This is a genomic window from Micromonospora sp. WMMC241, assembly GCF_027460165.1.
Lineage (GTDB): Bacteria > Actinomycetota > Actinomycetes > Mycobacteriales > Micromonosporaceae > Micromonospora > Micromonospora humi.
This window is the reverse complement of sequence record NZ_JAPZBF010000001.1, coordinates 2,219,197-2,449,130: the sequence shown is the minus strand read 5'-3', so window position 1 is coordinate 2,449,130 and position 229,934 is coordinate 2,219,197. Positions and strand designations below refer to the sequence as shown.

The following is a 229,934-nucleotide window of genomic DNA, read 5'->3' as shown; positions in this document are numbered from 1 at the left end:
GGCCGGACCGCACCGACCAGGAGAGCACCGACGAGGAGGGGAACCACGATGATCAACGATGACGAGTTCCGGCTGGCGCTGGTGGGCGCGGGGCGGATGGGACACCACCACATGCGCGCGCTGGCGGGCAACCGGACGGTCCGGATCAGCCACGTCGTCGACCCGGTGCCGCAGGCGCGGGCGGCGGTCGTCGCCGCCGGGCTGCCGGCGTACCCGAGCGTGGAGGACCTGCTCGCCGAGACCGCGCCGGACGGTCTGCTGGTGACCGCGCCGACCGGCCGGCACGGCGCGCTGGTCGCGGCCGCCGCGAAGGCGGGCCTGCCGGTGCTGTGCGAGAAACCGGCCGGGCTGGACGCGGCCGAGGCCGCGGAGGCCGGCCGCGTCGCCGCCGCCGCCGGCGTCGGCTTCCAGGTCGCCTACTGGCGGCGGTACGTGCCCCAGCTGCGGCGGCTGCGCGAGCGGATCGCCGGCGGCGAACTCGGTGAGGTGCTGTTCGTGGCCGCGTCGCAGTGGGACGGTGAGCCGCCCGCGGCGGCGTTCCGCACCGGCAGCGGCGGGATCTTCGTGGACATGGGGGTGCACGAGTTCGACCAGATCCGGTGGCTGACCGGGCAGGACGTCGCCCGGGTCGCCGCCCAGCCGGCCGGGCACGTCACCGACCCGGCGGTACGCGGCCGGGACGTGGACAGCGCGCACGCGTTGCTCGGCCTCTCCGGCGGCGGCACCGCGCTGGTCTCGCTCGGTCGGCACTATCCGGGCGGGGACATGGCCGCGGTGGAGGTCTTCGGCACCCGGGACCACGTCCGGCTGATGTTCCTCGACCCGGCCGACGGCGACGCCACCATGTACGCGGCGCTGGCCCGCCAGGCGGAGGACTTCGCCGAGCTGGTCCGCACCGGCCGCTCCGAGGGCGCGCAGGTGGCGGACGCGGTCGCCGTGCTCGACGCGGCGCACCGGGCGACGGCACAGCTCACCCAGAGTCACGAAGTACAACCCGATCGGTGAGTCCTTTCACCATCTGGGGGCGCGTTATTCCCTAGCCGAAGGTGGGAAATTCAACCATCGCAACACTGTGGACGGTACTGCGGAGCGAGGGACTACATCCATGCAGTTCAGTGTTCTCGGTCCGCTGACCCTGTCCGCGGACGACCGCGCGGTCGCGCTGACCGGCACCAAACCGCGACTCCTGCTCGCCGTGCTGCTGCTCAGCGCGGGCCGGACCGTCTCCACGGCCCGGCTGGTCGACGCCCTCTGGCCGGACGCGCCGCCCGCGTCGGCGGTGCGCAACCTACGGACGTACGTGCACCGGCTGCGGCAGGTGCTGGACCGCGGCGGCGACTCGGCCGACCGGCTGGTCCTCGACGGCACCGGCTACCACCTGCGTGTCGACGAGCACGAGCTGGACCTGCTCCGGTTCCGGCGCCTCGCCGACGACGCACGCCGGGCCGCGCGGGAGGACCGGCCGGACGCCGCCGCCGACCTGTTCGACCGGGCGGACGAGCTGTGGCGGGGCCACCCGTTGGAGGACCTGCCGGATCTCGGCACCGAGCTGGGCCCGGCGGTCACCGCGCTGCGGGAGCAGCACCGGGAGATGACCACCGAGCTGACCGATCTGCGCCTGCGCCTGGGCCAGCCGGCCCGGGTCATCCCCTCGCTGCGCCGGCTGGTGGCCGAGGAGCCGCTGGACGAGCGCCGCCAGGCGCAGCTGGTGACCGCGCTGACGCTGGAGGGACGCGTGGCCGAGGCGCTGGCCGTCTACCAGCAGGCCCGGCGGGGAATCGTGGACGAGCTCGGCGTCGATCCCGGCCCCGCCCTGCAGGGCGCCCTGCACACCGCGCTGGACGCGGACTCGGCCGAGGCCCGTCCGCCGGCCGGCCGCCCGGCCACGACGCCCGGCGCGCCGCCGGCCGGCCGGCAGGCGCTGCCCATGAAACCGCCGTCCCTGGTCGGCCGGGACACCACCGCCGGCCAGCTTCGCGCCATCGCGGAGGGGATCGCCGACTCGACCGGCGCGGACGAGCACGCCGCCGTCGTGCTGGTCTCCGGCGCACCCGGCGTGGGCAAGTCGTCGTTCTCGGTGTCCAGCGGCTACGAGCTGGCCGACCTCTTCCCCGACGGGCAGCTCTTCGTCAGCTTCGACAGCGGCGACGAGCCGCCGCGCGGCAGCGGGGAGCTGATCCGGGAACTGCTGGTCGAGCTGGGGGTGCCGCTGACCGACGTCTCCGACGACATCCGGGAGCGGGCCGCGGTGCTGCGGTGCGCGCTCGCCGGCCGGCGGCTGCTGCTCATCATCGACGACGTCGAGTGCGCGCAGCAGGTCCGCCCGCTGCTGCCGGGCGCCGGGCGCAGCCTGGTGCTGGTCAACAGCCGCCAGCGCCTGCTGGACCTGGACGTCGGCTGGCGGCTGACGCTGGGCGCGCTGGACCGGGCCGAGGCGGTGGAGCTGCTGGCGACGATCGCGGGCGAGGCCAGGGTCCGCGAGCAGCCGGAGGTGTTCGGCCGGATCGCCGACGCCTGCGACCAGTTGCCGCTGGCCCTGCGGATCGTCGGCAGCCGGCTGGTCACCCAGCCGGACGGCGCGCTGCCCGGCTTCGCCGAGCACCTGGAGATCGAGGAGAACCGGCTCGCCGAGCTGGTGGTCGGGGACATCTCGGTGCGGGACACGCTCTCGGTCAGCTACCGAGGGCTGGACGTCGACGCCCGCCGGGCGCTGCGCGAGCTGGCCGCCGCCGACTCGCTGATCACCCCGACCAGCGCGGTGGAGATCCTGCGCCTGCCCCGGCAGCAGGCCAACCGGCTGGTCGAGCACCTGGTCCAGCACAACATGCTGGTGCCGGTCGACTCCGGCGGCCTCGGCCAACGCTTCCACCTGCCGGAGCTGCTCCGGATCTTCGCCAACGAATGCCCGTAGGGCGGGGGCCCCGCTTGACGCATTCTGCACAAGCGGGGCCCCCTTCTCACGCTCGCTACTTCAGGAACCGGTCCAGCGCCGCCTCGATGGTGCCGCTGTCCGGGGCCGCGTACGACTTCATCGTCACCTTGTTGTAGGAGATGAAGCTCGGGCAGCGGGCGGCCGGCGCGGTCACCGTGCCGCCGTCGCCGATCTTCTCCCCGGTCTTGGCCGCGTGGAACGTCAGCGTGTACCGCGAGGAGATGTAGTCGACCGTGACGATCTTGCCGTCGGTGGCCTTGTACTGGCACTTCTTCGGCGTGCCCTCGCTGCCGTCGACCACCTTGAGGCAGCCGATCACCGACGCGGTGGCGAAGTCCGCCGACTTGGCGTAGTAGCGCTTGTCGGAGCTGAACGACTTCTGCGACCAGAACGTCGGCCGGTCCGGGGCGTTGGAGAAGACGTACGCCTTCGCACTCGACGCGCCGGTGTACGGGGCGGCGTTGAGGATCGAGCCGCCCTCGCAGACCGCGGACAGATCGCTGGAGTAGCGGGCGGTCGTCGCGTCGTTGTTGGTGGGCTCGTCCGGCCCGGTCGACTCCGAGGGAGACTCGGTGGGGGCCGAGGTCGGCCCCGGGGTGGCACTGCCGGACGCGATCGGCGTCGGGTCGTCCTTGTCGTCGCCGCCGAACGCGACGTAGGCGAGACCGCCGCCGCAGCAGAGCAGCGTCAACGTCACCGCGCCGGCGGCGAGGCCGACGATCAGGCCCTTCTTCGACCGGCCGCCGGGCGGCGGGGCCGCCGCGAACGGCGCCGGCTGGCCGGGGTAGCCGGGCTGACCCGGGTACGGAGCCCCGGGCTGGGCGCCGTACGGGGCACCGGAACCCGGCTGCGCGCCGTACGGGGCGCCGGACGCCGGCGGGGTGCCGTAGGGCGCACCGGAGGCGGGCTGCTGGCCGTACGGGGCACCCGAGCCGGGCTGCCCGCCGTAGGGCGCGCCGGAGGCCGGCTGCTGGCCGTACGGGGCGTTGGGGTCGGGCTGGTTGCCCCACGCTCCGGCGTTCGGGTCCGGATAGCCTCCGTAGGGAGGGTGATTGTCACTCATCTGAGGTTCTTCCACCTGTCGTCCGTGGTTCCGGCGATCAACCACCCCGCAGCGTAATGACGGCTGCAAATTCACGATCGCCGACGTCTGCTCGGCCTTCACGATCGGTGCCGACACCGTTCCGGTGCGTACCCGGGAGGCACCCTCCCCCACCGGGCGACCGCGCTCCACCTGGTGGGATCCGTTACCCGGCAAGGGATCGCGGGTTCGGGCCCGGCCGTCGTGAGCGCCGGAAAATGTGACGCACGCTACAGTGCCGCAGGCACCGTGTCCCGGGCCAGGGCCAGCGCGCCGTACAACGCCGCGTCGTCGGCGAAGTCGGACCGCACCACGTCGGGCGGGTGCGGCAGCGCCTCGGTGAGCCGGTCGACGAGCATCCGCCGGATCAACCCGCTGCGGGTGACGCCGCCGACCAGCACGATCCGCTGTGGATCGAGCAGCAGGCAGCAGGTCACCAGCGCGCGGGCCGCCTCGTCGACCCGGGCGGCCAGCGCGTCGCGCGCCACGCCCGGCTGCTCGGCCGCGGCGGCGAGACCGGCCGTCCCGCCTGGTACGTCGAGATCGGCGGCGAGCCGGTCCAGCGCCCGGCCGGAGAAGTCCAGCTCCAGCATCGTCCCCGGCCAGGGGCCGCCGGCCACCGCGTACCCGATCTCGCCGGCCGCGCCCCGGTGACCGGGCAGCACCGCGCCGCCGACCGTGACGGCCGCGGCCACCCCGGTGCCGATCCCCACCACCAGGCCCGGGTCGACGCCGCGCAGGGCGCCGTGCCGCAGCTCGGCCAGGGCCGCGGCGTTCAGGTCGTTGTCCACCGCGACCCGGGGCACGTCCAGCGCGTCGCGGACCGCGTCGGCCAGGCGCAGCCGCTCCCAGCCGGGCACGTTGGGCGCCAGGTCGATGCCGTCCGGGCGGACCACGCCGGGCGAGGCCACCCCGGCCGCGGCGAGCGGGCCGCCGACCTCGCCGACCAGGTCACCGGCGAGCGCCAGCGCCCGGGCCAGCGCCTGCGGCGCACCCTGCTCGGCGTGGGTGGGCACCCGGCGGTGGGCCAGCAGCCGGCCGTCGGCGTCGGACACCCCGACCGCCATCTTGGTGCCGCCGAAGTCGATGCCGAGCAGCAGCCCCGCGCCGCGCGTGCCGGCGGCCGGCGGGCCGGCTGGCAGGCCGGAAAGTCGCACGCTCACGCGGCCCCCATCTCGGCGGCGACGGCGTCCAGCGCCTCGTCGGCGCGGCGCAGCAGGCCACGCACCGCGTCCAGCCGGTCGGCGACCGGCTCCAGCGCGGTCCGCAGCACACCCACCTGGGCGCGGACCGCGGCGGCGCCCGGCCCGTCGGCCTGGGCGCGCTGGAGTACCAGCTCCGGGCGGACGGCGGCGGTGATCAGGTCGGCCACCGCCGCGTCGTCCAGCTCACCGGCGGTGTCGGCGGCGGCGGCGCGTACGCCCTCGGGGGTCCAGGTGTCCGGCCCGCCGGCGCGCACCAGCCGGCCGACCAGCGAGTGCGCGGCGCGGAACGGCACCCCGTGCCGGGTCAGCGCGTCCGCGGCGGCGGTGGTGGTGGCGCCGGAGGCGACGATCTCCTCCCGGCTCGGCGGGGTCAGCGGCGCGATCTCGGCGAGGAAGCCGCCGACCAGCGCGAAGAACCGCTCCGCCCGGTCGTTGCTCTCCCAGAGCCGCATCTGCACGTCGGTGGTGGCGTTGTTGGAGTCCTCCCACCAGGCGGCGCCGACGTTGTTGAGCACCGAGGCGGCGTCCGCGGCGGCCTGACCGGCGTAGGAGACCAGGTGCTCCAGCACCACCGGGTTGCGCTTCTGCGGCATGATGCTGCTGCCCTGGGTGAAGTCACCGGGGGTGGTCACCCACTGCCAGCTCAGCCAGTCCATCAGCGTGCGGGCCAGCCGGGCGCCGGTGGCCAGCGCGCGGGCGTTGATCGTGCCGACCCGGACCAGGTGGTCGGCGCCGGCGACGGCCTCGTACGAGTTGGTGACCAGGCCGGCGAAGCCGAGCAGCTCGGCCAACCGGGCCGGGTCGATGTCCAGGTCGGTGCCGGCGAACGCGCAGGAACCCAGCGGCGAGACGTTGAGCTGGTCGATCACGTCCGCGTAGGTGGCGGCCTGGCCGGCGAGCGCCTCGGCGTAGCCGGCGAGCGCGTGCCCGATCGTGGTGGGCTGGGCCGGCCGGCGGTGGGTGAAGCCGGTGATGACCACGTCGGCGTACCGGTCGGCCTGGTCCAGGGCGGTGCGCCCGGTGTCCAGCACCCGCTGGAGCACCTCGACGAGCTGGTCGCGCAGCAGCATCCGGAACACGCCGGCGTCCAGGTCGTTGCGGCTGCGGGCGAGCTGCACGTCCAGCTCGGACGTGGCGATGCCGCACGCCTCGGCGAGCCGCTTCTCCAGCAGGTAGTAGGTGTCCTCGAAGCTGCCGTCGTACGCCGGGGTGGCGGTGGTGTCGGCGCGCAGCTCGGCCAGCCCGCGCAGCAGCCGGGCGCCCCGCTCGGCCGGGATCAGCCCCTGCTCGGTCAGCATCACCACGTGCGCCTGGCTGGCGCGCACCATCGCCGGGTAGAGGTGCCCGACGTGGTGGTCGTACGTCGGCGCCAGGTGGTTGCGCTGGTAGGTGGTCAGCGTGCTCATCGGGTTTCCTTCCGGTCCGCGGTCAGGCCGAGCAGTCGCTCGGCGTTCCCGGCGAAGATCGCGCGCAGGTGGTCCTCGGGCAGGCCCAGCTCGTGGCAGACGCGGAGCTGGTCGTCGAGGTAGCGGGTGACGTAGCCGCGTGGGAACCAGGACGAGTCGCTGCCGAACACGATGCGGTGCGGGCCGATCGTCTCGTAGGCGCGGCGGAACAGGTCCTCCAGCGTGAGCCGGTAGGGCATCCAACGGACCCACTGGTTCGAGCCGGACGTGTCGATGGAGATGTTGGGGCAGCCCCAGGCGGCGAAGAACAGCTCCTGCACGTGCTGCACGCCGAAGTGCGGCACCACCACGGCCAGCTCGGGGAAGCGGCGCGCCATCCGGACCAGCTCGTCCGGGCCGCCGTACCGGCCGACGGGGAGGCCGCCGGCGCTGCCGTAGTGACCGATGTGGATCAGCACGGGCACGCCGAGGCGCTGGGCGGTGGCCCAGAGCGGGTCGAGGTCGGTGTGGTCGAGCGGTCCGCGCAGCAGCGGCGCGAACAGCTTCAGCCCGCGCAACCCTCGCTCGGTGACGGCGCGTTCCAGCTCGGCCGCCGCGTCCGGCGAGTACGGGTCGTGGTGGGCGAGGCCGAGCAGCAGGTCGGGGTGCCTGTCGACCACGTCGGCGAGCGCGTCGTTGCCGCCACCGGTGACGAAGACGGCCCGGCGCACCCCTGCGGCGCGCAGTTCCTCGACCCACCGGTCCGCCTCGTCCTGCCAACGCTCGGCGGGCGGTTCCGGCTCCGGGAAGCTCCAGGCCCGGCGCCACTGCCGGGCGTACGGCGCGGAGCCGGCGGCCCGCACCTCGCGCTCGTGCGCGCCGCCCGGGTGCATCCCGGCGGCCTCCTCACAGGCGTGCACCGTCTCGTCGGCGCCGATGCGGAAGTGCAGGTGGAAGTCGACGACGTCCAGTCCCCGGTCGGCGGTCACGCGTCCTCCTCGGGCGACGGATCGGGCAGCGAGTCGGGCAACGGGTCGGCGGTGGGCGGGGCCGGCATCGGTGCGGCCACCCAGGCGGCGACGATCTCGCGCAGCCGCTCGCCGGCCGTGGCGCGTATCGTCCGGCCGGCCTCCTCGGTGGCCCGCGACACGTGCCCGGACCAGCCCTGCCACGGGTCGGGCCGGGACTCGACGAGCACGTACGGGTGGGTCACCGGCAGCTTCGGTCGCGGCGGCAGGTCGGCGGCGGCGTCCAGGCGCACCGTCTCCGGCGCGAAGCCGAGCACCCCGGACGTCTCGTACGCGCCGCCGTGACCGCGGGCGATCACGTCGCCGTACAGCTCGCCGGTCTCCGCGGGGGTGACCAGTTGGAACCAGTTGACCAACAGCAGGCTGGCGGTGCGCCGCCCGGAGACCCACTCCATGGCGGCCCGCACGGTGGACATGTTGGCGTCGTGGCCGTTGACCACCAGCAGCCGGGGGAAGCCGGCGGCGACGATGCCCTCGATCACGTCGGCGAGGTAGCCGACCGCGATCTCGGGTCGGATCGCCACCGTTCCCGGCCAGGGCCGGGTCTGCCCGGGGCAGGCCGCGTAGGCGACGGCCGGGAACAGCACGCCGCGCGGGCCGGGCCCGGGCGTGGCACTCTCGGCGCCGAAGCCCTCGGCCAGGATCAGGTCGGCGCCGAGCGGCAGGTGCGGTCCGTGCCACTCGACCGCGCCGACCGGCAGCACCGCGAAGTCCGCCGCCGCGACCACGTCGGCCAGTTCACCGCCGGGGATCCCGGCGGCGGGCAGCAGCCCGCCGCCGTCGGCCCAGCGTGCGCTCACGCCGTCCACTTCGTCGCCTCCCGCGCCGCCCGGCCGCCGTTCTGCAGCCGGCCGGAGACCACCATCACCACGAAGATCAACACCACCTGGAGCATCCCGTACGCGGCGGCGGTGCCGACCTCGAACGAGTACATCCGGTTGTTGATCTCCACCGAGATCGGCGCGGTCTCCGAGGTGTAGATCAGCACCGAGGCGACGAACTCCCCGACGCCGTTGACGAAGGCGAGCAGCGCGCCGGCCAGCACACCCGGCAGCATCAGCCGCAGCGTGACCGTGCCGAACGCCCGCCACCAGGACGCGCCGAGGTTGCGCGCGGCCTCCTCCAGCGACGGGTCGAGCTGGGCCAGCGTGGCCGAGCTGGAGCGGAACACCAGCGGCAGGAACCGCACGAAGTAGGCCAGCGGCATGATCCAGAAGGTGCCGATCAGCACCTGCCCGAAGCTGAACGCGTTGCCGGTGCTGAACGCCGAGATCAGGTTGATCGCGACCACCGTGCCGGGCAGCGCCCAGGCCAGCATGACCGCCACGTCGAGCAGGCCACGCCCGCGGAAGTCCAGGCGGCGCACCGCGTACGCGATGAGCACGCCGACCACGACGCAGCCGACGGTGGCGAGCAGGCTCATCTGCAACGAGTTCAGGATCGGCCGGTAGGCGTCCGGATCGGAGAAGATGGTGGTGAAGTTCTGCGCGGTGTAGCCGGACGGGATCACCTCGGTGGTCCACGTCCCGTCCTCCGAGAACGCCACCAACGCGATCGTCGCCACCGGGGCGAGCAGCACCACCACGGCGAGCAGCGAGGCGGCCAGCGCCAACCAGCGGGCGAACGGGTTGGTCAGCTCGCGGCGGTGGCTGGCCACGCCCTTGGACTGGGAGCGGTAGCTGCGCCGCCCCTCGTACCAGCGCATCCCGAGCAGGAACAGCACCGACACCACCGCGAGCACCGAGGCGTAGGTCGAGGCCATCGGCAGGTCGCCGTTGGTGCGGTTGATGTAGATCTGCATGGTCATCGTGCGGTCCACCCCGAACAGCAGCGGAGCGGTGTACGACGCCAGCGACGTCATGAAGACCAGCAGCGAGGCGGACACCAGCGCCGGGGTGAGCATCGGCAGCAGCACGGTGCGCCAGACCCGGACCCGGCCGGCGCCCAGGTTGTAGGCGGCCTCCTCCACCGACGGGTCCATGCCGGTCAGCGCGGCGGACGTCGCCAGGTAGAAGAACGGGTACATGGTGAACGTGTGCACCACCAGCACACCGGCGATGCCGCTGAACGGCAGCACCGGATTCTCCGTGCCGAAGAGCTGTTGCAGCGCGCGCGGCAGGATGCCGGTCTCGCTGTAGAGCAGCTGGAACGAGATCGCCCCGATCAGCGGCGGCAGCGCCGCCGGCACCAGGATGATCGCCTCGATGAGCCGGCGGCCGGGGAACGAGAACCGCTTCAGCAGGAACGCCATGGCCACGCCGACGACGCCGCACAGCAGCACGCTCGCGGCGGAGATCATCAGCGAGGTGAGCAGCGCGGAGCGGGCCACGCCTTCGCCGGTGAGGAAGCTGGCCCAGTTCTCCGGGCCGTCCACCCCGACGCTCTCGCCGAAGGTGGCGAGCATCGGCTGGACCACGTAGCCGAACAGGATCAGCACGAGTGGGAAGACCAGGACGTACGGGAACCAGCGCGAGTTGGCGTTCAGCCCCGGGCGGCGGGACCGTCGGCCCGGCGGCGTGGGGTCCTCGGTGATCGGCGGGACGGTGGCCGCGCTCGGCGTCGCGGGGATGGTGCTCAAGCTGCCACCACCCACATCCGCTCCGCCGGCAGGCGCAGCCCGACCTGGTCGCCCACGGCGATCCGGGCCGGCACGTCGATGGCGGTCACCTGCACCGGCTCGCCGGCGCCCACGTCGACCAGGAGGTTGGTGGCCATGCCGGTGAACTCCAGCTCGGTGACCCGGCCGGTGATCGCGTCCTCGTCCGTGGCGGCGCCGAGCGTGATGTGCTCCGGCCGCACCGACACCTGCGCCGTGCCGCCCTCGTGGAGCCCGTGGTCGGCGGGCGCGGCGACCGGGACCTCCCGGCCACCGGGCAGCGCCACGGTGACCGTGGCCGGCCCGGCGGTCACCACCGGCACGCTCAGCACGTTGCTGCGGCCGATGAACCGGGCCACGAACGCGGTGGCCGGGCGGTGGTAGATCTCCTGCGGCGTGCCGACCTGGCGGACCCGGCCGGACTCCATCACCGCGATCCGGTCGGACATGGCCATCGCCTCGGCCTGGTCGTGGGTGACGTAGAGCGCGGTGGTGCCGCTGTCCTTCTGGATGCGGCGGATCTCGACCCGGGTCTCCTCGCGCAGCTTCGCGTCCAGGTTCGACAGCGGCTCGTCGAGCAGCAGCGTGCGGGGCCGGATCACCAGGGCCCGGGCCAGCGCGACGCGCTGCTGCTGGCCGCCGGAGAGCTGGTCGATGCGCCGGTCGCCGTAGCCGGCGAGGTGGACCTCGCCGAGCGCCTCGTCGACCCGCCGCTTGGCGTCGGCCCGGCCGACCTTGCGGATCTTCAGGCCGTACGCGACGTTCTGGGCGACGCTCAGGTGCGGGAAGAGCGCGTAGTTCTGGAACACCATGCCGGTGTCGCGCTTGTTCGGCGGCCGGTTGGTGACGTCCTCGGCGCCGAACCGGATCCGGCCCGAGCTGGGGAAGTAGAAGCCGGCCACCATGCGCAGGGTGGTGGTCTTGCCGCAGCCGCTCGGGCCGAGCAGGGTGAAGAACTCCCCCGCCCCGATGCGGAGGTCGACGTCGTCGACCGCCGCGGTGTCACCGGCACGTGGGAAGCGCTTGCTCACCGACTCCAGCGTGACATCGATCATGACGTCTCTCCTTGCGTCCGGTCTGGGTGGAACGAGGGCGGGACGCCGGGCGCCTGGGTGCGCCCGGCGTCCCGGCCGGTCAGCCCTTGTTCTTGATCTGGCCGTTCCAGTGGTTGATCCACTCGGTCTCGTTCTTGCCGACCACGTCCCAGTCGACGTCCATCGGCTTGAGGTCGAGCTGGGCCAGCCACTCCGGCTTCTCCGCGATGTCCACGGCCGGGATCTGGAAGTAGTCCTTCGCCAGCTCGGCACGGAGCGAGTCGTCGAAGAGGAACTCGAGGAACTTCTGCGCGCCCTCGCTGTTGCCGCCCTTGACCTGGGCCAGACCGTCGACCAGGACCGGGGCGCCGGAGGCCGGCATCACGTAGTCGAACGGCATGTTGGCCTGGTTGGCCTGCAGCAGGATGTCCTGGAGGTTCCAGGCGCTCAGCGTGCCCTGCTGGCGGGAGAGCTTGAGGTAGAGGTCGGTGGGGTTGGCCGCGTACGCGCCGGTGTTGGCGTCGAGCTTCTTCAGCCAGTCGTAGCCGGGCTGCGGGTTGCTGCCGTCCTTGCTCTGCCGCTGGATCATCGAGGCGTAGATCGACCGCATGGTGCCGGAGGCCGCCACGTCGCGGATGATGATCTTGTCCTTGAACTCCGGCTTCAGCAGGTCGTCCCAGTCCTTCGGAGCCTGCTCCGGGGTGAGCGCCTTGTTGTTGTACATGATGACCTCGGGCAGCAGGATCTCGCCGAACCACCGGCCCTGCGGGTCCTTGTACTTCTCGTCCATCTTGCCGGCGAACGACGGCTGCCAGCCGGTGAGCAGGTCCTCGGACGCGCCCGAGGCGAGACCCTGCTGGGTGCCGCCCCACCAGACGTCGGCCTGCGGGTTGGCCTTCTCCGCCCGGACCCGCTCCAGGATCTCCTGGGCGCCCAGGTTGAGCACCTCGACCTTGCCCTTGTACTCGGGGTACTTCGCGGTGAACTTGTCCACGACGAAGGTGGTGACCTTCTTGTCGCGGGCCGAGTAGATCGTCAGCTTCTCGGCGTCGCCGCCGGCCGAGTCACCGGAGCCGCCGCCGCACGCGGTGCCGGCGGCGAGGACGGTGGCGAGTGCTCCGGCGAACAGGAGTCGACGTCTCATGGGGTACCTCCGAGGGGTGTTGTGGGGGTGGAGCTTCAGGGGGCGGGTAGCAGGGTGGACAGGCCGGACGCGGCGGCGGAGAGCGCGTAGCTGACCGCGCCGTGCAGCACCGCCTGGTCGCCGAGGACCGCGCGGCGGACCTCGGTCGGGCTGGGCGCGCCGAGGGACACCAGGGCCTGGAGCCGGTCCACGGCGGCGTCGTCGAGGTCGGCCGCGGCGCCGCTGAGCAGCACCCGCCCGGGGTCGACCACGCAGGCGCAGGAGACGACGAGCCGGGCCCAGGCGGCGAGCACCTCGGTCAGGTAGGACCCGGCCCGCTCGTCGGTGGCGGCCAGCTCCACCAGCTCCCGCACCGGCGCGACCGGCCGGCGCCCGGGGGCCAGGGCCACCACCCGCTCGGCGATGGCGCTGGACGACCAGCGGGCCTCGAACGGCCCGACGCCGTCGTGCCCCTGGTCGGCCGGGTCGAGCGGCAGGAAGCCGACCTCGCCGGCCGCGCCGCCGGAGCCGCGCCGGACCTGCCCGTCGAGCACCAGGCCGGCCCCGATGCCGTCGCCGACGTGCAGCAGGAGAAGATCGGCCACGTCCGTGCCCGCGCCGGCCGCGTGCTCGCCGGCGGCCATCAGGTTCACGTCGTTGTCGACCACCACCGGCACGCCCAGCCGGCGCTGGACCGACTCGCCCACCGGGCGCGCCTCGACCAGCCCCACCGAGGGGGCGAGCCGGACCGCACCGCCGGTGGAGACGCCGGGCGCGGCGATGGCCACGCCGCGCAGCGCGGGCAGCCCGTCGCCGGCCAGCTCGGGCACGGCGGTGCAGATGAGGTCGACGATGTCACCGGTACGGCGCACCGTGCGGTGAGCGATCACGGCGCCGTCACTGTCGGCGATCTCGCAGCTGATCCGCGTCGGCTCCAGCGCCACGGCGGCGACCAGTTCGGCGCGGGGGTTGAACTCGAGGATCGCGCGGGGCCGGCCGGCCCGGGAGGCGCCGGGGCCGCGCTCGATCAGGTAGCCCTCGGCGACGAGGTCCCGGACCAGCGGGGTGAGCGTGGCGGGGCTCAGCCCGGTCAGCTCGGTCAGCTCGGCCCGGGAGAGCACCCGGGCCTGGCGGGCGGCGGAGATCACGCTGCTGCGCTTGATCTCCTTCGACCGCTCCCGGCTCACCGGGCTCGTCGGTGGGGTCACCACGTCTGTCACCATTCCTTCCTACGGCGAACGAACTATCTAGTCAAGTAACGATCTGATCTCGCGGCATCGGCTCTGCCGCCGTTGAGCTGGCTTTATGACGCTTCCCCGAGCTTCCGAGGACGACCGGGTCGGTCGGTGCCACGGCTTCGGCATCGCCCCCGACCCCGCCTTTAGTTCGAATCGCGAAGAAAGCGCTTCATGGCTCAACCGGACACCCGGATCAGCCTGCCATTGTGGACTGACGGCCACGGCGGGTGGCGGCCTCGGTTGCGCCGCCTTTGGAGCTGATGGCAGAAACGACTCAGCCCTCGACCCCGGCCCAACACCACCATCGGAGCCCCGCCGTCCAGCAGTCGATCGAGCGGGACGGCCGCAGATCTTGGTACGGATCGGCCCCTTCGGGGGGCCACTCCGTACCAAGATCTCGGATGCCCTCGACTGCGGCGCGCGCGGCCTGGCGCGGGAAGGGCCGCGGCGGCGACCGAGCGCGGGACGTCCGCGACGCCCATCGAACCGCCCACGGTCACGGTCGGCGAGCCGGTCGGGGCGCCGGCCGCCCTTGACGTCGAGCGTGCTCCAACTCCTACCGTCGCGGTGCTAGCGGAGGCGCGGTGGGAAAGGGACCGGATGAGGGTGCTGGTGACCGGTGGGACGAGCGGGCTGGGGCTCGCCATGGCCTGCGCCCTCGCCGCGGCCGGAGCGGCGGTGGCGCTGACCGGCCGATCCGGCCGGCGCGCCCGGACCGTCGCGGCGGGACTGCCTGGGGCGGTCGGGATCGAGCTCGACGTACGGGACGAGGCGTCGGTGGCCCGGGCGGTCGACGAGGCGTGGTCGCGGCTCGGCGGCGTCGACATGCTGGTGAACAACGCCGGCATCGGCATGCGGACGGTCAATCCGCGCTTCATGACCCACGTGCAGGGCTTCTGGGAGGTGCCGGCCGCCGACTTCCGTGCGATGGTCGAGACCAACCTGACCGGCTACTTCCTGGTGGCCCGGGAGGTCGTGCCGCGGATGCTGGCCGCCGGCGGTGGCCGCGTCGTCAACGTCTCGGTGAGCCACTCGACCATGCACCGTGCCGGGTTCGTCCCCTACGGGCCGTCGCGCGCCGGCAGCGAGGCACTGTCCCGGGTGATGGCCGCCGACCTGCGCGGCACGGGCGTCACCGTGAATCTGCTGCTGCCCGGCGGCGTGACGGCCACCGGGATGCTGCCGCCCGATGCGGTGCCGCAGGGTCGGGAGGTCCTGGCGCCCGACGTGATGGGCCCGCCCATCGTCTGGCTGGCGTCGGCCGACGCGGCCGACGTGCACGACGAGCGCATCAACGCCGTCGAGTTCGGCCATTGGCTACGTGACCGCCACCCGGTGAGGTGATCAAGGGCTTCGGGTCGCGCCGGCCTGACGCGAAGTGCTTGGTCACCGGCGCGAGCGCCACCCGCACCGCCGTCGGGCGGACGCTCAGCGACGGCCACCGAACTGCCAGTTGTGCACCTCGACGTCGGCGTATCGACGCGCGGTCAGAAGGGCGCGCGCCGTGTCCGGATCCGGCGCCTGGACCAGCAGCGCGGTGCCCAACCAGGTCGTACCGTCGTCGGACAGCAGGGGGCCGTAGGCGATCAGCCGGTCCGGATCGCCGGGCACGGCCAGGTCGGCGGGCTGCCCCGCGCCGAGGGCCAGCACCAGGTAGCGGTGGCCGCCGACCGGGCCGCCGGGAAAGTCCCACATCCGTCGGCGCAGCGTGTTGCGCCATCGCCGGAGCAGGACGTCGCGATACACGCCGGCCTGGTAGTTGGGCTCGTCGAACGCGAACGCGCGGGCGGCGGCGGAACCGGGCAGGTCGACGATGTGCAGGCTGCCGGTGGGCGTCTCACCGTCGTCGGCGAGGGTCGGCCCGCGAGCGATCATCCCGGTCGCGAACCGGTCCATGTAGGACCAGTGCTCCTCTCGCCACTCGTCGCGCAGCGCGACGGAGTCCGGCCGGTCGCGGTGGAAGCACAGAAACTCCATGCGGACAGTCTCGACCCCCACCGAGGACACCGACGTCCACGGGGCGGTTCCACACCCCTGCCACCCCTTAATGGCGTACATCTATATTGACGCTCATCAGAGGCGCGGACAGACTTCCGGAACCACCACCCCCATGATCCCGCTCCGGGAGGACGCAATGAACCGTCCCCGCCTGTCGTCGACGCGCACGGCCGCACGCCTGGCCGCGCTCGCCGTCGCCACCGCCGGCGTGCTGCTCGCCGTCGCCGCACCCGCCAACGCCGCCGTGCCCTCCGGGCGCTACGTGGCGCTCGGCGACTCGTACACCGCCGGCCCGCTCATCCCGACCCAGACCGACCTGAACTGCCTGCGCTCCAACCGCAACTACCCGTCCCTGGTCGCGACGGCCGCCGGCTCGTCGTCGTTCGCGGACGTGAGCTGCTCCGGGGCCACCACCGACGACATCCTGTACGGCGGCGACGGGCAGCTCGGTATCACCGTGCCGCCGCAGGTCAACGCCGTCACGTCGAGCACGGCGCTGGTCACGGTGCAGATCGGCGGCAACGACATCGGGTTCTCCGGGATCATCAGCGACTGCGCGCAGGCGAGTGTCAGCAGCCCGCTCGGCTCGCCGTGCAAGGACCGGTTCACCGCCGGCGGCACCGACCAGTTGCGGGCCCGGATCGCCGCCACCGTGCCGAAGGTGACGTCGGTGCTGCGCTCGGTCAGGCAGGCCGCGCCGGGCGCGCGGGTCGTGGTGCTCGGCTACCCGGCGATCCTGCCGGACAGCGGCTACGGCTGCTGGCCGGTGGTGCCGATCGCCTACCAGGACGTCCCCTACCTGCGTGGCGTCGAGAAGGCGCTGAACGCGATGCTGGCCGACACGGCGGCGGCGAACGGCGCGAGCTACGCCGACGTCTACACCCCGTCGATCGGCCGCGACGCGTGCAAGGGCAGTGGCACCCGCTGGGTCGAGGGGTTGGTGCCGCAGAACGCCGCCGCGCCGTTCCACCCGAACGCCCGGGGCGAGCAGGGCATGGCCGACGCCCTGCGGGCGCACCTGAGCTGACGTGTTCCGCCCGAGCCGGTCCCGCCACCCGGCGGGGCCGGCTCGCGGCCGCTTGGCAAAAGCTTTCAGCCGGAACCATGGCGGTGAAGGGTATCGACAGCAGGGTCGGCGTCGGGATAGCGTTCCCGCACTCACATCCGTCGATCGGTTGGTCGCCGAGCGCCGTCGCCGAAGGAGCGCCATGCCCACGTCCCGATCCGTCCGTCTGCGACGCCGAGGCCTGCTCGGCCTCCCGGCCCTGGTGACCGCCGCGCTCGCCGTGGCCGTCCGGCCCACCCCGGCCGCCGCCGCGCCGAAGGTCGAATGCCTCGCCGACCTGCTCCAGGAGAAGTGATGGCCACCATCGGCTGGTTGGTGGACGTGCTGCGCGCCGCCGGGGTTCAGGTCGTGGTCGAGGGCGACTGGCTCAACCGCGCCCGCCCCGGCTCCTTCGACCCGATCGGCGTGCTGTGGCACCACACCGCCGCCACCTCCAGCGCGAGCAACCCGCACCCGGCGCTCAACATCTGCATCAACGGCCGCTCCGACCTGGCCGGCCCGCTCTGCCAGGCGCTCGTCGACTACCACGGCGTGTTCCACGTGATCTCGGCCGGCCGGTGCAACCACGCCGGCGTGAGCGGCGGCAGCGGCCCGATCCCGGCCGGCGACGGCAACACCCTGATGATCGGCTGGGAGATCGACTACAACGGCGTCGACCAGCGGATGACCACCGCGCAGTACGACGCCGCCGTGACCGCCACCGCGGCCGTGCTCACCCGACTCGGCAGGGACGCCAGCTACGCCCGGGGGCACCGGGAGACCAGCACCACCGGCAAGATCGACCCGTCCTTCATCGACCTGAACGCGATGCGGGCCGACGTCGCGGCGAAGATGTCCGGCGGTGGCGGCGGCTGGTCCTCGATCGTTGACAACTCGACCGCGGGCCGCTTCACCGCCAGCGGCAACTGGGGCGTGTCGACGTACTCCGGCCAGCGCTACGGCGCCGACTACCGCTACGCCGACCCGGTCGCGGCCAGCGACGCCGCCTGGTACCGGTTCAACGTCCCGCGCACCGGCAACTACCGGGTCGAGGCGTGGTGGCCGGCGAACGCGGGCTACAACGCCGCCACGCCCTACGTCGTCGCCACCACCACCGGCAACCGGACCGTCTACGTGGACCAGCGGGCCACCGGCGGCCAGTGGCGCACCCTGGGCACGTTCACGCTGGCCGCCGGCGACGCCGACCGGGTGGCGGTCAGCCGGTGGAGTTCCGCCGCCGGCCTGGTCGTCGCCGACGCCGTCCGGCTCACCGAGGTCTGACCGGCGCCCGACGCGGCCGGGTGGCGGACCACCCGGCCGCGTCCGGCCGGTCTCAGCGCAACGACCGGAACGCGTCGCGCATCTCCCGCGCGAACAGCTGCGGCTGCTCCCACGCGGCGAAGTGCCCGCCCCGCTCCACCTTCCGGTAGTGGATCAGATTCGGGTACGCCCGCTCGGCCCAGCTCCGCGGCGCCAGCAGGATCTCGTCCGGGAACTGGCTGACCGCGGCCGGCACCCGGACCCCCTTCGCGGCGAAGAAGGACAGCGCGTTCTGCGCGTAGAGGCGGGCCGACGAGACGCCCGTGTTGGTCAGCCAGTAGAGCGTCACGTTGTCCAGGATGTCGTCCCGGCTCAGGCCGCCCGGCCGACCGGCGAACGCCGCGCGAATCAGGTCCAGGCTGGCCGCGTCGTGGTCGAGCATGAACGACGCCAGCCCGACGGGCGAGTCGGCCAGCGCGGTCAGCGTCTCCGGGCGGGTGGTCATGATGATCGCGTACGCGGAGTGCTTCCAGAAGAAGTCGATGCGCTCACAGGCCGCCCGCTCCTCCTCGGAGAGCCCGGCCGGCAGCTCCGCCAGCGGGTCGTTCACCCCGGTGATGCCGCTCTGCAGCAACGCGTCGATCTCGGGCGGCACCACGCAGGGCATGTTGGTGTGGATACCGGCCAGCTCCGGCGGCGCCTGCACGCCCAGCATGTCGGTGATGAGCGCGCCCCAGTCGCCGCCCTGCGCCACGAACCGGTCGTAGCCCAGCCGCCGCATCAGCTCGGTCCAGGCCCGCGCGATGTGCTGCGGGTCCCAGCCGGGCGCGTCCGGGTGGCCGGAGAAGCCGTAGCCGGGCATCGACGGGATCACCAGGTGGAAGGCGTCCGACGCGCTGCCGCCGTGCGAGGTCGGGTCGGTGAGCGGCCGGATGATCTTCAGTTGTTCGATCACCGAACCGGGCCAGCCGTGCGTGACGATCAGCGGCAACGCGTCGTCGTGGTGGGACCGGACGTGGATGAAGTGGATGTCCAGCCCGTCGATCTCGGTGACGAAGTTCGGCAGGTCGTTCAGCCGGGCCTCGACCCGGCTCCAGTCGTACTCCTTCTCCCAGTAGCGGGCGAGCGCCTGGCTGGTCTCCAGCGGCACGCCCTGTGACTGGTCGTCGACGGTCTCCCGCTCGGGCCAGCGGGTCGCCGCGATCCGTGCCCGCAGGTCCGCAAGATCCGCCTCGGGCACCTCGATCCGGAACGGGCGGATGTCGGTGGCGGTGCGGGTCGGCGTCATGGTCTTGACGGCCACGGAGAATCTCCTCCTCGATCGGGGTCAGGGCCGAACGTGAAGACGTACGCGCGGAAGCCGGTCCGGTCCGTGACCAGCGTCAGCAGGTGCTACCTCGGCGGCCCGCTCCGGCGGCTTACCCGGCCGGCGTGGCTTCGAACGGCCGTCAGCCCGCGGAGGCCGGCCCTCGACCCTCCGTCGCCGGGTCCCGGTGGCCGAACGAGTCGGCGACGGCCACCCCGACCAGCACGGCGGTCGCGGCGGTGGTCCCGGCGATCAGCGGCAGCGGCGCGGTGGCGAGCCCGAGCACCGCCAGCGCCGCCACCCCCAGCAGCCGCGAACGCGGGCCGCGCCCGCGCGCGTCGTGCAGGAAGAAGAACTGGGCCACCAGGAAGACCGCCGGCCCGCCGAAGGCGAGCACGGTGAAGCCGAGCGTGGCGTCCCCGTCGGGGCGGGCGATCGCGAGCTGGTCGGCGACCGCGATCCCGATCAGCGCGAGCACCACGAGCGTCAGCGTCCAGGTCCCCCGCCGGCCGACCGCCCCGGCGTCCTCGGCCGTCTCCGCCGCCTGCACCCCGATCCGCTCGACCCGCCGGAAGTAGCACCACCACAGTGCGACGGTGCCGGTGAAGCCGGCCACCAGGGCGAACAACCGCGCGGCCGTGAACGGCTCGTCGCTGAACGCCCGCCCCTCGGTCAGCACCGTCTCGCCGAGCGCGATGATGAAGAACAGCCGGAACCGCTCGATCAGGTGCGAGCCGGCGATCTCGGTGTGTGCGAGGTCGAGGCGCCGGCCCGGGCCCGGCAGCCAGTGCAGGCTCCACCCGCCGACGTGCAGGCCGACCACGGCCAGCCCCCACAGCACGAGGCGCGCCACGCCCTCCGTGACCGCGCCGGCCACCAGCAGCGCGCCGAACGGCAGTTCCCAGACCGCGACGTGGACGAAGTGCCCGCCCTGCGTCCGCCCGCGCAGCGCCACCATCAGGAACGTGGTGCGTCCGAGTTGCAGCAGCAGGTAGCCGACGACGAACATCCAGGCCCGGCCGTCGAACGCGTCGGCGATCGCGCCGGACATGAGCAGGCTGGCGAACATCATCCCGACCAGGAGCAGCCGCACCGGGGTACGGTCCGGCTCCAGCCAGTTGGTGCCCCACGCCGTCATGTACCAGGCGTAGACGACCGCGAGGCCCAGGATCACCGTCTCGACACCGGTCCGCAGGCCGACGTGGGCGAGCAGGTGGTGCGAGAGCTGGCCGATCGCGAAGACGTAGACCAGGTCGAAGAAGAGTTCGAGCGGGGTGACCACGCGTTCGGCCCCGGGCCGGCGGGACACCGCGTCGGCACGGCTCCTCATACCGGCCACGCTATCGACGCGGGCGTCCCCGGGGAGCATGATCCGCACCGGCCCGCTCCCGCGCCGCCGCCCTGCCCGACAGCGGAGATCGAGCGGCCGACCAGATGGGACGCCGGTAGATCTTGGAAGTAACGTGCCCCTATGGGGGCCGCTCGCCTCCAGGATCTCGGGACGAGGGGGTCCGATTGGCAGCGAGGCGGCGGACCCAGCCCAGGAAGCGACCGTAGAGCACCGCCGGATCCGGCGGCTCCGGGCACAGCCGGTTCAGGTCGGCGGTCGCCTCGGTCAGCAGGTCGGCCATGTCGACCGCGAGCCACGACCACGCCTGTACGGGCCCGGCGAACTGGCCGCCCTGTTCGGCGTCTCGCGCCAGCGGGTCCTCCAGATCACCCGCCGCCCCGGGTTTCCCGAGCCGCTCGCCCGGCTGATCGGCATGAACGTCTGGGATGCGGACGAGGTGGACGAGTGGGCCCGGCACCACCGCCCACCCCGCCCCACCGACGGCGACGAGCAGGGCTGACCAGCCGCGACCATGACGCCGATGTGACGGTATCGGGGACGTCCCCGATACCGCCACATCGCTGCGGAGTAGTCGATCAGACCGTGCCGTGCCCCGGGTTGGCCCGTCGGCGCCGGCTCAGCACCGTCAGCGTGATGCCGGCCAGCAGCACCAGCCCACCGAGGACGGACAGCGGCACCAGGAATGAGCTGCCGGTGATCGGCAACTTGCCGTGGTGCCAGGGCCACGGGCCCGGGTGCGGGCCGGGTCCGGGGTGCGGGCCCGGACCGGGTTCGATCTTCACCCGCACGCAGAGCGTGTCCTCGGGTGAGACCGGCGCCGGACCCGACGGCGGCGTGCCGGTCGCGCTGGCCGTGTCGGTGATGCAGCGCTCCTTGGCGTCGGCCTTGGACACGGTGTAGGTGGCCGTGCAGGTGATGGTCTCCCCAGGCGCCAGGCTGACCTCGCCGTTCGGAGTGTCACCCGGCCCACAGGTGATCGGGCCGAGGTTCGCCGGGTCGGCCGGCGGCGCCAGCGTGTCCGTCACGGTGACCTCGGTGAGTGGGACCGAGCCGGTGTTGGTGACCTGGAAACGGTATGTCACCTGCTGGCCGACCTTGTGCACCTCGGTCGGGTCGGCGGACTTCACCAGCGTGATCGCCGCGCCCTGGGTGACGGTCACCGTGGCCGAGGCCGGCTCGGAGCGTACCGGTGCCGGCGGTTCCTGCCCGGGGACGGTGGGCGGCGTGCCGACCGCGACCGCGGTGTTGGTGATCCTCCCGGCTGCCACGTCCTCCTCGGTCACCGTGTAGGTCGCGGTGCAGGTCGTGCTCTCCCCCGGCGCGAGCGCCGTCTCGGCGCAGGTGATCGCCGAGGGCCGCCCGCTGCCGGAGAACTCCGTCTCGTCGACGACGATCCCGGAGAGCGTGGTGTTACCGGTGTCGGTGACCACGTACCGGTAGGTCACCACGTCACCGGCGCGGGACACCGTCTCCGGCGTCACGCTCTTGGTGAGCGCGATGCCCGGGTGCAGGATCGGAATGTCGTTGGTCGACGGTCCGGACACCGGCGCCGGCCCGCGCGGCGGGGTGCCGGTGGCGGTCGCGGTGTCCAGCAGCGAGGCTTGGGCGAAGTCGGCCGCCGAGACCGTGTAGGTGGCCCGGCACTCGATCGACGCGCCTGGTGCCAGCGTGACGGTGCCGTTCGGCACGTTGTCCGGGCCGCAGGTGATGGCGGTCTGGTTGTCGCGGCTGGCCGGCGGCAGCAGGGTGTCGTTCACGGTGACCTTGGTCAGTGTGAGGCCACCGGTGTTGACCACCCGGTAGGTGTAGGTGACCTTCTGGCCGACCTCGGTGATCGCCACCGTGCTCGACGACTTGACGATGTCGATGCCGGACACCGGGCCACCGGCGGGCACGGTCAGCGTGGACGGGTCGGAGTCCACAGGCGTGGTGGTGCCGGGCGGCGTGCCGTGCGCGGTCGCCGTGTCGGCGAGCGAGCCGTTGTCGAGGTCGGCCTGGGTGACCGTGTACGTGGCGGTGCACGTGGTGGACGCGCCCGGCGCGAGCGTGGTGTCCGCGCAGGTGATCGGCCCGAGGTTCGCGTTCGACGACGGCGGTGTCTGCACGTCTGTCACGTCCACGTTCGACAACGTGAGGCCGCCGGTGTTGACCACCACGAAGCGGTACGGCACCTGCTGTCCGGGCGCGGTGATCACGGTCGTGGTGGACGTCTTGTCCACGCTGATCGAGGCGGTCACCTCCGCGCCCGGGATGATCAGGACGGACGGGTCGGAGACGACCGCGGGACCGGTGGGCGGCGTGCCGCTCGCGGTCGCCGAGTCGGCGAGCGAGCCGTGGTCGATGTCGGCCTGCGAGACCGTGTACGTGGCGGTGCACGTGGTGGACGCGCCGGCCGTGAGCGTGGTGTCCGCGCAGATGATCGGCCCGAGGTTCGCGTTCGACGACGGCGGCGTCTGCACGTCCGTCACGTTCACGCCCGTCAGCGTGACACCGCCGGTGTTGGTGACCGCGAACCGGTACTCCACCTTCTGCCCGGCCGAGCTGATCGTCGTGGTGGTCGAGGACTTGACCACGGTGATCTCCGGGGCGACGGGCGTGGCCGCGATCGTCAGGTCAGACGGCTCCGAGTCGACAGGCGTCGTGGTGCCCGGCGGCGTGCCGTGCGCGGTCGCGACGTCCGACACCGAGCCGAAGTCGAGGTCGGCCTGGCTGACGGTGTACGTGGCCGTGCAGGTGGTCGACGCGCCCGGCGCGAGGGTGGTGTCCGCGCAGGTGATCGGCCCGAGGTTCGTGTTCGATGACGGCGGCGTCTGCGCGTCGGTCACGTTGACGCCCGACAGCGTCACGCCGCCGGTGTTCGTGACCGCGAAGCGGTAGGGCACCTGCTGGCCGGGCGTGGTGATGGTGGTCGTGGTGGAGGACTTCACCACCGTGATTCCGGGCGCCAGGGGCGTCGCCACGATGGTCAGGTCCGACGGGTCCGAGTTGATCGGCGTGGTGGTGCCCGGCGGCGTGCCGTGCGCGGTCGCCGTGTCCGACACCGAGCCGTGGTCGAGGTCGGCCTGGGTGACCGTGTACGTCGCCGTGCAGATGGTCGACACACCGGGCGCGAGGGTGTCGGTCGGGCAGGTGATCGGCCCGAGGTTCGCGTTCGACGACGGCGGCGTCTGCACGTCCGTCACGTTGACGTTCGACAGCGTCAGTCCGCCGGTGTTCGTCACCACGAACCGGTAGGGCACCTGCTGGCCGGGTGCGGTGATCGTGGTGGTGACGGAGGACTTCTGCACCGAGATCGACGGGGTCAGCACCTCAGCCGGGATGGTGAGGTCGCTGGGGTCGGAGACCACGGGCGTGCCGCCGCCGGCCGGCGTGCCCCGCACGGTCGCCGAGTCGGAGACGCCGCCGTTGTCCAGGTCGGCCTGGGTGACCGTGTACGTCGCCGTGCAGGTGGTCGACGCGCCGGGCGCGAGGGTGGCGTCCTGGCAGGTGATCGGGCCGAGGTTCGCGTTCGACGACGGCGGTGTCTGGGTGTCGGTGACGACGATGTCGGTCAGTGCGACGCCGCCGGTGTTGACCACCCGGAACGAGTACGGCACCTGCTGTCCGACGGATCCGATCAGCGCGGTGGTCGACGACTTCACCAGTGCGATGCTGGCCGGCCCACCACCGTTGCAGGTCAGGGTGGTGCTGAACGGGAAGTAATGGATCTCGCCGCCCTGGTGGTCGAGGGTTCGGGTGATCACGCTGCCCTCGGTGTTGGTGGCGGACAGGTCGGTGAAGTCGGCGTTCGGGGCGTAGATGCTGCCCTCGACCGTGCGTGCGCCGGCGGTGAGCGTGAGCCGGGTCGCGGTCGGGAAGTTGATCAGGATGTACTGGGCCTGCTGGCCGCCGATGCCGGAGAAGTTCGGCGCGGTCCAGTCGAAGGTGTTCCCGACGCCTGTGGTGTCCACGTTGATCAGCAGTGGTGTGGTCGCGGTGGGCTGGTTGCGGAAGGTCAGCGTGTCGATGTTGTTCAGGTCGGTGGCGCTGAGGTTCAACACGTTGGTGACGCCGCTGGTCAGGTTGATCACCGCGTTGGTGCCCGGCGGGATGGGCCGGGGCAGGACGTTGCCGTTGGGGTCGGTGAGGACCACTGTGTTCTCGCAGCCGGCCAGCCCGGTCGAGGTGGACCGGAACGACGCGAACGTGTCGGCGAAGTTGATCGGCGAGGTCGGGCCGACGTTCGCGGGCGCCTGTCGGACGGTCAGCTCCACCCGGGGGAAGGCGTCGTAGTTGTTGGTCGGCAGGATCCGGGTGTTGACCGCGGCGCCATTGTTGTCGGTGTCCCGGACGAACGTGCCGGTCAGGTTCCCGACCTTGGCGTACCCCTGGGACAGCACCTGGAGCCGGCTGCCCGGCACGCTTCCGGCGAAGTCGACCCGGCCGCCCACGACGAGCGCGGACGGACGGCTGTCACCGGGCACGACGAACGAGCCCGCGGTGTTGTTGGCGAGCTGGTAGTTGCCGAAGGAGAGGTCACCACCGACGGCCATGGTGCCTTCGTTCTCGCTGGTGATCACCCTGGCGTTGCCCTCGGTCATCACCCCGAAGCTCTGTGCCGGCGCGACCGGGTTGACCGGGCCGATGGCCCGCGGCGCCTGCTGCGGCGGCGGTTGGCCGCCCGGGGCGGCCGACGCGACCGCCACCGGCAGCGGCGCGGTGAGCGACGCGACCGCCACGATCGCGGCGGCTCGCCACCACGTACCGCTGAACTTCTTGATCATCATTCCCCCGCTTGTCCGATTTGCGGGGATATTAGCTATCTGGATGCCCGCCGGGAGCCGCTACCCGGAATGTGAGCGCCGGACTCGAAGCGCTCGCGCGCCAGGAAGGCCAACTGCGCCCGCTTCTCCGGCAGGTCGATCTCGTCGGCGAACGTGAAACCCTCCGTCCGCAGTCGACGCAGCGCGGCGTCGTTGCGGACGTCCGGCTCGGCCACCACCCGCCGCGCCGCCGGATCCCGCAGCAGGAACCGGATCAACGCCGGCACCACCGCCGAGGTGAGGCCGCGCGCATAGCGCCGGGGCGGGTTGAGCAGCAGGTGCATCCCCACGTCGCCGGGCTGCACCGGGTAGCGCTCCCCCACCGGGTCCGCCTCCGGCCGGTAGGTCTGGAACAGCCCGACCGGCTCGCCGTCGAGCCGGATCAGGTACGCGTGGTGGGTGTCCAGCCCGTCGAGGAAGGCGTAGACCTCGCGTACGTCGTCGAGCGTGTAGGAACCCATGCCCCAGAACCGGTTGCGGGGCACCGTGACCCAGCCGTGCAGCAGCTCGGCGTGCCGGTCGGGGCGCACCGGCTCCAGCGCCAGCTCGCCGAGGTCGGGGTTCCGTTCCAGGTGGATCACGAGGTCGTCCTTCGGTAGGGGCCCGGCGGGCACCGGGATCAGCGTCCCGGCGGCCCAGTGGGCGAGTTGGTCGGTGAAGTGCGGGTCGTCGGGTCGCCCGGACGCCCCGAACGGGACGATCCAGCGGCTGGCCGCCCGGTCGGTCAGGTCCCACACGTAGCGGGCGACCGGGCCGCGCCAGCAGGCGTCGGAGACGCCGGGGACGCTGGAAGTGGCCAGCACGCAGTCGGTGTCACCGGCGAGCGACACCGCTCGCACGGCGTCCGTGGCCGCGGCGGCCACGCCCAGGTGCACCGGGTGCAGCAGATGACGCCGGCCCCACGGCTCCGGCGCCCGTCCGGCGGCCACCTCCGCCAACGCCTCGACGGCGAGCGACACCACGTCGACACCGAGGGCCCCGAGCGACGCCACGTCGACACCGGAAGCCCCGAGCGACGCGTCGCCGGACCCGGCAGGCCGGGGCGACGCCGGACCGACGCCGGATGGCGCGACCACCGGCGACGCAGGCCCGGCGGGCCCGTCGACCAGGTGGTCCAGGGCCAGGCCGATCCGGGTCGCCGGGTCGGTCCAGGGGGCGAACAGCTCGTCGTACCCGGACGGCTCGTGCAGCGCGCGCAGCGACGGGTGCGCGCAGAGCCGGCGGGCGAGCGCCGCGCGCCAGGCCGCGTAGGCGCCGGCGTCGGCCGAGTCGGCCGCCATCACGCCGTCCCAGGCCCGCAGCCGGCTGTGCAGGGTACGCGCCGGCGCGGTGAGCCGGGCCGGGTCGAGCCGGGCGAGCAGCCGGCGCACCGGTGTCGCCGGGAGCCGGGCGTCGGTGTGCACGCCTGCCGCCTCGACGCCGTCGGCGAGCAGGGCGCGGATCCGCCGGGCGCGGTGCGGCGGCGCGAAGTCGACCCCGTGCGCGGCGACGTCCGGGCGCCGGTCGTTGGCGCAGACCGCGACACCGTCGACCCCGGGCGTCCGGCCGGCGTGACCGTCGCCCTCCCCCGCGACGGTCTCGTCCACCATCGGCAGGTGGTCGCCGCGCCACCGGTGACGCGGCTTCCAGGCGGGCACCGGCTCGCGGCGGCACCGCTCGTCGCGTACCGGAACGAGGCCGGCGACCAGGCGGCGGACCGTGCCGCCGGTGTCGGCGGCGAGCACGCTGTTGACTGGCTCGACCCAGGCGCGCAGCGCGTCCGCGACGTCGCCGGCGTGGCGGGCACGCAGCAGCGGGAGCAGCGCCTCGAGGCCGAGGCGGGCCTCGACCCGGCTCGGTGTGCGGAGGCTGAGCGCCTCGCCGGTGACCCGGTCGTGGTCGATCACCGGGCCGCGCGGCGTCTCGATGATCTCGACGCGTTCCGCCGAGCCGCCGCGCACCGAGATCTCCTCGACGTGCCGGGTGACCGGCGTCCAGCCGGACGGGCCGCGCGCCAGCAGCCGGTCGCCGTCTCGGCGCAGCTGCTCGCGGTAGAGGTCCTGGTAGTCGGCCATCGCGTTGGTGACGGCCCAGGCCACGTGGCCGGTGTGACCGAAGTGCGGCAGCCCGGGTACGCCGGGGAAGGCCAGCCCGACCACGTCGAACTCCGGGCAGGCCAGCCGGATCTGCTGGTAGACGCCGGGCAGTTCGAGCAGCCGGTGCGGGTCGCCGGCGAGCACCGGGCCCCGTCCGGTCGCCGGGTCGGCGGGCAGTGCCCAGGCGTTGCTGCCGGCGGACGCCGGTCCCTCCACCGCGAACAGGCCGACCGCGTCCGGGCCGAGCGTGCGGCTGACGTGCGCGTGCCAGAGCTTGTTCGGGAACGTGGAGAAGAGCGCGTGCTGCACCAGGAACACGCCGAGCGGTGTCCACGGGTGCCAGGGCTCCGGCGCGGTGCCGGTGGCGGCGTACTCGGGTGCCGCGGCGGCGCCCTCGGCGAGGCCGTCGTTGACGCCGTCGACGTACGCCTCGACCCATCGACGGGTCACCGGGTCGAGGCGTTCGTGGCAGCGCCGGGCGGTGTCGTCGAGCCGGGCCCGCCGGGCGAACCGGTCCCAGGCCAGCTCGGCGGCGCCGACGTGCGCGGCCAGCCGGCCCTCGGCCCGCCAGCGCTCGACGCCGAGCTGCCAGGCCCGGTCGAACGCGGTGACCCGGCCCTGGAGCCGGGCCAGCTCGTCGACGTCGGCGGCCCACAACTGCGGTACGCCCCAGCGGTCCCGCGCGACACGCATCCCCGGACCCCCCTGCTTGAAAGTTAGGTGAGCCTAACCTAATCTGACTGCCGCGCGGCGCTCGCCGCGCCCCCTGTCCGCACGACCACCGGGACGTCGCATGAGTTCGATCGGCAGCGCGGCACGCGCCCACCTGTTCCACGACGGCACCGTCGAGCGCTACCGGGACGTGCTGGCGCGCGGCGTCGACCGGGTCGCCCGCCGGGTCGCCGCGGTGGACCGGCCGGGCACCGGCGCCCCGCCGGGGGCGCTCGCCCCGCTGGTCGGCGCGGTCGACCTGGACCGGCCGCTGGGCGACACCGACGCCGCCCTCGACGAGCTGCACGACGTGTGGCTGCGCGACGCGGTGTGGTTCCACCACCGGCGCTACCTGGCCCACCTGAACTGCCCGGTGGTGATCCCGGCGCTGCTCGGCGAGGCGGTGCTCAGCGCGGTCAACTCCTCCCTGGACACCTGGGACCAGAGCGCCGGCGCCACGCTGATGGAGCGCCGCCTGATCGACTGGACGGCCGGGCGGATCGGGCTGGGCGACGCCGCGGACGGCGTGTTCACCAGCGGCGGCACCCAGTCCAACCTCCAGGCCATGCTGCTGGCCCGGGAGGAGGCGTACCGGCGGGTGGTGGGTGGCGCTGCGGTCCGGCCGTCGCGGCCGGAGGTGCTGGCCCGGCTGCGGATCATCACCTCGGCAGCCGGCCACTTCAGCGTGCAGAAGGCGGCCAAACTGCTCGGCCTCGCCGCCGACGCGGTGCTCACCGTGCCCACCGACGCGAGCCGCCGGATGCGCACCGACGAGTTGGCCCGCGCCATCGACCGCTGCCGCCGCGACGGGCAGGTGGTGATGGCGGTCGTCGCCACCGCCGGCACCACCGACTTCGGCACCATCGACCCACTGCCGGAGACCGCCGACATCTGCACCGCCGCCGGGGTCTGGCTGCACGTCGACGCCGCGTACGGCTGCGGGTTGCTGGTCTCCCCCACCCGCCGGCACCTGCTCGACGGCATCGAGCGGGCGGCCTCGGTGACCGTCGACTACCACAAGTCGTTCTTCCAGCCGGTCAGCTCCAGCGCGCTGCTGGTGCGCGACGGCCGCACGCTGCGGCACGCCACCTGGCACGCCGACTACCTCAACCCGGCCCGCGCGGCCGAGCAGGGCATCCCCAACCAGGTCGACAAGAGCATCCAGACCACCCGCCGATTCGACGCGTGCAAGCTCTGGCTGACCTTGCGGATCATGGGCCCGGACGCGGTCGGCGCGCTCTTCGACCAGGTCGTCGACCTCGCCGCCGAGGTCTGGCGCCACCTCGACGCGGACAGTCGCTTCGAGGTGGCGGCCCCGTCCCAGCTCAGCACCGTGGTCTTCCGGCACGTGCCGCCCGGCGCCGACCCGAACCTGGCCGACGAGGCCAACCTGCACGCCCGCGAGGCCCTCGCCGCCTCCGGCGCGGCGCTCGTGGCCGGCACCAAGGTCGACGGCGCGCACTGGCTGAAGCTCACCCTGCTCAACCCGGAGACCACAGTGGACGACGTCACCGCCGTGCTCGACCTGATCGCCGGCCACGCCGCCCGGTACGCCCGGACCGCCGCCACGCCGGCCCCGGTCGGGTGAGGAGAGGCATGCCGGACTTCATCGCCATCGGCCTCGGCCCGTACAACCTCGGCCTGGCCTGCCTCACCGCGCCGCTCGACGACCTCGACGGGCTGTTCCTGGAGGCCCGCGACGGCTTCGACTGGCATCCCGGGATGCTGCTCGAATCCGCCCGGTTGCAGACGCCGTTCCTCGCCGACCTGGTGACGCTCGCGGACCCCACCTCGCCGTACTCGTTCCTCAGCTATCTGAAGGAGACCGGCCGGCTCTACCCGTTCTACATCCGGGAGAGCTTCTTCCCGCTGCGCGCCGAGTACGACGCGTACTGCCGTTGGGCCGCCGGCAAGCTGCCGAACCTGCGCTTCCGGCACACCGTTACCCGAGTCGAGCACGACGGCGAGCACTACGTGGTGCACGCCGACACGCCAGACGGCCCGGCCACCCACCGGGCCCGGCGCCTGGTGCTGGGCACCGGCACCCCGCCCCACCTGCCGCCGGCCTGCGCCGGGCTGGGCGGCGACCTGATCCACAACTCGCGTTACCGGGAACACCGGGACGCGCTGCGGGCCAAGCGCAGCATCACCGTCGTCGGCAGCGGTCAGAGCGCCGCCGAGATCTACCACGACCTGCTCACCGACATCGACAGGTACGGCTACCAGCTCACCTGGGTCACCCGCTCGCCGCGGTTCTTCCCACTGGAATACACCAAGCTGACGCTGGAGATGACCTCACCGGACTACGTGGACTACTTCCACGCGCTGCCCGAGGCGACCCGCTACCGGCTGGAGGCGGAACAGAAACCGCTGTTCAAGGGCATCGACGCCGACCTGATCAACGACATCTACGACACGCTCTACGCCAGGAGCCTGCAGGGACCGACGCGGACCCGGCTGCTGACCAACACCGAGCTGGTCGACGCCGAACACGTCGACGGCCGTTACCGGCTCGGGCTGCGCCACACCGAGCAGGACCGCGAGTTCGCCCTGGACACCGAGGGCCTGATCCTGGCCACCGGCTACCGCCACCGGGTGCCGGAGTTCCTCGCGCCGGTGCGCGACCGGCTGCGCTGGGACGCGCACGGCCGCCTCGACGTGGCCCGCAACTACAGCGTCGACCACACCGGCCGGGGCGTGTTCCTGCAGAACGGCGGCACGCACACGCACAGCATCACCTCCCCCGACCTGGGCATGGGCCCGTACCGCAACTCGTGGATCATCCGGGAGCTGACCGGCCGGGAGCACTACCCGATCGAGAAGACCATCGCGTTCCAGGAGTTCGGGGCACCCTCATGAGCGTGTTCACCCGGGTCGACGCGCGGCTCGGCGCGTTCACACTGCGGCCGCTGGACGCCGACGCGGACGCGCCGCTGCTGCACCGCTGGGTCACCCACCCGAAGGCCGCGTTCTGGCTGATGGCCGACGCCGACGTGACCGGCGTCGCCGAGGAGTACCGGCGGATCGCCGCCCACCCGCACCACGACGCGTACCTCGGCTCGTGGCGCGGCCGGCCGGCGTTCCTGGCCGAACGGTACGACCCGGCCCGGGTGGAGCTGGTCGGGTTGTACGACCCGGCGCCCGGCGACGTCGGCATGCACTTCCTCTGCGCGCCCACCGACACCCCGACGCACGGCTTCACCCGGGCGGTCATCACCACGGTGCTGGCCTGGCTCTTCGCCGACCCGGCGACCCGCCGGGCGGTGGTGGAGCCGGACGTGCGCAACGCCGCCGTGCACGCGCTCAACGCCGCCGTCGGCTTCACCGTCGTCGGCGAGATCCGCAAGCCGGAGAAGACCGCGCTGCTCAGCGTCTGCACCCGCGAGCAGTTCCAGAACGCCACTGAAGGAGAGACGCAGCCGTGAACCCGGACGCCTCCGTCGCCCACCTGCACCCCGAGGCGTGGGCCACCGCCAACCGGCTGCTGGTGCGCAAGGCACTCGCCGAGTTCGCCCACGAACGCCTGATCACGCCGGAGCCGGCCGGCGACCGGTGGTGGCTGGTGCGCGGCGACGCGGTGGAATACCGCTTCGCGGCGCGGCGGCTCGCGCTGGACCACTGGCAGATCGACGCCGCCAGCATCACCCGACGCCGCGACGGCGAGGAACTGCCGCCCGACGCGGTCGACCTCTGCCTGGAACTGCGCGGCGCGCTCGGCCTCACCGACGCGATCCTGCCGGTCTACCTGGAGGAGATCACCTCCACGCTGGCGAGCACCGCGTACAAGCTGGGCCGGCCGGCGGTCACCGCCGCCGAGCTGGCCGCCGCCGACTTCCAGACCGTCGAGACGCAGATGACCGAGGGACACCCCTGCTTCGTGGCCAACAACGGGCGGCTCGGCTTCGGCGCGCAGGACTACCACCGGTACGCCCCGGAGGCCGCCGCCGGAGTCCGGCTGCTCTGGTTGGCCGCGCACCGCGACCACACCACGTTCACCAGCGCCGCCGATCTGGACCACGACACGCTGATGCGAGCCGAGCTGGGCGAGCAGACCCTGGCGGGTTTCGCCGCCACGCTCACCGGGCTCGGCCTCGATCCGGCCGACTACCTGCTCATCCCGGTGCACCCGTGGCAGTGGTGGAACAGGCTCGCCGTGACATTCGCCGGCGAGGTGGCCCGGCGCCGGCTCGTCTGCCTCGGCGAAGGGCCGGACGACCACCTCGCCCAGCAGTCCATCCGTACCTTCTTCAACGTCAGCGACCCGGCCCGGCACTACGTGAAGACCGCGCTGTCGGTGCTGAACATGGGCTTCCTGCGCGGCCTGTCCGCCGCGTACATGGAGGCGACACCGGCGATCAACGACTGGCTCGCCGAGCTGATCGGCGGCGACCCGGTGTTCGCCCGCACCGGGCTGACCATCCTGCGGGAGCGGGCCGCGATCGGCTACCGGCACCGGCAGTACGAGGCGGCGACCGCCCCGGGGTCGCCGTACCGGAAGATGCTGGCCGCCCTCTGGCGGGAGAGCCCGGTGCCCGGCCTGGCGCCCGGCCGGCGGCTGGCCACCATGGCCTCGCTGGTGCACGTCGACCGGGACGGCCGGACGCTGGCCGGTGCGCTGATCGCGGAGTCAGGGCTGGCGCCGGCGCGCTGGCTGCGCCGCTACCTGGACGCCTACCTGGTGCCCCTGCTGCACAGCCTGTACGCACACGACCTGGCGTTCATGCCGCACGGCGAGAACGTCATCCTGGTGCTCGACGGCGGCGCGGTGGAGCGGGTGATCTTCAAGGACATCGCCGAGGAGATCGTGGTGATGGACCCGGACGCCGACCTCCCGGCGCCGGTGCGCCGGGTGCGGGCGGCGATTCCCGAGGACGAGAAGGTCCTGGCCATCTTCACCGACGTGTTCGACTGCTTCCTGCGGCACCTGAGCGCCGCCCTGCACACGGCCGGCGTGCTCGACCAGGACGACTTCTGGCGTACCGTCGCCGACTGTGTCACCGACTACGCCGGCTCGGTGCCGCAGCTGGCCGACCGGATCCGCAGGTACGACCTGTTCGCACCGGAGTTCCCGCTGTCCTGCCTCAACCGGCTCCAGTTGCGCGACAACCGGCAGATGGTGGATCTGGCCGACCCGTCCGCCACGTTGCAGTTCGCCGGCACGCTGGCCAACCCGCTGGCCCCTTTCGCACCGGCCGCCCGGCAGCGGTGAGGCGTCGCGCGGGTCAGACGTGTTCGATCAGGTCGGCTGCCTCCAGGTCGGCCAGGAAGGAGCGCACGTCGGCCACCGCCCGCTCCCGTTCCACGGGGGCGCGGCGGGCCAGCACGTCGCTCAACTGGGCGGCGGTGGCGCCCGCCACCAGGTACGGCCAGAGCACCGTGGCCCAGCGGTCCAGCGCGAAGTAGACGGACCGGCCGAGGTCGAGCAGCACCGTCTCGTCCCCGCTCGTCCGCCAGGCCACCCGGTCGACCGGAATCCGGTACACGACGGACGGGTCGCTGTTCACCGCGGCGCCTCCAGGTCGGGTAGTCCGGGCGCGGCCGAGAGCCCGGTCAGCCACACCTGCTGCACCAGCGCCGCCGTGCCCGCGTCGATCGGCCAGGCCGACCATTCCCGGCGCAGCGCGCGCACGTCGACGAGCGAGCCGTCGACGCCGCTGCCGTCCCAGGCGTTCACCAGATCCCGCGTCGCCGCCCGGAGGAACACCTCGTCGAAGGCGGCCTTGCGGCGGGGCGCGACGATCACCGGCGGCAGCGCGGCGTCGGCGATCGCCGTGAGCAGCTGACCGCGCGACGGCGACCGCAGCCGCCCGTGGCGCGCCGCCAGCGCGGCGGTGAACCCGTCGCTCAGCAGCGGCGACACGGCCAGCACGTCGTGGTCGGCGGCGACGGCGGCCAGGCTCAGGCGGGTCATGGTCAGGTCGCGGCGGCGCAAATGCCAGGCGATCCGCTGGGCCAGCCGGCGCGGCTCGGCGCGTCGTTCGGCCCGCAACGCGCGGCGCGCCTGCCGGCCCGCCTCCGGGCGCAGCCACGGGAACGGGTCCGTCTCCCGACGTCGCAGGCGGAGCCGGCCGAGGCGGGCCCGGAACGAGTCGGGGCGACGCCGCCAGCCGTTGAGTATCTGATCCCCACCGATGCCGGTGAGCAGCGCACCACCCCGGGCCAGTTCCACGATCGGCAGGTGCAGGTGCCGGTTCGGCGGGTGCAGCTGTCCGTAGCGTGTCAGCAGCCGCCGGGCGACCGGCCCGACCAGGTCCAGGTCGTCGCCGGCCTGGAGGATCTGCCACTGCCGTCCCAGGTCCAGCTCACCGATGATCTTGGCCTGCCACGGCGTCTCGTGCGCCCGGGGCGCGTCGGTGAACCGCCAGGTGACCGGGACCGGGTCCGGCAGTCCTTCCCGCCGTGCCACCCGGGCGGCGATCGCCAGCACCAGCGACGAGTCCAGCCCACCGGAGAAGCTGACCAGGCAGGGCGATCGGCGCAGCGCCGGCAGCACCGCCCGCTCCAGGGCGACCAGCGGCGGCCGGGCCGGGCCGGGTCGCCCAGCCGGTCCGGACCCGGACGGATCGAGGCCCAGCACGATGCCGTACGCCACGTCGCGGTCGGTGGGGCGCGGAATGAGGTCGGTCACGGGTGAGCACCCCTCTGCGCCGGGTGGAGCCCAGCGCGCGGTCGGCGATCCAGGCGAACAGCGGGAGCACGCGGGCACGGGGACCGGCCGACCGGGGCCGGCATCGTCGCCTGGCTCCGATCGGCCGGCCGCATCTGCCGAGCCGGGACCGCATCTCGGACAGGGCAGACGCTAGGGCCCTGCACGGCGCCCGTCCCGGGTGGCGGAACAGTCCGATACCCGACAATTTCCTGGGCGGCGGCGCGTAACCACAAGGCCGCTTTCCGCCCGTCGAATCGGTTCGTCGCCCCGCTGCCGACCGGATTCGGGGCTGATTGTTTCCAGCCTGCGAACGACGGATGCCCACCACCGCCGCACTGCCATTCGTGAAACGGACAGCTCGCTGCGGAAAGTGGATCGGCCGTTTCACTCAGCGTGTCGCGTTCGGCGTCACGTCGCGGTCAGACCGTTGCCGACCGACAAGTAGCCCGTTCATCCGAGCGGACGAACCCCGGATCAGCTCATCGGGAGGTGAGGCGTGAACCAGCTACGCACGGCCCTCGGGACCGGGCGGGTAGCTCGCGACACCGTCGAGACGACGGATCCCGAACACGCCCACCACCTCATCGCGGGCAGGTACGGCGAGCACCGGGCCCGCGTCTCCGGGCGCATCGACCGCTTCCACTACCGGCGACACCGGATGACCGTGGACGAACTGGAAATCGACGAAATCTTCTACACAATGGACACCCGTGCGGACACCCCGCCCTACCCCGGCTTCGCGGCGGTGACCGTGACGAGCGGTCGGTCCGCCCTGCACACCAGGAACGAAGAGCTGCGTCTGGTGCCCGGCACGACCGGCCGGTATCCGAACGAGGCCGCCAGCCTGGCCTCCTCCGGTCTGGCGGCCTCGGTCGTCCGGCTCCCCATGTCGCGAATCGTGGAGGTGGCCGCCACCCGGACCGGCCTGCCCGCCGCCGCCTTCCGGTTCACCGCGCTCGCACCGCTGTCGCCCACGATGGCGGCGCTGTGGCGGTCGACGGCGGCGTTCCTGCGAGCCCAGCTCACCGACGACACCGTGGCGGGCAGCCCACTGGCCCGCGCCGGGCTGGTCGACCTGGCCGCCGCCACCGCCGTGTCGGTGTTCCCCAACACCACGATGGCGGTGCCCTATCTGCCCGGAGCGCCGGGCGTACCCCCCGCGCTGGTGCGCCGCGCCGCCGACTACATCGAGGCGCACGCCGCCCAGCCGTTGACGGTGGCGCAGATCGCCGCGGCCTGCGGGGTCGGGCCGCGCGCGTTGCAGGTCGCGTTCCAGCGGCACCACGAGCAGAGCCCGATGGCGTTCCTGCGTGCGGTCCGACTGCGCCGCGCGCACCGGGACCTGACGCGCGCCCGGCCGGGGCAGACGGTCGCGCAGACGGCCCGCCGCTGGGGCTGGGCCCACGCCGGGCGGTTCGCGCAGGCCTACCGCGAGGCGTACGGCTGCCACCCCGGCGACACGCTGCGCAAGGCGGGCGTGGCGACCCCGGCGGAGCGGAACCGGTGACGGACCACCCGCCGGTACGGCGGACCGAACTGTCCACCCGCGACCCGGACGTCGCCCGCGAGGCCATCGCCGAGGTGTGCGGCGAGCACCGGCCGCACCTGCGCGGCAGCCGACGCGACTTCCAGTTCGCGATGCGGGTGGTGCAGGCCGCCCCGCTCGCCCTGCACCAGGCCTGCCACTCCATGGACGCGTGGGTCGAGGCCGGCCCGTACACCGATTTCATGGCCGTGCACGTCGTTCGTGGCAGGTGCCGGTTCGTCGACCGCGACGAGGAGTTGCTGGTCGCCGCCGGCGGGGTCGGCCGTTACCCGCCGCGCCGGTCCGTGCTGCACTGGACCGACGTGGTCGGCACCACGGTCCGGTTGCCGCTGGAGCAGGTGGCGCGGTTCGCGGCCCGGCGAATGGAATCGCCCCCGCAGGCCTTCCGCTTCCTCGGCCTCGCGCCGGTGTCACCGGCCATGGCCCGCACCTGGGCGCACCTGTCCACGTTCCTCACCCGGATGTCCGTCACCTCCGCCGACGGACTCGACCAACCACTGCTGCGAGCATCCCTGGTCGACCTGGTGGCGACCACCGCGCTCGCGGTGTTCCCGAACACCACCATGACCGCCGACTACGTGCCGGAGCCCCGCCGGGTGGCGCCGTCGGTGGTCCGCCGCGCGCAGGCCTACCTGGAGGAGCATGCCGCCGAGCCGGTTACCGTCGCGCAGGTCGCCGCCGCCTGCGGCGTCGGCCCGCGGGGCCTTCAGGCCGCGTTCCAACGGCAGGTCGGCCACAGCCCGCTGACCTACCTGCGCCGAGTCCGGCTCGCCCGCGCCCACCACGACCTGACCACCGCCGACCCGGCCAGCGGTCAGACGGTCGCCGCGATCGCCCGCCGCTGGGGGTGGACCAGCGGCGGCCGCTTCGCCGCCGCCTATCGGGAGACGTACGGCAGGCCACCCAGCGAGACACTGCGGCGGTGACCGGACAACAAGTCCGTCGGCGACGGGTCGCGGACCCGATCCTTCCCGAATGGGTCGCCGCCGTACGGGAGAAGGACAGCCGATGACCACCGGAACAGGCGCCGTGCCGGTGCGACGACACGAGGTGGTCACCTGCGATCCGGAGGTCGCTTGCCAGGCCATCCTCGCGCTGACCAAGCATCGGGTGGTCCTCGGCAGGCCCCGCCCCGGCTTCCGGTTCGCGCTCCGGACCAGGCAGGCCGGTCCGCTCGGTCTCGACCGGATGGCGCACTCGATGGAGGCCCGCTCGCTGACCGGGCCGTACGCCGACTTCATGGCCGTGCACGTGGTGCGGGGTCGGCTCGGGCTCGCCGCCGGCCGGACGGAGGTGCGGACGCCACCGGGCGGCGTCCGCACCTCCGCGCCCGTCCCGTCCTGGGTGTCCTGGACCGACCTGGGCGGCATGGTCGTCCGGCTGCCGACCGAACGGGTGGCGCTGGTCGCTGCCGTTCGGGCGGAGGCCGGTCCGCAGACCTTCCGGTTCCTGGGGTTCGCGCCGGTGTCGACCGCGATGGTTCAGGCCTGGGTACGGCTGTCGTCGTTCCTGCACGAGTTGTCCGACGACGCCATGGCGCAGCCGCTGGTGCAGGCGTCCCTGGTCGACCTGGCGGCGGCCACCGCGCTCGCGGTGTTCCCCAACACCACCATGACGGTCGACTACCTGCCGCAGCCGAGCCGGGTCGCGCCGCCCGTCGTCCGCCGCGCCCAGGCATACCTCGACGAGCATGCCGCCGAGCCGGTCACCGTCGCGCAGGTCGCCGCCGCCTGCGGCGTCGGGGCCCGCGCGTTGCAGGCGGCGTTCCACCGGCACGTCGGTCACAGTCCGCTGACCTACCTGCGCCGGGTCCGGCTCGCGCGCGCACACCGGGACCTGGTCACCGCCGAGCCCGGCGGGGAGGAGACGGTCGCCGCGATCGCCCGCCGCTGGGGCTGGGCCAGCCCCGGCCGCTTCGCCGCCGCCTACCGGCAGACGTACGGCCGGTCACCCGGTGAGACGCTGCGGGGGTGAGCGGTCAGCACTCGGCCCGGCCGGCCCGCCAGTACCCCATGAACGCCACCGCCCGCCGGTCGAGCCCTCGGTCGGTGACCAGGTGCCGGCGCAGGCCCCGGATCACCGCCGCCTCGCCGGCCAGCCAGGCGTAGAGCGCCGCCCCGTCGGGCCGCTCCGGCACCTCCCACAGGATCTCCTGGTCGACGTCCACCTCGGCCGGCGGCGGGTTGGACGACGGCGCCCGAGCCGGCGGCTCCACCGGGGCGGGCAGCAGCCGCGCGGCGAGTTCCGTCACGGCCGGGGTGAGGCGGCTGCCGTGCGGGGCGCCGGCCCGGGGCAGCCAGGTCACGGTGATGCCGGCCGGCACCCGGCACGGCAGCACGTCGCCCGCCTCCGGCACCTCCACGAGGGCGTGGCCGTGCGCGCCGGCGGGCAGCCGGTCCAGGATCGCGCAGATCGCCGGCGCGGCGGTCTCGTCGCCGGCCAGCAGCAGCGTCGCCCCGGCCGGCGGCCGGAACTCGACGCCGCCGTGCGGCCCGGACCAGCCCGCGTCCGGGCCGACCAGCGCGAGCCGGTCACCGGGGCGGGCCCGCCGCGCCCACCGGGTCGCCGGGCCGCCGTCGCCGTGCAGCGCCAGGTCCACGTCCACCTCGTACGCCTCCGGTCGGGCCGCCCGGACCGTGTAGGTGCGGATCGGGCTGCGCCGCTCCGCCGGCAGGACCCGCCAGCGCTGGTACCAGTCCGGACCGTCGGGCAACTCCACCGGCACGCCCTCGGCCACCGGCAACGCCAGCTTGATCCGCTGGTCGTACCCGTTGTCGGCGAACCGGTCCAGGTCCGCCCCGGTGAACGTGACCCGCAGGAACGACGGGCCGAGCCGGCGCAACGCGCGCACCTCGACGGTGAAGACACGCCACGGCGCGACGGCCACGGTGCTGGTCATGTGACGTCCTTTCGATGTCATCGGTGGGCGGCGCGGGAGCGCCACAGCAGCCAGACGAAGTAGGGGGTGCCGATCAACGCGGTGACCAGACCGGCCGGGACCTGCGCGGGCGCGATGACGGTGCGCCCGAGCGTGTCGGCGAGGCTGACCAGCGTGGCGCCGAGCAGCACCGCGACCGGCAGCACCCGGGTGTGCCGTCCGCCGACCAGCGCCCGCGCGGCGTGCGGCGCGACCAGGCCGACGAACCCGATGACCCCGACCGCGGAGACGGCGGTGGCGGTGAGCAGCGCCGCCAGGCCGAGCGCGACCAACCGGGCGCGCTCCAACCGGACGCCGAGCACCCGGGGCGTGTCGTCGTCCAGGGCGAGCAGGTCCAGTTCCCGGCGTACCGCGGCGACCACCGGCACGGCGGTCAGCAGCGCGAGCGCCACCGGCAGCACCTGCGGCGCGGTGCGCCCGTAGGTGGAGCCGGACAGCCAGGTCAGCGCCTTGCCGGTGTTCCACGGGTCGGAGGAGACGACGATGAACGTGATCACCGCGGCGCCGCCCTGCCAGACCGCGAAGCCGATCAGCACGAGCCGGTCGGAGTTGAGCCCACGCCGCCGGGCCAGCCCGTAGACAAGCGTGAACGCGGCGACCGCGCCGAGACCGGCCGCGCCGGAGAGCGCGAGCACCCCGGCCGTCGGGGCGAACGTCAGCAGCGACACCGCGCCGATCCCGGCGCCGCCGGTGATGCCGAGGATGCCCGGCTCCGCGAGCGGGTTGCGGCACACCGCCTGCACGGTGGTGCCGGCCAGGGCGAGGGCGGCGCCGGCCAGCAGCGCCGCCGCGACGCGCGGCCAGCGCGCGTCCAGCACGAAGGTGTACGCCGGCCCGGTGCGCCCCTGCACCCAGTTGACGACGTCGCCGAGCAGGACCATCGTGTCGCCGGCGAGCATGCCGAGGACCAGCGCCCCGACGGTCGCCACCGCGCAGGCGGCGACGACTGCGGTGTGGAAGGCGCGGGAGCGTACGGCCGCGTGGCCACCCGGCGGCTGCCGGGTGGGGCCGGCGTCGCGGTGCCGGCGGGCCAGCCAGACCAGCAGGACCGCGCCGAAGAGCGTGGTGACCACGCCGGTCGGCACGTCCACGCCGGCCTGCCCGCCGAGCACGGCCCGCAGCAGCACGTCGGAGCCGAGCACGATGACCACGCCGACCAGGCCGGACAGCGGCAGCAGCACCCGGTGCCGGTGCACCTCCGGCACCCAGCGGCCGAGCAGCCGGACGATCACCGGCGCGCCCAGCCCGACGAAGCCGATCGGCCCGGCCAGGGTGACCGCGGCGGCGGAGAGCAGCACCGCGAGCAGCACCACGGCGAGCCGGGTCCGGCGCACGTCCAGCCCCAGCACGGTGGCGGTGTCGTCGCCGAGGGCGAGCAGGTCGAGCCGGTGCCCGAGCGCGACGAGCACCAGCGCGGCGACCGCGATCACCGGGGCGAGCTGGGTGAACGCGACCAGGTCGCCCTGCACGAGCGAGCCGTTGCCCCAGGCGAACAGCCCGATGGTGGCCTGTTCGAAGAGGAGCAGGAGCAGCATGGTGAGCGAGGCGAGCGCCATCGCGGTGGCCGAGCCGGCGAGGATCAGCCGGGTGGTCGCGGCCTGACCGCCGGCGGACAGCAGCATCACCAGGCCGGCCGCGGCGAGCCCGCCGCAGAACGCGAGCCCGCCGGCGGGCAGCGCGGGCAGCGCGATCCCGAACGCGGCGGTGGCCACGATCGCCAGGTGCGCACCGGCGTTGACGGCGAGCGTGTCCGGCGAGGCGAGCGGGTTGCGGGTGGTCGACTGGAGGGCCGCCCCGGCGAAGCCGAGCGCGACGCCGACGGCCAGGCCGGTGAGCAGTCGCGGCAGCCGGGAGGCGACAAGCACCCGGGCGGTCTCGTCGTCGGCGCCGGTGAGCAGCCGGAGCAGGTCCGTCGCCCCGACCGACGAGGTGCCCTGGGTGAGGTGCACCGCGGTGATCGCCACGGCCAGCGCGGCGGCGAGCAGGAACGCGACGGCAACCCGGCGACGGGCGGGGGGTGGCCCGACCGGGGCCGGCCGGGTGGCCGGCTCCGGTCGGACGGTGGCGATCATCGGGCTCAGGCCGTGTAGACGGCGACGAGCTGGTCGACGTACTGCTTCGCGGAGAGGGTGCCGCCGAACGTCCAGATGCCGTTGGGCATCTTGTGCAGCTTGTTCTGCTGCACGAACGGCAGCGACCGCCAGATCGCGTTGCCGGCGAGGCCGTCGGCGAAGACGTCCTGCCCGTCCGAGGCGTTGTAGAAGAAGTGCAGGTCCTGGCCCTTGAGGACGGTCAGCCCTTCGACGTCGGTCTGGCCGAGGCCCCACATCGCGTCGGTAGTGCCGGTCCAGGCGTTCTTCAGGCCGAGCTGGATGCCGAGCTGCGAGACGAGCGCGCCCTGGCCGAACATCCGGATCGACACCGTGCTGCCCTCCTTCCACCCGTCGGCGAAGGCGAACTGCCGGCCGGCCGCGCCGGCGTCGGCGATCTTCTTGCGGCCGTCGGCGAGCGCGGCGTCGAAGTCGGCGAGCAGCTTCTCCGCCTGCGCGGTGCGCCCGGTCGCGGTGGCGATCATGGTGAGGTCGGACCGCATCCGGCCGAGGTTGTCGGCCGCGTCGCTGCCCTTGGTGACCAGCACCGGGACGTACTTCTCCAGCTGGGTGACGATGGCCGCGCCGCGCTCGGCCTCCATCACCACCAGGTCCGGTTGGAGCGCCACGACGGCGTCGACGCTCGGCTCGCCCCGGGTGCCGACGTCCTTGACGCCCGCATCGAGCGGCGCGGCGGTGACCCAGGTGGCGTAGCCCTTGGGGTCGGCCACGCCGACCGGCATCACGCCGAGGCCGACGAGCATCTCGACCTCGCCCCACTCCAGGCCGACGACCTTGGTGGCCGGGTTCTTCAGGGTGATCGCCTTGCCGCGGCTGTCGGTGACGGTGACCGGGCCGGTGGCCGCCGAGGTGGAGGTGGAGGGGGCGGCGGTGGGCGCCTCGGTGGTGCCGCAGCCGGCGACCAGCAGCGCGGTCGCCGCGGCGACCAGCAGGGTGATTCGGGTACGCGTCATCGGTTTCTCTTCTGTAGTCAGGACTTGGTGTGCTTGCCCACGGGGCGGGTGGAGAGCAGGCCGGTGACCGGGTCCACGGTCACCTCGACCCGGATGCCGTACGCCTCGGTGAGCGCCGCCTCGGTGAACACCTCGCGCGGGGTGCCGGTGCCGCGCACCCGCCCCTCGTGCAGGAGCACCACCTCGTCGGCGACGGCGGCGGCCTGGTTGAGGTCGTGCAGCACCACGCCGACGGCGACGTCGGCGGTGTCGGCGAGGTCCCGCACCAGGTCGAGGATCTCCACCTGGTAGCGCAGGTCGAGGAACGTGGTGGGCTCGTCCAGCAGCAGCACGGCGGTGTCCTGGGCGAGGCAGGTGGCCAGCCAGACCCGTTGGAGTTCGCCGCCGGACAGCTCGTCGACCGGCCGGGCTGCCATGGTGTCGACGCCGGTCACCGCCATCGCCCGGTCGATCGCCGCCGGCCCGTCCGGGTCGCCGGCCCGCCACCGCTGCCGGTACGGGTGCCGGCCGTAGCCGACCACGTCCCGGACGGTGACCCCGCTGGGGGTGGGACGGCTCTGCGCCAGCAACGTGACCCGGCGGGCGAAGTCGCGGGCGGACAGCGCTCGGGCCGGCGTGCCGTCGGCGAGCACGATCTCGCCGTGCTCCAGCGGGTGCAGGCGGGCCAGCCCGCGCAGCAGCGTCGACTTGCCGCTGCCGTTCGGGCCGACCAGCGCGGTCACCGCCGCCGGTCGCAGCGTGATGTCGGCGTCGTGCACCACGGTGGTCCCGTGGTAGCCCAGCCGCATCGCACTGCCCCGCAGGCCGTCGGCCCGCATCGTTCCGCTCATCACAAAGGTTAGGCTAACCTAACCAGCGATCACGCTGTCAAGCGCCTCGGGATCTTCACTGTGGGTTACCGCGCCGAAGAAGTGTTCGCTTTTCAGCGGCATGCCTCTCGGTCATATTTATGCCTCAGCGGTATGACGCCGAGAAGTGATGCCTTCTCCGGTCCCGTCACGCTCCGTGCGCGAGCGCCGTCCGGATGCGCGCGCCGAGCGCCGCGAGGTGGTCCGGGGACTGCGGCACCACGCCGTGCTCGGCCATCAACGCGTGGTACTGCTGCCGCTCGTACGGCACCCCCGGTGGCAGCGGCGCGACGTGCCAGTGCACGTGCGCGTTGCCCTGCGCGCTGCCGAGCGACAGCAGGTAGGTGCGCTCCGGCCGGACCACCTCCGCGACGGCGCGGGCGACCCGGTGCACCACCGCCTGGAGATCCAGGTACTCCCCCGGCGTCAACCCGCCGACCACGTCCTCGACGTGCCGGCGCGGCGCCACCAACGTGGAGCCGACCACTGTGGGATACCGGTTGAGGAACGCGACGTGCGCGCCGTCGTCGTAGACCGGCTCGTGGGCGAAGTCGGGCTCACCGTCGAGGTAGGCACAGACGAAACACCGCCCGGATCGCGCCCGCCGCTCGTAGGCCACCGGGTCCCACGGCTCCCGCGCGCCAGCCATCCCCCGCAGACCCTCAGGGCTGCTCGTCGTCCGCGCCGCGTGGTTGGTTCGGCCGGTACCGCCTGATCCAGGTTTCCACGTCCGCGCGGTCCCACACCCGCACCTTGCCGCTTGCCACACGCCACCGAGCATGTCCGCGATGTCGGAGAGGGCCACGAGTCTCACAACCCCGACGGTAAGTACGTAGCACGTGCCCACGTTGCCACTTTCAACCTTCACGGTGTGCACGTTGCAGGGAAAGCTGATGGGGAACACCAAGAGCGGTCCGGGTGTCTGATCGGGTGCCGGAGCTGGCGAAACGGATCGTCCGGCGCCTCCCTGCGCTGGGCCCGGGACCGCCTCCGAGCCCGCCGACTCCCCGACGACCGGCGCCGATCTTGCGATTGCGGCCCTTGACTCGTACCTCTTGTCGGGTTTGTGGGGGCAGCAACCGCAAGATCGACGACGCGGCCGGGCGGGCGGACCTACAGGGAGACCACGCGGCCGCCGAGGGTGACCGTCAGGCGGCCGTCGGAGGCGAAGGACCAGCCGAGGGCGCCCGCGTAGGTGGCACAGCGGGAGCCGTTGGCGCCGGACCAGAACTGGTTCGAGCCGTCCACGTTGCCGACCGTCTTGTCGTTCGACCCGCTGCCGCTGCGGCAGGACGTGTTGTTGCGGAAGACCGAGGTGCCGGCGTCGAACGAGAAGTTGCGCTCGGTGTTGTCGATGCTCAGGTTGTTGGAGATCGTCATGGTGCCGGGGTTCCGGTTGTAGGTGAAGCCGTGCTTGCCGTTGCGGTAGGCGATGGTGCGCCGGACGGTGTGGTTGACCGCGATGTCCTCGCCGCCGAGCTTGAAGCCGTTGCGGTCGCCGTTGCCGGCCTGGCCGCCGTTGCTCAGCGTGCCGTTGTTGTAGGCGAGGGAGTCCTCGATGGTCACCGCGCCGATCGCACCGGTGTCGGTCTTGGTGTAGAGGTCCCAACCGTCGTCGATGTTGTGGTGCGACACGGCGTACCGGAAGACGTTGCCGCCGCCGACGGTGAGTTTGGCGGCGAACCCGTCGGCGTCCTCGCCGTCCGAGTCGGCGTTGTCGTGCGACTCGACGCTGACCATGAGGTTGTTCGCGGGCCACTGGTCACGTGGGGTGCTGGACGCGATGCGGGACAGTTGCAGGCCGGTGTCGCGGTTGAACCGGGTCACCGTCCGCTCGATGATGTTGTTGCTGCCGCCGACGAAGATGCCGTTGTCGCCGGCGCGCTCGACCACGATCCCCCGCACGTGCCACCAGGACGCGTTGAGCGCGAGCCCTCGGTTCGCCGGGTCCTCACCCATCGCGGAGAAGTTGAGGATCGGCGTCTCGCCCGGGTAGGCGTACAGATTCTTGCGGGCGCTCGCGGTGCCGTTGTTGCCGGCGGCGACGGTGACGGTCTGGGCCAGGCTGTAGGTGCCGCCGCGCAGGTAGACGGTGCCGCCCGCGCCGACCCGGGTGATCGCCGCGGCGATCGTGGTGGGGTTCGCCTGGGTGCCGGCCGCGCCGGCGGTGCCGTTCGGCGCGGCGTACACCGCTCCGCTCGTCGGCGGCGGGGTCGTCGGCGACGGCGGCGGGGTGGTGGGCGACGGCGGCGGGGTCGTCGGCCCGGGCGGCGGGGTGAGGGTCCCACCGGGGTCGGTGGGGACGGCGCCGCCGCAGAGGACGCCGTTGACCGCGAACGAGGACGGCTTGGAGTTGTTGCTGTTGTTCCAGGCGCCGTTGAAGCCGAACGAGGTGCTCGCGTTGGTGCCGAGGCTGCCGTTGTAGCTGACGTTGGCGGCCCGCACCGACGCGCCGGTCTGGGTGATGTCGGCGCCCCAGGCCTGGCTGACGGTCTGGCCGTCGTTGAAGTTCCAGGTGACGGTCCAGCCGTTCAGCGGATCGCCGAGATTGGTGAGGTTGACGTTGGCGGTGAAGCCGCCGGACCACTGCGCGGTGACCGCGTAGTCGACCCGGCAACCGGCGGCCGCCTGGGCGGCGGTCGCGCCGAGGGCGAGGCCGGAGGCGGCGAGCGTCGCGGCCGCGCCAGCGGCCGTCCACAGCACCGTGCGGCGCTTGCGGTTGAACATGGAGTTCTCCTGCGGGTGGTGGTTCGGTGCCGCGCCGGGAATCGGCACCGATGCCCGGTCGGTGCCGCCGGCGGGCCTTCCCTGCCCCGGACGTCCGTCCTCGACGGACCTGTCACGCCTCCCGCGCAGAAAGCGCTTCCAGGCGCAGGCTACTGACGTAGGTCGATGCGGTCAATCGGATCACCGGGCGCTGAACGATCCGGCTCCGTCGCCCGTATCAATACCCGACAGGGAGATCGTCCGGAACCGCGATGCCGGAGCGGGCACGACACGATCCCTGCGTCTCACTTCGCACCGCGGAGCGGTGGCGCGGCACGCATGCCGCGCCGGCCCTCCAGGTCAACCAAAGGAGAGGTGCATGGCCAGGGGTACGCGCAACAACGCGGTCCTGAAACTCGGTGGGGTGGGCGTCCTCGCGGCGCTCCTGTTCGCCGGCGGGCTGCAACTGGCGTCCGCCGACACCAACGGCGGCGGAGCCGCCTCGGCCGCGCAGACCGTGAACTGCCCGACCGTACGCGACAAGCTGCCCGCCGTGCCGGCGGCGGCGAACGCGCAGGTCGAACGAGAACTGGCCAACCTGGACGAGGAGATCGCCCGGCAGAACGAGCGGCTGGCCCGGCTCGCCGTGAAGCCCGAGGGTGGGCCGAACTTCGTCAACAACGCCATCCTCGGCCCGCTGAAGAACAAGCGCACCGCCGTGCTCGACCGGATCGAGATCGCCTTCAACCGGATCGGCGCGCAGCGCCCGAACCTGGACGCGCTGGCCACCTGCGGGCTCAACGCCGCCGGCGTGCCCAGCGCCGTCAACGGCGGCGCCGCCCAGGGCGGTGCGAACGGCGGCGCGCAGAACGGCGGGGGCCAGAACGGCGGCGCGCAGAACGGTGGCGGCCAGAACGGCGCCGGTCAGAACGGTGGGGCGGCGGTCGGGCAGGCCCGCACCGTGAACTGCCCCGGCGTACAGCTCCCCGCCGTGCCGGCGGCGGCCGCCGGTCAGGTGCAGGCCGAGCTGGCCAACCTGGACAAGCAGATCGCCGAGGCGAACGCCCGCCTGGCCCGGCTGGCGGTCCGGCCCGAGGGTGGGCCGGCCTTCATCGACAACGCGATCCTCGGTCCGCTGAAGGACAAGCGGGGCGCCGCGCTCGACCGGATCGAGATCGCCTTCAACCGGGTCGGCGCGCAGCGCCCCAACCTGGACGCGCTGGCCGCCTGCGGCCTGAACTGACGTGTCAGGCGGGGCCCCTTCCTATCGTCCAGGCGATAGGAAGGGGCCCCGCCTGACCGCGCATCACAGTGGACCCAGCACCACGGCCGGATCGGCGTCCAGCGCCAGCGTCTCCAGCACGGTGAGCAGTTGGCGCTCCTCGTACCGGAAGTGCGACTCCATGATCGCCGCCACGCCCTCCAGGTGCCGGCCCAGCTCGGCGGGCGGGGCGTCCCGGGCCACCGCGGCGGACAGCGCGCCCAACAGGTGCCCGATCATCGAGTGGTCCTGCCGCAGGCGGGACAGGGTGTCACGCAGTTCCGGGTGCTCGGCCGCGATCGCCGGAAAGAGGCCCCGGTCCTCGCCCTCGTGGTGCGCGGTGAGCGCGGCGCAGAACCCGTGACAGAACAGCAGCAGGTCACGGGTCGCCGGCCCGGCAGCCTCGCCGCCGGCCAGCGCCTCCCGGGTCACCCGTAGCGCCTCGCGCAGCCGTTCGTGGACACCGCGCAACTCTCGACTCCAGGCCACCAGCCTGGTCTGCTCGCCGTCACGCATCTGGTGACGGCGAAGGGACGACGGTGGTCATCGTCGTGCTCCCTTACGGTCCGACGCCTCCATGCCTGACACGGTCTGCCACCGGCACGCGACGCTGCCCCGACCCTACCGGCTGACGTGCCGTAGGTCGGTAGCGCCTGCGGTACCCGAACCGGCCAGCAGGCGGGATTCCGGACCGGAGCCCGCCGATCGAGGCTGGAAGCCGTACCGCAACCGCGAGGATGAGGAGCCCCGATGACACAGCGAAACCTGGCCGCCGGCGCGCTGGCCGTGCTGACCGCCACCGCTCTCGGCGTGCCCGCCGCGTCCGCCCGGGCCGACCGGTCCGACGTGGTCCAGCAACACCTCGACCGCCTGGTCTCCGAGCAGCGCTTCCCCGGAGCGCTGGCCTCCGTCCGCGACGCCGGCGGCCGGGTCCACGACCAGACCGCCGGGGTCGGCGACCTGCGGACCGGCCGGGGCGTGCCGACCGACGGCCGGGTGCGGATCGGCAGCAACACCAAGACCTTCACCGCCGTGGTCGTCCTCCAGCTCGTCGGCGAGGGCCGCATCGACCTGGACGCCACCGTCGAGCGCTACCTGCCCGGCATGGTGCGCGGCCACGGAAACGACGGGCGTCGGATCACGGTACGCCAGTTGCTCCAGCAGACCAGCGGCCTGCCCGACTACGACGACGTGCTGTTCACCGAGCCACAGGACCTGGTGGACCGCGCGCACGCGTACCTGGAACCGCGCCGGCTGGTGGACGCGGCGCTGACCCGGCCTCGGCGGTTCGCCCCGGGCACGAGGTGGGAGTACAGCAACACCAACTACGTCCTGGCCGGGCTGATCGTCGAGCGGGTCACCGAGCGTCCGGTCGGTGAGGAGATCACCCGGCGGATCATCGAGCCGCTGCGGCTGCGCCACACCTCCTGGCCCGGCGTCGGCGACCAGCGCCTCCCCGGCCGGCACCCGCAGGGGTACGTGGCGGTCGCGCCGGGCGCGCCGTGGGTCGACGTGACCGAGATGGACCCGTCGCTGGGCTGGTCCGCCGGCCAGCTGATCTCGACGCCGGGTGACCTGCGCACGTTCTTCGAGGCGCTGCTGGCCGGGCGGCTGCTGAAGCCGGCGCAGCAGGCCGCCATGCTGCGGACTGTTCCGGCACCGGAGTTCGAGCCCGGCGGCGTCTGGGCGTACGGCCTGGGCGTCGCCCGGCACGACCTGCCGTGCGGCGGTCACGCCTGGGGGCACGGCGGCGACATCCAGGGCTTCGAGACGCGCAACCTGGCCACCACCGACGGGCGCAGCGCCGTGGTGGCGGTGACCGGGCTTCCCACGTCACTGGCGATGGCCGAGGCCGTCTCGGACAGCGTCGACGCGGCGCTCTGCGCGCCCGCCCGCTGACCGCTCGCCGAAACGCCGGCGCGCCGCCCGACTCCTCAGGCGGTGCGCCGGCCGTCGTTCAGGTAACGCAGCACGGCGGTGACCCGGCGGTCGGCGCGGTCGTCCGGCGGCAGGTGCAGCTTGGCGAAGATGTTGCGGATGTGCTTGTGCACCGCGCCCTCGGTGACGAACAGCCGCTCGGCGATCGCGGTGTTGCCGAGCCCCTCCGCCATCAGCGCCAGCACCTCGTGCTCGCGCGGCGACATCTGGGCCAGCGCGTCGTCCGGCCGGCGGTTGCGGGCGAGCAACTGCCCGACCACCTCCGGGTCGATCACGCTGCCGCCGGCCGCGACGCGGTGCAGCGCGCCGAGGAACTCCTCGACCCGACCGACCCGCTCCTTGAGCAGGTAGCCGAGCCCGGTCGCGCCGACCGAGAACAGCTCCGTGGCGAACGCCTGCTCGACGTACGCGGAGAGCACCAGCACCGCGAGGCCCGGCCGGCGGCGGCGGGCCTCGACCGCGGCGACGATCCCCTCGTCGGTGTGGGTCGGCGGCATCCGCACGTCCACGATCGCCACGTCGGGCCCGTGCGCGTCCACCGCGGCCAGGAACTCGGCAGGGTCGCCGGCGGTGGCCACCACGTCCAGGTCCTCGGCCCGCAGCAGCAGCGCCAACCCCTCGCGCAGCAGCGCGTCGTCCTCGGCGATCACGATCCGCATGGCAGCTCCACGTACATCCTCGTCGGTCCTCCGGTGGGACTGGTCACTGTCATCCGGCCGTCGTACGCCTCGACCCGCCGCCGGATGCCGGTCAGGCCGGAGCCGCGCGCCTCGTCCGCGCCGCCGTGCCCGTCGTCGACGACGGTCACCAGCAGCCGGTCCCGGTCCCGGCGCACCGCGACGTCGACCGCGTCGGCGCCGCTGTGCCGGGCCGCGTTGGTCAGCGCCTCGGCCACCACGAAGTAGGCGGTGGCCTCCACCGCGACCGCGCACCGCACCGGCACGTCCACGGTGAGCCGGCACGGCACCGGGGAACCGCCGGCCAGGCCGGCGAGCGCCCCGGCGAGCCCGCGGTCGTCGAGCACCGGTGGCAGGATGCCGCGCACCACGGTACGCAGCTCGCCGAGCGCCTGCTCGGCCGCGTGCTGCGCCCGTTCGAGGATCTCGTCGGCCCGGCCCGGGTCCCGTCGCAGGGCCCGCCGCGCGGCGCCCAGCAGCACGTTCACCGCGACCAGCCGGTTCTGGGTGCCGTCGTGCAGCGACCGTTCGATGCGACGCAGCTCCACCGCGTGCGCGTCCAGCGCCGCGGCCCGGGTGGCGGTGAGCTGGGCGACCCGCAGCGACAGGTCGACCCCGGGCGGCGGGCTGAGCAGCCACCGGCCCGGCCAGGCCTGGACGCGCGCCAGTGCCGGGCCGGCACCGACCACGACGGCCAGCCATCCGACGCCGAGCAGCCCGACCGCGAGCGCGTCGGGCAGCCCGTCGACCCGCCACCAGACGACGCCGGGTGCGGCATCGGGCGGCACCAGCCGGAACCACAGCGGGAAGGTGAGGTCCTGCACGGCGTAGAGCGGAAGCGCGAGACCGATCAGCCCGGTGCCGAAGCCCAGCACCGCGTGCAGCGTCACCCAGCCGAGCTCGCGTCGGACCACCGGGTCGCGCAGCGCGGCGCGCCCGTCGACCGGCGCCGGCCCGACCTCGGGGACCGGCCCGCCCCAGCGGGACAACCGGGCGCGTTCCCGGTCGGCGACCGAGCGCAGCACGCTCAGCGCCCCGGGCGCCAGCAGCAGGCCGACGCCGACCAGGCAGGCGGCCGCCACGGCGAGCACCCAGATCAGCGCGCCCAACGCCAGCAGCGCGGTGCCCAGCCCGCCGACCAGGTGCTCCAACGCGTCCACGGAGGTGCGGACCCGCCTGCGCACGTACCCCAAAATCGGCCCACCCCCGGCGCCACGATAGGTCACCGGGGGCGTCGCCGGCAGCGCCGGCGGCGAAGAGTACAGCCTGCTGTACGTCGGTAGCGCAGCCTGCTGGTCTCAGGCCACGGCGTGCAGGCGGCCGTCGCGCATCTCGACGGTGCGGTCGGCGGCGGCGGCGAGGTGGTCGCGGTCGTGGGTGACCAGCACCGTGGCGGTGCCCCGCTCGCGGGTGAGCCGGCCGATCAGGTCGACGACGGCGGCGCCCCGCTCGTGGTCGAGCGCGCTGGTCGGCTCGTCGACCAGCAGGACCACCGGGTCGTTCATCAGCGCGCGGGCGATGTTGACCCGCTGGCGCTGCCCGCCGGAGAGCTGGTGGGGGCGGCGGCCGGCCTGGGCGGCGAGCCCGACCGCGTCGAGCAGCTCCCGCGCCCGGTCGGCGGCCCGGGTCGGCGACCGGCCGTCCAGGGTGGCCATCACCTGGAGCTGTTCGGCCGCGGTCAGCGACGGCAGCAGGTGGGGTTGTTGGAAGACGATGCCGATCGCGCGCCGGCGCAGGGCGGCGAGCGCGCCGCGGCTCATCCCCGCGGTGGCGGCGCCGTCGACGTCGACCGCGCCGGCGTCCGGGGTGACGAGCGTGGCGGCGACCGCGAGCAGGCTGGACTTGCCGGAGCCGGACGGGCCGACGACGGCGGTCAGGTCGCCCTTGGCGACCGACAGCGTCACGTGGTCGAGCGCGGTCAGCCGGGTCTCGCCGTCCGGGTAGGTGAGGGTGACGTCGGTCAGGTCGAGACTCATCGGGCGCTCCCCAGGGCGGTCAGCGGGTCGACGGCGGTGATGCGGCGCACCGACAGGGCGGCGCCGAGCATGCCGAGCAGGATCGTCACCGCGGCCGGGCCGGCGACGGTGGCGGGTGTCAGCACGAACGGCACGTCCGAGCCGGCGACGAGCGCGCCGAGTCCGGCGGCCAGGCCGGTGCCGAGCGCGGTGCCGCCGACCAGCAGGACACCGGCCTGCCCGAGCGCGTCGGTGAGCAGCGCGGCGGTGGAGGCGCCGAGCGCCTTCAGGACCGCCACGTCGCCGCTGCGCTGGATCGTCCACACCGTGAAGAAGGCGCCGATGACGAGGGCGGAGATGGCGAACAGGAAGCCGCGCATGAGCTGGAGCGAGCCGTTCTCGGAGCGGTAGGAGCCGATCCCGGCCAGCGAGTCGCCGGTGCGGACGGTCCGGGTGCCGGCGGCGCGGTCGGCGGCGGCGACGTCCAGGCCGGGTCCGGTGCGCAGCGCGATCACGGTGGCGGTGTCCGCGCCGGCGTCGCCGGTCCGCCGCCACGTGTCGAGGCTGGCCCACACCACCGGGGTGTGGCTGTAGGAGGCGTCCCCGCGTACCGCCGCGACGGTCAGCTCCCGGCCGGCCACGGCGATGCGGTCGCCGGCGCGCAGGCCGAGGTCGGTGGCGGCGGTGGTGGACAGCACCGCCGTGTCGTCGGCGAGGTCGCCGGGGGCGAGGCGGGAGCCGGGCCGGACGCCGAACACGGAGACCGCGGCGCTCCGGGCGCCGGCGGTGACCCGGGTGGTGCCGATGCCGAGCGGCTCGGCGGCGGTGACGCCGGGCGTGCCGGCCCAGCGCTGCCACTGCCGCTGCGTGACGGTCGAGTCGGCGTACGACGGCTGCGGGCTGCCGAAGGCGATCCGGTCGGCGGGCAGGCCGGTGATCGCGGAGGTGTTCTGCCGGCCCAGCCCGGCGGTCAGGCCGGACAGCAGGCCGACCAGCAGGGTGATCAGCACGATGACGGTTCCCATCAGGGCGAACCGCCCCTTGGCGAACCTCAGGTCTCTCCAGGCCACGAACACGTGTCGACCGGTCCTTTCCACGGCGGTTGGGGTCGCTGTCCACGGTCGCCGCCGGTGGGTGGGTCGGGCATCCGGCGACGGACGGCACTTCCCGGGCGGAACGGCGGCAGCCCGGTTACACCTTTCGACAGAGGCCGGCTGACCTGCGCCTCCTCTAGGCTGGGAGGGCCGTGACCACCACCGTTCCCGCCCTCACCTCCACCGCCCGCGTGCTGGCCTGGTGCCTGCACCTGCTGGTGGGCGTGCTGTTCGCCCTCGCCGGCCTGCGGGCCGTCGCCACCGGGCAGCCGCACGCGACGGTGATCGCCGCGTTGGCGGCGGCGGGCCTGTCGACGTACGCGGCCGGGGCGTTCCTGCCCGGCGTCCGCCGCTCCCGCCGGGTGGCCGGCTGGTGGCTGGCGGCGGTCGGCGCCTCGTGGCTGGCGCTGACCGCGCTCACCGTCGACGGGCTGTGGCTCGCCTTCCCGCTCTACCTGCTGCAACTACACCTGCTCCCCCGGCGCGCCGGCCTGGTCGCCGTCACGGCCACCGCCGCGGCGGCGGTGGCCGCCTTCGCCGCGCACCGCGGCACGGTCAGCGTGGCCGGCACGATCGGGCCGGTGCTCGGCGCCGCGGTCGCGGTGGCCGTGGTCCGCGGCTACCAGGCGCTCCACCAGGAGAACGAACGCCGCCGGCGGCTGATCGAGGAGCTGACCGCCACCCGCGCCGACCTGGCCCGGGCGCAGCACGAGGCCGGCGTGGCGGCGGAACGCGAGCGCCTGGCCGCCGAGATCCACGACACGCTGGCGCAGGGCCTGACCAGCATCCAGTTGCTGCTGCGCGCCGCCGGCCGGGTGCTGCCGGACCGCCCGGACACCGCCGCCCGCCACGTCGAGCAGGCCCGGCAGGCGGCGGCGGACAACCTCGCCGAGGCCCGACGTTTCGTGGCCGCGCTCACCCCACCGGCGCTGGACGACACCACGCTGGCCGGGGCGTTGGAGCGCCTGTGCGCGACCACCGGCGCCCGGCACCGCCTCACCGCCCGGTTCACGGTCACCGGCTGCCCGGTCCCGCTGCCCACCGCGTCCGAGGTGGCGTTGCTGCGCGTCGCCCAGGCGGCGCTGGCGAACACCGTCCGCCACGCCCGCGCCACCACGGTCGAGGTGACGCTCGGCTACCGCGCGGACCGGGTCACCCTGGACGTGGTCGACGACGGCGCCGGCTTCGATCCCGAACGGCTGCCCGAACCCGGGCCCGACGGCGGCGGCTTCGGTCTCGCGGCCATGCGCGCCCGCACCCGCGCGCTGGGCGGTGGCCTGACCGTCGCCGCCGCACCCGGGCGCGGCGCCACCGTCTCGGCCCGGCTCCCCCGCACCCCGAGCGGCGGTCGTCCGTGACCGGCCCGCCGATCCGGCTGCTGCTCGCCGACGACCATCCGGTCGTGCGGGCCGGGCTGCGCGCGGTGCTGGAGACCGAACCCGGTCTGGTCGTGGTGGCCGAGGCCGCCACCGCCGAGGACGCGGTGGCCCGCGCCGCCGCCGGGGACGTCGACGTGGTGCTGATGGACCTGCGGTTCGGCAGCGGCATGACCGGGGTGGCGGCCACCGCCGCCATCACCGCCCGGCCGCACGCGCCCCGGGTGCTGATCGTCACCACCTACGACTCGGACGCCGACACGCTGCCCGCGATCGAGGCCGGCGCGACCGGCTACCTGCTCAAGGACGCCTCCCCGGACGAGTTGGCCGCCGCCGTACGCACCGCCGCCGCCGGCCGCACCGCGCTCGCCCCGGCCGTCGCGGACCGGCTGATGAACCGGCTGCGCACACCGGACACCGCGCTGACCCGGCGGGAGACGGAGGTGCTCGGACTGGTCGCGGACGGGCTGTCCAACCAGGCCATCGGCCGGCGGCTGCACCTGACCGAGGGCACCGTCAAGTCGCACCTGTCGCGCATCTACACCAAGCTGCGCGTCGACTCCCGGACCGCAGCTGTCGCCGCCGCCACCGACCTCGGCGTCATCCGCCGCTGACCGGTCGCGCGGACGCGCGACCGGTCAGGCGTCCCGGCGGCGCAGCCGCAGCAGCGCGGCGCCGAGCAGGGCGAGCAGCCAGGCGCCGAGAACGGCCGCGCCGGCGCCCGGGGAGAGCAGGTCGGGGTTGGTGCCGAGGCTCATCACGGCCTGCCCGGCGTTCGACGGCAGGTACGGCGAGATCCACTCCGACCAGCTCTGCGGCAGCAGCGACACCACGCCGGGTACGACCAGCAGCAGCGCGACGACGCTTGTCAACGCGCCGGCGGTGCTGCGCAGCAGCGAGCCGAGCGCCGTGCCGAGCACGCCGACCGCCGCGAGGTAGCCGGCCGTGCCGAACACCGCACGCGGCACGCCGGAGTCCGCGAGGGAGATGCCCTGATCGCCCAGGATCGCCTGGCCGCCGAGAAAGGTGAGCAGTGCGGCGGGCACCAGCACGGCCAGGGACACGCCGGCCAGCACGATGGCCTTCGCGGCGAGCACCGGCCAGCGGGCGGGCACCGCGGCCAGCGAGGTGCGGATCATGCCGGTGGAGTATTCGCCGGCGGTCAGCAGCACGCCGAGCGTGCCGATGAGCAGTTGGGCAAGGTTGACGCCGCCGAGGCTGGCCCCGAGCGGGTCGAGCGACGAGGGCCCGCCGGGTGGCGCCGGGGTGCCGGGCTCGATCGTGGCGTCGGCCAGGAACGCCGAGAAGCCGAGCCCGAGTGCGCCGAACACCACCACGGTGGCGGCCAGCAGGATCAGTGACGACCGCAGCGAGCGGAACTTGATCCACTCGGCGCGGACAACCCGAGGGCCGGTGATCCGGGCGTCCGTCGGGACGGTGGTGGCGGGTGGGGCCGCGGCGGTCATCGGGACGCTCCTTCGGTGGCGCCGGCGTACTCGACGGCGTCGCGGGTCATGGTCATGAACGCCTCTTCCAGGGACGTCTCGGTGGCGGTCAGCTCGTGCAGGGCGAGTCCGGCGGCAGCGGCACGGTCGCCGATCGTGTCGGGGCGCAACCCGACGACCTCCAGCACACCCGCCTCGACGCCGGTGATGGTCACGTCCGGCCCGGCCAGGAGGTCGCGCAGCGCGGTGGCCTGGGGTGAGCGCACCCGTACGGTGTTCCGGGAGGCGCGGCGGGTGAACTCGGCGAGCGGCACGTCGGCGATCAGCCGGCCCCGGCCGACCACGACCAGGTGCTCGGCGGTCTGGGCCATCTCGCTCATCAGATGCGAGGAGACGAAGACCGTCCGGCCCTCGGCGGCGAGGCCCCTGAGCAGACCGCGGATCCATCGGATGCCGTCGGGGTCCAGGCCGTTGACCGGCTCGTCGAGCATCACCACCGCCGGGTCGCCGAGCAGCGCGGCGGCGATGCCCAGGCGCTGGCCCATGCCGAGGGAGAACCCTCCGGCGCGACGGCCGGCCACCTCCCGCAACCCGACCAGGTCGATCACCTCGTCGACGCGGCGGCGGCCGATGCCGTGGGTGGCGGCCACGGCGAGCAGGTGGTTGCGGGCGGACCGGCCGGTGTGCACCGCCTTGGCCTCCAGCAGCGCACCGACCTGACGCAGCGGGTCTCGGTGCTCGGCGTAGCGGCGACCGTTGACCCGGACGCTCCCGGACGTCGGTGCGTCCAGGCCGATGATCATCCGCATGGTGGTGGACTTGCCCGCGCCGTTGGGGCCGAGGAAACCGGTCACCACGCCGGGCCGGACGGTGAAGGTCAGGGCGTCGACGGCGAGCTTGTCGCCGTAGCGTTTGCTCAGGTCGTTGGCTTCGATCATGTGCTCAACCCTGGCCCGCGTACCCTGCCCGGCGCGTCGGCCGGACGCGGACACCTGCGCGTACCGCGCCGGCGGTACGCGGGCGGCCCCGCTACCGCGGCGGCGGGTCGGCCCGGACCAGCCCGCTCTGGTAGGCGAGCACCACCAACTGGGCCCGGTCCCGGGCCCCGAGCTTGGCCATCGCACGGTTGACGTGGGTCTTGGCGGTCAGTGGGGAGACCACCAGCCGCTGGGCGATCTGCTCGTTGCTGAGCCCGGTGGCGACCAGCGCGACCACCTCACGTTCCCGCTCGGTGAGCACCCGTAACCGCTCCGGGGTGGCCCCGGGCCGCGGGTCGGGCTGGGCCAGGAACCGGGCGATCAGCCCTCGGGTGGCCTTCGGCGACAGCAGGGCCTCCCCGACCGCGACGGTGCGGATGGCGTCCAGCAGCTCCACCGGCTCCACGCCCTTGCCCAGGAAGCCGCTGGCGCCGGCGCGCAGCGCCTCGAAGACGTACTCGTCGACCTCGAACGTGGTCAGGATCAACACCTTGACGCCGGCCAGGTCGTCGTCGGCGGTGATCTCCCGGGTGGCGGCCAGGCCGTCGAGGTCGGGCATCCGGATGTCCATCAGCACCACGTCGGCGCGGGTGGCGCGGGCCCGCTCGACCGCCTCCCGCCCGGTCGCGGCCTCGCCCACCACGAGCAGGTCCGGCGCCGAGTCGATGAGCGCGCGGAAGCCGGCCCGGATGAGGGTCTGGTCGTCGGCGAGCAGCACCCGGACGGTCATGCCGAGCCGACCGGGCATGCCCTCACGGCCCTCGCTCCGCTCGGTGCGTTCGCTCATGCCGCCTCCTGCGGGGTCGGGGCGGGCAGCTCCGCGCGGACCAGGAACCCGCCACCGGGCCGGCGGCCGGCGTGCAACGCGCCCCCGACCGCCTCGGCGCGCTCCCGCATGCCGAGCAGGCCGAGGCCGGTGCCGGGCTCGTCAGGGCCGCTCGGGCCGGGCCCGTCGTCGCGGATCTCCACCACCACCCCGGTGGCGGTGTAGGCCACGCCGACGAGGACGGTCGCACCGGGCGCGTGGCGGTGGGCGTTGGTCAGCGACTCCTGGATGATCCGGTACGCCGCCACGTCGACCGCGCTCGGCAGCGGCCGGGGTCGCCCGGTCAGGGTCCAACGCACCGGCTGGCCGGCCGCGAAGCCGTCGACGAGGGCGTCGAGGCGACTCAGTCCGGGCGCCGGCTCGGTCGGCGCGTCCGGCTCGTCCCGGCGCAGCAGGCCGAGCAGCGTGGCCAGCTCGTCCAGCACGGTGCGGGCGGCGGACCGGACGTGCGCGAGGGCCTCCTCGGCGGCGACGGGCCGTTCCCGCAGCAGGTGCCCGGCCACGCCGGCCTGCACGTTGATGAGCGCGATGTGGTGGGCCACCACGTCGTGCAGCTCCCGGGCGATCCGCAGGCGCTCCTCCGCGACCCGGCGGCGGGCCTCCTCCTCCCGGGTCCGCTCGGCCCGACGCGCCCGCTCCTCCAGCACGGCCACGTAGGCGCGCCGGCTGCGGACCGCGTCGCCGGCCGCCACCGCGACGCCGAACCAGAGCAGCAGGACCACGACCGCGGGGTCCCACCAGCCCACGCCGAGCGCGGCGACCGCGCACCCGCCGAGCACCAGACCGCTCGCGGCGCCGGCCGCGACCGCGGTGCGCCGGTCGGTCCGGGCCGCCACCGTGTACGCGGCCAGCGCCACGGTCAGCACGAACGGACCGCGCGCCTGCTGCACGAGCAGCGCGGTCGCCGCCACGACGGTCACCAGGGCGAGGACCGCCAGCGGGTACCGGCGCCTGAGCGCCAGCGCGGCGGAGCCGACCAGCGCGAGCAGCACCGCGCCGACGGTCAGCGGATCACGTGGGGGCCCGCCGGGCGGGTTCACCGGCAGCAGACTGGCCACGAAGAGCAGGGCGGCCAGCAGGGCGTCGACCCCGGTCGGGTATTCCCGGGCCACCCGACGCCACCGTTGCAGGCGTCCCATGCCGTCACCGTACGGCACCGGCCGCGCGGTGGAGCGGGTGACGCGGGACGGTACGGCACCCGTCGACGTCAACCCGACCCGACCGCGTCGATCAGGCCGGCCAGCAGCGCCACCCGCGGGACCACCGAGTCGAGGTCGAGCCACTCCCCCGGGCTGTGGTCGGCGCCGCCGACCGGGCCGAGCCCGTCGAGCACCGTCGCGCCGGCCTCGGCGAGCAGGTTGGCGTCGGCGCAGCCGCCGGTCGCGGTGTGCGAGACCGGTACGCCGAGCCCGGCGCCCACCTTCGCGGCCAGCTCGGCCAGCCGCCGGCCGGCCGGGTCCGGCTCCCAGGGCGGGGTGGGCGCCTGCACGGTCAGCTCGGCGTGCACCCCGGACACGGTCGGCGCGGCGACCAGGCGGCGGATCTCGGCGAGCGCGGCCTCGTACTCGCCGGTGCGCCAGGCGCGCAGGTCGACGAGCATCCGCGCCCGGTCGGCGACCACGTTGGGCCGGCCGCCCGCCTCCAGCGCCCCGACGTTCACCGTCACCCCGGGCCAGCGCCCGTTGAGCTGGTCCAGCGCCACGGTCAGCCGGGCGGCGGCGAGCAGCGCGTTGGCGCCGCGTTCCGGCTCGATGCCGGCGTGTGCGGCCCGGCCGCGCAGCGTCACCGCCAGGTCCGCCACGCCCTTGCGGGCGGAGACCAGGTCGCCGTTGTCGCGGGCGCACTCCAGGCAGAGCGCCACGTCGGCCTCGGCGCCGAGGGTACGCAGCAGCGCCCGGCTGCCCACCGAGCCGATCTCCTCGTCCGGCGTGCAGAGCAGCACCAGTTCGCCGTACCGGTGCCGGTCGGTCGCGGCGAGCACCTCGACGGCGGCCAGCCCGGCGAGCACGCCGCCCTTGTCGTCGCTGACCCCCGGCCCGTACGCGCGGCCGTCGTGCACCCGGAACGGCCGGGCGGCGGCCGTGCCGGGCGGGAACACCGTGTCCAGGTGACCGGCGAGCAGGATCCGGCGGGTGCCGGCGCCCCGGCGGCGGGCGATCAGCACGTCACCGAGCGGCCGGCCGGCCGGGTCGGCTACCGGCGCCCGCTCGACGGCCAGCCCCGCGCCGAGGCACCAGCGCTGCACCAGGTCAGCGGCCTCGCGCAGCCCGTCGACGTGGCCGGAGCCGGAGTCGACGGCCACCAGCCGGGCCAGCCGGTCGTGGTAGGCGGTCAGCCGGTCGCCGGCGGCGCGCAGCAGCGGGTCCATCAGAGCACCTTGTCGAGGAAGGCGCGGGTGCGCTCGTGGCGGGGGCGGCCGAGCACCTCGTCGGGCGGGCCGGTCTCCACCACCACGCCGTCGTCGAGGAAGGCGACCTGGTCGGCGACCTCACGGGCGAAGCCCATCTCGTGGGTCACCACGACCATCGTCATGCCGTCGGCGGCAAGGCCTTTCATCACGTCGAGCACCTCGCCGACGAGTTCCGGGTCGAGCGCGGAGGTGGGCTCGTCGAAGAGCATCAGCTTCGGGCGCATGGCGAGCGCCCGGGCGATGGCGACGCGCTGCTGCTGCCCGCCGGAGAGCTGGCTCGGGTAGTTGTGCGCGCGCTCGGCCAGCCCGACCCGGTCGAGCAGCCGCAGCGCCTCGGAGCGGGCCCGCTCGCGCGGGGTGCGCAGCACCCGCACCGGCGCCTCGGTCACGTTGCCGAGCGCGGTGAGGTGCGGGAAGAGGTTGAAGCGTTGGAACACCATGCCGATGTCGCGGCGGCGCACGGCGACCTCGCGGGCCTTCAGCTCGTGCAGCTTGTCGCCCTGGCGGCGGTAGCCGACCAGTTCGCCGTCGACCGCGAGCTGCCCGCCGTCGATGCGTTCCAGGTGGTTGACGCAGCGCAGGAACGTGGACTTGCCGGAGCCGGAGGGGCCGAGCAGGCAGGCCACCTCGCCGGCGGCCACGGTCAGGTCGATGCCCTTGAGCACCTCGACCGCGCCGAACCGCTTGGTCACCTTCTCGGCACGGACCATCGCCGTCATCGCACGCCTCCCCGGGCGAAGCCGCGGCCGAACCGGCGCTCCACCAGCCACTGGCCGGCGGAGAGGAGGCTGACCAGGGCGAGGTACCAGATCGCCGCCACCAGCAGCAGCGGGATCACCTTGTAGTTGTTCTGGTAGACGCTCTGCACGGCGGTCATCAGGTCCCGACCGGCGATGATCGACACCAGCGCGGTCGACTTGAGCATGGTGATGGTCTCGTTGCCCATCGGTGGGATGATCACGCGCATGGCCTGGGGCAGCACCACCCGGCGCAGGGTGAGCGCGGGGCCCATGCCGAGCGCGGCGGCGGCCTCGGTCTGCCCCTGGTCGACGGCGAGGATGCCGCCGCGGATGACCTCGGCGGCGTACGCCATCTCGTTGAGCGAGAGCGCGAGCACGGCGGCGACCGTGCCGGTGACCACCACGCTGGTGGGCTTGTCGAAAAGGACGGTGCCGGTGAACGGCACGCTGAGCGTGAGCCGGGGGAAGAGCGCGCCGAGGAACCCGAAGAAGATGATCTGCACCAGCAGCGGGGTGCCACGGAAGACCCAGATGAACGTCCACGAGACGCCGCGCAGCACCGGGTTGTCGGAGAGTCGCAGCACGGCGAGCAGGATGCCGCCGGCGGTGCCGAGCACCATGGCGAGCACGGTGAGCCAGAGCGTGGTGACCACGCCGTCGAGCACGTAGTCCTGGAACAGGTAGTGGGCGACGGTGCCGGGTTCGAGGTTGGGGCTGCTCAGCAGCGCCCGCAGGAACAGCGCGGCCAGCCCGGCCACGAGCAGCGCGGTGAGCCAGCGGCCGTAGTGGCGGACGGGGACGACCCGTACCGCGGGGGGTTCGGTGGTGGTCATCGTGGGGGTGCCTCCGGCAGGGGTTCGGCGGTCGCCGGGCGCCTCCGGGCCCGCCCTCACGGAAGTGGAGGACGCCCGGCGACCGCGGATCGGGGGGGCGGTGGTCCGCCGGGGTCAGTCGATGGCCTGGTCGACGGTGGCCTTCTCGACCGCGATCGGGGTCTGCTTCCAGCGGGTGAGGATCTTGCCGTAGGTGCCGTCGTCGATCAGCGACTGCACGGCCGCCCGGTACGCCTCGGCCAGTTCCTTGTTGGCCTTGAGGAACCCGAAGCCGTTCGGGCTGGCCAGCCAGCCGTTGGGCGAGGACGGGTCGTCGACCAGTTCGGCCTTGCCGGTGAGCGAGCCGGCGGTGTCCACCAGGTTGACCCGGGTGGCGGCGACGACCTGCACGTTGCCGGCGATCAGCGCCTGCACCGCCTGCGGGTTCTCCGGGTACTCCTTGATCTCCAGCGGCCGGCCGGCGCAGCTCTGCTTGGCGTACGTGGCCAGGTTCTTCGCCTGGTTGCTGGCCTTCTGCACGGCGACCGCGCGGCCGCAGAGGTCGGCGACGGTCTTCACGCCGAGCGGGTTGCCGGCGGCGACCAGGAATCCGGTGCCGGAGGCGGAGTAGTCGACGAACGTGGCGACCTGCTGGCGCTCCTTCTTGTCGGTGATGCCGCCGGCGATGGCGTCGTACTTGGCGGCCTGGAGGCCGGGCACGAGGCCGTCGAACGGCTGCTGCGTGAAGGTGGCCTTCAGGCCGAGGCGGGCCGACGCGGCCTGGAACAGGTCGTGGTCGAGGCCGACGAACTCGTCCGTGCGGCCCTCCACCTTGAAGTCGATGAACGGCTGGTAGGGGGCGTTGGTGGCGACCGTGACGGCGCCACGGCCGCGCACGTCGGACGGGACCTTGCCGGCGAGCGTCTTGTCGGTCTCGACCGCGCCGACGCCGTCGATGGTGACCGAGACGGGCTTGATCTCGTCGGTGGAGCCACCGGCCGAGGAGGTGCCGCAGGCGGCGGTGGCGGCGAGCAGCGCCGTGGTCGCGCCGAGCAGGGCGAGGGAACGGATGCGCATGGGGAGTCCTTCCGGGGGCCGGAACAGCCAGCCCCCGGACTGTAACTCACGTTACGATCTCGATGGGGTTACGGTTTTCTGTAACGCACGTTTCAGCGCCCGCCGAACGCCTGCTGTGCCCCCTCCATCGCCTTGAGCCGGGCACCGGCCACCGGGCCGAGCCTGTCGATCAGCGCCGCGACAAGCGTCTCCACCAGCGCCAACGTGGGCACGAAGCTGTCGTACGGCGACGGCGAGTCGACCCGGGCGGGCAGCACCACCTCGGCCAGACCGGCCACCGGCGAGAGCCACCGGTCGGTGAACAGCACCACCCGGGCGCCCCGGCCGGTGACCTCCCGGGCCAACTCCAGGGTCGGCTCCTCGTAACGGCGGAAGTCGAAGAGCACCACCAGGTCGCGCCGCCCGACGTCGACGAGCATGTCGGCGCGCTCCACCGGGCCGGCGGGCAGCAGACGGCTGTTGCCGCGCACCTGCATGAGGTGCAGCACCAGATAGTGGGCGAACAACGCGGAGAACCGGCCGCCGGCGGCGGTGACCCGGACCTGCTGGTCGGCGAGGAGGCGCACGGCCGCGTCCAGTTCGCCCTGCGGCAGCTCGGCCAGCGTGCCGGCCACCGCCTCGGGCAGCGCCGCCGCGGCCCGGGGCAACGCGCCCTCGGGCGGCGTCCCGCCGCGCTCGGTCGCCCGATAGGCGGTCAGCGGCGAGGTCTCCCGCTCCGCCAGCTCGTCGCGCAGCGCCTGCTGGAACTCGGGATAACCGCCGAAGCCGAGGCGCGACAGCAGACGCAGCACGGTCGGCGCGCTCACCTCGGCCCGCTCGGCCAACGCGGCCACCGTGCCCAGGCCGGCGGACGGGTAGGCGGCGAGCAGCGCCCGGGCCACCCGGCGCTCGGCCGGGCTGCACTCGCCGAGCCGGCGGCGGATCAGCGCCGCCACCCCCACCGCGTGCGGTTCGTCGACAGCCTCGGAGTTCGACACGAGCCGAGCGTAGCGGCCCCCGCCCGGGCCGACGGACGCCCGGGCGGGAGCCACGGCGGGTCAGGACTTCGCGACCGTGCAGGCGTAGTCGGCGGTCCCGGAGCCGGCGTACGCCTCCAGGTCGAGGTGGTAGGTGGCGGTGCCGGACGCGGTGCGGGTCAGCGTGACCGACTCGTCCGTCCCCGCGCCGTTGTTCACCGACCGGGTCAACGTGCTCCCGGTCGCGCTGAGCAGGTAGAGGTCCGCGTCGTACGCCGGCGGCACCGCGCAGGTGACGGTGAGCGTCTGCCCGGCGCCGAGCGTGAGCGAGAAGTAGTCGCGGTCGGTGGTGCTCCTCATGTCCCCGGTGACGGTGGCCGGGAACGTCAGCCCGGCGATGTCGTTCGCAGCCGTACGGGAGTCGTTCGGCTCCACCTCGGCGTAGGACGAGCCGCCGGACGGCGGCGGGGTGGACGAGCAGTCGGTCACCGGCGTGCCGTCGTAGAGGCCGCCGTCCGGCACCCCGGCGCGCACGCTGCGCAGGTAGTAGCCGCAGGTCGGCCGGTTGGCGAAGTCGTAGCTCTGACCGTTGGTGAGCTTCCAGATCTTGACGTCGCGGTAGGTGAGCGGTTGCCCGGAGGCGGCGACCTCGGGCTGGTGGTCGCCGAGCACGACGTAGGCGCTCGGGCCGCTGAGCGTGGCCCGGCCGGCGCGGTCGATGAACAGCGAGGCGCCCTCCTCCACCCCGACGCCCCAGGCCTTGCCGCCGGTGACCAGCCCGTCCTTGACCGCCCGGGCGACGAACGCGATGGTCCGGCCCATCCGGTCACGGGTGACGAAGTGCGAGTCGTTGATCGTGCCGGCGTAGTTCGGCCAGCGGAACATGCCCGTGGTGAACGTCATCGACCTGTCGTACGGGTTGGCCAGCGCGGTCGCCGAGGTGGCGCTCGCGGCGCAGGCGTCGTAGACCACGTCGCTGTTGACGTGGTGCCCGGCGCTGCCGCCGCCGACCCCGCCGCCCTTGGCCACCACCGACTCGACCGACGCCTCCAGCGCGGTGCCCTTCCAGGCGACGTAGCGGCACTGGTCACCGCCCGCGAAGTAGACGAACTCGGCGTTGCGGACGTCGGTGTTCACCTGGCTGTTGTTGCCGTCCGCGGCGGCGGTGAGGGTGAGCGTGGTGCAGGAGTTGACGCCGGCCAGCGGCGTGATCACGTCGCACTCCGGGGTGCCGGTCCCGGAGCCGGCGATCACCACCACGTCGATCGCGCCGGTGCCGCCGCGAATCGCGTCGACCGCCTTCGCCATGGTGGCGGTGACGATGCCGCCGGAGCCGTTCATGGTGTATGCCGGCCCGGACCAGTTCGCCCGGGCGGCGTCCGTGGCGCTGCCCTGGCGTACCCGGGTGACCTGGGCGTAGGCGGCGGGAACGCCGAGCGGGACGACGGTGAGCAGCGCGGCGGCGGCCGCCGTCACGGCGAGCCGGCGAGGGTTGCGGGAAGGGGACATGGGCACCTCCGAGGGGCCACGAAGCGATGAAACAGAAGTTACATCCATTAAGTTCACTGCTCAATACGTAACTTCTGTTACATGTTCGTGACGGCGGCGCCGAACCCGGAAGCCCGACGCCGCCGCACCACGTCAGGCCGGCCGGATGGCGACCGCCACGTCGGTGAACGTGGTCGCCGACGCGCCCCGGAACGCCGCGAACCCGGTGCCCCGGGTCAGCGTCGCGACCCAGCGCGGATCCTTCTCGTAGGAGGTCCCGCCGACCGCCACGCAGCCGGCACGGGCGGCCAGGCCGGTCTCCACCAGGCCGACCATGGCGTAGTCGTAGAAGACGTCCTCGGACGGCGTCGCCGCGCACGGCCCCGCCTCCGGTCGCACGCGCGGCTTGCCGGCGGCCGGGACGACGGTCCACCGTGGCGCCACGTACACGTCGCCGGCGGTCAGCCGGCTCCACCGCACGCCCGCGATCCCCCACACCCCGCCGTGCTCGGTCACCCGGGCCCGGCGCAGGTCGAGCACGCTCACCCCGCGCTGTCCGAGCACCCGCAGCGACGGGCGGCGCCCGCCGACGCCGGTGACCTCCAGCGCGGTGTTCTCGTCCAGGCCGAACACCCGGGTGTGCCGGGTGTCCGAGGCGAGACGGATCGACCGCGCCTCGCGCCCCCGGCGGGAGAAGTGGGTGTCGACCAGCCCGGCGGTGAAGAACCCGAAACCACCGCGCGGCAGGTAGCCGAGCACGTCGGGATCCTCGAAGTAGCCCGGCTTCGCGCCGTCGCGCAGGCCCGGTTCGGTGGATCCCCCGGTGATCATGTCGCGGCCGGCCATGATCTGCGCGCCGGCGCTGGTGCCGGCGACCACCGCACCGTCGCGCAGCTTGCGCCGGATCGCGGCGAGCGCCGCGCTGTCCCGCTGCGCCGCGCCCCGGGTCATGGTGGTGACGTAGCGGTACTGGTCGCCGCCGCCGAGGAAGAACCCGGTCATCGACTCGATCTGCCGGACCACCGCCGGGTCGTCGGCCGCGCCCGGACGATCGAGGTCGATCGGGATCCACCGGGCGTCCGCCGCCCGGTAGGACCGGAACAGCTCGGCGTAGTAGTCGCCATTGCAGACGCTGTTGTTGCAGTCCGGGGTGCCGGCGTCGGGATCCTCGGCCGGCACCGGGGCGCCGGCGGTCAGGATGCCGATCCGGGCCCTGCCGGGGCCACCGGCGAGCCGGACGATGTCGTCGTAGATCTCCCGGTTGTCATCGGCCAGCGCGCCGCCGACCAGCACCAGGCTGCCGCCGGAGCGATGATGGGACGCGGTGGCCGAGGCCGGGGCGGCGGCGACCGGCACGCTGAGCGCGACCGCCGCACAGGTGCCGACCCCGAGGGTCAGCAGGCGGTTCAGGGGCATGGGTGCTCCTCACAGGACCGTGAGGGCGGGCCGCGAGCCAGAGCGTACGGCACGCCCGCCCCGGCAACAACCTTGAGAGCGCTAACATCGCCGTTCACAAATTCGGTGGCCCTCTGAAGCGTTGACAGTCGCCTATGTAAACGCCACGCTAAGAGCGATTGTTAGCGTTAACTAGTTCGTCATCTCCGCTGGAGGAAGATCGATGGACCCCACCACCACCCGTCGCCGCCTGGGGACCGCACTCGTACCCCTGGCCCTGCTGGTCGCCGTCACCGCGACGGCCGTCGGCTCCGCCGCGCCCCCGGCGCGCGCCGCCGGCACCGGCCCCTGCGACCTCTACGCCGCCGGCGGCACGCCCTGCGTCGCCGCGCACAGCACCACCCGCGCGCTCTACGGCGCCTACGCCGGCCCGCTCTACCAGGTGCGCCGCGCCTCCGACAACGCCACCCGCGACGTCGCCCCGCTCGCCGCCGGCGACGTCGCCAACGCCGCCACCCAGGACGCGTTCTGCGCCGGCACGAGCTGCCTGATCAGCGTCATCTACGACCAGTCCGGCCGCGGCAACCACCTGACCCAGGCCCCGCCCGGCGGGTTCTCCGGCCCGGCCGCCGGCGGCTACGACAACCTCGCCGACGCCACGCTGGCCCCGGTCACGCTGGGCGGACGCAAGGCGTACGGCGTTTTCGTCGCCCCCGGCACCGGCTACCGCGACAACACCACCAACGGCATCGCGAAGGGCGACCAACCCGAAGGCATGTACGCCATCTTCGACGGCACCCACTACAACGGCGGCTGCTGCTTCGACTACGGCAACGCCGAGACCAACAGCCGGGACAACGGCAACGGCACCATGGAAGCCATCTACTTCGGCAACAACAAGGTCTGGGGCTACGGCACCGGCAACGGCCCCTGGATCATGGCCGACCTGGAGAACGGCCTCTTCTCCGGCGTCAACCCCGGCTACAACGCCAACAACCCGTCGATCAGCCACCGCTTCCTCACCGCGATCGTCAAGGGCGAACCCAACCACTGGGCCATCCGCGGCGGCAACGCCCAGTCCGGCGGCCTGAACACCATCTACGACGGCAAACGGCCCAACGCCTCCGGCTACAACCCGATGAAGAAGGAAGGCGCCATCATCCTCGGCATCGGCGGCGACAACAGCCACGGCGCCGCCGGCACGTTCTACGAAGGCGTCATGACCTCCGGCTACCCGTCGAACGCCACCGAGGACGCCGTCCAGGCCAACATCACCGCCGCCGGGTACGCGGCGAGCACCGGCGGTGGCCGGCAGAACGTCGAGATCGTCGGCGGCCAGTCCGGGCGCTGCGTCGACGTGCCGAACGGCGCCACCACCAACGGCACCCAGACGCAGCTCTGGGACTGCTGGGGCGGGACCATGCAGCGCTGGACCTACACGTCGGCGCGACAGCTCCAGGTGTACGGCAACAAGTGCCTCGACGCCAACGGCCAGGGCACGGCCAACGGCACCGCCGTCATCATCTGGGACTGCAACGGCCAGGCCAACCAGCAGTGGAACGTCAACGGCAACGGCACCATCACCGGCCAGCAGTCCGGCCTCTGCCTCGACGCCACCAGCGCCGGCACCGCCAACGGGACGAAACTGATCCTCTGGGCCTGCAACGGCGGCGCCAACCAGCAGTGGACCCTGCGCAACTGACCGCACCCACCACGAAAGGCTCCTCATGCCCGCTCCCCTGGTGAACCGCCGGATGCTCCTGCGCGCCACCGGTGCGACCGCGGTCGCGACCGCGGCCGGCGCCGCCGTCGGCTCCCTCGCCGGCGGCGGCGCGGCCGGCGCCGCGCTGGCACCGGCCCGCCCCGACATCGGCGTCTCCGCCTACGCGTTCGACCCAGGTCAGGCGCGGCTGACCGCCGGCCGCTGGCTCGACAACCAGAACCGGACGCTGTCCTACCTGCGCTTCGTCGACGTCAACCGGCTGCTCTACAACTTCCGCGCCAACCACCGGCTCTCCACCGCCGGTGCCGCCTCGAACGGCGGCTGGGACGCGCCGAACTTCCCGTTCCGCACCCACATGCAGGGCCACTTCCTGACCGCCTGGGCGCAGGCCTGGGCGGTGGCCGGCGACACCACCTGCCGGGACAAGGCGGTCACCATGGTGGCCGAGCTGGCGAAGTGCCAGGCCAACAACGGCGCGGCCGGCTTCAACGCCGGTTACCTGTCCGGCTTTCCCGAGTCCGACTTCACCGCGCTCGAGGCCCGCACGCTGAGCAACGGCAACGTGCCCTACTACTGCGTGCACAAGACGCTCGCCGGCCTGCTCGACGTGTGGCGCCTGATCGGCAGCACCCAGGCCCGCGACGTGCTGCTGGCGCTCGCCGGCTGGGTCGACTGGCGCACCGGCCGGCTCAGCTCGGCGCAGATGCAGGCCATGCTGGGCACCGAGTTCGGCGGCATGAACGCGGTGCTGACGGACATCTACCAGCAGACCGGCGACGCCCGGTGGCTGACCACCGCCCAGCGCTTCGACCACGCTGCCGTGTTCAACCCGCTCGCGTCCAACTCCGACCAGCTCAACGGGCTGCACGCCAACACGCAGGTGCCCAAGTGGATCGGCGCGGCCCGGGAGTACAAGGCCACCGGGACCACCCGCTACCGCGACATCGCCGCGAACGCCTGGAACATCACGGTCGGCGCGCACACGTACGCCATCGGCGGCAACAGCCAGGCCGAGCACTTCCGCGCCCCCAACGCCATCGCCGGCTACCTGCGCAACGACACCTGCGAGGCGTGCAACACCTACAACATGCTGAAGCTGACCCGGGAGCTGTGGCAGCTCGACCCGGACCGGGTCGCCTACGCCGACTTCTACGAGCGCGCGCTGCTCAACCACATGATCGGCCAGCAGAACCCGGCCGACGCCCACGGCCACGTCACCTACTTCACCCCGCTCAACCCGGGCGGGCGACGCGGCGTCGGCCCGGCGTGGGGCGGCGGCACCTGGAGCACCGACTACAACTCGTTCTGGTGCTGCCAGGGCACCGGGTTGGAAACCAACACCACACTGGCCGACGCGATCTACTTCCACAACGGCACCACGCTGACCGTGAACCTGTTCGTGCCGTCGGTGCTCACCTGGAGCCAGCGCGGCATCACGGTCACCCAGACCACCTCGTATCCCGTGGAGGACACCACGACGCTGACCGTCACCGGCTCGGTCGGCGGGTCGTGGACGATGCGGATCCGGATCCCGTCGTGGACCACCGGCGCGACGGTCAGCGTCAACGGCACGGCACAGGGCATCGCCACCACACCGGGCAGCTACGCGGTGCTGACCCGGGCCTGGGTCTCCGGGGACGTGGTCACGGTCCGGCTGCCGATGCGCGTGACCACCGTCGCCGCGAACGACGACGCGGCGGTCCAGGCGATCATGTACGGGCCGGTGGTGCTCTCCGGCAACTACGGCAACACCACGTTGAGCGCCCTGCCGACGCTGGAGACCGGATCGGTCACGCGCACCGGCAACGGCTCGCTGGCGTTCACCGCCCGGGCCAACGGCGCGACCGTGAACCTCGGGCCCTTCTACGACGCGCACGGGTTCAACTACACCGTCTACTGGCGTGCCGGCACGGGTGGTGGCGGTGGCGGCGAGGCGAGCTTCCGCCTGGCCAACGCGGCCAGCGGCCTCGTGCTCGGGATCCAGAACATGTCCACCGCCGACGGAGGGCTCGCCCTCCAGTGGGGCGACACCGGCACCGCGGACCACGACTGGCAGCTCGTGGTGGACGGGTCGGCGCTGAAGCTCCGCAACGTCAACAGCGGCAGGGTGCTCGGCGTGGAGAACATGTCCACCGCCGACAACGCCCGGATCCTCCAGTGGGCCGACAACGGCACCGCCGACCACCTCTGGACCCTGGTCGACGTCGGCGACGGCACCCACAAGCTGCGCAATGCCAACAGCGGCAAGCTGCTCGGCATCTCCGGGGGCTCGACCGCCCAGGGCGCGCAGGCCGTGCAGGACCCGGACAACGGCAGCCTCGACAACCAGTGGCGCTTCCTGCCGAACGGGGCCCGCCGGCTGCAGAACCTCGGCAGCGGGCTGGTGCTCGGCGTGCAGGACATGTCCACCGCCGACGGTGGGCTCGTCATCCAGTGGGGCGACACCGGCACCGCCGACCACCTGTGGACCGCGCTCGTGGACACCGGCGGCTACCTGCGGCTGCGCGCCTCGCACAGCGGCAAGGTGCTCGGCGTCGAGGGCGGCTCCACCGCAGCCGGCGCCCGGATCGTGCAGTGGGCCGACAACGGCGCCGCCGACCATCGGTGGCGGCTGCGTCACGGCGGGAACGGGTACTTCCGCATCCAGTGCGCCAACGGCGGCCGGGTGCTGGGCCTCAGCGGCGGTTCCGGCAGCCAGGGCGCGCAGGCCGTCCTCGGCGACGACTCCGGCGGCGCGCACCAGCGCTGGCGGTTCGTCTGAGGTCTCGGGTACGTGGATCCGGCGGTCGCGGCCGGCCCGCGTACCCCTGGTGACGCCGCCGTCGTCGGGCCGGGCGACCCGGCGACGGCGGCTCAGCACCACGGCGATCCGACCGGGTCCACCGGCCGGCGGACGACCACGTACGGGTCGCCTTTCGAGCTGACGTCACGAACGACTCAGGAGACGTCGACTCCGACGGCCCGAGACGACGACCGTGGTGAGCGACGGGGTCGACACCGTCATCGGCTCGCCGAGAGTCACGCGGGTCCTCGACCGGGTGCCCGGTGGTCTCGTCGGCGGCGACGACCAGCGGTCGGTGCGGTCTGAGTCGTTCGTGACATCAGCTCGAAAGGCAGCGACGGCGGCGAAGCCCGGGCGCCGAGGCACGTTCCGCGACCCCGCCCGGCCGCACCGAGCACGGCTCGCACCCCGGGCGATACGCGCGGCAGCACCGCCAGGAGTCAGGGGCCGTCCGGCGGCGGGTCAGCGCTGCGGGGGCGGGCCGACGCTGCGCCGGGGCACCAGCGTCGGCGCGATGGTCTGTCGCAGCGGCCCGACGTCGGCGGACTCGATCTGGGCCAGCAGCATGCCGAGACTCGCCCGGGCCACCGCCCCGAAGTCGGGCCGCACGGTGGTCAGCGGCGGGATGAAGTAGGCCGCCTCCGGCACGTCGTCGAACCCGACCACGCTGATGTCGTCCGGCACCCGCCGGCCGTGCTCGTGCAGCGCGCGCAGCACACCCAGCGCCAGGTGGTCGTTGGCGGTGAAGACGGCGGTGACCTCCGGCATCCGGGCGAGCATCTGCCCGCACCGGTAACCCGCCGCGGCGGACCAGTCGGCCGGGACCAGCGGCGGGATCTCGGCGCCGGCGAGCCGCAGGGCCTCGCGCCAGCCCTCGATCCGGCCCGCGCTGTCGAACCAGTCGGACGGGCCGGACACGTGCCAGACCGTGCGGTGCCCGGCGTCGAGCAGGTGCTGGGTGGCGGCCCGGGCGCCGGCGACCTGGTCGACCGTCACCAGCGGGATCGGCCGGCGCGGGTCGCCGTCCACGGTCACCAGCGGCACGTCGTGCGGCAGCCGTTCGAGCGCCGCACCGGCCGACTCGACCGGCGCGATCACCACGATGCCGGCCACCCGGTGCGCCAGGTGCCGCTCCACCGCCGCCGAGATGGACCGGTGGTCGAGGTCGCTGACGCTGCCGACGCTGACCGCGAAGCCGGCCTCGGCCGCGGTCTGCTCCAGCGCGGCCAGCAGGGAGGCCGGACCGTAGAGGGTGGTGTTCTGCGCGACCACGCCGATCACCTGGGACCGACCGGTGACCAGCGCGCGGGCCGCGCGGTTGGGCCGGTAGCCGAGTTCGGTGATGGCCGCCTGCACCCGCAACCGGGTCTGCTCGCGTACGTTGGGGTGCCCGTTGAGGACCCGGGAGACCGTCTGGTGGGAGACACCGGCGAGGCGAGCCACATCAGTCATCGCAGGACCGCGCACGGCCACCTCACTTTCGCACATGCCCGCGTGGCCGAACCATGTCGACGTCGACCGGACCGGCCGGGGTGGCGACAGTCTACGCCAGTTGTTCCGCCGGTCACGGCACGGTCGATCGACGAATCGATTCGTCGCGCCGGATTGTCGGGGAATGGCCGGCGGCGCCCATTCCCTTTCCTCCCCCGGCGACGCGAAGTGGCAGCTCCGGCCGCCCGGGGCGGGGCATTTTCCGACGGTTGTCGGACCCCGCCCCGGGCAATTCTCGTCGCGCGTCAAGGACCGGAAATGGTGACCCGCGTCACGGCGTTGTCACGGAGAACTGGCGCGCCGTCACCGCACCGCCCAGTGATTGGGTGGCGTAGTTGAAGATGCCGAACCGGTATCCCATGAAGAACTGCCACGCGTTGTTGAGCGTCAGCGCGTTGCCCAGCGGGACGAAGGTGACCCCGTCGGTGCTGTACGAGAAGCGCGCCTGCCGGCCCGAGCCGGGCCGGATGTCGGCGTTGACCCGCAACCAGATCCGCCCGCCGGAGACCGCCGCGCCGGCGACCTCGCTGCCGGTGGAGGTGGTGTTCCAGGCGCCGCTGGCCATGGTCAGCCCGTTGGTCATGACCACCCGGGTGGCGCCGTTGTCCCGCCGCACGCCGATCCAGGCCGAACTGTCGCGCAGCATGGCCAGCCCGGACCGGTCCCCGTCGCGCATGGCCGAGTAGTCCAACTCGACGGTCGCGGTGGAGGTCGGACCCTGGATCCGGTGGGTCAACGTGTTACGGGCCTGGTAGAGGTCGTTGGTCACGGACGCGGTCTGCAGGCGCAGGCCGTTGTTCACCGACCACCGGCTGTTGTCCGGGTTGTGGTTCCACTCGTACTGCACGCCGAGCGTGGTGCCGGCGAACGTGTCGGTGCCGGTGAGCGGCTTCACCGGGTGCAGCGGCAGCGGGTTGGGGTAGCTGGCGCCCCACGCCCCGTTGACGGTCTGCACCTGCGGCCAGCCGTCGGCGGTCCAGGTGATCGGCGCCAGCGTCGGCATCCGCCCGCCCGGGTACGCGTCGGTGAAGGCCATGTAGTACCAGGAGCCGTTCTGGGTCTGCACCAACCCGCCCTGGTGCGGCACGCCGCCGCCCGAGATCGGACCGGGCAGGTTGAGCAGCACCTGACGCTGCTCGTACGGGCCGAACGGGCCGTTGGTGGACTTGAGCACGTACTGGCCGTTGGCCGGTCGGGTCAGCCAGATGTAGTAGGCGCCGTTGCGCTTGTAGAAGCGCGCCCCCTCGAGCGTGCCGATGCTCGACGGCGTCTGGTAGACCTGCTGGGCCCGTACCTGGGTGCGTCCGTCCGCGGACAGCTGCGCCACGTTGATCGTGCCGTTGCCGTACGCGACGTACATGGTGTCGTTGTCGTCGATGAGCATGCCGGCGTCGTAGTAGCAGTTCGGGATCGTGGTCAGCTTGCTCCACGTGCTGTCGACGGCCGACGCGGTGTAGATGTGCGTCTGGGCGAAGTCGATGCACCCGGCCCAGTAGTAGGTCTTGTTGCTCGGCCGGTAGTTCAGCGTCGAGGCCCAGATGCCGTCCACGTACGCCTGGCTGCCCGGGGGCAGGTCGTACTTGGTCCCGAAGTCCAGCCGGGGCACCGAGTGCCCGGCGAACTCCCAGTTCACCAGGTCCCAGGAGCGCAGCACCGGGGCCCCGGGCGAGTAGTGCATGGTCGAGGCGGACATGTAGTAGATGTCGCCGACGCGGATGATGTCGACGTCGGCGAAGTCCTGCCAGATCGCCGGGTTGGTGAAGGTGCCGCTCGGCGGCGGGGTGGTCGGCGGGGGGTCGGTCGGGGTGCCGCCGCCGTCGACGCGGACCAGCTGCCACTGCTGGTTGGTGCCGTTCCAGTCGTCGTACTGCACGATGTTGCCGCCGTCCGCGGTCGAGGCGTTCTGCACCTCCACCGCCTTGTTCGAGTTGCGGTTGACCAGCCGGACGTAGCCGCCGTCCGAGTCCGCCAGCCGGAACTGCTGGTTGGTGCCGCCGTGGTCGCTCCACTGCACGACGGCCGCGCCGTTGGCGGTGGACGCGCCGGTCACGTCCAGCACCTTGCCGGAGTGCCGCGACCGCACCCGGTAGTAGCCGCCGCCGGAGTCCACGAACTGCCACTGCTGCCAGGCACCGTTGTTACGCGTCCACTGGGTGATCCGCGCCCCGTCGTTCGTGGCCTGGTTGTAGAGGTCCAACGCCTTGCCGCTGTTGCGGTTGACCAGCACGTACCACGCGCTGGTGTCCACCGTCGCCGCCGAGGCCGGCGCCGGGACGAGGCCCACCAGCACGCCGCCGACCACCATCGCCACCAACCCCGCCAGGAGCCGGGACAGCCGAGCTGTCACCACCATGACCCTCCTTATGTGATCGTTAACAGTCGTCCCTGCCCGAGGGGAATCGGAGCCGGGTGGCAGCCGATGCGGTGGTCCGGCCCGGAGGGACCACCGAGGCTGCCGGCTTTCCGACACATCGACTGTGAGCGATAACAAGAGGTTCGTCAAGGCGTAACGTCGCGGACACGAGCGGGTGGCGTGCCCCGACGCGGAGATCGGGGTACGCCACCCGCGGGCGCGTCAGAAACCGCGCGCGAGCCGGTGGTACGCCTGGTTCCAGCGCAGCTCGTCGGCGAACCGGTGCGGCACGGTGTCGCCGTCGATGACCGCCAGCTCGGTACGCGTCATCGCGGCCAGGTCACGCAACTCCTCCACGCCGACGGCCTGGGAGAGCACGGTGTGGTGCGGGGCGCCCGCCGTGATCCAGGACTCCGCCGACGCGGCGAGGTCGGGGCGGGGACGCCACACCGCGCGGGCCACCGGCAGCCGGCGCAACGGCTGCGGCGGCGGCACCACGTCGACCACGTTGGCGACCAGCCGGAACCGCTCCCCCAGGTCCGACATGCCGAGCACCACGGCCGGACCGGCCGCCGCGTCGAAGACCAGCCGGACCGGGTCCTCCCGCCCACCGATGCCCAGCGGGTGCACCTCCGCGGTCGGCACGTCCGCGGCGATGCTCGGGCACACCTCCAGCATGTGCGCGCCGAGGACCAGCTCCTGACCGAACGTCAGGTCGTAGGTGTAGTCCTCCATGAAGGACGTGCCGCCCTGGACGCCGACCGCCATCGCCTTCAGCGTGCGCACCAGGACGGAGGTCTTCCAGTCCCCCTCGCCGCCGAACCCGTACCCGTCGGCCATCAGCCGCTGCACCGCGATGCCGGGAAGCTGGCGCAGCCCGCCGAGGTCCTCGAAGTTGGTGGTGAACGCGCGGAAGCCGCCGTCGTCCAGGAACGCCCGCAGCCCCAGCTCCTGGCGCGCGGCGTAGCGCAGCGACTCGTGCCGGTCGCCGCCGGCACGCAGCGCGGCGTCCAGCCGGTAGGTGTCGTCGTACTCCTTCACCAGGTCGTCGACCTGCGCCTCGGCGACCTGGTCGACCACCGCGACCAGGTCGTTCACGCCGTAGGTGTTGACCGAGACGCCGAAGCGCAGCTCCGCCTCGACCTTGTCCCCCTCGGTGACCGCGACGTCGCGCATGTTGTCGCCGAAGCGGGCCAGGCGCAGCGTCCGCACCGACGACCAGCCGATCGCCGCGCGGGTCCAGGCCGCCACCCGCGCGATGACCCGCGGGTCGGTGACGTGCCCGGCGACGGTCTTGCGAGCCACCCCCAGGCGGGTCTGGATGTACCCGAACTCGCGGTCGCCGTGCGCGGCCTGGTTCAGGTTCATGAAGTCCATGTCGATGGTGTCCCACGGCAGCGCCACGTTCGCCTGGGTGTGCAGGTGCAGCAACGGCGTCTGCAACGCGTCCAGCCCGGCGATCCACATCTTGGCCGGCGAGAACGTGTGCATCCAGGCGATCACCCCGACCGCGCCCTGCACGGCCGCGTCCCGGCACATCGCCAGGATGTCCGTGCTGGAGGTCAGGACCGGCTTCCAGACCACCCGGACCGGAATGTCCGACGACTCGTCCAGCCGGGCGGCGATCTGCCGGGACTGGTCGGCGACCTGCCGCAGGGTGTCCTCGCCGTAGAGGCCCTGGCTACCGGTGAGGAACCAGACCTCGGGCTGGGGATGAGGTGCCATGTTGTTGCCTTCCGCGCTAGTTGCCGTCACTTGAACCGGATGCCGATGAGGCGCTGGAGGAGGATGAACGCGAAGAGCAGCCCGCCGATCACGATCTTGGTCCACCAGGAGTTGAGGCTGCCGTCGAAGGTGATCAACGTCTGGATCACGCCCAGCACCAGCACCCCGAGCACGGTGCCGAAGACGTAGCCCGACCCGCCGGTGAGCACCGTGCCGCCGATGACGACCGCGGCGATCACGTCCAGTTCCATCCCGACGGCGATCAGCGGCGCGCCGGAGAGCGTGTAGAACGACAGCAGGATGCCGCCGATGGCCGAGCACAAGCCGCTGATCGTGTAGACGGCGATCCGGGTCCGCGCCACCGGCAGGCCCATCAGCAGCGCCGACTGCGCGTTGCCGCCGACCGCGTACACGTTGCGGCCGAACCGGGTGTACGCCAGCACGTACGCGGCGACCAGGACCACCGCGAACGCGATGAGCACGCTGATCGACACGAAGTTCCCCGCCGGGTCACCGATGCGCTCCTGGGACATGCCGGTCCAGAAACCGTCGGTGATGGAGATCGAGGAGTCGCTGATGAACGTGCACATGCCGCGGGCGAAGAACATGCCGGCGAGCGTGACGATGAACGGCTGGATCTCGAAGAAGTGGATCGCGCAGCCCATCAGGAACCCGAGCGTCGGACCGATGAGCAGCGCGACGACGAGCACCAGCACCGCGGGCAGGCCGTCGCGGAGCAGGGCGGCCGACACCATCGCGGTCATCGCGACCACCGAGCCGACGGACAGGTCGATGCCGCCGGTGAGGATCACGAACGTCATGCCGACGGCGACCACCAGCAGGAAGCCGTTGTCGATGAAGACGTTGAAGACGACCTGGACGTTGGAGAACGCGCGGTACTGCGACACGCCGACGCCGTACATGACCAGCAGCAGCGCGAGCGTCGCCAGGACCGGGACGTGCCGCCGGGGCAGGCTGGGCCGCCAGGACCGGACGGCGGACAACGACGTGCTGCTCATGCCGGGACCTGCTCCTTCTCCCGCTGCGGCGCCGCCGGACCGGGCTCGACGCCGCGCCGGCGGCGACGGAACCGGGCCCGGAACGCCGGGGCCTGCACCAGGCAGACGGCGATCACGACGACGGCCTTGAACAGCAAGGACGTCTGCGGCGAGATGTTCATGGCGTACACCGTGGTGGTCAGGGTCTGGATGATCAGCGCGCCGAGAACGGTGCCGCTGAGCGAGAACCGGCCGCCGGCCAGCGACGTCCCGCCGATCACCACCGCGAGGATCGCGTCGAGCTCGATCCACAGCCCGGCCGCGTTGCCGTCCGCGCTCGAGACGTTCGCGGTGACCATGAAACCGGCCAGCGCGGCGCAGGCGGCGCTGACCACGTAGACGAGGAAGACGACGCGACGCGACCGGATGCCGGCCAGCCGGCTGGCCTCGGCGTTGCCGCCGACCGACTCGACGATCAGCCCGAGCGCGGTACGCCGGGTGAACGCGGCCACCAGCAGCGCGGCGGCCAACGCGATCAGGATGGCCAGCGGCAGCGTCAGGAAGCTCCCCAGCCCGATCGCCCGGTACGGCCCGGAGTTGATCGTGATGATCTGCCCCTCGGTGACCAGCTGGGCGATCCCCCGCCCGGCCACCATGAGGATCAGCGTGGCGATGATGGGTTGGATGCCGATGACGGCGACCAGCACCCCGTTCCACGCGCCGAGCACGAGCGCGGCCCCGAAGGCCAGGGCCAGCGCGGTCGCCACCGTGGCCGGGCTGTTCTGGTCGGCCGCGCCGCTGATGTGCAGGCACGCGATCGCGCCGCTGATGGCGCAGAGCGAGCCGACGGACAGGTCGATGCCGCCGGTGGCGATGACCAGGGTCATGCCGAGCGCGACGAGGATCAGCGGCGCGCTCAACCGGAGGATGTCGACCGGCGTGCCGTACAGGTGACCGTTCTTGACCTCGACGGCGAGGAAGCCGGGCCGGTAGACGGTGTTCGCGGCGATCATCACCACGAGCACCAGGGCCGGCCAGAACAGCCGGTGCCCGGTCAGCGGGCGGAGGCGGTCGGCGACGGTGTTCATCGGTTCACCTCCTCCCGGGGGGTTCCGCTGGCGATGGTGCGCATGACGCGGTCCGCGTCGAGCGTGTCGTCGTTGGTGAGCTGGGCGACCATCTCGCGGTCGCGCATGACCGCGACCCGGTGACTCAGGCGCAGCACCTCCTCCAGCTCGGCGGAGATGAACAGCACCGCCATGCCACCGTCGGAGAGCTGCACCACCAGCTTCTGGATCTCGGCCTTGGCGCCGACGTCGATGCCGCGGGTGGGCTCGTCGAGGATGAGCAGCCGCGGCTCGGTGATGAGCCAGCGTGCCAGCAGCACCTTCTGCTGGTTGCCGCCGGAGAGGTTGCGCACCGGCAGTTCCGGGTTCGCCGGCCGGATGCTCAGCGCCTCGACGTACTTCTGCACCAGTTCGTCCTGCCGCCGGCGCGGGATCGGGCGCAGCCAGCCGCGCGCGGCCTGCATCGCCAGGATCATGTTCTCCCGCACCGACAGCTCCGGCACGATGCCCTCCGCGCGGCGGTTCTCCGAGCAGAAGCCGATGCCCTGGTCGATGGCGTGGATCGGGGTACGCAGCGGCGAGCGCGTGCCGTCGGTGCGGACCTGACCGTGGTCGGCGCGGTCGGCGCCGAAGATCAGCCGGGCCACCTCGGTACGGCCGGAGCCGAGCAGGCCGGCCAGGCCGACCACCTCACCGGCGTGGATGCGCAGGCTGAACGGGGCGACCGCGCCGCGGCGGCCCACCTCCTCGGCGTCCACCAACGGGGCCTGCCCGTCGAGCGCGACGGTGGCCCGCTTCTGCTGCTCGTCCAGCCGTTCCAGGACGTCCAGCTCCTGGCCGATCATCTTCTCCACGAGGCTGAACTGCGGCAGCTCCCCGGTGCGGTACTCCCCGACCAGGGCGCCGTTGCGCAGCACCGTGATCCGGTCGGCGATGCCGTAGACCTGGTCGAGGAAGTGGGTGACGAACAGGATCGCGATCCCCTCGTCACGCAACTGCCGCATGATGCGGAACAGCTGGGCCACCTCGCCGGCGTCCAGGCTGGACGTCGGCTCGTCCAGGATGAGCACCCGGGCCCGCACGTCGATCGCCCGGGCGATGGCGACCATCTGCTGCACGGCCAGCGAGTACGTGCCGAGCTGGGCGCTCACGTCGAGGTCGAGGTCGAGGCGGGCCAGCAGGTCGCGGGCCCGCCGGCGCATCTCGCCCCAGCGCACCGCGCCCAGGCGGCGCGGTTCCCGGCCGATGAAGATGTTCTCCGCCACCGACAGGTTGGTGCAGAGGTTGACCTCCTGGTAGACGGTGCTCACGCCGGCCGCGGCGGCCTGCATCGGCCCGGTGAAGGACACCTGCTCGCCGTCGAGCGTGACGGTGCCGGCGTCGGTGCCGTAGACGCCGGTCAACACCTTGATCAGGGTCGACTTGCCGGCGCCGTTCTCGCCCATCAGGGCGTGGACCTCGCCCGGGAACAGCCGGAAGTCGACGTCGTGCAGCGCGCGGACCCCGGGGAAGGTCTTGCTGATTCCGGTCATGGTCAGGACCGGACGGTCACCCGTCATCCCATCGGACCTCTTCTTGAGCGGTGGTGGCACGGGGGCCGCCGTCGGCGCGACGGCGACCCCCGGTGTGGGTCAGTACTTGCGGTTGGGCAGTGCCTCCTTGGCCGTCTCCTGCGTGAAGGTGGTCTCCTCGGTCTCGATCCGGGCCGGCACCTCCTCGCCGGCCTTGACCTTCTTCGCCAGGTCCATCAGCTGCGGGCCGAGCAGCGGGCTGCACTCCGCGATGAAGTTGAACTTGCCGTCCGCGAGCGCCTGCATGCCGTCCTTCACCGCGTCGACGGTGATGATGGTGATGTCCTTGCCGGGCACCTTGCCGGCCGCGGTGATCGCCTCGAGCGCGCCCAGCCCCATGTCGTCGTTGTGCGCGAAGAGCACGTCGATCTTCGGGTTGGCCTTGAGGAACTGCTCCATCACCTGCTTGCCGCCGGCGCGGGTGAAGTCACCGGACTGCGACGCGATGATCTTCAGGTTCGGGTTGGCCGCGATCGCCTCGCCGAAGCCCGCCTTGCGGTCGTTCGCCGGCGCCGAGCCGGTCGTACCCTGCAGCTCGACGATGTTGACCGGGCCGGTGGCCGCCTTCTTCTGCTCCACCAGCCACTCGCCCGCGAGCCGGCCCTCCTTCTTGAAGTCCGAGCCGAGGAACGTCTTGTAGAGCGACTTGTCGGCCGAGTCGACCGCGCGGTCGGTCAGGATCACCGGGATCTTGGCGTCCTTGGCCTCCTTGAGCACGGTGTCCCAGCCGGACTCCACCACCGGCGAGAAGGCGATCACGTCGACCTTCTGCTGGATGAAGTTCCGGATCGCCTTGATCTGGTTCTCCTGCTTCTGCTGCGCGTCGTCGAACTTCAGCTCGACGCCGGCCTCGCCCGCCGCCTCCTTGATCGAGGTGGTGTTGGCGGTCCGCCAGCCGCTCTCCGCGCCGACCTGGGAGAAGCCCAGGACGAGCTTGTCGTTGCCGCCGCCGCCGGAATCGCCGCCGGTGTCGCTGTTGCCGCAGGCGGCCATGCTGGCGGCGAGCAGCACGCCGGCCAGAGCCGCGACGACCGTCCGTGCCGTACTCCTGGTTCTCATCGAATCTCCTCGGGGTGGGGTGATCCGGGCGCGCGACCGGCGGGGCCGGGGCGACCGGTTGTGGTGGTGGGGATGAGGTGGTGCTGGTCGGTGTCAGCCGCTCGACGGGCGTTGGCCGTACACGTTCTGGTAGCGGTCGTACAGCGCGTCGACGTCGGCCGGTGCGATCGGCAGCGGCTGCCCGAGCGCGCGGGCCAGGTGTGCGGTGCGCGCGACGTCCTCGCACATCACCGCGGCCTTGACCGCCGCGCGGGCGTCCCTGCCGATGGTGAACACACCGTGGTTGCGCATGAGCACCGCCGGCGAGCGGTGCCCGGACAGCGTGCTGACGATGCCCTTGCCGATGTCGTCGCCGCCGATCAGCGCGAACGGCCCGATCGGGATCTCCCCGCCGAACTCGTCGGCCTGGGCGGTGAGCCAGCACGGGATCGCCTCGCCCCGCGCCGCCCAGGCGGTGGCGTAGCCGCTGTGCGTGTGCACGACGCCGCCGACCTCGGGCATCGCGCGGTAGACGTAGGCGTGCGCGGCGGTGTCGCTGGACGGCGAGCCGCCGCCGTCGACCACCACGCCGTTCAGGTCGCAGACCACCATGGTGTCGGCGGTCAGGTCGTCGTAGTCCACCCCGCTCGGCTTGATCACCATGAGGTCCTGCCCGGGGACGCGCGCCGAGACGTTGCCGGACGTCCAGGCGACCAGGTCGTAGCGGGTCAGCTCGCGGTGCAGGCGGGCGACGGTCTCGCGGAGCACGGCGATCTCGGTGTTCATCCGACCACCTCCAGGGTCGAGGCGGTCCGCTCGGCGGCGGCGTCGACCGCCGCGTTCCGGATCGCCCGCAGGCGCAGCATGACGTCGTTCGCGCCGCGGCCGAAGTGGTCGTGCAGCGCCCGGTACTCGGCGTAGAGCGCGTCGTACGCCCGCACGTTCTCCGGGATCGGCCGGTAGACGCCCTCGTCCACCCGCCCCATGGCCGCCGACGCCTCGTGCACCGTCGGGTAGGCCCCGGCGGCGACCGCCGCGTGGATGGCCGAGCCGAGCGCCGGGCCCTGCGCCGAGCCGATGATGCCCAGCGGTCGGTTGGTGACGTCGGCGTAGATCTGCATCAGCAGCCGGTTCGAGGTGAGCCCGCCGGCCACCACCAGGTCGTCGACCGGCACGCCCGCCTCGGCGAACGCCTCGACGATCATGCGGGTGCCGTACGCGGTGGCCTCCAGCAGCGCGCGGTAGACGTCCGGCGGCCGGGTGGCGAGCGTCAGCCCGACGACAAGTCCGCTGAGGTCGTGGTTGACCAGCAGGGAGCGGTTGCCGTTCCACCAGTCCAGCGCCACCAGGCCGTGCGCGCCGACCGGCTGGGCGGCGGCCAGCTCGGTGAGCCGTTCGTGCGAGTCGAGGCCGGCCGGCGCGCCGTGGCGCACGAACCAGCCGAAGATGTCACCGACGCCGCTCTGCCCGGCCTCGTAGCCCCAGGCGCCCGGGCTGATGCCGCCGTCGACCACGCCGCACATGCCGGGCACCTCGGCGGGGTGGGTGCCGTTGAGCACGTGGCAGGTGGAGGTGCCCATGATCGCTACCAGCCGCCCCGGGCGCAGCGCCTGGGCCGCGGCGGCGGTGACGTGCGCGTCGACGTTGCCGACCGCGACCGCGATGCCCTCGGGCAGGCCGGTCCAGGCCGCGGCGCGGGCGCCGAGCGTGCCGGCCCGGTCGCCCAGCGGCAGCAACGGACCGTCCAGTTTGGCCACGAAGTCGGTGAAGCCGGGGTCCAGCGCGGCCAGGTAGTCGGCCGACGGGTACCGGCCGTCCTGGAGGATGCCCTTGTAGCCGGCGGTGCAGGCGTTGCGGGTCTCGGCGCCGCACAGCTCCCAGACGATCCAGTCGGCGGCCTCGACGAAGCGCTCGGCCCGCCGGTAGACCTCCGGATCCTCGGCCAGAATCTGCAGCCCCTTGGCGAACTGCCACTCGGCGGAGATCTTGCCGCCGTAGCGGCCGATCCACGGTTCGCCACGCTCGTGCGCCAGCGCGTTGATCCGGTCGGCCTGCGGCTGCGCGGCGTGGTGCTTCCACAGCTTGACCCAGGCGTGCGGCCGGCGGCGCAGCTCCGGCACCTCGCACAGCGGGGTGCCGTCGGCGAGCGTCGGCAGCACGGTGCAGGCGGTGAAGTCGGTGCCGATGCCGACCACCCGGGCCGGGTCCACCCCGGCCGCGGCCAGCGCGGCGGGCACCGCTTCGCGCAGCACGTCGCGGTAGTCGTCGGGGTCCTGTAACGCCCAGTCCGGGGGCAGCGACGGGCCGCCGTCGGGCACTGCCGTCTCGATCACCCCGTGCCGGTACGCGTGCACCGCGGTGCCGACCTCGGCGCCGTCGCGGACCCGCACCACGAGCGCCCGCCCGGACAACGTGCCGAAATCGACCCCGACCACGTAGTGGTCGGGTCCCTCCACCTCGCTCATTTGCACCTCTCCCGTGTCACGGAGTTAGTGTTAGCGCTCACATATACATCCGTCAAGACACCTGAGCGCAACGGCTGCGTAACGAGGACCGGCACGTTCCGAGGATCGTCGACGCCTGCGTCCGGACCGGCCCGGCGGCGCACCGCCGGAGATCGTCCGGCGGTGCCGACATGGCGGCGCAGCGGGCCGGGACACCCATGTGTTAGCGACAACAATTGATGTCTTGAGGAGATCACTCCTAGGCCATGTCGCAGCACCCGCGCCGAGGGCTCGATCCGATGCGTCCCAGGCCGGCACACGGCCTCTCAACGGCCCGTTTCCTCCACAACGGATCACCCGTCGGATCCGCCGAGGGCCGCCGGGAGGGCCGCCAAGCTATTTACACAGTTTGATGTCAGCGATAACATCCGCGACATCGCCATGCCGGCGGGACGTCCCCGGGCGGACGCCGGCGGCACGGCAGCGAGGCGACGGCCGGCGGCGTCCCCGGCCATCGCCGACCCACCACCCGAGCGGCCGTCGCCGGTCCACCGGTCCCCTCGACGCCACGGCATCCCGGCGACCGCCGGCGCCGTGACACGGGCCGCCGCGAGTGGCCGCTCCCGCCGGGCGCCCGTCCGCGCCCGTCAACCGAGGAGGACCTGTGCGCAGAAGAACACGACGGCTGTTGGCCGCCCTCGGCGTCGCGGCGGTCGCGCTCGCCGCCACCGTCGTCGGTGGGGCGGCCGCCCCGCAGCCGGCGCGGGCGCTCGACAACGGTGTCGCCCGCACGCCGCCGATGGGCTGGAACAGTTGGAACACGTTCGGCTGCAACATCAACGAGACGCTCATCCGGCAGATGACCGACGCGATGGTCAGCTCCGGCATGCGCGACGCCGGCTACCAGTACGTCGTCGTCGACGACTGCTGGATGAACCCGAACCGTGACTCCGCGGGGAACCTGCAGGGCGACCCGAGCCGCTTCCCGTCGGGCATGAAGGCGCTCGGCGACTACATCCACGCCCGGGGGCTGAAGTTCGGCATCTACCAGGGCCCGTTGGACAAGACGTGCGCGCAGTACTTCAACAGCTATCCCGGCGCCACCGGGGCCCAGGGGCACGAGGCCCAGGACGCCCGGCAGTTCGCCGCCTGGGGAGTCGACTACCTCAAGTACGACTGGTGCTCCCCCAGCGGCAGCATCGACGACCAGGTCCGCGTGTTCAACATCATGCGCGACGCGCTCGCCGCCGCCGGTCGGCCCATCGTCTACAGCATCAACTCGAACAGCGTCCACTCCAAGACCGGCCCGCAGCGTGACTGGGGCGACGTGGCGAACATGTGGCGCACCACCGAGGACATCACCAACACCTGGAACAGCGGCCAGACCAACGGCTACCCGATGGGCATCCAGAACATCGTCGACGTCACCGTGCCGCTGGCCGGGCGGGCCAAGCCCGGCGCGTTCAACGACATGGACATGTTGGAGGTCGGGCGCGGCGGCATGACCGACACCGAGATGCGCAGCCACTTCGCGCTGTGGGCGATCATGGCCTCCCCGCTCATCGCCGGCAACGACCTGCGCTCCATGAACGCGGCCACCCAGACCATCCTGAAGAACGCCAACCTCATCGGCATCAGCCAGGACCCGCTCGCCCGGCAGGCGAGCCAGGTCTCCTTCGACGGCACCCGCCGGGTGCTGGCCAAGCCGCTGGCCAACGGCGACGTCGCGGTCGCGCTGTTCAACCAGGGCAGCGCCACCACCACGGTCTCCACCACGGCGGCGGCGGTGGGCAAGAGCGGCAGCTCGTTCACGCTGCGCGACGCGTGGACCGACGCCACCTCCACCAGCACCGGCGCCATCTCCGCCAGCGTGCCCGCGCACGGCACCGTGGTCTACCGGGTCAGCGGCGGCGGCACCACCACCCCGCCGCCCACCCCGACCACGTTCCGGCTGCGCAGCGAGTCGGCCGGCCGCTGCCTCGACGTCGACAACGGCGGCACCGCCAACGGCACCGGCACGCTGATCTGGGATTGTCACGGCAACCCCAACCAGCAGTTCACCGCCAGCGGGCAGACGCTCCAGGTGCTCGGCAAGTGCCTGGACGTGCCGACCGGTGCGACCGCCGGCACCCGGGTGCAGATCTGGGACTGCAACGGCGGCACCAACCAGCAGTGGACGTTCAACGGCAACGGCACGGTGAGCAACGGCCGGTTCCCGACCCTGTGCCTGGACGTCGAGGGCGCCGGCACCGCCAACGGCACCCGGGTGGTCCTCTGGACCTGCCACGGCAACACCAACCAGCGGTGGAGCCGGGTGTGACGACGCGGCCGGCCGGACGGCGGGAACGCCGTCCGGCCGGCCGGGCTCACCGGCTGCCCGCGGCCCGGCGCTTGTTCCAGATGTCGAACGCCACGGCGGCGAGCAGCACCAGGCCCTTCACCACCGACTGGATCGACTGGTCGACGCCCATGAGCTGCATGCCGTTGCTCATCACCGCCATGATCAGGCCACCCACCATCGCGCCGACGACGGTGCCGACCCCGCCGGTGACCGCCGCGCCGCCGATGAAGGCCGCCGCGATGGCGTCCAACTCGAACATGTTGCCCGCCGCCGGCTGGGCCCCGTTGGACCGGGAGGAGTAGATCACTCCGGCCACCGCGGAGAGGAAGCCCATGTTGACGAAGACCCAGAAGTTGACCGTCTTCACCCGGACGCCGGACAGCGTCGCCGCCGGCAGGTTGCCGCCGATCGCGTAGACCTGGCGGCCGAAGACGGTACGGCGGGTGAGCAGGCCGTAGACGAGCACCAGCACGGCCAGCACGATCAGCACGATCGGCAGGCCCCGCGCGTGGGCGAGCTGCCAAGCGAACCACATGACGACGGCGCCGACCACCACCACCCGCAGGACGAACAGCGGGAACGACTCCACCGGCTGCTCGTGGCGGACCCGGGCCAGCCGGGTCCGGAACACGCTCGCGGCGTAACCGACCACCGCGAAGACGCCGATGAACAGCGTGAAGGCGTCGAAGCCCTGCCCGCCGAGGAGCCCGTTGAGGAAGCCGGCGGCGACCCGCTGGTATTCCGCCGGGAACGGCGACAGCGAGATGTTGTCCAGCACCCGCAGCGTCAGGCCGCGGAACAGCAGCATGCCGGCCAGCGTGACGATGAACGCCGGGATCCCGGCGTAGGCGACCCAGAGGCCGTGCCAGGCACCCACCGCCACGCCCACCGCGAGCGCGGCGAGGATGCCGACCCACCAGGGCATGCCCTCCCGGATGACGAGCACGGCGGAGACCGCGCCGGTCAGCGCCACCACCGACCCGACGGACAGGTCGATGTGGCCGCCGATGATCACGATGACCATGCCGATCGCGAGCACCAGGATGTACGAGTACTGGAGAACGATGTTGGTGAGGTTGCCGGGGCTGAGCGAGACGCCGTCGGTGAGGACCGCGAACAGCGCGACGATCACCACCAGGGCGATGTAGATGCCGCTCTGCCGCAGGTTGCCCAGGATCAGCGTGCGCGGGTCGCTGGTGCCGGTGTGCAGGGTGGCGACCGGCCCGGAGTCGGGCGCGTCGACCTTCGGTGAGGTGGAGGGCTTCGTGCTGGTCATCGGACGAGATCCCGGTCCTTGGTCATGAGTTCCATCAGGTTCTCCTGGGTGGCCTCGCCCACCGGCAGCTCACCGGTGATCCGGCCGGCGGCCAGGGTGTAGATGCGGTCGCACATGCCGAGCAGCTCGGGCAGCTCGGACGAGATGATGACGACGGCCTTGCCGTCGGCCACCAGCCGGTTGACGATCGTGTAGATCTCGAACTTCGCCCCGACGTCGATGCCCCGGGTCGGTTCGTCGAGGATCAGCACGTCGGGGTCGGTGAACAGCCACTTCGCCAGCACGACCTTCTGCTGGTTGCCACCGGAGAGCTTGCCCACCACCGACATGACGGTCGGCGCCTTGATGTTCATGTCGCGCCGGCCCCGCTCGGCGACAGTGATCTCCTCGTTGCCGTCGATCCAGCCGTTGCGCGCGAGCTTGCCGAGCGCCGCGGCCGAGATGTTGCCGCGCACGTCGTCGATCAGGTTGAGGCCGTACTGCTTGCGGTCCTCGGTCGCGTACGCGATGCCGTTGGCGATCGCCTCGGCCACCGTCCGGGTCCGCACCTCCCGGCCGTTGACGAAGATCCGCCCGGAGATGTCCCGCCCGTACGCCCGGCCGAACACGCTCATCGCCAGCTCGGTACGGCCCGCGCCCATCAGCCCGGCGATGCCGACCACCTCGCCGGCGCGGACGGTGAGCGAGGCCCGGTCGACCACCAGTCGGTCCTGGGTCGGATGGCGCACGGACCAGTCCTCGATCCGCAGCACCTCGGCCCCGGGCGTCGACGTCCGGGTCGGGTAGAACGCCGCGAGGTCGCGACCGACCATGCCGCGGATGATCCGATCCTGGGTCGCGGTGCCGTCGCCCATGTCGAGCGTCTCCACCGTCCGGCCGTCGCGGATCACCGTGGTGGAGTCCGCGACCGCGGTGATCTCACCGAGCTTGTGGGAGATCATGATGCAGGTGATGCCCTGGTCCCGCAGCCGGCGCAGCAGGTTCAGCAGGTGCGCCGAGTCGACGTCGTTGAGCGCCGCGGTCGGCTCGTCCAGGATGAGCAGCCGCACCTTCTTGGACAGCGCCTTGGCGATCTCCACCAGCTGCTGCTTGCCCACCCCGAGCTGGATGACCGGCGTCACCGGGTTCTCGTCCAACCCGACCGACCGCAGCAGCGCCGCGGCCTCCGCGTTGGTCCGGTGCCAGTCGATCAGCCCGCTGCGCCCGCGGCGCTCGTTGCCGAGGAAGATGTTCTCCGCGATCGACAGGTACGGCACCAGCGCCAGCTCCTGGTGGATGATGACGATGCCGTGCGACTCGCTGTCCCGGATGCCCCGGAACTCGACCGGCTCGCCGTCGAGGACGATCTGCCCGTCGTAGCTCCCCGTCGGGTAGACCCCGGAGAGCACCTTCATCAGGGTCGACTTGCCGGCGCCGTTCTCGCCGCAGATCGCGTGGATCTCGCCGCGCCGCACGGCGAGCGAGACGTCCTGGAGCGCGGCCACTCCGGGAAAGGTCTTGGTGATGTTCCGCATTTCGAGGATGTGATCGCTCATGGAAACCGTCCTGCTCGGGGCCGTCGCGTCGGTGCGCCGGTGGACCCGGTGACGCGGCGCGCCACCGGGTCCGTCGCGCCTGTCAGCCGGCCCGGCCGGCGGCGACCTCCTGTGCGGTCAGGTAGCCGGAGTCGATGAGCGCGGACTTGATGTCGTCCTTGTAGACGGTCTGCACCGGCAGCAGGAACGCGGGCACGACCTTGTTGCCGTTGTCGTACGCCTTGGTGTCGTTCGCCTTGGGCTCCTCCTTCTTGAGGAACGCCTCGGCGGCGACCACGGCCTGGTCGGCCAGCAGGCGGGTGTCCTTGAAGACGGTGGAGCTCTGCACGCCGTCGTTGATCAGCTTGACCGAGGCGACCTCGGCGTCCTGGCCGGTGATCACCGGCATCTTCTTGGCCCCGCCGCGGTAGCCGGCGTTCTGCAGGGCGGTGATGATGCCCCGGGACAGGCCGTCGAACGGCGACAGCACGCCGTCGACCTTGCTGCCGTCGTTGTAGCTGGAGGTGAGCAGGTCCTCCATCCGCTTCTGCGCGGTCTCCTGCTGCCAGCGCAGGATGGCCACCTGCTCGATCTTCGTCTGGCCGGACTTCACCTTCAGCGTGCCGGCGTCGAAGTACGGCTTGAGCGTGTCCATCGCGCCGTTGAAGAAGAAGTGGGCGTTGTTGTCGTCCAGGGAGCCGGCGAACAGCTCCACGTTGAACGGGCCGGCGGCGCTGCCCTTCGAGCCGTCCTTGTTCTGCAGCCCGAGGCCGACCAGGAGCGCGTTGGCCTGCGCCACGCCGACCTTGTAGTTGTCGAAGCTGACGTAGAAGTCGACGTTCGGGCTGTTGCGGATGAGCCGGTCGTAGGAGATGACCGGGATCTTCGCCGCCGCGGCGGCCTGGAGCTGGCCGCTGAGCGCGGTGCCGTCGATCGGGGCGATCACCAGCACGTCCGCACCCTGGGTGATCATCTGGTCGATCTGCTGGGACTGGGTGGGGATCTCGTCGCCGGCGTACTGCAGGTCGACCTTGTAGCCCTTGGCCTGCAGCTTTTCCTTCACCGAGTTGCCGTCGGCGATCCACCGCTCCGAGGTCTGGGTCGGCATCGACACGCCGATGGTCAGGTCACTGGGCTTTGCCGTGCTCTTGTCCTCGCCGCCACCCGCGCCCTCACCACTGCACGCGGCCAGGCTGACGGCCATCGCGACGCCGCCGAGCACGGCCAGAAATCGTCTGCGCACGAGCTTTCCTCTCCCCTACGTACTCCGTAATCCTCCCGGGGAGTGTTAACGCTCACAAGTTGCACCGTCAACCGATCGGACGGAATGTGCATGTCTCGGTCTCGTAACAGAAGCTCCGTGGGCAGCACGAGGGGCGGTGCGCCGACGCATCGACGCACCGCCCCCGGGCGGGTGGGGTCAGGAGGCCGCGCAGGTCGGGGTGAGACCCGACGCGCTGCCGTTGCCCTGGAACCCGAACTCGGTGCTCTGACCCGCGGCGAGCTGGCCGTTGTAGTCCACGTTGGTGAACCGCACCGTCCCGGAACTGCCACTGGCCGTCGCGCTCCAGGTGTTCGTCACACTCGCCCCGCCGGGCAACGTCAGGCTGACCGTCCAGCCCCGGGTGCCACCCGAGCCGGCCGTCACCTTCACCGTCGCCACGAAACCACCGGTCCACGAGTTCACCGACACCGTCGCCGAACAACCACCCGGAACCGGCGGCGCCGGGGTCGTCGGACTCGGCGGCGGGGTGGTCGGGCTCGGCGGCGGCGTCGTCGGAGTCGGCGGCGGGGTGGTCGGGCTGGGCGGCGGCGTGGTCGTGCCGGTGCCGTCGAAACCGAGGAACCGCACCGCCTGGGCGGCGTCGAACGGGATCGAGTGCCCGTAGCCCTGGAAGCTGATCGCCTCCACCGGCGGCGTGCCACCGGTGCCGCCGTATCGGGTCCGGGTGGCGCTGGCCTGCGGATAGTCGGTCATGCTCGGGGTCTGCGAGACGCCCAGCACGTTCGTCCACTGCTTGATCTGCTCGCCGAAGTTGACGTAGCTCAGCGTGGTGTCCGTGGTGCCGTGCCAGATCTGCATCCGGGGTCGCCGGCCGGTGTAGCCCGGGTACGCGTTGCGGACCAGGTCACCCCACTGCTGCGGAGTCTTGGTGATCCGCCCGCCGGAGCACTCGCTGTTCCACTCCGAGCCGTTGGTGGTGGCGAAGCAGCCGAACGGCACGCCCGACGAGCTGACCCCGGCGTGGAACACGTCCGGGTAGACGCCGGCCATCACGTTGGTCATCATGGCGCCGGACGAAGCGCCGGCGACGCCGATGCGGGCCGTGTCGACCGGGTAGCGGCTCGTCACGTAGTCGACCATCGACTTGAGGCCGACCGGGTCGCTGCCGCCACCGCGCCGCAGCGCCTGCGGCGACGACACGTCCCAGCACTTGCTGCTGCGGGTCACCGACGGGTAGATCACGATGAATCCGTAGCGGTCGGCCAACGGGCTGTAGCCGGAACCGGTGTGCATCGCCGGGCCGCTGCCGGTGCAGTAGTGCAGGACCAGCAGCAGGGCCGGCCGGGCCGGGAGCCGGTCCGGCACGTACAGGTGCATCTGCAGGTTTGTCGGGTTGGTGCCGAAGTTCGTCACCTGGGTGAGCGCTGCGGCGGACGCCGGACCGGCGGCGGTGACGACGGCGACCGCCGTCGTCAGGACCGTGGCCAGTCCGGCCGCGAGCAGCGCGATCTTCGCTCTCATCGGCGGTTCCTCCATGGTGGGGTACGGACGGAGGCCACCGGTCCGGCCCACCGTGACGCGGGCCGGACCGGCGAGGGACTCAGCTGGCGGAGCAGGTGGGCGTCAGGCCGGACGCGCTGCCGTTGCCCTGGAACCCGAACTCGGTACTCTGACCGGCGCCGAGCTGACCGTTGTAGTCCACGTTCGCGAACCGCACCGTGCCGGTGCTGCCGCTGGCGGTCGCGCTCCACGTGTTGGTCACGCTCGCGCCGCCGGGCAGCGGCACGCTGACCGTCCAGCCCCGGGTGCCGTTGGAACCGGCCGTCACCTTCACCGTGGCCACGAACCCACCGGTCCACGAGTTCAGCGACACCGTCGCCGAACAGCCACCCGTCCCCGGCGGCGGCGTGGTCGGGTTCGGCGGCGGGGTGGTCGGGTTGCCCGGCGTCGTCGGCGGCGGCGTGCTGGTACCGCCGGCGTTCAACGCGTTCAGCACCGAGGTGTACGCGGCCTTCTTGTTGCCGCTGCAGTCGAAGAGCAGCGCGTTGTCCGAGCCGCGCCACGAGTCGCAGTCCCGCACGCCCCACACCGTGATGCCGGTGCACCGCGACACCGCCATGCAGGACCGGGTGACCGTGCCGAAGATGTTCGCCTGGTTGCCGCCGGTCATCACGTCCAGCTCGGTGATCTGCACGTCCACGCCGAGGTCGGCGAAGCGCTGGAGGTTGGCCTGGTAGTCGCCCGGGATCGTGGTGCCCAGGTGCGACTGGAAGCCGACGCAGTCGATCGGCACGCCACGGGACTTGAAGTCCCGCACCATGTTGTAGACGCCCGTGGACTTCGCGTTGACGCCGTCGGTGTTGTAGTCGTTGTAGCAGAGCTTCGCGCCCGGGTCGGCCGCCCGCGCGGCCCGGAAGGCCGCCTCGATCCAGTCGTTGCCGGTGCGCTGGAGGTTGGAGTCGCGGCGACCGCCGCCACCACCGTCGGCGAACGCCTCGTTCACCACGTCCCAGGCGTAGATCTGGCCCTTGAAGTGGGTCGCCACCTGGGTGACGTGGTTGATCGCCGCGTTGCGCAGCGCGGTGCCGGACAGGCCCTGCGCCCAGCTCGGCTGCTGCGCGTGCCAGAGCAGGGTGTGGCCGCGCACGCTCATCCCGTTGGCCCGGGCGTGGCTGACCAGCCGGTCACCCCCGGTGTAGGAGAACCGCCCCTGCTGGGGCTCGGTGGCGTCCCACTTCATCTCGTTCTCGGCCACCACCGAGTTGAACTCGCGGTTCAGCACCGTCACGTACGTGTTGTCGGACAGCTTGTTGGTGGCGACCGCCGCACCGAAGTAGCGGCCCTTCTCGGCCGCCGAGGCACGCAGGGTGGTGCCGGCGCTGGCGGTGGGCGCCAACGCCACCGCCATGCCGGCGGCCAGCGCCCCGGCCAGCAGGCCGGTGGACAGCAAGGCTCTCGTGGGTCTCATGCAGGATTCCTCTTCCGGGTTGCACGGTGGTGATGCGACCAGCGCGGCTCGCCCGGAGAGCCTGTGCTGCGAATGCCCTGCCATCGACTGTGAGCGATAACATGCCGCGCGTCAAGCCCGGCCGCCTACGGGTACACCTCCTCGTGCGACTTGCGGTAGTCCACGATCGCGGCCGACCGGCCGGCCGCCGCGTGCGTCACCCAGGCCGGATTACCGAGCAGGGCGCGCCCCAACGCGACCAGGTCGAACTCGCCGTCCGCCAGCCGGCGGGTCAGCCCGGACACCGAATCCGGGCCGCCCCGACGCAGGAAGTCGCGGGTCAGGCCGACCGAGCCCACGGTGATCGACGGCAACCCGGTGAGGTGTTTCGCCCAACCGGCCAGGTTCCACGCCGACCCGGCGAACGCCGGCTGCCAGAAGCGGCGCTGCGACGCGTGCAGGACGTCCGCGCCGGCCTCGGCGAAGGCGGTCAGGATCTCGGCCAGCTCGGCCGGCGTGTCCGCGATGCGGGCGTCGAAGGCGCGCTCCTTGAACTGCGAGAACCGGACGATCACCGGGCGGTCCGCCGGGAGGCTCGCGCGGACCGCCCGGACCACAGCGGCCGGGAACGCCGCCCGGCGCGCCGGGGAGCCGCCGAACGCGTCGGTCCGCCGGTTCGTGTACGGCCACAGGAACTCGTCCAGCAGATAGCCGTGCGCGGCGTGGATCTCCACCGCGTCGAACCCGACCCGGGCGGCCACCCGCGCCGCCGCCGCGTACGACGCCAGCAGCTCGTCCACGTCGGCGCCGGTCATGGCGTGTCCGGCCGGGCGGCCCGGCTCGCGCACGCCCGACGGCGTCCAGGCCGCCCGGCCGTCGACCGGCTCGCGCAGGCTGCCCAGGTGCCACAGCTGCGCGGCGATCCGGCCGCCCGCGCCGTGGACCGCCTCGACCACCCGTCGCCAGCCCGCCTCGGCCGGCCCCGGCGTCAGCCTCGGCACGGTGTCCTCGTGGCCGGCGGTCGGGTGGTCGACCAGGACTCCCTCGGTGACGATCAGCCCGATGCCCTGCTCGGCGCGCCGCCGGTAGTAGTCGGCGACCTCCGGTGTCGGCACGCCGCCGGGCGCGCGGTTGCGGGTCATCGGCGCCATGACGAAACGGGTGCGCAACGGCATTCCGGCGACGGTGACGGGTGCGATCAGCGGCGCCACCGGCGATCCGGCGGCCAACGTGGCGGTCATGTCCCGACGGTAGGAGTTGACACCGGTGTCAGGGGCAAGCCCCGCCCGGCGCCGCGTCGTCCGCGACGGTCATGTCGGTGACGACCTCGTCGAGCACCGCGACGGCGTGGGCGAGCTGCGCCATCTCGGCCTCCATCCGGGTCCGCTCCTCGCGCAGCCGGTCGGTCAGCCAGCGGGTGCGGATGTCCGGGTCGGTCACGCAGGGCAGCAGCTCGGACATCCGCCTGCTGCTCAGCCCGGCGGAGAAGAGACGCTGGATCAGCCGCACCCGCTCGACCGCCGACTCGGCGAACACACGCTGCCCGCTTGTGGTGCGCACGGCCGCGAGCAGGCCCTGCTGCTCGTAGTAGCGGATCGACCGGGCGCTCACCCCGGTGCGTGCCGACAGCTCCCCGATCCGCATTCCATCCCGCCCGCCGCCTCGTCGACGCCCGGACCGAGCATGCCACGCGCGGTGGACGGCCGCCGCCCCGCGTCGGGTCGACGCCGCCGGTGGCGGTCCCGCGGTCCGGCCAGCCATTGACAGACGTCGGATGTTAACGCAAACATTGACCGATGCCTCTCGCGGGCATCGGGAGCTGAGCACCTCGCAACGCCGCCGGTCCAGGGCAGACCGGCGCTGCTCGGTACAGCCGACCGAATCCCTGGCACTCGGCTTACATCATACGAATGATGTGAACGCTCACTACGCCTCGGTCGGTCGCCACCCCACTCATGGACCGGGAGGTCCCCTTGCGAACCACGCACCATCCCCGCCGCCGGGCGGCGCTGATCGCCGCCGCCGCGCTCACGCTCACCGCCGCCGGCCTCACCGGGACGCAGCTCGCGTCCGCGGCCGCCGCCGGCTGCTCGGTCGACTACACCGTCTCCTCCTCCTGGCCGGGTGGGTTCGGCGCCAACGTCACCGTCACCAACCTCGGCGACCCGGTCAGCTCCTGGCGGCTGGGCTGGACCTTCTCCGCCGGCCAGACCGTCACCCAGTACTGGAACACCACCCTCACCCAGACCGGCGCGGCGGTCACCGCCGTCAACGTCTCCTACAACGGCGCCATCGGAACCGGCGGCAGCACCAGCTTCGGCTTCAACGGATCCTGGACCGGCAGCAACCCCGCGCCCACCAGCTTCACCCTCAACGGCGTCACCTGCACCGGCGGCGTCAGCACCCCACCCACCACCTCCACGCCGTCACCCACCACCTCGCCGACGACGACCCCGCCGCCGCCGGCCACCAACGCACCCTGTGACATCTACGCCGCCGGTGGCACGCCCTGCGTGGCCGCGCACAGCACCACCCGCGCGCTGTTCCGCGCCTACACCGGCCGGCTCTACCAGGTCCGCCGCGCCTCCGACAACACCACCCGCGACATCAACGCGCTCAGCGCCGGCGGCCCCGCCGACTCCGCCGTCCAGGACTCGTTCTGCGCCAACACGAGCTGCCTGATCACGGTCATCTACGACCAGACCCCCCGGGGCAACAACCTCACCCAGGCGCCCCCCGGCGGATTCTCCGGCCCGGCCCCCGGCGGCTACGACAACCTCGCCGACGCGAAGGCGGCACCGACGACGGTGCTCGGCCACCGGGCGTACGGGGTGTTCGTCGCGCCCGGCACCGGCTACCGGAACAACACCACCAACGGCATCGCCAAGGGCGACCAACCCGAAGGCATGTACGCCATCTTCGACGGCACCCACTACAACGGCGGCTGCTGCTTCGACTACGGCAACGCCGAGACCAACAGCCGCGACAACGGCAACGGCACCATGGAAGCCATCTACTTCGGCAACAACAAGGTCTGGGGCACCGGCACCGGCAACGGCCCCTGGATCATGGCCGACCTGGAGAACGGACTCTTCTCCGGCGTCAACCCCGGCTACAACGCCAACAACCCGTCGATCAGCCACCGCTACCTGACCGCGATCGTCAAGGGCGAACCCAACCACTGGGCCATCCGCGGCGGCAACGCCCAGTCCGGCAGCCTGAACACCATCTACGACGGCAAACGGCCCAACGCCTCCGGCTACAACCCGATGAAGAAGGAAGGCGCCATCATCCTCGGCATCGGCGGCGACAACAGCCACGGCGCCGCCGGCACGTTCTACGAAGGCGTGATGACCTCCGGCTACCCGTCGAACGCCACCGAGGACGCCGTCCAGGCCAACATCACCGCCGCCGGCTACCGCTGACGGCGACGCGGCCCGCCGCCGGCCGGCGGCGGGCCGCTCCACCGCGCCTCCACCACCCGTTTCTCAGGAAGGAACCGGGCCATGTCATCCTCGTCCCACATCTCCCGCCGCCACCTGCTCATCGCCTCCGGCGCCGGCGCGGCCGCCGCGGCCGGCCTGCTCAGCGTCCGCCGCGACGCCCTGGCCACCGCGGGGCCGCAGAGCTACACCGCCACCTGGTCGTCGGTCGACCAGCATCCACCCGCCCCGGAGTGGTTCCAGGACGCCAAGTTCGGCATCTACTACCACTGGGGCGTCTACAGCGTCCCCGCGTTCGCCAACGAGTGGTACCCGCGCAACATGTACCACAGCGGATCGAACGAGAACAATCACCACAAGTCCGTCTACGGCGACCCGTCGGTATGGCCGTACCACAACTTCATCAACGGGGCCCGCGACAAGGCCGGCAACTGGGTGCAGTTCGCCCCGAAGCTGAAGTCCGCCGGCGGCAACTGGGACCCCAACGAGTGGGCGCAGCTCTTCGCCGACGCCGGCGCGCGCTTCGCCGGGCCGGTGGCCGAGCACCACGACGGTTTCTCCATGTGGAACAGCCAGGTCAACGAGTGGAACGCGGCGGCCAAGGGCCCCAAGCTGGACCTGGTACGCCTGCACGCCGACGCGATCCGCGCCAAGGGCATGAAGTTCTGGGTGTCGATGCACCACGCGTACAACTTCACCGGCTACTACGAGTGGGTGCCGCAGCAGTCCGACGCCAGCCTGCGCAAGCTCTACGGCCAGCTCGGCGCCGCCGAACAGCAACTGTGGTACGACAAGCTCCGCGAGCTGATCGACGGCTACCAGCCGGACATCATCTACCACGACTTCAACCTGCCCCGGATCGACGAGACGCAACGGCTGAAGTTCCTGGCCTACTACTACAACAAGGCGGTCTCCTGGAACAAGGACGTGGCGACCGCGTACAAGGACACCGGCTTCAACACCCGCGGCGAGGTCTTCGACTACGAACGCGGCGGGCCGGCCGGCCTGCTCTCCCCCTACTGGCTGACCGACGACAGCGTCTCCAGTTCCAGTTGGTGCTACACCCAGGGCATCGGCTACTACTCGGCCAAGTCGCTGCTGCACGCCCTGCTGGACCGGGTCAGCAAGAACGGCACCATGGTGCTCAACATCGCGCCGACGGCCGACGGCACCATCCCCTCCGGCCAGCAGTCCGTCCTCCGCTCCATCGGTGACTACCTGGGCCGGTTCGGCGAGTCGCTCTACGCCACCCGCGCCTGGTCCGTCTTCGGCGAGGGACCCACCCCGATGGGCGGTGGCTCGTTCCAGACCCCCCGCGAGGGCACCAACCGGGACATCCGCTTCACCCGCAGCAAGGACAACTCCGTCCTGTACGCCACCGTGATGGGCTGGCCCGGCAGCACGCTGAACATCACCACGATGACCTCCAACCGGGTCAACCTGAGCGGCCTGACCGCTGTGCAACTGCTCAACAACGCCGCCGGCACCTACGTCAACCTGCCCCGGCCCACCCAGGACGGCTCCGGCCTGCACATCACCATGCCGTCGTCCAGCGCCCCGTTCAGCGCCATGGCGTACGTGGTCAAGTTGACCTTCGGCGTGGGCGGAACGCCGACGCCGCCGCCGTCGCCGACGGTCACCCCGACCGTCGTCCCGACATCCGCGCCCGGGCAGGCCACCGCCACCTACAAGATCACTAGCTCGTGGTCCGGCGGCTTCCAGGCGGACGTCACCGTGACCGCCGGCTCGACGCCGATCAACGGCTGGACGGTGACCTGGACCTTCCCCGACGGGCAGACGATCCAGCAGATGTGGAACGGCACGTACACCCAGAACGGGTCGTCCGTCAGCGTCCGCAACGTCTCCTACAACGGTTCGCTCGCCGCGGGCGCCTCCACCACGTTCGGCTTCCTCGCGAGTTGGAACGGGACCAACAACCCGCCGACCAACGTCACCGTCACCGTCGGCTGACACCTACCGTCCCCCTCTCACATCCGGAGATCACCCATGGCTCGTACCCCTCGGTCGCGGTGGGCGTTGATCGCCTCCGCCGCCGCGCTCACCCTCACCACCGCCGGTCTCACCGGCACCCAACTCGCCTCCGCGGCCGCCGCCGGCTGCTCGGTCGACTACACCGTGTCCTCGTCCTGGTCCGGCGGCTTCGGCGCCAACGTCACCGTCACCAACCTCGGCGACCCGGTCAACACCTGGCGGCTGACCTGGACCTTCACGGCGGGTCAGACCGTCACCCAGTACTGGAACACCGCCCTCACCCAGACCGGGTCGGCCGTCACCGCCGCCAACGTCTCCTACAACGGCGCCATCGGAACCGGTGGCAGCACCAGCTTCGGCTTCAACGGCTCCTGGACCGGCAGCAACCCGGCGCCCACCAGCTTCGCCCTCAACGGCGTCACCTGCACCGGCGGCGTCGGCACCCCACCCACCACCGCGCCACCCACCACCGCGCCACCCACCAGCGCACCGCCCACCACGCCGCCGCCGGCCGGCAGCGGACCGTGCGACATCTACGCCGCCGGCAGCACGCCCTGCGTGGCTGCGCACAGCACCACCCGCGCCCTGTTCAGCGCCTACAACGGCCGGCTCTACCAGGTCCGCCGATCCTCCGACAACACCACCCGCGACATCACCACGCTCAACGCGGGCGGACCCGCCAACGCGGGCGCGCAGGACTCGTTCTGCGCCAACACCACGTGCGTCATCACCTGGATCTACGACCAGACCACCCGGGGCAACAACCTCGGCTACCAGGGGTCCGGCGGGATCGGCGGCGCGGTGCAACCGGCGGTCGCGAACCGGGAGTCGGTGACCGTCGGCGGCGCGAAGGCGTACTCGCTGTTCATCCCCGGCAACAGCAGCTACTGGCGCGACGGTCACCTGACCGGCGTCCCCACCGGCAGCGCCCCCGAGGGCATGTACATGGTCACCAGCGGCACCCACGTCAACAGCGGCTGCTGCTTCGACTACGGCAACAGCGAGACCACCCGCAGCGCCGACGCCGCCGGGGCGATGGACGCGATCTACTTCGGCACCAGCTGTTGGTTCGGCGGCTGCTCCGGCACCGGGCCCTGGGTCCAGGCCGATCTCGAATACGGTCTCTATCCCGGCGGCAGCTCGACGTGGAACCCGAATCAGCGCGCCTTCACCAGCAAGTTCGTCACCGCCACGCTGAAGAACAACGGCACCTCCCGCTTCGCCATCAAGGGCAGCAACGCCCAGTCCGGCAGCCTCTACACGCTCTACGACGGGTCGCTGCCCCGCGGCTACAGCCCGATGAAGAAGCAGGGCGCGATCATCCTGGGCAGCGGCGGCGACTGCTGCATCGACAACAAGAACCAGAGCGTCGGCACGTTCTACGAGGGCGCCATGGTCGCCGGCTACCCCTCGGACGCCACCGAGAACGCCGTCCAGGCCAACGTGGTGGCCGCCGGCTACCGCTGAACCGACCCGGCCGCCGCTCCCGTCCGACCGGGGGCGGCGGCCGTGTCGCCGGGCCGGGCACGCGCAGGCCACGCGCGCGGGGCACCGGACCGCACGGAGGCCGCACGGGCGGACGGTAGGCTGCGGGCGGTCGTCGGGGTGTCCGAAGGGGAACGCGTGACAGGCGTGGCGGTTCGTGGGGCGGTCGCGGCCCGCGGAGGTCGGAAGTGAACGACGGGCTGCGCCCCGGTGACCCGGCCCGGCTCGGTGGGTACGAGCTGCTCGGCCGGCTCGGCGAGGGCGGCATGGGCAGCGTCTTCCTGGCCCGTTCGCCGCAGGGACGGCGGGTGGCGGTCAAGGTGGTCCGCGCGGAGCTGTCCCACCACGACGAGTTCCGGGGCCGGTTCCGCAGCGAGGTGAACCGGGCCCGCCAGGTGCCACCGTTCTGCACCGCCGAGGTGCTCGACGCCGACCCGGACCACGAGCCGCCCTACCTGGTCGTCGAGTACGTCGACGGCCCCAGCCTGGTCCAGGTGGTCCGGGACCAGGGGCCGATGACGACGACGGGCGTGCACGGCATCGCGGTCGGGGTGGCGACCGCGCTCACCGCCATCCACGGCGCCGGCGTGATCCACCGCGACCTGAAGCCGGCGAACGTCCTCGTCGCGCCGGGCGGCATCAAGGTCATCGACTTCGGCATCGCCCGCGCCTTCGAGGCGACAAGCCAGCACACCAGGACCAACCAGATGGTCGGCACCGTCGCGTACATGGCGCCGGAGCGGTTCGAGACGACCACCGGCAACCCGGTGGGTCCGGCCGCCGACATCTTCGCCTGGGGCGCCGTGGTCGCGTTCGCCGCGACCGGCCGCACCCCGTTCGAGGGCGAGTCCGCGACCGCCACCGCGATGCGGATCCTCACCCAGCCGCCGGACCTGACCGGCCTCGACGGGCCGCTGCGAGCGCTCGTCTCGCGAGCGTTGGAGAAGGACCCGGCCGACCGGCCGACCGCCCGGGAGCTGCTCGACGGGTTGTTGACCACGGCTTCCCCGAGCGGCGATGCCGGCCGGCTCCCGAACGCGCGGGCGGCCGTGACGCCCGGGGCCGCCGGCGCCGCGACCGCCCGACCGCCGGCCGACGCCGCCGGCGACGGGGACGCGCCCGACCCGGACCCCGGCGCCGCTGAACGGCGACGGCGGCGACGGCGACTCGTCGGGCTGGTGGCCGGCGCGGTCGTGGTGGCGGCACTCGTGCCCGCCGCGCTGTTCGGCTCGGACCTGCTGCCGGACGGCACCGGTTCGGAGCCCGCCGGGGTCGGCTCGCCCGCCGCCAGCGCCACGACGGCCGGTGCGCCCACGCCCGGCGGATCGCCGTCCACGTCGCCGGCATCGCGTACGCCGAGCCGGTCGCCCTCCGCCACGGCCGACCGGACCCGGGCCATGCTGGCCGGGCAGCGGCGGCTCCTGCTGCACGTGGTGCAGGCCGACCGCGATCTCTCGCTGCCGTTCGACGGGGAGCTCACCGTCGGCGACGGGACCGGCCGGGACGCCCTCTTCGTGCTGGAACCGGTGGGCGTGGACTACCTGATCAAGTCGGTGAACCCGGACATCTCGCACCGCCCGTGCCTCGGCGTCAAACTCGACGCCGAGAGGAACGCCTCGCTGGTGGGCACCGAGTGTGAACCGACCGCGGCCACCATGTTCGGGATCCTCCGCGAGGGCAAGGACGACAAGGGGCGCACCTCCTACGCCATCGTCAGCGACAGGTACGGCCTCGTGCAGTGGGACGAGAGCAGAAGGGAGATCTACGTCCAGGAACTCGGCGACGCCCCGATCGACACCACGTTCAGCCTGGTCGACCGCGGTGCGGTCTGACCGGGGTCAGGACAGCAGTTCGACGTAGCCGGCGGAGCCGTGCACCCGGATCCGCCGGCCGTCGGCGATCAGCCGGGTGGCGTCCGGCACGTTCACCACGGCCGGCAGGCCGTACTCCCGGGCGATCACCGCGCCGTGGGTCATCTGGCCGCCGACCTCGGTCACCAGACCGGCGACGGCCACGAACAGGGGCGTCCAACTGGGGTCGGTGTGGGCGGTGACCAGGATGTCGCCCGGTTCCAGGTCGGCGCCGGCCAGGTCCCGCACGACCCGGGCCCGCCCCTCGACGGTCCCGTGCGAGACCGGCAGCCCGACCAGGGCGCCGCTCGGCACGTCGTCGCGCCGGTACGCCCCGGCCAACGCCTCGCCGTCGGAGGTGAGCACGCGCGGCGGGGTCAACGTCCGGTGCCACCGGAACGCGTCCCGGCGCTCGCGGACGAGCCGCGCGTCCACCCGCTCCGTACGCACCGCGTCGCGGAACTCGTCGAGGGTCAGGAAGAAGGCGTCCTCCCGGTCGGCGAGCACACCCGCCCGGACGAGCCGGTCGGCCTCCGCCGTCAACGCCTGCTTGTAGGCGAAGTAGCGGCTGATGATGTCGTACTTCGGGTACTCCCGGTAGCCGATGAAGGTCCGCACCCGGTCGATCATGTGCCGGGTCTCGTCGGCCTTGCGGTCGCCGTCCGGCAGCGCCCGCAGCCGGGCCAGCACCTCCGCGGCCTTGCGCTCCGCCGCCCGCTGCCCCCGCGCGAAGCGCCGCCGGGACTCGCCCGGGTCGAAGGTGCGGACGTGGTCGAGGATCAGCGGTACGAGGGTGGCCGGTTGCTCGCTCCACCGCGGCCGGGTGATGTCGATCTCGCCGACGCAGCGCATGCCGTACCGGTCGAGGTAGTCCTCGACGGCGGCGCGCGCCTCGCTCCCGCCCGGAAGCTTCGGCAGCTCGTCGAGGAACTCGCCGTCCCCGACGTCGCGCAGGAACGCCACCACCTCCGGATGCGGGCGGATCACGTCGGCGACGTCGAGGAGCGCCAGCCCCATCTCCGAGGTGACGTTGCCGGGGGCGGAGAGCGTCAGCGTGTCGGCGGCGTTCGGCTCGCCCAGCCACTCGCCCAGCTTGTCGTTGAGCCACCAGGTGGCCTCCATCCCGGCCATGATCGCCTGGATGCTGACCGGGTCGGTGAGGACCCGCTTGTGTTCCTCGAACGCCTCGGTCAGGAAGTCGAACAGCGCCGGACCGGACCGGGTTCGGATGTCGCGCCGCAGCGCGGCGACGCTGTCCCGGCTCCCCTCGATCAGCGCCGCGACGATGGCCGGATCCGTCTCGATCGTCGCCGGCGGGAGGCCGGCCGGCGGTCCGGCGGGTCCCGCGTCCGGCAGCGTCGGCACGACGTCGCCGCGCTCCAGGAGCGTCTCCAGCGCGTCCCGGGTCAGCGGGTCGGACCGCGTCATCAGGTTCAGGAAGGCGGCTCGGCCGGCCGGGGTGGCCAGGTGCCGGGTGGCGTCGACGAAGAGCCGGCCGCCGGCGGAGTGCATGGGCGCCATGGCGGTCCGCCGCCACATCGACAGCCCCAGCGGCTTCATCGCGTCGGTCATCATCTGCTGGTGGCCGACGGAGAGGTAGACGTGCTTCTCCCCGTCGTCGACCGCCGGGACCGGGAACAGGGTGGTGATCGGCCGGCTCTGCAGGATCTGGAAGTCGCCGTCGACCAGGGCCCACTCGACGTCCTGCGGGCGACCGAACCGGGCCTCGATCCGCCGGCCGAGCCGGGCCAGCCGCAGCACCTGCGCGTCGGTGAGCGCCGGCTGCTCCTGGCGGGCCGGGTCGACCTCGGTCACCCGCGTCCCACCGCCCGGCACGGCGTGCACGGCGACCCGCTTGGCGGCGATCGTGCGGGTGACGACCGCGTCGTCGCGCACCGTGAACACGTCCGGGTTCACCAGGCCGGCGACCAGCGCCTCGCCGAGCCCGAAGCCGGCGTCCACCGACGAGATCGTCCGGTTGCCGGTGACCGGATCGGCGGTGAAGAGGATCCCGGCCGCGTCCGGGCGGACCATCCGCTGCACGACCACGGCCATCCGCACGGCGCGGTGGTCGATGCCGTTGCGGAGGCGGTAGCTCACGGCCCGCTCGGTGAACAGCGACGCCCAGCACCGGCGGACGTGGGCGAGGACCGCGTCCGGGCCGACCACGTTGAGGTAGGTGTCCTGCTGCCCGGCGAACGAGGCCGTCGGCAGGTCCTCCGCCGTGGCGCTGGAGCGGACCGCGTAGGCGTCGTGCTGGCCCAGGTCGGCGGACGCGCCGGTGATCGCCGCCGCGACGTCGCCGGGAACCGCCGTCTCCTCGACGGCGCGGCGGATCTCCGCGCTGAGCGCACGGATCGCCTCCCGGTCGTCCGGCTCGAGCCGGGCGAGCCGGTCGAGTCGCTCGTCGAGCGCCGGGACGCCCGCGACGACTCGCCGGAACGCGTCCGTCGTGACGCAGAAGCCGGCCGGCACGCGCACCCCGTCGGTGCGGGACAGCGCCCCCAGGTGGGCACCCTTGCCGCCGACGACGGCGACCTGCGTCTCGTCGGCCTCGTCGAACCCCACCACGTACCGTCCGGCCATCACGTGCCCCCCGTTTTCCCAGCTCGAACCGCGTCCGGCCGACGATTCTGCGGCACCACCCGGGTCTTGCCACAAGCCCCCGGTTGCGATATACGTTAGAAGTGGCAGGGAGTTCTCTCCCTGCCTTTGCTGTGTCCTCCGCCGGTCGACCGGTGCGACGGAAATGTGGCACTCCCGACCTCGGCCGCCGGCATGACCGGGACGCATCGGGGGCAAGACCACCGCGGAGAGCTTCCCGGGAAGGCCCGTCGGGCAACGCAATGCCGCTGGTGTCCGCATTTGCCGCCCTGGATAGCACCACGACCTGGACGAGCGGGATCCGATGCGGTGAGGGAGACTCGGGCGATGACCGGCGCTGGCACCGACCCGCGGACACGTGCCGACGTGTTCGCCGTCGACGGCGAGATCGGCCCGGATCTGGCCCGGGTCGACTGGTCCACCCATCCGCTGGGGCCGCCCGGCGGCTGGCCGCAGAGCCTGCGTACCGCGGTGCGCATCCTGCTCTCCTCCCGCTTCCCGATGTGGATGGCCTGGGGCCCCGAGCTGACCTTCTTCTGCAATGCCGCCTACCGGCGCGACACGCTGGGCCGCAAGTACCCGTGGGCGCTGGGCCGGCCGGCGAACGAGGTGTGGGCGGAGATCTGGGGCGACATCGGCCCGCGCATCGACACCGTGCTGCGCACCGGCGAGGCGACCTGGGACGAGGGGCTGCTGCTGTTCCTGGAGCGCTCCGACTACCGGGAGGAGACCTACCACACGTTCTCCTACAGCCCGCTGCGCGACGACGACGGGGCGCTGGTCGGGATGCTCTGCGTGGTCAGCGAGGAGACCGAGCGGGTCATCGGCGAACGGCGGATGGCCACCCTGCGGGACCTCGGCTCGGACCCGAGCGTGATCCGCACCGAGCAGGAGACGCTCGCCTTCGCCGGCCGCCAGCTCGGGCGCAACCCGTGGGACCTGCCGTTCACGCTGACGTACCTGTTCGGCGACGACGGTGCGGCGCGACTGGCGCAGGCGACCGGCGTCACCGCCGGCGACCCGGCGGCCCCGGCGACGCTGTCGCCCGACGACCCGGGGGCCCGCTGGCCGACGCGGACCCTCTGCGAGGGCGAGCCGGTCCTGGTGCCGCTGGACGGCGACGGGTTCGCCGACCTGCCGACCGGTGGCTGGCCGGACCCGCCCACCCAGGCCCTGCTGGTGCCGCTGCGCCAGCAGGGCGGCACGCCGTACGGCTTCCTGGTGGCCGGGCTGAACCGCTACCGCGAACTCGACGACGGCTACCGCGGGTTCGTGGAGCTGACCGCCGGCCACGTGGCCACCGGGATCGCCAGCGCCCGCAGCTACCAGGCACAGCAGCGGCGGGCCGAGGAGCTGGCCGAGCTGGACCGGGCGAAGACCGCGTTCTTCTCCAACATCAGCCACGAGTTCCGCACCCCGCTGACGCTGATCATGGGGCCGGTGGACGAGCTGCGTGGCCGGCTGCGGGACGCCGACGAGCAGACCCGCGAGGAGCTGGAGGTCGTCCGCCGCAACGGGCTGCGCCTGGGCAAGCTGGTCAACAGCCTGCTCGACTTCTCCCGCATCGAGGCCGGGCGGATGCAGGCCCGCTACCAGCCGGTGGACCTGGCCGCGGTCACCGCCGACCTGGCCAGCGTCTTCCGCTCCGCGATCGAACGCGCCGGCCTCGTCTTCGAGGTCGACTGCCGGCCGCTGCCCCAGCCGGTGCACATCGACCCGGCGATGTGGGAGAAGGTGGTGCTCAACCTGCTGAGCAACGCGTTGAAGTTCACCTTCGACGGCACCGTGCGGGTGCTGCTGCGCGCCGAGGACGGGCAGGCCGTGCTGCGGGTGGCCGACACCGGCATCGGCGTCGCCGAGGACGAGATGCCCCGGCTGTTCGAGCGGTTCCACCGGATCGAGAACGCCCGGTCCCGGTCCGACGAGGGCAGCGGGATCGGCCTGGCGCTGGTCAAGGAGCTGGTCGGGCTGCACGGCGGCACCATCACCGCCACCAGCGCGCCCGAGCGCGGCACCGAGTTCACGGTCCGGCTGCCGCTCGGCGTCGCCCACCTGCCCGCCGACGCCCTCGCCCCGGCCGGCGCCGGCCGGGCCCCGGTCGCCGCCGAGCCGTTCGTGCAGGAGGCGCTGCGCTGGCTGCCGACCGACCCGGCCGCCGAGGTGGTCCCGGACGACCCGGCGCCGGCCGACGGGCCGACGCCGGCCCTGCCGGGGCAGGTCGCGGCCCGGGTCCTGGTCGCCGACGACAACGCCGACATGCGCGAATACCTCACCCGCCTGCTGCGTTCCGCCGGGCACCGGGTGCACACCGTCGCCGACGGGCAGGCGGCGCTGGAGGCCGCCCGCACGCACACACCCGACCTGGTGGTCAGCGACGTGATGATGCCGCGGCTCGACGGCCTGCAACTGGTGGCCGCGCTGCGGGCCGACCCGCGGACCGCCGGCACCCCGGTGCTGCTGCTGTCCGCCCGGGCCGGTGAGGAGGCCTCGATCGAGGGGTTGGAGGCCGGCGCCGACGACTATCTGGTCAAGCCGTTCCCGGCCGCCGAACTGCTGGCCCGGGTACGGGCCAACGTGGAGCTGGCCCGGCTGCGCAACCACCACGCCCGCTGGCGCACCGCGCTGATCGACTCGTTGCAGGAGGCGTTCTTCGTCTGCGACTCCGACGGCGCGGTCGTGGAGATCAACACGGCGTTCACCGACATGCTCGGCTACGGGCCGGAGGGGCTGCCGTACCGGTCGGGGCAGCAGCCGTGGTGGCCGGACCCGGAGGCCGAACCCGAGGCACATCGTCAGGTCTCCGCCGCGTTCTCCGTGCTGCTCGGGCAGACCCAGGGCACGTACACCGTCCCGGTGACGCACCGCAACGGGCACCGGCTCTGGATCGCGGCCGCGTTCAACCAGGTCGACGATCCGGACACCGGTCGCCGGGTGATCGTGGGGACGTTCCGCGACGTGACCGCCGAGCACTATGCGGTGCAGCGTGAGACCGCGCTGGCCGGGCTCAGCATGCGCCTGTCCCAGGCGGAGGATCTCGCCGACGCCCTGCGCGGGGTGCTGGACGAGATGCGCAAACTCTGGCGGGCCACCGCCGTGGTCACCGCCGTCTTCGGCGACTCCCCCGCCCCCGACGTCACCGCGACCGATCCGCTGCTGCGCTGGGAGTCACTGCCCGACGCGCGCCGCCAGGCGCTGCTCGCGCTGCGCGACACGCCGCTGCTGACACCGGTGGCGACCCGGGCACACGGCGCCGGCATCGCGGTGGAGCACCCGGTCGGCACGATGGCGCTCTGGATCGACCTGGGCGAGAAGCGGCCCTTCACCGAGCAGGACCAGACGCTGCTGGCGCTGCTCGCCGGCCACGTCGGTCAGGGCCTGCACCGCGTGCACCAGATCGACCAGCAGCGGGAGACCGCCCTGGCCCTGCAGCGGGCGATCCTCGGCCCGGCCCAACTGCCGGCCGGCTTCGCCGTGCGCTACGCCCCCGCCACGCTTCCGCTCAAGGTCGGCGGCGACTGGTACGACACCGTCGAGCTGCCGGACGGGCGGATCGGGATCGTGGTCGGTGACTGTGTGGGCCACGGCCTGCGGGCCGCCACCGTGATGGGGCAGTTGCGCAGTGCCTGCCGGGCACTGCTGCTCCAGGACGCCAGCCCGGGCCGGACGCTGGCGGCCCTGGACCGGTTCGCCGCGATGCTCCCCGGCGCGCAGTGCGCCACCGTCTTCTGCGGCGTGCTCGATCCGGCCACCGGCCGGCTGCGCTATTCCAGCGCCGGGCACCCGCCGGCCATCGTGGTGCATCCGGACGGCACGTCCGAGTTCCTCGACCAGGGCCGCTCCCGGCCGCTCGCGGTCCGCACCGGACGGGACCGCCCGGAGGCCGAGGTCACCGTGCCCGCCCGGGCCACCCTGATGCTCTACACCGACGGCCTCGTCGAGCGCCGCCGCCAGCCGCTGACCGCCGGCATCTACCGGGCCACCGCCACCCTCCAGGAGGGCCGGTCCGTCCCGATCGACGCCCTGGCCAGCGAGGTGATGGACCGGCTCGCCCCGGACGGCGGGTACGACGACGACGTGGCCCTGCTGCTCTACCGCCACCCGGGGCCGCTGGAGCTGGACTTCCCCGCCGAGTCGTCGCGCCTGGCCGAGGTCCGCACCGCGCTGCGCGGCTGGCTGGACCGGTGCGGCCTGGCGCCGGCCCACTCCTACAACGTCCTGGTGGCCGCCGGCGAGGCGTGCGCCAACGCCATCGAGCACGGCCACCGGGACAAGCCCGGCGGCCGGATCCGGCTGCGCGCCGCCGCCACCGCCGACGCGCTTCGGGTGAGCGTCACCGACAGCGGGCACTGGCGGGACCAGAACCGCCCGGCGGACCCGAGCCGGGGTCGAGGGTTGGTGCTGATGCGTGCTCTCATGGACAGCATCACCGTGACGCCGGGTGTCACCGGCACCACCGTCGACATGCAGGCAAGGATCATCCGATGAGTACGGCTCTGAAGCTCAGCACCAGCGGTGGCCCCGACGGCACCCGCGTGCTGACCGCGGTCGGTGAGATCGACATGAGCAACGCGGCCGCGTTCGGCGCCGCGCTGGACGACGCGGTACGCCCCGACGGCGATCCGCTCGTGGTGGATCTGACCGCTGTGGAATACCTGGACAGCGCCGGCCTGGCGGTGCTGTTCCCGCACGCCGAGCGCATCGCGCTGGTCGCCGGCCCGCTGCTGGAGCCGTTGCTCACCATCTCCGGGCTGGCCGAGCTGACCACGGTCCGCAGCGGCTGACGAGGGACGGCCCGTCCGTCGACACCCTCGGAGTTCAGAGGGCATTCATAAGATGTCTTATGGCACAGGGGGCTCACAGGCGCGGTTGTGTGCGCCGGAAGGCATTGACGTCACACGATTGAAACGCTTAACGTCTGATGTCTAACTCGCCCAACCGGTTACACCACCACCACCTTCGAAGGGATCGCCATGTCCCGTCCCCACCTCTCCCGTCGCGCCCTGCTGGCCGCCCTCGGCGCCGGCGGAGCCGCTGTCGCCGTCGGCGGCGTCGCCCGTCCGCTGCCCGCCGCCGCCGCCATCCCCGGGCCGTCGAACTACGCCGAGACCTGGGCGTCGGTCGGCCAGCACCCGGCCGCGCCCGAGTGGTTCCAGGACGCCAAGTTCGGCATCTACTTCCACTGGGGCGTGTTCAGCGTGCCGGCCTACGCCAACGAGTGGTACCCGCGCAACATGTACAACAACGGCTCGAACGAGAACAACCACCACAAGTCCGTCTACGGTGACCCGTCAGCCTGGCCGTACCACAACTTCATCAACGGGGCCCGCGACAAGGCGGGCAACCTCGTGCAGTTCGCGCCGAAGCTGAAGTCGGCCGGCGGCAACTTCGACCCCAACGAGTGGGCGCAGCTCTTCGCCGACGCAGGCGCCAGGTTCGCCGGCCCGGTCGCCGAGCACCACGACGGCTTCTCCATGTGGAACAGCCAGGTCAACGAGTGGAACTCGGTGGCCAGGGGACCGAGGCTCGACCTGCTCAAGCTGCACACCGACGCGATCCGCGCGCGCGGCATGAAGGTCATGGTCGCCATGCACCACGCGTACAACTTCACCGGCTTCTACCAGTGGGCGCCGCAGCAGTCCGACGCCAGCCTGCGCAAGCTCTACGGGCAGCTCGGCACCGCCGCGGAGGAGCAGCTCTGGTACGACAAGCTGCGCGAGGTGATCGACCAGTCCCAGCCGGACATGATCTGGCAGGACTTCAACCTCGGCCGGATCAGCGAGGCGCAGCGGCTGAAGTTCCTGGCCTACTACTACAACCGGGCCGTGGCGTGGGACAAGGAGGTCGTCGCCACCTACAAGGACGGACTGGAACGGGGCGGCTCGGTCTTCGACTACGAGCGCGGCGGTCCGGCGGACCGGCGTGACCCCTACTGGCTCACCGACGACAGCATCAGCAGCTCCAGCTGGTGCTACACGGTGGGGATCGGCTACTACTCGCTCAACCAGATGCTGCACTCGCTGCTGGACCGGGTCAGCAAGAACGGCAACATGGTGCTCAACATCGCGCCGATGGCCGACGGCACCATCCCGAGCGGGCAGCGCACCATCCTGCTCGGCATCGGCGACTACCTGCGCCGCTTCGGCGAGTCCGTCTACGCCACCCGGGCCTGGACCACGTACGGCGAGGGCCCGACCCAGATGGGCGGCGGCTCCTTCAGCACCCCGCGCGCCGGCACCGCGCAGGACATCCGGTTCACCCGCAACAAGGCGAACACCGTGCTGTACGCGACGATCCTCGGCTGGCCGGGCAGCTCGGTCACCATCACCACGCTGGCGGCGAACCGGATCAACCTCAGCAACCTGGCCGGCGTGCAACTGCTCGGGTCCACCGCCGGCAGCTACGTCAACCTGCCGACGCGTACCCAGGACAACGGCGGACTGCGCATCACCCTGCCCTCGTCCTCCGCGCCGTTCAGCGCCCCGGCGTACGTGGTCAAGCTGACCTTCAACGGCGCGATCCCGACCCTGGGCGGCAGCACGAGCACCTGGCAGCGGATCACGAACGTGACGAACGGCCTGGCGCTGGACAGCGGCGGCAACGTCGCCTCCGGTTCGGCGCTGAAGCAGTGGAGCTGGGACGGCAGCACAAATCTCCAGTGGCAGCTGATCGACCTCGGCACCGGCTACCACCGGATCGTCAACCGGACCAACGGCATGGTCGTCGACGGCTTCGGCCAGACCACCAACGGCGCCAACGCCCAGCAGGCGGCGTGGAACGGCGGCAACACCCAGCAGTGGCAGCTCACCGACCAGGGCAGCGGGCGCTTCCGGATCGCCAACCGGGCGACCGGCCTGGTGCTCGACGGCGGCGGCCAGGTCGCCTCCGGCTCCACGGTCAAGCAGTGGACCTGGGACGGCAGCACCAACCTGATGTGGACGATCACCGGCGTGTGAGCGACGACGTGTCAAGCGGGGCCCCGCCTCTACCGAGTACGTTGACCGGGGCCCCGCCTTGCCGGCGGGAGGCGGATCAGCGCGCCGACCGCGGCCGGTCCGGGTTGCCGCGCGGCGGTACGGTGTCGCGGATGGACGGGGAACGGGTGACCGGGCGTCGTGCGTCGCGGTCCGGCCGCCGCTGGACGCGGGTGACGGCCGGCGTGGCGGTGGCGGTCGCATCGACGCTGGCCGGGTGCGGCGATCATCGCGGCGACGTGCTGGCCGAGGACGCGGCGACGGCCGACGCGAAGAGTCTCAACGAGGCACTGGGGGATCGCAGCCGCCCCCGCGACGCCGCGTCGATCGCCGCGACCGAGATCCCGGTGGAAGCCCGGCCGCTCGCGGAACCGGAGGCGGGCTCGACCGTACGCCGGGAGGTCCTGGCCTGGTCGGGTCGCGTCTTCGGCGACGAGCTGGCCACCATCGACGTCCGGTTCGTCGTCTCCGTGCCGCAGCGGTCGGCGCGCGCGTTCGGCGACACCGGCCACACCGCCGGCTCGGCCACCCGCTGCTACCGCTACGAGCTGCGGCTCTATCGCTCCACGTCCTACCGGGAGATCGACTGCCCGTCCGGGGCCGCTCCCCCGCCGCCCAGCGCCGCGCCGGTGCCGAAGGTTCCGGACGACGGACGCACGCGACTCACCGCGGTGCTGCGCACGGCCACCCCGGAGACGCTGGCCGGCGCGGTGCGGGCCGCGTTCCCGCAGGAGTGGATCACCGTCGACACGACGACTCACGAGGGTGCGCTGGTCGCCGCCGTGGGCGTGCCGGCGGAACGGGACTGCCTGCTGCTGGTGCGTACGCCCGCCGGGAAGATCGAGGAGCCCGGGTACGACCGGATCTGGCTGGAGCCGGGCGAGACCGGCTGCCGCACCGGCCTGTACGTCGCACCACCGCGCTGATCCGTCAATGTAGCGTTGACAGGTGCTTCCGGAACCGACGCGGCTGGCCGAGATCGGGGCCGCCCGCGCCCGCCTGGACGACCGCGAACTGGAGCTGATCGACCGGGCCCGGCACGACGGCGTCACCTGGGCGCAGATCGCCGACGCCCTGGGCCTGAGCAGCCGGCAGGCCGCCGAGCAGCGCCGGCAACGGCTCGTGGCGGCCCGCCGTTCACGGTTGGGGCGACTCGACCGGGCCTGGTCGGTCGAGGTGGTGGCGCTGCGGGCGGCGGTCGCCGACCTGGACCGGTGGATCGGGGCGGATCGGGCGTGGGACGGCCGGTTCCGCCGGGCGGCGCTGGTGCGCCGTACGTGCGCCTCGGCCCGGGACGCCCCGCCGGGACCGCTGTTCGCGCTGGCCGCGTACCTCGTCGACGACCTGGCGACGGTCGGACCGCGACTGCCGGCGCCGGCCCGGGAGGCCGCCCGGCGGATCGCGGCGACCGTGTCAACGAAACATTGACGACCTTGCCACGTGCGCGCTCAAGAATCGAGGATGTGAGTCTTCCCCGCTCCATCCCGGAGGGCTCATGCGCCGCAACGCCGTGCTGTTCGTGGCCATCTCGCTGCTGTCCGGGCTCGGCGGCAGCGCCATGTCGTTGGTCGCCGGCATCTGGGTGCTCGACCTGACCGGATCCACCGGGCTGGCCGCGCTCGCCGGGCTCTGCGTCTACGCCCCGGTGCTGGCCGGGCCCTGGCTCGGCGGGCTGCTCGACCGCGCGCCGCGTCGACCTCTGGTCATCGGCGTCAACCTGGCGCTGGCCGCCGCCCTGCTCAGCCTGCTCGCGGTGCACGGGCCCGGCCAGGCGTGGCTGATCTTCACGGTCTCGTTCGCCTACGGCGTCAGCTACGTGCTCATCGACGCCGGCGAGACGGCGTTGCTGCCGGCGGCGCTGCCCCCGGCGAGGCTCGCCGACGTCAACGGCTGGCGTTCCAGCGCGCAGGAGGGCATGAAACTGGTCGCTCCGCTGGCCGGGGCGGGCCTCTACGCGTGGCGGGGCGGGCACCCGGTCGCCGTGCTCAGCGCCGTCGTGCCGGTGCTCGTCGCCGTCGGGTACGGCGCGCTGCGGTTGCGGGCCACCGACGCCGACCCGTCCCCGGGCGACCGGCCCGCGGCGGCGGCGCGCCCGACCGGCCTCCGGGTCGGACTCGCCGTCCTCCTGCGCCGGCGCGCGGTGCGCGTACCCGTCGCGCTCGCCGCGGTGTCGATCGCCATGTCCGGCTTCACCACCGCGGCGCTCTACGCGGTGGTGGTCGAGGAACTGGCCCTGCCGTCGACGTTCCTCGGCGTACTGGCCAGCGCGCAGGGCGCCGGTTCGGTGCTCGCCGGGCTGGTCGTCGGCCGGCTGGTCGCCCGCCGGGGCGCGGCGGCGGTCGGTGTCGCCGGCGCGGTGCTGTTCGCCGCCGGCTGTCTGGGCCGCTGCCTGCCCTGGTGGCCGGCCACGGTGGCCGCCTCCGCGATCGTCGGCGTGGGTCTGCCGTGGACGCTCGTCGCCGCCGTCACGGCGGTGCAGACGCACACGCCCGCGGAGCTGCTCGGACGCGTGGCCGGCACCGCGAACACCGCGATGTTCGGGCCGATAACGCTGGCCATCCCGCTCGGCTCGGTCGCCGTGCACGCCGGCGGGCGGCCACCGTTCGTCGCCGCGGCCGGGGCGTGCCTGGCCGCCGCGCTGGTCGCGGTCGCCCCGGCCGGGTGGAGGCGTCAGCCCGGTTCGGACGACGAGAGGCGGGCCAGGTGGCGGATCAGGTCGGACCGCGAGCGGAGCTGCAACTTCCGGTAGACGTTGCCGAGGTGGTACTCCACCGTCTTGGGCGACAGGAAGATCCGGGTGGCGATCTCCCGGTTCGTCAGCCCGTCCGCGACGTGCAGGGCGATCTGCCGTTCCTGGCTGGTCAACCGGTCGACGCCCCGGTCGTCGGGGGCCGGGGCCCGCCGACCGGTCGCGTCGATCTCGGCCCGGCAGCGTCGCGCCCACCCCTGGGCGCCGGCCGTCTCGAACAGCCGCAGGGCGGCGTGCAACTGGACCCGCGCGTCGCGGCGCCGCTTCGCCCGACGCAGCCGCTGGCCGTGGTCGAACAGCGTCCGGGCCCGCTCCAGCGGGGCGTCCGCCCCGTCACAGCGGGCCAGCGCCGCCGCGAACGCCTCGTCCAGGTCCGGTTCCGGGGCGAGCAGGGCGGCGACCCGCGCCGCCACCACCCGGGAGGCGACCCGGCCGTCGCCCAGCTCCGCCAGCAGCTCCGCCGTCCGCTCCGGGCGGCCCAGTCGGGCGTACGCCTGGGCCAGCTCGCCGACCACCGGGAGCCAGCCCGGCTCCACCAGCCCGCCGCGCCGCTGGACGGAGCGGATCCACTCCAGCTCGGTCGCCGCCTCGCGCCAGCGCGCCGCGACGACCGACGTGACGGCGGTGGCGTATCGGAGCCGGACCTCGACCTCCCCGAACTCGACCGGCAGGACCCGGCGCGCCTCCCGGACCCGCGCCAGCGCCTGTGACTCGGCCCCCAGCAGCGCCTCCACGAGCGCGAGCCCGGCCAGCGCCTCCGCCCGCAGCACCGGCAGGGCCACCTGCTCGGCGATCCGGACCGCCTCGGTGGCCGCCTGGTAGGCGGCGTGCAGCCGGCCTACGCGCCACTCCAGCTCGGCGAGTCGGGGCAACGCGTACGCCAGCAGGAACACGTCCTCACTCGCGCGCGCCCGGTCGACCTCCGGTGCCAGCAACGCCCGCGCCGTATCGTGGTCGCCCAGCCAGCAGAACACCTCGGCCAGTTCCGCGGCCGAGCCGTCGGCGTGCCCGGCGCAGACGGCGACGCACTCCCGGGCCAGCGTCGCGCCCTCGGGCAGCCCGGCCAGCACCTGCGCGGCGGCCAGCCGGATCAGCCCCTTGGGCCAGGGCGGGCCGCCGGCGGTCCCGGCGAGCGTCACGACCCGCGTGCACAGCGGCAGCATTCCGGCGATGTCGAACCGGGCCCAGAGCTGGTTGACCCCGGCACTCGTCAGCTTGGCCGCGCCGAGTGGGTCGACGGCCGCATACGACTCCGCCTCAGCCAGGAACGCCCGGTCGTGCGCGGCGGCGCCGCCGTGCTTCTGGGCGAGGTGGGTCAGCAACGGCTTCACCCGGCACACCAGGTCGATCCGGCTGGTGAGGGTGAGCGCCTCCTCCCCCAGCGCCACGGCGTGCCGGCCGGCGCCCGCGTTGGCCCAGGCCCGGGCGGCGCTCATCAGGCGCGACGCCCGCAGGTCCGGGTCCGGCGTCAGGCGCGCCGACCGCTCGTACGCCCGCGCCTCGGCCACCACCCCGCCCCGCCGCTGCGCCCGCTCGGCCGACCCGGCCAGCAACGCGGCCACCCGCTCGTCCGGTGCGGTCGTCGCGGCGGCGAGGTGCCAGGCCCGGCGGTCGGCCGCGTCGGCGTCGGTCAGCACCGAGGCGATCGCACGGTGCGCCGCCCGGCGTTGCCCCGGACCGGCGACGGAATGCACCGCGGCCCGGGTCAGCGGGTGGCGGAACGTCACCTCCCGGTCGGCCAACCGGATCAGCCCGGCGTCGACCGCCGGGTCGAGCACGTCCAGGTGCAACCCCTCCACGGCCAGCACCTGCGCGAGCAGCGCCGGTCCGGTCGTACCGGCCACCGCGCAGACGACCAGCGCGCGCCAGGTCGCCGCCGGCAGGCCGCGGGCGTGCGCCAGGACGCTCGTGCGGATGCGGTCCGCCAGCACCAGCGGCTGCTCCAGCGGCAACCAACCGTGCCGGTGCTCCTCGCCCAGCGTCGCCGGCAGCTCGATCAGGGCCAGCGGGTTGCCGGCGGTGGCCGCCGCCAGGTCGGTAGCCGCCCGCCGGTCGAGCCCGGCGCGCATGGCGAGGCGGACGGCGGCGTCGGGCGCGAGCCCGGCCACCGGCAGCTCCGGCACGCCGCGCGCCTCGAAGCCGGGGACGTCGCGGGCGGCGAAGACCACCGCCACGCGGTCGGCGAGCAGGCGCCGCGCGGTGAACAGCAACGCCTCGGCGGAGGCGGGGTCGATCCAGTGCGCGTCGTCCACCAGGCACAGCACCGGCGTACGCTCGGCCGCCGTCGTGAGAAGCGTCAACGTCGCGACGTACGCGGCCAGCCGGTTGACCGTGCCGGACCCGCCGTCGATGGCCAGCACGGTGCGCAGCGCGTCGGCCTGGCGTGCCGGCAGTTCGTCGAGCCGGTCCAGCAGCGGGCGCACCAGCTCGTACAGCGCGGAGAACGGCAGCTCCGCCTCGAACGGCACCCCGGTCGCGCGCAGCACCCGCATCCCGGCGGCGTGCGCGGCGCAGTGGTCCAGCAGGGCCGTCTTGCCCACGCCCGCGGCGCCGCGCAGCACCAGGGCGCCGCCGCGACCGTCCACGGCGTCGGCCAGCAGGCCGGTCAGCCGGCGGCACTCGTCGGCCCGGCCGAGCAGATCGTCCGCGCCGCCGTCGACCGCCGTGCCGCCCTCGACGACCGCGCCGCCGTCGATCGCCGTGCCGCCCTCTACCGCCGTGCCGCCGGCGGCGGCCGGAACCGCCGTTACCCCCATGGCCGCACGTTAGCCGCTGAGCCGTTCCGGACCGATGGTGGCGACACGTTCCCGACAGCGACCCGTCGTGGCCGCATCGACTAGGAGGTTCCCGGATCCGGGCGACGCCGGCCGTGCCTAGCGTCGTCACCAGCCGGGAAGCGGCGCCGAGGGCGGAACGACACCGATCGGCGCGTCCCGGCGGAGGGAAGCGGGTTCGAGTCGATGGGAGACACGGCAATGATCAGAAAAAGGGTCGGCGGGGTACTGGCGGCGGGCGTGCTGGCCACCGGGCTCGGGGCGGTCCTCGCCCCTCCGGCGCAGGCGGCGAGCGGCTACTACGGCATCGTCAACTACGGCAGCGGCAAGTGCCTGGAGGTGGACCGGTACGGCGCGCCCTCGTCGCTGGGCGGGCTGGTCGTGCAGCGGACCTGCGACGGGCAGGCCGTGCAGCACTGGTCGCCGGTCGGCCAGAGCCCCTACACGTTCGTCAACCGGTTCAGTGGGATGTGCGTGGACGTGCGCAACGGCGTCAACGCCGACGGCACCCCGTTGCAGCAGTGGGCCTGCACCGGCACGACGAGCATGAAGTGGACGGTGAACCCGAACTCGTTCAGCGGGGTGCACCAGATCAAGTCCCAGGTCGGCGGCCGGTGCATGGACGTGCGCGGCGGGTCGTCCAGCGACGGCGCGACCGTGCAGATCTACCACTGCACCGGGTTCGGCAACCCGGCGCAGGTCTGGTCCTTCTCGCCGGCGTGACCCGTGGTGGCGCGGCCCGTCCCCCTTCCCCGGGGACGGGCCGCGCCGATCCGGTCAGCGCCAGGTGTCGGTGTTGGCGCGGGTGCCGCCGGCCGGTGTGGTGAAGCTCCGGTTGGCGCCGGACTCCCAGGTCACCGAGCCGTCCGGGTTCTTCTTCACGTACTTGTACTCGACCGCGGTGTTCGGCGGCAGGTCCACCGTGCCTCGCCACACCGGGTAGGTGGCCGCGGAGAGCGCCACCCCGTTGGCCGGGTTCCACCCGCCCAGCGCCGCGACGTTGCCGACCACGAACACGTTCTGCCCGTAGGAGGTGGCCGCGGTGACCGCGAACGAAGTGGCCACCGCCGTCGAGACGGTGTCACCGCGGAAGGTCTCGGTCACCGCGTACGTGCCGGTGGCCGGCGTGGTGAGGCTCCGGTTCGCGCCGGACTCCCAGGTGACCGCGCCGGCCGCGGTCACCTTGACGAACTTGTACTCGACCGCCGTGGAGCGGGGCAGGTCGACGGTGGCGCGGTAGGCGCCGCCGCCCTGGGCGGTGAGCCTGACGCCGTTGGCCGGCGTCCACGAGCCCAGCTCGGGGACGCTGCCGACGACGTACACGTCCTGGCCGGCGGCCGGGGTGGCGCTCACGGTGAACGTGGTGGCGACCCGGTCGGTGGGGTTGCCGGTCGGGGACGCGGTCGGCGAGGCCGTCGGGGACGCGGTCGGCGAGGGGTTCGTGCCGGGCCGGGCGTTGACGTGCACCGCGACGGCGTTGTTCGCTCCGATGGTGACGGTGGCCCGCCCGCCGGCGACGGTCACCGTGCCGCCGGTGCAGCCGTCGGCGGTGGCGACTCCGGAGATGACGTCGCAGTAGCGGCCGTCGGCCAGCCCGGTGGCGAACGTGGCGGTGGCGGCGGAACCGGAGTCGTTGATGCCGATCCAGGCCCGGTCACCCCGGTGGAAGCCGATCACGTTGCTGTTCACCGTGGTGAAGTCGGAGACCGTCTTCACCGGCCGGGCGGTGTTGGCCCAGCCGACCATGCCCTTGATGCCGGCGCTGCGGCTCAGGCAGTTCCAGGCCGCGCCGCAGGCCGTGTCGGTGACCCGCCCGGTGCCGTCGCTGGGCGGGGACTGGTTGCGGTTCGACCAGGTGAAGCTGTCGTAGACCGACGGCTTGCCGTGCGGGTACGCCAGTGCGAAGTAGTTGGCGAGCACGTAGTCGGTGCCGTTCTTGTACGACAGGACCACGCCGTCGCGTTCCAGGTCGTGGTTGGTGACCATGGCGAAGACGTTGGCGCTCGGCGCGTCGAGGTTCCAGTTCGGCACGTTGGCCAGCGTGGAGACGGAACCGAGGAACGCGGAGCGGATGCCCTTGGCGTACCCGAAGTCGAGCACGTCGCCGTTGCCGGTGAACGCCCGGGCCTGCAACGCCGGGTTGCTGGAGCCGTCGAAGATCTCCTGGGCCACGTACGGCCGCCGGCCCTCGGCGACGGTGTTGTCGAGCTTGCCGATGATCGCCGCGAAGTCGTCCTTCCTGATGTGCTTGACCGCGTCCACCCGGAAGCCGTCGACGCCGAGGCCGATCAGGTCGTTGAGGTAGCCGGCGATCTTGTCACGGACCGGCTCCTTCTCGGTGTAGAGGTCCGACAGGGACAACAGCTCGCAGCTGGTCACCTGGGCCTCGTTGTTCCAGTCGGTGATGCCGCCGCCGGTCGGGCAGTTGTCCCCGGGGCGGTGGAAGTCCCCGCTGCCGTACGGCACGGCCGGGTAGCTGTAGCCGGAGAACTCGGTGCCTGCGTAACCACGCGTGCCGGCCGGGTTGTTGGTGCCGGCCATGTGGTTGACCACCGCGTCGACGTAGACCCGGACGCCGGCGGCGTGACAGGCGGTGACCATGGCGGCGAACTGCTGCCGGTTGCCGAACCGGCTGTCCAGCCGGTACGACACCGGCTGGTACACCTCGAACCAGGGGTGCACGCCGTCCGGGCTGTTCGGCAGGCTTACCGACTCCTGCGGCGGGGCCACCTGCACCGCGCCGTAGCCGGCGGGTCCGAGGTGGTCGGTGCAGGCGGCGGCGACCGAGGGCCAGTTCCACTCCCAGAGGTTGGCGGTCACCTCGCTGTCGTTGAGGGTGACGGCGGCACGGGCGGGGGTGGCGGTGGTGGCGGCGGTGACGACGGCCGTGCCGCCGGCCGCGACGAGCGCGGCGGCGAGCAACAGGCGGCCGGCCCGGCGTCGCGGGTGTGGCCTGGCGGATTCCATGGCAGGGGGACCTCTTCCGGGGGCTCGAAGGGGTGCGCGGGGATGGACGGCCGTCCAGGTGCGACCACGATGCGGCATCCATGAAAGCCTTTGCAAGACCTTGCGGCAAAGTTTTTGAAACTTGCAAGCAACATGGATGCCCACCGGCGTCCTGCGGCCCGCCGTCACGCGGCCGCCCCGACGGCCGGGGCACGCCGCCGCCGGACGACGACGCCGACCACATTGAGGGCGGCGCCCCACAGCACCGCCGCGGCCACCCACCGCGCCCATCCCGCCCACCCCGGCGCCGCGCCGAGGACTCCCTGCAGGGCCCCGTACGGGGTGAGCCAGTCGCGGGCCGCACCCAGCGGCGTGAGCAGCGCGTAGGCGCCGAGCGGCAGCACGATCGTGGCCAGGCAGCCCCACACCGGCCGGGCGATCAGCAACCCCAGCCCGGTGCCGACGAGCTGCGCGAGCACCTGCACCAGCACGCCCGCCACCGCGATCCCGCCGACGTTCGCCCACGGCTCGGGCGCCACGGAGCCGGACGCGGCCGACGCGGCGACGACGATCGCGTCGCCGGCAAGCCCGACGGCCACCGCGATCAGCGTCGCGCCGACCAGCGTGGGGAGCACCGGCCCGCCGGATGTCCTACGGAGATCGCTCGCGAGCAGGACGCCGACGAACGGCAGCGGAACGGAGACGAAGGCGTGCACCAACTCGCCGAACGTGGCGGCGGTGCGCTCCGCGGGCGGGAGCCCGGCCAGGAGCGCCCCGGCGGCGAGGATCCCCACCCCGACCGTCACCGACAGCAGGACCCGGCGGCCCCGGGTCGCGACCGCACGCCGCAGCGTCCCGGCGATCGTCTCGTTCGTCGTCACAGGATCCTCCCCCTGGTCAGCCGGACCCGAACGAGGATCGCCGTCGGGCACGCGCCGGCACACCGGCCGGCGGATCCACCCGCTCCCCTACTTTGGTAGCTGGCGTCTCCCGACGTACCGCCTAGGCTGCCGGCATGGCCGCCGCGCTGTTCGCCCTGCTCGTGCCGGACCCGACGAGCGACCGGGCGGCCGCGCGTGACCGCCTCGCCGACGGCGTGGCGGTCACCGTGGCGCTGGGTTACGGCCTGACGATGCTGCGCATCGGCGACGCGACCGCGGCCGGCGCGGCGATCCCGTGGCCGGTCGACGTGCTGATCGGCCTGCTCTGCGCCGTCCCGCTGCTGGTCCGGCGACGCCGGCCGGTGGCCGTGCTGCTGGCGCTGCTGCCGTTCGGGGCGATCTCGGTGACCGCGACCGGGCCGATCCTGGCCGCGCTGTTCACCGCGGCCGTCCGCCACCGGGCCCGGCTGCTGTTCACGCTGGGCGCGGCGCACGTCGGCACCGGGGTGGTCTACTTCCTGCTCCAGACCGATCCGCCGTACCCGATCTGGGTGGACGTCGTCATGCGTACTGTGACCGGCGCCGCGGCGATCGGCTGGGGCCAGTTCGTGCAGGCCTACCGGCGGCTCACCGAGTCGCTGCGGACGCACGCCGCACGGTTGCAGGCCGAGCAGCACCTGCGCGTCGACCAGGCGCGACTCACCGAGCGGGCCCGGATCGCCCGGGAGATGCACGACGTGCTGGCGCACCGGATGTCGTTGATCAGCCTGCACGCGGGCGCGCTCGAGGTGCGGACCGACGCCCGACCCGACGAGATCGCGATCGCGGCCGGCGCGATCCGGTCCAGCGCCCACGAGGCGCTCGAGGAGTTGCGGGCGGTGGTCGGCGTCGCGGGCCGCCCGGAGCCGCCGCAACCCGGCCTCGGCGACGTGCCGGAGCTGGTCGCCAGCGTCCGCGCGGCGGGGATGCGCGTCGAGTTCGCCGCCGAGGTGGCCGGCGACGATCCACCGACGATGGTGGGGCGGACGGTCTACCGGATCGCGCAGGAGGCGCTGACCAACGCCCGCCGGCACGGCAGTGACGCGAGCGCGGCGATCCGGCTGGCCGGGCGGCCGGGCGACGGGCTGCGCATCGTGGTGGTCAACCCGTCCGCGCCGGCGGACGGACGCACCGCCGGGCGGCTCGGTGGGATGGGGCTGGTCGGCATCGGCGAACGGGTGGCACTGGCCGGCGGCCGGGTACGGTACGGCGCGGAGGACGGGGAGTACCGGCTGGAGGCATGGCTGCCGTGGCCGACGTGAGCGGCGCACCGCCCACCGCCGCGCCGGATCCCGGCCGGCGACCGATCCGGCTGGCCGTCGTGGACGACGACCCGCTGGTCCGGGCCGGGTTGCGCATCCTGGTCGGCGGGTCGCCCGACATCGAGGTGGTCGCGGAGGCGGCCGACGGCGCGCAGGCCGTGTCGATGGCCCACGCGCACTGGCCGGACGTGATCCTCATGGACGTCCGGATGCCCCGCCTCGACGGGCTGGTCGCCACCCGCCGGATCCGGTCCCGACCGGGCGCGCCGGAGGTCATCGTGCTGACCACGTTCGACGCCGACGAGTACGTGCTGGACGCGCTACGCGGCGGCGCGTGCGGATTCCTGCTCAAGGACACCCCGCCGCGGGAGATTCTCGCCGCCGTCCGTACCGTCGCCGCCGGGGCGGCGATCCTGTCCCCGGCGGTGGTCCGCCGGCTGATCGACCACGTCGCGGACCCGGTCGCGGGAAGCCGCCGGGCCCGCGCCCGGGAACGGCTGGCCGCGCTCACCGACCGGGAACGGGACGTGGCGGTGCTCGTCGGCCAGGGCCGGTCGAACGCCGAGATCGCCGCCGGGCTGCGCGTGAGCGTACCGACCGTGAAGGGGCACGTGTCGCGGTTGCTGGCCAAGTTGGGCCTGAACAACCGGGTGCAGATCGCCCTGCTCGTGCACGACGCCGAACTGCTCTGAGCCGGACGCCCGTCGCCGGCTCACCCGGAACGCGACGGGCGGGTCAGTACCGCCGCCGGGGCAGCCAGCCCAGGAAGCGCGCTCGGGCCTGCGGCACGGTCATGGCCGGCAGGTCCTGGGTGGCGGCGACCAGGCAGGTGCCGAGATACACGGCGAGCCCCGCGGTGGTGCCGCCGAACTCGACCAGCAGCTGGCTCTGCTTGGTGGGGCAGGGCCACTCGGCGGCGCAGCCACTGCACCGCCAGTTCGGCGGGAGCGGCAGGTGCGCCGGCGTGACCGCGTACCGGTGGGACGCGTCGTTGCGGACGTACCCGTCACGGCGGGTCGGACGCGTCTCGGCGGGTGGCGGCTGGACCAGGCACAGGCGCGCGCGGGTGAGCATCGCGCCGACGCGGACCAGTGCCTCCGGCCCGAGCCGGTGGGTGAGCACCACCGTGAGCAGGTGGTGGCCGAGCGCGTCGAACTCGTCGATCGTCCACTCCAGCCGTCCACACAGCTCGCCCAGCGGTCTTCCGTCCACCCTGGACCGCTGGCCGAGCAGTGCCTCGTGCAGCGTCTCACGCAGGGCCACGCCGAGGGCGGCCTCGTGCCCGTCGAACCGGCCTCCCCCACCGGAGTCACCGTCGAGGCGGCGCATCGTCTCGGCCGCCACCATCCACGCCAGTCGTCGTGCCTCGGTCACGTCCACCTGCGCCCCCTCTTCCGCCCACCGCCCGGCGCGACGGCCCCGGACAACGACCCTTCCCGATCGATCGAGGCCCGGACTACGTCGCAGAACGAACGGAGACCGCAATCCCTGATCGCTGGGCGCAAGTCCCATGGGTGGGATCAACGATGAGCGCAATTCCTATCAAGGAAATACCATCGACAGGGTCGGGCCACCAATACGCTCGCGAATTCCGGAAAGTAAGTTCCCAATTTGCAGGGGACGACGTGACACTCCCATTGACTACCAGTAAGGACTTCGACAGCCGGCAACCCGAGCTCATCCACCAGTATCTCGCCGAGGCGTACGGCACCCGGGGAATGTCCATCAGCAGCGGCGGCCACGACTACCGGCTCAGCCACCGCCGCCTGCACGCCGGCCCGTTCCGCGCCGACCGCACCACGCAGTCCGGCGATCTGCGGGTCACCGTCGAAGGAATGGATTCCGTGGTCGTCTGCGAGACCACGACCAGCTCGGTGAGCCGCACGTGTGACGGCGAGGAGGGGTGGTTCCGGCCCGGGGACGTGTTCCTCAGCGCCCGGCCGGGCCGCCCGTACCGGATTCGCTGGCGACCCGGCGAGGTCCTCGTGGTCCAGCTCGACCCACGACTGTGCGCCCAGGTCGCGAGCCCGGCCCCACGGCGGCGACCCGTCCCGGTCCAGTTCACCGGCCTGGCGCCCGCGTCGCCGGCGCTCGCCGACCACTGGCGGGCGACCGCCCACTACGTCCGCCTCGCCGTGCTGACCAACCCGGAGGCCAGCCGACAGCCACTGGTCCTCGGCGCGGCGGCGCGCACGCTCGCCGCGGCGGCGCTCGCCGTCTTCCCCAACACCGCGCTGACCGACCCGACCTGGCAGGACCGCCGGGACGCGGTGGCGCCGGCGGTACGCCGGGCGATCTCCTTCATGGAGGAGCACGCGGGCCAGGACATCAACCCGGCCGACGTGGCGGCCGCCGCCGCGGTGTCCGTCCGCTCGCTGCAACTGGCGTTCCGGCGACACCTGGACACCACACCCATGGCCCACCTTCGGCGGATCCGGCTGGAACGGGCCCACGAGGACCTCCGGCTGTCGGACCCGCGGCACGAGACGGTGAGCCGTATCGCCGGCCGGTGGGGCTTCCTCAACCACAGCCGGTTCACCGCCCACTACCGGTCCGTCTTCGGCGTACCGCCGAGCCGGACGCTGCACGACTGACCCGGGTGACGCGCCGAGCCCCGGTCGATCCGGGACGGATCGGCCGGGGCTCGGCGGTGGAACGGTGGATCAGACCAGGTCGAACCGGTCCAGCTCCATCACCTTGGTCCAGGCGGCGACGAAGTCGGTCACGAACTTCTCCCGCGCGTCCTCGCTGGCGTAGACCTCGGCGAGCGCCCGCAGCTGCGAGTTCGAGCCGAAGATGAGGTCGACCGCGGTGGCGGTCCACTTGACCTGGTCGGTGGCCAGGTCCCGGATCTCGTAGACGTGCTCCTCGGACTCCGACGCCTTCCACCGGGTGCCCGGGGAGAGCAGGTTGGCGAAGAAGTCGTTGCTCAGCACGCCCGGCCGGTCGGTGAGCACGCCGTGCGTCGTGCCGCCGACGTTGTTGCCGAGAGCGCGCAGGCCGCCCACCAGGACGGTCATCTCCGGCGCGGTCAGGTTGAGCATGTACGCGCGGTCGACGAGCAGCACCTCCGGCTCGGTCTTCTCGCCCGGCCGCAGGTAGTTGCGGAACCCGTCGGCGCGCGGCTCCATCACCCGGAACGACTCGACGTCGGTCTGCTCCTGGGTGGCGTCGGTGCGACCGGCCCGGAACGGCACGGTCACCTCGACACCGGCGTCCCGCGCCGCCTTCTCCACGGCGGCCGTACCGGCCAGCACGATCAGGTCGGCGAGCGAGATCCGGGCACCGCCGGCGGAGTTGAACTCCTGCTGGATGCCCTCCAGGGTGGCCAGCACGGTGGCGAGCTGCTCGGGCTGGTTGACCTCCCAGTTGCGCTGCGGCTCCAGCCGGATCCGCGCGCCGTTCGCGCCACCGCGCTTGTCGGTGGAGCGGTAGCTGGCGGCCGAGGCCCAGGCGGTGGAGACCAGCTGGGCGGTGGTGAGGCCGGAGTCGAGGACCTTCGCCTTGAGCGCTGCGACGTCGGCGTCACCGACCAGCTCGTGGTCGGCGGCCGGCACCGGGTCCTGCCACAACTGGGCCTCCGGGACCCACGGGCCGAGGAAGCGGCTGACCGGGCCCATGTCGCGGTGCAGCAGCTTGTACCACGCCTTGGCGAACGCCAGCGCGAACTCGTCCGGGTGCTCCAGGAAGCGGCGCGAGATCTTCTCGTACGCCGGGTCGACGCGCAGCGACAGGTCGGTCGTCAGCATCGTCGGCCGGTGCTTCTTCGACGGGTCGTGGGCGTCCGGGATGATCGCCTCGGCGTCCTTGGCGACCCACTGCTTGGCCCCACCCGGGCTGGTGGTCAGCTCCCACTCGTAGCCGAAGAGGATCTCGAAGAAGCGGTTGCTCCACTCGGTCGGCCGGTCGGTCCACGTCACCTCGAGACCGCTGGTGATCGTGTCCCCGCCCTTGCCGCTGCCGTGGGTGCTCAGCCAGCCGAGGCCCTGCGCCTCCAGCGGTGCGCCCTCCGGCTCCGGGCCGACGTGGTTGTCGGCGACGCCCGCGCCGTGGGTCTTGCCGAACGTGTGACCGCCGGCGATGAGGGCGACGGTCTCCTCGTCGTTCATCGCCATCCGGCGGAACGTCTCGCGGATGAAGTGCGCCGCCGCGAGCGGGTCGGCGTTGCCGCGGGGACCCTCCGGGTTGACGTAGATGAGGCCCATCTCGGTGGCGCCGACGCCGGCCGACATCTCCTGCTCGGAGGCGTAACGCTCGTCGCCGAGCCAGGTGTCCTCCGGGCCCCAGAAGATCTCCTCGGGCTCCCAGACGTCCTGGCGGCCGAAGCCGAAGCCGAAGGTCTTGAAGCCCATCGACTCCAGCGCGACGTTGCCGGCCAGCACCAGCAGGTCGGCCCAGGAGATCTTCTGGCCGTACTTCTGCTTCACCGGCCAGAGCAGCCGGCGGGCCTTGTCCAGGTTGGCGTTGTCCGGCCAGCTGTTCAGCGGGGCGAAGCGCTGCCCGCCGTCGCCGGCGCCGCCGCGGCCGTCCTCGATCCGGTAGGTGCCGGCGGCGTGCCAGCTCATCCGGATCATCAGGCCGCCGTAGTGGCCGAAGTCGGCCGGCCACCACTCCTGCGAGGTGGTGAGCACCTCGGTGATGTCGCGCTTGAGGGCCTCGACGTCGAGCTTGGCGAACTCCCGGGCGTAGCTGAAGTCGGCCCCCAGCGGGTTGCCCTTGGACGAGTGGGCGTGCAGCACCGACAGGTCGAGCTGGTTGGGCCACCAGTCGCGGTTGGTGCGCGGACGGCCACCGGTCTTCGGGGTCGGCGAGTCGATCGCCGGGTTCTCGCTCTCGCTGCCCTGCGCGGTCGCGGAGTCGTGCGCGACCGGGCAGCCGGCCGCCTCCTTGGCGTCCACGCCCTGGGCGCTGACGGGCCCGTTGTCCTGGGTGTCGCTCATCTGTTTCCTTCCGAACTGGCGGGTCACTGGCCGAACTGGCGGATCAGTGGGCGGTGCGGTCGGTCGCGCAGTCGGGGCAGGTGCCCCAGTAGACGACCTCCGCCTCGTCGACCACGAAGCCGTGGTCGTCGGAGGCGGTGAGGCAGGGGGCGTGACCGACGGCGCACTCCACGTCGGCGATCGCGCCGCACGAGCGGCAGACGATGTGGTGGTGGTTGTCCCCCACCCGGGACTCGTAGCGGGCGACGGCGCCGGCCGGCTGGATGCGGCGCACCAGGCCGGCGTCGGTGAGCGCCCGGAGCACGTCGTAGACCGCCTGGTGGGAGACCGTCGGCTGGTCCGCCCGGACCAGCGCGATCACGGTGTCGGTGTCGACGTGCGGATGGTCCCGCAGGGCGGCGAGCACCGCCAGGCGGGGCCGGGTCACGCGCAACGAGACCGCCCGCAGCTGGGTCTCGAAGTCGGACGTCATGCCCCGACCCTAGTCCAGTCTTCTGGAATGAATCAAGTTTCCGTCACGGTGTGTCGGCCGGCACACACGGACGTGGGGGGCGCCGCGATCGCGGCGCCCCCCACCCGGAAAGGCCTGCTCAGCTGGTCGAGCAGGTTGCCGTCGGCGTGGTGTTGTTGCCGTTCTTGTAGAGCGTGATGCCGAAGTTGTTGCCGTTGCCGTTGGGCCGGGCGGTGAGCGTGCCGCTGGTGCCGCTGACCGACGCGTTCCAGCTGTTCTGCAGGCTCTGCCCGCCCTGGGTCTGGATCCGGACCGTCCAGTTGCTGCTGCCGCTGACCGAGAACGTGGTGTTGAACCTGTCGCTCCAGTCCTCGGCCCGGTTCACGCTGACCGTGCAGCCGCCGCCGTTGCTGGGCGGCGGGGTGGTCGGGTTGGAGCCGCCGGAGCTGTCCACCGTGATGTTGGAGTTCCCGCTGCTCTGGTAGCCCTCGGTGGCCAGGATCTGGTAGTCGTGGTTGCCCAGGTTCATGCCGAGCCGGGACCAGGCGCTGAAGTGGTTGCCGGCGCTGATCGTGCCGCCGACCCGCTTCGACTGCCGGACGCTCCAGTACTGGTAGAAGGTCTGGGTACCGTCGATCGAGGGCGCGTTGACCCGCTGGGTGCGGTAGATGTCGTACGTGCCGCCGTCGCTGCTGACCGTACCCATGAAACCGCTGCCCGGCGGGCGCCAGCTGCCCCAGCTGTCGACGATGTAGTACTCGACGAGCGGGCTGCGGGTCCACCCGTAGAGGGTGAGGTAGGCGTTGCCGGACGGGTTGAAGCTGCCGGAGTACGTGACGTTGCGCGCGGTGCCGGGCTTCCAGCCCTTGCCGGCCACGAAGTTGTTGATGCCGCTCCACTGGGTGCTGTATTGACCGCCGTTCCCCATGGTCATGGAGACGTTGCCACTGTCCTTCCAGAAGGAGAAGAAGTAGCCGTTGTTGGTGCCGGTCTGGTTCGACGTGACGGTCGTGTCGGCGTAGGCCGGACCCGACAGGACCGCGGTCGCGCCGGCGGCGGCGAGCGCCACGGCGCAGGCGCCGCCGAGGAGCGTCCTGAGGCGTCCGCGCCTGCGGCTGCCCGAGCGGACGGGGGCGTCGTTCATGGGCGAGTTTCCTCCCTGTGGTGGCTGGTGCGCGGCCGATTGTCATAGAGGTGAATCGATGGTCAGTATCGAAGGCGGCCGTTCATCGTGTCAACAACTTCCGGAAACATCATGGAAACCGCTGCTGGCGCGGGGAGGTCATCACAAAGACATAGTCGCAGCTCGTTGCCCATGCGAAGCGCTTCGACATTCAGCACACGACGTCGAGATCCACGGGAAGCCACATGACGAGGGACATCGGCAGCCGAAACTTTCGGAAGATTTTCGGGCCGGAGACGCGTCGAGGGAAGGCCGGGACTACCGGGCGGCGAGGCCGTCCAGGATGACGTCGACGGCACGGTGGAGCAGCCGTGCGGGCACCGGTGCGGCGGCCGCGGTCTGCGCCAGACCCCGAATCAGCAGGTAGATCTCGTCCACGTCGACATCCGGCCGCACCGCGCCGACGGCTTGGGCGCGCCGCAACGCCGCGCCCACCGCCGCCTTGAGTTCCCCCGCCACGGCGACGACGGCCGGCGGGGGGCCACCCAGCATCGAGGCCAGGGTGAGCTTGCTCGCGCCGCGCTCGATCATCTCGCGTATCAGCGCGGCAAGGGCCGCGGTCGGATCGGGCGCGGCGGCGGCCAGGCGAGTGCGGTCGAGCAGACCGCTGAAATGCCTCACCAACGCGGCCTCGATCAACGCCTCCTTGGTCGGGAAGTGGCGGAAGACGGTCGCGATGCCCACCTCGGCCAGCCGTGCGACCTCCTCGGTGGAGCCGGATTCGCCCTTCGTGCCGAAGACCTGTTCGGCGGCGGCGAGAATGCGCTCGCGGTTCTCCCGAGCATCCTGGCGCATGCGATCACTTTAACCGAAGTCCAGACTTCGTTACGCTAACCGGAGTCTGGACTTCGCCTGGAGGAGCGTCATGCGTACACCCGAGGAAACCGTCCGTGCCGTGGCCGCCGGCGTCTGTCGCCTCATGCGCGGCGGACTCACCGACGCCGAGGAAGCGGCGCAGCTCGACGCGCTGGCCGCCTGCTACGCCGAGGACACCGATGTGCGCCATCCGTTCGACCCGGTCGGTGGCACCCCGCTGCGCAGCCGGGCCGCGCTGCGCGAACACTTCGGCGCCGGCGGCCGCCCGGCCGGCGTGGAACGCTACGACGTCGTCGACGACCACGTGCACCTGACACCGGACCCCGAGGTGGTCGTCTTCGAGTTCCGGTACGCCGGCGTGATCGACGGTCGCGCCTTCACGCTGCCCTGCATCTTCGTGGTGCGGGTCCGGGACGGCGAGATCGTCGAGTCCCGCGACTACGTCGACCACCTGGCCGGCGCCCGCGCCTTCGGCCGCCTGCCCGCTCTGGCCGCCGCGCTCACCGCGGCTCAGCCCGCCTGACCCACGCCTCGCCGAACCGGCCGAGCGGGAACGCGACGCCACGCGAACGCGCGTCGGCGTCGCAGATCAGCGGACCCGACCCCCGCCACCGGACTCTCCGGCCAGGACGGCGGCGCTCACCTCGCGCACGAACGCCGGCACGTCGTCGCCCCGGCCGGGATCGCCGTCCGGGCCGGCGTCGTACCACCAGTCGCGCGCCCACCCGATGAGGTCGGCCCGGTGCGGGAAGGCGGCGGCGGTCGGGACGGCGGCCCGCCGCTTGGACAGTTGTTTGTCGCACCGGAGGCGCTGGTAGGCGCGGCACAGGGTGAGCACCGCGTAGGACCGGGCACCGGGGGTGGTCATCTCCACCACCCAGTCCGGCCAGTCGCGGACATGGTCGAGCAGGGCCGCGCGGACGAGGTCGGGGTCGATCGCCGGCAGCAGTTCGTCGGCTTCCGGGCCGAGCAGCGTGCGGCCGTGGTCGCGCACCGACGACCAGGTGACGACGCGGTGGCTGGTGGCGGGCAGCAGGTGCAGCAGCTCACCGGGGCTCACCCGGGCGATGACGTGCTCGCGGTCGACGTGTCCCCGCGCCGCGTCGCGGACGGCGTCCAGGGACACGTACTCGACCTCGATCCGGCCGGCCCACCGCGGATGCCGGCGGTCCAGGTCGGCGTGCAACCCGCCGAGCACGTCGAGCAGCGCCTCGTCCGGGTCGCGGTCGAGCACCGCGAGCAGGTCGAGATCGCTGCGCTCCGGCGCGAAGTCGCCGGCCACCAGCGAGCCGTGCAGGTAGAGACCGGCCAGCCGGCCGGACAGCGCGTCCACCCAGGCGGTGCGGAGGTCGGCCAGGACCGCTTCGGGTGAGGTCATCGCGTCATCCTGCCCGATGCCCGGCCGGGACGGTCGGCGCGTCAACGTTGAACCCGGGGGTTCAGTGTCATAAGGTGAACCATGTGGTTCAGCAAGAGATTCTCAACCGGGTGTTCGCCAGCCTGGCCGATCCCACGCGGCGTGACATCCTCGTCCGACTCGGCGCGGGCCCGGCCACCATCAGCGAACTCACCGCGCCCAGCGGGATGAGCCTCACCGGCATGAAGAAGCACGTCCAGGCGCTGGAGAACGCCGGCCTGGTGGTGACGCGGAAGGTCGGCCGCTCCCGGCAGTGCCGCCTGGCCGACGCCCCGCTCGACGACGCGATGGCCTGGATCGCCTTCTACCAGCGGCTCTGGGCCCGTCGCCTGGACGGCCTCGACGCCTATCTCACGCTCCGACCCGACCGGATCGACCCGAAGGACCGAGACACATGACCATCGACATGCGGATGACCCGACAGCTCCCGGCGCTCCCGGAGGAGGTCTTCGACGCCTACACCGACGCCGAGAAGCAGAAGATCTGGTTCGGCATCCTCGACACCGAGCCCGGCATCGTCGAGATCGACGTGGACCTGCGGGTCGGCGGCCAGCAGACGGCGGTCTGGGGGCCCTCGCCCGACATGCTGTTCCGCGAGACGCAGACGTTCCTGGAGATCGACCGCCCGCACCGGCTCGTCACCGAGTCCACCGGCAGCGGTCCCGACGGCGCCACCATGACCACCCGCATCGAGGTCACGTTCGAGGAGCGGGACGGCGGCACGCTGATGACCGTGGTGCAGAGCGGCTTCCCGACGCCGGAGCTGCGCGACTTCTTCGTCGGCGAGGTCATGCCCGGGGCGTTCGACCGGATCGAGGCCTACCTGGTCCGGGAGCAGGGACGGGAGCGGTCGCGTGGCTGACCTGCCCCGGGCGGCGGTCGTCGCGGGGGCCACCGTGGGCGCGGTGGTCGTCAACCTGGTCGTCTACGCGGTCGGCCGGGCCGCCGGCGGCACGTTCCGGTTCACCGCGGCGGGCGGGCCGGCCGAGGTGGACGGGGCGACGGTCGCGGCCTTCAGCGCGCTGCCACTGCTGGTCGGGCTGATCGCGGTCGCGCTGCTGGCGCCCCGGTTCGGCTGGGTCGTCCGGGCCGCGTCGATCGTCGGCCCGGCGCTCGCGGTGCTCACCGTCGTCGCGATGACGCTCCCCACCGACCTGGACGCCACCAGCAAGACCACGCTGGCGGTGTGTCACCTGACGCTCGTGCCGATCATCCTGGTCGCGGTGGCCGCCCTCGGCCGGCGTACCCGACCGGCGCCGGACGCGCTGGCGGCCTGAGCCGACCGACGGGCGGTCGGCCCGGCGGAGCGCCGTCGGGCCGACCGCGACGACCGCCCGTGGCGCCGTCCCGTCCGGGAGGAGGACCGGCGTCAGCCGTCCGACCCGGCCGCCGCCCGCAGGGCGTCCCGCGCGTCGCGAGGCCGACGGCCGAGGAGTTCACCGAGCAGCGGGTCGACGCCGGCGAAGAAGCCGTCCCGCGCGGCCCGGTAGAAGCCCAGCAGGAAACGCGTCCGCTGCTCCGGCAGCCCGGCCGCGAGCTGCGCGGCGAGCCAGTCCGCCTCGTCCGTCGGTCGGTACCGGACGGTGCGTCCCGACAGCTCGGAGGCGATCTCGGCGATCTCGGCGAAGGTCGGGGCCGAGGGCGCGGTCAGGGTCGTCGGGCCGTCGTACCCGCCGTCGGAGGTGAGGATCACGGCGGCCGCCTCGGCGGCGTCCTCGCGGGCGGTCCAGGACACCGGTCCGTCGCCGGGCACGGCGATCACCCCGGTCTGACGCCACGGCCCGGCGAACCACGGGAGGCTGTGGGCGTAGAAACCGTTGCGTAGCGAGGTCCAGGCGATCCCGGAGGCGGCCAGGAGCTGCTCGGTCGCGAAGTGGCTCCGCCCGGGGAGGAACGGGTTGTCCGGCGCGGCGGCCTGGTGGCTGGTGTACACGATCCGTTTCACCCCGGCGGCGAGCGCGGCCTCGATCGCCGCGCGGTGCAGGCCGGTCACGTCCGCGACCGGGTCGTTGGAGGAGACGAGCAGCAGTTGGTCGGCGCCGGCGAACGCCGCCGGCAGGGAACCGGGGTCGGCGTAGTCGCCGCGCCGGACCTCGACGCCCCGCTGCGCGAACCGCTCAGCCTTCGCGGGGTCGCGCACGGCGACCACGATCTCGCTCTCGGGCAGGCGTTCGAGCAGGTGGTCGACGGTCGCGCCGTTGAGGGCCCCGGTCGCACCGGTCACGATAATCATTGTTTCGCCCTTCACGTTATCAATGGAAACGCCAGTACCGTAACGCGTGCGACCAGCGATAGCAAGATCGTGTTATCGTTGGTTCATGAGCGATGGGGTCAAGAGCCGGGCGGACACCCGGGCGCTGATCGTCGACGCCGCCGCGTGGCTGTTGCACGAGAACGGGCCCGGCGCCGTGACGACCCGTGGCGTCGCGGAGCGCGCCGGCGTGCAGGCGCCGACCATCTACCGCCTGTTCGGCGACAAGGACGGCCTGCTGGAAGCGGTCGCCGAGCGGGTGCTGGCCGGGTTCGTCTCGGACAAGGCCGCCGCGGCGACCGACGTCGACCCCCTCGACGACCTGCGTGCGAGCTGGCGTCGACAGATCGAGTTCGGCCTCGCCAACCCGGCCGTGTTCCGGCTGCTGAGCGACCCGGAGCGCGCATCCGGCTCAGCGGCCGCCCGCACCGGCAGACAGATCCTGGCGACCCGGGTCCACCGACTGGCGGCGGGCGGCCGACTCCGGGTCTCCGAGGCGCACGCGGTCAACCTCATCCACGCCGCGGGCGTCGGAGCCGTCCAGACACTGCTGGCGACCCCACCGGAGCAACGGGATCCCGCCCTGGCCGACGCGATGATCGACGCCGTCCTGGGCCGGATCCTGACCGACGCGCCGACCGAGACAGCGGACGGCCCCCGCGCGGCGGCCGTCGCGCTCCGCGCTCTCGCGCCGCACCTGCGGGTGCTCAGCGGCGCCGAACGCCACCTGCTGGTCGAGTGGCTCGACCGCATCACGGAGAGCCCCACCGGCGGGAGCGGTGCGACCGGGAGGTGACGCGCTCGTCAGGCCGGCGACGCGCCGCAGCCGTCCCCGCGTACCCCGGCGAGCATGTCGGCGGTGGTGTGCGCCCGCACGTCGGCCGGCGGCGCGCCGCCGGCGTGGCGCGCGACGACCGCGCGGACGTGGCGCTCGGCGGTGTCGGCGAGGCCGTCGTAGACGGCCGCGAACAGGTCCCGGGCCGCCTGCCGGGGCCATCCGGCCGGCAGCAGTTCCCGCGGCAGTTGCGGGTCGAGCGTGGGGAACCGCCGGTAGGTGTCCATCACCTCGGTGCGCGCCCGGACGGCCGCCGGACCGTCGACGGCATCCGTCCGGGACGCCAGCGGGGTCCACCGGCGCAGGAACTCCTCGTACCGGCCGGCGATGCCGGCGATGTCCCAGGCCTCGACCGGCGCGCGCTGCCCGATCGCGTCCATCTCGGCCTGCCGCCCCCGGAAGACCGTGACCGCGCCGGACGCCAGCCCGGCCAGCAGCGAGCGGGCCGGCGGGGTCAGTTCGTACGGCGAGACCCAGAGCCCGTCGTACAGCGGTGCGAAGCCGAGCCAGCGGAGCTGGCCGCGCAACGTCCGCCGCTGCGCGCCGTGCTCCTGGGGCAGCGAGAACGCGACGATCGTCCAGCACCCGTCCCACGGCGCCGAGGCCGTGGTGGAGGTGAGGATCCAGTTCCCGCCGGCGGAGAGGTCGGTGGCGACGGTGGGGCTGAGCCGGTAGGAGCTGTTGCGGCCCTGCCGGCTGCGCTCCAGCACCCCCCGGCGGGCCAGCCGGCTGATCGCGGTCCGCGCGCCGGCGCTGGTCACCCCCGTCTCGGCGAGCAACGCCACGATGGCGGCCGACGGCAGCGCCGCGCGGGTACGCAGGGTGTAGTCCGCCATCAGCGTCACGACGACGCCCTGCGGCGCGGCACCGGACTGTCGCCGGGGCAGCCGCACCGACGGCTCGTCCGGGTAGATCTCCTCGATGTCGAACGCGCTGGCCACGGGCACTCCGGACTCGCCTCGGGAACGGTGCCTCGACTGTAGACGGAGATCGTCCCCCGACACGCATCGCGGTTCATCGATTGACACTTCCCGGACCGGCGGGAACACTATCTGCTACCCGACACGGAGCCGGGCAGGGCGCACCACCGACGACCCCAACCTGCACAGGTGATCGAAGGAGTCTCCGTGACACTCAGAGGCAAGATGTTGCTCGCCCTGGCCGCGACGCTGGCGGCGGCCGGCCTGATGGTCCCCGCGACGCAACCCGCCTACGCGGCCTCGCTGACCGAGGTGACCAGCTTCGGCGACAACCCGGGGCGGATGCGCATGCACGTCTACGTCCCGGACAACCGCCCGGCCCGGCCGGCGACCGTGGTGGCCATGCACGGCTGCGGCGGCTCCGGCCCCGGCTTCTACTCCGGCAGCGAGTTCGCCTCCCTGGCCGACCGGTACGGCTACATCGTGATCTATCCGAGCGCGACCCAGCAGGCCGGCTTCGGCAACTGCTTCGACACGTGGTCCGACGCCGCCAAGCGCCGCGGCGGCGGCAGCGACCCGGTGTCGATCATCTCGATGGTCCGGTACGTCCAGCAGCAGTACGGCGCCGACCCCGACCGGGTCTACGCCACCGGCAGCTCGTCCGGCGGCATGATGACCAACCACATGCTGGCGCTCTACCCCGACGTGTTCAAGGCCGGCGCGGCGTTCATGGGCGTGCCGTACAACTGCTTCGCGAACGCGGCGGACTACCCGCCCGGCAGCAGCCAGTGCACCGGCGGCAACATGAACCGGACGCCGCAGCAGTGGGGTGACGCGGTCCGCCAGGCCTACCCCGGCTACACCGGCCCCCGCCCCCGGGTGCAGCTCTGGCACGGCACCGCCGACAACCTGGTGCCGTACTCGCTGCTCCAGGAGGAGATCGAGCAGTGGACCAACGTGTTCGGGCTCAGCCAGACGCCCACCTCCACGGACACGCCGCAGGCCAACTGGAACCGGCGCCGCTGGGCCGACGCCAACGGCACCGTCCAGGTCGAGGCGTACAGCATCCAGGGCGCCGGGCACAGCCTGCCGTCCGGCGGCATGGCCGCGGTCGCCCTCGCGTTCTTCGGCCTGACCGGCACGGTCACCCCGACCACACCGCCGACCACCTCGCCCACCCCGACCACCTCGCCGACGACGTCGCCGACCCCCACCCCGACCCCGACCACGCCGCCGCCGCCCTCCGGCGCCTGCCGGGTGAGCGTCGACGTCAACGCCTGGAACTCCGGCCTGACGGAGAACATCACCATCACCAACACCGGGTCCGCCGCGCTGAACGGCTGGTCCCTGGCGTTCGCGCTGCCCGGCGGCCAGAGCATCACCTCGGGCTGGAACGCCTCCTACTCCCCCACCTCCGGGCAGGTGACGGCCCGCAACCTCGCCTACAACGCCGCCATCCCGGCCAACGGGTCGATCACCATCGGATTCCAGGCCACCCACACCGGCAACACCGGCAAGCCCGCTTCCTTCACCCTCAACGGCGCGGCCTGCACGTCGGCCTGACCACACGCGTTCCGGGGGCGGCCCGACCGGGCCGCCCCCGGTCCGTCACGGCAGCGGGGCGCCGCGCGCGACCACCCAGAGGCCGTACCACTCCTCGCGGGTCAGCTCCGGCTCCCGCCGCACCGCGTCCCCGCAGGCCCGGATGCGGTCCGGGTTCGCGGTGCCGATCACCGGCGCCACCCGTGCCGGGTGCCGCCGGAGCCACCACAGCACGATCGCCTCCGGTGTCGTCCCCTTCGCGGCGGCGAGCGCGGCCACCCGGTCGGCCGTCTCCCGGTCGGCCGGCGTCCTCGCGGCGCCGGTGAAGCGCCCCTTGGCCAGCGGACCCCAGGCCTGCAGGCCGATCCCGTGTGCCCGGCAGTGCTCCAGCGTGCCGAGCGGGAACCCGGTCCCGGTGGACTCCGCGGTGTTCACCAGCACGCCGGCCTCGACCCAGTCGCGGCGGGCCAGGCTCATCTCCAACTGGTTGGCGACCAGCGGCACGTCGAGCGCCGCCTGGAGGTGGGCGATCTGCGCCGCCGCCATGTTCGACACGCCGAACTGCCGCACCAGGCCCTGCCGATGCAGCGTGCCCAGCGCCTCGGCCACCTCGTCCGGGTCGGCCAGCGGGTCCGGCCGGTGCAGCAGCAGGACGTCGAGCACGTCGGTCCGCAGCCGGGCCAGGCTCTGCTCGACGCTGCGCACGATGTGCGCCCCGCGCAGGTCGTAGCGGCCCGGCCCGTCGTCGCCGGCCAGGTGGATCCCGCACTTCGACTGGAGCACGACGCGCGAACGGAGCTCCGGCGCGCGGGCGAGCACCTCACCGAAGACGGCCTCCGACCTGCCGTTGCGGTAGATGTCGGCGTGGTCGAACGCGGTGACGCCGATCTCCAGGGCGGCCTCGACCGCCGCCTCGGCCTCCGCGATCTCCGGCGCGCCGTAGGCCTCGGCGTCCCACCCCCCGCCCAGCCCCATGCAGCCGTAGATCAGTCGGTGGTCGCGGATGTCGGCGCTCGCCGGGGAAACGTGCTGGTCGTCGGCCATGACACGTGGATAGCACAGGTGCGGGTCGACGGCGCGGCGAGGCGGTGGACCGTACTTTCGGCCGGTTCGTCGGGCCTCGGACTTTCCTAGCCTGGTGCCATGACCGAGACGCGTCGACCGGCCGGCCTCCTGCTCGATCTCGGGCTCGCCGTGGTGTTCGCCCTCGGCCTGGCGGTCACCGCGGTGATGATCGCGACCAGTTGGGGCCCCGGCTACGCCGTACCCGATGCCCTGCTCGGGGTGATCGTCTGCGGCCTGGCCCTGCGGCGACGCCGAGACCCGGTCCGAGCGGCGGCGGCCGGCCTCGGCGTGGCCGCCGCCGCGGTCGGGATCTCCTTCGTCGCGGACCTGCCGCAGGAGCCCGGCCCGGTGACCGGCCTGGCGCTGGCCGTGCTGGTCGGCGCCGCGATCCGCGCCCGGCCCGCGCGCACGGCCGCCGCCGTCGCCGGCGCGGGCCTGCTGGTGATCGCCGGCAGCCTGCTCACGTCGCTCGACAACCAGCACGGCCTGACCGCGGTGACGGTGCTCGACACCCTGTGCTGGCTGGCCGCCGTCGCGGTCGGCCTCGCGCTGCGCCGCGCCGACGCCCGCGCCCGCGCCACCACCGAGAGGGTACGCCGAGACGAGCGGCTGGAACTGGCCCGTGAACTGCACGACGTGGTCACCCACCACGTCACCGGCATCGTCGTGCAGGCCCAGGCCGCGCAACTGATCGGCGCGCGGCAACCCGGGAAGCTGCCGGAGATGCTGGCCGGGATCGAGCTGGCCGGCACCGACGCGCTGGACGCCATGCGCCGGGTGGTCGGGCTGCTGCGGGACACCGACGACGGGGCGCCCGTCGCGCCCGGCCCGGAACGGCTCACCGACCTGGTCGCCCGCTTCGGCCGGCACGGCCCACCGGTGCGCCTGCGGCTGCCCGGGGACGAGCGGGAGTGGCCGCCCGAGGTGACCACCACGGTCCACCGGATCGTGCAGGAGGCACTGACCAACGTGGCCCGGCACGCCCCGCACGCCGGGTCGGTCACCGTCACCGTCGACCGGGACCCGGACGGGGTGTCCGTCGAGGTGGTGGACGACGCGCCGCCGGGCCCGGCCCGGGTCGGCCACCGTGGCGGCTACGGCCTGGTGGGGATGGGCGAGCGCGTCCGGACGCTCGGGGGCACGCTGCGGGCCGGGCCGCACGACGGGCGGGGCTGGTCAGTGCGCGCCACCCTCCCCCTCACGGGCCGGACGCCGCGATGAGCATCCGGGTGCTGGTCGCCGACGACCAGGCGATGGTCCGAGGCGGGCTGCGCCTCATCCTGGAGGAGCAGCCGGACATCGCCGTGGTGGGCGAGGCGTGCGACGGCGTCGAGGCGATCGCCGAGGCCCGCCGGCTGCGCCCGGACGTCTGCCTGGTCGACATTCGGATGCCCCGCCTCGACGGCATCGAGGTGACTCGGGCGCTGGCCGGGCCGGGCACGGCGAACCCGCTGCGGGTCATCGTGGTGACAACCTTCGACCTGGACGAGTACGTCTACGGCGCGCTGCGCCACGGGGCGGTCGGCTTCCTACTCAAGGACGCCGGGCCGGCGTTGCTGGTCGAGGCGGTCCGCGCCGCGCACCACGGCGACGCGCTGGTCTCGCCGTCGGTGACGATGCGGCTGCTCCGGCACGTCACCGCGACCGCCCGGCCGACGCCGGGGCGCTCGCTCCCCCGGCTCTCCGCGCGGGAGATGGAGGTGGTCCGGGCGATCGCGCGCGGGCGCACCAACCGGGAGATCGCCGCTGAGCTGTTCATCTCGCTGAGCACGGTGAAGAGTCACCTCTCCGGCATCCAGACCAAGCTGGGCGCCCGCAACCGGGTCGAGATCGCCGCCTGGGCCTGGGAGAACCGGGTGGTGGAGGGCGCCTGACCGGTTCAGTCCGGCGGCTCGACGATCGGGCGGCGGAACGGGCTCCAGCCGAGGAAGCGCTGGTACATCTGCTGCGGGCTGGGGCCGTCGTGCGGGTTCAGGTGGTAGAGGTCGCGCATCGCCTCGAAGAGCAGGCCGGCCAGGTAGATGGTGAGCGCGGCGAGGTTGCGGTCGTACTCGGCCTTGAGCGCGAGCCGGGCGTGCGGGCAGGGCCACGGCGCGCCGTCGGCCCGGCACGCCCACGACGGGCGCAGCGGCGTGTGCGGCACGGCCGTGCCGTAGCCGCGCGGGCGGTCGGGTTCCGGGCCGGGGCCGGGCATCGGCAGTCTCGTCGTGAACACGGAACCTCCCTCGGGTGGCGGCGTGGACCGGGCTTCGCGCCGGTGACAGTCTGGTGAGCAACCGACTACTGTCGACACATGCTCGGCGCGTCCGCGCAGCTCAGGCGGGCGGTTGAGCAGCCGTGGGCGGAACCGCGGCGGCGACCGGGCGGAGGGTGGGGAGACGATGGGGAGCGCGACGACCTACGTGCTGGGTGAGCTGCGCCTGTTCCGGGCGTCGGTGGAGCTGAGCCAGGAGGAGTTCGGCCGGCGGATCGACTACTCGGGGTCGCACGTCAGCTCGGTGGAGACCGGAGGGCGTGCGCCGACCCGGGAGTACACGCGGGCGATCGACGAGCGGTTCGCGACCGGCGGGCGGTTCGAGCGGATGCTGCGCGCGCTGGCCACGCTCGACGCCGATCCGACGTGGCTGCGAGAGTGGATCGAGGTGGAACGGGAGGCGACCACGCTGCGCTGGTTCGAGCTGTCCTACCTGCCCGGCCTGCTCCAGACCGAGCGGTACGCCCGCGCGACGCTGGCCGGCGGCCGGTTCACCCCGGAGGAGTGCGACCGCATCGTCACGAGCCGACTCGGCCGGCAGGCGATCCTGACCGGGCCGCGCCCGCCGCAGCTCGTCGCCGTCGTCGACGAGTCGGTGCTCCGCCGGCCGGTGCTCGACGCGCCGGGGCTGATGGCGGAGCAGTTCGACCGCCTGGTGGAGCTGGCCGTGCTGGAGCACGTCCAGGTGCACGTGGTGCCGGTCGACGCCGGCATGTACCTGGGACTGGCCGGGCAGTTCATCATCGCCGAGCTACCCGACGGCAGCCGGGTGATCCACGCCGACAACCAGCTCACCGCGCAGATCGTCGACGCGCCGGCCGACGTTGCTAGGCTCGCCAGGACGTGGGAGATCGTGCGCAACGAGGCGCTTCCCCGCCGGCAGTCCCTCAAGCTGATCAAGGAAGTGGCGAAGTCATGGCACTGACCACCCCTCAGTGGCGGAAGTCGACCCGGTCCGGCGGCAACGGTGGCTCCTGTGTGGAGGTCGCCGACAACCTGCCGGGCGTCGTGCTGGTCCGCGACACTAAGGACCGCGACGGCGGCACCCTGCACGTCGACGCCGCGTCCTGGCGGTCCTTCGTGGACCTGGCCAAGCGGATCGGCCCCACCGGCTGACCGCAGGCTCAGGCTGACGGCGTCGACGGGGGCCGCGCCCCGAGCCACTGCTCGGCGTCCCAGGCGTGGAACCGCTCCACCTCGGTGAACCCCAGCTTCGCCGCGAGGCGCATCGACTTCACGTTGGCGGACTGCGTGGTCAGCATGACGGGCTCGCCGGGCAGGACGCGGTCGAACCAGTCGAGCACCGCCACGCACGCCTCCGTGGCGTACCCGAAACCCCAGGCGTGCGGCAGGAACAGGTAACCGAGGTCGGCCTTACCCACCGCCGCCGGACGGCGATGCTCGGTGGCGCGCCGGAGCAGGACCCGGCCGATCACCGCCCCGTCGAGGTCGACGACGAAACTCCCCGGCCACTGCCCGGGCACCTCGGGCAGTTCCCGCTCCAGCTCGTCGCGCGACCGAGGGCCGCCGAGGTAGGCGTGCGCCTCCGGCGACGCCAACAACTCGACGAACGTCGACCGGTCCCGCGCCTCGGACGCCCGGAGCACCAGCCGCTCCGTGCGGATCGGTGCGGGCGGCCAGTCGACGGGTCCGATTCCAGTCATGCCGACCATCCCACCAAGTCCCCGCCCCTCGCGCTAGCTCGGGCGGCGGTGGATGCGGCGGAACGCGACCGCCGCCAGCAGCCCGGCAAGCAGCAGGTAGAGAGCCGACTCCAACCACTGGAACGCCCAGTACCGCCCGACCGGCTGGTAGGCGACGTCCACGTGCAGGTCCCGCTCGGCCAGGCAGGTCGCGGTGTCGCCGAACGGCCCCTCCGCCGTGCCGGTGCGCGGCGGGTCGGTGAAGCATCTGTCGAACACCTTCGGATCGAGCGACTCGCCGGTGCGGGTACGCAGCTCGCTGACGTCGGTGACCCAGGCGTCCGGCACGGCCAGGCCCCGCACCACCGGCGCACCGGTGATGCTGCCCAGACCGCGCGCCTGGTTGATCGCCGACGCGGTCATCGCCACGGTGACGTGTTCCGCCGGCAGCAGGTGCGGCCGGACCAGGTTCGGCACCAGGAACTGGACCACCACGAAGACCAGCGCGGTCAGCGCCATGGCCGGCACGGTGCGCCGCACCAGCAGCCCGATCAGAGCCCCGAGCACGACCACGAACGCCGCGTACGCCACCGGGGCGAGGTTGCGGGCGCCGAACAGGACCGTGCTGAACCGGTTGTCGGCGACCCGGTCCACCGGGCTCATCGCCCAGGTCACCAGCGCGGCGGCGACACCGGTCACCACCATCGCGGCCAGGCCGACCACGGCCAGCTTGACGGCGAGCCAGCGGCGCCGGGTGACGCTCTGGTTCCAGACCAGCCGCTGGGTGCCGGCCTCCAACTCCCGGGCCACCAGCGGCGCGCCCCAGAACATGCCGAGCAGGCCGGGCACCGGCCCGAGCAGCGCCGCCAGGTACAGCGAGGTGTTCTCGTAGTCGACCGCGAGCTGCCGCAGCCCGGGGCAGTCGGGCGTGCCGGCGCACCGGGCGCGGTAGCCGTCGTAGGCGTCCCGGACGTCCAGGCCGAGGTGTACGACGTAGACGGCGAACAGCGTCAGCGCCACCACGCCGACCAGGGCCGGCATCCGGAACTGCCGCCAGGTGGTCCAGATCATCGGTCGCCCTCCCCCGCCGCCCGGGTCAGGTAGCTCAGCACCAGTTCCTCCAGCCCGACCGGCTCCACGCGCCACGGTGTGCGCGGCGGCGGGCCGTCGACGCGCACCACGGCATGGCTGTGCGCCCCGGTGTGCCGGGTGAGGACCACCTCGGCCCCGGCCGGCAGCCGGTCCAGCTCGCCGCGCGGGGCGACCAGCCGGTGGTGCCGGGCCAGCAGGTCGGTCACGTCCCCGGCGACCTGCACCCGGGACGCGCCCAGCACGACGAGGTGGTCGCAGGCCCGCGCCACGTCGCCGAGCAGGTGCGAGGAGAGGATCGCGCTCGCGCCCAGCTCGGCGACCACCTCCAGCAGGGTGCGCAGGAACCCGTCGCGGGCCAGCGGGTCCAGCGCGGCGGCCGGCTCGTCGAGGATCAGCAGCTCGGGGCGCTTCGCCACGGCGACGGTGAGCGCCAACTGCGCCCGCTGGCCGCCGGAGAGCCGCCCCGCCTTCTGCCCCGGGTCCAGCCCCACCTGGGCGATCCGCCGCTCGGCCAGCGCCCGGTCCCAGGACGGGTTCAACCGCGCACCCATCCGCAGGTGGTCGGCGACCGAGAGGGTGGCGTACACCGGGGTGTCCTGGGCGACGAACCCGACCCGGGCCAGGTGCGCGGCGTCGGCCGCGGGCGGGGCGCCGAGCACCCGCAGCGTGCCCGCCGTCGGTGTGGTCAGCCCGCAGGCCAGGTTCAGCAGGGTGGACTTGCCGGCGCCGTTCGGGCCGACCAGGCCGACCACCCGCCCCCGGGGCAGGTCGAGGTCGCAGTCGGACAGCGCCGGCCGGCGGCCGTACCGTTTGGTCAGGCCCCGGGCCTGGAGCGCGAGATCGGAGGGTGACATGCCTCCGATCCTGCGGATCCGGCCCCGCGCCGGCATCGGCCCGACGACGGGTCGGCCGCGCCGGGCACCGTCCTTTCGGCCGGTTTCCCCGCCGTCACCCGTCCTCGTAGCGCTCGACCCAGGGGCGGTCCTTGGGCCGGTGCCCGCCGGGCTTGCAGCCGGCGAACGGGCCGGCGGGGTCGCGCAGCGTGCTCATCGTCGGCCACAGGTGGTTCTGGTGCCACACCGCCGGGTCCGAGGGCGCCGCCCGCGGGGAGGTCCGCTCCTGCCAGGCGAGCCACAGCCCGTGCAGGTAGGCGATCGCCTCCGGATGCTCCCACCAGCGCGGGCACCACGGCGCGCCGGAGGTGACCTCGCCGCCGTAGACCGGCAGCAGCAGGCCCTCCACCCAGGCGGCCAACCGGCGCAGTTCCTCGGCGTACTCGGGGCCGTCCAGGTAGAGGACGAAGAACGGCTTCCGCGCCGGCTCGTCGGTCAGCACCGCAACGTCCCCTCGTCACCGGGGTCGACGTCGAGCGCGGCGGTGATCCGCCGGTACGCGTCGACCCGCTTGCCCACCTGCCCGGCGTTGCCGCCGCCGCACTCCAGCGCGCCGTTGATGCTGCGGATCGTGCCGCCGAAGCCCTCGCCGCCGGTGATCGCCGCGTGCGGGGTGGTGGTGCCCGCGCCGCGCTGGGTCATCCAGAACCAGAGCGCGGTCTGCCACGCCACCGACGGGTCGGTCGCCACCAGGTCCGGGTTGCCGAGCAGGTCGAGCCCGAGCGCGTCGCCGGCCGCCTTGTAGTTGCTGTTCCAGCTCAACTGGATCGGCCCCCGCCCGTGGTAGGCGGTCCGGCCGGCCGGGCACCCGTAGGGCTGACCGCCGTCGCAGTAGGTGCCCCAGGCGGCCCGGTCGATCTCGTCGACGTGCGCCAGGCCGCCGGTCTCGTGGTCGACGTTGGCCAGGAACGCCGCCAGTTCCCGCCGCCGGGTCGCCTCGTCGCCGGTGGCGGCGAACGCCGGGAACTTCGCCATCGCGTCGGTGAGCCCGGCGTACGTGTAGAAGGAGTCGCGGCCCGGGAACAGGGTGTCGAACGTCGACCCGGTCAGCGGTGCGCCGTCGCCGTCCGGGACCACGCGCTTCCCCGACCCGACGGACACCGACGGGGGCAGCTCCGGCGACGGCGTGGCGGTGGACGTGTCCGTGCCGCCGATGGTGTAGCGGGCGAACAGGCCACGCACCCGCAACGGGTAGCTGTCCATCAGGATGACCGGCATGCCGCCCTGCGCCTTCACCGCCTCCAGGCCCTGGTCCCAGGCCATCAGGGTGAGCGTGAGGTGGTCGCCGACGACGGTCTCCTCGTCCAGCATCCGCTGGGTCTCCTCGGCCAGGTGGCAGAAGTACCGGGCGTGGGCGTGGATCGAGTCCTCCGGGTCCAGCGCCGACGCCTCGCCGCTGTCGTCGTCGTCCTCGCCGTAGCGCTCGAACACCTCGGGGGTCAACTGGGACAACCCCTTGCGGCCCTCCTGGCCCTCCTTGTCCGCGTCGAAGTCCGACGCGTACTCGATCTGCGCCGCGAGGATCACCGGGGTGAGCAGGTCGCACTCCCGGGCGGCGGCCCGGATCGGCGCGACCAGGTCCTTCTCCGGCACGCCGGACTCCTGGAACCCGCCGCGGCCGTCACCGCCGGCGAGTTCGGTGAGCACGCTGCCGCCGGCGCCCGGCCCGAGCGTGCTCTCCGGGTCCGGGGAGTAGGAGGTCATCTGCGAGCCGCTGAGCAGGATGACGACCACCAGGACGATCAGGGCCAGCGCCGCCATCGCCGCGAGCGGGAGCATCCCGACCATCGAGATGACCAGCCAGGCGAGCTGGGTGGTCCCGAACCGGTTCGTCGCGGTCTGGTGCGCGGCCCGCGCGGCCGCCAGCTTGGACACCGGCGCTCACCCGGCCCGCTGGCGCCAGGCCGCCGCCGCGCGTTCGGTCACGGCCTGCGCCTCGGCCTTCGCCGCCGCCGCGATCGGCGCCGCGTCCGGCTCCTTGAACCAGGGCCGCAGCCGGATCACCGCCGGCCGTACGCCGGTCGCCAGCAGCAGCGCCGTCCCCTTGGGCAACGCCCGGATCCGGTCCGCCGGCAGCGCCTGCTCCTGCCGGTACGACACCGACCGGGACGAGCCGTCGCGGGACCGGGAGTAGGTCGGGGTACGCACGTCGTGCTGCCCCACCAGGCGGGCCACCTTGTCCACGAAGTCGGCGTCGTCCAGCCCGGCGCCCAGCAGCTTGACCGTGGCCGCGCTCCACAACGCGTCCATCCCGGCGTCGCCCCAGACCCGCACCCCCTGCCGGTAGCTCTGCAACAGCGTCACCACGCTGATGCCGCGCGAGCCGAGGTGGCTGTAGAGGTCGGGCAGGTCGGCGATGCGGCACACGTTCGCCGCCTCGTCCAGCACGGCGGTCATCGGCGGGTCCAGCCGGCCGCCCATCCGCTCGGCGGCCACCACGCCGGCCCGCACCACCGCGTCCGCCAGCCCGGCGATCACCCCGGCGGCCGACCCGCCGCCGTCCTTGGACAGCAGGTAGAGCGTGTCCCGGCCGAGCACGTGCTCCTCCGGCACGAACTCCGGGCGGTCCGGGTCGGGGCTGACCCAGGCCAGGATCTCCGGGTCGAGCAGGCAGGCGACGCACTGCCGGGACGTCTCGTAGATGCCGTCGCGGGTCTGCACCGCCCCGCGTACGGTGCCCTGGAGCTGGTCGGCCATCGCGTCCAGGCCGGCGTCGCGGAGCAGGTCGATCGGGGTACGGTCGCCCGGGTCGGCGAGCCAGCCCAGCATCTCGCCGACCGTCGCGCCACCGTGCGCGGCGGCCAGGAACAGCGCGGTGAGGGTGTTCTGCGCGGCGGCGATCCAGAAGTCCTTCTTGGACGCGTCGTCGTTGACCGAGCTGACGAAGTGCCCGGCGAGCCGCCGCGCGCCCTCCAGCGTGCGGCAACCGCCGAGCATGTCCCACCACATGTCGCGCTCGGAGTAGACGATGCCCTGCGGGTCGAACGTCCACACCCGGCCCACCCGCGCCCGCTCCTGCCGGGTGACCAGATAGACGTCGGACTTGTTGGAGGTCAACAGCACCGCGCCGGGCGCCCGCAGCACCCGGGGAACGGCGATGCCGGTGGACTTGCCGGCGCGCGGGGCCATCAGGTCCAGCTCCACGTCCTCGTACGAGGACCGCAGCTCCGGGCCCGACGGCAGCAGGTCGCCGAGCAGGTTGCCGGTGTCGTCCGGGCGCAGCCGGGGCACGTCGCGCAACGAGGGGCGCAGCTCCCGGGCCCGGGCCTCGGCCGCCTTGCCGGTCATCCCCCGCAGGTCGGCCGGGCCGGCCAGGTTCGACGACTGGACGCCCAGCCGGCGGACCACCGCGCGGGTCCCGGCGACCACCGGCGCGGCGAGCAGCGGCAGCAGCGCGATCGCGCCCGCGTACACCAGGGCCGGGGGCACACCCGGCCACACCGCTCCGGCGCCGCCACCGAGCAGGCTCAGGTAGACGTCCAGGCGGAACGGCGGCGGCTGCCAGCCGTAGCCGCCGAGCGCGGCGGCGAGCGTGCCGCCGAGCCACAGCAGCACGAACGCGGCGAGGTTGACGAGCGCGAGCCCGGGAATGAGCCAGGGCAGCAGGTCGCCGCCCGCGCCGCGCCTCATCGGGCCGCCCCGCCGGGCCGGTCGCCGGCCGTCACGGCACGCACCACCGCGGCCCGTTCGGCGAGCATCCGCTCGGCGTCGCCGTTGGCGATCCACCGCGTGTTCGTGTCGTGCAGGTGCCGCTCGGCGTCGGTGATCGCGACCCGGATCGGGATGCCGGGCCGCCCACCCACCTTGATCAGGAACCGGCCCCGGCCGGGCGGCTCCTCGTTGCCGCCGTCCTGCGCCCAGCCGGCCGGCGACGACCAGGACGACACCAGATCGATCTCGCGCCGGGACAGCCCCACCACGCGGGCCAGCTCCTCCATCTCCGCCCTCGGCAGGCCGGCGCAGGCGACCATGCCCGCACGCTCCACGAAACCGCGCGCCTTGGCCTTGTCCGCCTCGCTCCCCAGCGCCTCGGCGTCCTTCAGGGTGTGGGTGATCTTCGCGTCGGCCAGGCCGAGCGAACGGTTCAGCCGGGTCAGCGCGTCGATCCGGTCGACGATGCCGGACGCCGCCCGCAGCGGGCGCCACAGCTCGTCCAGCACGGTGAAGAACCAGCGGCGCGGCGCCAACCCGGCGTCGGCGAGGGCGTGCGAGGCGGACACCGTACCCAGGCCGTCGGACCAGGCGGCGAGCATCGCGGCGGCGGTCAACTGGCCGTCCGCCTCCCCGATACGGGAGATGTCGATGCAGACCGCGGTGGCGTCGGGGTCGATCCGGGTGGCGGTCTCCGAGGCGAACGTGTCGCCCAGCGGGCCGTCCACGATGCCCAGCAGCGACCGGTGCAGCGGGTCGACCGCGTCCCGGTACCGGGACTCCTGACCCCGGTCCAGGGTGACCTGCCGGACCTGCGGCGGCCCGGACTCCAGCACCGCGAGCAGGTCCGGCAGCCGGTACGTCCGGCCCGGCCCGGTGCGCTCGCGCAGGTGCCGCAGGCAGGCCGACAGCACCGACTGCTCGTGGTCGCTGATCGGCGCGCCGCGCACGATGGTCAGCAGCGCGGCGACCATGTTCAGCACCCGGCCGTGGGACTCGGCGGCCAGCGCCTCGCCGGCCTGCCCACCGATGCGCGCGGCCGCCGCGCCCATCGCGCCCGGATCCAGCACGTTGAGCCCGCCGACGCCCCGGGCGATGGAGATGACCTGCCCGCCGAGCGCGCGGACGGTGTCCGCGTAGTCCGGCTTCAGGTCACCGAGCACCAGCGGGACGACGCCCTGCCCGGCCAGGCCGATCAGCATCCGGTTGATCAGCGTGGACTTGCCGAGACCCGGCATGCCGAGCATGAACAACGACGGGTTGGAGATGTAGCGCGCCCGGGTGAACCAGTTGAGCGGGTCGCCGCAGACCGTCGCGCCGGTGCTGATGTGCTGGCCCAGCGGGACCCCGGTCATCGGGGCGCCGGAACCGGAGGCGAACGGCCAGAGCCCGCACGCCTGCACGGTGGTGGCCCGCCACATCGTCGGCGGGTCCAGCGTGGCCACCCGGCCGCCGCCCACGGCGGGCGAGCCGCGGTGCGGCACCCCGTCGGCGTCGTCCTGCCGGGCCAGCCGCTGCCGGTACCGCCGCTCGGCCGCCTCCTCGGCGGCCCGTCGCCGCCGGGCCCGCCGCAGCGCCCGGGGGGTCTGCCCGTCGGTCTCGTCGGGCTCCCGCTCCTGCGCGTCGACGTCCGGCACGACCAGGCCGGACATCGCGGTGGTCGGCCCGGACGTGCGGCGGGGCCAGCCCGCGGCGAAGTGCGGCACCCGGGCGCCCTCCGCGCCCGCTCCGGCCGTCACAGCGCCTCCTGGAGGTCCTGCGGGACGATCGACTGCTCCCAGGGCAGGATGCCGACCGGCAGGGCGCAGGTGAACGCCGCCGCCTGCATCCGGTCCGCCGGTCGCATCGCGATCCGGGTGGCGCCGAGCAGGTTGCGCATCGTCACGTTCGCGTCGCGTACCTCGGCGGCCGAGTCGACGGTCAGCGTCACGAGCATCGAGAACTCCACCAGACCGGCGCCGGAGGCCTCCTCCGCCGCGGTCTGCTCGGCCGCCTGGATCTCCGCGACCGCCCGCGCCCGGACCAGGCCCTTCGTCGAGTTCGCCATGAACTGGGCGGACCGGCGGTCCGACTCGACGATCCGGGCGGAGGTCGCCGGGTCGATCGGGCGGTAGACGAGCGCCACCCGCTTGCGGCGGACGCCGGCGGTCGGGTCGAGGATGCTGCGCAGGATGCCCGAGCGCACCACGCCGCGCGGCGCCATGGTCAGCAGCCAGCTCCGGGACACCCCGGAATCGTGCTGGTAGGAGGTGACCGTCTCGACCGCCGCGGCCGGCCCGGCGTCCTCCCACTCCAGCCCGGTCCGGCCGTGCCGGGCGCGTACGTCGAGCACCTCGGCCGCGGCGGCCGGGTCGTACGCGACCCGGACGACCTCGGCGATCCGCTCCGCGGACAGCGGCTCCGCCGACCCGCCGCCGGCGGCCACCAGCCCGTTCAGGATCCCCTGCAACCGCAGCGCCAGGTCGGCGAGCATGGTGTCGTCGTCACGCCGGGCCCCACCGGGCGCCGAGTAGGTCAGCGTCAGGTAGGTGTTCATCTCCGACGACGCGTCCGGGTAGGAGCGCACCACCTCCTCCATCACCGCCCGCGCGGCGGGCGGCGCGTCCGGGGAGAGCCGACCCAGCACCTCGGTGGCGAGCCGGGTGCCCGGGTCCGGCGCGGTCTCCACCACCACCGACGCGCCGCGCAGCCCCGGCTCGTGGGCCAGCCGGGACAGCCACTCGCCCCACAGCGCCACCCACGTGTCCACCTGGTCCGGGTCGACGAGCGAACCGCCGTCGGGCTCGCAGCTCAGCACGATGGTGTACTGGTGCCGGTTGCGGTGGTGCAGCACCCCGAACGGCCGGTCGTACGGGTCGCGGCCCTCCAGCATGGTCACCCGGCTCAGCAGGCCGGGCGGGCGGAACCGGCCGCCGGGCCGGGACGACAGCGGCCCGGACACGTAGAGGTGCTGCCGCTTCGACCTGCGGCGCAGCCAGCCGACCCGGACGCCGGCCATCTGGAAGACGTTGCGGCCGTCCTGGGTACGGATCGCCAGCGGCGCCAGCGTCAGCGCGAACGGCAGGCCCACCACCACTGCCGCGTCCAGCGAGATCATGGACGCGAGCAGGACCACGACGAGGCCGCCGAAGAGGCCGAAGGTGCCGATCAGGCCCAACGAGCCCAGGCCGGCCTTGCGGGGGCGGCGCCAGTTGCCGTACGTGGGTGTCTTGATCTGGTCGATTGCGGTGCTCATGGTCGTCCTCCTGGGCCGGGCCTAGTCGCGGTCGGGGTCCGGCAGCGCGCCGCGGGCGATGCCGGCGGCGTGCCGGTGGGTGCCGGCGACGGCGCCGGCGCTCTTCTGCACGGTCCAGGCGGCGGCCCCGACCGCGCCGCTGACCACCCGGCCGGCCGTCGACACGGCGCGGCGCCCGCCGCCACCGCCCGATCCGCCGCCTGCCGGGTCGCTGCCGGACGGTGGGCTGCTCGCCGGCGCCGGCTCGCTCGCCGGTGCGGGGGTGCTGCCGGAGGCGGTGCCGGCGGGCGCGGGTTCGCTCGGCGGCGCGGGCGTGCTTCCCGACGCCGGCTCACCGCCGGTCGCCGGTGTGCCGCCGGCCGCCGGTGTGCTGCCCGACGCCTTCTGCCCGCCGCCGGACGTGGACGCGGTGTCGGACGTCGACGCGGTGTCGGATGCGCCGTCGGCGGTGGCACCGCCCTCCGTCTGCGTCGCGCCGTCCGCCGTGGTTGCGCCGTCGGCCTTCGACGCGCCGTCCGTCTTCGAGGCGCCACCGCCCTTGGACACCGCGCCGGACGGTGAGCCGCCGCCGCCCGACGACCGGGCCGCGCCACCGCCCCCGCCCCCGCCGTGACCGCCGCCGGCGATCCGCTTGGCCCCGCTCGCCACCGCGCCCGCCGCGGCCGCGCCGGCGGCCACGCCCGCGCCCACCCCGTCGGACGAGCCGAGCGCCGCCATCGCCGGTACGACCAGCCGCATCAGCGCGGGCAGCGCGACGGCGGCCATCAGCAGGATCGCGGCGCCGGCAAGCTTGTAGTGCTTGGCGTCACCGTCGACCGAGCCGATCATCGCCGCCCCGGAATACATGATCAGCCCGACCACCGGCTTGAACGCCAACCAGGCCACCATCCAGGCGATGTGCTTGCGCCACCACCCGCCGCCCGACTCGGTCATCGACGCCGCGGCGGCCAGCGGCAGGGTGCCGGTGAGCAGCACCATCGCGCCGAGCCGCACATACATCAGGATCACGTGGACGCAGCCGGCGATGAGCAGGAGCAGGCCGATGATGATCAGCAGGAAGGCGGTCAGGCCGTCGGTCCCGCAGTTCGCGATCAGCTTGAGCTGCGCCTTGATGCCCTGGTCGTAGAGGTGGTCGCTGTACCGGTCGGCCTCGGTGGCGAGCAGGTTGAGCACGGTCCAGGCCGCGCCCACGGTCAGCACCATGCGGACCAGGCCCTGCAGCGCGGTCCACAGCGACTGGCCCCGGCGCAGCAACGCCATCCGGAACGCGGCGGCCAGCAGCGACGCCACCGCGATGGTCACCACGAGCCAGTCGGTCTGCAGGTGGATCTGGTCGTTGATCTTCTCGTCACCCAGCGTCGGCACGTCGCCGAGGTTGGCGAACAGCTCCACCGCCGCGCCCATGATCGCGCCGGCGATGTCGCTGAGGATGCCGTCGATGCCCCGCTCGAAGAAGCCGACGACCTGCCCGATCTCGCCGATGTAGACGGCGTCGCCGGTCGCGCACTCAGCCATGCCCGGCCTCGTTCCACAGCACGAAGCCGGCCAGCGACAGGACCGGGGTGACCGGCCCGTACAGGCCGCCCGAGTTCAACGGGCGCAGCCGCCAGTCCACGCCGTTCCAGTCCGCCGTGTAGTCCACCGAGAAGTACCGCGCTGTCGCCTGCCGGACCAGCACCCGGACCACCGCCGTGCGGGGCGTGTAGCGCACCACCAGGAACCCGGCGAGCCGGTTGGTGGTCTGCGGCGGGCCGTCCTCCGGCAGCGACTCGCGCATCGCGTCGAAGTAGTCCCGTCCCAGGCCGGGCACGAGCTGCTGACCGCTGACCACCCGCCAGTCCGGGCCGCTCATCTGCCGCGAGATGGTGTGCACCGCCAGCACCGCGCCCATCGGGGTGTGCGCGAAACACCAGCGCAGCGGCCCGGTGCTCCGCAGCGGGCCGGCCGAGGCGGAGAAGGGCGTCTGCGCGCCGTTCACCGGCCGCCAGGTGACGTCGTCCGGCGCCGCGGTCGGGATCGGCTGCGCGGTGTCCACCGTGCGGCAGCCCTGCGGCCGCGACCCGTCCGGCGCGAGCCCGCCGATCGTCGGGCCGGCCGGCGGCGCGGCCCGGGACCCGGCGTCCCCGCCCCCGTAGAGCGCCGCGCCGATACCGGCGCAGAGCGCCAGCACCAGGAAACCCGCCGACACCTGCCACCGGCGGTGCCGCCAGAACGGCCCGTCCTCCGCCGGCTCGGATACGTGTCGCGCACGCATACGTCAGTTCCCCTCGCCCTCGCCGCCGCCGGTGCCGAAGACCCAGGTCACGATCGGGCCGGCGGTGGCGACCAGGATGCAGCCGCCCAGCACCATGCCGAGCCGGCTCATGTGCTCGGAGCTCTCCCCGCGCTTGTGCGAGATGGCCATCACCGCACCGGTGATCAGGACGCCGAGCACGCCCGCCGCGGTGCCCGCCCAGGCGACCAGGCCGAGCGCCTGCTCGACCTTCGTGGCGAGTTCGGTGGGCACCGCGTCATCGCCGGTGCTCGGCTTCGGCACCTCGCTGCCGTCGGACGGTCCCAGGTGGGGCGCGAGGCGGATGCCGAACGGGATCCGCACCAGACCGCTGTAGTAGAGGTCGGAGAGGGCCATGGGTGCTCCTTCGAGGTGGCAGGGGTCGAACAGCCGGCCGGTGGCCGGTCGGGTGGTCACTGGCTGAATCCGAGGGCCTGGACGATCGGCCCGGCGGTGGTCGCGAGCAGGCACGCCGCCATCACGAACGCGATCTGCTTGGTGTACTCGGTCCGCTCCTCCAGCGCGCCGCGCCGCAACTGCGACGCCAGCGTCATGCCGGTCAGCAGCAGGCCGACCACGGCGGCGGCGCTCACGCACCACGCCATCAGGGAGAGCAGCTGCACCACCGGGGCGTTCGGGTCGTCCACGGCCACCTGGTACGGCTCGATCGACGGCGCCTCGAAGCTCTTCTTGTTGATCGCGTTCTCGCACTTGAACTTGCCCGCGTACAGGGCGCCCTTGAGGGTGCACGAGTGCGACCCGGTGATGTCCACGTCGTCCTTGGTCCGCGAGTGGCCGCTCAGGTCGACGAGCATCTCGACGTCCATCCAGACCGTGTCGCCGTCGGTGTACTCGGCGGTCAGGTCGAACGACCCGTCCGTCGAGCCCTTCTTGCCGGAGCAGACGCGGTCGCCGCCCCCGGCCGGGTAGGTGTTCACCGTGGTGGTGGTCTTCAGGCAGATCTTGTAGAGGAAACCGGCGCCGCCGCCGTCCACCGTCACCGTGTAGCTGCCGGCGGCCACCGCCGCACCCGGCGGCGCGAACGCGAGCAGCGCCAGGACCAGGGCGACGATCGTCGCGCCGGAGCGGACCGGCCGGCTCACCGCGCCCCCCGCCCGGGTCGGGCGTCGGCCAGGGCCGCCAGCCGGGCCAGTTGGCGCGGCGGCCGCTGCGGTTCCACCCCGATCCGGTACGACGGGATCCACGGCACCCGGTGCACCGGGGCGATCGCACGCAGCAGCCGGATCCGGCCGAGCAGCGGCGCCGGCAGCCGGCCCGGGGCGTCGGCGATCAGCACCACGCCCACCAGTCGCATTCCGGCCGGATGCCGGCCCTCCCGCATCGCGTTCAGCGCCCGGGAGACCGCCCGCAACCCGTCGGAGTTGGTCCGGCCCACCACCGCGACCCGGGCCGGCTCGCCGATCGCCGGATCGGGCCAGCGGCAGCCGATGTCCACGCCGCCGAGCAGGCGGGTCAGCGTGCTGGCGCCGGCGCCGCCGTGCGCGCCGATCCAGCCGATGCCCTCGTCGGAGAGAGCGTCGCGGCCCCGCACCGGACGCTCGTCGCGCTCCCGCGGTCGCCCCAGCACCATCGGTCGGCTCATCGCCCGCCCCGCCTCCCCTCCCGGTCGTCCGTCGCGCGCGCCGACCGCCACCGGCGGAACCCCGCCGGAGCGATCGACGGCCGCACTACGACGCGACCGCCCGCTCGGTTCGACCGGTATCCCAGGTTTTTTCTCGCGTCCGGCGCTGAACCACCCCCCGCACCGACCCGTAGTCGGTGCACCGCGGTCCGTGGAAGGAGGCGGCACGCCCGAGCCGGCGGTGGACCGCCGGCCGAACCAGCCAGCACCAGCGCTCGAAGGAGTGACCATGTCCGACCCCAGGTACAGCTACGAGCCAGACCCCCGGCAGCCGTCGCGACGCGCCCAGACCTTCGCCGCCGCGCCCGCACCGACGCAGCCCAGCGAGCGGCACTACAGCGTTCCGGTCAACCAGTACAGCCAGTACGCGTACTCGTCGTCGTCCAGCTCGGCGACGCCGCAGTTCACCGACTCGTTCAACGGCGGGCAGCCGCTGCCCACGGCCGCTCCCCCGGCGCGCTCCAGCCGGCAGAACTCGGCCGCGGCCCGCAACTCCGCCGCCGCCAGCCACCAGGTGGAGCGGCTCCGCCGCCGGTCCACCTTCGTGGCCACCGATCCGGACCGGCTCGTGCAGACGGCCCTGGACGTGGGGGCGGTGAGCACGCCGGAGCCGGTCGTACCCCGGCGGGGCAGCCAGGTGAACCCGCGCAACCCCAACCGGCCGACCGAGAGTGAGGCACGCCAGGGCGCCCAGAACGCCGGTTTCAAGGGCCTGACCGACTTCAAGAACTACATGAACACCTATCTGCCGCCCGGGTCGGAGTTCACCGCCAACGCGTTGAACGCCACGGCCGGCCTCCTCGAGGGGTGGGCCGCGCGCGGCACGCAGATCGGCGCGTCCGCCGTCACCGCCCTGAAATCCGGCGTGGAGTTCATCGAGGCCGCGCAGAACGGCGACTGGACCAAGGCCGCCGTCCACGCCGGAAACCTCAGCGGCATGGGCCTGAGCATCGCCGGCACCGCCGCGAACGTCCCGCAGCTCAGCGCCGCCGGCGCGTTCGTCGCGGCCGGGTCCGCCGTCACCAACGCGGCGGTCGACCAGCGGCGGACCGCGATCCAGCAGCAGTCGCAGAACGTCGACCTGGAGCGCGGGCGGACCAGCCCGAGGTCCAGCCCCACCCAGACGACCGGGCCGGCGCCGCAACAGGCGCCGGCCCGCGGTCGCTGACCGACCCGTACGACAAGGCGGGCCCGGGTGATCCTCACCCGGGCCCGCCGTCGTCGGGCCGGGTCAGCGGGCCTGGCGCCAGTTCTGGTTGCTCTGGCTCGCCGCGCACTCCCAGATCTGCAACGGCGCGCCGTCGTCGGAGTTCCAGTCCCGCACGTCCAGGCACTTGCCGGAGTTCGGGTTGCGCACCAGCCCGCCCTCCGTCACCCACACCTGCGCCGGGCCGCCGGTGCACCAGGCGAGCTGCACCTTGGCCGCGTTGTCCCGGGACGCCCACGCGACGTCCATGCACTTGTCCAGCACCTTCAACGTGTCGCCGGGGCCGCGGGTGAACCGCTGCGCCGCGCTGCCGTTGCACTGCCAGAGCTGCAACCGCACCCCGTCGGCCGACTCGCCGTTCGGCACGTCGACGCACTTGTCCGCGTACCCGCGCAGCGCGAACCCGCCGGTCGAACGGACCGCCTTGCGCTCGGCCGGCGGGGCGGCCGGCGTCCCGCCGCCACCGCCACGGAACGTCACCACGACCTCCCCGCAGCCGGGGCAGTTGTAGACGGTCTCGTTGCCCGCCACGCGGTCGTGGGTGGACCACAGGTAGGCGCGCGGACCGAACGGGAGCAGCGCGGCGGTGTAGGCGCTCTCCGCGTCCCGGCTCGGGTTGACGCAGTTCACCCGGTCGCCCCTGGCCCGGTCGCGTACGGCGTGCGCCTCCGGGCAGGCGGCCAGCATCTGTCCGGCTGAGCAGTCCCACCGTGCGCAGCTGCCCGCCTTCTCCGGTCGGGGCGCGCCGGGCGCGTCGATGGTGATCGTGGTGGACACCGCGTCCACGTAGCTGACGTTGTACCAGGGCGCGGCCGGGTCCCGACTGTCGAAGTTGAACTCGGCCAGGCTCACCGGTTCCGCGCCCCGCTCGCACCGGTCGGCGTATGCGCCGCAGTCACCGACGAGGCAGCGGAAGCCGCCGTTCGGGTCGCCGTCGCAGCGCTGGCGGGCGAAGAACCGGCCGCGCCAGTGACCCGGCTCGCCCGCGTCCGGGATGGCGATCGTGGCCCGCTCGCCGGCGCGCAGCACGGGCAGGCCGGTGATCGGCCGCGAGCCGTCCCCGCTCTCCCCGGCGCCGATCCACAGCGTCTCCGCGGTGCCGTTGACGAACGTCAACCGCGCGCCGGCGGCTGCGGTCGCCGTACCACCCGGCACGCCCACGCCCAGCCCGAGGGCGAGCAGCACCACCGCGAGGAGTGCAAGGAGGGGCCCCCTCTTAACGCTTCCGGAGGTGGCGGGGCCCCCTGTTAACACCTCCGTCCATTCTCCGCGCGTCCGTGACGATCCGGTCCTCACAGCCATCTAGCCCTCCCTCGGCCTGGCGGGGACGCGCCGCGTCCCCCGACGTGTGCGGCTGGCGCACGGCCACACGACGGCACGGGAAGTCCTTCGGTTCACCGGAAAGTGGGACGGATCGAGAAGTCCGGTCGACGCCGTCGCGCGTGACGGGACCCGCGCCTCAGCGGGAGATCGGGGCGGTGACGACGGAGGTGCCGTCGGGCAGGCCCACGCCGACGAAGGAGAGCTGGTCGACCGGCGGGCTCAGCTCCCCGGTCACCTCCTGCGGGCCGGTCGAGGCGGTCCAGTCCCGCACCGGGTGGGTGACGCCGTCGCGGGTCACCGCGAAGAGCCGGTAGCGCAGGCCGGGGCGCAGCCCGGTCGCGGTGATCCGGATCGTGGAGCCCTGCCCCTCGTGGGTGGTGATCGACACGGAGAGACCGACGCCCTGGCCGGGCGCCTCCCCGGTCGCGGTCAGCACCAGGTCGTCGCGGCCACCACCGCCGCCGGCCGTGGCCACGATCCCGCCGGTGAGCACCGCCACCGCCAGCGCCACCGCGCCGGCCCAGAGCAGCAGCCGGCGACGTGGGGACGGGGCCCGGGACCGGCCACCGCCGGGCCGTACCCCGCCGGGCGCCGACGCCGGAGCGGTCGTGCCGCCGGGTCCCCGGCCGGGGCGCACCAGCCGTCGGCCCGCGGTCACCGGTGCCCCGTCCGGCGCGGACGCGTCGCCGGGGTCCGGCAACGACCCGGGTACGGAGGCGGACGACGCGCCGACGGCCGGTGCCACCGGCTCGGCGGCCGTTGGCGTGACCGACCCGGAGGCGGCCGTTGGCGTGACCGACCCGGAGGCGGCCGTTGGCGTGACCGACCCGGAGGCGGCCGTTGGCGTGACCGACCCGGAGGCGGCCGTTGGCGTGACCGACCCGGAGGCGGCCGTTGGCGTGACCGACCCGGAGGCGGCCGTTGGCGTGACCGACCCGGAGGCGGCCGTTGGCGTGACCGACCCGGAGGCGGCCGTTGGCGTGACCGACCCGGAGGCGGCCGTTGGCGTGACCGACCCGGAGGCGGCGGGCGGCGCGGACCTCGGCGGCGGGACGGCGGCCGGCGCGGACCTCGGCGGTAGGACGGCGGCCGGCGGGAGGTCGAACTCCGCCCAGTCTCCCGCGTCGAGGGTGTCGAGCCCGCTGGCCGCGCCGCCCAGGTCGGCGGCGGCGGCGAGGCACTCGTCGCAGCCGGCGAGGTGCGCCTCGAAGGCGACGCGGTCGGCGTCGTCGAGCGCGCCGAGCAGGTAGAGCGCCAGCGCCTCGTGCTCGGACGTGGGATTCTCACCGCCGGTACGCATCACGCCCCCCTCCCGACCCGACCACCGGTGCACCGGCGTGACGACCCGGGCCACCGCGACGGTGCCGGGGATCGGACGGGGAGCCGCTGGGACGCGTCATCAGGCCGACTCGATCGGGCCGATCGCCGCGTGCAGCGCCCGCACCGCGTAGTACGTCCGGGACTTTACCGTACCCTCGGGTATCCCCAGCCGCTCCGCGGCCTCGGCGACCGAGGCGCCCTTGTAGTACATCTCGATCAGGACCTCCCGGTGCTCCGGCTTGATCTGCCGCAGGGCGAGGCGGACGGTGTGGGCGCTGACCACCCGCTCCATCTCGTCCTCGGCCGTGGTGAGCCGGTTGAGGTCGGGCACCGCCACCTCCGGCGGCCGGGCCTGCCGGGCCCGGCCGGCGTCGACGGCCACGTGCCGGGCGACGGTGTAGAGCCAGGGCGCGATCCGGCGCGGCTCCTCGGCCAGCGTCGCCAGGTTGCGCCAGGCCCGCAGGAAGGTCTCCTGCACCAGGTCCTCGGCCAACTCCTGCCGGCCGAGCACGAGCCGGGTGACGAACCGCAACAGTGGTTCCCGGTAGGTGTCGTGGATCCAGCGCATCAGGCTCTCCGGGGAACCCTGACCGACGGCTTCGCCCGGCGCTCCGGGATCCACCGCCTCGTTGGGCACCGCCGACACAGAACGCCTCCCCCTGACGTGTGGGGCGCGCCCGCACGGTCGACCCGACGCCGCGGCGCCGAGCCCCTCTGAGGGAGAAGGATAACCGTACTGATCGGACGGTGCCGCCGGCCGGCGCACCGCGACCAGGGTGCCGGCGCTCATCCGACCCGGCCGGTACGTCGCGTCGCAGCCCGGCGCGGGTGCGGCCGGCGGACGGCGGTGCTTGTCGGTCCCGCGACCGGCGGGTGGTGGCGAGTCGACATCGAGCGCTCCGATCGACGGTCCGGCGGCCCCGGCGCGGTTCGTCCGGCGGCGGCCACATTGACGGCCCGGTGTGCCGGTCGGTTCAATGGCGGCCGGACCGGAATCGGATCCGATTCCGGTCGGGTGAACCGAGGACGTCGCGCATACGTCACGCCTGGCGACGTCATCACCGGAAGGGAAGCCCCGTGACACCCGATCTTCCTGGCATCCGATCCCGGCTCGCCCGGATCCCGCGTCGTGTCGTCGCCGCCATCGCGGCCGGCCTCGCGGTGCTGTGCATGGTGGTCGCCTCCGTGAGCTGGGGCATCGCCACGGCCCGGGACGACAAGCTGACCGGCCGTACCGTCTCCGCCGAGCATCTGACCGCGATCCGGGCGGCGGCCCGGTCCTGCCCCACGCTGACCCCGGCCCGCCTGGCCGGCCAGTTGATGACCGAGTCCGGCCTGGACGGACGAGTGAAGAAGACCACATCGGGCGGTCGCGGCTTCGCCGGGCTCGACGACGACCGGTGGAAGTCCTGGGCGCCGTGGCCCGGCGCGGACCGCACCGACGCCGCCGCGAACATCCTCGCGCTGGCCCACCAGATGTGCGACCTCAGCGGGCAGCTACGCCTCGCCGGCATCCCCGGTGACCAGTGGCGGCTGTCCCTGGCCGCGTTCCACACCGGACTCGACCAGGTACGCGACGCCAAGGGTGTGCCGTCCGGGGCGGTCGAGTACGTCGACGACGTGAGCCGCTACGCGGCGTACTACGGCGAGCTGACCGCGTTCGGCGGTTCCGGAGCGACCGGCCCCGAGCCGGAGCGCCGGCAGCCCAAGGCGGTGCCGGCGGGCTACGTACGCCTGGTGGTGCGGGCCGGGTCGGTGTGCCCGGAGGTGCCGCCCGCGGCGGTCGCCGCGCAGCTCATGGCCGTGTCCGGCTTCGACGCGAACCTGCTCGGCGACGACGGCCGGCGCGGGATCGCCCAGTTCCTGCCCGAGGTGTGGCGGGCGCACGGGCCGGCGGGCGCCTCACCGTGGGATCCGCAGGTCGCCGTGCCGGCGGTCGGCACCGCACTGTGCGCGCTGCGGCGGGACCTGGCCGGCCTCGACGGCGACCCGGGCCTGCTGGCGCTGGCCGCCTACCGCAACGGCCCCACCACCCTCCGGCAGACCGGCGGGGAGCTGGACGACGCGACGCAGGCGTTCGTGCGGCGGGTGCGGGAGTTCACCGACTTCTACGCGCTCGACGACCGGCTGCGGGTCCGCTCGGCCGGGCCGAGCCCGTCCCCCGCGTCGCCGTCGCCGTCGCCGTCGCCCTCGCCGTCACCGTCGCCGACGGCCGGTTCCCCCGTGCCGCGGCCCAGCGTGTCGCCGTCGACCCGGCCGCCGGCCGAGCCGGCGAAGCCGGCCCCGCCGAAGCGCCCGTCCGGTGCCAAGCAGCTCGTCGGCAAGGAGACCGGGCTCTGCGCGACCGGCGGCACCGGCGACGGCGTACGCGTCGTCCTGCGGCCGTGCAAGGAGCACAAGCTGCACTGGTGGACGTTCCCGTCCGACGGCAGTGTCCGGGTCAACGGGCTCTGCCTGGACGTGGCCTGGGGTGAGAAGCGCGACGGTGCCCCGGTGCAGACCGCCATCTGCAGCGGCAACCCGGCGCAGAAGTGGCAGTGGATCGAACGCGACGGTCGGCGGTCGCTGTTCAACCGGGAGACGGACCGCTGCCTGGACGTCGACGGGCACGGCGCGGACGCTCCGTTGAACGCGTGGACGTGCGTGTTCAACCCGAAGCAGACCTGGTCGCTGCGCTAGCTGTGGGTAAGGAGGGGCCCCTTCTTAACAGACGTCTGTTAAGAAGGGGCCCCTCCTTACACCCGGTCAGCCGGTGAAGCGGCGGCGACGCAGCCGGTAGACGAGGAAGCCGCCGGCACCGAACAGCACCGCGAACCCCAGGAGCACGGCGACGAGCGCGCCTCCGCCCCGGCCTGCCTGCGCCGCGGCCGGGGCCGGGCCCTCCACCGACGGCGCGACCGCGGCCGCCGGGTTGATCATGCCGGTGCCGTACCGCGCGTCGCCCTCGGCCACCTGCCCGCCCACCGGGTCGGCGGTGCCGCGGATACGCTCCTCGACCTGCGTGGCGGTGAGGCCGGGCTCGACGGCCCGGACCAACGCGGCCGCACCGGCCACGAACGCCACCGCGAGTTCGGTGCCGGTGTTGCCGACCACCTTGCCCCCGCCCACGCCGAGCGTCGCCACCTCGATGCCGGGTGCGACCACCTCGACGGAACCGTCGAGGTACTTCTCGGCGAGCTGCCCGCCGGCACCGACACCGCCGGTGAGCACCAGCGCCCCGCCGCCGGAGCCACCCCGCGGCGACGGCAGCGTCGTGGGCTTGACCGGTGCGCCCGCCACCACCACCACGTCGTGCTCCAGCGCGGTGGACAGCGCGGCCGCCACCGCCGGGTCGGCCAGGTCGACGCGGGAGCCGAGCGCCACCACCTGGGCGCCGGTGCTGACCGCCACCTCGATGGCCGTGGCCGCGTCGGCCGGGCGGGCGTCCCCCGAGGAGCGGACCATCCGCACCGGCACGATCGTCGCGTCCGGGGCCAGGCCCACCGGACGACCGTCGACACTGTCGTCGGCGGCGATGATGCCCGCCATCGCCGTACCGGAACCGAGGCAGTCCTCGTCACCGCGCCCGTTGCCGACGGTGACGTCCGCGCCCACCGCGACCCGGCCGCTGAGCTGTTGGAGTCCGGCGTCGACACCGGTGTCCACGACGGCGACCTTGACCCCGTTGCCCCGGGTCAGCGTCCACGCGCTGTCCGCCGCCATGCGCAGCTGCGCCCACTCCGACCGGCCGCTCGACGCGCTCCTGGCGGTGCACTTCACCCCCGGCGCGGAGCGGGTGGGCGAACCGGACGGGGTGGCGGTGACGTCGGGCGTCGGGCTGCTGTCCGGCCGTGGGCCCGGCGAGCCGGACGGCGTGGGGCGGGCCGACGGCCGACGGGCGGCCGGCAACTGTCCGTACTCGACGCCCTGGCCGGCGGCGTCCCAGGGCAGCACCAGGTACCACCCGGCCCGCAGCGCGGCCGGGTCGGTCAGGCGCCGCCCGTCGGGCTGGACCCGACCGGTGTTGAGCTGGTAGATCTCGGCGGACCGCTCGCCGCTGCCGAGGAACCGCCGGGCGATCTCGGTGAGGTTCTCCGACTGGCCCTGGTAGCGCGCCGTGACCACGTAGTACTTCACGTACGGCTCGGTGTCCGGCGCGGACCCGGCGGCCGGCCGTGGCGCCGCCAGGAACGCGCAGCCGACCATCACCACCACGAGCAGTCGAGCAAGGATGGAGTGCTTCGCCAGCACCGGGGTCCCCTTCCGTCACCGCGGCCCAGACCGTCCGGCCGTCACCGTCTATTGCGGATCAGCGCCGACTTCGTTCAAATCAATCTGAACCAGATTTCCATGGCGCTCGTCATGGAGACCGCCGAGGGTACCGGCCCTCGATGTCGGACAGCTCCGGCCGGCGGGGCGTCGGTGGAAGGCGGGGACGGCGGTGACAGATCTGGCACGGACCGTTGACGGCCGGGGCATCGACCGGGTGCCCAGCACCCGGCGCTTCGACCCGCGCCGGCACCGCCGGGTGCCCGGCCTGCTGGATCTCTGGCTGGTGTGTGGGCCCCGGGGCCGGCCGGCGCTGCCCAGCGCGCCGGAGCGCCCCCTGGACGCGCCGGCCGTGGCCGAGCTGGTGCGGCGCACCGGTGACGCCGCGGACGACGTGCGGATCCTCACCGACGACGGCGCCCGCCACGCCGAGCTGTTCACCGAGGTCGCCGGGTTGCTGGGGCACGACGTGCTGGTCAGCCCGGACGGCGCGGACATCCGGCAGGTGCTGCCCGGCCGCGCCTCCGACGCCGACGCCGACGACGGGCCGCTGCACGCATTGCCGCTGGACCGGGTCACCCGCCAGCCGATGGACTGGCTGGTGTTGCAGCCACCGGGCCTGGCCACGCCGCTGCCCGGCTGGTTCGCGGTGGAGGACGGGCTGGTCCGCCCCCGTACCGGCGTGGTCAACCTGCCGTTGGCGACCGGTGTGGCGTTGGCCACCCGGGCGGACTTCGTGGCCCGGCGGGCCACCGCGCACCGGCTCGGCGCCACCGCACCGGAACTGCTCACGGTGTCGGTCACGGCTCGCTCCGGCGGTTTCCTGATCGGCGACTACAACGGCACCCAGCAGGTACGCGACGCCGGGCACCTGGCCGCGCTCCTCGGTGAGCTGCCGCTCTACGGCGCCGACCTGCGGCTGTGGCTGACCTGGCCCTCCGAGCCGGACGAGCAGGCGAAGCTGCGGGCGCAGGCCGTCGAGCTGGCGGAGACGACCGGCGCCACGATCTGGACCCCGCCGCCGGGCGGTCGGGCGGAACTGGTCGACGACCACCGCCACCTGCGCGCGCTCGACGCGGCCGGCGGCGTGGCACCGTGGCAGGCGCACCGACCGAGGTACGCCGACGGCCCGCCGGCCGTCGACGCGACGCCCGACGGCCTGCTGGTGCCCCGCTCGTCGCGGCAGCGCCTCGTGGTGGCCACCGACGCGCCGGACGACACCGGTACGGGCGACTCCGCGCCGAACGACACCGCCTCGGACGGGTCGGAGGTCGCCGCCCCGGCGCCCGCACCTCGCCCCACGCTCGCCGTCGAGCACCGCCGCGCCGCCCGCTACGGGCCGCCCTGGCTCCGCCCCGGCCAGCAGGTCACGGTCACCGAGTTCGAGGCGTTCGTGCCGGTCGACGGCGAGCTGGAGCGGGCCGCCGCCGAGGGCGTACCCACGCCTGAGCTGTTCCTGGTCGCCCACCTCGACCCGCGGTCCGCGCCGCACCGGGCCGATCTCCTGCGGGTCCGGATCGCCCCCGGCGGGGCGATCCCGGTGCAGGCGCTGCGCTCCCACGTCCCGGCCCGGCTGCAATACCTGCTCGGCGCCCCGGACACCTACCTGCTGCCGGCCGGGCGGCTGGACCGGGCCCGGGTGCGGGACGGGTTCCGGGCCACCGACGACGGCCGGCTGCGCCCGGTCGACGGGCTCGACGGCTCGGCGCTGCGGATCCGCTCCGCGCCGGCGGGGATGTCCACCGGCGGGCTGCCGCACGACGTGAGCCGGTGGCCCGCGCACGGCACCCGGCGGGCGTACGCGCTGCTGCCGGAACGGTCCCGCGGCCTGGCCCCGGGCTGGCTGCCGCTGGCCCGGCGGCGGCCGGCGGCCCGCGCCGGCCGGCTGCTGGTGGAGCTGCGGGTGCCCCGGGGCCGCACGGTCGACGTCGAGGCCACCGCCGACGCGGTCGGCGAACTGCCGCTGGTCCGTGGTCGCGCGCAGCGGCTGCGCGAGGCGGGCGTCGAGCTGATCCTCACCAGCCGCTCCTACGACCGGATCCAGGTGGAGCGGGTCCACCGGGTGCGCGACGGCGTGTGGGAGCCGGTGTCCGGGGTGGCGGGGCCGCTGCCCGTGGCGCTGCGCGCCGCTCAGTCCCCGCCGGCCTCCGGCGCGTCCGCGTCGAGCTGAAGCGACCAACGGCCGGCCGGCACCGGGCCGAGCACCACCGGCACGCACCGCCCGCCGCTGGCGGCGGCGAGCCCCCGCGCGCCGGCCGGGGGCGGTCCGGTGGTGAACACCACGCAGGGCGCCGGCAGGTCGTCGCCCGGACCGGGCGGCTCGGGCAGGCCGGGCAGCCGGCGGGCACCGTCCGGCGGCGCCACGCCCAGCGCGTCGCCCACCACCGCGACGCCGACACCTGCGGCGGTGAGCCCGCCGGCGAGGGCCGCGGCGGCCCGGCGGCAGACCGCCACCGGGCCGACGAGCGTGAGCACGTCGGGCACCCGGGCGAGATCCACGTGCAGGCGCCACGGCCCGCGGTGTCCCAGCACCAGCGGGAGCACCGCCGGCGGGGTCGTCTCCCCCGGGCCCAACCAGGCGTACGGCGGCGCGCCCCGCCCGGCCGCCACCCCGACCAGCCGGACCCGGGCCGGGCCGACGTCGGTGTCCAGGTCGGCGGTGAGGTACGGCAGCTCGCCCGCTGCCGGCAGCGGCGGCCGGGGCAGGTCGACCGGGGTTGCCGGGTCCACCGGCACTCGATCCGGCCGTGCCACGGGCACCGGCGGTTCGGGCGAGGCTTCCGCCTCCCCCGCCGTGGTGGCCAGAGCCGGGACCGGGGCTGCGGACCGGGGCTCACCGGACCCGGGCCTGTCGGAGCCGGGCTTGTCGCCGATCGAGGCGGCTCGGCCGGGCGCGGTGGTCGGAGCGGCCGGGGCGGCGGTCGGGTCCACCATGGACGTCGGCACCGCGCCCGTCGCCGGTCCTGGCGGAGGTGCCGCCGGCACGGCGGTCCGGTCCGGTCCGGTCCGTGCGGGCGCACTCGCCGCCTGGGCCGTCGCGACGCCGCCCGGCGCAGCGGTGGGCTCGGGCCGGGCGGCGTCGCCGGGAGCGGGTGTGTGGTGTCGTTCCGGCGGCCACGGCCCGTCGTCGCCCGCCACGGCCGCGCCGCGGCCGGAGCGGCCCGGGCGCAGCAGCACGATCGCCACCACCGCGAGCAACACCGACAGGACGCCCGCACCGACCCGGATCACCAGCGGGTCGAGGCCGCCCGGCGTGGTCGGCTCCCGCCGCGGAGGCGCGGCGACCTCCCTGGTGGCCGGCGGCCGGGCCGCACCCGACGGCGGCACCCGGGTCGGCGCGGCCGAGGTCCGGGACGGCGCGACCGAGCGGGCCGGCGGGGTGGACGGCGGGACGGACCGGGGGGAGGGCGGGGTCCGGCTCGCGGGCGGGGCGGAGCGGACCCGGATCCGGGGCAGCGGGCCGACGCGTACCCCCTGGCCCCTGGCATCGCGGGGCAGCACCAGCACCCAGCCCGGGTTCAGCGCCAGCCCGTCGGTGAACGTCTCACCGTCCGGTTGGGCCCGGCCGGTGTTCAGTTCGACGATCTCCCGGTAGCGGTTGCCGTTGCCGAGCGTGCGCAGCGCGATGGCGTAAAGGTATTCGCGCTGCCCGTCGACCGGCGGACCGACCACGTAGTACCTGCCGGTCTCCGCCGGCGCCGCCTGCGCCGGAACGCCGGGCACCAGCCAGATCCCGACCAGCACCAGCACCGCCTGAACGGCCCACCGCATCCGCACCCGTCGCCCTCCCTGTCCCCGCCCACCGTCGTCCTGCCGTCCGGGTCACTACGGCCACGGCCGCCGACGGTTCAACCGTGATCGCGGTCCGCCTGATCGGACCTCCGGCCCGACCCACCCCCGGCCGGAGTCCGCTGTCTCGGGCGTGTCGTGGCCGACGACGTGGACTGGTGGAGAGCGACATACCTGTCAGTCATAATCATGACTCACAGGTATGTCGCTCCGATGTGGTCGTTTCTGTGCAGGGGTCACGCACGGTGACCGGTGCGGCGAGAAGCGGCGGTTCGCGTCACGGGGCGGCGGAGAACGCGCCGACCAGCGCGAGCCCGCCGCAGCAGAGCGGCACGATGACGGCCAGCGCGACGAGCATGATGCTGTAGTTGGACCACATGCCGAACCGGGTCACGTCGGTGCCGTGACCGTCGTACACCCGGTTGCGCCAGCCGCCGAAGCGGAACGACAGGTGGTGTGCGGCACCCGGGTGGGCCAGCACCGACGTGGTGACGATCGGCACGCCCAGGAAGTCGGTGTAGCGGACGTCGTGCGGGCCGGCGGGTACCGCGATGTGCCAGGTGCCCTCGCCGGGGATCGGCACCGTCTGCCGGTCGATCTTGAAGCGGCTGGTGGTCGGCACGGGCACCAGGTAGGGCCCGCGGTTCACCGATACGACGAGCACCGCGCAGCCGGGCGGCGGCGCGATCGGATGGGGGTAGGCGACGAACGGCGTGACACCGCCGGGCATGGGCGGGTACGGCTGCGCGGGGAGGTAGGACACGGCTGCCGATTCTGGCACGGTCGCGCACGTCGCCGGATCGGCGGACCGGTCAGGGCGCTCCGGTGCCGGCCAACAGCCGCTGGCGCATCAGGAACTTGCGGACCTTGCCGGTGGGGCCGGTCACCACGCCGTCGTCCGGAACGGTCACCACCCGGCGCAGCGTGGCGGCCACCGCCGGACCCAACGCCGCCCGGACCCGGTCGGTGCGGTCCAGCGAGGCGTCGGCGTCGTCGGCGAGCAGGAGCAGCACCTCGGTGACGGGCGCGCCGTCGTCGGCGGTGGCAGCGACGACCGTGCAGTCCCGCACGTCCGGGCAGTGCTTGAGGATGCGCTCCTCGGACAGCGCGGTGTAGAGCCAGGCGCCGTCGCCCAGGTCGACCGCGTCGCTGGCCCGGTCGACGTGGTGGTAGTCGCCGGCCGCGTCGCGGTACATCAGGTCGCCGGTCAGGTACCACCCGTCGAGACGGGTGCGCCAGGTGGTGACCGAGTCGTTCCAGTAGCCGATCGCCAGCGTCGGCGACTTCAGACCGACGTGCCCGACCTGCCCGTCGGGGACCTCCTCGCCGGTGGTCACGTCGAGCAGGGCGATCCGGGCGAACGGGTACGGCTTGCCGACGCACCGGTCGTAGCGGTCGCTGCCGAGGCGGTGGGTGATCCGGAACGCGCCGTGTCCCATCTCGGTGGAGCCGAGCATGTCGACGAACTTCGAGCCGGGCACGTCGACCAGGCCGTCGCGGGTCCAGGTGGGATGGCTGCCGACGGCGACCAGCCGGCGTACGTGCGCCTCGTGCGCGCAGTCGCCGGTGTTGAACCAGTTGCGCACCGAACGCAGGTCGCGCGTGCTCAGGTCGACGCGGGCCAGCTCGGACCAGGTGACGGCGAAGCCGAACACCCCGGTCGGGCGCCACCGTTCAATGGCGTCGAGGATCGTCTCGGCGCTGCGCGCGAACGGGCCGCCCTGCGCCGACAGGCAGAGCAGCTGGTAGCCGTTGCAGAGCGCCTGGTTGAGCGTGATGATGCCGGCGGCGTGCGCGGCCGGCAGCGCGGACAGCTCCCGCACCTCGCCGTAGGGCCGGGACTCGGTGAGCCGGACCGCGCGGATCGCGGCGAAGAGGCCGTGGTGCGAGTGCACGATCGCCGCCGGCACCCGGGTGGTGCCCGAGGAGTGGGTGATGACCACCGGGTCCTCGGGGTGGTGGCGGTGGTGCGGCGGCGCCAGTGCGGGGTCGCCGGAGCCGGTCTCGGCCGCGTCGCCGAGGATCGGCGCGCCGAGGTCGTGCTCGCGCAGCGCGGCGTGGTCGGCGTCGACCACCACACCGACGCCGCGCAGCCGCCGGACGAACTCGGCGGCCAGCTCGATCGGCATGTTGCCGTTCATCAGGGCCGGGATCGCGCCGAGCCGGGTGAGGGCGAGGAAATTGAGGAACACGTCCGGGGCAGAGGTCACGTAGACCGCTACCGGGTCGCGCCGGCCGACGCCGCGAGCCGCGAACCAGGCCGCCCGGGCGGCCACCCGTTCGGTCAGCGTGGCCAGCGACAGCGGGGTCCAGGCGGGGATGTCGTCGACGTCGACGTCGAACGTCACCCGCGGGGCGTCCATGTCGGCCCCGTGCGCGGCCAGCCGCGGCAACACGTTGCCCGCGCCCAGTTCCGCATCCGCCGCCAGGGTCGCCCGGAAGTTGTCGGCACCCAACGCGTCGCCTCCTCACGTCGCCGGGACACGATCAGGCTAGAGCGCCCGCCACGGTGAGACAATGGTCGATGTACGGACGGTCAGGAGACCTCCCGGTTGAACAGGTGCGACGACCAGAGGAGGCTGGCGGCGGCCAGCCCGATCATGATGAGCGCGCCCTGCCAGACCACGGTCTGGAAGACCTGGCCGGCGAAGAGCGCCCGCATCCCGTCGGTGGCCCAGGCGAACGGGTTCCACAGTGCGACCCGCTGGATCCACATCGGCGCGAGCACGAGCGGGATGAGGACGCCGGCCAGCAGCGAGATCGGCTGGCCGACGGTGTTCACCAGCACGCCGAGGCTGTTCTCGTTACGCACCAGCAGCGCGATGTCGTACGAGATGGACGTGCTGAGCAGCACCATCACGCCCAGCAGCGCGTACGAGACGAGCAGGTTGGCCAGGTGCACCCGCAGGCCGAACGGCAGCGCCACGAGCGTGACCACGACCGCCTGCGTCACGTTGAGGCACACGTGCATCAGCGCCCGGCCCAGCAGCAGCGCGGTGCGGCTGACCGGGGTCACCCGGCACCTGTCGATGATGCCGGCGCGCAGCGCGCCGAGCAGCCCGTAGCCGGCGAACAGTCCGCCGAACAGGCCCATCGCCACGAACAGGCCGGGCACGTAGATGCGGTAGGCGTCGGCGTACGTGGAGGCGCCCCGATCGACCATCACCACCTTGAGGAACGGGGCGAAGAGGATGAGGTAGGTGATCGGCTGGGCCAGGCTGAACGCGACCATCACGGGGTTGCGCACCATCAGACCGGCCTCCTGCTGGAAGATCAGCCAGGTGTCCCGGACGAGCTTCACGTCACTCCTCCAGTGAGCGGCCGGTCTTGGCCAGGAACACGTCGTCGAGGCTCGGTCGGCGGGTCTCGATCGCGCCGGGTTCGATGCCCCGGTCGTAGAGCGCCCGCATGATCTGCGGGATGGCGGTGGCGGCACCGTCGACGTAGAGCCGCAGGGCGCCGTCGACCGGCTCCGCCGCGCGCACGTAGGGCGCCTCGGCCAGCAGCTTCGTCGCGGCCGGCAGGTCGCCGCCGGCCGCGTCGAGCAGCTCGGGCGCGGCGAGGTCGACGGTGACCACGTCGCCGGAGATCTCCCGTTTGAGGTCCGACGGGGTGCCCTCGGCGACGATCCGGCCGGCGTCGATGATCGAGACCCGGTCGCAGAGGCTGTCCGCCTCGTCCAGGTAGTGCGTGGTCAGGAAGATCGTCATGCCCTCGTCGCGCAGCCGTCGCACCTCCCGCCACATCCGCGCCCGGCTGGGCGGGTCGAGCCCGGCGGTGGGCTCGTCCAGGAACATGACCTGCGGCGAGTGGATGACGCCGAGCGCGACGTCGAGCCGTCGGCGCTGCCCGCCGGAGTACGTCCGGATCTTCCGGTCGGCGAAGTCGTCGAGCTGGAACGCGCGGATCGCCGCCGCGGCCAGCTCCTGCGCCACGCTCTTCGCCCGGCCGTGCATGCGGGCCTGGAGGACCAGGTCCCGGCGGGCGGTGGAGTCGTCGTAGGTGCCGCTGGCCTGCGCCACGAACCCGATCCGCCGGCGCACCTCGGCGGGTGAGCGGAGCAGGTCGACACCCGCGATGGTGGCCGCTCCCCCGCTGGGTCGCAGCAGCGTGGCCAGCATCTTCAGGGTGGTGGACTTGCCCGCGCCGTTGGGGCCGAGGAAGCCCACGATCTCGCCGCGCCGCACCGCGAAGTCGACGCCGCGTACCGCCTCCACGGTGCTGGCGCCGCGACCGCGGCCCACCCGGAACGACTTGCGCAGGCCGGTGGCCTCGATCATCGAACCTCCTGGTGCGACGGCGACGCCCGGGCGGTCAGCGCGGCGAGGTGGTCGGCGGCGGCCCGGGCGCCGCCGGCCGCGGCGAACGACTCGGCCACCCGGCGCGCGCCGGCGGCGTAGGCCGGGTCGTCGAGGACCGCCGCCAGCGCCGAGGTCAGCTCCGCCGGGGTGGCGGTGCGGAAGGAGACCGTGCGGCCGGCCCCGGCCCGCGTCACCTGCCGGGCCACCGTCGGGTGGTCGTGCCGGATCGGCGCCACCACCACGGGTACGCCGTGGGCCAGCGCCTCGGAGACCGTGCCCAGCCCGCCGTGCGACACGACCGCGTCCAGCCGGGGCATCAGCTCCAGCACCGGTACCCGGGGGGCGACGAGCACGTGTGCCGGCGGCTCGGGCACCAGGCCCGGCGGGGCGGTGAGGAGCACCTGGACCCGGTCGGCGAGCGGCGCCGTGGCGACCATGATCCGGTGGTAGAAGTCGCGGGCCAGGTGTTCGGCCATGGTGCCGACGGTGACCAGCACGTGCCGGCGGGCCGGGTCCCAGGCGTCCCAGTCGAACCCGGGCGCGTTCGGCCGCCGGCCCAGGGCCGGCCCGGTGAGCACGCACCGTGCCGGCAGCGCCGCCGGGCCGGTGAGCGCCGCCGTGGTCAGGCCGATCACGAGGTACGGCGAGAAGCGCAGGTCGAGCGCCGGGTCGGCGGGCAGGTCGGTCATCGCCCACACCCGGGCGAGCTGCGCGTGGACGTAGTCGTCGAATTCGGGCATCTCGTCGGTCGGCGGGGTCAGCTCCAGCACGCCCACGCAGAGCGTCGCCCACGGCACACCGTGCCGGTACGCGGCCAGCGCGCCGGCCAGCGCGTACTGGTCGGCGACGACCACGTCGGGCCGGTAGTCGGCGACCGCCAGGTCGGCGACGTCGCGGATGAACCGGTTGGCCGGCAGCACGTGCCCCGCCCAGAGGCTGCGTACCGAGTCCATCCCGGACGCCGCGTCCGGCCGGTAGTGGCGCTTGCCGGTCGGGTAGAGCGTGGCGTCCGGCCCGATCAGCGGCCGCAGGTCGCTGCGGGGCCCGCACCAGGCCACCTCGTGCCCGGCGGCCTCCAGCGCCTGGCCGATGGCGAGTGGCGCGGACAGGTGCGACACCACCGGCAGCACCACGAAGAGGAACCGAGCCACGTCGATATGATGCCACGCGCGTTGACATCCACCGGTGTCGTTGGTGTGATCCGTCCGTGACGGTGTGCGGATGACGGCGCTCGACGCCGTCTCGGTGTTCCTGCCGAGCCGCCGGGTGCCGATCGAGGCGCTGGCCGCGCCGCTGCGCCTGACCGAGATGCAGATCCGGCTGTTCCGCCGTTTCCACGGGCTGACCGAGGTACGCCGCGATCCCGACCTCCCCCTGTCCGACCTGCTGCGGCGCGCGGTCGATGGCCTCACCGCGCTGCGCGGCGCGGAGCGCCGGGTGCGGTTCGTGCTGTACGCCCGCGCGTTCCCGGTGGTGGCGCCGTACCCGGCCAATCCGCTGCACGACGTGTGCCGGGGCGTGGGGCTGGCACACGCGTCGGCGTTCACGCTGACCCAGCAGTCCTGCGCCGGCGCGCTGGCCGCGATCGACGTGGCCGGCAAGCTGCTGGCCGCCGAGCCGCCCGGCCCGGACGGCGACCCGCTCGCCCTGGTGCTCACCGGGGAGAAGGCGTTCACCCGCGACGCCCAGTTCATCCCGGAGACCTCGGTGTTCAGCGAGGGCGCGTCGGCCTGCCTGGTCAGCGCGCACGGTGGCCGGGACCGCCTGCTCTCCTACGCGTGCGCGCAGCGCGGCGAGTTCGACGTGGCCGGCGGCGCGTCCCCGGCCCGGTTCCAGCGCGAGTACCGCCCGGCGCTGGCCGAGGTCATCGACCGGGCCCTCGCCGACGCCGGCACCACGCTCGCGGACCTGCGGCTTGTGCTGCCGCACAACGTCAACCTGTTGACCTGGAAGCGGCTGGGCAAGCTGATCGGTCTTCCGCTCGACAGGGTGCTGCTGGACAACATCACCGCCACCGGGCACGTGTTCTGTGCGGACGCGTTCGTCAACTACCGCACCGCCCGCGAACGCGACCTGCTGCGCCCGGGCGACCGCTACCTGGTCGCGGCGGTGGGCGCCGGCGACGGGGCGACGTTCGCCGCCATGGTGTTCGAGCACTGACCTGGGAGGCATCCTGCTGCACCTGATCCGGGCCGCGCGCCGGGAGTTCACCGGCCCGGCCGAACTGCTCGCCGACCCGGTGCTGCGGTCGCGCGCCGGCGAGTACCTGACCGACCTGGCCCGCCCGTACGGCCTGGCGGTCGATCCGTCGGCGCCGGGCCAGTCCTACGGCGAGATGGCCGCCGAGCTGATCCGGACGATCGTGCCGGACGACGAGCCGGTGGACCTGCTGGTGCTGGCGTTCGCCGTGCACGACGCGCTGCCCGGGCGGGCCACCGCCGCCTACCTCAGTCACGTCTGCCCCGGCACGCCGATGTCGTTCGCGCTCTGCGACCAGGGGGCGGCGGCGGCGTTCACCGGGTTGCGCATCGCCGGCGCCTCGGCGTACCGCCGGGCCCTGCTGCTCGTCGTGGAGCAGGCCGTCCTACCGTACGACCCGGGGGTTGCCGTGCCGGCGCGGCACCGGGCGGTGGCGCTGCTGCTCGGCGGCGGCCCGGACGACGACGGCGCGCGGGTGACCGCGTTGCGGCAGCACGCGGACGTCGGGCCGGACGACGTCGCCGGCCTGGCGGCGGCCGAGCTGCGCGCGCTCGGCGCGGGACGGCCGGACGTGGCGGTGGTGCTGGGCGCAGGGCTCGCCGGCATGGCGATGGGCGCGAGCCCGGTCACCGCCGTGCCCCCGGGGCAGCCGTTGACCGGGGTCTGGTGGTCCCTGCTGGAGCGGCTCGACGACGACCCGGGCCAGCCCGGTGCGGTGGTGGCCGCGGACTACGAGGCCGACCTGCGCTATCTGTGCCTGGTGGCGGTCACGACGGACACCAGCCTTGTTCCTGCGCATCGAGGTCACGCAGTGTGAAGCGGAGATGTTCCCACTCCTCGTCGAAGATCACGTGGAGGCAGTGCAGGACCGGCTCCAGGTGCTCGGGTGACCACGCTGTCGGCCGGGGCTCGGCGAGCCGTTCAGGGGTGACTCCCGCCAGAAAATCGCGCACCATCGCCTGCCGCGCGGCACGAAGTTGGAGCACCTCGGCAAGGCTCGGCCGCACGGTGGTGAAGACCGACATGTCGAAGCCGTCCGTCTCGTACTCGGCATGCGGCCACCCGAGCGGATGGAAGGGCCGCGCCAGGCCCAGGACCGCCTTGCCGAGCCATGCGTCGGTGGCGAATGCCAGGTGACGCAGAGTCTCCGCGAACGACCACTCGCCGTCGACCGAGACGTCAGCAGCGCCGTCGGGCAGGGACTCGACCCGGTCGACCGCGGCCGCCCAGGCTCGCTCGACCGTCGCCCACGCCGTGCGCAGCCCATCGGGATCCCTGGCATGCCTCAACTCGCGCCCGGGAAACCGCCGGTTCAGCTCGGCCTCGACAAGCGGCACGACGTCGACGCCGTTGATCAGCAGTGCGCCGTCGCCCAGCCACGGGGCGTCGATGTCGAGCCCGTGGACGTCGACGCCGCGCATCACCGCACCGGCCAGCGTCGACCTCGTGAACCGTGCGCCTCGCAGGTCCCTCTCCACGAACATCGTGACGTCACACTGAGTCACGGCACCCTGCCTTCCGATGGTGGTCTCGGTGACGCTAGCGGGCGGGTCCGACAACGCTCGAGCGAGCGGGGGCACTCGGCGCAGTCGGATCGGCCTCGCGACTCTTCGGCCTACGCCGAGCTGCCGGAGTGGTTGGCTGGCCGCATGGCGAGCGACCTCACGAGCGGATTCCTCACACTGGCCGGAACAGTCGTCGGTGGACTGATCACCTTCGGCGGCACCTACCGAACGGCAAGTGTTCAGCGCCGGCAAGTCGAGCAGGCGCGGCGTGAGCAGATCGCCGACGCTCGACGGCAGACGCAGGTCTCATTCCTCACGAAGCTGGACACGTTTCTCGACCACGCCCGGGAGTTGGTCCTTGCCATGGACGGCAACGACGACGGAGCCCCTCTCAGGGATCTACACAAGCGCTACGCCGACGAGTGGCTCGATTTCATCTCCACCAACGCCGCCGTCCAGATCGCCGGTCCGAAGCTGGTAGCCGAACGAGCAGATGCGCTGACGAAGGCGGTCGGCACCTACAGCGACGCGATCGACGACCGGTATCTCAGGGGGAAGTGGGGTCGCGGACGGGAGGATGCGTGGGATTCGGTCGCGAGGGCTCGGAACGCCTTTCTCGCCGCGACACAGGACGACTACGAGGTTTGAATGGCCATGCCACCGCATCTCGCCCGGCTGCGGGCCAGGATCGGCCATGAGTTGATCCAGATGCCGTCGGTGTCGGTCGTCGTCGTCGACGACCACGCGCGAATCCTGCTGGTGCGTCATGCGGGGTGGGCGGTGCCCGGCGACGCGGTCAAGGGAGCCACCGACTACCTCGCGGATGACGGTGGCCGGCCTCGGCCCGACACGACTGCCCGGTAGGGGTCCCACATCGGGATACCAGCGGCGTCCGGGCCGGCCCGCGGTCGACCGCGGGGATCATTATCGGCACATGTTCCTCGCTCGGCAGTGGCTCGGCGGTCAACCGGGGCCGAGCGTCGACGGCCTACCGTCGTCCGGCGTGGACGGCAGTGGGGTAGTTCGGCTGAGGTGGGGCGGCCTGAACTCTGCCTCAACATCGACCCGGTCGCCGCACGGTCACACCTTCGGGCCCGCCTCGGGCCGGTGTGGATGCCCGGCGTTGAACTGGAAGACCCACTGTCCGGCCCTCGTCGAGCACGTCCTGTCCGTCTGACCAGGCGATGGCGGCCAACCCGCCACCGAGCGTCATCACGGTCGGCCAAGCCGTGCTCGACGAGATCGGTCTTCCTCGTGCCGAACAGCGAAAGCGCGACGCCGAGCGTGGCGATCGCGATGCCGGGCCCGGATCCGATGATCGGGGATCCGGGCCACGCGCCGTCGGTCGGTCAGCCGTTTGGGTTGCCGACGCCGGTGAGGATCCGGCTGCGGAGGTACCGGCCCGCTTCGGTCAGCACGCCGTTGCCGGTGAAGTTCCTACCGGCGCAGGTGCCCTGCTGGAAGGCCGAATTGGTCTCCCGGCCGTCCGAGAAGCTCCACATCCCGTACGAGATCTTGTTGCTCTTGAGCAGGTCCAGCCAGGCGGTGGTGCTGGCGAAGTCGTTGGTGCCGTCGCCGGTGAAGGTCTGCGTGCCGAACTCGCTGACGAACAGCGGCAGGCTCTTCGCCGCCCGAGCCACCACCGCGCGCCGGTCGGCGCCGTGCGAGGCCGCGTAGAAGTGGAACGTGTACATGACGTTCTCGGCGTCGACCGGATCGTCGACGACCTCGGTCTCGTCGCTGCCCTCGCTCAGGCCCAGCGACGAGAAGCCACGGGTGCCGACCAGCACGACGCTGTCCGGCGAGTTCTTCCGGATCACCGGGATGACCTGTTCGGCGTACGTCTTGATGCCGTCCCAGCTGACGCCGTTCGGCTCGTTCGCGACCTCGTAGATCACGTTGTCGTTCGCCGCGTGCCGGGCCGAGACGTCCGCGAAGAACGTCTTGGCCAGACCCAGGTTCACGTTGGGGTCACCCGGGGTGAGGATGTGGAAATCCACCAGGACGTAGAGCCCGAGCCGGGTGGCCTCGTCGACGAGGCCGTTCACCTTGGCGGTGAAGCCGACCGGGTCGGTCTCCAGGCCACCCTCCTGCACGTACATCGACAGCCGGATGAAGTCGGCGTTCCAGTCGTCGCGCAGCGCCGCGAGCGAGTCGGCGTTCACGCAGTTCGGGAAGAACTGCAGGCCGTGACTACTCATACCGCGTAGTTGGATCGCCTCGCCGGCCTCGTTGCACAACTGCACACCGCAGACGCTGAGCCGACCGTTGACCGACACGGGCGTGCCGGCCGGGGCGGCAGCGGAGCCCGCGGGTGCCGGCTCGGCCGCTGCGGCGGTCGTCGGCGCGGCGGTCGGCTTCGCGACCGGGGCTGTCTCGGTGCCGTCGCTGAGCGCGCAGGCCGACAGGCCCTCGGCGTTGAGGTCGGGCTTCGCGGCGTTGCGACCGATCGCCGTCTCGATCCGGTTGATGGTGGCGAATCGCTTGTCCCGCAGCGGGCCGAGGACCACGTTCCGGGCGAAGTCGGGACCGCCCTGACCGACCGTGTCGCGCAGCCGCTTGTCGGCCTCGGCGATCTGGCTGTCGAGCAGTTCGAGGTTGCGCTGCACCTCGGCCTGCTGTTGAGCCGGAATGTTCACACCGACGGTGACCTTCGGACAACTGACGGTGGGCGCCGACTCGCCGGCGGAGGCGATGCCCAACCCGACACCGACGACGAGAACCGCGACCCCGACGACGGCGCCGAGCCGCCAACGACGCTCTGACGTGCGTGACCTGCCGAACCTAGAACTGCGCATCGGAATCGCGACCTCCCGCCGGGTGTACCCACGTCCGTACGGAGGGAGTTACGGGAGCGCTCCCGCCACGGATCAAGGATCGGAAGGCCTTTATCCGCTGGTCCCGGGGAACTGCGCCCTGCGGCGCCGGCCGCGGGCTCAGACTCGGGTCCGGATCCAACTGAGCCACTCGGCGGCCAGCCGGCGTCCGTTCGGGAGCCGGTCGTGTCGGTCCCAGCGCCAAACGGTGGCCAGTGCCAGGGTGAGTGTCCGGCAGTCGTCCAGCAGGTCGTGGTCGATGCCCGGGTAGTGCCCGGCAACGTCCTCGGGCGCGTGGGCGAGGTCGAACTCGACCGGTCCTCGGCAGCAGGTCTCCAGATCGATGAACAGGGGCCCGATCCTCGTCGGCAGCAGGTTGCCCGGGTGCGGCTCGCCGTGCAGGGTCTGCTCGGCGCGGCCGCGTGCGGCGACAGCGCGGCGGAGTTCGCGCAGGGTCGAATCGAGAAGCTCACGGTCCGCGTCGGCGAGGTCGGGCGTACGGTCGCGGTCGGCCATCAGCCGCTGTGCCTGCTCGACCCGGTCCGTCCAGTGCGGTGTCGGCAGGCGCAGGCCGCGCATGCCGGAATGCAGCCGGGCGAGGGTCGCGGCGTAGCGCGCCGGCGTCACCGTCCGGGTCGACGGCTCGTAGTAGCGCCACAGCGTGACCGCGTAGCCGTCGCGCTCGTGCACGCGGGGCGGCACGCGCGGGTCGAGCACCGCCACCGGGCTGCCCTCAGCGGTCAACCGTTGTGCGAGCCGGAGCTCGAACCGGGCGGCGGCGTGATCCGCGGCCGCCGACACCCGGGCCAGCACGTCACACGGCAACAGGCGCAGCGTGATCCGGTTCGACTCCTGCAGAATGATCGCGTCCTGACTCGGCAGCCCGAGCGACGAGGCGATCGATCGGGCCGCGGCTACGGCCTCCGTCGCCATCTCAGACCCCGGAAGCCATGATCCCGGCCGCGCGAAGAGCGAGCCGTCCGAGGACCCGTGAATTCGGCGGTGATGTCACTCGGCGAGCACGGCGGTGAGCATCGGGAGAAGCGGCTCGTGGGCGAGACGCAGGCCGCCGAGCTGGGACGTCCCGAACCACGCCACCGCGTCGTGTTCGTCCGGCGCGGCGTTGACGGGTGTTCCGGTCCAGTCGTCGACCAACCAGATCCGCATGTGGAACGTCGCACCCCGGATCTCCCGCATCGGCGGGCCGGACGGCTCAGACGCCGTGATCCCCAGCTCCTCCCGAAGCTCGCGGACCAGGCTCTGCGTCGGCTCCTCCCCCTCGTCGACATGACCGCCCGGCAGGTCCCACACGTCGCGGAACCACCGGCGTCCGGCGCTTCGATGGACCAGCAACACCCGGTCCCCGTCGCGGAGAACGCCCGTCACGATTCGGGCCGGACCGGAGTCGTCGGCGGAGATCGTCATCGGCCCATCCTGCCCCAGGCGGAACCGCCGTGGCGGCCGACCGGGCCGTCCGCACGTGCGTATGGTCGGGACATGGTCACCGTAGCCGACGTCCGCGCGCTGGCACGGACGCTGCCGCGCAGCAGTGAGCACCTCGTCCGGGACCGCGTGAAGTTCCGGGTCGGCGCCATCGTGTACGTCGCGTTCTCCCGCGACGAGACGACGATGGGCTTCGGTTATCCGAAGGAGGAGCGCGACGGGCTCATCGCCGACGAGCCGGACCTTTTCTTCCTGCCCGGTGTCTCCGACCAGCGCTTCAACTGGGTCTGCTGCCACGCCGACCGGCTCGACCACGGACACATGACCGAGCTGGTGACGGAGGCGTGGCGCATGGTCGTGCCCAAGTTCCTCGCCCGGCAGAGACTCGGAGGTTGACCACGGCCGGGAGGCCGGATTGCGGTTGCCGAATGCCCACCGGCGGATAAGTGTCGGAGCATGGATGCGACGACGCGGGCGAACAGACGTGCCTGGGAGGCCGCCTCTCAGAAGTACGTCCGGGAACACCGGGCCATCCTGGCCGAGGTCGCCGCCGGCTCATCGCTCGCCGAGGTCGAGCGCGACCTGCTGCACGACGTGCTGCGCCGGTCACCTGACGTCCTGCACTGGCAGAGCGGGAACGGCACCGACGACATCGCTCTCGTGCGGGCCGGCGCGAAGTCGGTCGTGGGGGTCGACTACAGCGAGGTCGCGGTGCGCGCGGCGCAGCGCCGCGCGAACGAGCTCGGTGTCGCCTGCCGGTACGTCGTGGCGGCGCTCCCGGGTGCTCCGCTGACCGACGCCTGCGCCGATCTCGTCTACACCGGCAAGGGCGCGTTGATCTGGATGCCCGACCTGACCCGGTGGGCCCAGGACATCGTCCGACTGCTCCGCCCGTCGGGGCATCTGTTCGTCTACGAGGAGCACCCTGCGACGCCCCTGTGGACGTGGGACGCCGACGAACCTCGTATCCGATCGGATCGCAGCTATTTCGCCAGGAGCCACATCAACGACACCTTTCCCGCCGGCGGAGCGGTCCAGTGGCAGCGCACGCTCGGCGAGGTCGTCACGGCGGTGACCGCGGCGGGCCTGCACCTCCTGCACCTCGGCGAGTACGCCGATCCGTTCTGGCGCATGGGTGGCGTGGACGCCGCGGCCTGGGCGGGCCGTCTGCCCAACTCGTTCGCGCTTCTCGCGCACCGGACGGCCGACTAGACCTCGACCGACATGTCACCCCGGTCATCGACCGACCGGGCGGTAACGGAGAACAACGACGCCGTTGCCGAACCGACGCTCACCGAGGAACTCGAAGTCGGTGCGCACGCCAGGAGGCAGCCCTGGCTTGCCGCCGCCGACGGAGACGGGCCAGACGATCAGCTGGCACTCGTCGACGAGTCCGGCCCGCAGGGCCTGCGCCGCCAGGTCCGCGCCGCCGATCATGAGGTCACTATCGGCAGTGGCCTTCATCTCGCGTACGGCGGCGGGGTCGAAACGGCGCTCCAGGCTGGTGCGGGCCGTCGACGTCGCGGTGAGGGTGGTGGAGTAGACGACCTTGTCCGCCGCCTGCCACACGCGCGCGAACTCGGCCATGCGCGCGGACTGCGCGGCCAGGGCGGGGTCGGTCTCCCAGACCGCCATCGACTCGTAGAGGCGCCGCCCGTAGAGGAAGGTGCCCACCGATCGCACGAGGTCGGTGGTGAACGTGAACACCTCGTCGTCGAGCGGGAGCCAGGCGAAGGCCCCGCTCTCGTCCTCGATGTAGCCGTCGACCGACACGTTGTTCACGTAGATCAGTTTTGCCACGCCTCTGCCTCCCGGTGTGTCGTGCGGAAGCCTCCGCCTCTCGACCGTTCCACGAACGACCCGGCCCGGATGCGACGACATCCCGGGAAAAAGTTCAGAGCCCTTCGGCGAGCGCCGACCGGACGAACGCGAGGAGCCGGTCGTTCGCCTCGTCGGAGCCGACCGTGATCCGCACCCCGGCGCCGGGCAGCGCCATCACCAGGATCCCGGCCGCGCGGGCCCGATCCGCGAACGACGCCGCCCGCTCCCCCAGCGGCAGCCACACGAAGTTCGCCTCGCTGGGCGCCACGGTGACCCCCAGACCGCGCAGCGCGCCGACCAGGCGGGTCCGCGACGCCACCAGCTCCGTGCACCGGTGGGTCAGCTCCGAGGTCACGTCCGGGGCGAGGCTCGCCACGGCCGCCGCCTGGGCGAGCGCGTTCGGGAAGAACACCGCGCCGGTCAGCGCCGCCGCCGCGGCCAGCCGGGGCGGCACCACGGCGTAGCCGATCCGCAGCGCGGCCAGCCCGTACGCCTTGGAGAAGGTGCGCAGCACGCAGACGTTGTCGTACGCCCGGTACAGCTCCATCCCGTCCGGCGACTCCGGGTCGGTGACGAACTCCCGGTACGCCTCGTCCACGATGACCGGCACGTCGGCCGGGATGCGGTCGAGGAACGCCTCGACCCGGTCGCGGCGCAGCGCCGCCCCGGTCGGGTTGTTCGGGCTGCACAGCAGCACGCACCGGGTCCGGTCGGTGACCGCGTCCGCCATCGCGGGCAGGTCGTGGTCGTACCCGTCCATCGGCACCGGCACCGCGCGGGCGCCCGCGTTGCGCACGATCAGCGGGTAGCCCTCGAACGACAGCGCCGCGTGCACGACCTCCGGTCGGGGTCCGAGCGACTGCACCAGGTGCTGGCACAGCCCGGCCGAGCCGGGGCCGATCACTATCGCCTCTGGCCCCACCCCGAGCCGAGCGGACAACGCCGACACCAGCGTCGACGAGGTGCGGTCCGGATACCGCTGGAGCGCGGCGGCCCCCTTGGCGACGATCCGCCGGATGCCGGGTAGCGGCGGGTACGGGGTCTCGTTCATCGACAGGTCGGTCGGGTCGACAACGGTCGCACGTGTCACGGGTTGCTCACTTCTCGGACGGGGCCGGTGCGGACGGGGTGTGGGCGTGCCGGTCGGCGAGCAGCCCGAGCTGGTGCAGCCGGTCGACCAGGGAGAGCGGCCGGACGTCCGTACCGGAGAGGTTGCCGGCGGTGAGCCCGAGCAGCCGGGGGTTGGCGGCGGTGCGGCGCATCATCCGCCCGCCGAGCAGTTTCGGCAGCCCGGAGACGCTGGTGATCATGCGGGAGGCGTTGTGGCTGACGGTGGCGACGTGGTCGAGCCGGGGCCGGCGGGCGGCCTCGAACGCCCGCAGCGCCCGGTCCACCGCGCCCGGCTCCGGCGTGCCGCCCTCGGCCGCCAGGGTGGCGGCGAGGGTCTCGGCGTCACCGAGGGAGCTGTTGACGCCCTGCGCCGCCATCGGGTGCACCGCGTGGGCGGCCTCGCCGACCAGCGCGAGGCCGGGCACGGTGAGGCGGGCGGTGCGCAGCCGGTAGACCGCGAGGAGTTGGCGGCGGTGCAGGCTGGCCCGGATCGCCGACGCCAGCGGCCGGAGGGCCGGCACGTCGGTGATCAGCCGGTCGCACCAGGGGTCCAGGTCGGTGCGGCCCCGGAACTCGTCCGGCGTCACCTGCACGTAGAGGCGGCACCGGCCGCCCGGCAGCGGGTAGACCAGACACAGGCCACGACCGGTCCGGTAGGCGGTCACCTCGTCGGCCACCTCGGCGCCGGCCACGTCGAACGCGACCAGGCCGTGCGGGTACTCGCCGCGCTCGACCGCGACGCCGGCCGCCCGGCGCAACGGCGAGGACATCCCGTCGGCGGCCACCACCAGCGCCGCCGGCACGTCCTGGTCACCGCCGTCGCCGGTGACCCGAACGCCGCCGACCCGCCCGCCGGCGTCGCGCAGCAGGCCGGTCACCCGCCGCCCCCAGCGGAGGTCCACCGTGGCGGGCAGCCCGTCGGCGAGCACGCCGCGCAGGTCGCCGTAGTCGGCGCAGAGGATCTCCCGGTACGCCCCGGGCAGGCCGGCGTAGTCCAGGCAGAGCAACGGCCCGCCGTACGGGTCGCGGATGGCCAGCCGCCCGACCGGGCGCGCGCCGGTGGCCCGCAGCGCGTCGAGCGCACCCCAGGCGTCGAGGATGCGGACCGTCTCGGGTTGCAGGATCTCGCCCTTGGCGATCGACGCGGGGGTGCGCTGCCGGTCGAGCACGAGCACCCGCAGCCCGAGCGCGCCGAGCGCGCGGGCGCTCGCCAGGCCACCGGCGCCGGCGCCCACCACCACGACGTCGGCGCTCATCGGGCCACCGCCCCGGGGGCGACGTCCGATCGGGCCGCGGCGGCCCTGCGGTGTTCACCGAGCGCGCGCAGCGCAAGCGCCTGGGTGATCACCGCGTTGGGGTAGCGCATGTGGTGGCGGATGTAGTTGCACACCCGGGCCGCCGGCCATCCGCCGTCCGGCCCGGCGGCCGCCACCAGCCAGGCGACGCCCCGGTCGGCCGCGTGGCGGTGCTCCGGATCGCCGGTGGCGAGCAGGCCCTGGACGGCCCAGGCGGTCTCCTCGACCGTGCCGGCGGTGCCGTCGCCCGGCCCCCACGAGCCGTCCGGCAGTTGGGTGTCGCGCAGCCAGCGAGCCGACCGGCGGACCACGTCGTGCCGGGCGTGACCGACCCGGGACAGCGCCGCCACCACCACGGCCGTGCCGGAGGTGTGGTCGCGGTACCACAGGTTCTCGAACCGGCCGTCGGGGGCGGCCCGGCTCAGCAGCCAGGCCACGGCCCGCGCGATCGCCGGGTGGTCGTCGGGGTGGCCGGCGTCGTGCAGGGCGAGGATCGCCTGGCTGGTGATGGCCGGGCACGGGCCGTCGTTGGCGAGCTGCGTGTCGCGTACCCACAGGCTCCACGAGCCGCGGCTGTCCTGCCGGCCGACCAGCCACTCCAGGCCGGTGCGCAGGACCGGGTCCGCGTCCGCGTCGGGGTAGCCGGCGAGCGCCGACAGGATCTCGGCCGACTCCAGCGTCACCGGCCAGCCGGCCACGTTCGAGTAGCTCCAGCCGCCCGGCGGCACGTCCAGCACCTCGAACGCGGCCGGTTTCTGGGTGGCGTGGAAGAAGTCCCGGGTGGCGCGCAGCCGCGGGTCGGCAGCGTACCCGGCCGCGATCAGGCCGGTCACCGCGTAGCCGGAGCGGGTCAGGTCCAGGTTCGTCACGGCGTCCCAGGCCCCGTCGGGGCGGACCGCCCGCCGCAGCCAGCCCACCACGGCCTCGGCGATGTCGGGCGCCTCCCCGCTGCGGGCCAGGCCGAGCAGCACCAGGGCGGCGGGCCACGGGTCCTCGCTCAGCGCGCCGGTGCGCCCCTCGTGGTCGTGGACGGAGCGCAGCAGGCGCAGCGCCACCGGCCGGGCCCGACGCAGCGTGGCGCGGCGCAGGCGGCCGGCGGGCAGCAGGTCGGCCTGCATCAGGGCGAGACCGACGAACGGTGTGGTGCGGAACGACAGGCGCCGGCGGCGGACCCGGTCGAACAGCACGATCTCCAGTGGCAGCCGGCGCAGCGGGCCGGCCTCGGCGGTCAGCCCGGCCATGGTCAGGAGCTGCCGGCACAGCAGCGAGATGGCCCGGTCGGTGACCGTGTCGACGCCGCCCATCGCGGCCAGTCGGGCCCGCCCGGCCGCGACCGCCTCCGCACCGGTCGCGGGCGCGCTGAGCGCGAGCGCCGCGACCGCGACGGCGGTGGGCACGACCTCGCTCTCGGCGCCCACCACGCCGCCCCAGCCGCCGTCGTCGTGCTGCTGCCGGAGCAGCCATCCGACGCCGGCGTCGACCAGGTCCGCGCTGCCCGCCGGGTCGGCCGCGTGCAGCGCGGCCACCGCGCCGGCGGTGCCCAGCACCGAGGCCGGCGGGTCGTCGCCGAAGACGCCGTCGGCGCGCCGGCGGCGCAGCAGCGCCTCGGCGCCGGCGGTGAGCGCCTTCGCGACGGCCTCGGCGGTCACAGCGGTCATGGCGCGTCCTCCAGAGACACTCGACGGTGGGTGGCCAGGGCCAGGCCCGCGGTCGCCGGGCCGAGTTCGTGCCGGGCGCGCATCCCGCGCTGCGCCCACCAGGTCAGCGCGACCATCGGCAGCACGAGCGCGAGCTGCACGGCGACGCCGAGGCCGAGCCCGACCACGGCCGAGGCCAGCACCACCCGCTCGACGACCAGGACGGAGTGGGCGCGCAACGCCACCACCACCGGCATCCCGGCGCGCCGGGTCACGAGCGGTGCGAGCGCGGCGACGCCCACCACCGCGACCACGAGCAACGTCACCAGGTAGGCGGGACGCACGTCGGGGTCGGCCAGCAGACCGGCGGTGAGGGCGGCGCCGAGCGTGACGGCGTGCAGCGCCACGACGGTCCGGACCGCGAACGGTACGCCCCGGCGGACCGGCAGCGTCTCGTACCCGCCCGCGCGGTCCCCGTCGATGTCGCGCAGCGCCCCGACCAGGTTGGACATCGCGTCGTGCGCCCAGAACGCGACGGTCAGCGCCAGCAGCACCGGCAGCGCCGACGACGGGTCCGGCGGAAGCCCGACGGCGAGCGCGCCGTAGAGCAGCGCGACCGCGCCGAGCGCGCCACGGACCAGGTTGCCGGCGATCCCGCGTGCCTTGAGCCAGCGGCTGTAGGCGACGATGCCGAAGCCGGCCAGCAGCGCCACCGCCGTGGTGCTCCAGCCGCCGGCCGCCGCCAGGACGGCGAGCACGGCGAAGCAGGCGCATCCGCACGCCACCGCCGTGCGGGCCCGCAGCCGGTCGGACGGGATCGGCCGGTGCGGCTTGCTGCCGGCGTCCAGTTCCCGGTCGAACCAGTCACCGAGGTAGTGGCCGCCCAGCCAGCCGGCGGTCGGCGCGGCCCAGGCCGACAGGAGCCGCCACGGATGGTGAGGGCCGGCGGCCACCGCCGCGCCGCCGAGCCCGACCAGCCCCACGTACCAGAGGGTGTAGGGCCGCCAGGTCTCCAGGTGCGCCCGCAGTGTCCGGGCGGCACTCACGCCATCTCGCTCGTCAACCAGCGCGCGATGCCGGCCAGCACGTCCGCGCTCGCGGAGGGGGCGAGCACGGCCAGCTCGGCCCGCGCGCGCTCGGCGTGCTCGACCATCCGCCGGTGCGCTCCCCCGACCGCGTCGAGGTCGCGGAGCAGGGCGGTGACCCACTCGACGTCGCCGGGGCCCGCGCCACGGCGGTGCAGCACCGCCATCAGCTCGACCCGGTCGGTGTCGGTGGCCGCGTCGTAGGCCAGCAGCAGCGGCAGGGTCGGCCGGCCGTTGTTGAGGTCGCTGGTCGCCGGCTTCCCGGTCTGCTCCGGGGTGGCGAGGTAGGACAGCAGGTCGTCGCGGATCTGGAAGGCGACGCCCAGGTGCTCGCCGTAGCGGGCGAGCGCGGACGCCACGGCCGGTTCCGCGCCGCCGAGCAGCGCGCCGATCTGGCACACCGCGCGGAACAGCGACCCGGTCTTGAGGCGGATCATCTCCGGGTACCAGCGGGCCCCCGCGTCCAGGTCGCCGACCAGCCCCGCCTCGATCGACTGGCCCCGGCACAGGTCCTGCCCCGCCTCGGCCAGCGCGGTGAGCGCCGCGACCACGTGCCCCGGTGGGACCGCGGCGCCGCCGTCCACGATGGCCCGGAACGCGGTGAAGATGAGGTGGTCGCCGGCGACGATGGCGCCCGGGATGCCGAATGCGACTGGCACCGCCGGGCGGCCGCGGCGCAGCGTGTCGGCGTCGATGATGTCGTCGTGCACGAGCGTCGCGACGTGCAGGTATTCCGTGCCGAGCGCGGCGGCGAGCACGTCGCGGGGGGATCCGCCCACCGCCTCCGCGGCGTGCAGCGTCATCATCGGGCGGAGCAGCTTGCCGGCCGGCAGCAGCGCGTACCGGGCGGTCGCGGTGAGCTGGTCGGTGGTCTCCGGCCAGCGGCGGCCGAGTTCGGCGTGCAGCAGCCGTCCCGATTCGCTTCGGGCGAGGTCGTCGATGAAGGGCGGATATCGCGTGAAGCCAGCAACCGTCATGACGCGTCGACCCTTTCACGAAGGCTCGGCTAGTCGCCATGCGAGACGTTACCGGCCGGAACTCCCGCGAACAACCATTGATAAATGCACCAATTCATGGGTGGCGACCAATGTGATGACGATATTCTTCGGCAAATTGGCCGATGCGCAGCCAAATGAGCCTTTCCGGCGCCAGGGCGGTCGCCGCCGGAAGTCGGACCCGCGTGGGAGCATGCGGCCATGACGAGAGCGAAGGGTCCGGTGACCGTGCCGGTCGACACGGACGTCGACGACTTCCTGGCGGCGGTCCCCGACGAGCGACGGCGGGCCGACGCGCGACGACTCCGGGCCATCCTTCAGGACGCCACCGGAGAGCCACCGGTGATGTGGGGCACGAGCATCGTGGGCTTCGGCAGCCACCGCGGCCCCACCGGCGAGTTCTTCCTGGTCGGCTTCTCGCCGCGTAAGCAGCATCTCGTGCTCTACCTGGCCGGTGGCTACGCCGAGCGGCACGGCGCGGCGCTCGCGCGGCTCGGCCCGCACCGGACGGCGAAGGCATGCCTCTATCTCACCCGGCTCGACGCCGTCGACGAGAGCGTCCTTCGTGAGCTGATCGACGCATCCGTCCGGGAGCGCCGGGGCGCCGACGGGGCCGATCCACCCGGGGCGTGACGGCGGGGGCGGGTCAACCGTCAGCGAGCGGCCGCGAACTCCATGAGCGTGAGCCCGTCCGGGCCGGTGAAGGTGCGCCGCGGTGCCAGACCGGCGGCGGCGGCCAGCGCGGTGTGCTCGGCCACGCTCCGCTCGCGACCGCCCACCAGCACCAGCATCCGCAGGTCGTACGCGGACAGGTGCGGCACGTGCGGCACGGTCGGGAGCACCTCGACGACCAGCACCCGGCCGCTGTCACCGGCCGCCTCGGCGCAGCGCCGCAGGATCGCGGTGGCGTGGGTGTCGCTCCAGTCGGTGAGCGCGCGGGACACCACGTAGACGTCACCGCCGGCCGGCAGGGGGGCGAAGAAGTCGCCGACCACGGCCTCCACCCGGGCGGTGAGGCCGTGCGCGGCGAACGTCCGGGCGGCGGTGGCCACCGGTTCGTCGCGGTCGACGAGCGTGCCACGCAGGTGCGGGTGCGCGCCCAGCAACTCCCGCAGCAGCCCGCCGGCACCGCCGGCCACGTCGACCACGTGCGCCACCTCGTGCCAGGGATAGCGCGTGGCCACCTCCGGCGCGGTGAACCGCTGCTGGCTGAGCATCAACGCGTCGAAGTAGGCACGGTGCTCCGGGTGGGCGTCCAGATCGGCCCAGAAATCACGCCCGTGCACCGAGGCGTAGCCGGGCTCGCCGGTGCGGATCGCGTGCGGCAGCCCGACCCAGGCCAGGTCCATCCGCGCGCCGAGGCCGCCGAGGTCGAGGTCGGCGCCGCGCCCGCCGCCGTCGCGGTCGCGGAGCAGCTCGCCGACGTCGGTCAGGGTGAACACGCCCGGCGGCGTCTCGACGAAGACGCCCCGGTGGCTGAGGTACCGCAGCAGGCGGCCCAACGCGGCGGGGTCGACGCCGCACGCCGCCGCCAGCGCGTCCAGGCCGGTGACGCCGGCCGCGATCCGGTCCGGCACCCGCAGCGTCACCGCGGTGCGCACCGCGAACGGGGTCGCCAGGTCGGTGAGGCGGTCCAGGCGCGCGGCCGCGTCGTCCCCGTCGATCGCCACCGAGTTCCTCCCCCGTACGCCGGCCGGGACGACCGCCCGCCGGCGCAGCGAATGATCCCAAGCCGCCGGCGGGCGCGTCAACGGCGACGCTGGTGAGGACATTCACGAACGTGGAAGAATGCGCCGACGGGGCGCCGCGTGCAGACCGGGAGGACCATCGATGACCACTTCCACCGCCGCCGACGTCCGACTCGTCGCGGGCGCCCTGGGGGCGCGGGTCCGCGGCATCGACCTCAACACGCTCACCGACGACGGCTTCACGCTGATCCACGACCTGCTGCTCGCGCACCAGGTGGTGTTCGTCGCCGGACAGACCGGGCTGACGCCCGAGGCCCACGTGGCGTTCGGCCGCCGGTTCGGCGAGGTCGAGCTGCACCCCTACCTGCCCCGCCTGGAGGGGCACCCGGAGATCGTCGTCATCGACTCGACCGACGGCGGGAAGGTCGACGTCTGGCACACCGACATGACGTTCCACCAGAGCCCGCCGATCGCGTCCATCCTGCACCTGACCGAGCTGCCGGAGGTCGGTGGCGACACCATGTGGACCAACCAGTGCCGGGTCTACGAGGCGCTCTCCGCGCCGCTGCGCGACCTGCTCGACGGGCTGACCGCCATCCACGTCATCCGGATCGGCACCGAGTTCACCAGCCGCGCGGAGCACCCCGTGGTGCGCGTGCACCCGGAGACCGGGCGCCGCTCGCTCTATGTCAACCGGCTCTTCACCTCGCACATCCCGCAGCTGACCCGCACCGAGAGCGACGCCCTGCTGGAGCACCTGTTCCGGTTCTCCGAGAGCCCGCAGTTCACCTGCCGCTACCGCTGGCGGGTGGGCGACGTCGCGGTGTGGGACAACCGGGTCACCCAGCACTACGCGATCAACGACTACGACGGTGTCCGGCGCGGGCAGCGCATCACGGTGCTCGGCGACCACCCGACCGGGAACCCGCCCCGCTGGGAGCACTACGCGCCGGCGCCGGGCGAGCGCTACTGGCCGGACCGGGTCAACGCGGTGGAGAGCTACTGACCGCCGGTCACCAGGTGACCGGGAACGACGCGATGCCGCCGTTCACCCGGTCGTGCCGCCACGGGATCTCCTCGATCGGCACGGCCGGCGCCAGCTCCGGCATCCGGCTCAACAGCGCGCCGAGGGACAGTTCCACCTGCATCCGGCCCAGCGCCGTGCCGAGGCAGAAGTGCGGCCCGAAGCCGAAGGTCAGGTGCGGCACGGTCGGCGTCCGGTCGATGTCGAACCGGTTGGGCTCGGGGAACTGCCGGGGGTCGCGGTTGCCGGCCCACGGGATGGCCATCACGCAGTCGCCGGCCCGCATCGCGACGCCACCGAGGGTCAGGTCCTCCCGCACCACCTGGACCCGGAACATGCTGCTCACCGACGTGTAACGCAGGATCTCGTCGGTGGCCGCGGCGAGTTTCCCGGGTGCCGCGCGCAGCTTCGCCAGCTGCTCCGGGTGCTGGAACAACGCGCGCAGCCCCGCGCTCGTGGCGTTGATCTCCAGCCCGCCGAGCAGCACCCCCATGGCCAGCTCGACCAGCTCGGCGTCGACCAGCGCGTGCGCGTCCTGGCCGAGGACCCACGCCGAGAGCAGGTCGTCGCCGGGCTCCGCGCGCTTGCGCGCCAGTTGCCCGGTCAGGTAGGCCCGCAGCGCCGCCTGGGCGTCGGCGGCGCCGGCCGAGCCGTACGCGGTGACCGAGTTGAGGCCGGAGATCCAGTCGTAGAAGCGGGGGCGATCGGCGACCGGTACACCCAGCACGTCGCAGACCACGAACACCGGCAGCGGGGCCACCAGCCCGGCCACCAGGTCGGCCGGGCGGGGACCGGCGAGCATCGCGTCGACCAGCTCGTCCACCAGCCGCCGCACCCGGGGGCGGAACGTCTCGATGCGGCGCGCGGTGAACGCCCGGCCGGCCACCCGGCGCACCGCCGCGTGCGCCGGACCGTCCATGTTCAACTCGCGCGGCCCCCCGGCGCCGGGCGTCGTGGTCGCGCCGAGCGGGAGCCGGGAGAACCGGCTGTCGGCCAGGACCGTGCAGCAGTGCTCGTAGCTGAGCACGAGCCAGGCCGCCCGCCCGTCGGGCAGTCGCACCCGACTGACCGGTTCGGTGACGACCATGTCGAGCAGTTCGGTGGGCAGGTCGCCGGTGAACGGCTCGAACGGATATGGCCGCAGCCCGGAATTGACCGGCACCCGGTAAGACTCCACCACGGGTAGCCCACCGTCAATATCCATTGCTAGCATCTGCTGGTCCAGGACTGCCGTTTCGCGCGCGGATTGGTGGGATTTGACTGCGGCCTTGCGCATTTTGATGTCGACGTGGGGCTGGCGGTCGCATTTCTACGGCCTGGTTCCGCTCGGCTGGGCGCTCCAGGCGGCCGGTCACGAGGTGCGGGTGGCCAGCCATCCCTCAATGGTCGCCCCGATCAGCTCGGCCGGGCTCGCCGCCGTGCCGCTCGGCGAGGACGTCGACTTCGCCGAGGCGTTCGCCGGGCGGATCGGCGCGGTGGCCGCGCTGGACCGGCCCGGCAGCGCGCCGGCGGGTGCCCTCGAACCGGCGATCACCGCCGACGGCGGCGTCGTCCGGTTCGCCGACGCGCTCCTCGACGAGCTGGTCGCGTTCGGCCGGGCCTGGTCGCCCGACCTGATGGTCTGGGAGCCGTTCAACCTGGCCGCGCCGGTGGCCGCCGCCGCGCTGGGCGTACCCGGCGTGCGGCACCTGTGGGGCCCGGACTCCTCGGTGACGCTCCGCCTGGACCCGGAGACGGTGCTCGGGCCGCTCGCCGCCCGGTTCGGGCTCTCCGCCGCCGACGTGGCGTTGCACGGCGACCTGACGCTCGATCCGGCCCCGCCGCCGATGCAGGTGCCGACGACCCGCCCCGGGCAGCCGGTGCGTTTCGTGCCGTACAACGGCACGGCCGTGCTGCCGCCGTGGCTGCACCGCCCGGCGGACCGGCCCCGGGTCTGCGTCACGGCCGGCACCATGATGGCCGGCGCCGGGCTGGCCGACCGCCTCGACCTGGCCCGGGTCGTGCGGTCGGTGGCCGAGCTGGACGTGGAGGTCGTCGTGGTGGTCGAACCCGACCAACGGCGAGGGCTGGGCGCGGTGCCGGCCAACGTCCGGCTGGCCGACGCGCCGCTCGCGCTGCGGCTGGTGCTGCCGACCTGCGCCGCGATCGTCCAGCAGGGCGGCGCCGGCACCACCATGACCGCGCTCGCCCACGGCGTGCCGCAGCTGATCCTGCCGCGGGTGAGCGACCAGCACTTCAACGGCGAGCGGCTGGCGGCCACCGGCGCCGGCACCTGGCTGCCGCCGGAGCGCGCCGGCGGCGCCGTGCTGCGCGACACCGTGGGCGAGCTGATCGGCGACGGGCCGGCGCGGGCCGCCGCCACGCTGATGCGCGACCGGATCCGCGCGCTGCCCAGCCCCGCCGAGGTGGTGCCGGCGCTGGCCGCCCTCGCCGGACGCACCCGACCTGACCGTCCACCGAGGAGTCGCAGATGACGCAGCCGAGACCCGTCGCGTACCCGCTCGCGCCGGCTCCCACGATCTACCACCCGTCGCCGGACTACACCCGGCTGCGCGAAACCTGCCCGGTGGCCCGCGTCGAGCTGCCCGACGGCGGGTCGGCCTACCTCGCCACCCGGCACGCCGACGTGCGGCGGGTCTTCACCGACCACCGGTTCAGCCGGGCGGCTGCGGCCGGACCGGACCGACCGACGCGGGAACTCGGCTCGCTCGCGGAGGACTCGCTGATCGGCATGGACCCGCCCCGGCACACGCTGATGCGCCGGGCGGTGTCGCACGCGTTCACGGTCCGCCGGGTGGAGGAGCTGCGGCCCACCGTCGCGGCGCTGGTGGCCGGGATGATCGACCGGATGGAGGCCGCCGGCCGCCCGGCCGACCTGGTCACCCACCTCTCCGCGCCGCTGCCGCTGGTCGTGATCAGCCGGCTGTTCGGCATCGCGGAGCACGACCGGGAACGGGTCCGGCAGTGGTCCGACGCGCTGGTCGGTGACTGGGACGCCGACCCGGCGGCGCCGCAGGCCGCCCTCGACGCGTTCCGCTCCATGATCGACGAGCGTCGGCGGCACCCCGGCGACGACCTGATGAGCGCGCTCATCGCCGCCTGGGACGAGCACGACGACCTCACCGAACGGGAACTGGTCTCGGTCACCGCCGGCATCTTCGTGGGTGGGCACGAGACCACCACCAACCAGCTCAACCTGTTCCTGCTGGTGCTGGCCCGCCACCCGGAGCAACTGGCCGGGCTGCGCGGGGACGACCGGGCCGCGGTCGCCCGGGCGGTCGAGGAGCTGTCCCGCTTCATCCAGCTCGGCGACAACGGGGTGCTGCTGCCCCGGGTCACCACCGAGGAGGTGGAGCTGGGCGGTGTACGCCTGCCGGTCGGCTCGGCGGTGCTGCCGGCGATCGCCTCGGCCAACCGGGACGCCACGGTGTTCCCCGACGCGGACTCGCTCGACCTGGACCGGACGCACAACCCGCACCTGGCGTTCGGCGCCGGCCCGCACCACTGCCTCGGCGCGGCGCTGGCCCGGATGGAGTTGCAGGAGGCGCTGGGCGCCCTGCTGCGCCGGCTGCCCGGCCTGCGGCTCGCGGTCGACGAGTCGGAGCTGCGGTTCCGGCCGGGCCTGGTCGTCCGCAGCCTGGAGTCGCTGCCGGTGACCTGGGACGACCGGTGAGCGACGCCCCGCCGGTCAGCCGGCCGACCCGGGCGTGACCCGGGTCGGCGCGTCGGCGTCGAGGGCGGCCTCAACGGCGACCTCCTCCACGCCGCGCAGCAGGCGCTCGGCCTGCGCCTCGGTGAAGCTCGCGAAGTCGAAGATGACCTGGAGGAACACCGTGCCCGGGTGGTCCTCGACGGTGAGGAACGCCTGTTCGGGGAGGTGGTCCAGCGGGCCGTCCCAGACCAGGAACGTCTCGGCCGCCTTCCGCCGGATCGCCGCCGGCGTCACCTCCTCGTCCCGGACGCCCTCCTCGGCCGCCGCCCGGGTGGTCACCCGCCGGTCGTTGATCCGGCAGCTGACCCGGGCCGGATAGCCGCGTTCGGCGTCCCAGCGGGCCGCGCACTCCTCGAGCCGTGCCGGGTCGTAGTAGGCGTACATGCCGGCGGCCACCGACGCCCGACGGGCACGGGACACCACCTCGTCCACTGTGGTGTCGGCGGTGTCGACGGTCAGCACGCCGTTCTGGCTGAGCGGGGCGATCGCCTCGGCGAAGCCGGGCCGGAACCGGTTGCCGACGATGAGCTTCGCGGTGAGCGGGCTGACCCCGGTGGCCCGGCCGATCGCGACCGCGATGACCGCGAGCAGCACCCGCGAGGTGTCGGTGCGGGTCCGTCGGGCGACGGCCCGCACCGCGAGGTACGCCGCGGGTGAGCTGAACCGGCCGTGCCAGTACCGGTGGCCCTGCCGGCCGCCCCCGGCGGTGGGCTCGCCGAACGTCAGCGGCGGGACGGACCGCAGGTGCGACTGCCAGTGGCGGACGGCCCGGTCGCTGACCCGGCGCAGCGGCGGCGTCGCCTCCCGCCGCCCGAGGTCGAGGAGTTGCACCGTACGCGGGTCACCGGTCCGGCGGACCGCCGGCGCGGCCAGCCCGAGGTCGGCCAGGAGCAGCGACGTGGCGGTGCCGTCCACCACGAGGTGGTCGAACGTCAGCACCCGGTGCACCAGCGCGCCCCGGTGCCGGACCACCGCCATCCGCACCGCCCAGTCCCGGTGGAGGTCGTAGGGAGTCAGCAGGCGGGCGTGGCCCAACTGGTAGGCGAACGCGGCCACGTCGGCCGGGTCGGCCTCGTCGGGGACGTCCATCACGTCCAGGACCGTCTCGCCGGCCGCCGAGACGACCTGGCAGGCCTCGCCCCGCTCGTCGTGGCCGAGCCGCATCCGCAGCGCCGGGTGCCGGCCCATCAGGTCGGCCAGTTCCGCGGCCACCTGTTCGACGGTGACACCGGCCGGCATCGGGTGCGCGCCGCTGACGTTGTGCGTCCACCCGGTCTCCCGCATGTCCTGCAGGATTGCCTTCTGCCCCCAGGTCAGGGGTGCGACGCCGGCGCCCGGTCCGGCGAACGGAACCGGGACCCGCGCCTGGGCCGTCTGCGCCAACACCGGCCTATCAGAGCAACGCGCATCGGCGCGTGTCAACGTCTTCCCGGCCCGTTACGCTGCCGTGCATGCGGGACACCGTGCGGGTCTGGGTGGTTCCGGTCGGTGCGACGCCGGCGGAGCTGGCCCGCTGCCACGCGGTGCTCGACGCCGGCGAGCGCGCCCGCGCGGCGGCGCTCGGCACCGCCGCGCTGCGGGACCGGTTCACTGTCGCGCACGGCGTGCTGCGTGTGCTCGCCGGCCGGGCGGCGGGCGTGCTGCCGCAGGCGCTCGTCTGGCGCCCGGGCCGCCACGGCAGGCCGGCGCTCACCGGACCGCACGCCGGGCTGCACACCAGCCTCTCCTACTCCGGGGACCTGGTCGCGGTGGCGCTCGACGAGGGCGGCCCGGTCGGGGTGGACGTCCAGCACCTCCCGCCGGGTCGGGATCCGGTGTCCCTGGCCGAGCGCTTCTTCCACCCCGAGGAGGCGCGGCACGTCGCCGACGGGGCCGATGCCGGGGCGCGGGCGGACCGGTGCACCCGGCTGTGGGTCCGCAAGGAGGCGGCGGTCAAGGCCGCCGGCGGCCGGCTCTGGCCCAACCTGGCCGTGCCGGTGCACGCGCGCGACGTCGTGGAGTGCGTCGAGCCGCCCGGCAGGCACCGCCTCGCCGACGTGCCGACCCCGGCCGGCTACCGGGTGGCGGTGGCCCGGGCCGGTGACGCGGAGTACGCGGTCGAGTTCTACCCGTTGACACTCGCCGATGTCCTTTGCTCTGATGGCTCCATGCTGGAGCGCGGGCGCGATCAAGTCGTCAAGAGCCTGACCGCGTTGCTGGAGCGCATGCTGCGGCCGGACGCTCCGGTCACCGAGGGCACCCAGTTGATGGACGAGTTGGGCCTCAGCTCCTCGCTCGCTCTGGAGCTGCTGCTGGAGCTGGAGGACGAGCTGGAGATCCAGATCGACGTGGAGGATCTGGACGAGGACCGGATGACCACCCTCGGCGACCTGGCGGACCACATCGTCGCCAACTCCACCCCCCGCTGAGCATGCCGACCGAGGGCCGGCCGGGCCTGAGCGTGGTGGTGCCGGCGCACGACAACGGCGCCGCGCTGGACGCGACCCTGCACTCGCTCACCCGGCAGACCCTGCCGCGCGACGAATTCGAGGTGATCGTCGGCGACGACGGCTCCACCGTCGCGCTGGGCCCGGTCGCGGAGAAGTACGCCGACCGGTTGGCCGTCAGCTGCGTCCGCAGCGAACGCAACCGGGGGCGCAGCGCCAACCGCAACGCGGCGGCGGCCCGGGCCCGCGCCGACACGCTGATGTTCCTGGACGCCGACACCGTGGCCCATCCCCGGCTGCTGGAGCGGCACCGCGACTTCCACGCCGGCCGCGGCGGGCGGCCCGGCGTGCTGCTCGGGCAGCGCTACGACCTGGACTGGGCCGGCGCGGACGCGCTACGCCGCGGCGAGCCGGTCGGGCCGGCGATGCTCGACGCCGAGCGCGGCGACCCGCGCCTGGAGGACACCGCCCACCCGCAGCGGATGCGGGACTTCCCGCACGCGCCCTGGGTGCTGGGGCTGACCCACAACGCCTCGGTCGACCACGAGTCGTTCCGGCGGGTCGGCGGCTTCGACGAGGCCATGGTCAAGTGGGGCTTCGAGGACCTCGACTTCTTCTATCGGGTCTTCCACCTGCACGGGGCGCCGCCCGAGCTGTTCCGGCTCGACGTCGACGCGTTCTCCTACCACCTCCCCCACTTCCGGCGGACCACCAACGGGCTCGCCTCAATGGACAACATGAAGTACCTGCTGCGCAAGCACCTGCGCTACGACGTCGAGGTGTTGTACGCGATCAACACGTTCGGCCGGCACCTGGGCCGCATCCGCCTCTACGGCGACGCGATCGACGCGTACCGGCGGGGTGGGCTGGGGCGCCCGGCGGCGGTGCCCGCGGCGCTCCGCGACGAGCTGGCCACCAGCCGGGCCCTGGTCGTCGGCAACGGGGTGTCCGCGCTGGAGCTGGGCGCCGGGTCGCACACCTTCGACCACGCGGTGCCGCCGGGCGACACGAACTCGCACCTGCTCGGCACCGTCCTGCAGCAGTTCCGGACCGGCGCGCTGGACCTGATCGTCAACGTCGACCTGTGGCGGTGTCTGCTCCCCGACGACCTGCCGGCGTTCCTGACCCGAGGGCTGCTCAAGGCCGACCGGATCGAGCTGGTCGCCAGCCGCACCGACCTCGACCAGCGGACGCTGCTGCCGGTGCCGCTCGTCGCGGATCTGGACTACCTGGTCGACATGCTGGACCCGCACTTCGCCGTCGCGGTCGCGAGGCACGACACGGCGACCGTCGTCACGGTCCGTGGAGCCGCCCGGGTCAGCCGGCCGACGCCGGGTGCCCCAGCACGAGACTGACGTTGTGGCCGCCGAAGCCGAACGAGTTGGACAGCACCGCGTCCACCGCCACCGCACGCGCCTGCTTGCGGATGTGGTCGACGTCGCCTGCCGGGTCCGGGTCGTCGAGGTTGTGGGTGGGCGGCAGCAGGCCGCGCCGCAGCGCCTCGATGCCGACGGCCGCCTCGATCACGCCGGATACGCCGAGCATGTGCCCGGTCACGCCCTTGGTGGAACTCAGCGGCGGCGGGTGCGCGCCGTAGACGTCGCGCAGCGCGGCCAGCTCGGCCGCGTCCCCGGCGCGGGTGCTGGTGCCGTGCGCGTTGACGTACCCGATGTCGTCGAGCGCCAGGCCGGCGTCGCGGACGGCCATCCGCATGCAGTGTGCCGCGCCGGCGCCGTCGGGCCGGGGCGTGGTCGGATGGTACGCGTCGTTCGTCGCGCCCCAGCCGAGTACGTCGGCGTGGCGACGGGCACCGCGCGCGGCGGCGTGCGCGGTGCGTTCCAGCACCAGGACCCCGGCACCCTCGCCGAGGACGAGACCGTTGCGCCGGCGGTCGAACGGCCGGCTCGCGGCCGTCGGGTCGGCCCAGCCGCGGGCGAGCGCCCGGGCGTTGCCGAACGCGTCGGCGAACGCCGGGAACAGCGGCGCCTCGGCGCACCCGGCGACGACCACGTCCGCCTCGCCGGCGCGCAGGATGCGCAGCCCTTCGCCGACGGACTGGGCGCCGGCCGCGCACGCCGTGCCGATCGACGAGGTGTAGCCGCGGATGCCGAACGCGATGGCGATGCGCGCCGCGCCCATGTTCGGCAGCGTCCCGGGCAGCATGTACGGGCTGACCCCGAACCGGCCCCGCTCGGCCCGCCGCAGGACCTGGTCGGCGAGCGTGGACAGGCCGCCGACGCCGGAGACGACGACGGCCACCCGGTAGGGGTCGACGTCCTGGCCGACGCGCAGGCCGGCGTCGGCCAGCGCGTCCCCGGCCGCGCGCAGCGCCATCACGATCGAGCGGTCCACCACGCGGGACTCCGGGCCGGGCAGCACGCTCGCCGGGTCGATCGCCGGGGCGAACGCCGCGACGTCGACCACCCCGTGGACCGGGTGGCCCTGCGGCGGCCGGGCGAGCCCGGACCGGCCGTCGCACACCGCGTCGAACACCTCGGCGGCGGTCGCGCCGACCGGGCTGACCAGCCCGATGCCGGTGACCGTCACGCTCCCGGGCACGGCCGGCGCGCCGGTCAGCGCGCCGACGCCGGTTGGATGCGCTGGGCCACCGTGTGGGAGAACTCGCCGAGGGTCATCATGGCGAGCATCTCCGCCTCGTCGTCGTCGAACGCCACAGCGAAGCGGTCCTCCACCCGGATCGCCAGTTCGGCCAGGCCGAGGGAGTCCACGTCGAGACCGGCCGGGCCGAAGACGGTGTCGTCGTCGACGTCCTCGACGTCGTACTTCATCTCGGTCAGGGCGGCGAGCAGGAACGCGCGGATCTCATCGGTCATGACCGGTGTGTCCTTTCCCCAGCGTGATATCGACCCTACTCAATCGAAATGGTTTGGCAAGGCGCCGATCGGCCGGTGCGCCACGCCCAGCCGGACCGGCAGGTGGTCGTAGCCGCGCAGCATGAGCTGGCGCCGCTCGCCGGGCTCGGCGGCGAGCGCCACCGCCGGGAAACGCTCCAGCACGCGGGGCAGCACCAGCCGCCCCTCCGCCCGGGCCAACGCAGCCCCGAAGCAGTGGTGCGGCCCCGCACTGAACGCCAGGTGCCGGTTGTCCGGCCGGGACGGGTCGAACGAGTCCGGGTCGGGGAAGCGGCGCGGGTCGCGGTTCGCGGCACCGGTCAGCACCACCACGGTCCGGCCGGCCGGCACCGGCAGGCCGGCCACCTCGGTGTCCTCGGCGGCGTAGCGGACCGCGAAGTGCACCGGCGGCTCGTACCGGAGGATCTCCTCGACGTAGGACGCGGCGAGCGACGGGTCCGCGCGCAGCCCGGCCAGCGCGTCGGGCCGCGCCAGCAGCAGGACCAGGCCGTTGCCGAGCAGGTTCGCGGTGGTCCGGAACCCGGCGTTGTACATGATGATCAGGTTGGCCAGCAGCTCGTCGGCGGAAAGCTGGCCGGGGTTGCGGTCGCGGATCCCCACCAGCGCCGAGACGAGGTCCTCGCGCGGGCGCGCCCGGCGCTCGGCCAGCAACCCGGTGAAGTACGCGGTCAGCTCCGTCGCCGCGACGTTCGCGGCCCGCACCTCCCGCATCGAGCGGCGACCGATCTCCAGCACCGCGTCGAAGGCCCGGACCCGGGCCGGGAACCACTGCCGGTCCCGCTCCGGCACGCCCAGCAGCTCGCCGACCACGTCACTGGGCAGGGTGAGGGCGAACGCGCCCATGAAGTCGACCGGACGGCCGCCCTCGCCCGCTGCGGCGAGCCGGTCCAGCAGGCCGTCGGCGATCCGCCGGATCGCCGGCTCCAGCGCGGTGACGCGGCGCGGGGTCAGCGCCTGGCTGAACACCTGCCGGACCCGCAGGTGGTCGCCGGACGCGGCGTTGAGCATGGACGTCTGCAGGATCCGGATCGCCGGGTGCGCACGCCAGCGCACCCCGAGCCGGTCCAGGTACTCGGCGCCGAGGACCCGGAAGACCGGGTCGCGCAGCACCCGGTTGACCGCCGCCCAGCCGTGCACGACCAGGGCGTGCGGCTCGTTCGGCCGCAGCGTGACCGCCTCCCCCATCGCGTGCAGGCGCGCGTAGAACGGGTACGGGTCGCGCCGCACCCGCGCGCCGAGCAGGTCGTCCAGCGAGATGGAGTCACCCATGGGCCGCTCCTCGTGCCGAGGTGCGGTGACCATAGACTCACGGTCACCGATGTGTCCACGGCCACTTTGCGTGGTTCGTTCCCACGGGGTCACCCGACGCGCGACCGGCCGATACGGTGAGTTCACGTCGTCGACCCTGCGAGGTGCCGGCATGAGCGACCCGTCCATCGCGTCGATCGTCTCCACCCCGCCCGCGACCATGCCCACCGAGGCCGGGTCCGGCGCGCCCACCGACGCCGGCCTGCCGCAGAACGCCAAGCAGCAGAAGCCCCGTGGCCTGCTCGGTGACGCCTGGATCGACCTGCGGCGCAAGCCGCTGTTCTGGATCTCCGCGTCGTTCATCGTGCTGTTCCTGGTGATGGCCGCGTTCCCGTCGCTGTTCACCTCCGGCGACGCGGTCAACGGCGCGCTGGAGCGCAGCCGGGTCGAGCCGTCCTCGTCGGCCTGGTTCGGCTACGACGTGCAGGGCCGTGACGTCTACTCCCGCACGATCTACGGCGCTCGCGCCTCGATCGTGGTGGCCGTCGTGTCCACCCTGCTCACCCTGCTCGTCGGTGGCGCGATGGGCATCATCGCCGGCTACCGCGGCGGCTGGGTCGACGCCCTGCTCTCCCGCATCGCGGACATCTTCTTCGGCCTGCCGTTCGTGCTCGGCGCGATCGTCATCCTGACCACGTTCAACGGCTCCGGCACCGACAACGGCGAGTGGACGATCATGGGGCTGGTCATCCTCTCCATGGTGGTGCTCATGTGGCCGGTGGTGATGCGGCTGATGCGCTCCTCGGTGCTCGCCACCAAGGAGGCCGACTACATCGTCGCCGCCCGCGCCCTGGGCGCCGGCACCGGCCGGATCATCCTCAAGCACCTGCTGCCCAACTGCCTGGCACCGCTGCTGGTCTACGGCACCATCATGGTCGGCTCGTTCATCGGCGCCGAGGCCACGCTGTCGTTCCTGGGCATCGGCCTGAAGAGCCCGGTGGTCTCCTGGGGCATCATGATCAGCGAAGCCCAGAACTACATCCGGGTCTCGCCGTATCTGCTGTTCTTCCCCTCCGCGTTCCTCGTCACCGCCGTGCTGAGCTTCGTCATGCTCGGCGAGGCGGTCCGCGAGGCCCTCGACCCCAAGCTGCGCTGACGCGGCCCGTCCGTGCCGTACGGTGGATCGATGACCGACATGGTGGAGACCATCCGGCGGGTGTGCCTGGCGCTGCCCGAGGTCGACGAGCGGCTCAGCCACGGCACCCCCACCTGGTTCGTCCGAGGCAAGAAGTCGTTCGCCACCGTCTGGCCCGACGGCCACCACCAGAACGAGTTCCCGCACCTGTGGTGCGCCGCGCCGGCCGGATCGGCGGTCGAACTGGCCGCGGCGAACCCGCGCGCCTACTTCCGTCCGCCCTACGTGGGTGGGCGCGGCTGGGTCGGTGTGCGTCTCGACGCCGGCCTCGACGAGGCCGAGCTGTCCGAGGTGCTCCAGGACGCGTACCGCGCGATCGCGCCGCCCACGCTGGTGGCCCGGCTGCCGTAGCCCGGCGTCCTACGGGTGCCGCGCCCCGAGCCGGCCGTCGTTGATGTCGGCGACGGCCTGCCGCAGCCGGCGCAGCGCACCCTCGACGTCGCCGCCCGCGACGACGTCGCACTCCGCCTCGTGGAATGCCTTGAAGAGCGGGCCGACGTCCGGGCCGGACGGGATCAGGTCACCGTTCATGCATTGTTCGTGGAACACGGCGGTCGAGGGGTCCGTCCGCCGCACCCGGTCGAACGTGTTGCGCAGCGCCGGCGTGCGTGGTTGGGCCGCGTAGAGCGCCAGGGCGAGGTCCGTCCGGGTCAGGTACTCGCCGATCAGGTCCTGCGCGATGCTCTTGTTGGCGCTGGTGGACGAGAGGTAGAAGCCGTGGACCGCGACGAGGGAACGCGCGGGGCCGCCGTCGGCGAACCCCGGCACGGGGGACACCGCGAGGCGGATGCCCACCCGCCGGGCCTCGCCGATCGCCCACGGCGCGCCCACGAGGTAAGGGGTGCGTCCGGTCAGGAACAGCTCCATCGCACGATCGCGGTCGATCGCACGCTGGAGGATGCCCTCGCCCTGCTCGCCGAGCGCACGCAGGCGACGGAAGGCTGCCGTGGCTCCCGCACCGACCAGGTCGTCCAGATCCCATCCGCCGTCGGCCCGCCGGCGGAAGAGCCGCCCACCGGCGCTGGTGAAGAACGGATAGACGTAGAAGGCGTCACCCGTACCGACCTGCAACGCCAGCGGCATCTCGGCCCGCCCCGCGGCACACAGCTCCCGGCCGTGCGCGATCATCTCCTCGACCGTCGCGGGCGGGAGCGGAGCCAGATCGAGGTTGCGGAGCAGTCCGATCGAGTCACCGGCGTAGGGCACTCCGTAGAGCTGGCCGTGATGGGTCATCGCGTCGATGGCCCAGTCGACGAACGCGGCGCGGCGATGCGGGGTGAGCACCACCGGCTCGATGACCTCCCGTCGCACCAGTCCACCGATCCAGTCGTGCGGGCCGACCAGGATGTCCGGCGTCTGCCCCGAGGCGGCGGCGGTCAGGAAGGCCCGTCGTAACGTCTCGATCGGACGGGTCTCGAACCGGACCCGGACCTGGTGCGAGGCGAGGAACTCGTCGGTGTAGCGGTCGAGCGTGTCGGTGCGTTGGGTGTCGGCCCAGATCACCAGGTCGGGACGCACCTCGAACAACCTGCCGTGCTGATCGCGCATCCAGCGGTTGCCGGTCGAGTCGCTGAACGTCATCTCCACGCGGTAGTCGGCCACCGCGTTCGGCGTCATGTGCCGCGCGCCGTCCACGCGGATCGGATGGAACGACGGCCCCGGGGCGGGCGGGATGACCGGGAGATCGAACCGCTCGTTGACATCCGGATCGTGGACGTTGACCACCGCGAGGTTTGCCTGGTAGACCGGGGTTTCCGAGGCGTTGCGGACGAACGCGCCCCAGTCGTTGCCACGGCGCCCGGGGGTGCTCCCCCACCAGGCCGAGACGAGCGCCGCCTGCGCGCGCCGGGTGAACTCGTGCCGCTGCTGGCGTTCCTTCTCGTTGACCCGGTCGCGGCCGATCTCGATCAGGTAGGCGCGGCGTGCGGCGATCGCGGCGATCAGCGCGAGGACCAGGGCGAAGACGGTGGCCACCGCGGACACCCAGGCGGCCAGCTCCCCGCTACGCAGCGCGAGGGGAACGCTACTCATGACATCGACGCTAACAAGCGGCGGCGACGTGTCGATCAGTTCGTCGGATGGACGTCCCTGCCCGCCGTCCCCGTCCGCGGCGTGCCCAGGACCGCAGCGAGCCAGTCGGCGGACGTGTCCGCCCCGATCGCCGTCCGCAGTCGCCGTGCCGAGGGCGGATCGGGCAGGGCCACGGGGCGGTCCAGCGCCGCCTGCATCGCGGTGGCCGTCGCGTCCACGTCGCAGGGATCGAGGGACGTGACCAGGGGCGCCAGGTAGTCATGGGCCCCGGCGGTGCGGGACAGCAGGATCCGGGAGGTCTCGCTGGCCAGCGCCGCCTCCTTGGCCACCAGGTTGAAACCGTCGTACGTCGGGTTGATCAGCACCACGTCGGCGGTCGAGAGCGCCGCGATGGCGCGGTGGCGCGTGTCGGCGGGGTCGGTGGCGTCCAGCAGGGTGACCGGATCGGGGCCCTTCGGCCGGCGCCAGGTCTCGTTGAGCCGGGCGACCGCGGCCCGGCAGGCCGACTCGTAGGCGAGATGGCGGGGCGTCCGATGCCTCGGTCGCGCGACGACGGCGAGCAACCACACGTCGTCGGCCAGCCCGGGACGGCGGCGGAGCAACTCGTCGTAGGCGGCGAACCCCCGAAGGTGGTTCTTCCACAGGTCGAGGCGGTCGACCCGAACCAGCGCCCGGCGACCGTCGGCCATCCGGTCGAGTTCCGTCCGCCAGGCGCCCGTGCGGTCCGCGGTGGTGAGCGCGCGCACGGCGGCGGCGTCGACCGGGAGGGGCACGGCCACCACCCGGGTCCGCCCGCCCGGATGCTCGATCGTCTCCCCGGTCCGCGTCACCCCGGGGAGATACCGTTCGCAGCAGCGCACGAAGGCATCCGCCCACCGCGTCGAGTGGAACACCACGCTGTGGCACGCCAACAGACTGCCCAGGATCTCCCGTCGGACGGCGGCCGGCAGCAGCCCGAAGTAGTCGGGTTCGCACCACGGCACCTGATGGGCGTAGACGACACGCGGCCGGCCGGAGAGCATCCCCGGCACCAGCATCAGGTGGTAGTCGTTGACCAGGACGAGCGCGTCGGGGTCCGCCGCGGCCGGCACGCGATCGGCGACGGCCGCGTTCACCCGCCGGTAGGCCGCCCAGGCGCGTCCGAGTCGAGCGTCGAACGCCGGCTCGGCGACCGTGTCGTGCAGGTAGTGGAAGAGCCACAACAGCAGTTCGACGGAGATGGTCTCGTAGTGCGCCCGGCGGTCCGTCTCGTCGACCGGAACAGGCCGCAACCGGACCGGCCCGATCCGGTCCGGCCACCGCGGCTCGTCCCTGCCGCGCACGGGGAAGAGCCAGTCCCCGCCGTCGCGCAGCAGCGCGAGCAGGTGCGGCACGAGGCCGCCCGCCGCACCGGTCCGGAGGACGGTGTCGGTCGGTGCGGGGTACGCCGGGGCGCTATTCGAGCAGGTGATCAGGCGCATTGCCGACTCACTCGCCGCCGAGCCGGTGGAGGACCTCGGCGGTGGCGGCCGGGTCGGTGGCGGCGGTGATGATGGAGCCCGCCACGACGCCGTCGGCGCCGGCGGCGGCGATCTCCGCGACGGACGTCGGGCGGATGCCGCCGTCCACGTGGACCTCCGTCGCCGACGTCCGGCCCCGCGCACGTCGGGCCGCGGCGACCGTCTCGAGGGCTGCGGGTTCGAACGGGTGCCCCTTGACGCCCACCGGGGTCCCCATCACCAGTACGACCGACAACGCCTCGACGACGTCGAGCACGTCGCGCGATGGTTCGTCCAGACCGATCGCCACACCCGCCCGTGCGCCCAACCGGCGCACCGCCTCCACGGTGGCGGGAAGGTCGTCGCAGGCGGTCGGATGCACGACGAGGGTGTCGGCACCGGCGTCGACGAACCGGGTCAGCCACCGGTCGGGCTCCGACACCATGAGGTGCGCCACGATGGGACGGTCGGTGAGCCGGCGCAGGCTCTCCACCGCGAGGGGCCCGAAGAGGAGACCGTCGGCGAACCGACCGTCCATCACGTCGACGTGAAACGAGTCCACGAAGGGCTGGTAGGTGTGCACCTGGTCGGCGACGACCGCCTGGTCCATCGACCACAGAGAAAGCGATATCCGCATCTCACCGCCCCTTTGCCAGGGTGACAATTCCGCGCCCGCGCGTCACTCCAGGATAGGGCCAACACTTTTTTCCGGCCAGCTTGAGGATTCGACGTCCGTCAGTATATTGTGCACTTTCTCGCCCATGCGAACGAAGGGCAGAAATGGATCTTGCGGCGCTGCTCGACGACGGTCCGGTGGTCCCGGCCTTCAACTTCAACGACCAGTTCGACCTGGCAGCCGTGGTAGAGGCACTGAACGCGGCATGTCGTCCCGGCATTCTCATGATCTCCATGAACGCCTTGTCATTTACGGACATCGAGTTCCTCGCCGAGATTTTCGCCTTCCATCGCCGCCGTTCGACGCAGCCGCTTTTCATTCAACTGGACCACTGCGCCGACGAGGCCACGCTGCTCCGGGCCGTCGAACTGAACTTCGACCTCGTGATGGCCGACTATTCACACCTGCCGGTCGATCAGAACATCGCCCACGTGGCGCGCGTCGCGGCGCTGGTGCGAGGTGGGCGATGTCTGCTCGAGGCCGCGCCCACCCCGATCCCGGCGGCGGGAGCGGACCCGGGCACACCCACGGCACTCACCTCGCCCCGCGACCTCCGGCAGTTCGTCGGCGAGACGGGCTGTCAGGTCGCCGCCCCCCATCTCGGTACGCTGCACGGCTTCGCGCGCGGCAAACCACCGGTTCCCCGCGCGTGGGTGGAGGAGCTGGTCGAGTCCGCACCGGTGCCTCTCGCCGCGCACGGCTGCGACTTCCTCGCGCCGCGGCAACTGAAGACGCTCGCGGCGGCCGGCGTCCGCAAGCTCAACATCGGACCGCAGCTGCGCGTCGCCTGGTCGGCGGCGGAGCGAGGCGCCTGGGACGAGTGCGATCCGTGGGAACCCGATCAGCGGCGGGTGCACCGCTCCGCGGGCGACGCGGTCCGCGCCGAAGCTCACGGCATCCTGACCGCGCTCTCCTGAGCGCCCGAGGAGGAGGACCTGACCGCCGGCCCTCCGGGTCCGCCGTCGCCGCGCACCGTCAAGGTGGCCAGCAGCGCGGGATGGTCGGTCGAGCCGCGCATGTCCACCGCCCGGTGGCAGCAGATCGTGACGTCGCTCGTCGCCATGATCTGCTGCCGCGCGCCGTCGTCGACGCGCCGGTAGTCCGGCGGCACGCACGAACGCACGTCGGGCGCGCCGCCGGCCCGCAGGTTGAGGTCGCCGCCGAGCACGGTCGGCGCGTACCCGCCGGCCCGGCGGATCGCGGGCACCACCGCGCCGACCAGGTGCCCGCACTGGGCCAGGGCGACGGCGCCGTCGGTGTTCGCCAGGTGGGTCGTGCAGGCGTGCAGCACGGCGGCGGCGTGCAGGCAGAGCCAGACCCGCTGCTCGGGGTCGGCGAGGTCCTGCGCCGGATAGGTCCCGCGGTGCACCTCGGGCCGGTCGCCGCGGGCGTCGAGACGGGCCAGCAGCCCGATCCCGTACGGCTGGCCGTTGTTGCACCGGGTCGCGGCGCCGCTGGGGCGGTCACCGGCGGCCTGGAAGGCGGAGACCACCCGGGTGCCGGAAGTGCCGGCGGCGAGCGCCCGCTCCAGCGTGTCCACGTCGTCGCGGCAGACCTCGTTGAGCGTGACCACGTCGGGCATCTCGGCGGCGATCACCTCGGCGGCCCGCGGCACGGCGCGGCCGGTCCAGCAGCCGGCGCGTCCGCTGTTGCAGAGGTTCATCTGGAGGATCCGGAGCGTTCCCGGCCCGGTGCCGCCGGCCGCCGACGAGCCGGCGGGCAGCCCGGCCACGACGAGCAGGAACACGACGGCCAGCGCCCGGCGGGCACGCCGGGCGGGACGGGTGGTCGACTGCGCGGACAGCGGGGCTCCGGCGGGGTGGGCGTCGGCGGGGTGCCCGTGATCCTAGCGCCGGCCGGACGCGGTGGGGGCGGCGCGCTCACGCGGTCGCCGGCCCACCGTGCGCCGGCGCCGATCGCGGGTTTCCGGAGGTGCGCGCAGCGGGCATGATTGCCGGCACCCGGGGAGGGAGTGACGGCAATGCTCGTGAGTGGTTATCTGGGCGCGGTGCTCATCGGCGCCCTCATCGGTCTGCTCGGCCGGCTGGTGCTGCCCGGCCGGCAGCGGATCGGCGTCTTCGCGACGTTCCTCATCGGCGTCGGCGCGGCGGTGCTCGGCACCGTGGTCGCCCGCCGGGTCGGCATCGCCGACGACGCGCCGGTGCGGCTGTGGGTGCTGCGGTGGGACTGGATCGTGCTCGCGCTCCAGGTCGGCTTCGCGGTGGTCGGCGTCGCGCTGGCGAACATGCTCACCTTCACCCGGCTGGCCGGGGGCGACGACGAGGCCCGCCGGCGGAGCACCCGGGGCAAGGCCCGGAGCTGATGGCCGCACCGGCCCGCATCCTCGTCTACGGGGTGTACGGCGCCGGCAAGTCGACACTGGCGGCGCGGCTGGCCGAACGACTCGGCCTGCCGTGGGTCCCGGTCGACGACCTGCTGTGGCGACCCGGCTGGGTGGAGGTGCCGGTGGCCGAGCAGCGCAGCCGGATCGAGGCGGTCTGCCGGCGGGACCGCTGGATCCTCGACGGCGCCTACCACGGCTGGCGGGACGTCGTGCTGGCCCGCGCCGAACTGGTCGTCGGCCTGGACTATCCGCGCGGGCTCTCCTTCCGGCGATTGCTGCGGCGCACCGCCGGCCGGCTGGCCAGCGGCGAGGTCATCTGCAACGGCAACCGGGAGTCGCTGCGCAGCGTGCTGTCCCGTGACTCGATCCTGGTGTGGCACGTCTCCGCGTTCGGCCGGGCCCGCCGGCGGATGCGCGCCTGGCAGGCCGATCCGGCCGGGCCGCCGGTGCTGCTGTTCCGCACGCCTGCGGAGTTGGAGCACTGGCTGTCCGACCTGCCGGCATCGCTGCCCCGCTGACCGCCGCCGCACTCCGGTGACGCATCTGCCACTTGACCGTCACCACGTGCGCTCCTACGCTCTGCCAAAAGCTTTTGCCAAAAGGTTTTGGCATACGCCGCACGCCCACCACCACGCGCCCTGGCGCGCGCCCCCACGCGCCCGGCGAACCCCTCGAACGGAGCGGACATGGCCCTTCCCGACCTCCACACCACAGCCGGCGGCTGGCGCCGTCGCGGATTCCTCGGCCTGACCGCCGGCGCCGGCGCGGCCGCCCTGCTCGGCACGGCCGCCTGCGGAGCCGGAGGCGCCGGCGGCGGCGGTGCGGACGACGACAAGACGCTCACGCTCGCCTGCGAGGGCGGCGGCAAGACCGAGCTGCAACCCGTCGTGGACAAGTTCAAGCAGGCCACCGGCGTCACCGTCACCCTGGTCGAACTGCCCTACGAAGGCTTGTTCAACCGGCTCATCAGCGAGCTGGCCGGCGGCCGGCCGTCGTTCGACGTCTGCGCCGTCGACGCGGTCTGGATCCCGCTGCTCGCCGGCAAGCTCGCCCCGCTCGACGACCTCTTCACCGACGCGGTCAAGGGCGACCTGTTCCCCGCGCTGGTCCAGGAGGCCCAGGCGGACGGGCACTTCATCGGCATGCCGGTGTGGACCAACAGCGAGATCCTGTTCTACCGCAAGGACCTCTTCGACGACCCGAAGGAGAAGGCCGCCTTCCAGCGCAAGCACGGCTACCCGCTCGCCCCGCCCACCACCTGGCAGCAGTTCACCGACATCGCCGTCTTCTTCACCCGACCGGAGCAGAAGCTGTACGGCACCGACGTCAAGGGCGCGGTGGAGACCGAGTGGCTCGCCCACGTCCTGCAGGCGGGCTCGCCGGGCGTGGTGCTCGACGACGACGGCGGCGTCATCGTCGACAACGCGCAGCACCTCGCCGCGCTGACGTTCTACGCCGACCTCGCCAACAAGCACAAGGTCGCCCCCGCCGGGGCGGCACAGACCGACTGGAACGCCGCGCAGAACCTGTTCAACCAGGGTCAGACCGCGATGACCCGGTTCTGGGCCCACGCCTACCGGCAGATCCCGGCCGACGCGAAGGTCGCCGGCAAGGTCGGCGCCGCGCCGATGGTCGGCGGCACCGCCGGCGTCGCCGGCATCCCCGGCCCGTGGTACCTGTCCGCGCCGAAGGGCGGCGCCAAGGCCGACCTCGCCAAGCAGTTCATCAAGGCCGCGTACGACGACAACGCGCTGAGCGTGGAGACCACGCTGGGCCTGGCCGCCCGCAAGTCCGCCTACCAGCAGTACGCCGCCAAGCCCGGCTACGAGTCGTTCGGCCCGCTGCTGGCCACGTTGAACGCCGGCGCCACCCGACCCCGGCCGGCCAGCCCGCACTGGCAGCGGATCGTGGACAGCGTCCTGGTCCCCACCATCCAGAAGGCGCTGACGCCGGGCGCGGACTACGCGGCGCTGCTCAAGGCCGCGCGTACCCAGATCGAGGGCATCGTCAAGTGAGCCGGACAGCGCAGGCGGCACCGCCGCGGACCGTGCCGGACGCGCCGATGCAGACCCGGCGGCGTGCCCGCCGAGGGCTCTCCGACGCCCGGTACGCGACCCTGCTGGCCGCGCCGGCCGCGGTGGTGCTGCTCGCGCTGGTCGGCTGGCCGCTGGTGAAGCTGGCCGTCGACAGCCTCTACACCGGGTCCGGGCTCGGCGACGGACGCCGTTTCGCCGGGCTGGACAACTACCTGACCGCGCTGACCGACCCGGGCATCCGGGCGGCGGCCGGCCGGACCCTGGCGTACACGGTCATCGTGGTCACCGCCGAGCTGGTGCTCGGGCTCGCGGTGGCGTTGCTGTTCCACCGGCTCGGGCCGCGCTCGCGGATCCTCCAGACCGTGTTCCTCTACCCGCTCATGATCGCGCCGGTGGTCGCCGGCCTCCTCTGGCGGTTCCTGATGATCGACAACGTCGGCATCGTCAACGAGCTGCTCACCCGGGTCGGCGTCCTGGACAACCCGGGTGACGTCTCCTGGCTCAGCGACCCGGACCTGGTGCTCTTCTCGGTTGCGCTGCCCGACGTCTGGCTCACCACCTCGTTCATGACGCTGGTGCTCTACGCCGGCCTGCAGGCCATCCCCCCGGACCTGTACGAGGCGGCCCGGCTCGACGGCGCCCGTGGCCTGCGGATGCTGGTCAGCGTGACGCTGCCGCTGCTGCGACCGGTGATCGCGGTGGCGCTGATCATCCGGGGCGTCGACGCCGCCCGGGCCTTCGACGTGATCCTGATCCAGACCGACGGTGGCCCGCAGTCCGCCTCCGAGACGTTGAGCCTGACCATCTACAAGACGATGGTCAGCTACAACGACCCGGGCACGGCCGCCGCCACCAGCACCCTGTTCATGATCGTCATGATGCTGGTCGCGATGGTCGGGGTGCTGACCATCTGGCGGCCGGGACGGGAATCCTGATGACCCACCTGCGGCTCGCCCGCCTCCGTACCGGACTGCTCTGGGCCGTCGCCGTCGCGGTCGTCGCGGTCTACGCCTTTCCCTTCGTCTACCTGGTGCTGACCTCGTTCAAGCCGGCCACCGACGCGGTCGCGGTGCCGCCGACGGTGCTGCCGCAACGGTTCAGCCTGGACAACTACCTCACCGCGCTGAACCGGCCCGGGGTGACCGCCTCGTTCGTCAACAGCGTCAGCACTGCGGTCATCGCCACCGTGCTGTCGATGGCGTTGGCGATCCCGGCGGCGTGGGGCATCACCCGCTACCGCAGCCGGGCCGGTCGGGTGCTGATGGCCGGCTCCCTGCTGGTCCGGATGGCGCCCGCGGTGGCGATCGGCATCCCGCTGGTCACCATCCTCGGCGCGCTGGGGCTCACCGACACGCCCACCGGGCTGGCACTGGCCCAGACCACGGTGGCGCTGCCGCTGTCGATCTGGCTGCTCGCCAGCTTCTTCGAGGGGGTGCCCCGGGAGATCGAGGAGGCCGCGCTCGTCGACGGTTGCGGCCGGTTCACCGCGCTGCTGCGGGTGATCCTGCCGGTCGTCTCCGGCGGTGTGGCGGTCACCGCGATCTTCGCGTTCCTCGCCTCCTGGAACGAGTTCCTCTTCGCGCTGCTGCTCACCTCGGTACGCGCGCAGACCACCCCGATCGCCATCGCCAACTTCCAGAGCCAGTTCGGCCTCGACTGGGGCCCGATGACGGCACTGGCCACGCTCTACTCCGTACCCGCGGTCGTGCTGACGCTGCTGCTGCAACGGCGGATCGTCGCCGGGCTCAGCCTCGGCGCCGTCAAGGGCTGACCCACCACACCCCCCCTGAAAGGAAGCACCATGTCGTTCTGGCGACCCACCAGCCCGCTCGCGGGACTCACCCGGGTCAAGGCCGGCCGCTCCCGACGCGAGTCGAGCTGGGACCGCACCGGCGGCAACCGCGACTTCGCGGTCGTCGCGCCCGGCGAGACGCACGTGCTGGCCGACATCACCGGCACCGGCGTCATCGGCCACATCTGGCTGACCACCCGCTGCTACTCGGAGAAGTACCTGCGCAAGCTGGTCATCGAGATGTACTGGGACGGCGAGGAGAACCCGAGTGTCCGCAGCCCGCTCGGCGACTTCTTCGGCGTCGGTCACGCCACCTGCACCCACTACGTGTCGCTGCCGCTGAGCATGGTGTTCGGCCCGCGCCGGGGCCCCAAGGGCCCGTTCGCCGCCGCGATGAACTCCTACTTCCCGATGCCGTTCGGCAAGAGCGCCAAGATCGTCATCCGCAACGAGTCGGACAAGCCGATCGAGAACCTGTTCTACTACGTCGACTACGACCTGACCGACGAGGCCAAGCCGGACGACGTGGCCTACTTCCACGCCCACTACCGGCAGGAGAAGCCCTGCGTGCCGGTGCCGAACGGGCTCGCCCCCGGCGAGGTGCCGGCCCCCTGGGACCTGCCCGGGGTCAACCTCACCGGCGAGGACAACTACGTCATCCTGGACGCCGAGGGCGGCGCCGGGCACTACGTCGGATGCGTGCTCAGCATCGACAACCACAACGCCTCCAACCAGCCGTACACCTGGCCGGGCGAGGGCGACGACATGATCTTCATCGACGGTGAGCAGTGGCCGCCGTCGATGCACGGCACCGGCACGGAGGACTACTTCAACGCGGCGTGGGGCTTCCCCAGCGGCGCGTACGCCGGCCCGTACCACGGCATCAGCCTGGCCAGCAGCCCCCAGGAGCACTTCGGGCTGTGGAGCATGTACCGGTTCCACATCGAGGACCCGGTGCGCTTCTCGAAGTCGATCAAGGTGACCATCGAGCACGGGCACGCCAACGACCAGGGCAACGACTTCTCCTCGGTGGCCTACTGGTATCAGCACCACCCGCACAAGCCGCTGCCGGAGCTGCCGCCGGTGGACGAGCGGCTGCCCCGCCGCTGGCCCGAGCACGGCCTGTGGGACGAGTGACCGCTCCGATACCGTTTACCCGCCGTCCACACCGGACGGGCGGCCCCACGAGCACTGCGATGGTGAGCTGATGGGACAGAAGGCGAGCATCCGGGACGTCGCCGCGGAGGCGGGCGTCTCGGTGACCACCGTGTCCCACGTGCTGAACAACAAGTCCGGCACCCGGGTCAGCCCGGAGACCCGCGAACGCGTCGAGACGGCCGCCCGCCGGCTCGGCTACGCGGCGAACGGGCTGGCCCGAGGGCTGCGGCTGCAGCGCTCGCAGACGCTCGGGCTGCTCGGCGACGAGATCGCCACCACGCCGTACGCGGGACGGATGATCCTCGGCGCCCAGGAGACCGCCTCGGCGCGCGGCTGGCTGCTCATGCTGCTCACCACCGGGCGCGACCCGGAGGTGGAACGGCGGGAGATCCAGGCGTTGGCCCGGCACCGGGTCGACGGCGTGCTCTACGCGACCATGTACCACCGGGTCGTGCGGGTGCCCGACGAGCTGCGCCCGATGCCGGTGGTGCTGCTCGACGCCGCGGACGCCGACGGGGCGTACCCGTCGGTGGTGCCGGACGAGCGCGGCGGTGGGCAGGCGGCCGTCCGGGAGCTGCTCGCCCACGGCCACCGGCGGATCGGCTTCGTCACCAACGTCGACGACATCCCCGCCACCCACGGCCGTCTCGACGGCTACCGGGACGCGCTGCGGGAGGCGGGGGTGCCGTTCCGACCGGAGCTGGTGCTCGCCGAGGTCTCCGACACCCACGGCGGGCACCGGGCCGCCCGTGCGCTCCTCGACCGCCCCGACCGGCCCACCGCCCTGTTCTGCTTCAACGACCGGATGGCCATGGGCGCCTACCGGGCGGCGGGCGAGCTGGGGCTGCGCGTCCCCGCCGACCTGTCGGTGGTCGGCTTCGACAACCAGGAGCTGATCGCCGAGGGGCTGCATCCCGGTCTCAGCACGGTCGCGCTGCCGCACTACGAGATGGGCGCCTGGGCGGTCACCACCATGGTGGAGCTGCTCGACCAGCCCAAGGGCGCCCGCCGACGGGCCGCCAGCCAGGTCGTCATGCCCTGCCCGCTGATCCGCCGTCAGTCGGTCGCCGCCGCGCCGCACTGAACCCGCGTCCCGCCTCCACCCCCCTCGGACGACGGCACCCACCACCCGCCGCGCTACGCGTGGCGGCCCGTACGGCGACCCCGCGCTCCGGGGCCGCCGCCACACACCCCCGGCGCCGCCACCGCGGCGCGACACAACCGCCGCCGCAGCGGCGGCCGACGCCAAAGGATCCCCCCGTGCTCCGACTTCCCGACGCCTGGATCTGGGACTTCTGGTTCGCCCGTGACGGCGACACCCACCACCTGTTCTTCCTGCGCGCCTCCCGGGCCCTGGGCGACCCGGACCGGCGGCACTTCCGGGCCAGCGTGGGCCACGCCGTCTCCACCGACCTGCGCCACTGGACCCAACTCGCCGACGCGCTGGTGCCGGCGGACCGCCCGGCCTTCGACGACGTCGCCACCTGGACCGGCTCGGTGCTGCGCGGCCCGGACGGGCGCTGGCACATGTTCTACACCGGCGCCGGCAGCGCCGAGGACGCCCTGGTGCAGCGCATCGGCCTGGCCAGCTCGGACGACCTGGTCACCTGGGCGCGGCACCCGGCATCGCCGGTGCTCACCGCCGCCGCCGACCGGTACGAGCGGCTCGGCGACTCCACCTGGCCGGACGAGGCCTGGCGGGACCCATGGGTGTTCGCCGACCCGGACGGCGACGGCTGGCACATGCTGGTCACCGCGCGCGCCGGCTCCGGCCCGGTCGACGACCGGGGCGTCATCGCCCACGCCCGCTCGCACGACCTGGTCCACTGGACCGCCCAGCCTCCGGTGACCGCGCCGGGCAGCGGCTTCGGCCACCTGGAGGTGCCCCAGGTGGAGGTGGTCGACGGCCGGCCGCTGCTGGTCTTCTCCTGCCTGCACGACCAGCTCGCGGAGCGCAGCCGGGACGCCCGGCCCTGCGGCGTCTGGGCGGTGCCGGGCGAGTCGCTGCTGGGCCCGTTCGACGCCACGAAGGCGCAGCGCCTGACCGACGACAGCCTCTACAGCGGACGCCTGGTCCGCGACGGCGACGGGCGGTGGCAGCTGCTGGCCTTCCTCAACCACGACGAGCAGGGGCGGTTCGTCGGCGAGCTGAGCGACCCGATCCCGCTGCGGGTCGACCCGGACGGCACGGTCCGGCTCGGCGACGCCGAGCCGGGCACGCCCTACTCGGTGCACGGGCGCCGGGCGGTCGCCCCCGCCGACGGCGTCGCCACACCCGGCGTCGACGAGGGCGCCGGCTCGCCGGCCGCCGCCGTCGGAGCCTGAGCCGTGCTGACCGTGCTCGGCGAGGCCGTGGTGGACCTCGCGCCGTCCGGCGGCGGCGACCTGCTCGCCGCCCACCCCGGTGGCAGCCCGCTGAACGTCGCGGTCGGGCTGGCCCGGCTCGGCCGACCCACCGCGTTGCTGGCCCGCTTCTCCCGTACCGCGTTCGGCCGCCGGCTACGCGCCCACGCCGACGCCAACGGCGTCGACCTGGGCCACGCCGTCGCCGACGACCGGCCGGCGACGCTGGCCGTCGTGTCGCTGGACGCCGACGGGGCCGCCGGTTACGACTTCTACCTCGACGGCACCGCCGACTGGCAGTGGCGCCGGGAGGAACTGACGCTGCCGACCGGCACCGAGGTGCTGCACACCGGTTCGCTGGCGGTCCTGCTGCCACCGGGCGCGGACCTCGTCGCCGACCTGCTGGCCCGCACCCACGCGCGGCGGCGGGTGCTGGTCAGCCTGGACCCGAACGTCCGGCCGACGATGCTCACGGATCCGGACGCCGCCCGGGACCGGCTGCTCGACCTGGCCTGTCACGCCCACCTGGTGAAGGCCAGCGACGAGGACCTGGCCTGGCTCTTCCCCGGCACGCGCGTCGACGAGGCCGCCGCGGCGCTGGGCCGCCGCGGGGTGGAGCTGGTCGTGGTGACCCGGGGCGCCGCCGGCGCGTACGCCCGCACCCGCGCCGGCCGCCACGTGACCTGCCCGGCCGAGCCGGTGACGGTGGCCGATACGGTCGGCGCCGGCGACGCGTTCACCGCCGGCCTGCTCGACGCGCTGGTCGAGATCGGCGCCGCCACCCCGGGCAGGGTGGGAGCGCTGGACGAGGACCGGCTCGCCGCGGCGCTCCGGCACGCCATCAGGATCGCGGCGTTCACCTGCGCCCGGCCGGGCGCCGATCCGCCGCACCGCGCCGACCTCGCCCTCCCGGTGGCGTCACGCTAGGCCTCACCGCTGCCGGTGGTCGCGGTCGGGCAGCAGCAGCCAGGTGTCGGGCGGGCCGGTGACCGGGCGGGCGTCGGCCGGCCGCAGGCCGACGAAGGCGCAGGCGTAGGCGGCCGGGTTGCCCCGGTAGAGGTGGGCGAGCAGGATCTCGCCGCCCGAGGCGTCCGCCCAGGGGTCGCCACCGGGATGCAGGTCGCCGCTGACGGCCCGCCCGTCGACGAAGACGCTGCCCTGGTTGCCGCTCTTCGGGTTCGCGTACACACCGTAGGCGACCGTCCCGGCGGACAGCGCCCGGCCGACCACCGGGGTCTGCGGCTGGTAACCCCACGGTTGGGTGAGCACGCACCCGCCCGGCACGTCGGTGACGCCGACGAGCAGCGGGTCCCGGATGTCCTCCAGCCAGCGCCAGGCGTCCTCGTCGTCCTCGTCGGACTCGTCGTCCACCTCCACGTCGTAGTAGGCCAACAGGTTTTCCTCCGTCACCGCGGCGCCGTCCAGACGCCGGACCGCCTCGACGGCATCCACCCCGGCCACGCAGAGCAGCCCGGCGCCGTCGAGGTCGAACCCGTCCAACGCGGCCCGCAGCGCCGGCGCGGCCGCCGCGGTCGCCGCCTCCTCCGGGGTCAGCGCCACCCCGGCCGGCCGGTCGGGGAACAGCTCGGGCTCGGGACCGGCCAGGCCGAGCCGCCCCGGGGACCAGCCGGACATCATCGGCAGCCACGGATCGGCGCCGGCGGCGGCCAGGACGCGTGCGTTGTCGGTGCGCCCCGCGTGGACCGCCACCCACAGCGCGGAGCGGCCCTCGGCGAGGGTGTCGAGGTCGCGGGTCGCCTCGCACATCACGGCCAGTACCTCCGGCGCGGCGTACCGGGCCGCCTCGTGCAGCATCGTCCGGCCGCTCGGACCGCCCGGCGCCGCCGGGTCCGCCCCGGCGGCGAGCCACGCCCGGACCTGGCCGACGTCACCACCGTCGGACAGCCGGACCTCGCTCCGGTCCCCCATGACATCTCCCTCCCGTGGTGACGCGTCGTCGGATCACCGCGTGTCCACTCGATCCCGGCCAACGCGTGCACCCGGGTTCGGCCGGTCTCGTAGACCCGGGTGTACAGCCTGCTCTACCGCCGAAGGTCGCGCTGGCGGGATCGTCGGGCGCCGGCCGTCGGCCTAGCGTCGAGGGCGTCGTCGTACGTCGCGAGGAGGCAGCCATGACCGATCCGTACCGCATCGCCGAGGCCCCGACCGCCGCGCCGAGGAAGCCGGGCGCCCTGCTGCGCCCGCTGCTGTGGCTGGTGCTCTTCGTCAGCGCGGCGGCCGACGCGGTGCTGTCGACCGCGGTGGGCGACCCGTGGGTGAGCTCGGCGTTCGGCCTGGTGGCGCTGGCCTGCGCGGCGGCACTGATCGTGCACCACCGCCGCCACCGGTGACCGGTCAGATCGGGAAGCGACCGACGCGCCAGCGCCAGTGGCGGCCGGCAGCCCAGTGGTCGAGGACGGCGCGCCGGAGCGCGGTGTCGCGGGGCAGCCGGTCCGGTGGGGTGCTCAGGGTGCGGAACACGAACCGCCGCACCTCGACGTCGGCGTCGATGCCTTCCGGCTCCTGGTAGGGCTCCAGCGTGAACCGGCGCTGGAACCGGACGATGTTGGAGTTCTCCGGCAGGTATTCCCGTAGCTGGGGGTCGAGCAGCCAGGAGCCGCAGGAGAACTCCGTGTGGCGCTCGTCGGGGAAGTGGCGTGGGAAGAACGCCCGCGCCGCGTCGAGCGAGGCGTCGACCGCCGCCGGGGTCATCGGCCCCGATTCGGGGATGTGCAGGCCGATGGTCTCGCCGCGCTGGTGCTGCAACCGGCCCAGTTCGTAGATGCCGCCGCGGGCGTGCAGCGTCAGCCAGCTCTGCATGACCGGCCAGCCCTCGCCGCCCATCCGCCGGTCGACCGCGAGGTTGCGGCCCAGGTCGGCGAGGGTCGTCCAGGACACGTCGTCGGCGATGCCGTGGTCGCGGTGGTAGCCCCGCACGACGTCGACCAGGGCCAGGTAGGCGTAGACGTAGAGGTGCCGCCAGGCGGGGCCGCGCTCGCGGGGCAGCGCCGGGCCGGGCGGCAGCCAGCCGTGGCCGCCCAGATCGGCGTGGACCAGCGCGATCGAGCGGTCGAGCAGCCAGCGCAGCTCCGGGGTCCACCACGGGGAGTCGGGGTCGGGCCAGCCCACCATGATCTCGGCGGCGTCCTCCGGCCGGACCGCGAGGCGGTCGAGGATCGCGGGCACGTCGGCCCGGTCGGGCAGCGGCGCCGACGGCCGGTCGCCGGCGAGCCGGTGCACGCGGTCGACCTCCTCGACGGGCACCCCGAGCCGGGCGGCGATGTCGGCCAGATCCACGCGGACGACCCTACCGACACCGGCGGCCCTCGCGCAGCCCGCTGTCGGCAGGTGGCCGCCGCGGTCAGCCGGCCGTCGGGACGGTGGACCGGAGCACCGCGTCGAGCCAGCGCAACTGCCGCCGGACGTGCACGGCCTCCCCGCCCTCGTGGCCGTTGAACGGGTAGGTGTGCATCTCCCGCGCCGGCCCGTCCGACCCGGCGGCGGCGCCGTACTGGTTGTAGGCGGCGAAGCCGGTGCTCGGCGGGCAGACGTCGTCCCGCAGGCCGATCCCGAAGTGCGCCGGCGCGGTGGCCCGGCGGGCGAAGGTGACCCCGTCGACGTAGGACAGGGTGCGCCGGACCGCCTCCTCCGCCTCTCGGTGCACCGCCAGGTAGCGGGCGATCTCGCCGTACGGGGAGGCCTCGGTGAGTTCGATGCCGCGCTGGACGTCGCACAGGAACGGCGCGGTGACCAGTAGCGCGGCCAGGCCGTCGACGAGACCGGCGACCGCGAGCGCGAGCCCACCGCCCTGGCTGTTGCCCACCGCGACGACGCGCGTCGGGTCCACCCCGGGCAGCCCGCGGACCGCGTCGACCGCGCGGACCGCGTCGGTGACCAGGCGGCGGTAGTGGTAGGTGGCCGGGCTGAGGATGCCGCGGGTGGCGGGGTCGGGGCCGCCGGGCGCGTCGTGCGGGTCCGGGGTGTCGCCGCGGCCGTAGCGCCCGGCCTGGCCCCGGTTGTCCACCACCAGGTGGGCGTACCCGGCCACCGGCCAGGTCAGCCGCTCGCCCGGCAGGCCCCGGCCGCGGCCGTAGCCCGGATACTCCACCACCGCCGGCAGCGGCGTGGGCACGCCGGCGGGTCGGGTGTACCAGGCCCGCACCGGTTCACCGTCGAAGCCGGCGAACGTCACGTCCCAGACGTCGACCAGCCGCAGGTCGGTCGGCTCCGGCCGGACGTCGACGAGGGCCGGTACGTGCGCGGCGGCGGTGAGCGTGGTGCGCCAGAACCGGTCGAAGTCGGCGGGTTCGGCGACGGCCGGCGCGTACCGGCGAAGGTTGTCGATAGCGAGATCGGTCGATGCCCTTGACACGACAAGAACGATACCCATAAATTCCGAAAAGCTTACGGGGCATTACCGGAAGTTTTCGGTCGCGCGCTCCGGACAGGAGGGTGCGGTGTTGTCCGAAACCGTCCGACCGTCGTCGGACGCGCGGCCCGGCACGTCGCCGAGGGTGAAGCCGACGCGTACGCCCGGACGCCGGCCCTGGCGACGGGCGCTGCGCCGGGACTGGCAGCTCTACTCGCTGGCCGTCCTGCCGCTGCTGTTCTTCCTGACGTTCCGCTACCTGCCGATGCTCGGCAACGTGATCGCGTTCCGGCGCTTCCAGCCGGGCGGCAGCCTCTTCGGCGAGTACTGGACCGGGCTCCGATACTTCCGGCTCTTCTTCACCGATCCCACGTTCTGGAGCGTGTTCACCAACACGCTCGTGCTGGGCGCGCTCACGCTGCTGTTCTGCTTCCCGCTACCGATCGTGCTCGCGCTGCTGCTCAACGAGGTACGCAGCCGGGCCCTCAAGCGATTCGTGCAGTCGGTGTCCTACCTGCCGCACTTCCTGTCCGTCGTGATCGTGGCCGCCATGGTCATGCAGCTGCTGTCGGTGGACGGCGCGGTCAACCAGTTCCTCGGCGCCGTCGGCGCCGAACCGGTCGCGTTCCTGCAGCAGGCCGGCTGGTTCCGGACGATCTACGTCTCCTCCGAGGTCTGGCAGACCGTCGGCTGGGGCACGATCCTCTACCTCGCCGCGCTCACCACCATCGACGGCGACCTCTACGAGGCGGCCCGGATCGACGGCGCGAACCGGTGGCGGCAGACCTGGCACGTGACGCTGCCCGGAATCCGACCGACCATGATGACGCTGCTGATCCTCAACATCGGCACGTTCATGGCGGTCGGCTTCGAGAAGATCCTGCTGCTCTACAACCCGCTCACCTATCCCACCGCGGACGTCATCTCGACCTACCTCTACCGGGTGGGCATCGTCTCCGGGAACCTCAGCTACGCCGCCGCGATCGGCCTGTTCGAAGCCGTGATCGGGCTGACGCTGGTGCTGTCGGCGAACGCCATCTCCCGGCGCACCGTGGGGACGAGCCTGTGGTGAGCACGGACGCCCGCGCACGGGGGCGGGCGTCCCGGCCGCGCGGCATCCGACCCACCCGGGGCTACCGGATCTTCCAGGCGGTCAACGCCGTCGTCCTGACCGGCGTCGTGGTGGTGACGGTGTACCCGTTCCTCACCATCGTGGCGCGCTCGCTCAGCGACAACGCGTACATCGTCGCGGGCGAGGTCAACCTCGTCCCGCGCGGGTTCAACCTCACCGCGTACCGGGTGGTCACGTCGGATCCGACGTTCTGGGTGAGCTACCGCAACACCGTCGTCTACACGGTGGTCGCCACGCTGATCTCCGTCGTGCTGACCACCTGCTACGCGTACGTGCTGTCGAAGCGGCACCTGCGGGGCCGGACCGCGCTGGTCGGCATCGCCGTGTTCACCATGTTCTTCACCGGCGGCCTGATCCCCAACTACGTCCTGGTCACCAGCCTCGGGCTGAAGAACACCGTGTGGGCGATCGCCCTGCCCAACGCCGTCAACGTGTTCAACCTGCTGGTCATGAAGGCGTTCTTCGAGAGCCTGCCGGTCGAGCTGGAGGAGGCCGCCGCGGTCGACGGGCTGGACACGTACGGCACGCTGCTGCGGATCGTGCTGCCGCTGTCCAAGGCGATGGTCGCCACGATGGTGCTCTTCTACGCCGTCTCGTTCTGGAACTCCTGGTTCGCCGCGTTCCTCTACATGGACCGTCAGGACCTGCTGCCGGTGACCGTCTACCTGCGCAACCTCCTCGCGGGCGCGACCGACGCCACGCAGACCGGCGGCGGCCTCGGCAGCGCCGACGACATCGTGCAGTCCGCGGCCACCATCCAGTCCGTGACCATCGTGCTGACGGTCCTGCCGATCCTCGCGGTCTATCCGTTCATCCAGCGCTACTTCGTCTCCGGAATCATGCTCGGCGCCGTCAAGGGATAGCCGCGCACACCACTCGAAGGGAACACCAATGGTCCAGCTGTCCCGACGCCAGGTGCTGTTCGCCACCGGCGCGGCCGCCGTCGTCTCCCTGGCCGGCTGCGGCGACGACACCCCCGACAAGAAGGACCTCGACCGCAACCGCGCGGGCGCGATGGAGAAGTACGGCGTCGGCGACCAGTTCAAGGCCACCGAGGCGGTCACCTTCTCGATCCTCTACAACAACCACCCGAACTATCCGCTGAAGCCGGAGTGGTTGTTCTGGAGCGAGCTGGCCAAGCGCACGAACGTCAAGCTGGACCCGGTGGCCGTCCCGCTCAGCGACTACGAGCAGAAGCGCAGCGTGCTGGTCGGCTCCGGCGACGCCCCGCTCATCATTCCGAAGACCTACCACCCGCAGGAGAACTCGTACGTCTCCTCCGGCGCCATCCTGCCGGTCAGCGACTACCTGGACCTGATGCCGCACTTCAAGGAGAAGCTGGAGAAGTGGAACCTCCAGCCGGAGATGGACACGCTGCGGCAGGAGGACGGCAAGTTCTATCTCCTGCCCGGCCTGCACGAGAAGCCCTGGCAGGACTACACCCTCGCGGTTCGCACCGACGTGCTGGAGCAGCTGAAGATCCCGTCGCCGACCACGTGGGACGAGGTCTACACGATGCTCAAGGCGATGAAGGCGGCCCACCCGGACCTCTATCCCCTCTCCGACCGGTTCGGCAAGCCCAACCCCGCCGGCAACCTGCTGAACATGCTCGCCCTCGCGTACGGCCTCCAGGGCGCCGGCTGGAACTACCAGCCGACCAGTTGGGACGACAGCGCCGGGAAGTACGTCTTCACCGGTGGCTCGGACCGGTGGCGTCAGGTGGTGGAGTACCTGCACAAGCTGGTGGCCGAAGGGCTGCTGGACCCGGAGACGTTCACCCAGACCGACGACCAGGCCCGACAGAAGCTCGCCAGCGGCAAGTCGTTCGTGATCAGCGCCAACGCGCAGTCCATCGTCAACGACTACCGCCCGGACGCCGCGAAGCTCAACCCGAACGCCCGCTTCGGAAAGATCATGTTTCCGATCGGGCCGGCCGGCCCGGTCAACCCGGCGAGCCGGCTGGAGAACGGCGTGATGATCTCCAGCAAGGCGCGGGACGGCAAGAACTTCGTCGCCATGATGCAGTTCATCGACTGGCTCTGGTATTCGGACGCCGGCCAGGAGTTCACCAAGTGGGGCGTCGAGGGCACCACGTACACCCGGGACGGCTCGGGCAGGCGCACGCTCACCCCCGACGTCAACGTGCTCGGGCTCAACCCCAAGGGCACCAAGCATCTGCAGAAGGACTTCGGCTTCTACAACGGCGTCTTCGCCTACGGCGGCAAGCTCGACCTGGTGCAGTCGTTCTTCTCGCCCGAGGAACTGGTGTTCCAGAAGGAGATGAACGCCCGCAAGCCCGCGACGTGGGTGACGCCGCCGCCGGCGCCGCTCAGCGACGAGGAGCGCGAGCAGACGACGCTGTGGGCCACCGCGCTCAAGGACCACGTCACCGCGAACACGTTGAAGTTCGCCCTCGGCCAACGGCCGCTGAGCGAGTGGGACGCCTACGTCGCCGAGCTGAAGGCCAAGAACGCGGAGGCCTACACCGAGCTGGTCAACAAGGCGTACGAGCGGTACCGCAAGAACCACGGCTGATGCGGCTCATCGTTCCCGACCGGCCCACCGGCCGGCTGACCGACGCGTGGCGTACCTGCGTCGGCACCGGCCGGTTCGACCTGGCGCTGCGGCGCGACTACCAGGACTCGCTGGCGCTGGTGCAGCGGGACATCGGCTTCCGGCACATCCGTGGGCACGGGCTGCTCAGCGACGGCGTCGGCGTGCACCGCCCCTACGAGTGGCGGGGCGAACGCCGGGTGCGGCACGCCTTCACGTACGTCGACCAGGTCGTCGACGCCTACCTCGACCTGGGCGTCAGGCCGTTCGTGGAGCTGGGCTTCATGCCCTCGGCGCTCGCCTCCGGCGACCAGACGGTGTTCTGGTGGCGGGGCAACGTCACGCCACCGCGCAGCTTCACCGAGTGGGGCGACCTGGTCCGGGCCACGGTCGCCCACCTGGTGGACCGGTACGGCCTCGACGAGGTGCGCGGCTGGCCGATCGAGGTGTGGAACGAACCCAACCTCACCGACTTCTGGCGGGACGCCGACCAGGCCGCCTACCACCGCCTGTACGAGGTGTCCGCGCACGCGGTGAAGGACGTCGACGCGGCGCTGCAGGTCGGCGGGCCGGCCCTCTCCCCCGGCGCCGACGAGTGGTGGGAGCCGTTCGCCGAGTTCGTCGCCGACCGCGACGTGCCGGTCGACTTCGTCAGCCGGCACGCCTACACCTCCGGCCCGGCGCGGCACGTGCCGTTCGGCACCCGGCAGGCCCTGGCCCCGGCAGCGGAGTTGCTGGAGCAGTTCGCCGCGCCCCGCCGACGCCTGGCCGGCACCGCGCTGGCGGATCTTCCGGTGCACATCACCGAGTTCAACTCCTCCTACCGGCCGGACAATCCGATCCACGACACGGCCTTCCACGCCGCCTATCTCGCGCCGGTGCTGGCCGCCGGCGGGGACCTGGTCGACTCGTTCTCGTACTGGACCTTCTGCGACGTGTTCGAGGAGCAGGGGGTGCCCACCGCGCTGTTGCACGGCGGCTTCGGCCTGCTCACCCACCGGCAGGTCAAGAAACCCACCTACCACCTGTACGCGTTCATGGCGCGGCTCGGCGACGAGGTGCTGGCGCGCGGGCCGGACCACCTCGTCACCCGGCACCCGGACGGCCGGATAGCGGTGCTGGCCTGGGCGCCGGCGGACGTCACCGGCCGGGAGCCGGCGCCCGAGCGGCACACCGTGGCGCTGTCGGTCCCGATCGGCGGGCCCGGCACCGTCTCGGCGTTCCTGCTCCGCCGGTCGGTGAGCGAGGACGCCGGTAACGCCTGGGCGGCCTGGCGGGAACTGGGCAGCCCGCAGTCGCCCCGGCCCCGGCAGCTCGACGCCCTGCGGGAGGCCGCCGAGCCGGCCCGCGCCCACCGGGCCCTGCCGGTCACGGGTGGGCGGGCCGACGTCGACCTCACGCTGACCCGGCACGAGGTGACAGTCGTCGAGCTGACCCCGGTGGTGGACGAGACCCCGCCGTGGTGGGACGACCGGCTGCTCGACCCGCCCGGCGAGCCGTCGACCGGCGGACCTCAGAGCGGCGAGCCCGCGACCGGACCGGCGTCCGAGGAGCGGCGGTGAGCGACGCGGCGGGCAGCCGGCGGGAGTTCGGCGACGGACCGTTGTCGCGGGCCGCCGCGTCGGTCTACACGCTGCTCGCCGTGGAGGTGTGGCTGCTGCTCGGCACGCTGCCCGGGCTGGTCGCGCTGGTGCTGCTCGACCGCGACGCCAGCAACCTGCCCCTGGTCGCGGTCGCGCTGCTCCCGGTCGGTCCGGCCGTCTCGGCGGCGCTGCACACCCTGCGCCACCAACGCCCCGACCTGACCGATCTCCGGCCGGCCGCCGCGTTCCGCCGGGCCTACCGGGCCAACCTGGTGGGCGTGCTACGCGTCTGGGCGCCGACCCTGCTGTGGCTGACCGTCATCGCGGTGAACCTGGCCAACCTGTCCGCGGCCGGCGTGCCCGGCTGGTGGGCGGTGCCGCTGCTCCTGGTCGGGGCCGGTGTGGTCCTGGCCGGCGTCAACGCCCTGGTGATCGTCTCACTGTTCACCTTCCGCACCCGCGACACGCTCCGGCTGGCCGTGTACTTCCTGGTCCGCCGGCCCGGCGTCACGATCGGCAACGCCGGGCTGCTGGCCGCCGTCGCCGGCGTCACCGCGGTCTCCTCCGAGGCGGTGCTCGCCCTGCTGGCCGCGCTGGTGGTGCTGGCGCTGCTGCGGATCGGCGATCCGATGATCGACACCATCCGGAGGGAGTTCACCCCATGAGCGCTCCCGTCGCCGGCCGGGCGTCCCCCGGCGCCGGCGCGTCGACCTGGCACGCGGCCTGGCTGCCGCCGGCGGCGTTCCGGGCCGTCGGCGCCCGGGACGTGCTGGTGCACGGCGACGGCCCGCTCGTCGACACCGTGCTGGACGAGGTGACGCAGGCCTGCGCCCGGCACGGCGGGCGGGTCTGGCACTCCCCGCCCTGGGACGTGGACGCCGACCTGGTGCTCGCGTCGCGCGCCGCCGGCCCGATCGCGAACGCGGCGGCGGAGGCGGCCCGCCTCGGTGCGACGCCGGCGGTGGACGGCACGGGCGACGGGTCGCTCGGCGACGAAGGGTTCCTGCTGGCCCGGGTGGACGGCGTGACGGTGGTGCTGGCCGACGCGCCGGCGGGCCTGCTGTACGGGCTGTTCCACGTCGTCCGGCTCGGCGCGGCGGCCTTCGACGACGACCGACCGGCGCGGCGGCACCAGCCGACCCTGGCCCGGCGGATCCTCGACCACTGGGACAACGTGGCCGTGCATCCGGTGTCCGGTCAGGTCGAGCGGGGCTACGCCGGCGGGTCCGTCTTCTGGCGGGACGGCGCCGCGCGGGGCGAGCCGGGCCGGATCCGGGACTACGGGCGCCTGCTCGCCGCCTGCGGCGTCAACGCGGTCACGGTGAACAACGTCAACGTGCACGACACCGAGGCGCGGCTGCTGACCGACCGGCTCGACGAGGTGGCCGGGATCGCCGACGTGCTCCGCCCGTACGGCATCCGGGTGCATCTCTCGGTGACCTTCGCCGCCCCGGTGGTGCTCGGCGGCCTGCCCACGGCGGACCCGCTGGACGACCGGGTGCGGGCCTGGTGGGCCGAGGTCACCCGGCGCGTCTACCGGCGGATCCCCGACTTCGGCGGCTATCTGGTGAAGGCCGACTCGGAGGGCCGGCCCGGCCCGTTCGCCTACGGGCGCGACCACGCCGACGGCGCGAACCTGCTCGCCGGGGCGCTCGCGCCGCACGGCGGCGTGGTGCGCTGGCGGGCGTTCGTCTACGACCACCGACAGGACTGGCGGGACCGGTCGACCGACCGGGCCCGGGCCGCCCACGACCACTTCGCGCCGCTCGACGGGCGGTTCCGGGACAACGTGATCGTCCAGGTGAAGTTCGGGCCGGTGGACTTCCAGCCGCGGGAGCCGGTGTCGCCGGTGCTGGCCGCCATGCCGGCCACCCGGCTGGCGATGGAGTTGCAGGTGACGCAGGAATACACCGGCCAGCAACGACACGTCTGCCACCTCGGCCCCGCCTGGAGCGAGGTGCTGCGCTTCGCGCCGTGGGGCGCGGCCGGCGACACGGTCGCCGACGTGATCACCCGCGGTGGCCTGGTCGCGGTGTCCAACGTGGGCGACGACCCGTTCTGGACCGGGCACCCGCTGGCCCAGGCCAACCTGTACGCCTTCGGCCGCCTCGCCTGGGATCCGCGGCTGGACCCGGGCGCGGTCCTCGACGAGTGGATCGAGTTGACCTGGTTGCCGGTCACCACTGGCGATCCAGAGCTGGTGCGGCGCACGCTGCGCGCGATCATGGACGACTCGTGGCGCACCTACGAGCGGTACACCGCGCCGCTGGGCGTCGGCTTCATGGTGCGCCCCGGGCACCATTACGGACCGGACGTGGACGGGTACGAGTACACCCCGTGGGGCACCTACCACTTCGCCGACCGCGACGGTGTCGGGGTGGACCGCACCCGGGCGACCGGGACCGGTTTCACCGGCCAGTACCCGCAGCCGTGGTCGGAGGTGTACGAGTCGCTCCAGCGGTGCCCCGACGAACTGCTGCTCTTCTTCCACCACGTGCCCTACGGCCACGTGCTGCACAGTGGCCGCACGGTCATCCAGCACATCTACGACACGCACTTCGCCGGCGTCGAGGAGGTGGCGGCGATGCGGGAGCGCTGGCGTCTGCTCGCCGGGGCGCTGGACCCGGCCGCCCACCAGCGGGTGGCCGAGCGCCTCGACGAGCAGTTCCGTTGCGCCGTCGAGTGGCGGGACCAGGTCAACACCTATTTCTTCCGCAAGTCCGGGGTGCCGGACGCGCACGGCCGCCGCATCCACTGAGCGGCGGACGCGCTCACCAGGGGTGCACGGTGCCGTCGGTGAGCCGGTTCACCGGCAGGTAGGCCGGCGCGTACGGGTAGCGGGCCGCGGCCTCCTCGTCGATGTCCACCCCGAGCCCGGGGGTCTCGACGGGATGCAGGTAGCCGCCGTCGTAGTGGTAGCCGTGCGGGAAGACCTCGTCGGTCAGCGCGGTGTGCCGCATGTATTCCTGCAGGCCGAAGTTGGGGATGGCGAGGTCGAGGTGGAGCGCCGCGGCCATGCAGACCGGGGAGAGGTCGGTGGCGCCGTGCGAGCCGCTGCGGACGTGGTGCAGCGCCGCGAGGTCGAAGATGCGCCGCAGGTGGGTGAGCCCGCCGGCATGGACCACCGTCGTCCGGACGTAGTCGATGAGCTGTTCCCGGATGAGCTGGACGGCGTCGAAGACGCTGTTGAAGACCTCACCCACGGCGACCGGGGTGGTGGTGTGCTGGCGGATGAGCCGGAAGCCCTCCGGCAGGTCCGCCGGGACCGGGTCCTCCATCCAGGTCAGCGCGTACGGCTCCAGGCTCCTGCCGAGCCTTGCCGCCTCGATCGGGGTGAGCCGGTGGTGCACGTCGTGCAGCAGTCGCAGGGTGGGGCCGAACTCGTCGCGGACCCGGGCGAACACGGTGGGCACGTGCGCCAGGTAGGCCTCGGTGGACCAGGTCGTCTCGGTGGGCAGCGCGGCGTCTGCGGGCTCGTAGAACATCTTGTCGGCGCTGACGCCGTAGGTCCGGGGCAGGCCGGGCACGCCGCACTGCACACGCACCGCGCGGTAGCCCAGGTCGACGAAGCGGGCGACCTCGGTCAGCACCTCGTCGACGGTCTCGCCGTTGGCGTGGCCGTAGACGGTCACGCCGTCGCGGGACCGGCCACCGAGAAGCTGGTAGACCGGCAGCCCGGCGACCTTGCCCTTGATGTCCCACAGCGCGGTGTCCACGGCGGCGATCGCACTCATGGTGACCGGCCCGCGCCGCCAGTAGGAACCCTGGTAGAGGTATTGCCAGGTGTCCTCGATCCGGGCCGGGTCGCGCCCGATCAGCAGCGGCACGACGTGGTCGCGCAGGTAGGACGCGACGGCGAGTTCCCGGCCGTTGAGGGTGGCGTCACCGACGCCGGTGACGCCGTCGTCGGTGACGACCTTCAGGGTCACGAAGTTGCGGCCCGGACAGGTCACGATCACCCGGGCGTCGACGATCCGCATCCGATCTCCCCTGCCGTTCGGCACGGTGTCCATTAGATCAGATTCATTCGCCCTTGCCGATGCCTTGAGGTCGCGGGCCACTGACCGGCGGATCAGGCCGGCTCGGGCACGCCCCCGGGGTCGCCGTCGTCGGGCATCGGCTCGACCGGCGCCTCCGGCAGCTCGCCCGGGGTCTCCGGGAGGAGTTCGCCGGGGTCGTCCGGCACGTCCTCACGCGGGTCGAGCGGCGGGTACACGTCGGGATCGAGATCGGGGTTCGTCATCGACCCATTATCCGACGACGTCGCCGTCGTCGCCCGACGAGCGCGACGGCGACGACGAAACACATCGGCAATCGCCTATTGACAAAGGTTGTTTCCGACCAGACGCTGAGAGAGCGCTCTCTCCGCCGTCCCCGCCACCCCGAGGTGTCCCATGCGTCTCCGAAGAAAGCTGCTCGCCGCCGTGTCCGCCCTGCTCGTCGGCGCGGGAAGCGGCGTGGCCGGCGCCGCGCCCGCGCAGGCGGTCGGCCCCGCCCTGCTGCCCGTCACCGTCACCAACACCACCGGACGCGCCGACGCCGTGCACCTCTACGTCATCGGCACCCAGCTCTCCACCGGCCGGCTCGGCTACGTGACCGCGACCGGCGCCTTCGTGCCCTGGACCGGCGGGCAGATCCCGCCGTCGCCCGCGCCCGACGCCTCCATCCCCGGTCCCGGCAACGGCGGCAGCACCACCCTCCAGTTCCCCCGAGGCTTCTCCGGCCGGGTCTACTTCGCCCTCGGGCAGAAGCTGACGTTCCTGCTCACCCCGGACGGCCTCGTGCAACCCGCACCGTGGGCGGCCGGCGACGCCAACCGCGACGTCCTCTTCGACTGGAGCGAGTTCACCTACAACGACGCGGGTCTGTGGCTCAACAGCTCCCAGGTCGACATGTTCGCGGTGCCGCACGCGGTGACCGTGACCGGCGCGGGCGGCGTCACCCGGCGCACCGGCGACCCGGTGACGAACGGACGCAACGCGGTCATCGACGGGATCCGGGCCCAACCGGGCTGGGCCGGCACCGTCCAGACCCGCTCCGACGGCACCGTGCTGCGCGTGCTGGCCCCGGGCAAGGCGGCCGGCGCCGGTCTGCTCAGCACCACCTACCTCGACTCCTACATCGCCGCCGCCTGGAACGCGTACACCACGAGGACGCTGACCGTGGCGCCCTTCACCGACCAGCCGAACATCCGCTACTTCGGCCGGACCGCCGGCGACACGATGACCTTCACCAACGGCAGCGGCCAGGTCGTCGCCTCGTTCCGGCGGCCCTCGTCGGCGAGCGTGTGGGGCTGCGACGGCGACCTGCCCGCGCCGAACGACCAGGTGGTCGGCCCGATCTCGCGTACGCTCTGCGCCGCGCTGAACCGCGGCACGCTGGGCACGGTCGACACCCAGCCCAGCACCGACGCCACCGCGTTCTACCGCAACTCCCCCACCAACCAGTACGCCCGGCTGATCCACGCCAACATGGCCGACGGCAAGGCGTACGCGTTCGCCTTCGACGACGTCGGCGCGTTCGAGTCGCTGGTGCACGACGGCGACCCCCGCGCCGCCGGCCTGATCCTCAGCCCGTTCGGCGGCGGCGCCACCGGCACCTCGACCGCGATCGTCAGCAGCCTGAACGGCAAGTGCGTCGACGTGCCCAGCTCGAACTTCGTCGACCGCGCCCCGCTGCAGATGTGGACCTGCAACAACACAGGCGCGCAGAAGTGGACGTTCGACGGCTCGGCGGTGCGCAGCCAGAACGGCAAGTGCATGGACGTCGACGGCGGCGCGACGGCCAACGGTGCGGTCGTCCAGCTCTACGCCTGCAACGGCACCGGGGCCCAGCGGTTCACCCTCACCGCCGCCGGTGACCTGGTCAACCTCCAGGCCAACAGGTGCGTCGACATCAAGGACCGCAACGCCGCCGACGGCGCCCGGCTCCAACTGTGGGACTGCTCGGGCACACCCAACCAGCGGTGGCGCAAGGGCTGACCGCGCCGGAAAGCGACGGGCCCCGGTCGGCGACCGGGGCCCGTCGCTCCGCGGCGTCAGTGCGCGACCACGACCGCAGGCGCCGGTTCCAGGCCGGCGAGCCGGGACGGTCGCACCACGGCCAGCAGCACGGCCAGCGCGGCCACCATCCCACCGGCCACCACCAGCGCCATCGCCACCGCACCGGTGCCCAGCACACCGACCAGCGGGGCGGCCACCGCGCCCACGCCGAACTGCACGGCGCCGAGCAGCGCGGA

The 229,934-nt window shown here is 73.3% G+C and carries 198 protein-coding genes and 2 pseudogenes (2 of these 200 only partly in view); 81 read left to right on the top strand and 119 right to left on the bottom strand.

Translation table 11 applies throughout. From position 1 onward, the window contains the following. The 3 genes from O7598_RS11365 to O7598_RS11355 all read left to right on the top strand — a co-directional run. Positions 1-62: the final stretch of an inositol monophosphatase family protein gene (locus tag O7598_RS11365; RefSeq protein ID WP_269691288.1), read on the top strand. 790 nt of this gene lie to the left of the window's left edge; 62 of the gene's 852 nt are visible here — the last part of the coding sequence; the start codon falls outside the window, past its left edge; its stop codon occupies positions 60-62. Then, positions 49-1,005, top strand: a complete 957-nt coding sequence (locus tag O7598_RS11360; RefSeq protein ID WP_269691287.1) for a Gfo/Idh/MocA family protein — start codon at positions 49-51, stop codon at positions 1,003-1,005. The genes O7598_RS11365 and O7598_RS11360 overlap by 14 nt, the downstream gene beginning before the upstream one ends. 100 nt (positions 1,006-1,105) lie before the next feature. Further along, complete coding sequence (locus O7598_RS11355; protein ID WP_269691286.1) at positions 1,106-2,911, top strand: AfsR/SARP family transcriptional regulator; 1,806 nt, start codon at positions 1,106-1,108, stop codon at positions 2,909-2,911. A 55-nt stretch (positions 2,912-2,966) separates the two neighbouring features. Here the strand turns inward: O7598_RS11355 and O7598_RS11350 are convergent, their stop codons facing one another. The 9 genes from O7598_RS11350 to O7598_RS11310 all read right to left on the bottom strand — a co-directional run bounded on the left by O7598_RS11350 (position 2,967) and on the right by O7598_RS11310 (position 13,607). After that, entirely contained in the window at positions 2,967-3,995 is a 1,029-nt protein-coding gene (locus tag O7598_RS11350; RefSeq protein ID WP_269691285.1) for a hypothetical protein, read from the bottom strand. Between the two features lie 248 nt (positions 3,996-4,243). Then, entirely contained in the window at positions 4,244-5,176 is a 933-nt protein-coding gene (locus O7598_RS11345) for an ROK family protein (RefSeq protein WP_269691284.1), read from the bottom strand. Further along, positions 5,173-6,624 (bottom strand): argininosuccinate lyase, encoded by a 1,452-nt coding sequence (locus O7598_RS11340; protein WP_269691283.1) that lies wholly within the window; start codon positions 6,622-6,624, stop codon positions 5,173-5,175. Before O7598_RS11340 ends, O7598_RS11345 begins: the two co-directional genes overlap by 4 nt. Further along, on the bottom strand, positions 6,621-7,592 hold the full coding sequence (locus O7598_RS11335) for an amidohydrolase family protein (RefSeq protein ID WP_269691282.1): 972 nt from the start codon (positions 7,590-7,592) through the stop codon (positions 6,621-6,623). The genes O7598_RS11340 and O7598_RS11335 overlap by 4 nt, the downstream gene beginning before the upstream one ends. After that, on the bottom strand, positions 7,589-8,431 hold the full coding sequence (locus tag O7598_RS11330) for a creatininase family protein (RefSeq protein WP_269691281.1): 843 nt from the start codon (positions 8,429-8,431) through the stop codon (positions 7,589-7,591). Before O7598_RS11330 ends, O7598_RS11335 begins: the two co-directional genes overlap by 4 nt. Beyond that, complete coding sequence (locus O7598_RS11325; protein WP_269691280.1) at positions 8,428-10,209, bottom strand: ABC transporter permease; 1,782 nt, start codon at positions 10,207-10,209, stop codon at positions 8,428-8,430. Before O7598_RS11325 ends, O7598_RS11330 begins: the two co-directional genes overlap by 4 nt. Further along, positions 10,206-11,282, bottom strand: coding sequence for an ABC transporter ATP-binding protein (locus O7598_RS11320; protein ID WP_269691279.1), 1,077 nt, complete (start codon positions 11,280-11,282; stop codon positions 10,206-10,208). The genes O7598_RS11325 and O7598_RS11320 overlap by 4 nt, the downstream gene beginning before the upstream one ends. A gap of 79 nt (positions 11,283-11,361) precedes the next feature. After that, positions 11,362-12,405 (bottom strand): extracellular solute-binding protein, encoded by a 1,044-nt coding sequence (locus tag O7598_RS11315; protein WP_269691278.1) that lies wholly within the window; start codon positions 12,403-12,405, stop codon positions 11,362-11,364. Positions 12,406-12,440: 35 nt separating this feature from the next. Continuing rightward, positions 12,441-13,607, bottom strand: a complete 1,167-nt coding sequence (locus tag O7598_RS11310; RefSeq protein ID WP_269691277.1) for an ROK family protein — start codon at positions 13,605-13,607, stop codon at positions 12,441-12,443. Positions 13,608-14,222: 615 nt separating this feature from the next. Here O7598_RS11310 and O7598_RS11305 point away from each other — a divergent pair. After that, positions 14,223-14,966 (top strand): SDR family oxidoreductase, encoded by a 744-nt coding sequence (locus tag O7598_RS11305; RefSeq protein ID WP_269691276.1) that lies wholly within the window; start codon positions 14,223-14,225, stop codon positions 14,964-14,966. An 84-nt stretch (positions 14,967-15,050) separates the two neighbouring features. Here O7598_RS11305 and O7598_RS11300 read toward each other — a convergent pair whose 3' ends face one another. Further along, a complete protein-coding gene (locus tag O7598_RS11300) occupies positions 15,051-15,599 on the bottom strand; it encodes a YciI family protein (RefSeq protein ID WP_269691275.1) in 549 nt (182 codons plus the stop codon). Between the two features lie 157 nt (positions 15,600-15,756). Between O7598_RS11300 and O7598_RS11295 the strand changes: the two genes are divergently transcribed. From O7598_RS11295 to O7598_RS11285, 3 genes are all read left to right on the top strand, one after another. After that, positions 15,757-16,647, top strand: a complete 891-nt coding sequence (locus O7598_RS11295; RefSeq protein WP_269691274.1) for an SGNH/GDSL hydrolase family protein — start codon at positions 15,757-15,759, stop codon at positions 16,645-16,647. A 181-nt stretch (positions 16,648-16,828) separates the two neighbouring features. Then, complete coding sequence (locus tag O7598_RS11290) at positions 16,829-16,981, top strand: hypothetical protein (protein ID WP_269691273.1); 153 nt, start codon at positions 16,829-16,831, stop codon at positions 16,979-16,981. After that, positions 16,981-17,946: a golvesin C-terminal-like domain-containing protein gene (locus O7598_RS11285; protein ID WP_269691272.1), complete on the top strand. Its 966-nt coding sequence runs from the start codon at positions 16,981-16,983 to the stop codon at positions 17,944-17,946. The genes O7598_RS11290 and O7598_RS11285 overlap by 1 nt, the downstream gene beginning before the upstream one ends. A gap of 52 nt (positions 17,947-17,998) precedes the next feature. Here O7598_RS11285 and O7598_RS11280 read toward each other — a convergent pair whose 3' ends face one another. Further along, positions 17,999-19,228: an epoxide hydrolase family protein gene (locus O7598_RS11280; RefSeq protein ID WP_269691271.1), complete on the bottom strand. Its 1,230-nt coding sequence runs from the start codon at positions 19,226-19,228 to the stop codon at positions 17,999-18,001. Positions 19,229-19,373: 145 nt separating this feature from the next. Then, the gene (locus tag O7598_RS11275) at positions 19,374-20,561 is read right to left on the bottom strand and encodes a low temperature requirement protein A (RefSeq protein WP_269691270.1); all 1,188 of its coding nucleotides are present in this window, start codon (positions 20,559-20,561) and stop codon (positions 19,374-19,376) included. A gap of 133 nt (positions 20,562-20,694) precedes the next feature. Here O7598_RS11275 and O7598_RS11270 point away from each other — a divergent pair, with 133 nt between their 5' ends. Continuing rightward, positions 20,695-21,081: a helix-turn-helix transcriptional regulator gene (locus O7598_RS11270; RefSeq protein ID WP_269691269.1), complete on the top strand. Its 387-nt coding sequence runs from the start codon at positions 20,695-20,697 to the stop codon at positions 21,079-21,081. A gap of 76 nt (positions 21,082-21,157) precedes the next feature. Here the strand turns inward: O7598_RS11270 and O7598_RS11265 are convergent, their stop codons facing one another. The 4 genes and pseudogenes from O7598_RS11265 to O7598_RS11250 all read right to left on the bottom strand — a co-directional run. Beyond that, positions 21,158-23,890 (bottom strand): DUF7507 domain-containing protein, encoded by a 2,733-nt coding sequence (locus O7598_RS11265; protein ID WP_442929925.1) that lies wholly within the window; start codon positions 23,888-23,890, stop codon positions 21,158-21,160. A 45-nt stretch (positions 23,891-23,935) separates the two neighbouring features. After that, positions 23,936-25,345 (bottom strand): annotated as a pseudogene (locus O7598_RS11260) (choice-of-anchor A family protein); the annotation flags it as partial. Between the two features lie 35 nt (positions 25,346-25,380). Beyond that, positions 25,381-25,965: a GNAT family N-acetyltransferase gene (locus tag O7598_RS11255; RefSeq protein ID WP_269694837.1), complete on the bottom strand. Its 585-nt coding sequence runs from the start codon at positions 25,963-25,965 to the stop codon at positions 25,381-25,383. A 39-nt stretch (positions 25,966-26,004) separates the two neighbouring features. Beyond that, a pseudogene (locus tag O7598_RS11250) lies at positions 26,005-28,152 on the bottom strand (penicillin acylase family protein); the annotation flags it as partial. 100 nt (positions 28,153-28,252) lie between these two features. Here O7598_RS11250 and O7598_RS11245 point away from each other — a divergent pair. The 4 genes from O7598_RS11245 to O7598_RS11230 are packed head-to-tail and all read left to right on the top strand — an operon-like array spanning position 28,253 to position 33,379. Continuing rightward, on the top strand, positions 28,253-29,758 hold the full coding sequence (locus O7598_RS11245; protein ID WP_269691268.1) for a pyridoxal phosphate-dependent decarboxylase family protein: 1,506 nt from the start codon (positions 28,253-28,255) through the stop codon (positions 29,756-29,758). An 8-nt stretch (positions 29,759-29,766) separates the two neighbouring features. Continuing rightward, entirely contained in the window at positions 29,767-31,029 is a 1,263-nt protein-coding gene (locus O7598_RS11240; protein ID WP_269691267.1) for a lysine N(6)-hydroxylase/L-ornithine N(5)-oxygenase family protein, read from the top strand. Continuing rightward, complete coding sequence (locus O7598_RS11235) at positions 31,026-31,595, top strand: GNAT family N-acetyltransferase (protein ID WP_269691266.1); 570 nt, start codon at positions 31,026-31,028, stop codon at positions 31,593-31,595. Before O7598_RS11240 ends, O7598_RS11235 begins: the two co-directional genes overlap by 4 nt. Further along, positions 31,592-33,379, top strand: coding sequence for an IucA/IucC family protein (locus tag O7598_RS11230; RefSeq protein WP_269691265.1), 1,788 nt, complete (start codon positions 31,592-31,594; stop codon positions 33,377-33,379). The genes O7598_RS11235 and O7598_RS11230 overlap by 4 nt, the downstream gene beginning before the upstream one ends. Before the next feature lie 13 nt (positions 33,380-33,392). Here O7598_RS11230 and O7598_RS11225 read toward each other — a convergent pair whose 3' ends face one another. Both O7598_RS11225 and O7598_RS11220 read right to left on the bottom strand, forming a co-directional pair. Continuing rightward, positions 33,393-33,674, bottom strand: coding sequence for a PqqD family protein (locus O7598_RS11225; RefSeq protein ID WP_269691264.1), 282 nt, complete (start codon positions 33,672-33,674; stop codon positions 33,393-33,395). Next, positions 33,671-34,798: an asparagine synthase-related protein gene (locus O7598_RS11220; RefSeq protein ID WP_269691263.1), complete on the bottom strand. Its 1,128-nt coding sequence runs from the start codon at positions 34,796-34,798 to the stop codon at positions 33,671-33,673. Before O7598_RS11220 ends, O7598_RS11225 begins: the two co-directional genes overlap by 4 nt. A gap of 517 nt (positions 34,799-35,315) precedes the next feature. On the opposite strand from O7598_RS11220, the gene O7598_RS11215 reads away from it, so the two are divergent. The 3 genes from O7598_RS11215 to O7598_RS11205 all read left to right on the top strand — a co-directional run bounded on the left by O7598_RS11215 (position 35,316) and on the right by O7598_RS11205 (position 38,339). Beyond that, positions 35,316-36,326 (top strand): AraC family transcriptional regulator, encoded by a 1,011-nt coding sequence (locus tag O7598_RS11215; protein ID WP_269691262.1) that lies wholly within the window; start codon positions 35,316-35,318, stop codon positions 36,324-36,326. Then, entirely contained in the window at positions 36,323-37,291 is a 969-nt protein-coding gene (locus tag O7598_RS11210) for an AraC family transcriptional regulator (RefSeq protein WP_269691261.1), read from the top strand. Before O7598_RS11215 ends, O7598_RS11210 begins: the two co-directional genes overlap by 4 nt. A gap of 82 nt (positions 37,292-37,373) precedes the next feature. Continuing rightward, complete coding sequence (locus tag O7598_RS11205; RefSeq protein WP_269691260.1) at positions 37,374-38,339, top strand: helix-turn-helix transcriptional regulator; 966 nt, start codon at positions 37,374-37,376, stop codon at positions 38,337-38,339. A gap of 4 nt (positions 38,340-38,343) precedes the next feature. Here the strand turns inward: O7598_RS11205 and O7598_RS11200 are convergent, their stop codons facing one another. From O7598_RS11200 to O7598_RS11175, 6 genes are all read right to left on the bottom strand, one after another. Continuing rightward, positions 38,344-39,264, bottom strand: coding sequence for a siderophore-interacting protein (locus O7598_RS11200; protein WP_269691259.1), 921 nt, complete (start codon positions 39,262-39,264; stop codon positions 38,344-38,346). Between the two features lie 17 nt (positions 39,265-39,281). Further along, the gene (locus O7598_RS11195) at positions 39,282-41,375 is read right to left on the bottom strand and encodes an iron ABC transporter permease (protein WP_269691258.1); all 2,094 of its coding nucleotides are present in this window, start codon (positions 41,373-41,375) and stop codon (positions 39,282-39,284) included. Positions 41,376-41,380: 5 nt separating this feature from the next. Continuing rightward, positions 41,381-42,367, bottom strand: coding sequence for an ABC transporter substrate-binding protein (locus tag O7598_RS11190; RefSeq protein WP_269691257.1), 987 nt, complete (start codon positions 42,365-42,367; stop codon positions 41,381-41,383). A gap of 17 nt (positions 42,368-42,384) precedes the next feature. Next, on the bottom strand, positions 42,385-43,185 hold the full coding sequence (locus O7598_RS11185; RefSeq protein ID WP_269694836.1) for an ABC transporter ATP-binding protein: 801 nt from the start codon (positions 43,183-43,185) through the stop codon (positions 42,385-42,387). Positions 43,186-43,363: 178 nt separating this feature from the next. Then, a complete protein-coding gene (locus tag O7598_RS11180; protein ID WP_269691256.1) occupies positions 43,364-43,864 on the bottom strand; it encodes an HIT family protein in 501 nt (166 codons plus the stop codon). Positions 43,865-44,328: 464 nt separating this feature from the next. After that, positions 44,329-45,942: a cellulose binding domain-containing protein gene (locus O7598_RS11175; RefSeq protein ID WP_269691255.1), complete on the bottom strand. Its 1,614-nt coding sequence runs from the start codon at positions 45,940-45,942 to the stop codon at positions 44,329-44,331. A 358-nt stretch (positions 45,943-46,300) separates the two neighbouring features. On the opposite strand from O7598_RS11175, the gene O7598_RS11170 reads away from it, so the two are divergent. Beyond that, positions 46,301-47,164 carry a hypothetical protein gene (locus O7598_RS11170; RefSeq protein ID WP_269691254.1) on the top strand — a complete coding sequence of 288 codons (864 nt, stop codon included), beginning with the start codon at positions 46,301-46,303 and terminating at the stop codon, positions 47,162-47,164. Positions 47,165-47,227: 63 nt separating this feature from the next. Here the strand turns inward: O7598_RS11170 and O7598_RS11165 are convergent, their stop codons facing one another. Next, positions 47,228-47,698: a hemerythrin domain-containing protein gene (locus tag O7598_RS11165; RefSeq protein WP_269691253.1), complete on the bottom strand. Its 471-nt coding sequence runs from the start codon at positions 47,696-47,698 to the stop codon at positions 47,228-47,230. Between the two features lie 234 nt (positions 47,699-47,932). Here O7598_RS11165 and O7598_RS11160 point away from each other — a divergent pair, with 234 nt between their 5' ends. Beyond that, positions 47,933-49,081 (top strand): serine hydrolase domain-containing protein, encoded by a 1,149-nt coding sequence (locus tag O7598_RS11160; protein ID WP_269691252.1) that lies wholly within the window; start codon positions 47,933-47,935, stop codon positions 49,079-49,081. Positions 49,082-49,116: 35 nt separating this feature from the next. On the opposite strand, the gene O7598_RS11155 is transcribed toward O7598_RS11160, so the two are convergent. The 4 genes from O7598_RS11155 to O7598_RS11140 form a co-directional block, all read right to left on the bottom strand. Next, on the bottom strand, positions 49,117-49,779 hold the full coding sequence (locus tag O7598_RS11155; protein WP_269691251.1) for a response regulator: 663 nt from the start codon (positions 49,777-49,779) through the stop codon (positions 49,117-49,119). Next, positions 49,767-50,981: a sensor histidine kinase gene (locus O7598_RS11150; RefSeq protein WP_269691250.1), complete on the bottom strand. Its 1,215-nt coding sequence runs from the start codon at positions 50,979-50,981 to the stop codon at positions 49,767-49,769. The genes O7598_RS11155 and O7598_RS11150 overlap by 13 nt, the downstream gene beginning before the upstream one ends. Before the next feature lie 114 nt (positions 50,982-51,095). After that, positions 51,096-51,773, bottom strand: coding sequence for an ABC transporter ATP-binding protein (locus O7598_RS11145; protein ID WP_269691249.1), 678 nt, complete (start codon positions 51,771-51,773; stop codon positions 51,096-51,098). Continuing rightward, the gene (locus O7598_RS11140; RefSeq protein ID WP_269691248.1) at positions 51,770-52,777 is read right to left on the bottom strand and encodes an ABC transporter permease; all 1,008 of its coding nucleotides are present in this window, start codon (positions 52,775-52,777) and stop codon (positions 51,770-51,772) included. The genes O7598_RS11145 and O7598_RS11140 overlap by 4 nt, the downstream gene beginning before the upstream one ends. Before the next feature lie 221 nt (positions 52,778-52,998). On the opposite strand from O7598_RS11140, the gene O7598_RS11135 reads away from it, so the two are divergent. Together O7598_RS11135 and O7598_RS11130 are read left to right on the top strand one after the other, a co-directional pair. After that, on the top strand, positions 52,999-54,204 hold the full coding sequence (locus O7598_RS11135) for a sensor histidine kinase (protein ID WP_269691247.1): 1,206 nt from the start codon (positions 52,999-53,001) through the stop codon (positions 54,202-54,204). After that, a complete protein-coding gene (locus tag O7598_RS11130; RefSeq protein ID WP_269691246.1) occupies positions 54,201-54,836 on the top strand; it encodes a response regulator in 636 nt (211 codons plus the stop codon). Before O7598_RS11135 ends, O7598_RS11130 begins: the two co-directional genes overlap by 4 nt. Before the next feature lie 24 nt (positions 54,837-54,860). Here the strand turns inward: O7598_RS11130 and O7598_RS11125 are convergent, their stop codons facing one another. The 11 genes from O7598_RS11125 to O7598_RS11075 form a co-directional block, all read right to left on the bottom strand. After that, entirely contained in the window at positions 54,861-55,688 is an 828-nt protein-coding gene (locus O7598_RS11125) for an ABC transporter permease subunit (RefSeq protein WP_269691245.1), read from the bottom strand. Beyond that, complete coding sequence (locus O7598_RS11120; RefSeq protein ID WP_269691244.1) at positions 55,685-56,605, bottom strand: ATP-binding cassette domain-containing protein; 921 nt, start codon at positions 56,603-56,605, stop codon at positions 55,685-55,687. The genes O7598_RS11125 and O7598_RS11120 overlap by 4 nt, the downstream gene beginning before the upstream one ends. A 91-nt stretch (positions 56,606-56,696) precedes the next feature. Further along, complete coding sequence (locus tag O7598_RS11115) at positions 56,697-57,374, bottom strand: response regulator transcription factor (RefSeq protein WP_269694835.1); 678 nt, start codon at positions 57,372-57,374, stop codon at positions 56,697-56,699. 53 nt (positions 57,375-57,427) lie between these two features. After that, positions 57,428-58,609 carry a sensor histidine kinase gene (locus tag O7598_RS11110; protein ID WP_269691243.1) on the bottom strand — a complete coding sequence of 394 codons (1,182 nt, stop codon included), beginning with the start codon at positions 58,607-58,609 and terminating at the stop codon, positions 57,428-57,430. A 68-nt stretch (positions 58,610-58,677) separates the two neighbouring features. Next, on the bottom strand, positions 58,678-59,838 hold the full coding sequence (locus O7598_RS11105; protein WP_269691242.1) for a M20/M25/M40 family metallo-hydrolase: 1,161 nt from the start codon (positions 59,836-59,838) through the stop codon (positions 58,678-58,680). Beyond that, positions 59,838-60,599, bottom strand: coding sequence for an amino acid ABC transporter ATP-binding protein (locus tag O7598_RS11100; protein ID WP_269691241.1), 762 nt, complete (start codon positions 60,597-60,599; stop codon positions 59,838-59,840). The genes O7598_RS11105 and O7598_RS11100 overlap by 1 nt, the downstream gene beginning before the upstream one ends. After that, positions 60,596-61,453 (bottom strand): amino acid ABC transporter permease, encoded by an 858-nt coding sequence (locus tag O7598_RS11095; protein ID WP_269691240.1) that lies wholly within the window; start codon positions 61,451-61,453, stop codon positions 60,596-60,598. The genes O7598_RS11100 and O7598_RS11095 overlap by 4 nt, the downstream gene beginning before the upstream one ends. A gap of 114 nt (positions 61,454-61,567) precedes the next feature. Beyond that, positions 61,568-62,509 carry a transporter substrate-binding domain-containing protein gene (locus O7598_RS11090; RefSeq protein WP_269691239.1) on the bottom strand — a complete coding sequence of 314 codons (942 nt, stop codon included), beginning with the start codon at positions 62,507-62,509 and terminating at the stop codon, positions 61,568-61,570. Between the two features lie 92 nt (positions 62,510-62,601). After that, on the bottom strand, positions 62,602-63,486 hold the full coding sequence (locus tag O7598_RS11085) for a MurR/RpiR family transcriptional regulator (protein WP_269691238.1): 885 nt from the start codon (positions 63,484-63,486) through the stop codon (positions 62,602-62,604). 60 nt (positions 63,487-63,546) lie between these two features. Next, complete coding sequence (locus tag O7598_RS11080; RefSeq protein ID WP_269691237.1) at positions 63,547-64,974, bottom strand: hypothetical protein; 1,428 nt, start codon at positions 64,972-64,974, stop codon at positions 63,547-63,549. 132 nt (positions 64,975-65,106) lie between these two features. After that, on the bottom strand, positions 65,107-66,369 hold the full coding sequence (locus tag O7598_RS11075; protein WP_269691236.1) for a cyanophycinase: 1,263 nt from the start codon (positions 66,367-66,369) through the stop codon (positions 65,107-65,109). Between the two features lie 202 nt (positions 66,370-66,571). On the opposite strand from O7598_RS11075, the gene O7598_RS11070 reads away from it, so the two are divergent. Further along, positions 66,572-68,050 (top strand): arabinofuranosidase catalytic domain-containing protein, encoded by a 1,479-nt coding sequence (locus O7598_RS11070; RefSeq protein ID WP_269691235.1) that lies wholly within the window; start codon positions 66,572-66,574, stop codon positions 68,048-68,050. A gap of 25 nt (positions 68,051-68,075) precedes the next feature. After that, positions 68,076-70,832 (top strand): beta-L-arabinofuranosidase domain-containing protein, encoded by a 2,757-nt coding sequence (locus O7598_RS11065; RefSeq protein WP_269691234.1) that lies wholly within the window; start codon positions 68,076-68,078, stop codon positions 70,830-70,832. Between the two features lie 483 nt (positions 70,833-71,315). Here the strand turns inward: O7598_RS11065 and O7598_RS11060 are convergent, their stop codons facing one another. The 9 genes from O7598_RS11060 to araB form a co-directional block, all read right to left on the bottom strand. Then, on the bottom strand, positions 71,316-72,305 hold the full coding sequence (locus tag O7598_RS11060; protein ID WP_175441158.1) for a LacI family DNA-binding transcriptional regulator: 990 nt from the start codon (positions 72,303-72,305) through the stop codon (positions 71,316-71,318). Positions 72,306-72,615: 310 nt separating this feature from the next. Next, a complete protein-coding gene (locus O7598_RS11055; protein ID WP_269691233.1) occupies positions 72,616-74,697 on the bottom strand; it encodes an RICIN domain-containing protein in 2,082 nt (693 codons plus the stop codon). A 222-nt stretch (positions 74,698-74,919) separates the two neighbouring features. Then, positions 74,920-76,422 carry an L-arabinose isomerase gene (gene araA, locus O7598_RS11050; protein WP_269691232.1) on the bottom strand — a complete coding sequence of 501 codons (1,503 nt, stop codon included), beginning with the start codon at positions 76,420-76,422 and terminating at the stop codon, positions 74,920-74,922. Between the two features lie 26 nt (positions 76,423-76,448). Next, on the bottom strand, positions 76,449-77,441 hold the full coding sequence (gene yjfF / locus O7598_RS11045) for a galactofuranose ABC transporter, permease protein YjfF (RefSeq protein ID WP_269691231.1): 993 nt from the start codon (positions 77,439-77,441) through the stop codon (positions 76,449-76,451). Then, on the bottom strand, positions 77,438-78,508 hold the full coding sequence (locus O7598_RS11040) for an ABC transporter permease (protein WP_091055428.1): 1,071 nt from the start codon (positions 78,506-78,508) through the stop codon (positions 77,438-77,440). Before O7598_RS11040 ends, yjfF begins: the two co-directional genes overlap by 4 nt. Continuing rightward, positions 78,505-80,046: a sugar ABC transporter ATP-binding protein gene (locus O7598_RS11035; protein ID WP_269691230.1), complete on the bottom strand. Its 1,542-nt coding sequence runs from the start codon at positions 80,044-80,046 to the stop codon at positions 78,505-78,507. The genes O7598_RS11040 and O7598_RS11035 overlap by 4 nt, the downstream gene beginning before the upstream one ends. Before the next feature lie 72 nt (positions 80,047-80,118). Then, complete coding sequence (locus O7598_RS11030; RefSeq protein WP_269691229.1) at positions 80,119-81,117, bottom strand: ABC transporter substrate-binding protein; 999 nt, start codon at positions 81,115-81,117, stop codon at positions 80,119-80,121. Positions 81,118-81,210: 93 nt separating this feature from the next. Next, the gene (locus O7598_RS11025) at positions 81,211-81,882 is read right to left on the bottom strand and encodes an L-ribulose-5-phosphate 4-epimerase (protein WP_269691228.1); all 672 of its coding nucleotides are present in this window, start codon (positions 81,880-81,882) and stop codon (positions 81,211-81,213) included. Beyond that, positions 81,879-83,561, bottom strand: a complete 1,683-nt coding sequence (gene araB / locus O7598_RS11020; protein WP_269691227.1) for a ribulokinase — start codon at positions 83,559-83,561, stop codon at positions 81,879-81,881. Before araB ends, O7598_RS11025 begins: the two co-directional genes overlap by 4 nt. 643 nt (positions 83,562-84,204) lie before the next feature. Between araB and O7598_RS11015 the strand changes: the two genes are divergently transcribed. Continuing rightward, positions 84,205-85,860, top strand: coding sequence for a glycoside hydrolase family 27 protein (locus tag O7598_RS11015; RefSeq protein ID WP_269691226.1), 1,656 nt, complete (start codon positions 84,205-84,207; stop codon positions 85,858-85,860). Between the two features lie 46 nt (positions 85,861-85,906). Here O7598_RS11015 and mmsB read toward each other — a convergent pair whose 3' ends face one another. From mmsB to O7598_RS10980, 7 genes are all read right to left on the bottom strand, one after another. Beyond that, a complete protein-coding gene (gene mmsB, locus O7598_RS11010; protein ID WP_091055411.1) occupies positions 85,907-87,157 on the bottom strand; it encodes a multiple monosaccharide ABC transporter permease in 1,251 nt (416 codons plus the stop codon). Next, on the bottom strand, positions 87,154-88,692 hold the full coding sequence (mmsA, locus tag O7598_RS11005) for a multiple monosaccharide ABC transporter ATP-binding protein (protein ID WP_269691225.1): 1,539 nt from the start codon (positions 88,690-88,692) through the stop codon (positions 87,154-87,156). Before mmsA ends, mmsB begins: the two co-directional genes overlap by 4 nt. An 82-nt stretch (positions 88,693-88,774) precedes the next feature. Further along, positions 88,775-89,914 carry a multiple monosaccharide ABC transporter substrate-binding protein gene (chvE, locus tag O7598_RS11000; protein WP_269691224.1) on the bottom strand — a complete coding sequence of 380 codons (1,140 nt, stop codon included), beginning with the start codon at positions 89,912-89,914 and terminating at the stop codon, positions 88,775-88,777. A 177-nt stretch (positions 89,915-90,091) separates the two neighbouring features. Continuing rightward, complete coding sequence (locus tag O7598_RS10995; protein ID WP_269691223.1) at positions 90,092-91,417, bottom strand: extracellular catalytic domain type 1 short-chain-length polyhydroxyalkanoate depolymerase; 1,326 nt, start codon at positions 91,415-91,417, stop codon at positions 90,092-90,094. Positions 91,418-91,496: 79 nt separating this feature from the next. Then, complete coding sequence (locus tag O7598_RS10990) at positions 91,497-92,864, bottom strand: endo-1,4-beta-xylanase (protein WP_269691222.1); 1,368 nt, start codon at positions 92,862-92,864, stop codon at positions 91,497-91,499. A gap of 125 nt (positions 92,865-92,989) precedes the next feature. Continuing rightward, positions 92,990-94,084, bottom strand: coding sequence for an oxidoreductase (locus O7598_RS10985; protein ID WP_269691221.1), 1,095 nt, complete (start codon positions 94,082-94,084; stop codon positions 92,990-92,992). A gap of 28 nt (positions 94,085-94,112) precedes the next feature. After that, a complete protein-coding gene (locus tag O7598_RS10980; protein ID WP_269691220.1) occupies positions 94,113-94,487 on the bottom strand; it encodes a MerR family transcriptional regulator in 375 nt (124 codons plus the stop codon). 311 nt (positions 94,488-94,798) lie between these two features. Here O7598_RS10980 and O7598_RS10975 point away from each other — a divergent pair, with 311 nt between their 5' ends. The 4 genes from O7598_RS10975 to O7598_RS10960 all read left to right on the top strand — a co-directional run bounded on the left by O7598_RS10975 (position 94,799) and on the right by O7598_RS10960 (position 101,595). Beyond that, a complete protein-coding gene (locus tag O7598_RS10975; RefSeq protein ID WP_442929849.1) occupies positions 94,799-96,268 on the top strand; it encodes an arabinofuranosidase catalytic domain-containing protein in 1,470 nt (489 codons plus the stop codon). 81 nt (positions 96,269-96,349) lie between these two features. Further along, positions 96,350-98,257, top strand: a complete 1,908-nt coding sequence (locus O7598_RS10970) for an alpha-L-fucosidase (protein ID WP_269691218.1) — start codon at positions 96,350-96,352, stop codon at positions 98,255-98,257. Positions 98,258-98,293: 36 nt separating this feature from the next. Then, a complete protein-coding gene (locus O7598_RS10965) occupies positions 98,294-99,745 on the top strand; it encodes an arabinofuranosidase catalytic domain-containing protein (protein ID WP_269691217.1) in 1,452 nt (483 codons plus the stop codon). A 206-nt stretch (positions 99,746-99,951) separates the two neighbouring features. Continuing rightward, complete coding sequence (locus O7598_RS10960) at positions 99,952-101,595, top strand: serine/threonine-protein kinase (protein WP_269691216.1); 1,644 nt, start codon at positions 99,952-99,954, stop codon at positions 101,593-101,595. A gap of 6 nt (positions 101,596-101,601) precedes the next feature. On the opposite strand, the gene rph is transcribed toward O7598_RS10960, so the two are convergent. Next, positions 101,602-104,199, bottom strand: a complete 2,598-nt coding sequence (rph, locus tag O7598_RS10955; protein WP_269691215.1) for a rifamycin-inactivating phosphotransferase — start codon at positions 104,197-104,199, stop codon at positions 101,602-101,604. 345 nt (positions 104,200-104,544) lie between these two features. On the opposite strand from rph, the gene O7598_RS10950 reads away from it, so the two are divergent. The 6 genes from O7598_RS10950 (at position 104,545) to O7598_RS10925 (ending at position 113,937) form a co-directional block, all read left to right on the top strand. Further along, positions 104,545-108,702 (top strand): SpoIIE family protein phosphatase, encoded by a 4,158-nt coding sequence (locus O7598_RS10950; protein ID WP_269691214.1) that lies wholly within the window; start codon positions 104,545-104,547, stop codon positions 108,700-108,702. Further along, positions 108,699-108,998 (top strand): STAS domain-containing protein, encoded by a 300-nt coding sequence (locus tag O7598_RS10945; protein WP_269691213.1) that lies wholly within the window; start codon positions 108,699-108,701, stop codon positions 108,996-108,998. The genes O7598_RS10950 and O7598_RS10945 overlap by 4 nt, the downstream gene beginning before the upstream one ends. A 189-nt stretch (positions 108,999-109,187) precedes the next feature. Next, positions 109,188-111,170 (top strand): alpha-L-fucosidase, encoded by a 1,983-nt coding sequence (locus O7598_RS10940; protein ID WP_269691212.1) that lies wholly within the window; start codon positions 109,188-109,190, stop codon positions 111,168-111,170. Between the two features lie 131 nt (positions 111,171-111,301). Further along, the gene (locus O7598_RS10935; RefSeq protein WP_269691211.1) at positions 111,302-112,114 is read left to right on the top strand and encodes a hypothetical protein; all 813 of its coding nucleotides are present in this window, start codon (positions 111,302-111,304) and stop codon (positions 112,112-112,114) included. Positions 112,115-112,136: 22 nt separating this feature from the next. Next, a complete protein-coding gene (locus O7598_RS10930) occupies positions 112,137-112,616 on the top strand; it encodes a hypothetical protein (protein ID WP_269691210.1) in 480 nt (159 codons plus the stop codon). 67 nt (positions 112,617-112,683) lie between these two features. Continuing rightward, a complete protein-coding gene (locus O7598_RS10925) occupies positions 112,684-113,937 on the top strand; it encodes an MFS transporter (RefSeq protein ID WP_269691209.1) in 1,254 nt (417 codons plus the stop codon). Here O7598_RS10925 and O7598_RS10920 read toward each other — a convergent pair. Next, complete coding sequence (locus O7598_RS10920) at positions 113,859-116,693, bottom strand: helix-turn-helix transcriptional regulator (RefSeq protein ID WP_269691208.1); 2,835 nt, start codon at positions 116,691-116,693, stop codon at positions 113,859-113,861. The two genes, O7598_RS10925 and O7598_RS10920, sit on opposite strands and share 79 nt — an antisense overlap. 219 nt (positions 116,694-116,912) lie before the next feature. Here O7598_RS10920 and O7598_RS10915 point away from each other — a divergent pair, with 219 nt between their 5' ends. Further along, on the top strand, positions 116,913-117,434 hold the full coding sequence (locus tag O7598_RS10915) for an RICIN domain-containing protein (RefSeq protein WP_269691207.1): 522 nt from the start codon (positions 116,913-116,915) through the stop codon (positions 117,432-117,434). A gap of 54 nt (positions 117,435-117,488) precedes the next feature. Here the strand turns inward: O7598_RS10915 and O7598_RS10910 are convergent, their stop codons facing one another. Continuing rightward, entirely contained in the window at positions 117,489-119,678 is a 2,190-nt protein-coding gene (locus tag O7598_RS10910) for a carbohydrate-binding module family 20 domain-containing protein (protein ID WP_269691206.1), read from the bottom strand. A gap of 164 nt (positions 119,679-119,842) precedes the next feature. After that, positions 119,843-120,538, bottom strand: a complete 696-nt coding sequence (locus O7598_RS10905; RefSeq protein ID WP_269691205.1) for a hypothetical protein — start codon at positions 120,536-120,538, stop codon at positions 119,843-119,845. Positions 120,539-120,672: 134 nt separating this feature from the next. Between O7598_RS10905 and O7598_RS10900 the strand changes: the two genes are divergently transcribed. Continuing rightward, positions 120,673-121,839, top strand: coding sequence for a sensor histidine kinase (locus O7598_RS10900; protein ID WP_269691204.1), 1,167 nt, complete (start codon positions 120,673-120,675; stop codon positions 121,837-121,839). Then, positions 121,818-122,531, top strand: coding sequence for a response regulator (locus O7598_RS10895; protein ID WP_269691203.1), 714 nt, complete (start codon positions 121,818-121,820; stop codon positions 122,529-122,531). The genes O7598_RS10900 and O7598_RS10895 overlap by 22 nt, the downstream gene beginning before the upstream one ends. 43 nt (positions 122,532-122,574) lie before the next feature. On the opposite strand, the gene O7598_RS10890 is transcribed toward O7598_RS10895, so the two are convergent. Further along, entirely contained in the window at positions 122,575-123,219 is a 645-nt protein-coding gene (locus O7598_RS10890; protein WP_269691202.1) for a hypothetical protein, read from the bottom strand. A 257-nt stretch (positions 123,220-123,476) separates the two neighbouring features. Between O7598_RS10890 and O7598_RS10885 the strand changes: the two genes are divergently transcribed. After that, on the top strand, positions 123,477-124,433 hold the full coding sequence (locus O7598_RS10885) for an AraC family transcriptional regulator (protein ID WP_269691201.1): 957 nt from the start codon (positions 123,477-123,479) through the stop codon (positions 124,431-124,433). A gap of 69 nt (positions 124,434-124,502) precedes the next feature. Here the strand turns inward: O7598_RS10885 and katG are convergent, their stop codons facing one another. The 4 genes from katG to O7598_RS10865 form a co-directional block, all read right to left on the bottom strand. Further along, on the bottom strand, positions 124,503-126,779 hold the full coding sequence (gene katG, locus O7598_RS10880; RefSeq protein WP_269691200.1) for a catalase/peroxidase HPI: 2,277 nt from the start codon (positions 126,777-126,779) through the stop codon (positions 124,503-124,505). A gap of 43 nt (positions 126,780-126,822) precedes the next feature. Continuing rightward, a complete protein-coding gene (locus O7598_RS10875; RefSeq protein ID WP_091055349.1) occupies positions 126,823-127,251 on the bottom strand; it encodes a Fur family transcriptional regulator in 429 nt (142 codons plus the stop codon). 118 nt (positions 127,252-127,369) lie between these two features. Continuing rightward, positions 127,370-128,374 (bottom strand): glycoside hydrolase family 11 protein, encoded by a 1,005-nt coding sequence (locus O7598_RS10870; RefSeq protein ID WP_269691199.1) that lies wholly within the window; start codon positions 128,372-128,374, stop codon positions 127,370-127,372. Positions 128,375-128,671: 297 nt separating this feature from the next. Continuing rightward, positions 128,672-129,208, bottom strand: coding sequence for a TetR/AcrR family transcriptional regulator (locus tag O7598_RS10865; protein WP_269691198.1), 537 nt, complete (start codon positions 129,206-129,208; stop codon positions 128,672-128,674). 70 nt (positions 129,209-129,278) lie between these two features. On the opposite strand from O7598_RS10865, the gene O7598_RS10860 reads away from it, so the two are divergent. Then, positions 129,279-129,752, top strand: coding sequence for a nuclear transport factor 2 family protein (locus tag O7598_RS10860; protein WP_269691197.1), 474 nt, complete (start codon positions 129,279-129,281; stop codon positions 129,750-129,752). Positions 129,753-129,818: 66 nt separating this feature from the next. On the opposite strand, the gene O7598_RS10855 is transcribed toward O7598_RS10860, so the two are convergent. Beyond that, positions 129,819-130,607, bottom strand: a complete 789-nt coding sequence (locus O7598_RS10855; protein ID WP_269691196.1) for an aminoglycoside adenylyltransferase domain-containing protein — start codon at positions 130,605-130,607, stop codon at positions 129,819-129,821. Between the two features lie 83 nt (positions 130,608-130,690). On the opposite strand from O7598_RS10855, the gene O7598_RS10850 reads away from it, so the two are divergent. The 3 genes from O7598_RS10850 to O7598_RS10840 are packed head-to-tail and all read left to right on the top strand — an operon-like array spanning position 130,691 to position 131,923. Beyond that, positions 130,691-131,044 carry an ArsR/SmtB family transcription factor gene (locus tag O7598_RS10850; protein ID WP_269691195.1) on the top strand — a complete coding sequence of 118 codons (354 nt, stop codon included), beginning with the start codon at positions 130,691-130,693 and terminating at the stop codon, positions 131,042-131,044. Then, positions 131,041-131,508, top strand: a complete 468-nt coding sequence (locus tag O7598_RS10845) for an SRPBCC family protein (RefSeq protein ID WP_269691194.1) — start codon at positions 131,041-131,043, stop codon at positions 131,506-131,508. The genes O7598_RS10850 and O7598_RS10845 overlap by 4 nt, the downstream gene beginning before the upstream one ends. Continuing rightward, complete coding sequence (locus tag O7598_RS10840) at positions 131,501-131,923, top strand: DUF6069 family protein (RefSeq protein WP_269691193.1); 423 nt, start codon at positions 131,501-131,503, stop codon at positions 131,921-131,923. The genes O7598_RS10845 and O7598_RS10840 overlap by 8 nt, the downstream gene beginning before the upstream one ends. Positions 131,924-132,015: 92 nt before the next feature. On the opposite strand, the gene O7598_RS10835 is transcribed toward O7598_RS10840, so the two are convergent. Further along, positions 132,016-132,879 carry an SDR family oxidoreductase gene (locus O7598_RS10835; RefSeq protein ID WP_269691192.1) on the bottom strand — a complete coding sequence of 288 codons (864 nt, stop codon included), beginning with the start codon at positions 132,877-132,879 and terminating at the stop codon, positions 132,016-132,018. Between the two features lie 85 nt (positions 132,880-132,964). Between O7598_RS10835 and O7598_RS10830 the strand changes: the two genes are divergently transcribed. Continuing rightward, entirely contained in the window at positions 132,965-133,693 is a 729-nt protein-coding gene (locus tag O7598_RS10830) for a TetR/AcrR family transcriptional regulator (protein ID WP_269691191.1), read from the top strand. Between the two features lie 8 nt (positions 133,694-133,701). Here the strand turns inward: O7598_RS10830 and O7598_RS10825 are convergent, their stop codons facing one another. Further along, positions 133,702-134,673: a PaaX family transcriptional regulator gene (locus O7598_RS10825; protein WP_269691190.1), complete on the bottom strand. Its 972-nt coding sequence runs from the start codon at positions 134,671-134,673 to the stop codon at positions 133,702-133,704. 204 nt (positions 134,674-134,877) lie between these two features. Between O7598_RS10825 and O7598_RS10820 the strand changes: the two genes are divergently transcribed. After that, positions 134,878-136,215 carry an extracellular catalytic domain type 1 short-chain-length polyhydroxyalkanoate depolymerase gene (locus O7598_RS10820; protein WP_442929924.1) on the top strand — a complete coding sequence of 446 codons (1,338 nt, stop codon included), beginning with the start codon at positions 134,878-134,880 and terminating at the stop codon, positions 136,213-136,215. A 45-nt stretch (positions 136,216-136,260) separates the two neighbouring features. Here the strand turns inward: O7598_RS10820 and O7598_RS10815 are convergent, their stop codons facing one another. Next, positions 136,261-137,238, bottom strand: a complete 978-nt coding sequence (locus tag O7598_RS10815; RefSeq protein ID WP_269691188.1) for an aldo/keto reductase — start codon at positions 137,236-137,238, stop codon at positions 136,261-136,263. Between the two features lie 99 nt (positions 137,239-137,337). Here O7598_RS10815 and O7598_RS10810 point away from each other — a divergent pair, with 99 nt between their 5' ends. Both O7598_RS10810 and O7598_RS10805 read left to right on the top strand, forming a co-directional pair. Next, a complete protein-coding gene (locus tag O7598_RS10810; RefSeq protein WP_269691187.1) occupies positions 137,338-138,480 on the top strand; it encodes a sensor histidine kinase in 1,143 nt (380 codons plus the stop codon). Continuing rightward, positions 138,477-139,133: a response regulator gene (locus O7598_RS10805; RefSeq protein WP_269691186.1), complete on the top strand. Its 657-nt coding sequence runs from the start codon at positions 138,477-138,479 to the stop codon at positions 139,131-139,133. The genes O7598_RS10810 and O7598_RS10805 overlap by 4 nt, the downstream gene beginning before the upstream one ends. 5 nt (positions 139,134-139,138) lie before the next feature. Here O7598_RS10805 and O7598_RS10800 read toward each other — a convergent pair whose 3' ends face one another. Further along, positions 139,139-139,453: a hypothetical protein gene (locus O7598_RS10800; protein ID WP_091055321.1), complete on the bottom strand. Its 315-nt coding sequence runs from the start codon at positions 139,451-139,453 to the stop codon at positions 139,139-139,141. Positions 139,454-139,640: 187 nt separating this feature from the next. Here O7598_RS10800 and O7598_RS10795 point away from each other — a divergent pair, with 187 nt between their 5' ends. Together O7598_RS10795 and O7598_RS10790 are read left to right on the top strand one after the other, a co-directional pair. Then, a complete protein-coding gene (locus tag O7598_RS10795; protein ID WP_269691185.1) occupies positions 139,641-140,438 on the top strand; it encodes a helix-turn-helix domain-containing protein in 798 nt (265 codons plus the stop codon). Further along, positions 140,429-140,629, top strand: a complete 201-nt coding sequence (locus O7598_RS10790) for a DUF397 domain-containing protein (protein WP_442929848.1) — start codon at positions 140,429-140,431, stop codon at positions 140,627-140,629. Before O7598_RS10795 ends, O7598_RS10790 begins: the two co-directional genes overlap by 10 nt. A gap of 8 nt (positions 140,630-140,637) precedes the next feature. On the opposite strand, the gene O7598_RS10785 is transcribed toward O7598_RS10790, so the two are convergent. The 13 genes from O7598_RS10785 to O7598_RS10725 form a co-directional block, all read right to left on the bottom strand. Beyond that, complete coding sequence (locus O7598_RS10785; RefSeq protein WP_269691184.1) at positions 140,638-141,177, bottom strand: GNAT family N-acetyltransferase; 540 nt, start codon at positions 141,175-141,177, stop codon at positions 140,638-140,640. Positions 141,178-141,210: 33 nt separating this feature from the next. Next, positions 141,211-142,227 carry an ABC transporter permease subunit gene (locus O7598_RS10780; protein WP_269691183.1) on the bottom strand — a complete coding sequence of 339 codons (1,017 nt, stop codon included), beginning with the start codon at positions 142,225-142,227 and terminating at the stop codon, positions 141,211-141,213. Next, positions 142,224-143,102 (bottom strand): ABC transporter ATP-binding protein, encoded by an 879-nt coding sequence (locus tag O7598_RS10775; protein ID WP_269691182.1) that lies wholly within the window; start codon positions 143,100-143,102, stop codon positions 142,224-142,226. The genes O7598_RS10780 and O7598_RS10775 overlap by 4 nt, the downstream gene beginning before the upstream one ends. Positions 143,103-143,196: 94 nt before the next feature. After that, a complete protein-coding gene (locus O7598_RS10770; RefSeq protein WP_269691181.1) occupies positions 143,197-143,583 on the bottom strand; it encodes a DUF4913 domain-containing protein in 387 nt (128 codons plus the stop codon). After that, a complete protein-coding gene (locus O7598_RS10765; RefSeq protein WP_269691180.1) occupies positions 143,577-145,016 on the bottom strand; it encodes a glycoside hydrolase family 19 protein in 1,440 nt (479 codons plus the stop codon). Before O7598_RS10765 ends, O7598_RS10770 begins: the two co-directional genes overlap by 7 nt. A gap of 6 nt (positions 145,017-145,022) precedes the next feature. Beyond that, entirely contained in the window at positions 145,023-146,771 is a 1,749-nt protein-coding gene (locus O7598_RS10760) for a type IV secretory system conjugative DNA transfer family protein (protein WP_269691179.1), read from the bottom strand. After that, a complete protein-coding gene (locus tag O7598_RS10755; RefSeq protein WP_269691178.1) occupies positions 146,768-148,531 on the bottom strand; it encodes an ATP/GTP-binding protein in 1,764 nt (587 codons plus the stop codon). Before O7598_RS10755 ends, O7598_RS10760 begins: the two co-directional genes overlap by 4 nt. Further along, on the bottom strand, positions 148,528-150,027 hold the full coding sequence (locus O7598_RS10750; RefSeq protein ID WP_269691177.1) for an SCO6880 family protein: 1,500 nt from the start codon (positions 150,025-150,027) through the stop codon (positions 148,528-148,530). The genes O7598_RS10755 and O7598_RS10750 overlap by 4 nt, the downstream gene beginning before the upstream one ends. A gap of 21 nt (positions 150,028-150,048) precedes the next feature. Then, positions 150,049-151,542: a hypothetical protein gene (locus O7598_RS10745; protein WP_269691176.1), complete on the bottom strand. Its 1,494-nt coding sequence runs from the start codon at positions 151,540-151,542 to the stop codon at positions 150,049-150,051. Then, positions 151,535-152,281 carry a hypothetical protein gene (locus tag O7598_RS10740; protein ID WP_269691175.1) on the bottom strand — a complete coding sequence of 249 codons (747 nt, stop codon included), beginning with the start codon at positions 152,279-152,281 and terminating at the stop codon, positions 151,535-151,537. The genes O7598_RS10745 and O7598_RS10740 overlap by 8 nt, the downstream gene beginning before the upstream one ends. 3 nt (positions 152,282-152,284) lie before the next feature. Next, a complete protein-coding gene (locus O7598_RS10735) occupies positions 152,285-152,656 on the bottom strand; it encodes a hypothetical protein (RefSeq protein WP_269691174.1) in 372 nt (123 codons plus the stop codon). Between the two features lie 56 nt (positions 152,657-152,712). After that, positions 152,713-153,402, bottom strand: a complete 690-nt coding sequence (locus O7598_RS10730) for a hypothetical protein (RefSeq protein WP_269691173.1) — start codon at positions 153,400-153,402, stop codon at positions 152,713-152,715. Then, complete coding sequence (locus tag O7598_RS10725) at positions 153,399-153,902, bottom strand: hypothetical protein (protein ID WP_269691172.1); 504 nt, start codon at positions 153,900-153,902, stop codon at positions 153,399-153,401. Before O7598_RS10725 ends, O7598_RS10730 begins: the two co-directional genes overlap by 4 nt. 268 nt (positions 153,903-154,170) lie before the next feature. Here O7598_RS10725 and O7598_RS10720 point away from each other — a divergent pair, with 268 nt between their 5' ends. Further along, positions 154,171-155,109 carry a hypothetical protein gene (locus O7598_RS10720; RefSeq protein WP_269691171.1) on the top strand — a complete coding sequence of 313 codons (939 nt, stop codon included), beginning with the start codon at positions 154,171-154,173 and terminating at the stop codon, positions 155,107-155,109. 63 nt (positions 155,110-155,172) lie between these two features. Here O7598_RS10720 and O7598_RS10715 read toward each other — a convergent pair whose 3' ends face one another. From O7598_RS10715 to O7598_RS10705, 3 genes are all read right to left on the bottom strand, one after another. Then, positions 155,173-156,336, bottom strand: a complete 1,164-nt coding sequence (locus O7598_RS10715) for a ricin-type beta-trefoil lectin domain protein (RefSeq protein WP_442929847.1) — start codon at positions 156,334-156,336, stop codon at positions 155,173-155,175. 271 nt (positions 156,337-156,607) lie between these two features. After that, positions 156,608-157,771, bottom strand: a complete 1,164-nt coding sequence (locus tag O7598_RS10710; RefSeq protein WP_269691169.1) for a zf-HC2 domain-containing protein — start codon at positions 157,769-157,771, stop codon at positions 156,608-156,610. Between the two features lie 99 nt (positions 157,772-157,870). Continuing rightward, positions 157,871-158,437: a sigma-70 family RNA polymerase sigma factor gene (locus O7598_RS10705; protein ID WP_269691168.1), complete on the bottom strand. Its 567-nt coding sequence runs from the start codon at positions 158,435-158,437 to the stop codon at positions 157,871-157,873. A 431-nt stretch (positions 158,438-158,868) separates the two neighbouring features. On the opposite strand from O7598_RS10705, the gene O7598_RS10700 reads away from it, so the two are divergent. Continuing rightward, on the top strand, positions 158,869-160,470 hold the full coding sequence (locus tag O7598_RS10700; RefSeq protein WP_269691167.1) for a ricin-type beta-trefoil lectin domain protein: 1,602 nt from the start codon (positions 158,869-158,871) through the stop codon (positions 160,468-160,470). 66 nt (positions 160,471-160,536) lie between these two features. Here O7598_RS10700 and O7598_RS10695 read toward each other — a convergent pair whose 3' ends face one another. Beyond that, positions 160,537-162,021, bottom strand: coding sequence for a S8 family serine peptidase (locus O7598_RS10695; protein ID WP_269691166.1), 1,485 nt, complete (start codon positions 162,019-162,021; stop codon positions 160,537-160,539). Positions 162,022-162,211: 190 nt separating this feature from the next. On the opposite strand from O7598_RS10695, the gene O7598_RS10690 reads away from it, so the two are divergent. Then, a complete protein-coding gene (locus O7598_RS10690; protein ID WP_269691165.1) occupies positions 162,212-164,209 on the top strand; it encodes a hypothetical protein in 1,998 nt (665 codons plus the stop codon). Here the strand turns inward: O7598_RS10690 and O7598_RS10685 are convergent. The 6 genes from O7598_RS10685 to O7598_RS10660 form a co-directional block, all read right to left on the bottom strand. Continuing rightward, entirely contained in the window at positions 164,170-165,816 is a 1,647-nt protein-coding gene (locus tag O7598_RS10685; protein ID WP_269691164.1) for a hypothetical protein, read from the bottom strand. The genes O7598_RS10690 and O7598_RS10685 overlap by 40 nt on opposite strands. A 289-nt stretch (positions 165,817-166,105) precedes the next feature. Beyond that, complete coding sequence (locus O7598_RS10680; protein ID WP_269691163.1) at positions 166,106-166,591, bottom strand: hypothetical protein; 486 nt, start codon at positions 166,589-166,591, stop codon at positions 166,106-166,108. 49 nt (positions 166,592-166,640) lie between these two features. Next, complete coding sequence (locus tag O7598_RS10675; protein WP_269691162.1) at positions 166,641-168,284, bottom strand: class I adenylate-forming enzyme family protein; 1,644 nt, start codon at positions 168,282-168,284, stop codon at positions 166,641-166,643. 80 nt (positions 168,285-168,364) lie between these two features. Continuing rightward, complete coding sequence (locus O7598_RS10670) at positions 168,365-169,129, bottom strand: ABC transporter permease (protein WP_269691161.1); 765 nt, start codon at positions 169,127-169,129, stop codon at positions 168,365-168,367. 1 nt (position 169,130) lies between these two features. Then, entirely contained in the window at positions 169,131-170,108 is a 978-nt protein-coding gene (locus O7598_RS10665) for an ATP-binding cassette domain-containing protein (RefSeq protein WP_269691159.1), read from the bottom strand. Then, positions 170,105-171,280, bottom strand: coding sequence for a glycosyltransferase (locus O7598_RS10660; RefSeq protein WP_269691158.1), 1,176 nt, complete (start codon positions 171,278-171,280; stop codon positions 170,105-170,107). Before O7598_RS10660 ends, O7598_RS10665 begins: the two co-directional genes overlap by 4 nt. 70 nt (positions 171,281-171,350) lie before the next feature. Between O7598_RS10660 and O7598_RS10655 the strand changes: the two genes are divergently transcribed. Further along, positions 171,351-172,289 carry a 3-oxoacyl-[acyl-carrier-protein] synthase III C-terminal domain-containing protein gene (locus tag O7598_RS10655; RefSeq protein ID WP_269691157.1) on the top strand — a complete coding sequence of 313 codons (939 nt, stop codon included), beginning with the start codon at positions 171,351-171,353 and terminating at the stop codon, positions 172,287-172,289. Positions 172,290-172,368: 79 nt separating this feature from the next. Next, positions 172,369-173,145 (top strand): 2-hydroxy-acid oxidase, encoded by a 777-nt coding sequence (locus O7598_RS10650; RefSeq protein WP_269691156.1) that lies wholly within the window; start codon positions 172,369-172,371, stop codon positions 173,143-173,145. On the opposite strand, the gene O7598_RS10645 is transcribed toward O7598_RS10650, so the two are convergent. After that, positions 173,096-173,812, bottom strand: a complete 717-nt coding sequence (locus tag O7598_RS10645; RefSeq protein WP_269691155.1) for a DinB family protein — start codon at positions 173,810-173,812, stop codon at positions 173,096-173,098. The genes O7598_RS10650 and O7598_RS10645 overlap by 50 nt on opposite strands. Before the next feature lie 165 nt (positions 173,813-173,977). Here O7598_RS10645 and O7598_RS10640 point away from each other — a divergent pair, with 165 nt between their 5' ends. Both O7598_RS10640 and O7598_RS10635 read left to right on the top strand, forming a co-directional pair. Beyond that, positions 173,978-174,481: a hypothetical protein gene (locus O7598_RS10640; protein WP_269691154.1), complete on the top strand. Its 504-nt coding sequence runs from the start codon at positions 173,978-173,980 to the stop codon at positions 174,479-174,481. Beyond that, positions 174,482-174,697 (top strand): hypothetical protein, encoded by a 216-nt coding sequence (locus O7598_RS10635; RefSeq protein ID WP_269691153.1) that lies wholly within the window; start codon positions 174,482-174,484, stop codon positions 174,695-174,697. It abuts the gene before it with no gap. 485 nt (positions 174,698-175,182) lie between these two features. On the opposite strand, the gene O7598_RS10630 is transcribed toward O7598_RS10635, so the two are convergent. The 3 genes from O7598_RS10630 to O7598_RS10620 form a co-directional block, all read right to left on the bottom strand. After that, positions 175,183-176,631, bottom strand: coding sequence for a glycoside hydrolase family 5 protein (locus tag O7598_RS10630; protein ID WP_269691152.1), 1,449 nt, complete (start codon positions 176,629-176,631; stop codon positions 175,183-175,185). A gap of 138 nt (positions 176,632-176,769) precedes the next feature. Beyond that, positions 176,770-177,582 (bottom strand): phosphotransferase, encoded by an 813-nt coding sequence (locus tag O7598_RS10625; RefSeq protein ID WP_269691151.1) that lies wholly within the window; start codon positions 177,580-177,582, stop codon positions 176,770-176,772. Positions 177,583-177,657: 75 nt separating this feature from the next. Beyond that, a complete protein-coding gene (locus tag O7598_RS10620; protein ID WP_269691150.1) occupies positions 177,658-178,074 on the bottom strand; it encodes an NUDIX domain-containing protein in 417 nt (138 codons plus the stop codon). 72 nt (positions 178,075-178,146) lie between these two features. Between O7598_RS10620 and O7598_RS10615 the strand changes: the two genes are divergently transcribed. Together O7598_RS10615 and O7598_RS10610 are read left to right on the top strand one after the other, a co-directional pair. Continuing rightward, positions 178,147-178,488: an MmcQ/YjbR family DNA-binding protein gene (locus O7598_RS10615; RefSeq protein ID WP_269691149.1), complete on the top strand. Its 342-nt coding sequence runs from the start codon at positions 178,147-178,149 to the stop codon at positions 178,486-178,488. A 60-nt stretch (positions 178,489-178,548) separates the two neighbouring features. Then, a complete protein-coding gene (locus O7598_RS10610) occupies positions 178,549-179,304 on the top strand; it encodes a class I SAM-dependent methyltransferase (protein WP_269691148.1) in 756 nt (251 codons plus the stop codon). 24 nt (positions 179,305-179,328) lie between these two features. On the opposite strand, the gene O7598_RS10605 is transcribed toward O7598_RS10610, so the two are convergent. The 6 genes from O7598_RS10605 to O7598_RS10580 form a co-directional block, all read right to left on the bottom strand. Beyond that, positions 179,329-179,892, bottom strand: coding sequence for a dihydrofolate reductase family protein (locus O7598_RS10605; RefSeq protein ID WP_269691147.1), 564 nt, complete (start codon positions 179,890-179,892; stop codon positions 179,329-179,331). A 94-nt stretch (positions 179,893-179,986) separates the two neighbouring features. Further along, positions 179,987-181,003: a histidinol-phosphate transaminase gene (locus O7598_RS10600; RefSeq protein WP_269691146.1), complete on the bottom strand. Its 1,017-nt coding sequence runs from the start codon at positions 181,001-181,003 to the stop codon at positions 179,987-179,989. Positions 181,004-181,010: 7 nt separating this feature from the next. Then, positions 181,011-182,279, bottom strand: a complete 1,269-nt coding sequence (locus O7598_RS10595; RefSeq protein ID WP_269691145.1) for an FAD-dependent oxidoreductase — start codon at positions 182,277-182,279, stop codon at positions 181,011-181,013. Continuing rightward, positions 182,276-183,976: a prenyltransferase/squalene oxidase repeat-containing protein gene (locus O7598_RS10590; RefSeq protein WP_269691144.1), complete on the bottom strand. Its 1,701-nt coding sequence runs from the start codon at positions 183,974-183,976 to the stop codon at positions 182,276-182,278. Before O7598_RS10590 ends, O7598_RS10595 begins: the two co-directional genes overlap by 4 nt. Beyond that, entirely contained in the window at positions 183,973-185,001 is a 1,029-nt protein-coding gene (locus O7598_RS10585) for a UbiA family prenyltransferase (RefSeq protein ID WP_269691143.1), read from the bottom strand. The genes O7598_RS10590 and O7598_RS10585 overlap by 4 nt, the downstream gene beginning before the upstream one ends. Next, positions 184,998-186,017, bottom strand: coding sequence for a polyprenyl synthetase family protein (locus O7598_RS10580; RefSeq protein ID WP_269691142.1), 1,020 nt, complete (start codon positions 186,015-186,017; stop codon positions 184,998-185,000). The genes O7598_RS10585 and O7598_RS10580 overlap by 4 nt, the downstream gene beginning before the upstream one ends. Before the next feature lie 219 nt (positions 186,018-186,236). Here O7598_RS10580 and O7598_RS10575 point away from each other — a divergent pair, with 219 nt between their 5' ends. Beyond that, the gene (locus O7598_RS10575; RefSeq protein ID WP_269691141.1) at positions 186,237-186,668 is read left to right on the top strand and encodes a DUF1801 domain-containing protein; all 432 of its coding nucleotides are present in this window, start codon (positions 186,237-186,239) and stop codon (positions 186,666-186,668) included. Positions 186,669-186,688: 20 nt separating this feature from the next. Here the strand turns inward: O7598_RS10575 and O7598_RS10570 are convergent, their stop codons facing one another. Then, a complete protein-coding gene (locus O7598_RS10570) occupies positions 186,689-187,705 on the bottom strand; it encodes a methyltransferase (RefSeq protein WP_269691140.1) in 1,017 nt (338 codons plus the stop codon). Between the two features lie 160 nt (positions 187,706-187,865). Here O7598_RS10570 and O7598_RS10565 point away from each other — a divergent pair, with 160 nt between their 5' ends. Continuing rightward, positions 187,866-188,729 carry a TauD/TfdA dioxygenase family protein gene (locus O7598_RS10565; protein ID WP_269691139.1) on the top strand — a complete coding sequence of 288 codons (864 nt, stop codon included), beginning with the start codon at positions 187,866-187,868 and terminating at the stop codon, positions 188,727-188,729. Positions 188,730-188,736: 7 nt separating this feature from the next. Here the strand turns inward: O7598_RS10565 and O7598_RS10560 are convergent, their stop codons facing one another. After that, positions 188,737-189,927 carry a cytochrome P450 gene (locus O7598_RS10560; RefSeq protein WP_269691138.1) on the bottom strand — a complete coding sequence of 397 codons (1,191 nt, stop codon included), beginning with the start codon at positions 189,925-189,927 and terminating at the stop codon, positions 188,737-188,739. Positions 189,928-190,015: 88 nt separating this feature from the next. Here O7598_RS10560 and O7598_RS10555 point away from each other — a divergent pair, with 88 nt between their 5' ends. Together O7598_RS10555 and O7598_RS10550 are read left to right on the top strand one after the other, a co-directional pair. Then, on the top strand, positions 190,016-191,221 hold the full coding sequence (locus O7598_RS10555) for a nucleotide disphospho-sugar-binding domain-containing protein (protein WP_269691137.1): 1,206 nt from the start codon (positions 190,016-190,018) through the stop codon (positions 191,219-191,221). Next, complete coding sequence (locus tag O7598_RS10550) at positions 191,218-192,420, top strand: cytochrome P450 (protein WP_269691136.1); 1,203 nt, start codon at positions 191,218-191,220, stop codon at positions 192,418-192,420. Before O7598_RS10555 ends, O7598_RS10550 begins: the two co-directional genes overlap by 4 nt. A 15-nt stretch (positions 192,421-192,435) precedes the next feature. Here O7598_RS10550 and O7598_RS10545 read toward each other — a convergent pair whose 3' ends face one another. Then, positions 192,436-193,845 (bottom strand): condensation domain-containing protein, encoded by a 1,410-nt coding sequence (locus tag O7598_RS10545; protein ID WP_269691135.1) that lies wholly within the window; start codon positions 193,843-193,845, stop codon positions 192,436-192,438. A 65-nt stretch (positions 193,846-193,910) separates the two neighbouring features. On the opposite strand from O7598_RS10545, the gene O7598_RS10540 reads away from it, so the two are divergent. Together O7598_RS10540 and O7598_RS10535 are read left to right on the top strand one after the other, a co-directional pair. Beyond that, the gene (locus O7598_RS10540) at positions 193,911-194,867 is read left to right on the top strand and encodes a 4'-phosphopantetheinyl transferase family protein (protein WP_269691134.1); all 957 of its coding nucleotides are present in this window, start codon (positions 193,911-193,913) and stop codon (positions 194,865-194,867) included. A 2-nt stretch (positions 194,868-194,869) separates the two neighbouring features. Continuing rightward, positions 194,870-196,240: a glycosyltransferase family 2 protein gene (locus tag O7598_RS10535; protein ID WP_269691133.1), complete on the top strand. Its 1,371-nt coding sequence runs from the start codon at positions 194,870-194,872 to the stop codon at positions 196,238-196,240. Here the strand turns inward: O7598_RS10535 and O7598_RS10530 are convergent. From O7598_RS10530 to O7598_RS10520, 3 genes are read right to left on the bottom strand one after another with little or no spacing between them, the layout of a single operon-like run. Continuing rightward, the gene (locus O7598_RS10530) at positions 196,203-197,444 is read right to left on the bottom strand and encodes a beta-ketoacyl-[acyl-carrier-protein] synthase family protein (RefSeq protein WP_269691132.1); all 1,242 of its coding nucleotides are present in this window, start codon (positions 197,442-197,444) and stop codon (positions 196,203-196,205) included. The genes O7598_RS10535 and O7598_RS10530 overlap by 38 nt on opposite strands. Positions 197,445-197,458: 14 nt before the next feature. Further along, positions 197,459-197,719 carry an acyl carrier protein gene (locus O7598_RS10525; RefSeq protein ID WP_269691131.1) on the bottom strand — a complete coding sequence of 87 codons (261 nt, stop codon included), beginning with the start codon at positions 197,717-197,719 and terminating at the stop codon, positions 197,459-197,461. Between the two features lie 39 nt (positions 197,720-197,758). Beyond that, on the bottom strand, positions 197,759-199,027 hold the full coding sequence (locus O7598_RS10520; protein WP_269691130.1) for a cytochrome P450: 1,269 nt from the start codon (positions 199,025-199,027) through the stop codon (positions 197,759-197,761). A gap of 151 nt (positions 199,028-199,178) precedes the next feature. Here O7598_RS10520 and O7598_RS10515 point away from each other — a divergent pair, with 151 nt between their 5' ends. Both O7598_RS10515 and O7598_RS10510 read left to right on the top strand, forming a co-directional pair. Then, the gene (locus O7598_RS10515) at positions 199,179-200,162 is read left to right on the top strand and encodes an ABC transporter permease (protein ID WP_269691129.1); all 984 of its coding nucleotides are present in this window, start codon (positions 199,179-199,181) and stop codon (positions 200,160-200,162) included. A gap of 30 nt (positions 200,163-200,192) precedes the next feature. Further along, on the top strand, positions 200,193-200,552 hold the full coding sequence (locus tag O7598_RS10510; RefSeq protein WP_269691128.1) for an MmcQ/YjbR family DNA-binding protein: 360 nt from the start codon (positions 200,193-200,195) through the stop codon (positions 200,550-200,552). 9 nt (positions 200,553-200,561) lie between these two features. Here the strand turns inward: O7598_RS10510 and O7598_RS10505 are convergent, their stop codons facing one another. Genes O7598_RS10505 through O7598_RS10495 form a run of 3 tightly spaced genes read right to left on the bottom strand, consistent with a single transcriptional unit; the run spans position 200,562 to position 204,347 of the window. Next, positions 200,562-202,232 (bottom strand): sugar ABC transporter substrate-binding protein, encoded by a 1,671-nt coding sequence (locus tag O7598_RS10505; RefSeq protein ID WP_269691127.1) that lies wholly within the window; start codon positions 202,230-202,232, stop codon positions 200,562-200,564. Between the two features lie 35 nt (positions 202,233-202,267). Then, positions 202,268-203,692: a trehalose-6-phosphate synthase gene (locus O7598_RS10500; RefSeq protein ID WP_269691126.1), complete on the bottom strand. Its 1,425-nt coding sequence runs from the start codon at positions 203,690-203,692 to the stop codon at positions 202,268-202,270. Positions 203,693-203,699: 7 nt separating this feature from the next. Further along, positions 203,700-204,347 carry a ribulose-phosphate 3-epimerase gene (locus O7598_RS10495; protein ID WP_269691125.1) on the bottom strand — a complete coding sequence of 216 codons (648 nt, stop codon included), beginning with the start codon at positions 204,345-204,347 and terminating at the stop codon, positions 203,700-203,702. 143 nt (positions 204,348-204,490) lie between these two features. Between O7598_RS10495 and O7598_RS10490 the strand changes: the two genes are divergently transcribed. Beyond that, a complete protein-coding gene (locus O7598_RS10490; RefSeq protein ID WP_269691124.1) occupies positions 204,491-205,303 on the top strand; it encodes a class II fructose-bisphosphate aldolase in 813 nt (270 codons plus the stop codon). Here O7598_RS10490 and O7598_RS10485 read toward each other — a convergent pair. Continuing rightward, a complete protein-coding gene (locus O7598_RS10485) occupies positions 205,276-206,133 on the bottom strand; it encodes an endonuclease/exonuclease/phosphatase family protein (protein WP_269691123.1) in 858 nt (285 codons plus the stop codon). The two genes, O7598_RS10490 and O7598_RS10485, sit on opposite strands and share 28 nt — an antisense overlap. 234 nt (positions 206,134-206,367) lie before the next feature. Here O7598_RS10485 and O7598_RS10480 point away from each other — a divergent pair, with 234 nt between their 5' ends. The 9 genes from O7598_RS10480 (at position 206,368) to O7598_RS10440 (ending at position 214,986) form a co-directional block, all read left to right on the top strand. Beyond that, entirely contained in the window at positions 206,368-206,709 is a 342-nt protein-coding gene (locus O7598_RS10480; protein ID WP_269691122.1) for a GlsB/YeaQ/YmgE family stress response membrane protein, read from the top strand. After that, entirely contained in the window at positions 206,709-207,248 is a 540-nt protein-coding gene (locus O7598_RS10475; RefSeq protein ID WP_269691121.1) for an adenylate kinase, read from the top strand. Before O7598_RS10480 ends, O7598_RS10475 begins: the two co-directional genes overlap by 1 nt. A 168-nt stretch (positions 207,249-207,416) precedes the next feature. Further along, complete coding sequence (locus O7598_RS10470; RefSeq protein ID WP_269691120.1) at positions 207,417-208,745, top strand: ABC transporter substrate-binding protein; 1,329 nt, start codon at positions 207,417-207,419, stop codon at positions 208,743-208,745. Then, positions 208,742-209,701, top strand: coding sequence for a carbohydrate ABC transporter permease (locus tag O7598_RS10465; protein ID WP_269691119.1), 960 nt, complete (start codon positions 208,742-208,744; stop codon positions 209,699-209,701). Before O7598_RS10470 ends, O7598_RS10465 begins: the two co-directional genes overlap by 4 nt. Beyond that, complete coding sequence (locus O7598_RS10460; RefSeq protein ID WP_269691118.1) at positions 209,701-210,537, top strand: carbohydrate ABC transporter permease; 837 nt, start codon at positions 209,701-209,703, stop codon at positions 210,535-210,537. The genes O7598_RS10465 and O7598_RS10460 overlap by 1 nt, the downstream gene beginning before the upstream one ends. Positions 210,538-210,567: 30 nt before the next feature. Next, positions 210,568-211,695, top strand: a complete 1,128-nt coding sequence (locus tag O7598_RS10455; protein ID WP_269691117.1) for a glycoside hydrolase family 172 protein — start codon at positions 210,568-210,570, stop codon at positions 211,693-211,695. 70 nt (positions 211,696-211,765) lie between these two features. Beyond that, positions 211,766-212,800, top strand: a complete 1,035-nt coding sequence (locus tag O7598_RS10450) for a LacI family DNA-binding transcriptional regulator (protein WP_269691116.1) — start codon at positions 211,766-211,768, stop codon at positions 212,798-212,800. 176 nt (positions 212,801-212,976) lie between these two features. Beyond that, positions 212,977-214,041, top strand: coding sequence for a glycosyl hydrolase family 32 (locus O7598_RS10445; protein WP_269691115.1), 1,065 nt, complete (start codon positions 212,977-212,979; stop codon positions 214,039-214,041). A gap of 3 nt (positions 214,042-214,044) precedes the next feature. Then, positions 214,045-214,986: a carbohydrate kinase family protein gene (locus O7598_RS10440; protein WP_269691114.1), complete on the top strand. Its 942-nt coding sequence runs from the start codon at positions 214,045-214,047 to the stop codon at positions 214,984-214,986. Positions 214,987-214,989: 3 nt separating this feature from the next. Here the strand turns inward: O7598_RS10440 and O7598_RS10435 are convergent, their stop codons facing one another. After that, positions 214,990-215,988, bottom strand: a complete 999-nt coding sequence (locus O7598_RS10435) for an ankyrin repeat domain-containing protein (RefSeq protein WP_269691113.1) — start codon at positions 215,986-215,988, stop codon at positions 214,990-214,992. Between the two features lie 203 nt (positions 215,989-216,191). Between O7598_RS10435 and O7598_RS10430 the strand changes: the two genes are divergently transcribed. Continuing rightward, entirely contained in the window at positions 216,192-216,410 is a 219-nt protein-coding gene (locus O7598_RS10430; protein WP_269691112.1) for a hypothetical protein, read from the top strand. A 4-nt stretch (positions 216,411-216,414) separates the two neighbouring features. On the opposite strand, the gene O7598_RS10425 is transcribed toward O7598_RS10430, so the two are convergent. Continuing rightward, the gene (locus O7598_RS10425; protein WP_269691111.1) at positions 216,415-217,356 is read right to left on the bottom strand and encodes an acyltransferase domain-containing protein; all 942 of its coding nucleotides are present in this window, start codon (positions 217,354-217,356) and stop codon (positions 216,415-216,417) included. 64 nt (positions 217,357-217,420) lie between these two features. Next, positions 217,421-218,449 (bottom strand): acetylxylan esterase, encoded by a 1,029-nt coding sequence (locus O7598_RS10420; RefSeq protein ID WP_269691110.1) that lies wholly within the window; start codon positions 218,447-218,449, stop codon positions 217,421-217,423. Positions 218,450-218,516: 67 nt separating this feature from the next. Here O7598_RS10420 and O7598_RS10415 point away from each other — a divergent pair, with 67 nt between their 5' ends. The 6 genes from O7598_RS10415 to O7598_RS10390 are packed head-to-tail and all read left to right on the top strand — an operon-like array spanning position 218,517 to position 226,454. Next, positions 218,517-219,500: an ABC transporter permease gene (locus tag O7598_RS10415; protein WP_269691109.1), complete on the top strand. Its 984-nt coding sequence runs from the start codon at positions 218,517-218,519 to the stop codon at positions 219,498-219,500. Further along, on the top strand, positions 219,497-220,423 hold the full coding sequence (locus tag O7598_RS10410) for a carbohydrate ABC transporter permease (protein ID WP_245716466.1): 927 nt from the start codon (positions 219,497-219,499) through the stop codon (positions 220,421-220,423). The genes O7598_RS10415 and O7598_RS10410 overlap by 4 nt, the downstream gene beginning before the upstream one ends. Positions 220,424-220,451: 28 nt before the next feature. Further along, positions 220,452-222,095 carry an ABC transporter substrate-binding protein gene (locus O7598_RS10405; RefSeq protein ID WP_269691108.1) on the top strand — a complete coding sequence of 548 codons (1,644 nt, stop codon included), beginning with the start codon at positions 220,452-220,454 and terminating at the stop codon, positions 222,093-222,095. Continuing rightward, positions 222,095-223,675 (top strand): GH39 family glycosyl hydrolase, encoded by a 1,581-nt coding sequence (locus tag O7598_RS10400; protein WP_269691107.1) that lies wholly within the window; start codon positions 222,095-222,097, stop codon positions 223,673-223,675. Before O7598_RS10405 ends, O7598_RS10400 begins: the two co-directional genes overlap by 1 nt. Further along, positions 223,672-224,361, top strand: coding sequence for a hypothetical protein (locus O7598_RS10395; RefSeq protein ID WP_269691106.1), 690 nt, complete (start codon positions 223,672-223,674; stop codon positions 224,359-224,361). Before O7598_RS10400 ends, O7598_RS10395 begins: the two co-directional genes overlap by 4 nt. Further along, complete coding sequence (locus tag O7598_RS10390; RefSeq protein WP_269691105.1) at positions 224,358-226,454, top strand: alpha-glucuronidase; 2,097 nt, start codon at positions 224,358-224,360, stop codon at positions 226,452-226,454. The genes O7598_RS10395 and O7598_RS10390 overlap by 4 nt, the downstream gene beginning before the upstream one ends. Positions 226,455-226,467: 13 nt before the next feature. On the opposite strand, the gene manD is transcribed toward O7598_RS10390, so the two are convergent. Both manD and O7598_RS10380 read right to left on the bottom strand, forming a co-directional pair. Then, on the bottom strand, positions 226,468-227,676 hold the full coding sequence (gene manD, locus O7598_RS10385; protein WP_269691104.1) for a D-mannonate dehydratase ManD: 1,209 nt from the start codon (positions 227,674-227,676) through the stop codon (positions 226,468-226,470). A 92-nt stretch (positions 227,677-227,768) separates the two neighbouring features. Continuing rightward, positions 227,769-227,939 (bottom strand): hypothetical protein, encoded by a 171-nt coding sequence (locus O7598_RS10380; protein ID WP_269691103.1) that lies wholly within the window; start codon positions 227,937-227,939, stop codon positions 227,769-227,771. 151 nt (positions 227,940-228,090) lie between these two features. Here O7598_RS10380 and O7598_RS10375 point away from each other — a divergent pair, with 151 nt between their 5' ends. Continuing rightward, complete coding sequence (locus O7598_RS10375; RefSeq protein WP_269691102.1) at positions 228,091-229,677, top strand: beta-1,3-glucanase family protein; 1,587 nt, start codon at positions 228,091-228,093, stop codon at positions 229,675-229,677. Between the two features lie 56 nt (positions 229,678-229,733). Here the strand turns inward: O7598_RS10375 and O7598_RS10370 are convergent, their stop codons facing one another. After that, a protein-coding gene (locus O7598_RS10370) for a multidrug effflux MFS transporter (protein WP_269691101.1) crosses the window boundary here: on the bottom strand, positions 229,734-229,934 show its 3' portion. The gene runs 1,023 nt beyond the window's last position; only the last 201 of its 1,224 coding nucleotides appear in the window; its start codon lies beyond the right edge, outside the window — the gene reads right to left on this strand; it ends in the stop codon at positions 229,734-229,736.

What these genes read in the sequence shown, in the direction of transcription:
- O7598_RS11360 (WP_269691287.1), top strand. Translation starts at nt 49, where the DNA reads ATGATCAACGATGACGAGTTCCGGCTGGCGCTGGTGGGCGCGGGGCGG.
- O7598_RS11355 (WP_269691286.1), top strand. Translation starts at nt 1,106, where the DNA reads ATGCAGTTCAGTGTTCTCGGTCCGCTGACCCTGTCCGCGGACGACCGC.
- O7598_RS11350 (WP_269691285.1), bottom strand. Translation starts at nt 3,995, where the DNA reads ATGAGTGACAATCACCCTCCCTACGGAGGCTATCCGGACCCGAACGCC.
- O7598_RS11340 (WP_269691283.1), bottom strand. Translation starts at nt 6,624, where the DNA reads ATGAGCACGCTGACCACCTACCAGCGCAACCACCTGGCGCCGACGTAC.
- O7598_RS11320 (WP_269691279.1), bottom strand. Translation starts at nt 11,282, where the DNA reads ATGATCGATGTCACGCTGGAGTCGGTGAGCAAGCGCTTCCCACGTGCC.
- O7598_RS11315 (WP_269691278.1), bottom strand. Translation starts at nt 12,405, where the DNA reads ATGAGACGTCGACTCCTGTTCGCCGGAGCACTCGCCACCGTCCTCGCC.
- O7598_RS11310 (WP_269691277.1), bottom strand. Translation starts at nt 13,607, where the DNA reads ATGGTGACAGACGTGGTGACCCCACCGACGAGCCCGGTGAGCCGGGAG.
- O7598_RS11305 (WP_269691276.1), top strand. Translation starts at nt 14,223, where the DNA reads ATGAGGGTGCTGGTGACCGGTGGGACGAGCGGGCTGGGGCTCGCCATG.
- O7598_RS11300 (WP_269691275.1), bottom strand. Translation starts at nt 15,599, where the DNA reads ATGGAGTTTCTGTGCTTCCACCGCGACCGGCCGGACTCCGTCGCGCTG.
- O7598_RS11295 (WP_269691274.1), top strand. Translation starts at nt 15,757, where the DNA reads ATGAACCGTCCCCGCCTGTCGTCGACGCGCACGGCCGCACGCCTGGCC.
- O7598_RS11290 (WP_269691273.1), top strand. Translation starts at nt 16,829, where the DNA reads ATGCCCACGTCCCGATCCGTCCGTCTGCGACGCCGAGGCCTGCTCGGC.
- O7598_RS11285 (WP_269691272.1), top strand. Translation starts at nt 16,981, where the DNA reads ATGGCCACCATCGGCTGGTTGGTGGACGTGCTGCGCGCCGCCGGGGTT.
- O7598_RS11275 (WP_269691270.1), bottom strand. Translation starts at nt 20,561, where the DNA reads ATGAGGAGCCGTGCCGACGCGGTGTCCCGCCGGCCCGGGGCCGAACGC.
- O7598_RS11245 (WP_269691268.1), top strand. Translation starts at nt 28,253, where the DNA reads ATGAGTTCGATCGGCAGCGCGGCACGCGCCCACCTGTTCCACGACGGC.
- O7598_RS11240 (WP_269691267.1), top strand. Translation starts at nt 29,767, where the DNA reads ATGCCGGACTTCATCGCCATCGGCCTCGGCCCGTACAACCTCGGCCTG.
- O7598_RS11235 (WP_269691266.1), top strand. Translation starts at nt 31,026, where the DNA reads ATGAGCGTGTTCACCCGGGTCGACGCGCGGCTCGGCGCGTTCACACTG.
- O7598_RS11205 (WP_269691260.1), top strand. Translation starts at nt 37,374, where the DNA reads ATGACCACCGGAACAGGCGCCGTGCCGGTGCGACGACACGAGGTGGTC.
- O7598_RS11200 (WP_269691259.1), bottom strand. Translation starts at nt 39,264, where the DNA reads ATGACCAGCACCGTGGCCGTCGCGCCGTGGCGTGTCTTCACCGTCGAG.
- O7598_RS11195 (WP_269691258.1), bottom strand. Translation starts at nt 41,375, where the DNA reads ATGATCGCCACCGTCCGACCGGAGCCGGCCACCCGGCCGGCCCCGGTC.
- O7598_RS11190 (WP_269691257.1), bottom strand. Translation starts at nt 42,367, where the DNA reads ATGACGCGTACCCGAATCACCCTGCTGGTCGCCGCGGCGACCGCGCTG.
- O7598_RS11185 (WP_269694836.1), bottom strand. Translation starts at nt 43,185, where the DNA reads ATGCGGGCCGACGGCCTGCGGGGCAGTGCGATGCGGCTGGGCTACCAC.
- O7598_RS11180 (WP_269691256.1), bottom strand. Translation starts at nt 43,864, where the DNA reads ATGGCTGGCGCGCGGGAGCCGTGGGACCCGGTGGCCTACGAGCGGCGG.
- O7598_RS11175 (WP_269691255.1), bottom strand. Translation starts at nt 45,942, where the DNA reads ATGTTCAACCGCAAGCGCCGCACGGTGCTGTGGACGGCCGCTGGCGCG.
- O7598_RS11170 (WP_269691254.1), top strand. Translation starts at nt 46,301, where the DNA reads ATGGCCAGGGGTACGCGCAACAACGCGGTCCTGAAACTCGGTGGGGTG.
- O7598_RS11165 (WP_269691253.1), bottom strand. Translation starts at nt 47,698, where the DNA reads ATGCGTGACGGCGAGCAGACCAGGCTGGTGGCCTGGAGTCGAGAGTTG.
- O7598_RS11160 (WP_269691252.1), top strand. Translation starts at nt 47,933, where the DNA reads ATGACACAGCGAAACCTGGCCGCCGGCGCGCTGGCCGTGCTGACCGCC.
- O7598_RS11155 (WP_269691251.1), bottom strand. Translation starts at nt 49,779, where the DNA reads ATGCGGATCGTGATCGCCGAGGACGACGCGCTGCTGCGCGAGGGGTTG.
- O7598_RS11145 (WP_269691249.1), bottom strand. Translation starts at nt 51,773, where the DNA reads ATGAGTCTCGACCTGACCGACGTCACCCTCACCTACCCGGACGGCGAG.
- O7598_RS11140 (WP_269691248.1), bottom strand. Translation starts at nt 52,777, where the DNA reads ATGGGAACCGTCATCGTGCTGATCACCCTGCTGGTCGGCCTGCTGTCC.
- O7598_RS11125 (WP_269691245.1), bottom strand. Translation starts at nt 55,688, where the DNA reads ATGACCGCCGCGGCCCCACCCGCCACCACCGTCCCGACGGACGCCCGG.
- O7598_RS11120 (WP_269691244.1), bottom strand. Translation starts at nt 56,605, where the DNA reads ATGATCGAAGCCAACGACCTGAGCAAACGCTACGGCGACAAGCTCGCC.
- O7598_RS11115 (WP_269694835.1), bottom strand. Translation starts at nt 57,374, where the DNA reads ATGACCGTCCGGGTGCTGCTCGCCGACGACCAGACCCTCATCCGGGCC.
- O7598_RS11110 (WP_269691243.1), bottom strand. Translation starts at nt 58,609, where the DNA reads ATGGGACGCCTGCAACGGTGGCGTCGGGTGGCCCGGGAATACCCGACC.
- O7598_RS11105 (WP_269691242.1), bottom strand. Translation starts at nt 59,838, where the DNA reads ATGGACCCGCTGCTGCGCGCCGCCGGCGACCGGCTGACCGCCTACCAC.
- O7598_RS11100 (WP_269691241.1), bottom strand. Translation starts at nt 60,599, where the DNA reads ATGACGGCGATGGTCCGTGCCGAGAAGGTGACCAAGCGGTTCGGCGCG.
- O7598_RS11095 (WP_269691240.1), bottom strand. Translation starts at nt 61,453, where the DNA reads ATGACCACCACCGAACCCCCCGCGGTACGGGTCGTCCCCGTCCGCCAC.
- O7598_RS11090 (WP_269691239.1), bottom strand. Translation starts at nt 62,509, where the DNA reads ATGCGCATCCGTTCCCTCGCCCTGCTCGGCGCGACCACGGCGCTGCTC.
- O7598_RS11080 (WP_269691237.1), bottom strand. Translation starts at nt 64,974, where the DNA reads ATGTCCCCTTCCCGCAACCCTCGCCGGCTCGCCGTGACGGCGGCCGCC.
- O7598_RS11075 (WP_269691236.1), bottom strand. Translation starts at nt 66,369, where the DNA reads ATGCCCCTGAACCGCCTGCTGACCCTCGGGGTCGGCACCTGTGCGGCG.
- O7598_RS11070 (WP_269691235.1), top strand. Translation starts at nt 66,572, where the DNA reads ATGGACCCCACCACCACCCGTCGCCGCCTGGGGACCGCACTCGTACCC.
- O7598_RS11065 (WP_269691234.1), top strand. Translation starts at nt 68,076, where the DNA reads ATGCCCGCTCCCCTGGTGAACCGCCGGATGCTCCTGCGCGCCACCGGT.
- O7598_RS11060 (WP_175441158.1), bottom strand. Translation starts at nt 72,305, where the DNA reads ATGACTGATGTGGCTCGCCTCGCCGGTGTCTCCCACCAGACGGTCTCC.
- O7598_RS11055 (WP_269691233.1), bottom strand. Translation starts at nt 74,697, where the DNA reads ATGGTGGTGACAGCTCGGCTGTCCCGGCTCCTGGCGGGGTTGGTGGCG.
- araA (WP_269691232.1), bottom strand. Translation starts at nt 76,422, where the DNA reads ATGGCACCTCATCCCCAGCCCGAGGTCTGGTTCCTCACCGGTAGCCAG.
- yjfF (WP_269691231.1), bottom strand. Translation starts at nt 77,441, where the DNA reads ATGAGCAGCACGTCGTTGTCCGCCGTCCGGTCCTGGCGGCCCAGCCTG.
- O7598_RS11040 (WP_091055428.1), bottom strand. Translation starts at nt 78,508, where the DNA reads ATGAACACCGTCGCCGACCGCCTCCGCCCGCTGACCGGGCACCGGCTG.
- O7598_RS11035 (WP_269691230.1), bottom strand. Translation starts at nt 80,046, where the DNA reads ATGACGGGTGACCGTCCGGTCCTGACCATGACCGGAATCAGCAAGACC.
- O7598_RS11030 (WP_269691229.1), bottom strand. Translation starts at nt 81,117, where the DNA reads ATGAGAACCAGGAGTACGGCACGGACGGTCGTCGCGGCTCTGGCCGGC.
- O7598_RS11025 (WP_269691228.1), bottom strand. Translation starts at nt 81,882, where the DNA reads ATGAACACCGAGATCGCCGTGCTCCGCGAGACCGTCGCCCGCCTGCAC.
- araB (WP_269691227.1), bottom strand. Translation starts at nt 83,561, where the DNA reads ATGAGCGAGGTGGAGGGACCCGACCACTACGTGGTCGGGGTCGATTTC.
- mmsB (WP_091055411.1), bottom strand. Translation starts at nt 87,157, where the DNA reads ATGACCAGCACGAAGCCCTCCACCTCACCGAAGGTCGACGCGCCCGAC.
- mmsA (WP_269691225.1), bottom strand. Translation starts at nt 88,692, where the DNA reads ATGAGCGATCACATCCTCGAAATGCGGAACATCACCAAGACCTTTCCC.
- O7598_RS10995 (WP_269691223.1), bottom strand. Translation starts at nt 91,417, where the DNA reads ATGAGAGCGAAGATCGCGCTGCTCGCGGCCGGACTGGCCACGGTCCTG.
- O7598_RS10990 (WP_269691222.1), bottom strand. Translation starts at nt 92,864, where the DNA reads ATGAGACCCACGAGAGCCTTGCTGTCCACCGGCCTGCTGGCCGGGGCG.
- O7598_RS10985 (WP_269691221.1), bottom strand. Translation starts at nt 94,084, where the DNA reads ATGACCGCCACGTTGGCCGCCGGATCGCCGGTGGCGCCGCTGATCGCA.
- O7598_RS10980 (WP_269691220.1), bottom strand. Translation starts at nt 94,487, where the DNA reads ATGCGGATCGGGGAGCTGTCGGCACGCACCGGGGTGAGCGCCCGGTCG.
- O7598_RS10975 (WP_442929849.1), top strand. Translation starts at nt 94,799, where the DNA reads ATGGACCGGGAGGTCCCCTTGCGAACCACGCACCATCCCCGCCGCCGG.
- O7598_RS10970 (WP_269691218.1), top strand. Translation starts at nt 96,350, where the DNA reads ATGTCATCCTCGTCCCACATCTCCCGCCGCCACCTGCTCATCGCCTCC.
- O7598_RS10965 (WP_269691217.1), top strand. Translation starts at nt 98,294, where the DNA reads ATGGCTCGTACCCCTCGGTCGCGGTGGGCGTTGATCGCCTCCGCCGCC.
- rph (WP_269691215.1), bottom strand. Translation starts at nt 104,199, where the DNA reads ATGGCCGGACGGTACGTGGTGGGGTTCGACGAGGCCGACGAGACGCAG.
- O7598_RS10950 (WP_269691214.1), top strand. Translation starts at nt 104,545, where the DNA reads ATGACCGGCGCTGGCACCGACCCGCGGACACGTGCCGACGTGTTCGCC.
- O7598_RS10945 (WP_269691213.1), top strand. Translation starts at nt 108,699, where the DNA reads ATGAGTACGGCTCTGAAGCTCAGCACCAGCGGTGGCCCCGACGGCACC.
- O7598_RS10940 (WP_269691212.1), top strand. Translation starts at nt 109,188, where the DNA reads ATGTCCCGTCCCCACCTCTCCCGTCGCGCCCTGCTGGCCGCCCTCGGC.
- O7598_RS10935 (WP_269691211.1), top strand. Translation starts at nt 111,302, where the DNA reads ATGGACGGGGAACGGGTGACCGGGCGTCGTGCGTCGCGGTCCGGCCGC.
- O7598_RS10925 (WP_269691209.1), top strand. Translation starts at nt 112,684, where the DNA reads ATGCGCCGCAACGCCGTGCTGTTCGTGGCCATCTCGCTGCTGTCCGGG.
- O7598_RS10920 (WP_269691208.1), bottom strand. Translation starts at nt 116,693, where the DNA reads ATGGGGGTAACGGCGGTTCCGGCCGCCGCCGGCGGCACGGCGGTAGAG.
- O7598_RS10915 (WP_269691207.1), top strand. Translation starts at nt 116,913, where the DNA reads ATGATCAGAAAAAGGGTCGGCGGGGTACTGGCGGCGGGCGTGCTGGCC.
- O7598_RS10910 (WP_269691206.1), bottom strand. Translation starts at nt 119,678, where the DNA reads ATGGAATCCGCCAGGCCACACCCGCGACGCCGGGCCGGCCGCCTGTTG.
- O7598_RS10900 (WP_269691204.1), top strand. Translation starts at nt 120,673, where the DNA reads ATGGCCGCCGCGCTGTTCGCCCTGCTCGTGCCGGACCCGACGAGCGAC.
- O7598_RS10895 (WP_269691203.1), top strand. Translation starts at nt 121,818, where the DNA reads ATGGCTGCCGTGGCCGACGTGAGCGGCGCACCGCCCACCGCCGCGCCG.
- katG (WP_269691200.1), bottom strand. Translation starts at nt 126,779, where the DNA reads ATGAGCGACACCCAGGACAACGGGCCCGTCAGCGCCCAGGGCGTGGAC.
- O7598_RS10875 (WP_091055349.1), bottom strand. Translation starts at nt 127,251, where the DNA reads ATGACGTCCGACTTCGAGACCCAGCTGCGGGCGGTCTCGTTGCGCGTG.
- O7598_RS10870 (WP_269691199.1), bottom strand. Translation starts at nt 128,374, where the DNA reads ATGAACGACGCCCCCGTCCGCTCGGGCAGCCGCAGGCGCGGACGCCTC.
- O7598_RS10865 (WP_269691198.1), bottom strand. Translation starts at nt 129,208, where the DNA reads ATGCGCCAGGATGCTCGGGAGAACCGCGAGCGCATTCTCGCCGCCGCC.
- O7598_RS10860 (WP_269691197.1), top strand. Translation starts at nt 129,279, where the DNA reads ATGCGTACACCCGAGGAAACCGTCCGTGCCGTGGCCGCCGGCGTCTGT.
- O7598_RS10855 (WP_269691196.1), bottom strand. Translation starts at nt 130,607, where the DNA reads ATGACCTCACCCGAAGCGGTCCTGGCCGACCTCCGCACCGCCTGGGTG.
- O7598_RS10845 (WP_269691194.1), top strand. Translation starts at nt 131,041, where the DNA reads ATGACCATCGACATGCGGATGACCCGACAGCTCCCGGCGCTCCCGGAG.
- O7598_RS10835 (WP_269691192.1), bottom strand. Translation starts at nt 132,879, where the DNA reads ATGATTATCGTGACCGGTGCGACCGGGGCCCTCAACGGCGCGACCGTC.
- O7598_RS10830 (WP_269691191.1), top strand. Translation starts at nt 132,965, where the DNA reads ATGAGCGATGGGGTCAAGAGCCGGGCGGACACCCGGGCGCTGATCGTC.
- O7598_RS10820 (WP_442929924.1), top strand. Translation starts at nt 134,878, where the DNA reads ATGTTGCTCGCCCTGGCCGCGACGCTGGCGGCGGCCGGCCTGATGGTC.
- O7598_RS10815 (WP_269691188.1), bottom strand. Translation starts at nt 137,238, where the DNA reads ATGGCCGACGACCAGCACGTTTCCCCGGCGAGCGCCGACATCCGCGAC.
- O7598_RS10810 (WP_269691187.1), top strand. Translation starts at nt 137,338, where the DNA reads ATGACCGAGACGCGTCGACCGGCCGGCCTCCTGCTCGATCTCGGGCTC.
- O7598_RS10805 (WP_269691186.1), top strand. Translation starts at nt 138,477, where the DNA reads ATGAGCATCCGGGTGCTGGTCGCCGACGACCAGGCGATGGTCCGAGGC.
- O7598_RS10800 (WP_091055321.1), bottom strand. Translation starts at nt 139,453, where the DNA reads ATGCCCGGCCCCGGCCCGGAACCCGACCGCCCGCGCGGCTACGGCACG.
- O7598_RS10795 (WP_269691185.1), top strand. Translation starts at nt 139,641, where the DNA reads ATGGGGAGCGCGACGACCTACGTGCTGGGTGAGCTGCGCCTGTTCCGG.
- O7598_RS10790 (WP_442929848.1), top strand. Translation starts at nt 140,429, where the DNA reads ATGGCACTGACCACCCCTCAGTGGCGGAAGTCGACCCGGTCCGGCGGC.
- O7598_RS10785 (WP_269691184.1), bottom strand. Translation starts at nt 141,177, where the DNA reads ATGACTGGAATCGGACCCGTCGACTGGCCGCCCGCACCGATCCGCACG.
- O7598_RS10780 (WP_269691183.1), bottom strand. Translation starts at nt 142,227, where the DNA reads ATGATCTGGACCACCTGGCGGCAGTTCCGGATGCCGGCCCTGGTCGGC.
- O7598_RS10775 (WP_269691182.1), bottom strand. Translation starts at nt 143,102, where the DNA reads ATGTCACCCTCCGATCTCGCGCTCCAGGCCCGGGGCCTGACCAAACGG.
- O7598_RS10760 (WP_269691179.1), bottom strand. Translation starts at nt 146,771, where the DNA reads ATGAGGCGCGGCGCGGGCGGCGACCTGCTGCCCTGGCTCATTCCCGGG.
- O7598_RS10750 (WP_269691177.1), bottom strand. Translation starts at nt 150,027, where the DNA reads ATGAGCACCGCAATCGACCAGATCAAGACACCCACGTACGGCAACTGG.
- O7598_RS10745 (WP_269691176.1), bottom strand. Translation starts at nt 151,542, where the DNA reads ATGGCTGAGTGCGCGACCGGCGACGCCGTCTACATCGGCGAGATCGGG.
- O7598_RS10740 (WP_269691175.1), bottom strand. Translation starts at nt 152,281, where the DNA reads ATGCGTGCGCGACACGTATCCGAGCCGGCGGAGGACGGGCCGTTCTGG.
- O7598_RS10735 (WP_269691174.1), bottom strand. Translation starts at nt 152,656, where the DNA reads ATGGCCCTCTCCGACCTCTACTACAGCGGTCTGGTGCGGATCCCGTTC.
- O7598_RS10725 (WP_269691172.1), bottom strand. Translation starts at nt 153,902, where the DNA reads ATGAGCCGACCGATGGTGCTGGGGCGACCGCGGGAGCGCGACGAGCGT.
- O7598_RS10720 (WP_269691171.1), top strand. Translation starts at nt 154,171, where the DNA reads ATGTCCGACCCCAGGTACAGCTACGAGCCAGACCCCCGGCAGCCGTCG.
- O7598_RS10710 (WP_269691169.1), bottom strand. Translation starts at nt 157,771, where the DNA reads ATGCGTACCGGCGGTGAGAATCCCACGTCCGAGCACGAGGCGCTGGCG.
- O7598_RS10665 (WP_269691159.1), bottom strand. Translation starts at nt 170,108, where the DNA reads ATGATCGAGGCCACCGGCCTGCGCAAGTCGTTCCGGGTGGGCCGCGGT.
- O7598_RS10655 (WP_269691157.1), top strand. Translation starts at nt 171,351, where the DNA reads ATGACGGCGCTCGACGCCGTCTCGGTGTTCCTGCCGAGCCGCCGGGTG.
- O7598_RS10645 (WP_269691155.1), bottom strand. Translation starts at nt 173,812, where the DNA reads ATGTTCGTGGAGAGGGACCTGCGAGGCGCACGGTTCACGAGGTCGACG.
- O7598_RS10640 (WP_269691154.1), top strand. Translation starts at nt 173,978, where the DNA reads ATGGCGAGCGACCTCACGAGCGGATTCCTCACACTGGCCGGAACAGTC.
- O7598_RS10635 (WP_269691153.1), top strand. Translation starts at nt 174,482, where the DNA reads ATGGCCATGCCACCGCATCTCGCCCGGCTGCGGGCCAGGATCGGCCAT.
- O7598_RS10630 (WP_269691152.1), bottom strand. Translation starts at nt 176,631, where the DNA reads ATGCGCAGTTCTAGGTTCGGCAGGTCACGCACGTCAGAGCGTCGTTGG.
- O7598_RS10625 (WP_269691151.1), bottom strand. Translation starts at nt 177,582, where the DNA reads ATGGCGACGGAGGCCGTAGCCGCGGCCCGATCGATCGCCTCGTCGCTC.
- O7598_RS10620 (WP_269691150.1), bottom strand. Translation starts at nt 178,074, where the DNA reads ATGACGATCTCCGCCGACGACTCCGGTCCGGCCCGAATCGTGACGGGC.
- O7598_RS10615 (WP_269691149.1), top strand. Translation starts at nt 178,147, where the DNA reads ATGGTCACCGTAGCCGACGTCCGCGCGCTGGCACGGACGCTGCCGCGC.
- O7598_RS10610 (WP_269691148.1), top strand. Translation starts at nt 178,549, where the DNA reads ATGGATGCGACGACGCGGGCGAACAGACGTGCCTGGGAGGCCGCCTCT.
- O7598_RS10595 (WP_269691145.1), bottom strand. Translation starts at nt 182,279, where the DNA reads ATGAGCGCCGACGTCGTGGTGGTGGGCGCCGGCGCCGGTGGCCTGGCG.
- O7598_RS10590 (WP_269691144.1), bottom strand. Translation starts at nt 183,976, where the DNA reads ATGACCGCTGTGACCGCCGAGGCCGTCGCGAAGGCGCTCACCGCCGGC.
- O7598_RS10580 (WP_269691142.1), bottom strand. Translation starts at nt 186,017, where the DNA reads ATGACGGTTGCTGGCTTCACGCGATATCCGCCCTTCATCGACGACCTC.
- O7598_RS10575 (WP_269691141.1), top strand. Translation starts at nt 186,237, where the DNA reads ATGACGAGAGCGAAGGGTCCGGTGACCGTGCCGGTCGACACGGACGTC.
- O7598_RS10565 (WP_269691139.1), top strand. Translation starts at nt 187,866, where the DNA reads ATGACCACTTCCACCGCCGCCGACGTCCGACTCGTCGCGGGCGCCCTG.
- O7598_RS10550 (WP_269691136.1), top strand. Translation starts at nt 191,218, where the DNA reads ATGACGCAGCCGAGACCCGTCGCGTACCCGCTCGCGCCGGCTCCCACG.
- O7598_RS10540 (WP_269691134.1), top strand. Translation starts at nt 193,911, where the DNA reads ATGCGGGACACCGTGCGGGTCTGGGTGGTTCCGGTCGGTGCGACGCCG.
- O7598_RS10535 (WP_269691133.1), top strand. Translation starts at nt 194,870, where the DNA reads ATGCCGACCGAGGGCCGGCCGGGCCTGAGCGTGGTGGTGCCGGCGCAC.
- O7598_RS10525 (WP_269691131.1), bottom strand. Translation starts at nt 197,719, where the DNA reads ATGACCGATGAGATCCGCGCGTTCCTGCTCGCCGCCCTGACCGAGATG.
- O7598_RS10520 (WP_269691130.1), bottom strand. Translation starts at nt 199,027, where the DNA reads ATGGGTGACTCCATCTCGCTGGACGACCTGCTCGGCGCGCGGGTGCGG.
- O7598_RS10515 (WP_269691129.1), top strand. Translation starts at nt 199,179, where the DNA reads ATGAGCGACCCGTCCATCGCGTCGATCGTCTCCACCCCGCCCGCGACC.
- O7598_RS10510 (WP_269691128.1), top strand. Translation starts at nt 200,193, where the DNA reads ATGACCGACATGGTGGAGACCATCCGGCGGGTGTGCCTGGCGCTGCCC.
- O7598_RS10505 (WP_269691127.1), bottom strand. Translation starts at nt 202,232, where the DNA reads ATGAGTAGCGTTCCCCTCGCGCTGCGTAGCGGGGAGCTGGCCGCCTGG.
- O7598_RS10500 (WP_269691126.1), bottom strand. Translation starts at nt 203,692, where the DNA reads ATGCGCCTGATCACCTGCTCGAATAGCGCCCCGGCGTACCCCGCACCG.
- O7598_RS10495 (WP_269691125.1), bottom strand. Translation starts at nt 204,347, where the DNA reads ATGCGGATATCGCTTTCTCTGTGGTCGATGGACCAGGCGGTCGTCGCC.
- O7598_RS10490 (WP_269691124.1), top strand. Translation starts at nt 204,491, where the DNA reads ATGGATCTTGCGGCGCTGCTCGACGACGGTCCGGTGGTCCCGGCCTTC.
- O7598_RS10480 (WP_269691122.1), top strand. Translation starts at nt 206,368, where the DNA reads ATGCTCGTGAGTGGTTATCTGGGCGCGGTGCTCATCGGCGCCCTCATC.
- O7598_RS10475 (WP_269691121.1), top strand. Translation starts at nt 206,709, where the DNA reads ATGGCCGCACCGGCCCGCATCCTCGTCTACGGGGTGTACGGCGCCGGC.
- O7598_RS10470 (WP_269691120.1), top strand. Translation starts at nt 207,417, where the DNA reads ATGGCCCTTCCCGACCTCCACACCACAGCCGGCGGCTGGCGCCGTCGC.
- O7598_RS10460 (WP_269691118.1), top strand. Translation starts at nt 209,701, where the DNA reads ATGACCCACCTGCGGCTCGCCCGCCTCCGTACCGGACTGCTCTGGGCC.
- O7598_RS10455 (WP_269691117.1), top strand. Translation starts at nt 210,568, where the DNA reads ATGTCGTTCTGGCGACCCACCAGCCCGCTCGCGGGACTCACCCGGGTC.
- O7598_RS10450 (WP_269691116.1), top strand. Translation starts at nt 211,766, where the DNA reads ATGGGACAGAAGGCGAGCATCCGGGACGTCGCCGCGGAGGCGGGCGTC.
- O7598_RS10435 (WP_269691113.1), bottom strand. Translation starts at nt 215,988, where the DNA reads ATGGGGGACCGGAGCGAGGTCCGGCTGTCCGACGGTGGTGACGTCGGC.
- O7598_RS10430 (WP_269691112.1), top strand. Translation starts at nt 216,192, where the DNA reads ATGACCGATCCGTACCGCATCGCCGAGGCCCCGACCGCCGCGCCGAGG.
- O7598_RS10420 (WP_269691110.1), bottom strand. Translation starts at nt 218,449, where the DNA reads ATGGGTATCGTTCTTGTCGTGTCAAGGGCATCGACCGATCTCGCTATC.
- O7598_RS10405 (WP_269691108.1), top strand. Translation starts at nt 220,452, where the DNA reads ATGGTCCAGCTGTCCCGACGCCAGGTGCTGTTCGCCACCGGCGCGGCC.
- O7598_RS10400 (WP_269691107.1), top strand. Translation starts at nt 222,095, where the DNA reads ATGCGGCTCATCGTTCCCGACCGGCCCACCGGCCGGCTGACCGACGCG.
- O7598_RS10390 (WP_269691105.1), top strand. Translation starts at nt 224,358, where the DNA reads ATGAGCGCTCCCGTCGCCGGCCGGGCGTCCCCCGGCGCCGGCGCGTCG.
- manD (WP_269691104.1), bottom strand. Translation starts at nt 227,676, where the DNA reads ATGCGGATCGTCGACGCCCGGGTGATCGTGACCTGTCCGGGCCGCAAC.
- O7598_RS10380 (WP_269691103.1), bottom strand. Translation starts at nt 227,939, where the DNA reads ATGACGAACCCCGATCTCGATCCCGACGTGTACCCGCCGCTCGACCCG.
- O7598_RS10375 (WP_269691102.1), top strand. Translation starts at nt 228,091, where the DNA reads ATGCGTCTCCGAAGAAAGCTGCTCGCCGCCGTGTCCGCCCTGCTCGTC.